Below are 188241 nucleotides of genomic sequence, written 5' to 3' on the forward strand. Positions count from 1 at the left end.
TTTCCGTGGGGGCGCTCCTAGTGCTCCCCCCCCCGGAGCTGGTGTGGGTGGTGTCGTTATACCCCCCCGGGGACACGTTGGGGTGGGGGCCGGGAACTCCCGGCCGAGCCACTGCTTGCACTGCTCGCCACACACGCCAGTGATCACGCGTGGCGACGATCCCTGGAATCTGCCATCCCCGGGGGCCGTTCGCGTACCCGATGTGCCGCGCCGCGCCCGTCAGGTCGTGGCGACCGCGCCGCGGCGGGAGGACCTGCCGAACGCCAGCGGCCAGTGGGCCAGTACGGCGGTGGCTCCGTACCAGGCCAGCAGCCCCGCGACCGCGGCGACCCAGCCGGCCACCTTGCCCAGCGTGCCGTTGTCCGCGAAGGCGCCTGTTGCCAGGAGCAGCAGGGAGAGGGTGAACAGGCCGTACACGCCCTGGCCGAAGAGTCCGCTCGCGGCGCCCACCGTGAGGGTGATGCCGAGCAGGGCGAACAGAACGAGGAACGCTCCGGCGGCGTCCGCCGAAACCTTTCCGTCGGCTCCCGCGGCCCAGGTGAACCAGAAGGCCCCCAGGCCCGCGAACGCGGTGCCGTTGAAGCCGTTGCCGCCGCGGAATTCGAGGACTCCGAGGACGAACAGGGCCAGTCCGCCGACGTAGGTCGCGAGCGACACGGAACCGGCCGCGGTCACGCCGTCGATCACTCCTGTGTGGCCGATACCGAATGCGAGAAGGGTGAGACCCAGGGCGATGTGCCCGAGGGTCGAAGTCGAGGCCGTGCTTCCCGCAGAGACACCATTGTCCACGGCGGGCTCCCTTCGATCTGCAGTTGTTTGCTGTGTCCCAGCAGCACTTATCTACCCTTTACAGGGGTGCACAACCGCACAAGCGACTTACATCCGGTCACGGAATGACAACAACCGGTCGCTGAGCGCGTTTGGCCAACCGACCGGCCACGGAGCCGAAGATGCGCCCGACGAGCCCGTGCGTCGAACCGACCACGATGGCGTCGGCCGAATACTCCCGGCCGACCTCCTCCAGCTCGTGGCAGATGTCACCACCGCGCTCGACCAGGATCCACGGCACTTCCGCCAGGTAGTCCGCGCACGCGAGCTCCAGTCCGAGCACCTCGGTGCGGTGGTCCGGTACGTCCACGAAGACGGGCGGCTCGCAGCCGGCCCACACGGTGGTGGGCAGCCGGTTGGCGACGTGCACGATGATCAGACCGGATCCGGAGCGCCGGGCCATGCCGATCGCGTAGGCGAGGGCGCGCTCACTGGACGTGGATCCGTCGAAACCCACCACGACCCCGTGCCGGAAGGCCGGGTCGCAGGGCAGGCGCGTCTGTTCCACCGGGCGCGGCTCGGCGTCCGACGCGGGGTCGGCGGCGAGGCGTTTGCGCTTGCGGTCCGCGGGTTCGGAGAATTCGTGACCGGCCATGGGTGTCTCGGTGAAGAGGTCCTTGGAGGAAGCAACAGGGGAAGCAACAGGGGCGAAATTCGGCAACGCTGGGTGACGGAGCTCTGTCCGGGAAGCATCTTCCCGAGCCCTCACCCCCCAGGGTACGGCGACGCCCCTGTCCTGCACAGGGCTTGCCGCCCTTGGAGAGCGTCCCAGGGAGCATGCCGGAGCAGGAGCGGCTTGGCAATGGCCGCTGCCCCCTACAGCCAGTGACGGCCGGGGCCCGCGCCACCCGTGCGCGCGGTGACCGAGCCGCCCCGCGAGGCGTTGGACAGGCGTCCGACCGTCCAGGAAGAGCCCGCAGGGAGCACGCCGTGCCCGGTCATCCGGTTCACCCCGTCCAGCCCGCTCAGCCGACGCAGCCCGTTCACCGCCCCGATCCCCCTCCCCCGTTCACGGCCTCTCCCCGCCCGCCCCTTCACTCGTCCGTGCACTTCTGCGCGCGTCCGCGGCACGACCCCGCGGGTGACGTGGTGCGCTGGGCCGCCTTCAGCTGCCTGCTCGTCCCCGTGGTCCTCGTCGTCTACGGGAGCTCCTACGGCGGGGCCGCCGTCGCGACCCTCGGCCTGGTCGTCGTCACGGGGGCGTGCACGGCGATGCTGCGCCACTCGGAGCGGGTCGCGCGCTTGGAGCGGGCCGCGCACTTGGAGCGGGCGGGGGACCGGCCGCCCTCCGGGCGCCGGCGCCGGCACTCGCGGGGCGGGGCCGCGATCGGAGGCGGACCCGGGGCCGCGATGCGGGGCGGACCCGGGGGTGGCCCCGGGGGTCAGGCCCGCCGGGGGTGCGGCGGCCGCGAAGCCCCCTCCCCGCAAGACTGACTTATTCGTACACCCACACCCGCACGTTTTCAGCCAACTTCCCGGCAGGATCCCCGCCTTGTCGGAATGTCCGGCCCCTCCCCCCACCACCGGGGACCACCACCACCGGGGGGCGCCGTGACCCCATGGGTACTGGCCATGGCCGGACGCCGCGCTTCCCGATCCGGTCGCGGAGTGGAACGCTTCCTGATCGAATGCTTTTCGCCAAGTTGCCAAGTCGACATAGCGCTGCGTGCTGAACTTGTCACGCCGACACCACGGGACGCAGTAGATTCGATCATGTATTTACGGCGGGGGATCCACGTGCAAGGCCGAGGGGAAACGTGCAGGTGCGACCAGACCAAGGAGTCGCGACACCCAAGGGGGGCTTAGCGCCATGAGCCAGGATTCCACCGCCGTCGTCGCGGACGCCGGCCGGAAGCTCGCGGGGCGTCGCCGCAGGGAGATCGTCGCGGTGCTGCTCTTCAGCGGCGGACCGATCTTCGAGAGCTCAATTCCACTCTCCGTGTTCGGCATTGACCGGCAGGACGCGGGAGTTCCACGCTACCGATTGCTCGTGTGCGCCGGTGAGGACGGTCCGCTCAGGACCACCGGCGGGCTCGAACTGACCGCGCCGTACGGGTTGGAGGCGATCGCCCGGGCAGGCACGGTCGTCGTGCCCGCATGGCGTTCCATCACCTCTCCCCCACCGCCGGAGGCGCTCGACGCGCTGCGTCTGGCGCACGAGGAGGGGGCCCGGATCGTCGGACTGTGCACGGGGGCATTCGTGCTCGCCGCCGCCGGTCTGCTGGACGGCCGGCCCGCGACGACGCACTGGATGTACGCGCCGACGCTGGCCAAGCGCTACCCGTCCGTCCACGTCGATCCGCGCGAACTGTTCGTCGACGACGGCGACGTGCTCACGTCCGCGGGCACGGCGGCCGGAATCGACCTCTGCCTGCACATCGTGCGCACGGACCACGGCAGCGAGGCGGCAGGGGCCCTGGCCCGCCGGCTCGTCGTCCCACCGCGCCGCACCGGCGGCCAGGAGCGCTATCTCGACCGGTCACTGCCGGAGGAGATCGGCGCCGACCCGCTGGCCGAGGTCGTCGCCTGGGCGCTTGAACACCTCCACGAGCAGTTCGACGTGGAGACCCTGGCGGCCCGTGCCTACATGAGCAGGCGCACCTTCGACCGGAGGTTCCGCTCGCTCACCGGCAGCGCGCCGCTCCAGTGGCTGATCACCCAGCGGGTGCTCCAGGCACAGCGGCTGCTGGAGACCTCCGACTACTCGGTCGACGAGGTCGCCGGGCGCTGCGGGTTCCGTTCGCCGGTCGCCCTGCGCGGGCACTTCCGACGGCAGCTGGGGTCCTCTCCGGCCGCCTACCGCTCGGCCTACCGGGCACGGCGGCCGCAGGCCGACGTGGCCCAGGTGTCGCAGCACTCGGAGAGCCCGCTTCCGCACCAGCGCACTCCGCAGCCCCAGCGGGCGGCGGCGGCTCTGGCCGCGGCCGGCCCGACGGTGGCGGAGCTGTACGCCCCGGGACGGGTGCTGCGGGAACACGCGTAACCCCCACAACGGGTACGTAAAGGGAAGGTCCTCCACCGGTCACCACCGATGGGGGACCTTCCGCTTGTGCGGCCGGGTCCGGAGAGGACCGCATAAGGTGGGACGCATGAACGATCGCATGGTGTGGATCGACTGCGAGATGACCGGGCTCTCGTTGACGGACGACGCACTTATCGAGGTGGCCGCACTGGTCACCGACTCGGAGCTCAACGTGCTCGGCGAAGGCGTGGACATCGTGATCCGCCCGCCGGACGCGGCCCTGGAGACCATGCCCGACGTGGTGCGCGAGATGCACACCTCTTCCGGCCTGCTCGACGAGCTGGCCGGCGGGACCACCCTCGCGGACGCCGAGGCCCAGGTCCTGGCCTACGTACGGAAGCACGTGAAGGAACCCCGCAAGGCGCCGCTCTGCGGCAACACGGTCGGCACCGACCGCGGCTTCCTCCTGCGCGACATGGCCGCGCTGGAGGGGTACCTGCACTACCGGATCGTGGACGTGTCCTCGATCAAGGAGCTGGCACGCCGCTGGTACCCCCGGGCGTACTTCAACAGTCCCCCGAAGAACGGCAACCACCGCGCGCTCGCGGACATCAAGGAGTCCATCGCCGAGCTGCGCTACTACCGCGAGGCCGTCTTCGTGCCGCAGCCCGGGCCCGACTCGGACACCGCGCGGACCATCGCCGCCAAGCACGTCCTGCCGGGCGCCTGACCCCTCCGGAGACGGGCGCGGGGAAACGGGGGAGCGAGCACCCTCCCGGACCCTGTACCCTTTTCTTCGGCCGGTCGGTTGTCCGACCGGACATGGTGGGTGTAGCTCAGTTGGTAGAGCACCTGGTTGTGGTCCAGGTGGCCGCGGGTTCAAGTCCCGTCACTCACCCTGCGAAGAGGCCCCGGTCCGCGAAAGCGGACCGGGGCCTCTCGCGTGTGCGCCCGCCGCCCCGTGCGGGTGCACCGGCACCGCCGCACGCCCGCGCCACCGCGCCCCCGGCTCTCCGGCACGCCCCGCGCCCCCACACACCCCGCGCCCCCGCCCGGCCGGCTCGGCCCCGCACGGCTCGCCCCCACACGCCCCGCGCCGCCGGCTCCCCGCCCGGCCGGGCTCCACCGCGCGAGTACGGCCCGCGCGGCCGGGCCCCCGTCAGGACGACTCCCGCACCACCAGCCGGTTCGGCAGCACGACGGCGGCCTCGCCCTCCTCCCCGCCGATCCGCGACAGCAGCAGCCGGGTCATGGTCCGACCCATCTCCTCGATCGGCTGGCGGACGCTGGTGAGCGGCGGGTCCATGTGCCGGGCCACCACCGAGTCGTCGAAACCCACCAGGGCCACGTCCTGCGGGATCCGCCGGCCGGCCGCGCGCAGCTCCCGGCGGGCGCCCGCCGCCATGACGTCCGAGGCCGCGAAGACCGCGTCCAGGGCGGGGCGGCGCTCCAGCAGCTCGCGCATGGCCCGGCGGCCGCCGGTCTCGGTGAAGTCGCCGACCGAGACCAGCTCCTCGTCGGGGGGGTGCCCGGCGGCCGCCAGGGCCTGCCGGTAGCCGTCCAGGCGGCACTGGGCCCCGTACACGTCCAGCGGTCCGGTGATCGTGGCGATCGCCCGCCGGCCCCGTCCCAGGAGGTGCCGTACGGCCTCGGCCGCACCGGCGAGGTTGTCGGAGTCCACGCTGGGCAGCGTCTCGGCGGCGGAGCGGCGGCCGCTGATCACCGTCGGAATGCCCAGCTCGGCCAGGAGCTCGGGCAGGGGGTCCCCCGCGTGGACGGAGACCAGCAGCACCCCGTCCACGCGGTGCCCGGACAGGTACTGGGCAAGCCGGCGGCGCTCGCGGTCGCTGCCGGCCAGCGTGAGGACGAGCTGGACGTCGGTCTCGGCTAGGGCGGCCCCCACCCCGCTGACCACCTCGGAGAAGTACGGTTCGGCGAAGAAGCGGGCCTCGGGCTCGGGGATCACGAGGGCGATGGCGTCGGTGCGGTTGGCGGCCAGCGCCCGCGCCGCCCGGTTGGGAACGTACCCGAGCTCGGCGACGGCCGCCTCGACGACGGCCCTGGTGTGCTCGCTGACCTTGGAAGAGCCGTTGATCACCCGGGAGACCGTGCCGCGCCCGACCCCGGCGCGCGCCGCGACCTCCTCCAGCGTCGGCCGTCCCCCGCTGCGCCCGTGCCCGTTCATGGCTTCCTCCCGGTTGTGAATCTACCTCTTGACGACTGTGGGAGCGCTCCCACACTGTGTCACAGAACACCCGGCACGTTCCGTCCTTCAGGGAGGATGCACATGCGAGCCCCAGCCAGAACCCGGACCCGGTCCCGGAGAAGTCTCGTCACGGCGGTCACCGCGGTAGGAGCGGCGGCCCTGCTGCTCGCGGGATGCGCGGCCGACCCGGCCGAGAAGCCCGGCGCCGCCGGCCCGAGCGGCGACAAGGCGCGGACCACCCTCACCGTCGGGGTGTTCGGAGCCTTCGGACTCCAGGAGGCCGGGCTCTACGACGAGTACATGGCGCAGAATCCCGGAATCCGGATCGAGCAGACCTCCATCGAGCGCAACGAGAACTACTACCCGCAGCTCCTCACCCACCTGGGCACGGGCAGCGGCCTCGCCGACATCCAGGCCGTCGAGGTCAACAACATCGCCGAGATCACCGCCACCCAGGCGGACAAGCTGGTGGACCTCGCCAAGGCACCCGGCGTGGACAAGGCCGCGTACCTGCCCTGGAAGTGGGCGCAGGGCACGGCGAGCGCGGCGAAGGGCGGCGCCACGGTGGGCCTCGGCACCGACATCGGCCCGCAGGGCATCTGCTACCGCAAGGACCTCTTCGAGGCGGCCGGACTGCCCACCGACCGGGTGGCGGTCGGTGCGCTCTGGGCCGGGGACTGGAACAAGTACCTGGAGGCGGGCAAGACCTACAAGGCGAAGGCCGGCGAGGGGAAGGCCTTCGTCGACTCGGCCTCGGGCGTGATGGCGGCGGTGACCGGCAGCAGCGCCCAGCGGTTCTACGACGAGCAGGGCAAGGTCGTCTACAAGACCAACCCGGCGGTGCGCGGGGCCTTCGATCTGGCGGCGCGGTTCGCCACCGAAGGCCTGAGCGCCAAGCTCCAGCAGTTCACCCCGTCCTGGGACCAGGGCTTCGCCAACGGGGCCTTCGCCACCGTCTCCTGCCCGGCCTGGATGCTCGGGTACATCCAGGACAAGGCGGGCCCGGCGGGCAAGGACAAGTGGGACGTGGCGCAGGCACCGAAGCCGAGCAACTGGGGCGGCTCCTTCCTGGTGGTCCCCAAGGCGGGCAAGAACACCGAGGAGGCGGCCAAGCTGGCCGCCTGGCTGACGGCGCCGGCGCAGCAGGCCAAGCTGTTCGAGAAGCGCGGCAGCTTCCCGAGCGCGAGCGCCGCGTACGGGCTCCCCGCGGTGTCCGGCGCCCAGCACGCCTACTTCGGCGGCGCCCCGATCGGTGAGATCTTCGCGCGGGCGGCGGAGGGCGTGCCGGTGACCGTGGTCGGCCCGAAGGACCTGGTGATCGCGCAGAACCTGGCGGACATCGGGATGCTCCAGGTCGACCAGAAGGGCCGCAGCCCGCAGGAGGGCTGGGACGCCGCGGTGAAGGCCATCGACAACGCTCTCGACCAGTGAGCCGTCCGACGGCCCGGCACGGCACGGGGCGGGTGCCGCGGGGATGACCGACGAGACCGCCGTACTCTCTCCGTCCTCCCCCTCCCCCTCCTCCTCCCGCCCCGCGCGGGAGGAGGAGGGGGAGGGGCCCGGGGGCAAGGCTGCGGGCCGGCGCCAGGCGTGGCGCTCGCGCCGCTACCGGTGGGACCTGCGCTGGAGCCCGTACGCCTTCGTGGCGCCCTTCTTCCTCTTCTTCGCGGCCTTCGGGCTGTTCCCGCTGCTGTACACGGGCTGGGCGGCCCTGCACCAGGTGGAGCTGACCGACCCGGACAACATGACGTGGGTGGGACTGCGGAACTTCACCCGGCTGTGGGACGACGAGTTCTTCTGGAACGCGCTGCGCAACACGGTCACCATCGGGCTGCTGTCCACGGTGCCGCAACTGCTGATCGCGCTCGGGCTCGCCCACCTGCTCAACTACCGGATGCGTGCCTCGGCCTTCTTCCGGGTGGCGGTGCTCACCCCGTACGCCACCTCGGTCGCCGCGGCCACCCTCGTCTTCGTGCTGCTCTTCGGCCGGGACTACGGGATGGTCAACTGGGCGCTGTCGGCCGTCGGTTTCGACGCGGTCGACTGGCAGAACGGCTCCTTCGCCTCCCAGCTGGCGGTCTCCACGATCGTGATCTGGCGGTGGACGGGCTACAACGCGCTGATCTACCTGGCGGCCATGCAGGCCGTACCGGCCGAGCTCTACGAGTCGGCGGCGCTGGACGGCGCCTCGCGCTGGCAGCAGTTCCTGCACGTGACGGTGCCCTCGCTGCGGCCGACGATCTTCTTCACGTGCGTCGTGTCGACGATCGGAGCGACCCAGCTCTTCGGCGAGCCGCTGCTGTTCAACGGCGGGGCGGGCGCGACGGGCGGCTCGGACCACCAGTTCCAGACGCTCGGGCTGTACCTGTACGAGCAGGGGTGGGTGAACCTGCACCTCGGCCGGGCCTCGGCGATCGCGTGGGCGATGTTCCTGATCCTGCTGCTGATCGGCGGCGTGGCGCGGCTGCTGCGCGGACGGGGGGAATCCCGATGAGGTCACTGCGCGCGGGCAAGCTCACGTACGTGGTGCTCGCCGTGTTCACCGCCGGCTCGCTCTTCCCGCTGGTGTGGACGGCCATCGCGGCGTCCCGCAGCAACACCCGGCTCGCCCAGACCCCGCCGCCGTTCTGGTTCGGCGGGAACCTGGGCCGCAACCTGCAGGTCGCCTGGACCGACGCCAACATGGGCACGGCCCTGCTGAACACCGTCATCGTGGCGGGCACGGTCGCGGCGGGCACGGTGGTCTTCGCCACCCTGGCGGGCTTCGCCTTCGCCCGGCTCCGCTTCCGGGGGCGCCGGCTGCTGCTGGCCCTGGTGGTCGGGACGATGCTGATCCCGCCGCAGCTCAGCGTGGTGCCGCTGTACATGCTGATCGCGCAGCTGTCGTGGACCGACCGGCTGCAGGCGGTGATCCTGCCGACGCTGGTCTCGGCCTTCGGCGTGTTCTTCATGCGGCAGTACCTCGCGCAGGCGCTGCCGATGGAGCTGGTGGAGGCGGCGCGCACGGACGGGGCGAGTTCGCTGCGGATCGTGTGGCACGTGGTGTTCCCGGCGGCCCGCCCCGCGATGGCGGTACTGGCCATGCTGACCTTCGTCATGGCCTGGAACGACTTCTTCTGGCCGATCGTCGCGCTGACCCAGAACGGCAGCCCGACGGTGCAGGTGGCTCTGACCGGGCTGGGCCGGGGCTACATCCCCGACCAGTCGGTGATCATGGCGGGTGCGCTGCTGGGCACGCTCCCGCTGCTTTTGGTGTTCCTCGTCTTCGGCCGCCAGATCGTCGGCGGCATCATGCAGGGAGCGGTCAAGGGATGACGGAAACAACAACGACATCAACGGCGGCGGACCCGGACGCGGCGGCGGTCGCGGGCGCGGAACTGCGCTTCCCCGAGGGCTTCCTGTGGGGCGCCGCCACGGCGGCCTTCCAGATCGAGGGGGCGGCCGAGCTGCGGGGGCCGTCCATCTGGGACACCTTCTGCCGGACCCCGGGCAAGGTGCACGGCGGGCACACGGGCGACGTCGCCGTCGACCACCACCGGCTGTGGCGCGAGGACGTCGCCCTGATGGCCGGCCTCGGCATCGGGGCGTACCGCTTCTCCGTGTCCTGGCCGCGCGTGCTCTCGGGCGGGATCGGCTTCTACGACGCGCTCGTGGACGAGCTGCTCGCGCACGGCATCCGGCCCTGCGTGACCCTCTATCACTGGGACCTGCCGCAGGAGCTGGAGAACGCGGGCGGCTGGCCCGAGCGGAAGACGGCGTACGCCTTCGCCGCGTACGCCCAGCAGGTCGCCGCGGTACTGGGCGACCGGGTGGAGCTGTGGACCACCCTCAACGAACCCTGGTGCAGCGCCTTCCTCGGCTACGCCTCCGGGGTGCACGCCCCGGGCCGGACCTCGCCCGCCGACTCCTTGCGCGCGGCGCACCACCTGAACCTGGCGCACGGGCTGGCCGCGGCGACGCTGCCGTCCTCGGCCCAGGTGGGCATCGCGCTCAACCCGAGCGCGGTACGGCCGCTGACCGGTTCGGCGGCCGACCTCGACGCGCGGCGGCGCATCGACGCCCTCGCCAACCGGATCTTCACCGGGCCGCTGCTGCACGGGGCGTACCCGCAGGACCTGATGGCGGACACCGAGCCGCTGACGGACTGGTCCTTCGTCCGCCCGGGCGACGAGGCGCTGATCCACCAGCCGCTGGACTACCTCGGCGTGAACTACTACACCCCGGCGGTGGTCTCGGCGGCCCCGGAAGGCACCGCCGGCGGCCCGCGCGCGGACGGCCACGGCGCCACCGACCACTCCCCCTGGCCGGCGGCGGACGCGGTCGCCTTCCACCAGCCCCCGGGCGAGCGCACGGACATGGGCTGGTCGATCGACGCGAGCGGCCTGTACGACCTGCTGATGCGCTTCACCGAGGAGGCGCCCGGCCTGCCGCTGCTCGTCACCGAGAACGGCGCCGCGTACGCCCCGGACCTGCACGACCCGCAGCGCATCGCGTACCTGGAGGCCCATCTGGCCGCGCTGCACCGCGCGGTCGCGGACGGCGCGCCGGTGCGGGGGTACTTCCTGTGGTCGCTGCTGGACAACTTCGAGTGGTCCTACGGGTACAGCAAGCGCTTCGGCATCGTCCACGTCGACTACGAGACGCAGACCCGCACCCCGCGCTCCAGCGCCCGCTGGTACGCGCGGCTGGCCCGGACGGGGGCCTTCTGAGACAAGAGCCCCTCTGGCGGTTCTGACGGCCGGGGACCGTCCGGCGGTCGGAAACCTTCCGACGGCCGGGGCGGCGCGGCGGCACTCCGGCCGCCGTGCCCGCCCCGCCGCTACGAGGACTTCATCGCTGCCAGCCCCTTCGCCAGGTCCTCCGCGTTCATGACCGGGGCGACCTCGATCTCGGCGTTGAACTGGAGGAACAGGTCCTCCACCAGCGGCGGCAGGTGCGCGCTGTCCTGGAGGTCGAACACCAGCCAGCACGACCGCACGCCCTCGTGCAGGCCGAAGTAGGCCGCCTCCGGCTCGACGGTGTCCATCAGCTTCTTGATCACCTGAGGCAGGGACCCGGTCTTGATGCCCTCGTTGGTGGCCGCCGTGTCCATGTGCGCGCGGAGCATGACCCTCATGCGTGACTCCTTCCGTCACGCCCACCCTCCGCGCGGCCCGTACCCGCGGCAACATCTGCGCCCCCGTCCGGGCGCGGGGGCGCGGCGGCCGTGCCGGCGGGTCTAGCCGAGGACGCCCACGTCGTGGAAGAACTGGTAGCGGGTCGGGTCGTCGGGCAGGAACCAGTGGAAACCTTCCTCCAGGAAGACGGCCAGCAGGTTGACGGCGAGGATCAGCGCCAGGAACGCCAGCGCGAAGGTCCCCACCGTTCGCAGCGGTCCCGGCCCGGTCGCGGGGACGGAGCGGTCCGCGGTGGTGTGGGCGAAGGCCAGGGCGATGCCGACGGCGACCACGGAGGCCTGGAAGAGGATCCACGCCCACACGTACAGGTGCAGGCCGAGGACCTCGCTCCCGTACCCCTTGTCCCCCGGCAGGACGTGCAGCATCGTCTGGCGCCAGGACGCGAAGGAGCCCCCGATCAGCGCGACCAGGGACAGGCCCCAGCCCGTCATGTAGTCGCGGCCGCTCACCGAGCCGCGGGACAGCGCCGTGCGGATGATGTACGCGGCCCCCGTCGCGGCCAGCAGCATGAACATCCGCTGCACGACGCAGAGCGGGCACGGGTACTCCCACAGCCCGAACTGGTGGAAGAGGCCGCCGCAGACGACTCCGGTCCAGCCGATGACGAAGACGCAGGCGAACCAGTACTGCACCCGCCCCAGCAGCCCGCCGGTCGGCGGGGCCTGCGGGAGGAGGCTGTGCATCGCGGCCACCGTCAGTAGCTCAGGGTGAGGGCGAGGCCGCTGGTGACGTGGTGCGCCATCAGCAGGACCGCGGCGAGCAGCACGACCCACCACGCGCCGAGCACGACCGCCCGGGACGAGTCCCGGTACATGGCGATCAGCGTGGCGAGGAGGCCGCCGAAGATGAGGGTGTCCATGCGGCGGACCGTACAGATCCACGGTCACCGCGCCCACGAGGCGCGCCCCCGTCGGCGGCCGGTTACATCGGTTGCCGCCCCCGGCCCCGGACCGCCCCGGGTTCCGGCCCGGATCGGGGCCTCCGCCCGGCTCAGGGCCGCGGCCCCGGTACCGTCCCCGATCGGGCTCCGCGTCGCTTGCGGCGGCCCCGTACCGCCCGCCCGCCGCCGGAGTCGCTCCGGCTCCGGCCGTCCAGGGCGATCCAGACCCGGACCTCGGTCCCGCCGAGCACCGAGCGGCCCAGCCGCACGTCGCCGCCGGTCGACTCCGCGACCCTGCGCACGATGTCCAGGCCCAGCCCGGTGGACCCGTCGCGTCCGCCGTCGTTGCCCCGGCGCAGCGCGGCGTCCGGGTCGGCGATGCCCGGTCCCGCGTCCGAGACGAGCACGATGACCGCGTCCGCGGCGTCGTGGACGTCCACCGCGAAGGGAGTGCCCTCGGGGGTGTGCCGGAAGACGTTGCCGAGCATCGCGTCGAGGGCCGCGGCGAGTTCGGGCCGGGCGACGGGGATCCGTACCGTACGGTCCACCCCGGCGAGCCGCACCTCGCGGCCCTCGTCCTCCGCCAGCGCCGACCAGAAGGCCATCCGGTCGCGGATCACCTCCGAGGCGTCGCAGCCCGCGCCCGCCCCGACCAGTCCGGTGGCCGGGCGCTGCTCGCGGGCGGTCCGGATGATCGTGTCGACCTCGCGCTCCAGCTGCTCCACGGCCGCCCGGGTCTGTTCGACGGCCGGACCCGCCCCGAGCGAAGCCGTGTTGAGCCGCAGCACCGTCAGCGGCGTCCGCAGCCGGTGCGACAAGTCGGCGGCCAGTTCCCGCTCGTTGGCGAGGAGTTCCACGACCTGGTCCGCCATCGCGTTGAACGCGACGGCCGCCGACCGCAGTTCCTTTGGCCCCTCCTCGGGAACCCGCGCCCCGAGCCGGCCCTCGCCCAGCTGGTGCGCGGCGTCCGCGAGCCGTTCGGCCGGCCGCACCAGCCGGGCACCGAGCCGGTCCGCGACCCCCACCGAGCCCACGATCAGCGCCAGGCCCACGCCCGCGAGCACCAACCAGGCGGTCGCGACGCCGTTGCTGACCTCGCTCTCCGGTACGAAGACCTCCACGACCGCGATGTCCCCGGACCCCAGGGCGGTCGGCTGGAGCAGCGCCGAGCCGCCGCCCGGCACCGAGGTTGTCGTGGCCCGCCCGATCCTGCGGGTCTCGGCCACCGCCCGCTCGCCCGCCCGGCCCTCTCCGATGTCCACCGGTCCCCGGTCGCCGACCGCCGGCACGTGGACGGACATCCGCCGGGCGGCGCCCATCTGCGTGGACTCGACCGCCTTGCGCAGCTGCCCAGGGTCGGTGGTGATGGACAGGGTCGGCCCGATGGTGGCGGCCTGCCGCTCGGCGTTGGAGAAGGCCCGGTCGCTGGCCATGCGCTGGACGACGAGCCCGAGCGGTACGGCGAAGGCCACGACCACCATGGTGGTGACCGCGAGGCACACCTTGACCAGCGCCCACCTCATCCCGGCGGTTCCAGCTTGACGCCCACACCCCGCAGCGTGTGCAGGTAGCGCGGGCTGGCGGCGGTCTCGCCGAGCTTGCGGCGCAACCAGGACAGGTGCACGTCGATGGTCTGGTCGTCCCCGTACGACTGCTGCCACACCTCCGCGAGCAGCTCGCGCCGGGCCACGACCACTCCGGGCCGCCCGGCCAGGAAGGCCAGCAGGTCGAACTCCCGCCGGGTGAGGTCGAGTACCGCCCCGTCCAGCTCGGCCTGGCGGCGCAGGGGGTCGATGGCCAGGCCCCCGACGCGCAGGACGCGCGAGGGGGGATCGGCGGCGGCCGCCTGCGAGCGGCGCAGGACGGCGGCCATCCGGGCGGAGAGGTGCTCGACGGAGAACGGCTTGGTCAGGTAGTCGTCGGCGCCGTCGTTGAGCAGCCGGACGATCTCCGCCTCGTCGTCGCGCGCGGTAGCGATGATCACGGGCACGTCGGTGATGCCGCGCAGCATCTTGAGCGCCTCGGCCCCGTCGAGGTCGGGGAGTCCGAGGTCGAGGATGACCACGTCGAAACGGTGGTGGGCGACCTCGCGCAGGGCCTCCAGAGCCGTGCCGACGCTGCGCACGGTGTGCGAGGCCTCGGTCAGGTGCCGGATGAGGGCGGAACGCACGAACTGGTCGTCCTCGACCACGAGCACACTTGCCATGGCCGCACGGTAGTCCATTCGGACGACCCCGGGAGGTGTCGGGCCGCTCTTGGGGCGGGTGGTGCAGTATGTCCTCTGATGCGACGAGGACTTGTACATGCCATGGCCTGGACCCTGGCGACCGGGGCGGCGGTGACCCTGTCGTGGTGGGGCGTGTACACCGTCATGTCGGGTACCGCCTACGATCCGCCGCTCGCGGTGCCGCTGAGCACGGAGCCGCTGCTCTCCTCGACGCAGAGCGCGCGCCCGCCGCAGACGCCGTCCCCGTCGCCGTCCTCGTCCGACCCTTCGTCGCCCGGACCGTCCGCGTCGCCCCCGGCCGGCCCCTCCTCCGCCGGGCCCTCCCCGGCCGCGACGGCCTCGAAGCCTGCGGGCGGCTCGCGGACGTACCGGCAGGACGCGGACGACGTGCAGGCCTATCCCGTGTCGGGGGGCCGGGTCGTCTTCTCCCTCGGGGCGTCCTCGGCCGAGCTGGTCTCCGCGACCCCGGCGGCCGGGTGGCGGATGCAGGTCTGGAAGCTGGATTTCTGGATCCGGGTCACCTTCACCCGCGACGGCCGGGAGGTCTCGGTGTTCTGCACCTGGCACGACCACGCGCCGCGGGTGGAGATCGTCGATCCTTAGGCGTTCGGGCCCGGAGCTGCGGGGGCAGTGCCCACCAGGACGAACTCGTTGTACGGGAAGAGCCTGCCCACCGGCCGCGGGAAGGGGAAGGAGTAGCTGCGCCGGGTCACGACCCCGGCCCGTTCCGCGTGCTCGCGCAGTTCCTCGAAGCCGACCCAGCGGACGTGCGTGGGGTCGGAGCGGTGGCCGACCTCCTGCGGGGTGATCAGGACGACCGGCCCGCCGGGCCGCACCAGGGACAGGTACCGGTCGAGGAGGGCGGCGGCGGTCTCCTCGTCCACGTGCTCCAGGACGTGGGCGACCAGCAGGCTGTCGAAGGACCCCGGCCCGCAGTCCGGGGCGGCGGCCAGCTCCTGCGGGGTGTAGGCGGTCAGTCCGCGCTCTCGGCAGGTCCGCACCGAGTGCGGGTTGTGGTCGACGCCGACGCTGCCGGGGGCACAACCCTCCAGGTTGCGGCCGAGCCCGCAGCCGAGGTCGAGCACCCGGCCCAGGCGCAGCCGGCGCAGGTTCCACCGGTACGGGGCCTGGGTGGGCAGCATCCGCTTGATCCCGGAGCGCTCCAGGCGGGCGAGGCGCCGGGTGTAGTCGGCGGTGGTGGTGGGCGGGGCGGGCGCGGCGGGTGTTCCGGGGGCCGGGTGGGCTCCGGGGCCCGCGGGGTCATCGGTCATCGTCGGCTGCCTCCTTCTGGCTGCCTCCTGGCGCGTCACGGAAGGACCGCGGTTCCTCCTACCCCGTCCCCGCCGTCCACACGCCCCGCGCGCCGGGCCGGCCCGGCTCGCCGGTGTCGCCGCAGCGCCCGGCCGGCGTCGTCGGCGTCGGCGTCGGCGTCGGCGTCGGCGTCGGCGTCAGCGGAAGACGGAGGGCGGCGGTTGCGGGGAGGCCACCGCCGCGGCGTCGGCGACCGGCGCGGCGCCGCCCGCGAAGTCCGCCAGGGCCCGGCCGTGCTCGACCCGGCCCGGGTGCGGGTCGCTCGCCACCCGGCGGGTGAACTCCGCGACGGGCAGCTCCCGGTCGGCGGCCACGAGGACGGCGTTGCCGAAGCGTTTCCCCCGCCACACGACGGGGTCGGCGGCCACCGCCAGCTCCGCGAACCGGGAGGCCGCCGTCGCGATCTGGCCCCGCAGGTGGGTGAGCGGCGGGCCGTCGGCGAGGTTGGCCGCGTACCACCCGGTGGGCGACAGGGCGCGGCGTACGTCGTCCAGGAACTCCGTGCTCGTCAGGTGGGCCGGGGTCCGCGCGCCGCTGAACACGTCGGCGACGACGAGGTCGGCCCAGCCGTCGGGGACCTTGGCCAGGCCCGCGCGGGCGTCCACGGCCCGGACCCGTACCCGCGCCTGCGGGTCCAGCGGCAGGTGCTCGCGTACGAAGGCCACCAGGGCGGCGTCGATCTCCACGACCTGCTGGGTGGAGCGCGGCCGGGAGGCGGCCGTGTAGCGGGCGAGGGTGAAGGCGCCGCCGCCCAGGTGGACCACGTTCAGAGGCTGCCGCGCGGGCGCGACGAGGTCGATCAGGTGGCCGATCCGACGCTGGTACGCGAAGTCGAGGTGGGTGGGGTCGGCGAGGTCCACGTGCGACTGCGGGGCGCCGTCGATCCGCAGGGTCCAGGCGTCCGCGCGCTCCCGGTCGGGCTCCAACTCCGCCCGGCCGCCGTCCACCTGCCCGACGACCGCCTCGGCGCCACCGCGTCCGCGCTGCTCGCCCCGGCCTCTGCCCTTGCCTTTGTCCTTGCCTCTGTCCTTGCCCGCCACCGTCCCATTGTGCCCGGTCAGCGGTTCGGGCCGGGTCAGCGGCAGTTGTCCGCGGCCTCGATCAGCCGGGCGGCCTCGCCGAGCGCGGCGCGCAGCACCTCGGGATCGGTGACCGGTTCGACGGCCTCCGGCGGGAGCAGCCATCCGGTGCCGCTCGGGGCGGGGGCCGCGACGTCGCCGAAGCGCATCCCGCGGCCGTTGGTCTGGGTGCACGCGCTGCCCGGCAGGTCCCAGGCGTCGGCGGTGCCGGGCGGAACGAGGAAGCCGAGGGTGTCGTGCGAGCCGTCGTGCAGTACGGGGCCGACCCCGCCGGCCCGGCTGGCGGCCCGGCGGATGATGTCCACCGCCTCCAGTCCCTGCCGGGTGGGCACGGTCACCAGGTCGGGGGCCTCGGCGGGGGTGACACCGGGCCCGGGCGCGATGTTCGTTCCAGTGCTCTCCATGCCGGCCTCCACCAAGGGAACCCCTCCTCGATCAGCGTGCGACCCGGGAGCAGGGAGTCTCCTCCCACTCCGCACGGGTTCAACGCGCGAAAACGTCAACGGGTGCGGCGAGAAGACGCCGCAAAGGATGGCAGTTCATGGCGGATCGCGGGTGAGATATCCGTTTTGTAGCCAAACAGGGTGTGAACGCCCTGCCGCTGGCGGTACGTTCATGCGCGCCGGGCCTCCGCTCCACACACCCCCACGGCGCCGGCGGTGCGTTCCTTGCCAGAGAGGCCACGTCCATGGCGGCGTCCCCCCACTCACCCAACTGCACGTTCCGCCGCCTGCGCGGGCAGCGCTCACCGGCCGAGTTCGCGGCGCTGGTGCGCCGGGCGGCGAAGGAGATCGGAGAAACGGTTTCCTGCGACGCCCGCTACGTCGGCCGCGTCGAGTCCGGCGAGATCCGCTGCCCCAACTACGCGTACGAGCGGGTCTTCCTCCACATGTTCCCCGGCCGAACCCTGGCCGACCTGGGGTTTCCGCCGCGCGAGGCGGTGCGGGGACGTGCGGCCCAGCGCGACCCGTCCGGTCCCCCCACCCCCCGTTCGCCCGCCGGTACCGGTAGCGGTACCGGCGCCGGTTCCAGCCTCAAGGAGAGCGACGTGCTGCGTCGCGCGTTCATGGCGGGCGGCTCCGCGACCGTGGCGGTCGCGACGCTCGGCCTGGCCCTGCCCGGCGACACCCGCCGGATGCCCTCACGCGCCGGCGCATCGGAAGCCGAAGCCGTGGAGGAAGCCGTGCGGCAGATCCGCCTGCTGGACGACCGGCACGGGGCCGACGCCCTGTACCGCAAGGCGGCCGAGCCGCTGCGCACCGCCTACGCCCTGCTCGACGCGGGGGCCGCCCGGCAGCAGTCCACCGAGGACCGGCTGCACGCGGGTGCCGGCGAACTGGCGGTCTCGGTCGGCTGGCTGGCCCACGACTCCGGCCGCTTCGACGACGCCCGCTCGCACTACGCCGAGGCCCTGGCCACGGCCCGGGTGTCGGGGAACCCGGGCCTGGAGGCGCACGCCTTCAGCAACATGGCCTTCCTCGCCCGGGACCGCGGCCGCTCCCGGGAAGCGGTACGGGCCGCCCAGGCGGGCCGGCGCGCCGCCCGCTCCCTCGGTTCCCCCCGGCTGCTGTCGCTGCTCGCGCTGCGGGAGGCGGGCGGCTGGGCGGGTCTGGCCGACCGCAGGGCCTGCGAGGAGGCGCTGACGCGCGCCCACACCGAGTTCTCCAGGGGCGCGTCGGGCGCCGACCCCGAGTGGATGACCTTCTTCGGTGAGGCCGAGCTGGAGTCGCTGGAGGGCCGGTGCTGGTCGGAGCTCGGGGAGCACGCCCGCGCGGCGCGGCACGCCCGCCGCGCGGCCGACCTCCAGGACCCGAACTTCGCGCGGAACGTGGCCCTCTACACCGCCGAACTGGCCGGTGACCTCGCCCGCGCGGGCGCCCCCGACGAGGCCGCCTGGGCCGGGGGCCGGGTGCTGGACCTGTTCGCCGAGGTGCGCTCCACCCGGGTCCGCTCGACGCTCTCCCTGACCGCCCAAGCCCTGATCCCGCACCAGCGCTCGCCCCGCGTGAACGCGTTCCTGACCCGTCACGCCGCCCTCGCGGGGGTGTGACCGAGAGTCGGCCCCGGCCCGCGTGAAGCGCGCCACCGCTGCCGGGGCCGCATCGGCCCCGCCGGCGTTCGAGGCGCGGGTCCGGACAGAGCCGGGGTCTTCGAGCCCCGCCGGCGATGGAAGCGCGCCGCCGCCGCGGGGCTCCGCCCCGGACCCCGCGCCCGGATTCCGGCGGGGCCGCCTTCACGCGTCGAGGTGGCCGGTGTCGTTCCAGCGCTCCAGCGCGGGCGCACCGTACGCCCAGCCCAGCACCGACAGCGAGGTCGGTTCCAGCCGGATCCGGGCCCCGAACGACGCGTCGAAACCGAGCCAGCGGGCCGCCAGGGTCCGCAGGATGTGCCCGTGCGCGAACACCAGCACGTCGCGCTCCGCCGACCGTGCCCACGCCACGACCTCGTCGGCCCGCGCGCCGACCTCGGCGACGGACTCGCCGCCCGGTACCCCGTCGCGCCAGATCAGCCACCCGGGGCGGACGGCCTGGATCTCGGCCGGGGTCATGCCCTCGTAGTCGCCGTAGTCCCACTCCATCAGCGCGTCCCACGGCTCCGCACGGGCCCCGAAGCCCGCCAGGTCGCAGCTCTCGCTCGCGCGCACCAGCGGGCTGGTGCGGACCTCCGTGCCGGGCAGGTTCCGCCACGGGTCGCGGGCCAGCCGCTCGCCGAGCAGTTTCGCGCCCCGCCGGCCCTCCTCCAGCAGGGGCACGTCCGTGCGTCCGGTGTGCTTGCCGAGCAGGGACCACGCCGTCTGGCCGTGGCGGGCCAGGAGGATGCGGGGGGCCATGTGAGTTCTCCCGATACGTGAGAGTTCATACGTTTATACGGTGATTCTGTCGCCGTCCCATCATCCATCACACGAACGCCCCCACACCCCACCGGCCCCCTGACCGCGCGGCCGCCGCCGACCGCCCCCGGCCTCCGGTTTCCTCGGTAAGTCCACGATTGTCAGTGGCGGATGGGACACTTCCGCGGGTGAGCTCCTACCCGCCCGCCGGCCCTCCGCAGCGCACTCAGCCGGTGACGACCCTGCGGCAGCGGCTGGCGTACCTGCGCGGCCCCGCCGTGCTGCCGCGTCCGCTCGACGCCCGGGCGCTCGCCGCGCTCGCCGCCAACCCCGGCTGCGGCAGACGCGCCCTGCTCGACGGCGCCGGCGTGAACAAGACCGTGCTCGCCTCGGCCCTCGGCTCGCCCGCCTCCTTCGGGCAGTCCCAATTCGCCATCGTCCGCGGCAACTCCTTCGAGGCGAAGGTCAAGGGCGACGGCGGCGCCGAGCTGCTGCGGCTGGTCCACGAGCACCTCGGCGCCGGGTCCGGGGCGCCGGGCGCCGACGCCCGCGTCCCCGACCTCACCGCCGCCGGGCCCGAAGGCCGCGCCGCGCGGACCGCGCTGGCCCTGCGCGAGGCCACCGCGGCGGGGCGCGAGGCGGGCGCCTGGACCCTGCTGGACCACCCGATGCTGGCGCTGGAGGTGGCGGGTTCCCCCGCGTACCTGGAGCCGGACGCCGTCGTGGTGCACCCCGACGGCCGGTGGACCGTCGTGGAGATCAAGTCGTTCCCGATGATCGACGGGACCGCCGACGCCGCGAAGGTGGGCGCTGCCGCCCGCCAGGCCGCCGTCTACGTCCTGGCCCTGGAGCACACCGCCGAGAAGCTGTCCGGCGTCCAGGTCGGGCACACCGTGCTGCTGGTCTGCCCCAAGGACTTCTCCAACGTGCCCGCCGCCTCGCCCGTCGACGTCCGCCGCGAACGGGCCGTGACCCGGCGGCAACTGGAGCGGCTCACCCGGGTCGAGGACCTGGCCTCGGCCCTGCCCGAGGGGCTCAACTTCGACCCCGAGCGCCCCGCCGGCGAGCTGGCCCGGGCCGTGGCCGCGGTGGACGCCGCGTACGCCCCCGAGTGCCTGGCCGCCTGCGAGCTGGCCTTCCACTGCCGCGACGGGGCCCGCGAGGCCGGCGAGGTGAGCGCCCTGGGCCGTTCCGTACGGGGCGAGCTGGGCGCGCTGACCACCGTCGAGCGGGCCCTGGCGGCGGCCGCCGGGCCCGTACCCGCGGGCGATCCCGACGGCGATCCCACCGCGGCCGCGCTGCACCGCGCGGCCCGGCTGCGGGCCGAGGCCCTGGAGCTCGCCGCCGCCCGCCCGCCGTACCGCGCCCCGGAGACCCCAGAATGCCCCTGCTGAACACCCTGGCCCGGCTGGAGGCCGTCCGCGCGGGTCGCGCGCAGCCCCTCGCGACCGTGCGGCACCGCCACCTCAGCGAGACCCCGATGGTCTTCGTCCCGCTCACCACGGCGGGCGAGGCCGGCGCCCCGCTCGGCGCGCTGGTCGGCACCGACCGGCACGAGCCGCGGGTCTTCGTGATCCCGCAGCCGCGCGACCGGGACCTGCGCTGGGCGTTCCTGGCCGACCTGGCCGTGCACGTCCTGGCGTACGTCGAGGGGTACGCGGACCGCGTGGAGCCGGCCGAGCGGAGCGAGACCGACCCGGAGACCGGCAAGCGGGTCAAGGTCGAGACGGAGCTGTGCACGGACGCCCCGCAGCTGATCGTGCCCAGCCGGGCGGGCATCGAGTACGTACGGCTGCTCGGCCGTTCCATGCGGTTCCGACGCACCGCCGAGGAGGAGCCGGAGAACCCGTACCCGGCGCCCGCCCGGGTGCCGATGCTGGGCCGCTGGTTCACCCACCTCGCGGAGCGTTCCCGGGTCCCCGGCTCCTCGATGCTGGTGTCGGCCACCGACCTGTTGTCGCGGCACTGGGCCACCGGCCAGAGCACTCTGGAGGACCAGCACCTCGGCGCCCTGCTGGCCTGGATCGATCCGCCCGAAGGCGCCTCCGGCGCGCAGGCGGCGCACCGGGTGGAGCTCGGCCGGGACGGGGCCGGGCAGTTGCTCTGCCCGCCGGCCGGCCCGGCCACCGATCCGGCGTTCGACAACAAGCTGCTGGCCCCCGCGATCGCCCGCTACGACGCGGCCCGTTCGGCCCTGGCGGCCCGGCCCGGGTCGGACGACCTCCCGGCCCGGCAGGCGGAACGCGCCGTGCGCCGGCTGGTCGTGGGGCAGATGGAGACCGCCTGGTGGCAGACGTGGGAGGCGATCGACCTGCTGCGCGCCCTGCCGCCGGGCGAGCGGGCCGAGGAGCGCTGGACCCGCGACCGCTGGTCCTACACGGGCCACCGGGACCGCGTACGGGCGGGCGAGCCGCCGCAGCCGCGCCGTGACGACGCGGTGACGGCGGCGCAGAAGCTGGCCACGCGGGAGACGGAGCAGGTGCGCCTCGACGCGCAGGAGGCCCTGGACGACCCGCTCGTCATGGCGGGCCGGCGACTCGCGGGCGAGGCCTTCGCGGGTGAGGTCACCGAGGTGGTGATGGAGTGGACGCAGTCCAAGCGGCCGAGTCCGCGCCCGCTGGTGACGGTGGCGACGGAGGACCGGCCGCAGCTCGCGGACGGCGGCGGGAAGGTGTACCGCTCGCTGGAGGGGCGCCCGCAGTCGGCGCAGTTCGTACGGTGGGACGAGGACGGGCGGCTCGTGCTGCGACTGCTGGACAAGATGGGCCGCGGCCGGGAACCGGAGCCGGGCTCGGTGCCGGAGAAGGGCGACCGGGTGTGCTGGACGCTCTTCGAGCACGATGCGCGCGGCGGCCCCAAGCTGCCCGATCCGGAGCAGACCCCCTGGACGCACGGCGGCCCGCCCGGCTCGCCGGCTGCCGCCGCCGTGCGACCCGACGCCGTGACCGACGAGGACCTGCTGTGACCGCGACCGCCCCCTTCGATCCGGGCGCGGCGGCCGCCCGGGCGACCGCCGCCATCCTGCACGACACCCTGCACGGGACCGAGCGGGGCGTGGTCGTCGACTCCCCGCCCGGGGCCGGCAAGTCCACGCTCGTGGTCCGCGCGGCCCGGGAGCTCGCCGCGGCCGGGCGCCGGCTGATGGTGGTGGCGCAGACGAACGCGCAGGTCGACGACCTGGTGCTGCGGCTGGCCGACAAAGATCCGCAGCTCCGCGTGGGCCGGCTGCACAGCAGCGACGGGGAGGCGTACGACCCGGCGCTGCGCGAGCTGCCCTCGGTCACGCTCTCGGCCAAGCCCGGGGACCTGGCCGAGCTGCCGATCACCATCTCGACGGCCGCCAAGTGGGCCTTCGTCAAGGACGCGGAGCCCTGGGAGCACGCCATCGTCGACGAGGCGTACCAGATGCGCTCGGACGCGCTGCTGGCCGTGGCCGGGCTGTTCGACCGGGCGCTGTTCGTCGGCGACCCGGGACAGCTGGACCCGTTCAGCGTGGTCGGCGCGGAGCAGTGGGCGGGCCTGTCCTACGACCCCTCCGCCTCGGCGGTCAGCACCCTGCTCGCGCACAACCCGCAGCTGCCGCAGCACCGACTGCCCGTGTCCTGGCGGCTCCCGGCGACGGCAGCGCCGCTGGTGTCGCGGGCCTTCTACCCGTACACGCAGTTCCGCAGCGGCACGGGCCCCGGCGAGCGGCGGCTGTCGTACGGGGTCGCCTCGGACGGGTCGGGCCCGGACCGAGTGCTGGACGAGGCCGCGGCCTCGGGCTGGGGCCTGCTGGAGCTGCCCGCGCGGCACACCCCGCGCACCGATCCGGAGGCGGTCCGGGCGGTGGCCCTGGTGGTGCGGCGCGCCCTGGACCGGGGTGCGGTGACCTCCGACGAGCGGTCCGAGGCGCCGGCCCCGCTCACCGCGGACCGGATCGCCGTCGGCACCGCGCACCGCGACCAGGCGGCGGCGGTGCGGGCCGCGCTGGCCGCGCTCGGCGTCACGGGGGTCACGGTGGACACGGCGAACCGCCTCCAGGGCCGCGAGTACGACCTCACCGTGGTCCTCCATCCGCTGTCGGGGCGTCCGGACGCGACGGCCTTCCACCTGGAGACGGGCCGGCTGTGCGTGCTGGCCTCCCGCCACCGGCACGCGTGCGTGGTGGTGGCCCGGGCGGGCATCGCGGAACTGCTGGACGAACACCCCTCGACGGAGCCGGTGCAGCTGGGCGTGACGGTGAAGTTCCCGGACGGCTGGGAGGCCAACCACTCGGTACTGGCCCACCTGGCGGAGCACCGCGTGTCCTGGCGCCCGTGAGGGCGCCCGTCAGCCCGAGGCCGTGATCCCCGGGCTGGGAGCCTTTGCCCTCCGGCGGCGCTCCGGCCGCCGAGATGCTGCTTCCCGTGCTGACCCGGGTCGGCCCGGTGCCGGCCGGGCGGTCCGGCGCGGTCCCGTGGGTTCGAGTGCTTCCGGGGCCCCGGAGGGGCCGGCCGACGGGCCGGCCGGGGTGCTGGACGAGGTGGCGGAGCCGGCCGCGGCGCGGCGCGCCGGGGAGCCGGTCGCGGTGTGACGGGAGGCGCGCGTGATGGCACGCGTCCGCTCACCTGTCCGACTCGCCCGGCACGCGCTCCCCGTCCTCCTCCGGGGCCACGCCGCCCGCACAGGTGTTCCCCCTGGGCCGGTGCGGGCTTGCGCGAGGTTGGACAATGGACGGTGGCCGGGAAGGATTTCGCACGCGCGCAGCAGGAGGACACGGATGGCAGACCCCGAGCGGACCGAGCGGAGGCTGCGGCCGGCGCCGCTGCTCTTCGAGCCCTCGGAGGCCGCCACGGACCCTGAGCACTTCTTCGATCTGGAGTCGATCGAAGACCCTCGCGAGTTGCTGGCGCGGGCGACGGAACTGACGCTGGCGTTCCGGGCGGCGCAGGAACGGGCGGTGGAGTTCCAGGCCCTGGCGGCGGCCCAACTGGCGGACCGGCGCCGCTTCGACCGCCTCTCGCCGGCCGCGATCGCCGCCGAGGCGGACTGGACGGAGGACTACGCCGTCAAAATGATCGAGTTCGGCGAGTCCCTCCACCACGACACCCCCTAGCGGGTGGCCCACCCGCCGCCGAGGCCCCATGCGCCGCCCCGGCCCGCGCCTCGAACGCCGTGAGGCTGAGACCCCCGACCCACCGGGGCGGAACCCCCCGGGCTCCGCCCCGGCGGGCCCTACACCCCGGGACCTGGAAGAACACCGGTCTCGCGCCGTTCCTCGCGCCCCTGCCGTGGTGCTGAACCGGCTGACCTGCTGATGACCGGATCGGTCCGCTGCCGGACCCGATGCGGCCTGTCGCCGCCCCGCCCGCGGGGCGCATGCTTGGGGACATGACCCGAGCACTGATCGTCATCGATGTCCAGGAATCCTTCCGCACCCGTCCGCTGTGGGAGACCACCTCCGACCTGAAGATCGCCGACCGGGTGAACCGCCTGGTCCGGCTCTCCCGCCAGGCCGGGGACCTGGTGGTGTGGGTACTGCACTCCGAGCCCGGCACCGGCGGTGTCTTCGACCCGGCCCTCGGCCATGTCCGGCTCATGGAGGAGCTGCAGCGAGCGGATGGGGAGCCGCTGATCCACAAGACCTCGCACAACGCCTTCACCACCACCAACCTGGAGCAACTCCTCACTGAGCGCGGCATCCGCGAGCTCACCGTCTGCGGCATCCGCACCGAGCAGTGCGTGGAGACGACCACCCGCCTCGCCAGCGACCTCGGCTACCAGGTCACCTTGGTCATCGACGCGACCGCGACCAATCCCATCCCCCACCGCGACGCTCCCGCCGACCAGAGCGTCGCCGAGCTGCTGGCCGACCCCCGCACGCTGTCTGCCGAAGAGGTCATCAGGCGCACCGAGTACGCCCTCGCCGGACGCTTCGCCACCATCGCGACGGTCGACCAGCTGGAGGCCGCGGCAGGACTTCAGGCATGATGTCCGAATCGTGAGCCGCATCGTCTTCTTCCTGGTGCCCGGAGTCCACTTGCTGGACCTGGCCGGCCCCGCGCAGGTCTTCTCCACGGCCGCCGACTTCGGGCACCCCTACACGCTCGCCTACGTCGCCGAGCAGCCACTGGTCTCCACCGCCCAGGGGCTGCCGCTGGCGGCCGGGCTCGACTGGCCCGAGCTCGGGCCCGAGGATCTGATCGTGGTGCCCGGCTGGCGGACAGCCGCCCTGGCCGATGACCCCGCCATCGGCGCCGCCTCCCTACAGGTCCTCCGGGACCACCACGCCAGGGGCGGGACGGTGGCCAGCGTCTGCGCCGGAGCCGAGGCGCTCGGTCGGGCCGGCCTGCTCGACGGCCGCCACTGCACCACCCACCACGACGTGCAGGAAGAGCTGGCCCTGCGCCACCCCAGGGCGGTGGTCGTCCGCGATGTCCTGTTCACCGCCGACGACCGGGTGATCACCTCGGCCGGCATCGCCAGCGGCATCGATCTGGCGCTGCACCTGGTCGCGACCCGGCACGGCCCGGCCGTCGCCGCCCAGGTGGCCCGCGACATGGTCGTCTACGCCCGCCGCAACGGCCACGAGCCGCAGTCCAGCGCGATGCTCCGGCACCGGTCGCACCTCAACGACACCGTGCACCGCGCCCAAGACCTCATAGACGCCCGCTTCGACCAACCACTCCCGCTGCCCACCCTGGCCTCGGCCGTCGGTGTGAGCGAGCGCACCCTCACCCGCCTCTTCAGCAGCGCCACCGGGCTCACCCCACTGCGCTACCAGCAGACCCTCCGCCTCGAACGCGCCCGACACCTCATCAGCCACGGCGCGACGATCGACGCCGCGGCCCGGACAGTCGGTTTCGAGGACCCGCGCATGCTGCGCCGCCTCCGCGCCCGCACGGCCTGACTACGTCAGGTAACCGAACGCCCCTGGGTAGTGCGACTGACTCCCGTGCCTACCCACTGGTGGAGCCTCTTACGGGTCGTTTCACGGTGAGGTCCGGGGTCGGGGGTCCGAGGCCGTGGGGCCCGGCGCAGCGGAGTGGCATATGCGGGGCGCAACATACCCCAGGCCCTCGCGCCCTGTCCCCGTTTCCCGTAACTCCGGGAACCCGCTCCGTCACGGCCGGTAGACCTGGGGCATGACGACCCTGACGACGGCTCCCGGCTGCATCGCTCCCGATCTGCGTACCGCACCCGCCACCCACGTCACCCCGCAGGGCGCCGCCTGGCTCGCCTCCGCCTCCGCGCGGCCGGGGGCCACCCTCGCGCTGTGGGAGGCCCGGCCCGGCGCGCCCGCCGCGCTGCCCTGCGGAACCGCCTTCGACGTCGTCAACGTCCCGCTCGTCCTCGGCCGCCGCGTCATGGACCTGCTCCGGGCCGAGGGCCCCGGCTGCGGCCCGGTTGCCGTCCACCGCGGCCGCATGCTCCTCTTCGCCGCCCCCGGCACCGCCCACCGGCTCCCCGTGCTGCTGGCGTGGGAGGAGTGGGGCGGTTCCGGCGTCGCCCCGGCGCCCCTGTGCCACGGCCGCGGCGACGCCGTCACCGTGCCGCCCCTGGCCGCCGCACCCGGCGGCTCCCGCTGGCTCGTGGCCCCCGACACCCGTTCGCCCTGGCTCCCCGGCCCCGAGGCACTGCTCTGGGCCTTCGTCCGCGCCGCCCGCACGGGCACCACCGCCGACACCACCACCGGCACCACCACCGACACCGCCGCCCAGCACGGACCTGGGGATATCGATTTTTCGTTCCGCCGACCCGGATGCTAATGTCTACGACGTCAGCAGGCGCCGCTAGCTCAGTTGGTTAGAGCAGCTGACTCTTAATCAGCGGGTCCGGGGTTCGAGTCCCTGGCGGCGCACAGACGGAGGAAGGCCCCCACGCGAGTGGGGGCCTTCTTCGTGTTCCCGTTCCGGTTCCGGGCACGGACGCGACTACGTGGTGATCTTCACCGTGTACGCGCCGGACCGCGTCCGGTCCGCCACCTCGATCGTGATCCGCTCTCCCGGCACGGTGAACGTCTCGCCCACCTCCAGCGGCGCGTCCGCCAGCGGCGGGTACACCGAGCGGTCCCAGCACGCCTCCGTCTGCGGATGCGCGTCCAGCACCTCGATCGGGCCGCCGCCCGACGCCGCCTCGTTGCGCACCCGGTAGATCAGCACCCCTTCCGTGCAGGTGTCCCCGTCATTGCCCGCCGACCCCCGCGCCTCGACGGCGATCGCGCTGCCCGGCCCGGTACGGACCACCGCGAGCCGGGTGCCGCCCGTACCGCCCTGCGGCGGAGCCTCGGCGAGGGGCTGGAGGGTGTGCAGCGAGGAGCCCGACTGGACGCAGTCCACCTGCGAGGCGTCCAGCCAGCCCAGCTTCCACTTGTGCCAGGCGAAGAGGTCCGGGGCCATCCCGAACTGGCTGCCCATGACGTCCCAGTCCCCGACGTGCGTGTCCCAGTCCCCCTTGCCGTCCGTCGGCCGGTGGTAGAGGTCGGGCAGGTCGAAGACGTGGCCGGTCTCGTGGGCCAAGACGTTCCGGTCCGGCGGGTGCCGCTCGAAGACCGTGACGATCCGCCGCAACCGCGCGCCGTCCGCGCGGATCGGGCGGTCGAAGTTGACGACCTTCGTGGCGTCGGAGTCCACCCCGGGCGCGTCCGGGTCGGCGACGAAGTAGACGACGTCGTACGCGCCGAAGTCCACCTCGGCGTCGGCGGTGGCGACCGCGTCCCGCAGGTACGCCGCGCGGTCCTCCGGCGCCCAGTCGCGCTGTATCCCGTACGCGGTGGACGGCCGGGGCATCCGCGCCCACCGCTCCTGCGGGTGCGGCACCAGGCGGAACCGCCCGTAGGAGGCCCGTTCGAAGAACTCGCTGGTGGCGGGGAAGTAGTCGGCGGCGATCTCCTCCGTCCCGAAGGCCGGCCGGTGGTCGGGGAAGGAGAGGAAGACCATGACCGCGTTCAGGGTGCGCTCGGGCTTGGGGTAGGCGCGGTTCCAGGTGTCCAGCCCCAGGGAGTGGTGCGCCGCCGTCCGGGTCAGCGCGCAGGGTCCGGCCCCGGAATCGGCCACCGCCGGCCCCGCGACGAGCGACATGGCGGCGAGCGCCGTCAGGGAAGTGGCCGCCGCCGCTGTACTTCGGACGCGGGAGCGGTCCACTCCCCCGGGTGTCTGCTGTCGCGGCACATGGACCTCCGGTGGTGGATTCGTACCTTCTCGTCCACCTTGAGGCGATTGTCTTACTAATGCCCTGTTCCGCTGCCCCACACGAGTGAGCACCAGGGCAAGCCGGTGACCCCCGAACTTCACGCCCCCGCCTACACAACGTCACGTCCGATCACCCGAGATCAGCAGACGACGCCGCATGCTCACAGCTGCGCAGAAACGATCAATCGATCGTCGGCCGACGAAACGTCATCACGCCGAACTCCCCGGCCCCGCACGGCGACGCCGCTGGATGGGGCCTCCCGGCAGCCTCTATGATCGGCACACTTTCCTGCACGGACACTCACGAACACTGCGGGAGCCAACGGTGAGCGGAACCCCAGAAGGAACCGGTTCGGCGGCCGACAGCATCCGATCGGCCGTCACGGAGCGTCACAGTGCGATGCCGGCAGCGCCGTCGGCGCCGGCCACTCCGGGGCCCGTGCCCCGCTCCGCGTCCGCGTCCGAAGCGCGCGACTACCGGGCCGCCTTCAACGCGGCCCACCTCGCCATGGCCGTCGTCGACCGCGACGGCTACGTCGTCACCGCCAACCAGGCCTTCGCCGGACTCCTGGGCACCGAGCCGCACGCGCTCACCCACCGGTGCGCGGCCGACCTGGTGGACCTGGCGGCCGAGGCCCGCACCTGGGCCGCGTACCAGGAGGTGCTGCGCGGCCGCCAGGCCCGACTGCGCTGCACCCGCCGCCTCAAGCACCCCGACGGGCACTCGCTGTGGACCGAGGTCACGCTGGGACCCGTGCCCGGGACCGGGGACGTCCTGCTGTCCGTGGCCGACATCAGCGACCGGCGCGACCTGCAGGCCCGGTTGCGGCACCTGCAGATGCACGACCCGGTGACCCGGCTCCCCAACCGCGCCCTGTTCTTCGAGCGGCTCTCCACCGCGCTGGAAGCCTCCTCGTACGACCACGGCGGCGGCACCGGCCGGATCGGGCTCTGCTACCTGGACCTCGACGGCTTCAAGGCGGTCAACGACACCCTCGGCCACCGGGTCGGCGACCGGCTGCTGGCCGCCGTCGCGGCGCGGCTGACCCAGTGCGCCGACCAGTCGGGCTACGGACGCACCGGCGGCCACCTCGTGGCGCGGCTCGGCGGGGACGAGTTCGCCCTGCTCGTGGAGGACTCCACCGGTACGGAGCAGCTCGCGGACCTGGCGCGGAGCGTACTGGCCGCCGTGCAGGAGCCGTTCGACCTGGCCGGGCAGCGGCTCTCGGTCTCCGCGTCGATCGGCGTCGTGGAACGGGCGACGGACGGCACCTCGGCGACCGGGCTGATGCAGGCCGCCGACACGACCCTGTACTGGGCGAAGGCCGACGGCAAGGCCCGCTGGACGCTCTTCGACCCGGAGCGCAACGCGCACCGCATGACCCGGCAGGCCCTCTCCTCCACCCTGCGCCCCGCCGTGGAGCGCGGGGAGTTCGAGCTGGAGTACCAGCCGCTGGTGGACCTGGGGAGCGGCACACTGCGCGGCGTCGAGGCCCTGGTGCGCTGGAACCACCCGCAGTTCGGCACGCTGGCGCCGAATCGGTTCATCGGAATTGCGGAAGAGGACGGCTCCATCGTCCAGTTGGGCCGGTGGGTCCTGCGGACCGCGTGCCGCCAGGCCCGGCGCTGGCAGATCGAGCAGCCGAGCGATTCCCCGGTCTTCGTCTCCGTCAACGTCGCGGTGCGCCAGGTCTGGGACTCGGACCTGGTCGGCGACGTCGCGGAGATCCTCGCCGAGACGGGCCTCGCGCCCCAGCTGCTCCAGCTGGAGCTGACGGAGTCGGCGGTCATGGGCTCGGCGGGCCGCCCGCTCCAGGCGCTCCAGGCACTGAGCGACATGGGGGTGCGGATCGCGATCGACGATTTCGGCACCGGGTACTCGAACCTCGCCTACCTGAGCCGCCTGCCGGTCTCGGTCCTCAAGCTGGACGGCTCCTTCGTGCGCGGCTTCCGCTACGAGGAGGGCACCCACCCGAACCCGGCCGACGAGACCATCGTGGAGGCCTTGGTCCAGCTCGCGCACCGGCTGGGCCTCACGGTGACGGCCGAATGCGTGGAGACCGCCGGCCAGGCGGCCCGGCTGCGGCGCGTCGGCTGCGACACGGGGCAGGGCTGGCTGTACTCCCGCGCGGTGGCCCCGGACGTGATCGCGGGCATGATCGGCCGCCGGGTCGCTGTCGCTGAGACGCCCGCCGCCCACCCCCGGGTCTGACCCCGGAGCCGGCAGCCCCGGGCGGGGCCGCCGGCTCCGGCGTACGGTCAGAGGCTCCGGACGAACGCCCCGAATGCCGCCGGGGCCACCGTGAAGGCCGGGCCTTCGGGCCGCTTGGAGTCCCGGATCGCTACTGCGCAGGGCTGAGCGGCCACCTCTACGCAGTCGCCGCCGGTGGTGCTGCTGTACGAGGACTTCTGCCATGCGGCTCCGCCGAGGGGGGCGCACTCCACGCACTCGCCACCGTTGGTGCTGCTGTAGGACGACTTACGCCACTGCACGCCTGTCAGGTCCACACCGGTCCCCATAGCGCTCCTCCAATACGCGTGCGATCAGATGGGCCGATTCCCTCGGCGAGAGGGCTGCGGCTTGCAGCCGAGCGTAGCCGACGGACCGTTCCCTGATCACTTTCGAATTCGCCGTCATATGGCCCGAGTCATAGCTCTCCGTGTAGAAGAGATCGGGGTCGTCGTCGAAGCGGAGAAGGGTGAACGATCCGGTCATCCCGGCGTGCTCACCTGCCGAGAAGGGCATTACCTGGAGCTGCACCCACGGCCGGTCAACGAAGGACAACAGGTGGGCCAGTTGCTCCCGCATGACCTTTTGTCCGCCGACGTTGCGGTGCAGCAGAGCCTCGTCCAACACCACCAGCAGCACCGGCGGAATTTCACGTGTCAGTATGCGCTGCCGGTCCATCCGTGCAGCCACGATTCCGTCGATCCCGTCCTGATACTCCACGCTCAGCAAGGCCCGTGCGTAGGCCTCCGTCTGGAGCAGGCCGTAGACCACCTGCGCCTGGAAGGTGGAGATGAACGCCGCCCGGGCCTCCATCTCCGCGTATGCCTGGAACCACGTGGGCAGCACGCTCCGCAGGACCAGCCCCACCAGACGCGAGAAGGTCCCGTCCGTGCCGAGCGCCGCGTCCAGCCGTTCCGAGAAGTCGCGGGTCGGTACCCGCTTGGTCGTCTCGACCTGGCCGATCAGGGAGCCGGTGCAGTAGATGACGTCGCCCAACTGCGCCTGTTTCAGCCCTGCGGCCTCCCTCAGGCGGCGGAGTTCGAAGCCGTAGTAGTCCAGCGGCGAGGCGCTGGGGTCGAGGTCGCGGGACAGGACCATGCGAGGGTCACCCCCAGGGAGACGCGGGTCGGATGCAGCCTGTGGCCGAGCGTAACGAGCCCGCCACGCTCCGATGGGGCGAATCCGGCAACCATGTCACACACCCCCGCCCCGCACCCGGGATGCGGGGTGCGGGGCGGGGGTACCGCTCGGCGCGGGGTGGGGGGATCAGCAGGCGCCGAGGTCCTTCCAGACACCCCATTCACCGGTGGTGCCCGGCGTCTCGTTCTGCGTCCACCACTGGGCCTTGTACTTGCGGCCGTTGTGGGAGACCTCGCTGCCGCCGGTGTAGACGGTGCCCGCGACATACGCCGGGAGCGAGCCGCAGCCGGTCGGGGGCTGCGTGGTCGGCGGGGTCGTGGTGGGCGGCGTCGTGGTCGGCGGGGTGGTCGTCGGAGGCGTGGTGACCGGCGGCTGCGTGGTGCTGCCGAGGGCGTCCGAGATCTGGTTCAGCAGGGTGGTGTTGTTGTCCAGGCCGAGCAGGGAGTACATCATCGCGCCGGCCAGGCCGCGCTGCTTGCCGTAGTCGACCCGGGCCTGGATGGACTTCTGGTTCAGGCCGGTGAAGAACTCGCCGTCCTTGTAGAAGTACGAGGACTTCGACCGGTCGTCCCAGAAGGTGGTCGAGGGGTTGTCGACGATCCCGCCGAGCTCCTTGTAGTGCGCGATGCCCGCCTGCTGGCTGAGGGGACGGGCGCCGGAGCCGCCGGTCGCGCTCTGCGCGAGGCCGTTGGTGGTGCCGGCCGGCACGCCCTTCCAGCCGCGGTAGTAGAACTCGTAGCCCAGGGTCAGCTTGTTGGCGGGGAAGCCGCCCGTGATCCCGTAGGTGGGGTTGCCGTCGATCCAGGAGTCGATCGCGTTGTCGATGCTGTACTTCTCGGTGCCCGGCGCGATCGGGTCGGTCGGGTCGGCCGGCGAGGGGTACAGCGGGGACTGGTGGTACGTCGGCCCGTCGCCGTCCCAGGCGCCGTGCATGTCGTACGTCATGATGTTCGCGTAGTCGAGGTACGCGCCGATCTTGTCCGTCTCGATGTACTTGATCTTGTCCTGGCCGGCCGGCAGCGCCGCGGTCAGAAGGTACTTCTTGCCGCCGTTGGCCGCGCCCTCGGCGTCGAGCTGCTTGCGGAACTCCGCCAGCAGCAGGGTGAAGTTCTGCTTGTCCTCGGGGCCGTAGTGGTTGCCCAGGTGGCCGCCGGAGGAGCCGGGGTACTCCCAGTCGATGTCGATGCCGTCGAAGATGCCGGCCGCGGTGCCGGGGCCGCCGAAGCCGCCCTCCACCGGGAGGTCGCCCTTGATGTACTGCTTGATGCAGGAGGCGACGAGCTTCTTGCGGGAGGCGTCGGTCTTGGCCGCGTCGTGGAAGAACTTCGAGTACGTCCAGCCGCCCAGCGAGATGTTGATCTTCAGGTGCGGGTACTTCACCTTCAGTTCCTTGAACTGGTTGAAGACGCCCACGATCGGCTGGTCCCACTTGTCGGCGACGCCGTCCACGCTGTCCGCCGCGCTGAACGACTTCTGGTAGTCGGCGTACGAGTCGCCCGCGCCGTCACCGGCGTTGGGGTTGTTGTCGTCGCCCGCCGCCTTGTTCGCCTCGAAGCAGGTGAGGTCGGTGGGGTGGATGTTGCCGAACGAGTAGTTGATGACGTCCAGCTTGCCCGCTATGCCGCGGGTGTCGAGGTGCTTGGGATAGAAGGCGTTCCCGTACACGCTCCACTGGTCGTAGTAGGCGATCCGGATGCCGCCGGCGGCCGCGGTCGCCGTGGCGTCCGCGGCCTGGGCGGTGCCGAATCCCGCGACGGACGCCAGCGCTCCGGCTGCCAGCGCGGCCGTGGCGGCTGCCGCGATAAGGGGTTTACGGATGTGCATGAACCGTCTCCGTGGGGGTGGGAGGGGAGAACAACCGATCAGGTGGTGAAAGAAATAGCGATCACCACACGTCCGAGTCAATGGTTTGGACCAAAGAAGGACTAGACCACCAGCCGGGTAAATCCCCTAGTCAGAGACTTGAATGCACATCAGAAACCGCTCGCCACCCCCGGTGACGAGCGGCTTAAGGCTGCCTTGAGCCACCTTCTCGCAAGGTTTCGGCAACAAACCAGCCGAACTGCGTTCTCGTGCGGTCAGCCGGCCGCCGGAGCCGGTCCGGGCAGGCCGTACGCATCTGCGACGAGCTCGTACGAGCGCAACCGGGCGGTGTTGCCGTGGATGTTGGCGGTCAGCATCAGCTCGTCCGCGCCCGTCAGCGCGGCCAGCTTGTCCAGACCGGCGGTCACCTCGTCGGCGGTGCCGTAGACGGTGTCGGCGAGCCGGCCGTCGATGAACTCCCGCTCCCCCGGCCCGGCGAACGGATACGCCAGCGCCTCCTCGGGGGTCGGGATCAGCCCGCCCCGGCCGGTGCGCATCAGCATCATCGACAGCGAGCCCGTGAGGACCTGGGCGCGGGCCTCCTCGTGCGTGTCGGCGGCGACGGCCTGGACGCCGATCACGCTGTACGGGGCGTCCAGGACGGCCGAGGCACGGAAGCTGCGGCGGTAGAGGTCGAGCGCGGGCAGGGTGCCGGCGGCGGAGAAGTGGTGGGCGTACGCGAAGGGCAGACCGAGCTCGCCCGCCAGCTGGGCGCTGTAGCCGGAGGAGCCGAGCAGCCAGATCGACGGGCGCGCGGTCGGGCCCTGCACCGGGCCGGGTACGGCGTGCACGCGTGCGTACGGGTGCCCGTCGGGGTAGCTGTTGTCGAGGAAGGCGGTGAGCTCCGCGAGCCGCCGGGGGAAGTCGTCCGCGCCCTCGTCGAGCCGGCCGGGCCCGCGCAGCGCGGCGGCCGTGCGCCCGTCGGTGCCCGGCGCCCGGCCGAGCCCGAGGTCGACCCGTCCCGGGGCGACCGCCTCCAGGACGCCGAACTGCTCGGCGACGGCGAGCGGGGCGTGGTTGGGCAGCATGACCCCGCCGGAGCCGAGCCGGATGCGCGAGGTGTGCGCGGCGAGGTAGGCGAGGATCACGGCCGGCGAGGAGCTGGCGACGGCGGGCATGGAGTGGTGCTCGGCGACCCAGTGCCGGTGGAAGCCGCGGGACTCGGCGAGCCGCGCTATGGCCACGCTGGTCTCCAGGGCCTCCCGGGAGGTGCTGCCGGAGCCCACGGTGACGAGGTCCAGGACCGAGAGCGCCGCGGGCGCCCGGCCCAGGACGGCGCCGCGGATCCCGTTTCCGCCGCGGGAGCCGCCGGGGCCGCCGTCCGGAGCGCCGGAGGGCCCTGCTGTCGGGCGGCCGTCCGGGCCGCCGTCCGGGCCGTCGTGGTGCCGATTCGCGTCCCCGCTGTCACTCATCGTCGCTCCCGTCTCGATCCGCGCCGCACGACATCCGCACGGCGTCGGTACGAAGGTCTCGAACCTCCGGGGGCGGCGGGGCATTCCCGGCGCCGGGAGACGGCGCAGGAGCATGACCGTGGCATATGCCAGACGGGTAGATCCAAGCAGAACGATATTATTGAGCCATCAATCTCCTCAACAGGCGCTCCACAAGGGCCGCTTGGTGGCTATCGTGGTAGGGCAAGCGGTAACAACCTGCTAGGGGGAGACCGTGGCGCTGAAGCCCGAGCCGACCGCGCCGTTCCACTCGGTGCAGTACGCACTACGCGTACTCGAAACGATCGCACGGCACACGGGAGGTGTGACCGACGTCCAGATCGCCCGTGAGACCGGCCTGCCCGCGGTCCATCTCGCTCCGATGCTGCTCATGCTGCGCCGGGAGGGATACGTACTGCAGGTGTCGGACGGCGCCTATGCCATAGGGGACTCCCTGGTCCTGCTCGGTTCCGGCATCAACCGGCAGCAGGCCCTGACGGACAAGCTCCAGGACACCCTGGACCGGCTGCGGGACTCGGTCGGCGCGGCGGTCTACATCAGCCGGTACGTGGACGGCGAGGTCAGGATCACGCAGTTCGCCGACAGCCCGCGCACCCCGAAGGTGCACGAGTGGGTCGACTTCCGCTCGGCCGCGCACGCCAGCGCGGTCGGCAAGTGCCTGCTGACCCAGCTCGACCTGAACGGGCGGCGCGACCACCTCGCCCGTCACAAGATCGCCCGTCTCACCTCGAAGACGATCGTGAACGAGCGGATCCTGTTCTCCAAGCTGGACTCCCAGCCGGCCACCGTGCCGGTCCTGGACCTCCAGGAGTACGCCGTGGGCACCGTCTGCGCGGCGGTCCCGATCACGGCCGGTGCCTCGGTCGGCTGCCTGGCGCTGTCGATGCCGGTCGAGCACGCGCACCGGCTGCGGGCCGCGGCCGACACGCTGAACCGGAAGGCCGCACCGCTGCTGCTGTCGCTCACGCTCTGAGCGGCGACGACGGGAGTGGTGGGGGACAACGGGCCCGGAAAACACTTCGGGCGGTTCCCGGTGTGAACCGGAAACCGCCCGAAGGACAGGTGCGCCGCCAGGGACTCGAACCCCGGACCCGCTGATTAAGAGTCAGCTGCTCTAACCAACTGAGCTAGCGGCGCCTGCTGACAGAGAAAATACTACCTGCTCCTCCGGGGTGCTCAAAACCATGACCCCGCGCCCTCCGGCGGCGGCCCTGCGCGGGGCATCCGGGCGCGGACCGTGGCTACTGGGTCAGGAGGTGGGTGCGGGACTGGGCGGCGTAGGCGGCGAGGAGGGCGCTGCGGGCGGCGGGGGTCAGGGGCTCGTACGCGGAGCGGCCCGGCGGGCGCCACCACACCGGGTCCGGGCACCGGAAGCCGGCCCGGCGCAGGGCGACCCGGTGGATCTTGCCGGTCGCCGTGACCGGCATCGACGGCACCACCCGCACGTAGCGCGGAGCCATCTTCGTGCCCAGGTCCGGCTGCGCGGCGAGGAACGCCGCGAACGCCTCCGCGTCGAATTCCGCGCCCTCCCGCAAGGCGACCGCCGCCATCACCTGGTCCCCCGCCACCTCGTCCGGCACCGCGTACACCGCGACCGCCGCCGCCCGCGTCCAGCGGGCCAGGATGTTCTCGATCACGGCGGCGGCCAGGTTCTCGCTGTCCACCCGGAGCCGGTCGTCCGTGCGCCCCGCGAAGTAGAGGAAGCCCGCCGGGTCCCGGAAGAAGAGGTCCCCGGTCCAGTACCAGCCGTCCCGGGTGCGGGCGGCCTCCGCGTCGGGGTTGCGCCAGTAGCCCTCGAAGCGGCTGCGGCCCCGGTTGACGAGTTCGCCGATCGCCTCGGCGCCGTTCAGCAGCCGCCCGCGCCCGTCGAAGGCGGCCGGCGGGCACTCGTGGCCCGTCTCCGGGTCGATGACGGCGAGGTCGTCCCCGGCTCCCGCCCGGCCGAGGGCGCCCGGCGGGGTGTCGGAGGTGCGCTGGACGGAGGCGCCGCCCTCGGTGGCCCCGTACCCCTCGACCAGCCGGACTCCGAACCGTTCGGCGAAGCGGGCCGCGTCCACCGCCCCGGCCTCGGTGCCGAAGCCGAGCCGCAGGGTGTGCTCCCGGTCGTCCGGGCGCGGCGGGGTGGCCAGCAGGTACTGGACCGCCCGGCCGACGTAGGTGAAGTACGTGGCGCCGTAATCCCGTACGTCGTCCAGGAACGCGGAGGCGGAGAACCGCCGGCGCAGGGCCACGGGGGCTGCACCGGCGAGCGCCGGGAGCCAGTCGGCGATGACGGCGTTGCCGTGGAAGAGGGGCATGCAGATGTAGTGGACGTCGCCCGGGGTGACCGAGAAGTGCCGGGCCAGGGAGCGTCCGGCGGCGGCGAGCCGGCCCTGGGTGCAGATGGCGGCCTTCGGGGCGCCGGTGGATCCGGAGGTGAAGTAGAGGAGCAGCCGGTCGGCGGGCCCGGGCGGACGCAGGACCGCTTCGCCGGGCTCGGCGGCCGCGTAGGGCGCGAGGAGGGCCGCGTACTCCTCGGTGTCGGTCACGAGGACGCGCACGCCGGGCAGGTCGAGGCCGTCGAGCAGCGGCAGGTGGCAGCGCTCGGTGACCAGGATCCGGCAGTCGGTGTGCAGGATGTCGCGGGCGAGCTCGGGGCCGCGCCGGGTGGGGTTGATGCCGGCGACGGCGGCCCCGGAGAGGGCCGCCGCGCCGAGCCAGAACGGGAACTCGGGGGTGTTGTCGAGCAGCACCCCCAGGTGCGGCTCGGCCCCCGGCGGCATGAGGTCGACGAGCAGCGCGGCGCGCGCGGCCGCTTCCCGGGCGGTCCGGTGGTGGCTGAGGGTGCGGACGGCGGGTGCGGCGCCGTCCGTGCCGCGCCCGCCGCGCCCCGCCGAGCCCTCCGCCCGCTCGGTGTCCCGGTACATCAGCCCCGGCCGGTGGTCGCCCCACCGGCGCGCCACGAGCTCCGCGACGGTCACGGGTCCAGTCGTCGTCCGCATGCCGCCGGAGACTAGCTGACGTATCGTCAGAATTGAACGTCGGAGCAGGAGTAGAACGCCATCGGGGTGTCGTGGACGGTCCACACCGCGAGGATCATGTGGCGGCCCGACTTGCCGCTCGGCATGGCGCCCTGATGGGTGGTGGTCATGGCGGGGCGGGCGCCGTTGTAGGCGACGGTGAGGAACGGCTGGGATTCGAGCGCGGAACGGGTCAGGGGGCGGGTGGGGTCCCAGCCGTTCTTGGTGACGTAGTACTTGAAGTCGGTGGTGGCGTGGTTGGCGGTGAACTGCCAGCGGAAGTTGTAGCTCTGGCCGCTGTTCACCGACGTGGCCGGCCAGGTGCCGCCGCGCTGGTTGTCGAGCTCGGCGAACTGGGGGAGGCCGCCCGCGCATATCGTGCCGTCGGAGGGGCCGGAGGCCGGGAAGCCCTTGAAGCCCTCGACGCTCTGCGGCTCCCACTGGATCGCGCCGCAGTTGGAGACGGTCTTGTTGGCACAGAGCTTCGCACGGCTGATGGGGGTGTCGGTGTAGCCGTGGCTGCTGGCGCTGGGGGCGCCGAGCAGCGTCATTCCGGCGACGAGACCGAGGCCGAGCGTGACGGCTCCGGCGCGTCCGGGCCGCCCGGTCCGCCCTTCGGACCGTCCGGGCAGGCGGATGCTGGGCATGCTGAAGTGACGCATGATGCTCCTTGGATGTGGGGGGACTCCGGCGGGAGGCGTGCACGCGGGGATGGAACGCCGACGCGGGGCACCGGCGTAGGTCTAGACCAAGTACCAGATTATTGACGAGAGTTGGCCGTGTCCATACCAACGGAAGAACGGGTGGTCCGGTCCGTTCCGGCCACCCGTTCCCCTCTCACGCTCCCGCGCCGGCGCCCGGCGGCCGTCGGGCCCTCACCCCGACGTCCGCGCGCGGCCCGGCCGCGCTACTCGGAGCGCCCCGTGTAGAAGGCCACCGTGAGGTCCTTGACCAGGGCCTTGCGCTCGTAGTCGTCGAGCTCGACGAGCCCGCGCGAGGTCAGCCGGTGGACGGTGTCGTCGACCGCGTCCACGACCGAACTCAGCACGGTGTCGCGGTGCTTGGCGTCGATCGCCGCGACCCGGCGGCGGCGCATCGCCTCGGCCACCTCGGCGGCGTACTCGATCCGGATCGGCTGAGCCGAGAACACCTCGATCCCGACGGCCTCGGTCTCCGCCGCCAGCATTTGGGTCAGCGCGTCGCCGACGGCCTCGGCGTCGCGCAGGGTCGGGGCGTCCTCGTGGAAGGCGTCGGCGGGGAGCTGGGACAGGACCCGCGCCATGGCCGACTCGACCTGCTCGGCGAGGTACTCCGTGTGGTCCTCGACGGCCAGGGTGGCCCGGGCGGTGTCCTTGACCTGCCAGACCACCTGGACGACGACCTGGAGGGCGAGGCCGTCGGAGTCCACGGCGGGCATCGGATCGCTGCGCCAGTGCCGCAGCCGGACGTCGACCCGGCGGCGCAGGAGGAGGGGGCTGATCCAGGTCAGGCCGGTACGCCGGACCGTGCCGCGGTAGCGGCCGAAGAGGGTCAGCACCCAGGCGTGGCCGGTACGGGAGCGGCCGAGTCCGCCGAGGGCGAGGAGGGCGACGACACCGAGGAAGGCGAGCGGGGGCCAGTGGGTGGCGCGCAGTCCCGCGTAGGCGCGGGGGGTCGCGCCGAAGGCCGCGACGAGGGTCGCGGGGACGACCCCGGCACGCCAGAGCACGGCGGCGCAGCCGGCGATGGCGAGCCCTCCGATGCCGACGCCGACCCAGCCGGGGAGCACCGGGCCGCGGTGCTCGCGGAGCCGGTCGTCCCCGCGGGGGACCCGGCGACCGGGGGCGCGGCGGACCGCCGGCGCCGGGGCGGGCGCCTTTGCCGGGGCGGGCCCGGGGTGGACCGCTCGCGCGGCCGCCGCGCGGAACGGCAGGTGCACCGGCACATCGGCAGCCCCGCCCCCCTCCGGGGAGCCCGCCCCGGTGCGGTACGGCTGCCCCTGCGCGGGGCCCTGCGGGTGGCTGGGCGCGGGGCCCTGCGCGGGGCTCGGCGGGTGGCTGGGCGCGGGGCCCTGCGCGGGGCTCGGCACGTGACCCTGCGCGGGGCTCGGCACGTGGCCCGGCGCGGAGTCCTGCACGGAGTCTTGCGCTTGCGCGGGGCTCGGCACGTGGCCCGGCGCGGAGTCCTGCGGGTGGCTCGGCACGTGACCCTGCGCGGGGTCCTGCACGGAGTCTTGCGCGGGGCTCGGCGCGTGGCCCGGCGGCCGGTCCTGCGGGTGGCTCGGCGCCTGGCCCTGCGGGCGGCCCTGGGTGGGGTCCTGCGGGTGGCTCGGCGCGAAGCCCTGTGCGGGGCCCTGCGGGCGGTCCTGCGGGTGGCTCGGTGCGGGGCCGTGCGGGAGGTTGTGCTCGCGGCTCTGAGGGAGATGCTGCCTGAGGCTTGGCTCGTCGCGGTACGGGCGGTCCTCCGCGAGGTGGTGCGGCAGGACCCGGGGGATGTCCTGGGTGTCCTCCTCCTCCCGTTCCACCCGCGGTTCCCGCAGCGGCGGTTCGTTCCATGGTTGCTGCCCGCGCCCCTGCTGGTCCGGGTCCTCCCGGTGCTCCATCCCCCGGGACACCGCCCGGGCGACGATCTCGGCCATCCCCGGGCCGGGTACCCCGGAGTTCGGTGCGGCGGCGGTGCTCAGGCGAAGGGCGGCGGTGTCGGCGTGTCCGGCCTCGTCCTGCGGGTGCGGGATCGCCGCACCTACGAGGTCGCCCCCCTCGCCCCCGACCAGCGGGTGCGCCGGCACCGCGACCACGGGCCCGGAAGCCGCCGTGCCCCTCCGGTCGGTTCCGCTGTGCGCGTGTGTGTGCGCGGGCAGGACGTGATCGGCCCCGGGCCGGGCAGGCGCGGCTTCATGGGCCCCTGGCCGAGCGGGCGCGGGCTCCGTGACCGCCGGTCCGGGAGCCGCATCGGCCCCCCGGTCGGTTCCGGTGCGCACGTGCGCGGGAGCCGCTTCGTCAGCCCTCGGGTCGGCCCCGGGCCGGGTGGGCGGGGTTTCGTGGGCCCCCGGGTCCGACCCTGGCCGGGTGGGCGGGGCCGCCGGCGCGGGCGTCACCGGGGCCACACCCGCGGAAGCGGCGGGGAAATCGGGTCCGTAGGGCGGAACACCTGCCGCTGCCGCCGTCCCGGGGGCGCGGTGGACGGGCCGTTCCGGCTCGCGGGGTCCGGCGACCTGCGCGGCCTGCGGCTCGGCGGCCGGGGCGGGGTAGCCGCCCGGGGTCGCCTGCGTGGCGACCCGGCCCGCCGGAATCTCCGGCGTGCCAGAGGCCTTCGGCTCGGGCATAGCCCGTACCGGGCCGGAGGCGTACACCGACCCGCCCCCCGTGGCCACGGACGCCCGCCCGCTCTCCCCGGTCCGGGGCGCGGGCGCCGAGAGCGCGGCGACGTCCTCTTCCGACCGGGCGGCGGAAGGAACGACCGCCCGCGCCACGGCCTGGGGCCCCGCCGACTCGGCGCTCGGGCCGACCGGCTCAGCCGACGAGCCCGGGGCCGCCGGGGCCGCCGGGGCTGCCGATGCCGCCGGGCTCACCAGACCGGTCAGCGTGGCCAACGTGGTCGCCGTAGGTGCGGCCGGCGCCACGGGCCCAGCGGTCGCTGGGGCGGGCGGCGCCGCGACGCGAGCCGGGTGGTCCGGGACGACCGGCATAGCCCCGCCGGTCGGGGCAGGGTGGCCGCCGGAGAGCTCCGCGGCAGCGGCGACCGGCGCCGTAGCGTGCGCAACCGCGCCGACCACGTGGCTCGGCGCAGCCCCGCCGGCCGGGGACGGAAGCGTGGCCGCAGTCGGGGCCGCGGGCCCAACGGCCGCCGGGGCCGCGAGGTCGGGGGACGCCGGCGCCACGAGGGCGGGGGTCGCCGGGGCGAGCGGGGCCGCCGGGGCGGGGGTCGCCGGGGCGGGCGGGGCCGCGGGCCCAGCGGTCACCCGGGCGGGCGGCGCCGCGGGGGCAGGGGGTGCCGCCGTGGCCGGCGCGGGGGCGAGGGGGAGGTGGAGGGTGCCCGTGGTCGTGGTGGTGCGGGTGGGGTACATCGTTGCCTCCGTCATGCGAACAGCCGGCGCCAGGTTTCCGGGCCCGGGTAGCCGTTGGCCAAGGCGCCGCGCCAGCCCTGCGCGCGCTGGAAGGCCTCGACGTTGCGGCGGTCGGCCTCGCCCCAGCGGGGTCCCGGGCCGGATGTGTAGTGCTTGCCGAAGCCCTTCTTGATCAGCCGGAGGCCGAGGGCGGTGACCGCGTCGTGCGACGTCCCCGGCCGGAACACCCCCGCGCCCGGGTAGGCCCGTACGCCACCGGGCCCCGGCCTGGGGCCCACCGCCGGCGCGCCACCGGGCCCCGGCGCCGCGCCCACCGTCGGCGCGATGTCCTTGCCCTGCCGCTCGACCAGCAGGCGCCAGGTGTGCGCGCCGGGCAGGCCGTCCGCGTCGGCGCCCGTCCAGCCCTGGGCTCGCTGGAAGGCCTGCGTCGCCAGCCGGTCGGCGTCCGACCAGGTGCGGCTGGCCCCCTTCGGGTAGAAGCGGAGCCCGCCCCGGTCGATCAGCATCCGGCCCAGCTGGGCCACGTACTCGTTCGAGGCACCCGGGCCGAACTTCGCCGCGCCCGGGTACGCCTTGGTATCCCCCGGCTGGGAGCCCGCCGGGGGCTGCGCGCCGGGGGCCTCGGGCACGACCGCGCCCGTGACCCCGTTGAAGCGGTACGGCAGGTACTTCGCCGAATTCGCCCAGTACGCGTAGGGCGTGGCCAGCTTCCGGGTGGTCGGGCGCGTCTGCTCGTACACGATGTAGTGCGTCCGCGTGTCGTCCACCCAGCCGCCGAAGAGGACGACGTGCGAGCCCTTGTTCGGGTCGGCCGGGTTGTGGAAGAGCAGCATGTCCCCCGGCAGCAGCGCCTCCTTCGTGATGCGGGTGGCGAACTTGTCGAGGCTGCCGGTCCACTCGTTCGTGCCGAGGTTCCAGGCCATGGAGACGTAGCCCGAGCAGTCCTGCCGGTAGCCGTCGGTCCAGTAGTCGGACATGCTGTACGGAACCTGTGCGTCCAGCCACAGCTTCGCCCGGTTGATGATCGTCGTCCGATCGATCCGCTTCGTCGCCGCCGGTGCTCCCGGCTTCCCGACCGGGCCGCCCTTCGGACCGTGCAGCGGGGCCCGGCCGCCCTGGGGGGTGCCCGGGTCGTCCAGCGCGACCGTCCCGGCCGGCACGGTGGTCACCGCGACCGCCGCTCCGCCGCCCCCGCCCAGCACCACTCCGGCGGTGGTGGCCAGGACCAGTGCCCGGCGGGCTCCTCGCGCCGCCGGGTGGCCCCCGTCCCGGAGCGGTATGGCCCGCGCGCGGGCCAGGGAGCGGCGACGGCGGGAGCAGCCCTGGCACGCGCAGTCGCCCGCGGGCTCGTACTCCTCGAAAACGGGCATCGGCATCGGCATCTGCGCGTGCGTCGGCGGCTGCGTCGTCATGCGGTTCCGTCCACTCCCCTGCTCGTCCACTGGTCGGCCGGAGCCGTATCTGCTGGGGCGTCAGATCCGGCACGGCCAGACATATCGTGCACGATAAACACCTCAAACATGGGTTAATCGGACAAGGTGGGCGTGGCTGGTCACGAGCACCGGTGGAGGTGGGGTAGAGTTTTGCCTGTCACCAAGCGCCGCTAGCTCAGTTGGTTAGAGCAGCTGACTCTTAATCAGCGGGTCCGGGGTTCGAGTCCCTGGCGGCGCACAGACGAAAGAAGCCCCTCGCAGCGAAAGCTGCGAGGGGCTTCTCCGTTGCGTGGACGCGCTAAGCGGCCGTCCCGGGGCGCAGTCCCGCGCCCGTCAGGTAGGCGGAGACCACCACGTTCGCCGAGTACTCCTTGGCCCGCTTGTCGTACGAACCCCCGCAGGTCACGAGCCGTAGCTCCGCCCGGCCCCTCACCCGCTGGCCGTACGCCTCGTGGGGGTCGAAGCCCGCGCGCTCGTAGACCCGTACGTCCTCGATCGTGAACTCGGCGACCGAACCGTCCGCCCGCACCACCCGCACCTTGTCCCCCGGCTGCGCCGAGCTCAGGCCGAAGAACACGGCCGGCTTGGAGCGGGTGTCCACGTGCCCCACCATCAGCGCCGTCCCGGCGGCGCCCGGCTGGGTACCCGCGCCCCACCAGCCCACCGTGCCCGGACTGTCGTACGGGGGCGGGTCGATCGCGCCGTCCTTGTCCAGGCCCCGGGAGATCACCGGGGCCTGGACGCCTATGGAAGGCACGTCGACCCGTTGCGGCGAGGCCCCCGGCAGCGGGGCGTGCGCGGCGGGCAGGCCCGGACCCACCGGACCGCCCGCCTGACCCGTGACCGCCAGCGGGGCCCAGGTGATCTGGCGGCCCCACAGCCACAGGCCCAGCACCAGCACCGCCCAGGCGGCGAAGGTCAGCATCCGGCCGCCCGCGGATGCCCCCGCCTCGCTCATCCGCCGCTGCGGCGACGGCGCAGGGTCAGTGCCCGGCCCGCGACGGCCAGCGTGGCGGCGGCGGCCAGGACGGCGCCGATCACCGTGTGCGGGAGGCTCGGCCCGCCACCGTCCCGGTCCTTCTTCGCCGCGGCGGCCAGTTGGGACTTCTCGGCGATCTCCGCGGACATGCCTCCGCCACCGGCGTGCACCGGCCACACGGGCGAGGGGTGGTGGGACGGCCGGTAGTGGGCGATCTCGATCGAGCCGGTGACCGTGTCGTGGCCGCCGCAGGTCACCCGGATGGAGTGCCGGCCGGGCGAGGCGTGCGAGCGGATCATCGCGTCGCCGTAGAGCGGGCCGCGGCCGCCGTCGCGGCCGTACAGGTCGGCGTCCGCCACGAAGACGGAGGACTTCGCGGTACCCCGGTTGCCCTCACAGCCGTGGACGCGAAGCTTGACCTGCGCGCCGGGGTGGGCCGGATTCGGGTCGACCGTGACTCTGCCGCCGCGGCCCTCCTCGCCCGCGAGGGCGGTGGGCGCGGACACGGCGGTCAGGGCCGTCAGGACGACGGCCACCCCGGTGGCACGGACAGCGATCAGGACACTGCGCATGGTGAACCTCCTCACAAGGAGATTCACGCGCGGCGCGGCGCCGCGCATCCGGAGCGGCTCCGTACGGGTCAGCAGCCGCGCGAACCGGAGCGGCTCATCCCCTTCTGCGCGACGGCCCGCCGTCCGATGGTGTTCGGCTCGACCTCCTTGGATGCTCTGTTGATAAACCGGCGAGTAGCTTTCTTCACCCACAAGCGGACCCCCGTCGGCTTGTTGTCAATGTGACATGATCGGCTCGCTGGAGTACCTCAAGCGGCGGGAGCGCGCACCGATGGCAGAGCACAGGCCGATCGAATCATGGCTGACGGACATGGACGGCGTGCTCATTCACGAGGGCGTGCCGATCCCCGGCGCAGACGCCTTCCTGAAGAAGCTGCGCGACTCCGGTAAGCCGTTCCTCGTCCTCACGAACAACTCGATCTACACCGCGCGGGACCTGCACGCGCGCCTCGTCCGAATGGGCCTGGAAGTGCCGGTCGAGAACATCTGGACCTCGGCCCTGGCGACTGCGCAGTTCCTCGACAGGCAGCACCCCGGCGGCACGGCGTACGTGATCGGCGAGGCGGGCCTGACCACCGCCCTGCACGACATCGGGTACATCCTGACGGACCACGAGCCCGACTTCGTGATCCTGGGCGAAACGCGAACCTACTCCTTCGAGGCCATGACCAAGGCCGTCCGCCTGATCAACGGGGGCGCTCGCTTCATCGCGACGAACCCCGACGAGACGGGGCCCTCGGCCGAAGGTGCTCTGCCGGCGACGGGAGCCGTCGCGGCGCTCATCACCAAGGCCACCGGCAAGGCGCCGTACTTCGTGGGCAAGCCGAACCCCCTGATGATGCGCACCGGCCTGAACGCCATCGGCGCGCACTCGGAGACCTCCGCCATGATCGGCGACCGGATGGACACCGACGTTCTCGCCGGCCTCGAAGCCGGGATGGAGACCTTCCTCGTCCTCACCGGACTGACCAGCCGAGAAGACATCGAGCGCTACCCGTACCGGCCGACCCACGTCCTCGACTCCATCGCGGACGTGGTCGACCTCGTTTGATCATCCCGCTGGATACGGAGAAGGCCCTCCCGGTACCGCGGGAGGGCCTTCCTCGTTCGTGACTCCCTGGGGTGGGGCTCAGACCAGCCGGACGTCGTCGACGGTCCAGTACCAGTTGTTGTTGCCGCTGTAGCGGAACCGGACCTGTACGTCGGTGGCTCCGGCCGGGACCTGGAGCGCGATCGTCTCGGTCCTGGCGACGGCGTCCGCGGTGTAGTTCTTCACCACGGCCGGCGTGCCTCCGTTGTAGGAGACGAGGACCTGGGCGGTCTGCCCGGCCTCCTGCCGATAGTGCGTCTGGAAGGTCAGGCTCCGCGTCGTGCCGCCCGCGACCGCCCACTTGGGCGTGATCAGGGTGGAGTCGAAGGTGCCCGTGTGGCTCTTGTCGTCCCACTCGTCGGAGTCGGCGACCGCGAAGACGTCACGCGAGCGGACGTTCAGCTCGCGCCACTGGTCGCGCTGCGACTGGCTCCAGAACTCGTCGGTGGCGAAGGCCCAGCCGGCCCACTCGGTGACGCCGCCCGTGCCCATCGCGGAGTTGTCGACGGACCAGCCCGCCGGCGGGGTGCGGGTGAAGCCCTTCACGCCCGCCGGGATGCCCGTCTCGTCCACGCGGGCCTGGAGGTTCGGGCGCAGGGTGTCGAAGGGGTCCGAGTCCGGGGCGTCCAGCGGGACGCCGTCGAGGCCGGCGACGCCGACGCCGACGTGCGCGAGCGCGGTCGCGGCCACGTCGACCAGCCGTACGTCGCCGCGGACCGAACCGGCGGCGATCCCGGCGCCCTTGGCGAGGACGAAGGTGCCGCGCTCCGCGATGCCGGAGCCGCCGTGGCCGCCGCCGGCGGTGTGGCCGTGGTCGGTGGAGACCAGGATCTTCCAGTTCTCCTGGGCGTACGTCGGGCGGGTCTGGACGGCGGTCAGCAGCCGGCCGATCAGCACGTCCACGCGGGCGATCGCGTCGAGGTACTGCTGGCTGGCGGCGCCGTAGGAGTGGCCGGCGGCGTCGATCTCGCCGAGGTAGACGAACGCGGCGTCCGGGTTCTGGTCGCGCAGTTCGGTGGCGGCCGCGGCGGCGATCTTCGGGTCCTCCTTGCCGTAGCCGTCGCGGTCGCCCTTGAGGGAGAGGCGCTTGTCGACCTTGGCCGAAAAGATCGGTCCGTTCTGGTCGGTGGAGGTGATGGGCTCCCAGTCGGCGGCCGCGTACGTGTTGAGCGCCGGCCTGGCGTTCTCGACCCGGGTCAGGAAGTCGGGGTGCGCGGTGTAGTTCTTGCCGTTGAAGGAGTTGTCCTTCACCCCGTGCTTGTCGGGCCAGACGCCGGTGGCGATGGTCGACCAGCCGGGGCCGGACGAGGTCGCGGCCATCGGGTTCGCGTAGAGGGTGCTGCGGGCGGTCAGGCCCTGTGTCATCAGGCCTTTCAGATGCGGGGCGTTGGCGGCCTTGACGCGGTCGAGGACCGCGCCGTCGATGCCGATGACGAGGACCTTGTCGGTGTTGGCGGCGGCCTCCACGGCGGTGGCGGTGTGCGCGCCGAGGGCGGTGGCGAGCAGGGCGGCGGCGGTGGCCGCGACGGCGAGGGTGCGTCCGGGCGGGACAGCAGTGGGCACGTACTCCTCCGGGAGTATTCGCGGGGAAAGAGAGGCAGGTCGGTGCGGGTGCTGTGCGGGGTGCGGGGTGCGGGGTGCGGGGTGCGGGGTGCGGCGGGATCCTCGGTCCAGACCCGTTACGCAAGGGTCAAGGTGCCGGGTGCGGGTGGCCAGGAAGTAACCGGTCAGCTTCCTGTTGCCGACTTCCATGCGTCCACGTAGGCGGTGAGGTTCTCGTCGATGTCCGCCCAGTCGGGCTCGAAGATCTCGACGCCGGACATGATCCGCGTGAGTTCCACCGCGTTGGCGTCGGTCGGCTTGACGTCGGTGCGCGCCGGGAAGCCGCCGCCCACCTCGCTGACCAGCTTCTGGGCGTCCTCGCTGAGCAGGTGGTCGAGGAGCTTCTTGCCGTTCTCGGTGTGCGGGGCCTTGTCGACCAGGCCGGCCGCGTAGGGCAGGGCGAAGCTGGTGGGCTTGCCGCCCGCCTTCGCCGGGAACCAGATGCCCAGGTTGGGCATGGACTTGGACTGGGCGAAGTTCATCTGGACGTCGCCGTTGGCGACGAGCAGCTCGCCCTTGTCGGTCTTCGGCGCGAGCTTGCTGGTCGAGGAGGACGGGCCGACGTTGTTGGCCTGGAGCTTCTTCAGGTACTCCATCGCCGGCTCCTTGCCTCCGAAGTCGTGCATCGACTTGATGAGGACGGCGGTGCCGTCGCCCGCGACACCGGGGGTGGAGTACTGGAGCTTGCCCTTGTACTTGGCGTCCAGCAGCTCCTCCCAGGTCTTCGGGGCCTCGGCGAGCTCCTTCTTGTTGTAGACGAAGCCGAAGTAGTTGTTGACGACCGAGGTCCATGTGCCGCCGGCGCCCTTGTCCGCGCCGCCGACCTTCTCGGAGCCCTGCGGCGCGTAGGCCTGGAGCAGGCCCTTGCCGTCGGCCTGCTGGATGAACGGCGGGAGGGTGATCAGGACGTCGGCCTGGGTGTTGGTCTTCTCGCGCAGGGCGCGCTGGACCATCTCGCCGGAGCCGCCCTCGACGTATTTGACCTCGATGCCGGTCTTCTTCGTGAAGTCGGCGAAGACCTTGTCGTACCAGCCGTCGCCCTTGTCGCTCTTGAGGCCGTCGGCGCTGTAGACGGTGACGACCTTCTCGCCGCCGCCCTCGGAGTCGGCGGAGGTGGCCCCCGAGCAGGCGGTGAGGACGGCGGTGAGGACGAGGCCGCCGGAGACGGCGACGGCGGTGCGGAGCGGGCGGCGGGCCCGGTGGCGGTGGAGGGAGGTGCGGGACATGGCGCTTCCTTACGGGGGCGGGGAGTTCGGCGGAAGGAGGGGAGCCGCGGCGGGCGTCAGCGGTACGAGGCCCTGGTGCGGACGCGGGAGACGGCGAGCAGGACCAGCAGGGTGGTGGCCATCAGGACCACGGCGACGGCGGAGCCGCTGAAGAGCGCCCCCCGGTCGGTGGCGGTGAAGACGCGGACCGGGAGGGGCATCCAGTCCGGCGGGTAGAGCATCATCGTGGCGCTGAGTTCGCCCATGGACAGGGCGAAGCAGAGCCCCGCGGCGGCCGTCAGGGACGGCAGCAGCAGCGGCAGCCTGACCCGCCACAGCACGTAAGCGGGCCGGGCGCCGAGGGAGGCGGCGGCCTGCTCGTACGCAGGGTCGAGCCGTACGATCGCCGCCGCGACGGACTGGTGGGCGAAGGCCGTCACGAGGACCGTGTGCGCCAGGACGACGATGGAGCCGGTGCCGTTGAGCAGCAGCGGCGGCCGGCTGAAGGCGACGAGCACGGCCAGGCCGACGACCACGGAGGGCACCGCGACGGGCAGCATGAACAGGGCGTCCAGGGCGCGCTTCCCGCGCCGGCCCAGGCTCGCGCCGGCCAGCGCCGCCCAGGTGCCGACGGTGAGCGCGAGCAGGCTGGCGGCAGCGGCGGTGGCCAGGCTGGTGGCCAGCGCCCGGAGGGACTCGCCGCGTACGGCGGCGGCGTAGTTCCCGGTGGTCGGGGCGGAGGGGAAGGCCCCGGACCAGTGCCCGGCGAAGGAGGCGGCGACCACGACGAGCAGGGGGAGGGCGAAGAGGGGCAGGAAGAGGAGGCCGAAGAGGCTCCAGGCGGCCCAGCGGCCGGCCCGGCTATGCACCAGCACGGTTGCTCACCACCCGGTAGAGGCCGAACAGGCCGACGGAGATCGCGATGTTAACCACGGCGACCACGCAGGCGGCCGGGTAGTCGGATTCGAGGATCGCCTTGCCGTAGATGAGCATCGGGAGCGTGGTGACGTCCTTGGCTCCGGTGAACAGGACGATGCCGAACTCGTTGAGGCACATGACGAGGACGAGGCTGCCGCCGGCGGCGAGGGCCGGGAGGGCCTCGGGGAGGATGACCCGGCGGACGATCCGGGCGGGGCGGGCGCCGAGGCCGGCCGCGACGTCCAACTGGGCGGTGTCCAGTTGGGAGAAGGCGGCGAGCAGGGGGCGCATCACGAAGGGCGTGAAGTAGGTGATCTCCGCGAGGAGTACGCCCCAGGGGGTGGTGAGGAAGCGGAAGGGTCCGTCGGCGCCGGTGAGGTCCGTCCAGACGCCGTTGGCCATGCCGACGGTGCCGTAGATGAAGAGGAGGGCGAGGGTGATGAGGAAGGAGGGGAAGGAGAGGAAGACGTCGATGAACTTCGCGACGGCGCGGGCGCCGGGGAAGGGTACGAAGGCGATGACGAGCGCGAGCATGAAACCGAGGACGAGGCAGCCGGCAGTGGCGCCGACGGCCAGCCAGACGGTGGTGGCGAGGGCCTCGCGGAAGGCGGCGGAGGCGAAGACGGAGCCGTAGGCGGCGAAGGGGCCGTCACCGCCCACGGGGGTGAGCGACTGCTGGACGACCAGCGCGAGGGGGTAGAGGAACACCAGCCCGAGCACGACCACGGGCGGCACCGCCCATGCGCTGCGCCCGATCCGGCCCCGCCGGCGTTCGAGGCGCGGGGGCCCGGGGGGAGCGCCACCGGCAACGGCGCCGCGGGCCTGCCGGGCGGGGATCGCCGCCGGTGCGGGGCCCGGGGCCTCAGGCATCGGACACCCCCGCGGCCAGCAGCACGGCGTCCCGCGGCTCGAAGTGCAGCGTCACCCGGTCCCCCGGCGCGGGCGTCTCCCGCAGCTCCGGCACGTCCGCCTTCACCCGGTGGCCGTCGACGTCGACGTACAGCCGGTGCGTGGCGCCGCGCCACTGGACCTCGGCGACCGTGCCGCTCAGCGCGTTCGGGCCGTCCCCGAGGCCGAGCAGGTGCGGCCGTACGCACAAGGTGGCGCTCGCGCCCGGGGCAGCGCGCCCCCGGTCCAGTGCCAGCGCGTGCCCGGCGAACAGCGCGCCGGCCTCGGCCACGGTGACCGGCAGCAGGTTCGCGTTGCCGACGAACGAGGCGGTGAACTCGGTGCGCGGGGCCCGGTACAGATCCTGCGGGGTACCGCAGTCCTGGAGCCGGGAGGAGTCCATGACGGCGATCCGGTCCGCGAGGGTGAGGGCCTCGACCTGGTCATGGGTGACGTACAGGAGGGAGACGTCGGGGAGTTCGCGGTGCAGCCGGGCCAGTTCGGCGAGCATCCCGGAGCGCAGCTGCGCGTCGAGCGCGGACAGCGGCTCGTCGAGCAGCAGCACGCCGGGGCGGATCGCGAGGGCCCGGGCGATGGCCACCCGCTGCTGCTGGCCGCCCGACAGCTCGCGGGGGTAGCGCTCGGCGTAGGACGACATGCCCGTCAGCTCCAGGACCTCGGCGACCCGGCCGGGGATCTCGGCCCGGGGCGCCTTCCGCGCCTTGAGGCCGAAGGCGACGTTGTCCTCGACCCGCATGTGCGGGAAGAGCGCGTACTGCTGGACGACCATGCCGATGCCGCGCTTGTGCGGCGGCAGCGCGGTGACGTCCCGGCCGCCGATCAGCACCCGGCCCGCCACGGGCCGGACGAAACCGGCGACCGCGCGCAGGGCCGTCGTCTTGCCGGAGCCGGAGGGGCCGAGCAGGGCCATGACCTCACCGGGCTCGACGGTCAGGTCGAGGGAGTCCAGGACGGTGGTGCCGCCGTATGCGACGGACACCCCCTCGAAGCGGATGCCGCTCACGCCGACTCCGCTAGGACGTGCGGCAGTTCGGCGACGGAGCCGAGGACATGGGTGGCTCCGTGTCCGGCGAGCGCCGCCCGGTCGTGGGCCCCGGTGAGGACGCCCGCAACGGTCGCGGCTCCGGCGCGGACGCCGCTGAGGATGTCGTACGCGGTGTCGCCGGCGACGACGACGTCGCGTACGTCGGCCACCGCGCCGGTGCGCAGGAACGCGGCCAGCACCATGTCGGGGTAGGGCCGGCCGCGACCGCCCGCGTCGGCCGGGCAGAGGGTGAGGTCGGCGAGGTCGCGCCAGCCGAGGGCGTCGAGGACGGCGTCCTGGGTGACCCGGGCGAATCCGGTGGTCAGGACGACGGTGCGGCCCTCGGCGCGGAGCTGCTCGATGGTCTCGCGGGCGCCGGGGAGGGGGGCGACGAGACCGCCGTCGACGAGGTCCGCGTACGCCTCCTCGAAGGCGGAGTTGGCGCGCCGCGCGAGTTCCTCCGTACCGAAGAGGTGGCGGAAGACGGAGATCTTCGACTCGCCCATGGTGTCGCGTACGTATCGCAGCTTCTCGGCGTGGCCGGGGGTGCCGGCCTCGACACCGAGGCGCTCGGCGGCGCGTTCGAAGGCGCGCTCGACGAGGCCGCCGTCGGCGACGGTGGTGCCGGCCATGTCGAGGACGATCAGTTTGCGGGGATCGGTGGGATCGCTCATCTGACTTACCAGCCCAGTTCGTTCGCGGTGGTCTCGGCTATGGCGGGGGAACAGGTCATGCCGCGTCCGCCGGGTCCCGTCACCAACCAGACGCCGTCCGCCACCCGCTGGCGGTGCACGACGCGGGTGGTGTCGGTGCACTGCGCGTACACGCCCGCCCAGCGGCGGCGGATCTTCGGCAGCGGGCGGCCCAGGAAGGATTCGACGACCTCGGTGAGGTGGTCGTAGGGGTCTTCGAGGGTGTCGAACGCGAAGGGGTGCTCGTACTCGTGGGTGTCGCCGATGGTCAGCCCGCCGTCGCGCCGCTGGACCATCAGCAGTTGCATCCGGTGGGCGGCGGCGGTCGGCGCCTGGGGCTGCTCGGCGTTCAGGTCGTCGAGGGCGGCGCAGGCGTAGGCGGGGTAGTAGCGGAAGCTGTCGGCGTCCGCGACCGAGGTGGTGAGATCTTCCCCGAGCGGGGCGGTCTGCATCATCTGGAGCCGGACGCGGCGCACGGGCAGGTCGGGGGCCAGTTCGCGGACCAGGCCGGACAGCCAGGCGCCGGTGGCCAGGACGACGGCGTCGCCCCGGTGGATGTCGCCGCGGTCGTCGCGGACCGCGGCGGGCCCGACGACCTCGCGGACCTCGCGGCCGGGGAGGAAGGTGTAGCGGCCCGTCGCCCGGAGCGCCTCGCGGAGGTGGAGCTGGGCGGTGCGCGGCTCGACGGCGGCGTCGCGCTCGCACCACAGGGCGGCCTCGAAGGCGCCGCGCAGGGCCGGGTTGACCTTCCGCGCCTCGTCCGCGGTGATCAGCTCGTAGCCGCGGGCGGCGGCGTCGGGGCGGGCCGCGGCCGCCTCGGCGACCGCGTACTCGCGGGGGCCCCGGACGGGGGTGAGGGAGCCGATGGCGCGGAAGCCCAGTCCGGGCACCTGCGCGCCGAGGCGCTCCCACAGCTCGCGGGCCCGCAGGGCGGTGTCGAGCTCCTCGCCACCGGCCCGTCCGCTGACCCAGATCTGGCCGAAATTGCGCAGTGACGCTCCTCGGGCCTCGGCCTCCCGCTCGATCTGGACGACCTCGTGGCCGCGTTCGACTGCTTGCCAGGCGTGCATGGTGCCGACCACGCCGCCTCCTACGACTATGACTCTCACGCCGTTCACGGTGGGTCCGGGCCGTGACCCGGGAGGGGCTCGGTGGCGACGGGGCCGTGAACAGCCCACGACGTTTGGACTAGACCCGTTATCTTCTCGTGATGTACGGATGCCTGTTCGTGCCGATATGGGTGGACTGGGGGGTCGGGGGCTGGGGGGGTCCGGGGCTCGGCGGCTCGGCGGCTCGCTCGGTGCTCGGTGCTCGGTGCTCGGTGCTCGGTGCTCGGTCCGGGACTATTCGGGCCGCAGGTGGGTCGTGAAACTGAACCGGTCGCCCCGGTAGAGCGAACGCACCCGCTCCAGCGGCCGGCCCTCCCGGTCCCGCGAGAACCGGTGGATGAGCAGCATGGGAAGGGCCGGCGGGGTACCGATCAGCAGGGCCTCGCGGGGCGTGGCGAGGACCGTCTCCAGCTTCTCGTCGGCGTCGCCGAAGGAGATGCCGAGGCGGTCCCGGAGGTACCCGTAGAAGGAGGAGTCCGGCCGGAAGTCGCTGTCCAGGCGGGGTGCGCGGGCCACGCGGACGTACGTGCTCTCCAGCCCGACCCGCTCGTCGTCGGCCAGCAGCACCCGCTCCAGGTGCCAGACGGCCTCGCCGGGCTCGGCGCCGATGTCGGGGGCGAGTTCGGGCGGGCAGGGGAACCGCTCCAGCCCGATGAGGTGCCGGCCGGGGCGGCGGCCCTGGCGGCGGACGCCCTCGGTGTAGCTGGCGAGGGACAGCGGCTGCTCCAGCTTCGGGCCGGCGGCGACGGTGCCGCGGCCGGAGCGGCGCAGCCGGCCTTCGAGCAGCAGCTCGCGCAGGGCTTGGCGGACGGTCTCGCGGGACACCGCGTACCGCTCGGCGAGGTCGCGTTCGGTGGGCAGCGCGCCGCCTTCGCCGAGCTCGTCGAGGAGTTCGGCGATCCGGGCCTTGACCGCGTAGTACTTGGGGATGCGGCCGTGTTCCGGGATGCCGGATCGGACGGGCGAGCCGGGGCGGTGGGGCGGGATCTGTTCTTCCACGCGGGGACTCTATGCGGGACACGTGAACGGACCGCGCCGCGCGGCAGCCCCCGACCCCGGCCGCCCCACGCGGCCCGACCCCGCGCGGCCCGACCGCGCGCACCGGGGCGGGGATGCGGGGGCCGGGGCCCGGCCCCACAGCGCGGCCCGCGGGGGCCGGTCGCGCACCGGGACGGGGATGCGGGGACCGGTGACAGGGTTGCGGCACCCCCGGGTCGTGGGTGGGTCTACCGCATCTCGGCGTTCGGGTGGGGTTGGGACTGGAGCCGTTCGCGGATGTCGATCTCCTCGGTCCGGCGGATGCGCGCGGGCGTGGGCCGCAGGGACAGGCCGTCGTCGGCCGCGGTGGCCTCGGCTTCCGCGAGGGCGCGGCAGAGCGAGGCGACCGACGGGGACCTGCCCGCGTTCTTCCCGACCTTGATGGTCAGCTTCTTCGCGATCTCGGGGACGGGGATGCCCTTGTCCCTTGGACGCGGCGATGAACTGCCCTTCGAGGGTCTTCTCCCGGATGTAGTTGCGCTCGATCCGCCCGGCCACGGCGAGAACGGCGAAGAACATGGCGCCCATGCCGTTGGGGTCGTAGATGCCGGTGAGCGAGCCGGTGAGGAGTTCGAGCTGGATGCCGCCGGCCTGGAGCTCGGCGGACAGCGTCATCAGCTCGGCCGCGTTGCGCGCGAGGCGCTTGAGCTCGTGCACCGTGAGGATGACGGGGGTCTCGGGGGCGGCCTCCTTGAACTGGTGGGCCGGGGCGGGCGCCTTCTCCTGCTCGGCCGGACCTTGACGGGGGTGCTGATCTGCTCCTTGAGGACCGTGTCACTCCGCACGGTGGAGGGCTTCAAGCTGACTCGCCAGCTCCTGCCGCGCGGTCGGCGTCCTGGCGTACCCGATGCGGACCGGGCGCTCGGTGCGGGGCGCGGGGACGATGGCGAGTGCCGGGCCCTGCTTTCACGCGCGGCCGGGGTGGCGGTCGGCGGGGACGAGGGCTTCGAGTTCCTCGCGGAGCGCGGGGACGAGGACGAAGCGGGGGGTGTGGTACTGCGCGGCGGTCTTCCCGTCGCGGGTGCGGCAGGCGGAGCCGGCGGGCGCGTCACAGTTCGGGCAGCCGTGACGTTCCACCGCGCCAATGCGGCCCGATCGGGCGTGAGTTCCATCCGGGAAAGCCTCTAAGAAGTGCCTCGCACAACGTGCGGGTTTCGAGAGGACTTCTGCGAACAGCGACCTGAGGAAACGTGTTCACTCCGGGGGCTCTCGCAGAACTCTCACAGATGAACATTTATGAGAGGCATCGAGTCTTGGTTCAGAGACCCCCAGCCGCAAAGTAGCGAGACGATCACGTGCTCGACGCCGCGGCGGCCTGCTCGTTGTGTTTGCGGAGCATCCGTATGGCGTGGCGGGTGAGGGGTCCAGCCGGGGTGAGGTCGAGGCCACAACCGCCGGCCGGTGCCGTACCAACCTCATCGAGCCGCCCACCCCGGGGCCCTCCCTGGATCGTCCGGGCCCGCGCAAGAGGGCGGCTTCGGTTCAAGGAGGAGCCGACCCGTTCTGGGCCGGAGAGCCATGGGGTGATGGCGGCCCGAGCAGGGCGGCTCCGGTGACCTTGAGGGCTCAAGCGGGTTCGGCGCGGCGGTACATGACGTACATGTGGTCGCCAAGGGCGGCGAGGGAGGGCTGGTCCATCATGCGGATGGTGTCCCAGCCCAGCCAGAGGAACATCATCCAGTTACGCTCGTTGGCGGGTGCGCTGTTCACCTCCAGTTTGCCCTTGATGCTGCGACTGGCGACGTAGACCCGCCCGCCGCCTTCGGCGGCCGCCGGCCCGTGCTCGGTGTCGTCGTTCCAAGGGTCGGGGCCGTACATGTCGTTCTCCCAGACGGGATAATCCGGAAAATTCCGATCTCCAGGTTCGACGGTGTCCGTAATGATCGTGGGGTGCGTGGAGGTGCGGTAGGCGACCTTGAGTTTGCCTTGGTGGAAGAAGACGGCCGGCCCGCTTGGAGTTTCGTGCCCGGTGGTGGCGACGGTGGAGGGGAAGCCGTCACCCTCCACACGCATCTTGCCGGTGGCGTCGTCGCGGAAGACCACCACGGAACCGTCGGGGGAAAGGCCCGGGCCGTACAGCCACGAGTTACCGCGGGCCTTCTGGCGGGGACCCCAGGTGGTGCCGTCGTAGTCGCTGATGACGACGGCACCGTCGTCCTCAAGGTCCGAGAAGGCGCACCGCAGTGTGCCGTTGCGGACGGCGGCGGAGGGCTGGCAGGCGGTGTGGAAGTCACCGACCGGAACGGGCTGGGTCCAGGTGGGGCCCTGCAGGTGGCTGAACATCAGGTGCTGGTCGCCGGGGCGAGAGAAGAAGGCGTACAGCGTGCCGTCGTGGCCCACCAGGCACGGAGCACTCTCGCTGCGCCATCCCAGTGGCACCGGGACCGCGTCCATGGGCCCGTTCTCGTGTTCTCCCAGGGGAAAGCGGGTCATCTCGATCGTGCCGACGGGCCAGGTGGGACGGTCCCCCTCGCTCCTGATCTTCAGGACATGCCGGCCGTCCCCGTCGAAGGTAAACCTGTGTCTGGGGGAGTCGCTGAGGTGCATCCTGGCCACCTGGTTGAAGTCCATCAGGATGCTGCGTTCGGCCGAGAGGTCGTCGTAGTTGCGCAGCTTCTCCGAGATGAGCAGGAACATCTTGCCGATCTCGAAGCTCACCCCGACCCAGACGGGCAGCACACCGAGGAAGCTGTCGATGAGCAGGAGCGTTTCCAGGGAGGCTGCTGCCTCCCTCAGCGCCTTGATCAGGGCCGTGTCCCATTCGCTGCTGCTCTGGTCCGCCTCCCAGCACTGGATCGCCACGCCGACGAACTGGCCCATGGGGGCGTCGTAGAGGGTGGTTTTGTAGAAGTGGCGGGTCTCGCCCTTCTTCATCGAACCGAACTCTTCTGAGCGGAAGGCGCCCTGGCCGGCGGCGGCTGCGGTCCAGTAGATCTCATCCTTGCCGCCGCCCTGGTCCCCGACCGCCCGCTCCACCTTGAAACTGTCCAGCACCAGCTTCACCCGGAACGACGCGGCCACGCCCGGGCCCCCACCGGCCCCATCCGGCGTGTTCTCCTGGGCTCCCGGGACATCGGCCATGGGTTCGGCGGGCGGGGCGAACGCGGTGATCCCGAGCTTGCGCTCCTTGCACACCGCGATGAACGCCTCGCTGTCCGAACCCTCTTCCGCGGCCTCGAACGCATCCACCACACGGACGTTGGGAGCCGCCAGCGCCTCGTCGACGACCTGGGAGAAATCCCGGCGCAGGTCCGCCACCGCGTATCCCTCAGCCACGCTCCGCCCCGTGATCACCTTGGGCACCAGCGCCGACCGCCCCTGGGCGGTCACCACCTCCCGGTACACCCGGCCCCACTCGCGGATCTCGGCCTCCGGGATCGCCGGAGCGACCGCGTCCAGCAGCAGCCGCTCCAGATCCGTGGGGGTGCGGCCCTGGCGCAACCGGTCCGCACCGTGCAGCAGCGCGCCGATCAGCACGTTGCCGTACGGTCCCGACTCCAGCGCCTGCACCAGCCGGTCCGGCTCCCCCGCTCCCGTCAGCTGGACCCGCAACCGCTCCAGCCGCTCCTGCTCCGTCGACTTCACCCTGTCCGCCACAACAGAACCTCCCGCGCACCCAGCCTGCCCGGAGCCGGAAAGCCCCAGCCAGCCGATGCTAGAGCCCCTGACCGACCTTTCATCACAGAAAGGATCAACAAGATAAAAATGGACCCACACGGCCATCTTTATCGCCCATTCCGCCCGTACTGAACCGGCGGTCCGGTACACGGGAATGAGGGCCACAGCAGTTACACAGCGCTACACGTCACCTGGCGGAAGCTATACGAGAACAGGGCCGAGGCCGGACGGACTGGACCAGGCTCTCGACCCGCTTGCGCAGCCAGGCCAGCGGGGATCAGCGGGCGGGACGCTGCCGGCGGTCGGGGGCGCGCAGTCGGCGGGCGCCGAGGAGCAGGCCGCCGCCGGCGGCGAGGGCGACCGCCGCCCCGGCGGCGCCGTACGTCCACGTGCGCGGCCCGGTGCGCGCGAGGGAGCCGGCCTCGACGGGGTCCTGCGGGCCCTCGACGGTGAACCGGTAGCCCCCGGCCTCGCCGACCCAGTCCCCGTCGTCCGCCCGGCGCTGGACGAGGGCGGCGTCGGCGACGACCTCGCCGGTCGGGGCGTCGGAGGCGAACGCGAGGCCGACCTTGACGGTCAGGGTGCCGCCGGCGCCGACGGTGAAGCCCGGGAAGGCGTCGCCGCCGTCGAAGACGGCGATGATCTCGTCGCGGTCGGTGTGCTCCAGGCTGGCGGGGAAGGTGCCGCCGGGGGCGTCGAACTCCATGCGCAGGTGGGCGGGGCGCAGGGCGCGGGCCGTGTCGGCGAGGACGACGACGGGGTGGATGTCGGTGCACTCGGAGTTCGTGGTGTTGGTGAGGTCGAGGTACCAGGTCTGCGGGTCCCCGCCGGTTCGGTACACGGCCGGACCGCCGCGGATGCGGGCTCCGATGGGGAAGGCGGAACTCTTCCCGTCGCCGCAGGTGGCCTTCACGCGGGACGGCAGGGCGGGCGCGGGGCGGGCCCCGCCGCCGGTGCCGATGTCCGCGGTGGCGGTGGGCACGGAGCCCGCGGCCAGGGCGGCGGAGAGGACGGCGGTGAGGGCAAGGGCTTTGCGCAGTCGCATGGAAGACCTTCGCTGCTCGCCGGACGGGACGATGATCGGACCAGGTGACAATCACCTCGGCCCTGCTCGCACCCTGCCACGCACGCGCGACCCCTTTGAGGGCGCCGCGCCTGAGTCACCCCGGTTTACGCCCGATCGGCGGACGCCGTCAAGACGCGCCCACCGCCACCGGGAGCGGCTACCTCCACTCGCCCGCCCGCAGGTCAGACCCGGCCCACCACCAAGGCGAGCCGAGCTCACCATGGGGTGCGCCCCGAGCACCGCCTGGAGACCCCGCCGCGCGGCCCTCGCACACCGTGCCGCACTTCTCGCCCACCCGCCCGGAAGCCAGGCCCGGCGCCGGGAGCGGCAACCGCCCCACGCCCGCCCCCAGGCCAGACCCGACCCGCCACCGGAAGCGGAAACCGGCCCACGCCGGCCTGGAGGGCAGACCCGGCGCCCGCCACCGGAAGCGGAAACCGGCGCTGCCCGCCCGGAGGCCAGACGCAGCCCGCCGCCGGAAGCGGGAACCGCCCTACGCCCCGGCCGGAGGTCAGGCGCGGCCGAAGAACGGGGACAGGGCCAGTTCCGCCGCGCCCTCCGCCACGCCCGCCGTCGCGAGGGCCACGGTGGGCGGGGGCGAGGTGAGGGCGCGGGCCGCGAGCACGGCGCGGACCCCGGCAACGAAGACGTCCGGGGCGGAGGTCACCACGCGGCCGCCCAGTACGACGTGGTCCACGTCCAGCAGCGCCACCAGGTTCGCCGCGCCCTCCCCGAGGATCCGGGCCGCTTCGGGAAGGTCGCCGCGGGCCACCGCCGCCAGGCAGAGCACCTCGGCGCAGCCGCGCGCCCCGCACCGGCACGGCGGACCGTCCAGGCTGAGCACCTGGTGCCCGAACTCACCCGCCGCCGAACGCGCCCCCCGGTACACCTCGCCGCCCAACCGCAGTCCGGCACCCAACCCGGTACTGACGTGCAGGTACACCGAGGTGAGGGCCCCGGCCCCCGCACCACCACCCTGCGGACCGGCCGGACCGGCCGGACCGGTGGTGTCGGTTGAGACGGCCGGGGCGGTGGTCGTACTGGCCGTACCGGCGAGGGCTGCCGAGGCAGCCGGGGCACGCAGCGCAGTCTTACCGGCCGGTGCCACCGCGGCCGCCGCCGGGACCACTGGGACGGTCGTGCCGGCCTGGGCCACCGGGACCACCGGGGCCGCCGTACCGGCCGGGGCCACCGGGACCACCGGGCCGGTCGAACCAGCCGGGGCCACCGGGGCCGGCGGGACCGGCGGAGCCACCGGGGCCGGTGGGGGGTGGTGGGCTGCGGCGGCCGCGTTCGTGTCCTTGTCCAGCAGCACCGGCAGCCCCAGCCGACGCTCCAGCACCTCCCGCAGCGGGAACCCGTCCCACTGCGGAAACCCGGTGACCCGCCCCATCACACCGGTCCGGTGATCCAGCGGGCCCGGCGCCGCCACGCCCGCGCCCAGGACCGGCACCTCGGTCCCGGCCACCTCGCGGACCCGCGCCACCGCGCGGACCACCGCCTCCACCACCACGTCCGGGTCCGCCCCGAAGTCCAGCGGCCCGCCGGCCTCCGCGACGACCCCGCCCGCCAGGTCCACCCGTACCGCCCGGAGTTCGTCCCGGTCCAGGTGCACCCCGACCGCGTGGCGTGCCTGCGGCACCAGCCGGAGCAGGGTGCGCGGCTTGCCGCCGGTGGATGCGGCGCGGCCCGCCTCCGCGACCAGCCCCTCCGCGCCGAGCCGGGCCGTGATCTTGCTGACCGCCTGCGGGGTGAGGCCCGTACGGGCAGCGAGATCCGCGCGGCCCAGGCCGGTCGGTCCGGCCGCGCGCAGCAGGTCGAGCAGCAGCGCCTCGTTGTGGCCGCGCAGCGCCGGCAGGTTCACCCCGCCCAGGCCGCTGCCACTGCCACCGCCGCTGCCGCTGCCGCTGCCGCCCACGCCACCGCCGCTGCCGCCCGCGCCACCGCCGCCGCCCAGGCCACTACCACTGCCGCCGGTATGTCCGGCGCCCTCGCCGCTACCCCTGTTCACCCGGCCATTGTCCACCTTCCTTGCACTTCGGCAACACTGTTGCCAAAGTGGCAGCATGAACGCCACCGCCCCCACTCACCCCCTCCGCGTCGGCCTCATCGGCTACGGACTCGCCGGTTCCGTCTTCCACGCCCCCCTCGTGGCCGCCACCGAGGGACTCGTCCTCGACACCGTCGTCACCGCGGACCCGGCTCGGCAGGACCAGGCGCGGGCCGAGTTCCCCGACGTCCGCTTCGGCCGCTCCGCCGACGAGCTGTGGGGAGAGGGCCGCGGGGACGCACCGCCCCTCGACCTCGTCGTCATCGCCTCCCCCAACAAGACCCACGTCCCGCTCGCCACCGCCGCCCTCCGGGCGGGTCTCGCCGTCGTCGTGGACAAACCGCTGGCCGCGACCGCCGCCGAGGCGCGCGACCTGGCCTCCCTGGCCGAGCGGACCGGCACCTTCCTGTCCGTCTTCCAGAACCGCCGCTGGGACAACGACTTCCTCACCCTGCGGCGCCTCCTCGCGGACGGCGAACTCGGCACGATCCAGCGCTTCGAGTCCCGCTTCGAGCGGTGGCGGCCCCAGCTCAAGGGCGGCTGGCGCGAGTCGGGCGCACCGGAGGAGGTGGGCGGCCTCCTGTACGACCTCGGCAGCCATGTCGTGGACCAGGCGCTGACGCTGTTCGGTCCGGCCGTACGCGTCTACGCGGAGACCGACGCGCGCCGCCCGGGCGCCGAGACCGACGACGACACGTTCATCGCCGTCACGCATGCGAGCGGGGTCCGCTCCCACCTCTACGTCAGCGCGACCACCGCCCAGCTCGGCCCCCGCTTCCGCGTCCTGGGCTCGCGCGCCGGCTGGGTGAAGTACGGGCTCGACCCGCAGGAGGGGGCCCTGCGCGAAGGGCTGCGGCCGGGGACGGCCGACCAGCCGTGGGGCGAGGAGCCCGAGCACATGTGGGGGCGCGTGGGGTCGGGCGAGTCCCCGCTGACCGGGGGCGGCACGCCCGTGCGGACCGCTGCGGGCGACTACCCGGCGTACTACGCGGCCGTCGTGGCCGCCCTGCGCGACGGCGGACCGGCGCCGGTCACGGCGTACGAGGCCGCGCACTGCCTCGACGTCCTGGAGGCGGCACGGACCTCGTCCCGCGAAGGGGTGGTCGTGAAGATCGCCGCCCCGAGCACGGATCTCTGACCCCGGCCGGGACGGCAGCGGCGGCTACGGCTACGGCCTCAACTGCGGCCACGGCAGAGGGGCGGGGCCGCCGCCGCCCCGCCCCTCTCCGTACGACGCACCCTGCGCGCGCCGCGCCCGCTACGCGTTCTTGAACTCCTGGCGCTGACGGCCCAGGCCGTCGATCTCCAGCTCCACGACATCGCCCGCACGCAGGTACGGCTTCGGCTCCGGCTGCCCCATGGCCACGCCCGCCGGAGTGCCGGTGACGATGACGTCACCCGGGTAGAGGGTCATGAACCGGCTCAGGTACCGCACGACCTCACCGACCGGGAAGATCTGGTCGGCGGTGCTGCCCGACTGCTTGAGCTCGCCGTTGACCCACAGTTTCACGTCCAGGGCCTGCGGATCCGCCACCTCGTCCGCCGTCAGCAGCCAGGGGCCGATGGGGGTGAAGGTCTCGCAGTTCTTGCCCTTGTCCCAGGTGCCGCCGCGCTCGATCTGGAACTCGCGCTCCGACACGTCGTTGACCAGGACGTACCCGGCGACGTGCGCGAGGCCCTCCTCGGCGGAGGCCAGGTAGCGGGCGGTGGCGCCGATGACGACGCCGAGCTCGGCCTCCCAGTCGGTCTTCACGCTGCCGCGCGGGATCAGCACGGTGTCGTCCGGGCCGACCGCGGTGTCCGCCGCCTTGAGGAACAGGATGGGCTCGGCCGGCGGCTCCGCGCCGACCTCCGCCGCGTGCCCGAAGTAGTTCAGCCCGATGCCCACGATCTTGCCTATGCGGCCGATCGGGGCGCCGGTGCGCAGGCCTTCGGCGTCCAGGACCGGGAGTTCTCCCGATGCCGCCGCGTCCCGTACCCGGGACAGCACGCAGTGGTCGGCGAGCAGCGCGCCGTCCACATCCGTGATCAGGCCGGACAGGTCCCGCAGGGTCCCGTCCCGGTCGAGCAGCGCGGGGCGCTCCGACCCGACCGGTCCGACACGCAGCAGCTTCATGGGCATTCTCCCGTGGTCGAGGATGGTCGGCCCATGGGCATGCCCCGGGCCGGACGATGGGTTGCGGCCATCGGAGGATTGGTTGATCCTCCAAGAAGTCCGACCAATCCGCAAGACCCTGTTCACGGACCGGAACGCGCGCCGCGCTCGGCCGACGCCGCCGCAGCTCCCTCCTCCGACCGCTGCGCCCGCTCCGCCCGGTCCTTGCGGGACTGGAGCCAGGCCCTTTCGGCCACCGTCCACGCGGTGGTGGTGAGCAGGTACAGCCCGGCGGCCAGCGGTACGAGGGCGGCCGTGATCAGCGTCCCGAACGACAGCAGCGGAAGGACGCCGCCCACCTTGCGCATGAGCTCCTGCTGCTCGGCGCTCAGCTCGGGCAGACCCCCGGCAGCGCCCGCGCCAACCGCGCCGCCGGCACCGCCGCCGGTACCGGCACCGGTCGCGGTTGCGGTGCCGGCCTTCGCCGCCGTCCGCCGGGCCCGTACGGCGCTCCACGCGGCCACGACCGCGATCGCCGCGAACAGCCCGAGGAAGACCAGACCCTGCGCCCCGAACAGGCCGCCCTGCTCCAGGGCCCCGGTCCAGTGGCCCCCGAGCGGCGCGGCGAACAGCCGGTGCCCGAGCAGTCGGTTCGCCTCTCCGCCCACCTGCGCCGAGGAGAACGCCTGGTACATCACGAAGAACACCGGAAGCTGCAGCAGCAGCGGCAGGCACCCCGCCATCGGGGTCGGGGCCCGAAAGGCGGCGCGGCTCATCGGGTACAGCGCGAGCCGGACGAGCACGGTGAACAGGACGATCGCGGCAGCGGTCGCGGACTCGGCCAGTACCGGCTCCAGGAGCCGGCCCAGCTGGGCAACAAGATGAGTGAAAACGGACACGCGGGCCCTCCGAGGGGTCTCGTCGAACGTCGAAAGAGATGCGTTTCGGCGTGACGACCCGCGAGGGGCGACGACAGTGACAACCGATCAGGACCGGGTCCGGCAGCGGCCGGAAGCGGAACCGTCGGTGGAATCAGCGGAAGGCGAGAAGTACTGCGCGCCCCTACGCGGCCGTCGGGACGAGACGGCCGGGTGCCCTGGGCCGCGATCGGCCGGAGGCGTCGGGATCGCGCTGCGGCAGGAACGCCGTGCGCTGTTCGCGATCACGGATCGCGGTGCGTATCCGGTGCGGCGGCACCGGCCGCACCAGCCGCGCGGCGGCGGCCAGGGCCGCGGTGCCCAGCGCGACGGTGGCCGCCAGCGCGACCACCACGGCGCCCAGACCGCCCTCCCCGGCGAACAGGCCGAGGATCCCGCCGAGCAGCAGTGCGAGGGGGACCAAGAGAGCGAGCGCCTTCGAGGTCCGGGCGGACAGGAAGGAGGGGGAGAACGGGGCGGATCCGCCGCGTCGCTGCCGAGCCATCCGAACCGCCTCCTCCCGCTCCCGCGCACGAACTCCCGTACGCAATCCGCTCCTCGCGACCGATCCTAACCCCGCCCACCGACAACCGGGGCGAAACCCCCACCCGCCCCGCCCCGTCCCGGTCCCGCTCCCGCTCCCGCGGCAGCGGTTCGGACCGGCGCCTCCGCGTCCGGCCCGCCCGGCTGCCGGTCCCGACCGGCGGCCTGTCCTGCCGCCTCCCGCCCGACGGCCGGCCGGCCGGCCCTCAAGCCTTGAGCGTGCCCCAGACCACCAGGCGGTACCTGGAGCTGTACTCGGGCGTGCACGTGGTGAGGGTGATGTACGCGCCCGGCTCGCCGTAGCCCTCGCCCGGTTTCACGATGCTGCGCGGCACGGGCGCGATGACCCCGGTGTCGCGCTCGGTCGTCTCGGCGAGGATCTTCCCTACGACGTACGTGTACCGGCGGCCGCGGACGTCCACGACGAGCTCGTCCCCCGCACGCAGCCGGTTGATGTGGCGGAAGGGCTCGCCGTGCGTGTTCCGGTGCCCGGCGAGCGCGAAATTGCCCCGGGCCCCCGGCTGCGCGGTGCCGGGGTACTGGCCGGCGTACCCCTTGTCGAGGACGGACCGCTTGTCGACGCCCTGCGCGACGGGCACGGCCAGGCCGAGGCGCGGGATGCGCAGCACCGCGTACGCCCCCTCTCGGCCGGACGCGGCGCCCGGGGCCGGGGCCGGGGCGGCGGACCGGGTCGGCCCGGCGGCGGCCGGACCTCCGTCGGACGGCGCGGAGGAGACGTCCGGTACGGGTACGGGCTCCACCGGAGGCGGGGCCGGCGAAGGCTCCCCGGCCCCCGGATCGGGCTCCTGCTCACCGCCCCAGGCCTGCTCCAGGGCTCTGACCTGCTCCTGCGCGGCGGCGATGGCCTCCCGATTGGTCCACCACACCTGGTGCACCACCAGGAGCGCCACGACCACGCCCACCGTGGTGATCACCTCGGCGCACACCCACAGCAGCCCCGCGAGGGCGCGCCAACGCGCCCGCCGGCCGCTCCCCTGCACCACCACCGGTACGTGATCTCTCACGGCGGCACCCTAAGTCCTTACCCGTCGACTGACCAGCGGCAGTACGGTGTGAACCATGCGCCCCGACACGCCTGCCGAGCACATCGCCGAAGCCGAGCGCCTCATCCGCACGGCGACCCGCTACCCCGAGGACCAGGAGCCGTTGCTCCTCCAGGCCGCGGCCCACCTCGAACTGGCCGACGCACGCGACCGGGCGAGCGCCCTGTACGACCGACTCCTGTCCTCCTCGCCGGCCGATCCGCACCTGATCAAGGCCCTCCAGGCGTCGAACCTCTGGGAGTACGGCCACGAGGCCGAGGCCCGCGCCCTGATCTCGGGCATCCGGGCCCTGTCGCCGAAGGACCCGGCGCCGTGGGAGGTCATCGCCGAAACCCTGGAGGCGCACGACGAGTTGGAGGCCTCGCACGAGTGCTTCACCGAGGCGGCGTCCCTCCTCATCACGGAGGACGCCCCCCTCACCCCGGCCACCACGGCCCTGCTGACCGGCCGTCACCGGGTCCGCCGACTGCTCGGACTCCCCCACGACGAATGGGACATGGTCGCCGACACCCGCCACACCGGGTCGATCCCGCTCGACGAACTCCACGACCCCAAGCGCATCTGGGCCCTGGGCTCCGACGACCCGTCCGAGCTCCGCGCCGAGATCGCCCGCCTGCGCGCGGAACTGGGCGACCGTCGCGCCGCCCTCTCCCGCCCCTTCCCGGTGGCCATCCTCCACTGGCCCCAGGGCGAACTGGCGGAGCTCCTGACCAGTTACCCGACGCTCGCGGGCGAGTACCCCTCGCACGAGGCGCACCTGCTGGCCGTGGAGTCCTCCCTCCGCGCCCTGGCCGCCTCGGGCACCACGAACCTGGGCATCGTCACGGCGAGCGTCCCGTCGTACGAGGCCTTCGCCGCGTCGGAGAAGACCTCCCCGGCCTCCCCCAGCCTCCTGGCGGAGTACGCCACCACCCTGGCGGCCCGCGGCAAGGCCGCGCCCTGGCCCCCCGCCCCCGCCACCTCCTGCTGGTGCACATCGGGCAAGCCGTACGCGGAGTGCCACGGCATCGCGAAGGCCTGACCCCTGGCCGGGGGGCGGGGGCGGGGCCGGCGGGCCGCGGCCGGGCGGGGCCGGCATCATGCGTCCATGCCCGGTGCCGTCCCGCCCTCCGCCTCCTCGTCCCCCGTACCGTCCTCCGCCGGGGTCTCCGCGCGCATGAGTCGGCAGGTCTCGCGCGACACCTCGCAGGAGATGGCCGTACGCCGCCTCCTGCACGCGTCGGGCCTGCGCTACCGCGTGAACGTCCCCGTCCCCGGAATGCCGCGGCGCACGATCGACATCGCCTGGAGCGGCGCCCGGGTCGCCGTGTTCCTCGACGGCTGCTTCTGGCACGGCTGCCCGCTGCACGCGACGCGCCCCAAGTCGAACGCGCAGTGGTGGCAGGCCAAGTTGGACAAGAACATGGCCCGCGACCGCGCAACCAGTGCCCATCTGGAAGCGGCCGGGTGGACGGTCCTGCGCTTCTGGGAGCACGAGGACGCCGCCGACATCGCCGATACGGTGCGCGACGCCCTGCGAAATCCCCGTGGGTGGAGGCCACCGCGCCCCTGACGCTCCGGGCCCGGCAGGACCCCTGTCGGCGCGGCACGGCCCCTGTCCCATCCGGCCGGCCTCAGCCCAGGCCCTGGAACAGGGGGAGCTGCTGGTGGCCGCGGACCAGGGCCCTGGGCGGGGCGGGGCGGGCGGCGGCGAGGGCGAGGAGGGTGCGCAGGGCCGCGACGACGTCCGCGGGGGTGTCGCGGACCATCGACGGAGTGGCGCTGACCACCAGGATGCCGTGGGACTCCAGGCGCAGGCGGCGACGGAGGGTGGCGTGCCAGGAGTCGCGGGTGTAGTGGTACTCCGCCGAGTCGATCTCCAGGGCCACGCCCTCGTCGGGCCAGTAGGCGTCGGGGCTGGCCAGGAAGGTGCCGTCCGGGGTGTGGAGGCGGGCGTTCCACAGCGGCGTCGGGAGGTCCGTCGCCGTGAGGGCGTCGCGGGCCCGGGCCTCGGCGATCGAGCGGACCCCCGCGAGGAGTTCCGCGGCGGCGGCGCGGACCGCGGGGCGGTTCAGCAGGCGGGCGGCCCGTAACTCGGCGTGCAGGTCGTGCGGGTGGCACCAGCCGGCCTGGACGACGTGCGCGAGGACCGAGCGGATCCGGTCGGGGTGGCCGCCGCGGGACGCGAAGTCGGCGGCCGCGCGGACCGGGCGGGTGCTGGGCACGCCGCGGACGGTGATGGTGTGCGGCCAGCGGGAGGTCGGGAGCGGGCGGACCTCCGGGGTGCCGGTGAGCCGGCGGGGCGCGCGGATCAGTACGTCGGCCGGGGTGTACGGGGCCTCCAGGATGCCGAGGAGGGAGAGGGCGGCACCGCCGGTGAGGGCGGCCGTGCTCCCGGACAGGGGGTCGGCGGCCGGCTCGGCGGCGTACAGCACGGCGGCGAGGGCGCGTTGGCGCCGGTCGGGTGGCCCGGTCTGGAGGAGGTGCACCCGGGGCAGCAGGCGCTGCCAGGGGCCGCCCGGGCGGCTGCGGGAGGTGACTGTGCCGTCGGGGACGCCGGCGGCGATGAGCTGGTGGCGGGTGGCCAGATTCAGCTGCCGCCGCGCCACGACCCCTGCCCGCTGGACGGAACCGGCCACGGGGGCCGCCTCCGCCGGCCCGGGGACGGCCTTCGCCGGTGCGGGCGCGGATGCGGGCGGGGGCTCGGCCTCGGGGGCCGGTACGGGCGCAGGCTCGGGGGCCGGTACGGGCGCCGGTCCGGGCGCGGATGCGGGCGCCGCTCCGGGCACAGGTACGGGCGCCGCTCCGGGGGCGGATGCGGATACGGGCGCGGGTGTCGTGCGGGGATTCGTGATCATGTCGCGGGATATGCCCGGACCGGCCGGTGCGACACCCGCCGGGGTCCGCTACCGGTTCGGGTGCTCCGGCGAGAGGAAGACGAGCACACCGGTCTCCGTGCCGGGCCTCGCCGGTACCTCGTGCCAGCCCAGGCGCCGGTACGTCGCCACCGTGTCGACCGCGAGGCGCGAGGTCAGCAGCCAGGCCCGGCGGTCCGGGGCGTCGGCGGTGATCTCGGTCAGCAGGTCCCTCCCGGTGCCGCGGCCGCGCGCGTAGGGGCGTACGGCGAGTTCGCCTATCTCCAGGGCCCCGGTGAGGAGCTCCTTCACGCGCCCGGGGCCGAGCTGCGCCGCGACCTGCGCGTACGCGCGGTTCTTGGGGAAGGCGGCCGGGGTGACCCAGCCCGTGGCGAAGCCGTCGATGCCGGTGCTGGACTGGGCGAGGGCGGTCCGGAATCCGCGGCGCCGGGCATCGACCGGGAGGCGGGTAGCGAACTGGCGAATGGTTTCTTCGCTTTCGTTCCACGGCGGGGCGGAGAAGACGTCCGCGTAGGCGTCGACCAGTTCGTCCGCGAGGTCGAGGACGGCCTGTCCGTAGCAGATCACGATGTCCTGGCTCCTGATGGTGGGTGGGGAATCTCCCCTTTGGGTGGGGAGAGTGAAATTATGCGCTTCGGGTTCCCAGGAGCGGACATCGCACGGATCCGGCGAGTGTGCGACAAATCCCCTCCCCCGCCTCCGTGTCGGCCCACCCCGTGGACGCGTTGAGCAGCCGTGGACAGACTGTTTCGGGCCACCGGCCGGTGCGCGCTCGCCTTCCTCCTCGTCCTGGGGCTGGTGGCGTCGCTGCCGCGCGGGGTACGGGATTCCGTGCCCGACGCGGTGATCGGCGGGGCCGTGCTCGCGCTGGCGGCGGCGCTGGGTGCCCGCCGGAGGGCCGGACGGGCGCGTTAGCCTCATAGGACGGGACGACCGAGGGAGTTCGACATGGCACGGGTACCGAGTTCCGCGGTGGCGGCGGCCGGACTGGTCGGCGGGTACGCCGTCGCCCGGTGGAGCGGGAAGCGGCCCCTGGGCGGTGTCGTCCTGGGCGCCGCCGGGCTCGCGGCCGGACGCGCATGGCACCGCCGGGGCGGGGTGCCCGCGGCGGCCGGGCTGGGGGCGCTGTACCTCGCCGGGTTCGCGGGGGCGCACCCGCTGGCGAAGAAGGTCGGCGCGTGGCCGGCCGTCCTCGGCGCCGCGGGAGTCGTCGCCGCCGCGTCCTGGGCCGTCGCCGACCGCCGCTGACCCCGCCCGCCGAAGCCCCCGCGAGGGGGCCCGGCCCTCTCGCGCCCCAGCCGGTCGCGGACCCGGTGCCGGCCGGGCAGCGCCGGCGCGTCGCCCCGGACGGCAGCGCCGTCAAGCGCGGGTCGGCCTCACCGTCGGACACCTGCCGGATCGGCCACTTCTCCGTCGGCCCGGGACGCGGCGCCCGAGCCGGGCTCGAACCCCCTGACGATCAGCCACCCGGCCAACCCCAGCTCCCAGGCGAACACCGGGAGCGCGGCGGCCGCCCCCGCCACGGAGAGCTGTGCGTAGGCCCCGAACATCACGGCGACGGCCGAGGCGCAGATCAGCGGCCCGCCGACCAGCCCGAGCACGGCGATGAAGCGGGGCACGAGCCGTGCGCGGTACGCCAGGTACGCGAGCAGGACGGTGTTCAGACCGAGGGCGATGTTGGGCCCGAGCAGGAACGCCCAGTCGTGCACGGCCGCCAGCGCGACGTCGGCGCCGGCCGCCTCCCCCGCGTCCCGCCGCAGGGTGACGAGCGCCAGGACGGCGACGATCCCGAGGGTGATGACGGCCGCCTCCAGCAGCCGCCCGAAGGCGTACCCGAGCGCGAGCCCCTCGCCGTGGCGCCGCAGGACGGGGAACAGCGCCGCCCCGGTACCGGCCACCGCCACCACCAGCACCACCTCGCAGAGCACCCCGAGCAGTGCCCGCGTGTCGGCGCCCTGTGCGAGCCGGCCGTCCGCCGCGCCCAGCAGGGGGCGGTACAGAACCGCCGCGGCTATCGCGCTGGCCTCGGTCAGCAGGAACAGCGACCCGGCGGCCACCGCGGTTCTCCGGTCGGGACTCATCTTCTCGGCACCTCTCGTTCAATGATGGTGTACGCCGTACACCTTGCAGCAACCATAGGTGTACGACGTACACTCGTCAAGGAGAGGACGCTGTCGAGGAGGGAAGGGGCCGACGGAATGACCCGGCAGGAAACCACGCACACCCAACGGATCCCCCTGAACAGGAACCGCGTCCTGCGCGCCGCCGTCGCGCTCGCCGACGCCACCGGCATCGACGCGCTCAGCATGCGCAGGCTCGCCCAAGAGCTGGACGTCGTACCGATGGCCCTCTACAAGCACGTGGCCAACAAGGAGGAGCTCCTCGACGGCATGGCCGACGCCGTCGTCGGCGAGATCGACCCGCCGGCTGCGGGCCCCGACTGGCGGCGCGTGGTCCGCGGGCGGATCCTCTCGGCCCGGCGGGTCCTGCTGCGCCACCCCTGGGCGGCCCGGGTCATCGAGTCGCGGAGCGGCCCCACCCCGGCCGTGCTGGCGTACCTGGACTCGATGGCCGGGACCTTCCGGGACGGCGGCCTCTCCGCCGACCTCACGCACCACGTCATGCACGCGATGGGCAGCCGCCTGCTCGGCTTCAGTCAGGAACTGTTCGACACCTCGGGTCCCTCCGGCCCACCGGACCCCGCTCTGGCGGCGCGTTACCCGCACATCGCGGAACTGGCCGCGACGGCCGCACACGACGGGGGTTCCACGGTCGGTGGCGGCTGCGACGACCAGTTCGAGTTCGAATTCGCCCTGGACCTCCTCCTGGACGGTTTCGAAAGCCTCCGCCGCCAGGGCTGGACATCCGCGGGGAAGGCGTAGCGGGGCGCCCGAGCAGAAGCCCCTCAGCCGCCCAGGGCGCGGGACACCGTGTAGATCACCAGGCCCGCCAAGGCGCCGACCACCGTGCCGTTGATCCGGATGAACTGCAGGTCGCGGCCGATGTGCGCCTCGATCTTGCGGGACGTGTGCTCGGCGTCCCAGCTCGCCACCGTGTCCGTGATCAGCGAGGTGATCTCGGTGCGGTAGGTGGTGACGACGTACACCACGGCGCCCTCGGTCCAGCCCTCCACCTTCGTCTGGAGGCGACCGTCGGTGGCCAGGCGCGCCCCCAGGGACATCAGCGACGCCCGCACCCGCAGGCGCAGCTCACTCTGCTCGTCCTCCGCCGCGGACAAGATCATCGAACGGACGGCGGTCCAGGTGGAGGCGATCACGTCCTGGATTTCGGCCCGCGCGAGGAGCTCGGACTTGAGCCGTTCGACGCGGGCCCGCGTCTCGGTGTCCGACTGGAGGTCGGCCGCGAAGTCCGTCAGGAACCGGTCCACCGCCCCGCGCGCCGGGTGCTCGGGCATGTCCCGCATCTCGGTGACGAAGCGCAGCAGCTCCTTGTACACGCGCTCGCCCACCTTGCGGTCCACGAAGCGCGGGGTCCAGCCGGGGGCGCCGCCCTGGACCGCGTCCGAGATCGACGCGCCGTGCGTGACCAGCCAGTCGTGGGCCTTGGCGCACACGAGGTCCACGGCCCGGTGGTGTCCGCCGTCGCTGACGACCCGCTCCAGCGTCTTGCCGATGCCCGGCGCGATCTCGGCGGTCTCGGCGCGCCGGGTGATGGCCTCGCCGACGACGGCCTGCACGTCGGAGTCGCGCAGGACGGTCAGGGCCCCGCGCAGCGCGGTGGCGAGCTCGGCCGTGACCCGGTCGGCGTGGGCGGGGTCGGCCAGCCAGGTGCCGAGGCGGCGGCCGATCCCGAGGGCGTGCAGGCGGGCGCGGACCACGTCGGAGGAGAGGAAGTTCTCGCCGACGAACTCCCCGAGGGAGATGCCGAGCTGGTCCTTCTTGGTCGGGATGATCGCGGTGTGCGGGATGGGGAGGCCGAGGGGGCGCCGGAACAGGGCGGTGACCGCGAACCAGTCCGCGAGCGCGCCGACCATGCCGGCTTCGGCGGCGGCCGCCACGTAGCCGGCCCAGGCTCCGGCGCCCCAGGCGTTCTGGGCGACCTTGGCCAGTACGTAGACCAGCGCGACCAGGGCCAGGAGCCCGGTCGCGGTGGTCTTCATCCGGCGGACGCCGCGCTGGCGTTCCTCGTCCGCCGGACTGAAGACGAACGCCCCGCGGGTTGGGCGCGGCCCGCCGTGCGGTGGGGCCGGCGGGGCGGTCCCTCCGACTGTGGTGCGGTTGTCCACGTGCTCCTGCCTTCCCCCGGGGGCGCCGGTTTTGTCTGCACAGCATCCGACTACTGGGAGGCCGCAGTAGTTCCCGCCACGCCCTTCCGCTCCCGCGAGGGGTGGCGGTACACCGGGCCCCGACCCACCCGGGCCGCCCGCGCGGTGCGGGCCCCGCGGGACCCGCACCGCTGCGGCCTGCGGCCCAGCGCCGCCTGTCAGGTGGCCCGGGTGCGCGGCTACCCCGGGGCAGGCCCCTTCGAACGCGGCGAGCCCGCCCGCCCCGCCGGCCCCGGAGGCCGACGGCTCCGCCGCAACCGGCCGCCCACCTCGGGCCGCCCGGTCAGCGCGGCTGCGCCGCCACCCCCGGGAACGCCGGCCCGGGGACGGCCCGGGCCGCCCGGTGCGCCGCCCGGCCCGGGGCCCTGCGCCTCGGCACGCGCCCTCGCCGAGCCGGTGGTGCCGCCGGGCCGACGAGGGCGGCCTGCGTGTCGGTGGCACGTGCCTCGCGGCCCCGGCCCGGGCCGGGCCGGCGGGCGATGCTCCCGGCTACAGGGACTTGCGCGGGGGGTTGTCGCCGCGCAGGGATGCGGGGGGCTTGACCTTGATCTCCACGCCGCCCCAGAACGCGAGACCCGTCACCACCACGCGCGGCGCGCCCGGCTGGGGCGGGCCCGGGTGGTCGCGCTGGTCGAAGGCGCCCATCACGCCGATGCCCCGGACGTCGACCTCCACGCCCGGCGGCACCGTGATCTCGATGCCGCCCATGATCGCGACGCAGTTGATCACGACCTCGCGCTCCGCGAAGCGGGCCTCCCGCAGGTCGATCTCCCCGCCGCCCCAGAACGCCACCGCGTCGAACCGCGCCGGCACCGTCCACGGCCCCCGGCGCTGGAACCCCGACATCACCGCCACGCCCGTCCTCGACACCGCCGACCCGCCGATCCGGGCCGGCCAGGACGGCTGCTGCCCGCCGGCGCCCGCGGCGTACGGCGCCGGCGCGACCCGGGTCGGCGCCGCCTCCGGGTAGTGCACCGCGCCCCCCGGCAGGTCCCGCGTCAGGGGCTCCAACTCCGCGTAGGTACGGGACGTGTACGCCGCCTCCAGCCGCTCCTCGAACTCCTCCATGTCGAGCCGGCCCTCGGCGACGGCGTCCCGCAGACGCTCCACCACCCGGTCCCGGTCGGCGTCCGACGCCCTCAGCTCAGGCAACGGCCTCTCGGGCCGCTCTTCACTCATGCCGTCCAGCCTATGCAGGGATCGGCGGCAGTCGTATGACCCGTACCGCCCGACCGACCCCGGCTTCCCCCTGATTTCGGCTCAGCCCCGCCCCGCGTACATCCGCGCGATCACGTCCTCGATGTCCGGTTCCCGCACCGAAAGGTCCACCAGCGGGTACTCCGCCGCCACGGCCGCCACCAGCGGCGCCGCCGAGGCCCCCGCCGGGAACGCCAGCCACTGCCGCGGCCCCTCCACCTTCACCACCCGCGCCCCCGCCACGTCGATCGGCGCGTGCTCCCGGTCCAGGTCGACCACCAGCGTCCGCTCGCTCTCCCCCGCCGCCCCCGCCGCGTGCAGCCCGGCCAGCGCCCCGTCGTACATCAGGCGCCCGTGGTCGATCACCATCACCCGCTCGCACAACTGCTCGATGTCCTGGAGATCGTGCGTGGTCAGCAGCACCGTGGTGCCCAGCTCCTCGTTCAACTGCCGCAGGAAGCCCCGTACCTTCGCCTTGCTCACCACGTCGAGCCCGATCGTCGGCTCGTCCAGGTACAGCACGTCCGGATCGTGCAGCAGCGCCGCGGCGATGTCCCCGCGCATCCGCTGCCCCAGCGAAAGCTGCCGCACCGGTACGTCGAGCAGCTCGGCCAGGTCCAGCCGGTCCACGCAGCGCTCCAGGTTGTGCGCGTACCGCGCCGCCGGAATCCGGTACATCCGCCGCATCAGCCCGTACGAGTCCCTCAGCGGCAGGTCCCACCACAGGGTCGTGCGCTGCCCGAAGACCACCCCGATCCGGTGCGCCAGGCGCATCCGCTCCCGCGCCGGGTCGATGCCCGCCACCCGCAGCCGGCCACCGCTCGGCGTCAGGATGCCCGTCAGCATCTTGATCGTGGTCGACTTCCCGGCCCCGTTGGGCCCGATGTAACCGACCACCTCCCCGCGCGCCACCTCGAAACTGATCCCGTCCACCGCCCTGACCAGGCGCTTCTCCCGGCGCACCGAGCCCACCCGGCGCCGTACCTCGAAGACCTTCTCGACCCCGTCCACCGAGATCAGCACATCCGACTCCGCATGCGACACCACTGGCTCAACTCCCCGTACTGCGGTAGGAACGGACTCCCGCGCGCCACGCCAGCGACGCGGGCAGGAACACCGCGAAGGCCACCAGCGGGCTCAGGAACGCCACCCACCCCGGCAGTCCCAGCGGTTGGGGCCGCCCCAGCACGTACAGCGCGGGCAGCCAGTTGACGAAGGCCAGCGGGATCACGAACGTCACCCCGCGCAGCAGGTCCTGCGCGAACACCGTCGGCGGGTACTGGAGCATCGTGCAGCCCCCGTACGTGAAGGAGTTCTGCACCTCCGCCGCGTCCCCGGCCAGGAACTGGAACGCCGCCCCGCCCACCATCACCGCCGCGAAGATCGCCGCGCCGGCCACGAGCATCAAGGGCACCAGCAGCACTTCGGCGGCCGTCCAGTCCACGTCCACCGTCCACACCGCCCAGCCCAGCACCGCCAGCCCCTGCCCGATCCGCCCCAGCCGGCGCAGCGCGAAGCGGTCCGCCGCGACCTGCGCGAGCACCGGGACCGGACGCACCAGCATCGTGTCGAGCGACCCGTCACGGATCCGGGCACCGATCCGGTCGGTGTTGCCGAGCAGCAGGTCCGCCAGGCCCAGCGAGGCCGAGCAGGACCCGTACAGCAGGGCGACCTCGGGCAGCGTGAAACCGCCGAGGACGTCCACGTGGGAGAACATGATGAAGATCGCGACGAAGTCGAGCAGGGTGATCGCCGCCTGCCCGACCACCGAGAGGACGAAGGACGCCCGGTACGTCAGCGTCGAGCGGATCCACATCCCCGCGATCAGCCCGTAGCCCCGCAGCCCCTCCCGGACCACCCGCACCCGGCCCGGCGGAGCCACCTCCGGTGGCGCGAACTCCCGCTCCAGCAGCGCCTCAGCCACCCTGGACCACCACCTTCCGCGTCGCGGCCGACTGCAGCAGCCGCCCCGCGCCCAGCAGGACCGCGGCCCAACCGACCTGGAACCCCAGCGCCTCGGCCGTGCCCGCGACTCCCGCGTGCTTGCCCAGCAGCACGTCCAACGGCACCTGGAGCATCGCCGCCCACGGCAGCGCCCGGACCCACTCGCCGAAACCGCCCGGGAACACGGTCAGCGGCAGCAGCATCCCGGAGAAGAAGATCGAGACCACCGTGGCCATCAGATTGACTCCGGACCCGTCCATCAGCCAGAACGCGGCCAGCCCCAGCAGGTAGCGCACGGCGAAACTCACCACCAGCCCGAGCCCCACCGAGACCAGGAACAGCGCCCAGCGCACCGGATCCGCCGGCAGCGCCAGCTGGAACGCCAGCGCCCCCGCCACGATCGGCACCACCCCGCGCCCCAGCAACTGGAAGCCGGCCCGGCCCAGATCCGCCGCCAGCCACCACAGTTGGAGGTCCGCCGGCCGGTACAGGTCGACGGCGATGTCGCCCGTGCGCACGCGCTCCTGCAGCTCCTCCTGGAAACCGCCCCCGATGATCGCCCCCGCCGCGAGGAGCGACTGGCTCACGAACACGAAGGTGAGCGCCTGCGCCTGGTCGTAGCCCCCCAGCCCGGGACGCTCGTCCCACAGCGCGATGTAGGTGTACGCCACGATGAAACCGAACACGGTGTTGGTGAACACCCCGGCCGCCGTGGCCGTCCCGTAGGTCGCGTACCGGCGGAACCCGCCCGCCGCGACCGCGAGGTAGAGACGCACCGTCCCCCCTGCTTCCCGATGCACCGTATCCCTCCGTTTCCCACGTCGTTCCTACGTCGGCCAAAGCGCGCGAGCTTAGTACGGAGGGGCGAGCCACGCGACCGATTTACGCCCGTCCGGGACGGAATCAGCGGCCATCGGGTAGACACCATGAGGTACAGAAGTGGATATTTCGCACGGCGCTGAGGAGTCCTGGAGATGAGCGACCAGTCACCACCACCGGGCTGGACCCCTCGCGATCCGGACACCCCCGACCCACAACAGCGGTTCGAACAGCGGCAGGGACGGCAGGACCGGCAGCAGCGGCCGAAGCCGGGACGCGGCCGCAAACGGACCGGCTGGCGCCGCGCCCTCCCCACCTGGCGCCTGCTCGCCGGCGGCGTACTCCTCCTCGCCCTGCTGCTCGGCGGCGCCCTCGTCGCCGGATACCTGCTCGTCGACATCCCGCCCGCCAACGCCGCGGCCACCGCCCAGTCGAACGTCTACCTCTACTCCGACGGCTCCCAGATCGCCCGGGACGGCGAGGTCAACCGCGTCAACGTCCCGCTCTCGCAGGTCCCCCGCACCGTCCAGGAAGCCGTACTCGCCGCCGAGGACCGGGACTTCCACTCCGAACGGGCGGTCGACCCGAAGGCGATACTGCGCGCCGCCTGGAACACCGCGACGGGCAAGGGCACCCAGTCCGGCTCGACCATCACCCAGCAGTACGTCAAGAACTACTACCTGGGCCAGGAACAGACCATCAAACGCAAGGTCAAGGAGTTCTTCATCGCGATCAAACTCGGTCGCGAAAAGTCCAAGAACTACATCCTGGAGGGGTACCTGAACACCAGCTACTTCGGCCGCAACGCCTACGGCATCCAGGCCGCCGCCCAGGCCTACTACGGCAAGGACGTCGGCACACTCACCACCGCCGAAGGCGCCTACCTCGCCACCCTCCTCAACTCGCCCAGCGCCTTCGACGTCGTCTCCCACCCCCGCAGCCGCCCCCGCGCCCTCGCCCGCTGGAACTACGTACTCGACGGCATGGTCAAGAAGGACTGGCTCCCCGCCACCGAACGCGCCACCACCCCCTTCCCCGAACCGGGCAAGGTCCGCGCCGCCGCCGGCCTCTCCGGCCAGCGCGGCTACCTCGTCGAGGCCGTCAAGGACTTCGTCCTCGAACGCGGCATCCTCGACGACAAGACCCTCGCCGAAGGCGGCTACCGCATCACCACCACCATCGACAGGCGCCGCCAGAACGCCATCGTCGACGCCGTCGACGCCCAGCTCGTCAGCCGACTCGACCCGCAGGCCCGCAAGGCCGACCGGCTGGTCCGCGCCGGCGGCGTCTCCATCGACCCCGCGACCGGCAAGGTCGTCGCCCTGTACGGCGGCATCGACTACACCAAGCAGTACGTGAACAACGCGACCCGGCACGACTACCAGGTCGCCTCCACCTTCAAACCGTTCGTCTTCGCCGCCGCCGTCGAGAACGACTCCCGCACCCAGGACGGCCGCCGCATCACCCCGAACACCGTCTACAACGGCGACAACAAACGGCGCGTCGTCGGCACCCGGCTCTCCTACGCCCCCGAGAACGAGGGCCAGGTCTCCTACGGCGACATCACCGTCAACACCGCCACCGACCTCTCCGTCAACGCCGTCTTCGCCCAGATGGTCGTCGACGTCGGCACCGCCGAGGTCAAGCAGACCGCCATCGACCTCGGCATCCCCGAGAACACCCCCAACTTCGACCCCGGCCCGGCCATGGCGCTCGGCACCCTGCAGGCCAGCGTCCTCGACATGACCCAGGCCTACGCGACCCTCGCCGACCACGGCCGCCGCACCCCGTACACCTTCCTGGACAAGATCACCAAGGGCGGCGGCGCCATCGCCCTGCCCGACCGCACCCCCGTCCAGGCCATCAGCCGCGAAGCCGCCGACACCACCACCTCCATGCTGATGAGCGTCGTCGACAACGGAACCGGAACGGCCGCCCTCGCCGCCGGCCACCCGGCCGCCGGCAAGACCGGCACCGCCGAACTCGACCGCTCGGCCTGGTTCGCGGCGTACACCCCCGACCTGGTCACCGTGGTCTCGATGATGGGCCAGGACCCGGACACCGGAACCCAGCAATCCCTGTACAACGCCCTCGGGGAGCCCCGGATCGGCGGAGGCGGCTACCCCGCCCGGATCTGGGCCGCCTACACCAAGACGGCCCTGGAGGGCACCGACCCCGTCGACTTCGAACTGGAACTGCAGCCCGGCGCGGCCCAGCCCCCGCCCCCACCGGACGAGGAGTCCGAACTGCCGCCCCAGACCCCGGGCAGCCGCACCCCCGCACCCCCGCTCCGGCCGACCCCGCCCACGGGCGGGCAGACGCAGGGCGGCCAGAACCAGGGCGGTCAGAACAACGGCGGTCAGAACAACGGCGGACAGACGCAGGGGGGCCAATCCCAGGGCGGACAGACCCAAGGAGGCCAGAACAACGGAGGCCAGGACAACGGAGGCCAGGGCAACGGCGGCCAGGACAACGGCGGTGCCACCCAGGGCGGCCAGGGCGACCCGGGCGGCACCGGCACCGGCGGCCAGGGCACCCAGGGCGGCGCGGACGGCGGCGCCGGCGAGGTCGTGCGACCGCCCTCCGCGTTCCTGGAGTAACCCGGGCCGAGGACCCGTCAGTGACCGGAGGTCGCCTTCAAACCGACAACGGCGACCAGCAGCAGGCAGATGAAGAAGATCCGGGCGGCGGTGACGGGCTCACCCAGCACCGCCATACCGAGCACCGCCGCACCGGCGGCCCCGATACCGACCCACACCCCGTACGCCGTACCGATCGGCAGGGTCTTGGCGGCGTACGACAGCAACACCATGCTGGCGACGATGCCCGCACCCGTGAACACACTGGGCCACAACCGGGTGAAGCCCTCCGTGAACTTCATGCCGATCGACCAGCCGACCTCCAGCAGACCGGCGAGAAGAAGCAGGACCCATGCCATGACGGCACCTCCGAGACAACGAGCGATACGGGGTGCGTCGTCTTGTCGTACCCGGTACGGCGCGTCTCGTCGGGGTCCATCCACCGTAGCAAAGGGCAGCCGAAAGGGCTGGTGACCCCGGCCACCAGCCCTTGTGCACCCGGGTGCACTCAGAGATACAGCCCGGTGGAGTCCTCCGACCCCTCCAGCCGCTCCGCGGCCACCGCGTGCAGGTCCCGCTCGCGCATCAGCACGTACGTCGCCCCCCGCACCTCGACCTCGGCCCGGTCCTCGGGGTCGTACAGCACCCGGTCACCGGGCTCCACGCTCCGCACGTTCTGCCCGACCGCGACCACCTCGGCCCAGGCCAACCGCTTGCCCACGGCCGCCGTCGCCGGAATCAGGATGCCGCCGCCCGAGCGCCGCTCCCCCTCGGGCAAGTCGGAACGCACGAGCACGCGGTCGTGCAGCATGCGGATGGGCAGTTTGTCGTCGGTGGTGTTCTCGCTCACGCCCCGAACCTACCTGCCCGTGTCCGCACCGCACTCCGGAGGGTCGTCACCGCTTGCGGCGCGCCGTCACCACGAGCAGCCCGACCACACCCACCGCGAGCAGCGCAACGGGCACGATCCGCTCGAACCGCGGCGTCCCGTCCTCCGACCGGAACCCTGCCTGGAGGTCCGTGACGGTCCGGTTCACGGCCGCGAAGGCCCGCCCCGCGGTGTGGTCGACGGTCGAGGCGACCCTGGCCTTCGCGTCCCCGATGATCGTCTTCGGGTGCATCCGCACACCGATCTCGTCGAGCGTCTCGGCGAGCTGCTCGCGGCGGCGGACGATGTCCGCCTCGATCTGTGCGGGGGTCCTGGCTTCCGGCACCGCGCTGCCTCCGTCGTCGTCGTGTCGTGTCATGTGGTGTTGTCTGTGGCGTGATCCGTCAGGGACAGTCTGTCAGCTACGTCAGCTTAGGCTCATGGCATACCGATCCCCTCCCGAGGAGACTGCCGACATGAGCGAGCGACTTACGCCGGGCGACACCGCCCCCGCCTTCACCCTGCCCGACGCGGACGGCAACGAGGTCTCGCTGGCCGACCACAAGGGCCGCAAGGTGATCGTGTACTTCTACCCGGCCGCCCTGACGCCGGGCTGCACCAAGCAGGCCTGCGACTTCACCGACAACCTCGACGCGCTGGCCACGGCCGGCTACGACGTCATCGGCGTCTCGCCGGACAAGCCGGAGAAGCTCGCCGCGTTCCGCGAGAAGGAGAACCTGAGGGTCACCCTGGTCGGCGACCCGGCCAAGGAGACGCTGGCCGCCTACGGCGCGTACGGCGAGAAGAAGCTCTACGGCAAGACGGTGACCGGCGTCATCCGCTCCACGGTGGTCGTGGACGAGGACGGCAAGGTCGAGCACGCCTTCTACAACGTCAAGGCGACCGGCCACGTAGCCAAGATCATCAAGGACCTGGGCGTCTGACCCGCCCCGCCCCCGCCCCACCGCAGCGGCCCGCACCCATCCGGTGCGGGCCGCTCCGCTTATCGGACGAAACCCCCCGTAACCGCCCGCCCGCCTGCCCGTTACTCCGTACGAGGCCCGCACACGCGGCCGCACCACGGAGGGAACGACGATGCCGATCAGCCCGTACACGAAGCAACGCCTCGCGGAGGCGGCGCGCACGTCGCGCACGCTCACCGAGGCACTGGAGAAGCTGGGGGTGGATCCGAAGAGCCCGTCGAGGCGGTACCTGCTCGACCGCATGCGGAAACTACAGGTGGACGTCGCGCACTTCGAGCGGGAGGGAGTGAAGTGGACGAAGGACGTCCTGGCGGAGGCCGTGGCAGCCTCGACGACCATGTGCGAGGTGCTCAGGCGCCTCGGCCTCGAAGTGGTGGGCGGGCACCACACCCACATCACCCGTCGGGTGAAAACCTTCGACATAGACACCTCGCACTTCAAACTGCCCTCGCCCGCGGGGCGCCCCAAGCCCCGGCGGACCCCGGAGACGCTCCTCGTCATGCGGGACGGGGCGGATGCCCGCCGGGTGCCGGGCGAGCGGCTCAAGGTGGCCCTCGTGGCGCTGGGTGTTCCCCACCGGTGCGACAAGTGCGGCACGGCGCCCACCTGGCGGGGATTTCCGCTGCCGCTGGAGGTCGACCACATCGACGGCGACTGGCGCAACAACCGGCGGGAGAACCTACGGCTGCTCTGTCCGAACTGCCACTCCACCACGGACACGTACCGCGGCCGGGCGAAGGGGCGACGCCGGTGAGTCGACCGTACGTACGGCGCATAAAACCCGACCGCGCGACCCTGCGCGACGCCGTAGCGTCGTCGCAGTCATTGGCGGAGACGCTCCGTCAGCTGGGCAGGGGGCCCTCCACCAGCATGAACGAGATACTCAAGCAGTGGATCCGTGAGGACGGCCTGTCCACCGCGCACTTCCTCGGGCAGGCCCACCATCGCGGCAAACAGGGTCGCAGCACCGCGCGACCGGCCACCGAGGTCCTCGTCAAACACGACGGGACGCGGCGCACCCGTACCTCCCGGCTGCGCCGCGCACTGCGGGAGATCGGGCTCCCGGAATGCTGCGCCCTGTGCGGGACGCCTCCCCTGTGGCTCGGGCAGTCCCTGACCCTGGAGGTCGACCACATCAACGGCGATTGGAGTGACGACCGGCGGGAGAACCTGCGGCTGCTCTGCCCCAACTGTCACGCGATCACCAGCACCTGGTGCCGGGGCGGGCGCAGGACTCGCTAGAAGCGGAAACCGATCTCCGCTCGACGGGCGGGCGCAGTACAGTGTCCTTGGCTTGCGCCCGTACGCCAACGGTGAGCGACGACCTTTAGGTGGTCGTGTGTGTCGGTTCGAATCCGACCGGGCGTACCAAGTCGACAAGGCCCGGCCTCCCGCTTTCCGGGAGGCCGGGCCTTGTCGCGTCAGCCCAGGAGGTCGCGGACCGCGGGGACAAGGGCGCGGAAGGCCTGGCCGCGGTGGGAGATCGCGTTCTTCTCCGCCGCCGTCAGCTCCGCGCAGGTGCGGGACTCGCCCAGCGGCTGGAGGATCGGGTCGTAGCCGAAGCCGCCCGTACCGGTGGGCGCGGGGCGCAGGGTGCCCAGGAGGCGGCCCTCGACGACGCGTTCGGTGCCGTCCGGCAGGGCGAGGGCGGCGGCGCAGAAGAAGTGCGCGCCGCGGTGCTCGGGGGCGATGTCGGTGAGCTGGGCCAGCAGCAGGCGGAGGTTGGCCTCGTCGTCGCCGTGGGAGCCGGCCCAGCGGGCGGAGAAGATGCCGGGGGCGCCGTTGAGGACGTCCACGCAGAGGCCGGAGTCGTCGGCGACGGCGGGCAGGCCGGTGGCGCGGGCCAGGGCGTGGGCCTTGAGGAGGGCGTTCTCGGCGAAGGTGACGCCGGTTTCCTTCACGTCCGGGATCTGTGGGTACGCGTCCGCGCCGACCAGCTCGTGCGGCAGGCCGGCGTCGGCGAGGATCGCGCGGAGTTCGGAGACTTTGCCCGCGTTGCGGGTGGCCAGGATCAGGCGGCTGGGCGTCGAGGTCATGGCGCGATTATCCCGCGCCGGGCGCAGGGGCCGCGGCTGGGGTTCGGGGCTCCGCCCTGGGCGGCCTCGGCCGGCCCGCGGTCGGGACGTCGGGCGGCGCGGGCCGAGCAGGCCGAGCAGGCCGAGCACAGGCTCCGCCCCCGGCCGGGCCGCGCGGGCCGGCCGACGCCGCCCGGGCCCGGGCCGGGCCCGGGCCGGGCCCCGCGGGCGGCTTCGGTCAGCCCGGGGTGCAGACCTTGGAGATCTCCGAGGCGGCGTCGGCGACCGGCTTGATGTCCGGGTTGACGTTGCCGCCCTCCAGGGAGGTGCGGACGTTCTTCACGGCCGTGGTCATCGAGTCGATGGCCTTGCCGAGGTCGGCGTTGTCCGTCTGGTCGCCGATCTTCTTCAGGTTGGTATCGATGGAGTTCAGCGCGTTCTGGGCGTCCTGCGGGCTGTTGCCGGCCTGGGAGACCGCCTGCTGGAGGTCGTTGGCGCTGTCCGCGATGGCCACCGCCGTGTTGGCGCAGTCCATCGCCGTCGATATCGCGTCGCAGGACGTCAGGGCCGGGACGGCGAGGACGGCCGCGACGGCGAAGGCCGTCAGGCGGTGCTTCGGCTTGGACGAGATCTTCATTCGGTCCCCCGGGTGGACGTGTGGGTACGTGGACGGGCGCGCGGCTGTGACACCGTGCGCCCGTATGGTGAGAGACGCCGGGCGGGGCCCGGCGGTTGCCGCTGTTGCCGCTGTGCTGCCGGTTACGGCGCTTGCAGGTCCAGCGCGCTCAGCTGGAGGGCTTCCAGGTCCGCGCAGCCGCCGGTGGCGAGGTCGAGGAGGGCGTTGAGTTCCTTGCGGTCGAAGGGTTCGCCTTCGGCGGTGCCCTGGACCTCGACGAAGCGGCCGTCGCCGGTGCAGACGACGTTCATGTCGGTCTCGGCGCGCACGTCCTCCTCGTAGCAGAGGTCGAGGAGCGGTACGCCGTCGACGATGCCGACGCTGACGGCGGCGACGGTGCCGGTGAGGGGCTTGCGGCCGGCCTTGACGAGCTTCTTCTTCTGGCCCCAGGCGATGGCGTCGGCGAGGGCGACGTAGGCGCCGGTGATGGCGGCGGTGCGGGTGCCGCCGTCGGCCTGGAGGACGTCGCAGTCCAGGACGATCGTGTTCTCGCCGAGGGCCTTGTAGTCGATGACGGCGCGCAGCGAGCGGCCGATGAGGCGGGAGATCTCGTGCGTGCGGCCGCCGATCTTGCCGCGTACGGATTCGCGGTCGCCGCGGGTGTTGGTGGAGCGGGGCAGCATCGAGTACTCGGAGGTGACCCAGCCTTCGCCGCTGCCCTTGCGCCAGCGCGGGACGCCTTCGGTGAAGGAGGCGGTGCAGAAGACCTTGGTGTCTCCGAAGGAGATGAGGACGGAGCCCTCGGCGTGCTTGCTCCATCCGCGTTCGATGGTGACCGGGCGGAGCTGTTCGGGCGTACGGCCGTCGATGCGAGACATGGCTGCGAGCCTAGTCCCTGCGGGGGAACGAGAGGACCCCGTCCGGGTGGGTCCGGTACGGGGTCCTGTGGTGCGGTCTCAGGTCACATCATGTCTTCGATGTCCGCGGCGATGGGGTCGGCGTCGGTGCCGATGACGACCTGGATCGCGGTGCCCATCTTGACGACGCCGTGGGCGCCGGCGGCCTTGAGGGCGGCTTCGTCGACGAGCGACGGGTCGACGACCTCGGTGCGCAGGCGGGTGATGCAGCCTTCGACTTCTTCGATGTTCTCGATACCGCCGAGCCCGGCGACGATCTTCTCAGCCTTGGTGGCCATGTGTTTCTCCCTGAGTGGTACGAAGAACGGGTCTCGGCGGCCAGGTTCGTGGATCCCACCTGTGCGGTCCGCTTGTCACGGTAACTCACGGTTGGCCCATCTATGCGAGCGCGTGACGACCGTCTGTCGAATGATGACGATCAGCGGCAGACCCGCCCACAACTGGTCTACACCAGTGTGCCGCACGTGGTGCGACTGCCAAAACGGGCCGGTCAGGGAGGAAGCCGATGAGCGCGAGCAGCGCCGAGGGAGCGCCACGGCCGAAGTGGCGGAACGGTTTGTTCCAGGGACTCCAGAAGATGGGGCGGAGCCTCCAGCTGCCGATCGCGGTGCTGCCGGCGGCGGGCATCCTGAACCGGCTGGGCCAGGACGACGTCTTCGGCAAGGACGGTCTCGGCTGGACGGACGTCGCCAAGGTGATGGCGAGCGCGGGCGGGGCCCTGCTGAACGCCGATCTGGGCCTGCCGCTCCTCTTCTGCATCGGCGTCGCGATCGGTATGGCCAAGAAGGCGGACGGTTCGACGGCACTGGCGGCGACGGTGGGGTTCCTCGTCTACCGCGCCGTGCTGCGCGCCTTTCCCAAGCCGTGTCCCGCGCAGACCACGGACGTCGGCGGCGGCTGCCTGGGGCCCGACAACACGTTCGCGGAGTACACCTTCCAGAATCCGGGGGTGTTCGGCGGCATCGTCATGGGCTTGCTGTCCGCCTGGTTCTGGCAGCGCTTCCACCGGGTGAGGCTGGTCGACTGGCTGGGCTTCTTCAACGGCCGCCGACTGGTCCCGATCATCATGACCTTCGTCGCGATCGCCTTCGCCGTGCTGTGCCTGTGGATCTGGCCGCCGATCGGTAGCGCGCTGGAGAGCTTCTCCGACTGGCTGGTGGGCCTCGGCTCCTGGGGTGCGGGCATCTTCGGTGTCGCCAACCGTGCGCTGCTCGTGATCGGACTGCACCAGTTCCTGAACGTGCCGGTGTGGTTCCAGTTCGGCACGTTCACCGAGCCGGACGGCACGGTGGTGCACGGTGACATCCTGATGTTCCTGGCGGGCGACCCGGATGCCGGGCAGTTCCTGTCCGGTTTCTTCCCCATCATGATGTTCGCGCTCCCGGCGGCGGCGCTGGCGATCACGCACTGCGCGAAGCCGCAGCGGCGCAAGGAGGTCGGCGGGCTGATGCTGTCGGTCGCCCTGACCTCGTTCGTCACGGGCATCACGGAGCCGCTGGAGTACTCGTTCCTCTTCGTGGCGCCGCTGCTGTACGCGGTCCACGCGGTGCTGACGGGTGTGTCCATGGCGGTGACGTGGGCGCTGGGGGTGCACGACGGGTTCAGTTTCTCCGCGGGGCTGATCGACTACGTCATCAACTGGAGCCTGGCGACCAAGCCCTGGATGATCATGCCGATCGGTCTGGCCTTCGCGGTCGTGTACTACGCGATCTTCCGCTTCGCGATCACCGCGTTCGATCTCGCGACCCCGGGACGGGAGTCGGACGAGGAGATCGAGGAGATGCGGAAGGAGAACACGAAGGCCTGAGCGGGCCTTCCGGCCCCTCCCTCCAAGCCCTCGGATCCACGGATCCGGGGGCTTCCCGCGTGGCCGCAGGCCCGACGGCCCGGACGCGGGGCGGGTCCCGGCGGGATGTGGCGTAGACCACAGGAAATTGAAGGTTCCTTATCTAACGCTCACCGTGTTACAACTGGTCTACACCAGATATTGGTGTAGACCACGTGGGCCTGTCTGCGCTCGCGTCACCCCCATTTCCGAGACGTCGCCATCCCCCGTGCTCATCCCCCGGGCGGCGCCTTGCCCACTGGAGGAACCACATGTCCACAGCGACCGAAGCTGCGGAAAAGAAGAAGGGCGCTGGCGTGATGGCCGTCATGCAGCGCATCGGCCGGAGCCTCATGCTCCCCGTTGCCGTGCTGCCCGCCGGCGCGCTCCTGCTCCGCCTGGGCGCGGACGACATGCTGGGCGACAAGGACGTCTTCCCGACCTTCGTCCTGAAGATCGCCGGCTACATGGCCGCCGGTGGTGGCGCGATCCTCGACAACATGGCGCTGCTGTTCGCCGTCGGCATCGCGATCGGCTTCGCGAAGAAGTCGGACGGTTCCACCGCCCTGGCCGCCGTCACCGGCTACCTGGTCTTCAAGAACGTGCTCGCCACGTTCACCGACAGCAACCTCCCCCAGGTGGCCAAGGTCGTCGGCGGCAAGATCGTCAACGTGGACGCCCCGGTCAACGCCGGTGTGCTCGGTGGTGTCGTGATGGGTCTCATCACCGCGCTGCTGTACCAGAAGTTCTACCGGACCAAGCTGCCGGACTGGGCGGGCTTCTTCGGCGGCCGCCGCCTCGTCCCGATCCTCTCCGCCCTGGCGGGCCTGGTCACCGGTATCGTCTTCGGTCTCATCTGGCCGGTCCTGGGCACGGGTCTGCACAACTTCGGTGAGTGGCTGACCGGTTCCGGCGCCGTCGGCGCGGGCATCTTCGGTGTCGCCAACCGCGCGCTCATCCCGATCGGCATGCACCACCTGCTGAACTCCTTCCCGTGGTTCCAGGCCGGTTCGTTCGACACCGCCAACGGCGCCGTCCACGGCGACATCGGCCGCTTCCTCGCAGGTGACCCGACCGCCGGACAGTTCATGACCGGCTTCTTCCCGATCATGATGTTCGCCCTCCCGGCGGCCTGCCTCGCGATCGTCCACTGCGCCCGCCCCGAGCGCCGCAAGGTCGTCGGCGGCATGATGTTCTCCCTCGCGCTCACCTCCTTCGTCACCGGTGTGACCGAGCCGATCGAGTTCACCTTCATGTTCATCGCCCCGGTGCTGTACGCGATCCACGCGGTGCTGACCGGTGTCTCCATGGCGCTCACCTGGTCCCTGGGCATGCGCGACGGCTTCGGCTTCTCGGCCGGCCTCGTCGACTTCCTGCTGAACCTGGGCATCGCGGAGAAGCCGTGGATGCTGGCGGGCGTCGGCCTCTGCTTCGCGGTGGTCTACTACGTCATCTTCCGCTTCGCGATCACGAAGTGGAACCTCCCGACGCCGGGCCGCGAGTCCGACGAGGAGCTCGCCGAGCTGGCGAAGGCCGAGGCCAAGTAGGGCCCCTGCCGCCCGCGGCGCACACGACCGGAGCCCCCGCCCTCAAGAAGGCGGGGGCTCCGGCGTGCGTTCGGAGGGAGCCTCAGATCTCGTAGACCGCGCCCGAGTGCGCGAGGGCGACGGGGCCGTCGTAGACGGCGCGGGCGTCGGCCAGGTTCTGCCGGGCGTCGGTCCACGGCGGGACGTGCGTCAGGACGAGCCGGCCGACGCCGCCGCCGCGCGCGTACTCGCCGGCCTCGCGCCCGTTGAGGTGGAGGCCGGGGATGTCCTCCTTGCCGTGGGTGAAGGAGGCCTCGCAGAGGAACAGGTCGGCGCCCTCGGCGAGCAGGCCCAGCTCGGGGCAGGCGCCGGTGTCCCCGGAGTACGTGAGCGAGCGCCCGCCGTGCTCGATGCGGATGCCGTACGCCTCGACGGGGTGGCTGACCCGTTCGGTGCGGATCTTGAACGGGCCGATCCGGAAGGTCCCGGACTTCAGGGTGCGGAAGTCGAAGACCTCGCTCATCGAACGCTCGTGGGGGATGTCGTCGTACGCGGTGACCAGGCGCTTCTCGGTGCCCTCGGGGCCGTAGACCGGGATGGTGCCGCAGCGGCCGCCGTCGTGCCGGTAGAAGCGGGCGACGAAGTACGCGCACATGTCGATGCAGTGGTCGGCGTGCAGGTGGCTCAGGAAGATCGCGTCGAGGTCGTAGAGGCCGCAGTGGCGCTGGAGCTCGCCCAGGGCGCCGTTGCCCATGTCGAGGAGCAGCCGGAAGCCGTCGGCCTCGACGAGGTAGCTCGAACAGGCCGATTCCGCGGACGGGAACGACCCCGAACAGCCGACGACGGTGAGCTTCATGGAGCGTGAACCTCCGAGGACGGTCCGTGGACGGAATGCGGGCCGTGCGTGGGTCGAGCGTAAGGCGCGAAACGTCCGGTCGCTCCTCCACGGCGGGCCGTTGTGGGGGGAATCACCTGCGCTGTCACCCGGGGGAGCGAAGGGGCCTCGGACGTTGCCGCGGGCCGCCATGATCGGCGGGACACCCCCGGGCGGCGCGGCTACGGTCGTTGTATGGACACGTCCTGGTGGCCGGCGGTGGCCGCCGCCGTGGCGGTGGCGCTCGTACTGCTGGTCGCCGGGCGGCGCTCGGGCCGTCCCCGCCGGGCCCCGGCGGCGCACGGCACCGGTCCGCCGCCGCGGCCCCGGCCGGGTGAGCTGTGGTGTCTGGGCGACGGGCGGATGTGCCTGGTCGTGGCGGTGGGCCCGGTACGGGGGCACCGGGCGCGGGTCGCGCTGATCACCGGGAAGTACGACGACCGGCGGGCCGGGGTGATCCCGCTGCCGCCGGGGACGGTCGGGGCGCACGGCCGTGCCGGTTTCCTTGAGGCGGACCGGCCTCTGGACGTGTCCGTGTGGGAGTTCCGCCGGCGGCTGGGGACGCTGGATCCGGCGCTGTGGGACGAGGCCAAGGGACTGGGAGGTGGGCGGTGATCCGTCTGCGTCGGGTGTACGAGGCCCCGGAGCCGGGGGCCGATGGCGTACGGGTGCTCGTGGACCGGCTCTGGCCGAGGGGACTGGCGAAGGCGGACGCGGCGGTGGACGAGTGGCCGCGGGCGCTCACGCCGTCGACGGAGCTGCGGAAGTGGTTTCACGGGGGTGGCTCCGCCGGGGAGTTCCGGGCTCGGTACGAGGCGGAGCTGGGGGCGCCGGAGGCGGCGGCGGAGCTGGAGCGGCTGCGGGGGTTGGCGGGGGCCGGGCCGCTGACGCTGCTGACCGCGGTCAAGGACCCGTCCACCGGCCACGCCGCGATCCTGGCGGAGCTGCTGGGCGACTGATCCCCTTGCCGGTGCTTCCCGGGGGTCCGCCGCCCGGACCCCGCGCGCCGAACGCCGACGGGCGGGGGCTGGACGGGCCCGGCCGCGAGCCGGAGGCGGCGCCGCGCCGCTGCGACGGGCGCGCCGCCGCGGCGGCCGGGGGCGCGGAGCCGCATGCGCGATCCGCGGCACGGGCGCCGACGGGGGGACATCCCCCGGCCCGTCGGTGGTGCGGCTCCGCAGGGCTACGCCCAGAGTTGGCCCTGGAGGGCCTCGATGGCCTCTTCGGTGGTGGCCGCCGTGTAGACGCCCGTCGAGAGGTACTTCCAGCCGCCGTCGGCCACGACGAAGACGATGTCCGCGGGTTCGCCCGCCGCCACGGCCTTGCGTCCCACGCCGATCGCCGCGTGCAGGGCGGCTCCGGTGGAGACGCCCGCGAAGATGCCCTCCAGTTGCAGCAGCTCCCGGGTGCGGGTGACCGCGTCCGCCGAGCCCACCGAGAAGCGCGTGGTCAGCACGGAGGCGTCGTACAGCTCCGGGACGAAGCCCTCGTCCAGGTTGCGCAGGCCGTAGACCAGGTCGTCGTACCGCGGTTCGGCCGCGACGATCTTGATGCCCTCGACGTTCTCGCGCAGGTAGCGGCCGACGCCCATCAGGGTGCCGGTCGTGCCCAGGCCCGCCACGAAGTGGGTGATGGACGGGAGGTCGGCGAGGATCTCCGGGCCCGTCGTGGCGTAGTGCGCGCCCGCGTTGTCCGGGTTGCCGTACTGGTAGAGCATCACCCAGTCGGGGTGCTCCGCCGCCAGTTCCTTGGCCACCCGGACCGCGGTGTTCGAGCCGCCGGCGGCCGGCGACGGGATGATCTCGGCTCCCCACATGGCCAGCAGGTCGCGCCGCTCCTGGCTGGTGTTCTCCGGCATGACGCAGACGATGCGGTAGCCCTTGAGCTTGGCCGCCATCGCCAGCGAGATGCCGGTGTTGCCCGAGGTGGGCTCCAGGATCGTGCAGCCCGGGTACAGCCGGCCGTCCTTCTCCGCCTGCTCGACCATGTGGAGCGCGGGGCGGTCCTTGATCGAGCCGGTCGGGTTGCGGTCCTCCAGCTTGGCCCAGATGCGGACGTCCGCGGAGGGCGACAGCCGGGGCAGCCGGACCAGCGGCGTGTTGCCGACCGCGGCCAGGGGGGAGTCGTAGCGCATTACTTCGATCCGCCGGCCACGGCCGGGAGGATGGTGACGCTGTCGCCGTCCTTCAGCGCGGTGGAGATGCCGTCGAGGAAGCGGACGTCCTCGTCGTTGAGGTAGACGTTCACGAAGCGGCGCAGCTCGCCGCCCTTGGCCTCGTCGACGATGCGCTCCTGGATGCCCTTGTGGCGCGTCTCCAGGTCCGAGAAGAGGTCGGCGAGGGTGGCGCCCTCACCGTTCACGGCCTTCTCGCCGTCGGTGTAGGTGCGGAGGATGGTGGGGATGCGGACCTCGATGGCCATGTCTGGCTCCAGTCGTGAAGAAGTAGGGGGTGCGGGCGCGGGGGCGCGGTTCGTCGGCCCCCCGCGCTACGGGGCTCTGGTGCTCAGACGGCAGGACAGATGGCGCTGGCGAGTCGGCACAGGTCGACGTGCAGCCGCGCCACGAGCAGCAGCCTGCCGGGCGTCTCGATGCTCACGTCGTGGGGAACCATGCGGTCATGTTAACGATTCCCGGTCCCCGGTTTGGAGTGTGATCCCGCATCGTGGACGGCAACCGCTCACATAGTGGTCAGTAGCCTGCTACGACCCGCACTTCTTCCTCGGTGATGACGCCCTCGACGATCCGGTACGAGCGGAACTGGAACTCCCCGAGGCCGTCCTCGTCCGCCGTCGAGACCAGCACGTAGTGGGCGCCGGGCTCGTTCGCGTAGGTGACGTCCGTGCGCGAGGGGTAGGCCTCGGTCGCGGTGTGGGAGTGGTAGACGATCACCGGCTCCTCGTCGCGGTCGTCCAGCTCGCGGTACAGCTTGAGGAGGTCCTTCGAGTCGAACTCGTAGAACGTGGGCGAGCGGGCCGCGTTGAGCATCGGGACGAACCGCTCGGGGCGGTCGGTGCCCGCCGGGCCGGCCACGACGCCGCACGCCTCGTCGGGGTGGTCCCGGCGGGCGTGCTCGACGATCTGGTCGTACAGGGCGCGGGTGAGGGTCAGCATGAGCGACAGGATAAGCAGACGGGCCCTCCCGTACCGAGGTGTGGTACGGGAGGGCCCGAATACTGGACAGAGGCCTTGCCGGAGGCGCTACGAGGCCTTGGTGAAGGCGGCGCCGCGCGGGTTGCGGGACTTGAGGACCAGGTAGGCCACGCCCAGCAGCAGGCCCCACAGCGGAGCGCAGTACAGCGAGACGCGGGCGTCCTTGTCCACGCCCATCATCACGATGACCATGCCGATGAACAGCAGCGCGAACCAGCTGGTCCACGGGGCGCCGGGGGCGCGGAAGGTCGACTGCGGCAGTTCGCCCCGGTCGGCCTTGGCGCGGTAGCGGATCTGGCAGACCAGGATCATGATCCAGGCCCACATGCCGGAGATGGTGGCGAAGGAGACGACGTAGTCGAAGGCCTTGCCCGGGGCGACGTAGTTGATCCAGACGCCCACCAGCATCAGCGCGGCGGAGAAGGTGGTGCCGATGAGCGGGGTGCCGTTCTTCGTCAGCTTGGTGAAGAACGTGGGGCCCTGGCCGTTGAGGGCGAGGTCGCGCAGCATGCGGCCGGTGGAGTACATGCCCGAGTTGCAGGAGGACAGGGCCGCGGTCAGCACCACGAAGTTCACGATGGCGGCGCCGACGCCCAGGCCCATGCGCTCGAAGGCGGCGACGAAGGGCGAGACACCGGGCTGGAAGTGCGTCCACGGGACGACCGACAGGATCATGATCAGCGCGCCGACGTAGAAGACGGCGATGCGCCACGGCACGGTGTTGATGGCCTTGGGCAGGGTCTTCTCGGGGTCCTTGGACTCGCCGGCGGTGACGCCGACCAGCTCGACCGCGAGGAAGGCGAACATGACGATCTGCAGGGTCATCAGCGTGCCGCCGATGCCCTTGGGGAAGAAGCCGCCGTCGTTCCACAGGTTGCTGACGGTGGCGGTGTCACCCGCGTCGGAGAAGCCGATGGTCAGGATGCCGGCGCAGATCAGGATCATGCCGACGATGGCGGTGACCTTGACCATGGAGAACCAGAACTCCAGCTCACCGAAGAGCTTCACGGAGATGAGGTTGGCGCCGTAGAGGATGACCGTGAAGATCAGCGCGTAGGCCCACTGCGGGAAGCTGTCGTGGGTCCAGTACGCCATGTACTGCGCGGCGGCGGTGACCTCGGTGATGCCGGTGACCACCCAGAAGAGCCAGTACGTCCAGCCGGTCACGTACCCCCAGAACGGGCCCAGGAACTCGCGGGCGTAGTCCGAGAAGGAACCGGAGACGGGGCGGTACATGAGCAGCTCGCCCAGGGCCCGCATGATGAAGAAGATGACCAGGCCCGCGATGGCGTAGGCCAGGATCAGGCTCGGGCCGGCCTTGGAGATCGCCTTGCCGGCGCCCAGGAACAGGCCGGTGCCGATGGCTCCGCCGATCGCGATCATCTGGATCTGGCGGGCTCCGAGCGCGCGGTGGTAACCGTCCCCGCCGCCGTCGCCCGAGGTGCCCTCGCCGGGCGTCTTGCCGTGCTGCTCGACCTGCACAGAGGTCATGTCTGGTGCGCCTTTCTCCACGCCGACCCGCGCCTTCGACAGGCCGCGGATCGGGTCCTCGATCCCCCCGGATACGGATGGAGTTGCACGCCGGCGGTCAGCCGGTTCAAGCAGGCCGGGAGACATGGGTGGCGTCCCGTCGGCGGTCGTGAAGATTTATCACGGGCTTACGGGTGTGCGGGGGGAAGAAAGGTGACGTGAGGCACCAAAATTTCGGGACAAAGACCCTGGAACAGATCAGATCACCGCACGGCGGTGATCTGATCGTTATCCGGATTTGAGCGTCCGCTGAGCGAACGGCGCAGCTGCGGCGGGAGCGCCGGCCGCGCCCCGCGGGAGCCCCCGGGAAGGCTCAGAGGGTCTCGATGAGGGTCTCCTGGAGACCGCCGAGCCAGAGGTACGCCATCACCATCGGCTTGCGCGGATCATCGTCCGGCAGCCGGAACAGCAGGGCGCTCTCGTCGTCCTCGGTGATCTCCAGGCGGGCCGCGATGGTCAGCCGCAGGTCGTTGAGCGCGCCGAGCCAGTGCAGCGGCTCCTGCCCGGTGAGCTCCAGCACGGCCGCCCCGTCGCCGCCCGGACTGAGCGCGTCCAGGCTCCGTACGACGGCGAGCGCGTCCTCCCGCTTGCGGGTGCGCAAGTCGTTCTCGGTGAAGCGGCGGAACTCGGCCGAGCGGGCCGCGAGCTCCTCGGGGTCCACGCCCGCGTCGCCGGCGCCGTCGGGCGCCCCGTACGCGTCGGGGAAGAGCCGGGCCAGTGCCGGGTCGGCGGGGGGCTCGGAGGGCCCCTCGGCGAACAGGGCCGCCAGCGGGTCGGCGTCCTCGGCGGGCTCGGGGGCGCCGGGGCCGATCAGCTCCAGCAGTTGGACGGCGAGGGAGCGCAGGATGGAGATCTCGATCTCGTCGAGGGCGATGGCGGCGCCGCCGCCGCCCAGGCTCTCGAACATGCCGGCGGGCCGCCCCATCAGAAGCGGTCCTGGGAGAGGGTCGCCCACAGGCCGTAGCCGTGCATGGCCTGCACGTCGCGCTCCATTTCCTCGCGGGTGCCGCTGGAGACGACCGCCCGCCCCTTGTGGTGGACGTCGAGCATCAGCTTGTGCGCCTTGTCCTTGGAGTAGCCGAAGTACGCCTGGAACACGTACGCCACGTAGCTCATGAGGTTGACCGGGTCGTTGTGCACCAGGGTCACCCAGGGGACGTCGGGTTCGGGGACCACGAAGGTCTCTTCGGCCGATTCGGTGCGTTCGATCTCAATGGGAGCAACACTCACTCGTCCCATGCTGCCACTGCGACGGGCCCGTCGCACAAACGGGGCCTACATCTCGTCACTCTGACGAAATGTGCGCTAGCATCCGTCATATGAACCCTGCGGACCTGGGCCTGCCGGTCGACGTACCGTCGACGGCGCTCTTCACGGACCATTACGAGCTCACGATGCTGCAGGCCGCGCTGGCCAACGGCACCGCCGACCGCCGCTCGGTCTTCGAGGTCTTCACCCGGCGGTTGCCCGAGGGGCGCCGCTACGGGGTGGTCGCCGGAACGGGCCGGGTGCTGGACGCGGTGGAGAACTTCCGCTTCGACGGCGCGGTACTGGAGTTCCTGCGCGAGCGGGCCGTCGTCGACATGCGGACCCTGGACTGGCTGGCCTCCTACCGCTTCTCCGGCGACATCTGGGGCTACCCGGAGGGGGAGGTCTACTTCCCCGGCTCGCCGATCCTGCGGGTGGAGGGCAGCTTCGCCGAGTGCGTGCTGCTGGAGACGGTGATCCTCTCGATCCTGAACCACGACTCGGCGATCGCGGCGGCGGCGTCGCGGATGTCCTCGGCGGCGGGCGGGCGCCCGCTCATCGAGATGGGCGCGCGGCGCACCCACGAGCTGGCGGCGGTGGCCTCGGCCCGGGCCGCGTACGTGGGCGGCTTCACCTCGACCTCGGACCTGGCGGCCGGCTTCCGGTACGGGATCCCGACGGTCGGTACGAGCGCCCACGCCTTCACGCTGGTGCACGACGCCGAGCGGGACGCGTTCACGGCGCAGGTGGCCTCGCTGGGCCGGGGCACGACCCTGCTGGTGGACACCTACGACGTGGCCGAGGCGGTGCGCACGGCCGTGGAGGTCGCGGGTACGGAGCTGGGCGCGGTCCGCATCGACTCCGGCGACCTGCTGCTGGTCGCGCACCGGGTGCGGCAGCAGCTGGACGAGCTGGGCGCGACCTCGACGCGGATCGTGGTCACCTCGGACCTGGACGAGTACGCGATCGCTTCGATGGCGGCCGCCCCGGTCGACGCGTACGGGGTGGGCACGCAGCTGGTGACGGGCAGCGGGCACCCGACCTGCTCGATGGTCTACAAGCTGGTGGCGCGGGCGACCTCGGCGGACCCTAAGGCGGCGCTGGCGCCGGTGGCCAAGAAGTCCTCGGGCGGCAAGACCTCGATCGGAGGCCGCAAGTGGGCGGCCCGCCGGGTCGACGCGGAGGGCGTCGCCGAGGCGGAGGTCGTCGGCACCGGTCCGGTGCCGGCCGCGCTGGCGGACCGGCAGCTCCTGACGCAGCTGGTCAAGGCGGGCGAGGTCGTCGCCCGCGAGCCGCTGGAGGCCGCCCGCGACCGCCACCGCGCGGCGCGCGCGGGGCTGCCGCTCTCCGCGACGCAGCTCTCGCGCGGCGAGGCCGTGATCCCGACGGAGTACGCGTAACCCTGCGGCGCGTGCGGCCCCGCCGGCGTGGGAGGCGCGGGGTCCGGGGCGAGGCCCCAGTTTCGGGAAGGGGCGGGGTGGGGGAAGAGCCCCCGCAGGGCCCCGCCGCACCACACCAACAGAACCGTCAAGCCGAAGGGCACGCGACATGCACCGCGCACTGATCGTCGTCGACGTACAGAACGACTTCTGCGAGGGCGGCAGCCTCGCGGTCACGGGCGGAGCCGACGTCGCCGCCGCCATCACCGAGCTCATCGGACAGGCCACGCCCGGGTACCGGCACGTCGTCGCCACCCGGGACCACCACATCGACCCGGGCTCCCACTTCGCGCACCCGCCGGCCGAGCCGGACTACGAGACCTCCTGGCCCGTCCACTGCGTCGCCGGGACCGAGGGCGTCGGCTTCCACCCGAACTTCGCGCCCGCCGTGGCGTCGGGCGCCGTCGCCGCCGTGTTCGACAAAGGGGCGTACGAGGCCGCGTACAGCGGCTTCGAGGGGGCCGACGAGAACGGCGCGGCCCTCGCCGACTGGCTGCGGGACCGGCACGTGAGCGAGGTCGACGTGGTCGGGATCGCCACCGACCACTGCGTTCGGGCCACCGCCCTCGACGCCGTCCGGGCCGGGTTCACGACCCGGGTGCTGCTGGACCTGACGGCCGCCGTCGCCCCGCACACCGCCGCGCGGGCCCTGGAGGAGCTCCGGTCCGCCGGAGTCCGCCTGCTCGGCGGCCAGGCCCCGAGCGCCGCCTAGCGTCCGCCGGGGGCCGGGAGGGCCCCTCCCGGCCCCCGGCACCCCGGTCAGGGGCTGGTCGCGCCGTTCAGGAGGGCCCGGATCGGGTGCCACAGCTCCTCCGCGCGGTCCGGCGCGCAGCGCCACAGGAGGCCGTCCGGGTGGTGCAGGACCGCCGTGACCTCGTCGGGGGTCGGCGGCTGCGCGTTGCCCCGCAGGTAGACGGCCCGCATGCCGAGGTTCCGCAGCCTGGTCAGGGCGCGGGCCCGGTTCGCGGCGTGCACCAGCACGCGGACGTTTCCGATGTCGCCGCCCCCGCCGAGTGAGGGCCTCGGCAGTGTGAGCGCGACCACCACACTGCCGCCCGGCAACCTGACGAAACCTCCACCTGGCATGACTGTCATCTCCCCCGTCAATAAGAATCTGGCACCACGCATCTAAACGCGAACGGCCGCCGCCCGCTAGAGGGCGACGGCCGATCACGCTTTGACCTGCGGTTTTACCGGACTACTTGGAGGAGGGACCGACCTCGACCGTCATGACGAGACCGTCGTAGGTCTCCTTGAGGATCTTGATCTTGGTGTTGGTGTCAGTGACCTTCACCGAGCCGGTCGGGTTCTCGTCGTAGAAGTACTTGCCCTTGCGGTCGTCGAAGACCAGGTTGGCCGGCTTCGGCTTCAGGAAGAGCGACTCGCCGTTCTTGTGCAGCGTGAACGCGTCCGTGGAGTAGGCGCTGAAGGTCGCGTCGTACGGCTGGATCTTGTTGCGCAGCAGCGTGCCGTCCGCCCACTTCATGGGCTTGGCGTTGGCGTCGATCGGGAGGATCAGACCCTGGCCCGGGTGCTGGCTGGTGTTGTTGTCCTTCTGGGAGGTGTCCCACTGCCAGATCAGCAGACCGTCCTGGTAGGGGTAGTGCTCGACCCAGTCCGGACGGGTGCTGCCGAAGCCGAAGTTGTACGGGCCGACCTTGAGGGTCTGGTCGTACGAGACGTAGCGGCGGTTCTCGGCCAGGTAGTACTGCGCGTACTCCTTGGTGAAGCCGGCCCCGATGCGCGAGAAGCCCTTGCCGGTCCAGCCGTTGTCGCCGTTCTCGGCGCCGTCGGTGAACAGCGCGGTGCCGTTCGCGGTGAGGGTGATGGCGTCGGCCGTGAAGCCCTTGCCGCCCGCGCCGCCGTCCGTCTGGTAGCGGAAGCGGAGGTCGACCTTCTTGCCCGCGTAGGCGTCGAGCGGGAAGCTCAGCGTCTTCCAGGCCTCGGAGGCGCCGGTCAGCGACGGGTTGCCGCCCGCGTCGACCGGGAGGGCCACGCCGTCGGCCGTACCCGCGAGGGCGGTCCAGTTGGCGCCGCCGTCGGTGGACACCTCGGTGTAGAGGAAGTCGTACTCGGCCTCGATGTCCCACCAGCCCTTGAGGGACAGGGCGGCGGTGGACTTGCCGGTGAGGTCGACCGAGCGGGTCAGGGTGTTCTTGAGGTCGTCACCCATGTTGCTCCACCACTGCGAGGAGCCCTCGGCGGGAGCGACGACATCGGTCTTGACCTGCTTCTTGGGCAGCTCGACGACCAGCGCCTGCTTGTCCTTGGTGTTGTACTCCGCGACGCCCAGCTTGTGCGTGGACTTCGTGGCGGCCTTGGCCCGGTCGTAGTTGAGCCAGCCCAGCTGGAGCTTGTCCCAGGCGGTCATGTCGCCCGGCATGTCGCCTATGGACTCCTTGCCGGTGCCGAGCCAGGAGCCGGCCGACATCAGGGACCAGAAGCCGACGCTGTTCTCGCCGCCGCCGGAGGTGTCGTAGAGGTCCGGCAGGCCGAGGTCGTGGCCGTACTCGTGCGCGAAGACACCGAGGCCGCCGTTCTCGGGCTGCATCGTGTAGTCGCCGACCCAGATGCCGGTGTCACCGATCTGCGCGCCGCCGGCCTTGTTGTTCTCCGGGCCGGTCTTGCCCGCGCTGGTGCCGTACGCGTACCAGCGGTGCGCCCACAGCGCGTCCGGGCCCTGCACGCCGCCGCCGGCCGACTCGTCCTCGCCCGCGTGGACGATCTGGAAGTGGTCGATGTAGCCGTCGGACTCGTTGAAGTTGCCGTCGGCGTCGAAGTCGTAGCGGTCCCACTGGTCGTACTGGGACAGCTGCGCCTTGATCTGCGCGTCGGTCTTGCCGGCCTGCTTCTGGGCCTGCGTCCACGCGAGGACGCCGTCCTTGACGGTGTCCCACACGTTGGAGCAGTTGCTCTGGCCGCAGTAGTTCGAGCCGTAGCGGGCCTCGTTGTACGGGACCTTGACCCAGTCGGAGACCTCGCCCTCGACCGAGTAGCGGCCCGAGGAGGTCTTCTCGTAGTAGGTCTTCAGCGAGTGCTTGCCCTGGCCGGTACCGAAGTACAGCTCCTGGAAGTACTCGCGGCTGAAGTCCTTGCGCCAGGCGGTGCTGTTGTCGTTGTTGCGGTCGGGCTGCGCGATCTGGTTGCGCTGCGGACCGGGGGTGCCCCCGTACTTCGGGACGGGCGGCTTGGGGCCGGGGCCGTCGGGGTCGTGCATGGTCGTGCCGTCGACCTGGTCGCCGAACTCGACGAGGATCGTGAAGATCTTGTCGGTCTTCTCGCGGCCGAGCTCGACGTACTTCTTGTCGTCGAGCTTGACGACCTTCGAGGCGCCGCGCTGCTCCACGTCCTTCTTGCCGCTCAGCACCTGTTCCAGGGCGGCCTCGCGGGCCTGCTCCTGCTGCTTGCTGAACGGACCCTCCAGGTCGTGCTTGACCTTTTCCTTGGCCGGGGCGGTCGGGTCCTGGCGGTCGGCGGCCGGAGCACCCAGGGGGCTCGGATCGGCCTGTGCGGTGGCCGTGAAGAACACTCCCGAGGCCGCGGTCGCGGCCAAGGTCACACCGACGGCAGCGGTGCGCATCGCTCGTCTACGGGCGGAATGGCTGGTCACTTGATGTCGTTCCCCTCCCGCGGCCGCTACGTAGGTCGGAACTTCTCCATAGGAGCGGGGGGTTCCGCGCGGCGCGCGTCTCAAGTGACGACATTTGACCGGAGAGAAGCAAGAAAAGACAGACCTTGACTTGGTCCTTACAACTGCACTATGCGGTCAGCCAGTTCCGCTATCCGGACGTTCTGTTGACTTATGGGGCGAAGGGCGCTTCCAAGCCGTACATCCGTCGCATCTGCGCCATGTTTCGACGCCTGCGGCAGCGCACGGAATGAACCCGTGCGCCCCCCGTGCTCCAGCACCGTGGGTTAGGTCACGCTTACTGGCGGTTCCGCTCGGGCATCTCCCGAAGTAGAGTCACTTGACGCGCGACCTAGTTGAGCCGACTCCCCCTCCCCTCCCTGAGGACGGATATCGCCATGCCGCGTCCGACTGCCGCACAGCTCGCCTACGGGTCCGCCACCGTCGTCGTGTCGACCATCGCCATGCTGCTGCTCTCACGGACGAGCACCGGGTGGGGAGTCGCGGTCGTCTCCGCGGCCGCCCTCGCCCTCGGTCTGCTCGTCGCCGTCACCGTCCCGGCCCCCCGGCGCCGGGGCCGCCACGCGGCCCGCACGGGCACTGCCGCAACTCCCGCCGGCACCCGGGCGCCCGAGCCCCGGACGACTGCGGCCGAGCACCCCGTGCACCACTGAGCCCGCTCCCGGGATCCCGCTCCCGTACGGGCGCGGACCCGGGCACGACGCGGCGCGGGCGGCCTCCCCGGAGGGGGACCGCCCGCGAATCGGCATGCCCTGCGCGGGCGTTCAGTTCGAGCGGACCACCACGGTCTTGGCCACCTTGTCGTGCAGGCCCTGCTTGTAGGGCTTGTCGACGAGGATCGAGACGATGAGCGCGATCGGCCACAGGCAGTAGCAGCAGATCAGCGTCGGCAGCCAGAGCAGGGCGGCGCGGCTCAGGGACGGGCCGGACTGCGGGACGGTGCCGTCGTTGAGCATCGCGACCCGCAGGCCCATCGCCTTCTTGCCGAGGGTCTGGCCGTTCTTCTTCGTGAACCACCAGTCGTACCCGACGTACGCGACGATCGAGATCAGGGTCATGACCAGGCCGCTGCCGCTGTAGGACTTGGTGAAGACCTCGGTGACGTCCTCGCCCTGGTTCGTCTCGACCGAGTACCGGTTCGTGCCGACGGCCAGTTGGATGAGGAACAGCGGCACGGCGATGATCAGTACGTCGATGATGCGGGCGGCGAGCCGCTTGCCGATGTCGGCGAGCGGGGGCATCCCGGCGAGCGGATCCGGCATGCCGCCGCTACCGCCGTAGGGGTCGCCGCCACCGCCGTACGGGGGCGGCGGCGGGGGCGGGAACCCTCCGCCGCCCGCGCCACCGGGGGGTGGGGGCGGGTAACCGCCTCCGGGCGGCGGCGAGCCGTACGGCGAACCGCCCGACGGAGGCGTCGGTTCCTGGGGCTTCTTGAGGAACGGGTCGTCCTCGGGCGGCTGGCCCGGCGGCGGCTGGTCGGTACTCATGGCCCGAGTCGAACCCGGGTCCGCCGACGCCGCAACGGGAGCGGTCCATTCGGGGGAGGGAGGCCCGCCGGGCGGCTCAGCGGGCCACGTACGTCTTCGCCGCCTTGTCGTGCCAGGCCTGGCGGCGCGGGCGGTCCACGAGGCACCACAGGCTGCCGGGGAGGCCGAGGAACGCGTACACGAGCCAGCGGAGCAGGGCGGCGCCGAAGGTGGGCGGACGCAGGGTGGCGGTGGACAGGACCCGGACTCCGCAGAGCTTCTTGCCCGGGGTGCGGCCCCAGCGGGCGGTGGGCAGCACCTCGTAGAGGACGCCGAAGAGCAGGACGGCCGCGAGGACCAGGCCCAACTGGCCCGCGACGGTGCCGTCGACCAGCCAGACGGTGGTGGTGCGGCCGCTGCTGCGGGCGGCGTCCACCTTCGCCTGGAGGTGGGCGCCGGCGGCGGGGACGAGGGGCAGGGCGGCGCCGGCCGCGACGGCGGCGAGCACGAGGGAGTCCAGGGCGCGCGCCAGGGCCCGGCGCGGCAGCCCGGCGGGCCGTACGGCGCGCCGGGCCATCCGCTCGAACACCTCCCGGGGCGTACCGGCGCGGGCGGCCCTGGAGCCCTCCCGCCCCTCTTCGGAGCCGGGCGTCCAGGACCGGGTGCCGCCGGCGGCCGGTTCCGCGGCCCGGTCGGCCGCCGCGCCGTCGGCTTCGGGCCGGGGCACCGACGGGCGGACTCCCGCGGGCCTGGGCTGCCACACCTCCGGGCGCGGGGCCGCCGAGCGGTCCGGGACCTCCGGGATGCCGGGGCGGACCTCGTCGGGGCGGCGGGTGGCGGGCTCGGGCCGGGCCGGGCGGTCCTCGTCGGGCCGGGGCGCGGCCGGGGCGGGTGCGGGCGGGGCGGGTGCGAGCGGGGCGGGCGCGGGCGGGGCGGGTGCGGGCGCCTGAGCGGGCCAGGAGGTGGTGTAGCCGGAGCCTGAGCCGCTGCCGCCGGGAGCCTCGGGCCACTCGGCGGCCGGGACGACGGGCGCGTCCGCCACCGGGTACCGGGCCGCCGGGGAACGCGCCGAGAGGATGCCCTCGACGGGCTGCGCCGGGAACCGCTGTACGGGGACGGGGGCCTCGGCGGCCGCCTGACCGGGGGCGGGGGCCTCGGCGGCCGCCTGACCGGGGGCGGGGGCCGCCGCGGCCTCCGCCGTTCGGGCGAGGGAGATCCCGGCGCCGGGCGCATCCGCCGGCTCCGCCGGGCCGCCCCACGAGACCCGGCGGTCGCGCGGCCCGCCGAAGCCGGCCTGGTGCAGGGGGTCGGCCTGCCACACCACGGGCTCGGCGGCCGACTCGGGCAGCGCCTCGGTCATGGAGGTCTTGTCCAGGAACACCGGCCCGGTCGCGTCGGCGGGCGCGGGGGGCGCGACCTGCGCGGGGGGCGCGACCGGCGCCACGGGCCCCACGGGCCCCACGGGAGCGACACGCGTGGCGGGGACGACGGGCTCGGCAGGCGGGACGGGGGCGGGGCTCGCGGCGGGAACGGGGCTCGCGGCGGGGCCCGGGTTCGCGGCGGGACGGCTCGTACCGGGGACCCAGGCCGCGCCGTTCCAGTACCGGACGTAGCCGGGGATGGACGGATCGGGGTAGTAGCCCTCGCGGGCCGCGTGCTCGCCGTCACCAGGGGAGGCCGTCAATGTCCCCAACTCCGATCGTGGCTTGAGGCTTGTGCAGGGGAGGACCATAGCCAAGAACCGCACCGCGACAGGTCCGGTAACGGGAGACTCCCAGCGTCTCCGATCCGCCCCCGTTTCCCCGCCGGACGCACGCCGCGTCCGGTTCGAGGATGTGTTCCCATCGCCGCGGGATGGCGCTCCCCCTCCTCACCGTCAGTACTGTCATCCGATCAACGACACGGCGCTCGAAAGGTCACGCACTCGATCGGCGAACCTCTGTCCGGCTCCCGTGCGACCGCGACAGCCGTCGATTTCCGGTCACCCGAAAGATTTCAGCCAATCTTCGGTCCGGTGCGCGAAGTCGCGTCATACCCGGGCACATCGGGGCTCTCTCCGGGTGCGGGGCGCGATCCGGCCCCGCACCCCGAAGCGATGCCGAGCGCACGCAGCGCACCGAAGTGAGGCCGTCATGCACCACCCCGCCGTCGAGCGCGAGTTGGAACTCAAGCTGGTCCTGTCCCCCGAGCGCACCGTGCCCGTCCCCGCCCGGCTGCTCTACCGCACGGACGAGCCGTACGCCGTCCACATCACCTTCCACACCGGCTCCAGCACCCCGGTCGACTGGACCTTCGCCCGCGAGCTGCTGGTCGAGGGGGTGTTCCGCCCCTGCGGCCACGGCGACGTGCGGATCTGGCCCACGAAGGTCGAGGGCAAGGCCGTGCTGTGCATGGCGCTCAGCTCCCCCGACGGCGACGCCCTCCTGGAGGCCCCCGCCGCCCCCGTGTCGGCCTGGCTGGAGCGCACCCTGCGGATCGTCCCGCCGGGGACCGAGGCCGAACGCCTGGGCCTGGACGCGGCGCTGGCCGAGCTGCTCGCCCCGACCCCGGCCGACGAGCTCTGGATGCGCGACCCGTGGCCCTCGGACGAGTCGGCGGACGGGGACCAGTGAGGCCCGCTCCCGGGCCCCGGCCCGCCGGGTACGCCGGACCCGCCCGGTGCGCCCGCCCGGTGCGCCCCCGGTCAGAACAGCTTGCCCGGATTGAGCAGCCCCAGCGGGTCGAAGGCGTGCTTGACCGAGCGCTGCATCTCCAGGCCCACCGGGCCGAGTTCGCGGGCCAGCCACTCCTTCTTGAGTACGCCCACCCCGTGCTCGCCGGTGATCGTCCCGCCCAGCTCCAGCCCCAGCTCCATGATCCGGTCGAAGGACTCGCGGGCCCGCCGCGTCTCGTCCTCGTCGGCCGGGTCGAAGCAGACCACGGGGTGGGTGTTGCCGTCGCCGGCGTGTGCGCAGACCCCGATGAGCAGGTCGTACGCGCGGGCGACGGCGGCCGTCCCCTCCAGCATCTCGGCGAGCCGCGAGCGCGGCACGCACACGTCGTCGATCATCGTGGCGGGCCGCAGCGCCTCCAGTGCCGTCAGGGACATCCGGCGTGCCTGGAGCAGCAGTTCCGACTCGGCCTCGTCCTCGGCGGGCACCACGGCGGTGGCCCCCGCGGCGGTGCACAGCTCCCCCACGGCCGCGAGGTCCTCGGGGGCGTGCGGGGTGTCGAAGGCCGCGAGCAGCAGGGCCTCGGTGCTCTCGGGCAGTCCCATCTTCCCCAGCGCGTTGACGGCACGCACCGTCGTACGGTCCATCAGTTCCAGCAGCGAGGGCGTCAGTCCGGCCTCCATGACGGCGCAGACGGCCGCGCAGGCGGCCGCGGCCGAGGGGAACTCGGCCGCCAGGGCGAGCTGCCGGGGCGGCTTGGGCCGCAGGGCCAGAACGGCCTGCACCACGACGCCGAGGCTGCCCTCGGAGCCCACGAAGAGCCGGGTGAGGTCGTACCCGGCGACGCCCTTGGCGGTACGCCGGCCCGTGCGCAGCAGCCGCCCGTCGGCCAGGACCACGTCGAGGCCGAGGACGTACTCGGCGGTGACCCCGTACTTGACGCAGCACAGCCCGCCCGAGGCGGTGCCGATGTTGCCGCCGATGGTGCACTGCTCCCAGCTGGAGGGGTCCGGCGGGTAGTACAGGCCCCGTTCGGCGACGGCCCGGGAGAGGACGGCGTTCACCACGCCCGGTTCGACGACGGCGATCCGGTCGACCGTACTGATCTCCAGGATGCGGTCCATCTTCACCAGGGAGAGGACCACGCAGCCGTCGGAGGCGTTGGCGGCGCCCGACAGTCCGGTCCGGGCGCCCTGCGGGACCACGGGGACCCGGAGCGCGGTGGCGGTGCGCAGGACGTGCCGCACCTGCTCGACGGTGCGCGGCAGGACGACGGCGGCCGGGGTGCCGGCGGCGCAGAAGCTCGCCATGTCGGTGGCGTACGAAGAGGTGACCCGGGGGTCGGTCAGGACGGCCTCGGCCGGGATCCCTTCGCGCAGGCGGGCGACGAGCTGGGCGGAGCGGTCATCATCCATGGGCTCACCCTGGCACCCGGGGCCATCGGTGTGAACACGGCCGCGCTCGTCTTCGGACACCTCGGCGAACTCTTCATATTGACGCACAGTGAGCACATGGACCGTTTCGACGAGGAATCGCAGCAGCCGGCGCCGCCCGTGACCTTCACCGGCCGCAAGACGCTCGTGGCCGCCGCGGTGGCGGTGGTCCTGATCGCGGGGGCCCTGCTGATCCAGCCGGTCCGGGCCGGCGACGACGCCCGCCCGCCGGGACCCAGCGAACGGGCCGCGTCGGCGGTCGGAATGGGCGCGCCCGCGGCGGCCCCGGACGTGACGGCGCTGGTCGCGGACCGGGAGAAGTGGGTGGCCGCGCACGCGGACGACGACGCCTCGTGGGCGGTCCTCGGCTCCGCCTACCTGGAGCAGGCGCGCCGCACCGCGGACTCCGCCTGGTACCCGAAGGCCGAGAAGGCGCTGAAGCGGTCGCTGGAGGTCCGCCCCGCCGAGAAGGGCAACTTCGACGCGATGACGGGCATGGGCGCGCTGGCCAACGCCCGGCGGGACTTCGGTACCGGCAAGCGGTGGGGGGAGCTCGTACGGGCCCAGGCGCCGCGGCGGTGGACGGCGTATCCGGTGCTCGTGGACGCGTACACGGGCCTGGGCGACTACAAGGGCGCGCAGAAGGCCATGGAGCGGCTGCTGGAGCTCCGGCCCGGCCTGGTGGCGCACACCAGGGCCTCGCAGGTCTACCGGGACCGGGGCTGGCGCGAGGACGCGGTGGTGGCGATGGAGCACGCGTCGGCCGCGGCGAAGTCCCCGGCGGAGAAGGCGTACGCGCTGTACCGGCTCGGGGAGCTGGCCTGGGAGCGGGGCGACGCCGGGGAGGCGCTGCGGCAGTACGAGGGGGCGTTGCGCGCCGATCCGGCGCAGGCGCAGGCCCTGGGCGGTCGGGCCCGGGCGCTGGCGGCGCTGGGCCGCAGCGGTGAGGCCGTACGGGACTACCGGATGGCGTTGGGCCGCACGCCGGAACCGAGGCTGGCGCTGGAGCTGGGGGAGCTGCTGGATTCGCTGGGGCGCAAGGAGGAGGCGCGTACTCCGTACGGCCTCCTCGGGGCGCTGGCCGCGGCGGGCGGGAGCGGGGCGCGGGCCGGCGACGACCACGTGCTGCTGGGCCTGTACGAGGCGGACCACGGCGATCCCGCGGCTGCGGTGCGGCGGTTGCGGCAGGAGTGGTCGCGGCACAAGAGCGTGCAGGTGGCGGACGCGCTGGGGTGGGCGCTGCACAGGTCGGGCGACGACACGGAGGCGCTGGAGTACGCGAAGAAGGCGACGGAGCAGGGTTTGCGGAGCGCGGATTTCGCGTACCACCGGGCGATGATCGAACGCGGGCTGGGCGACGAGGCGGCGACCCGGCGCCACCTCCAGGAGGCCCTGCGGACGAACCCGCACTTCTCGCCGGTGCGGGGGCCGCTGGCGAAGGAGGCCCTGGCGGGGATCGGGCAGCCGCCGCCGGGAGGCCCGGAGCACGTCCAGCCGGTCACTCCGTGGGTGGAACCGGAACTCCCGAAGCCGACCGCGCCCGCGGCGACGCCGACCCCGCCCGCGCCGAAGCCGACACCGTCCGCCCCGACACCGTCCGCGACGGCCCGCTGACCCCCGGACGGGACCCCCGGGCTCGCCGGGACCCGCGCCTCGAACGCCGGCGAGGCCGAAACCGCGCCGCAGCCCGCACCCCTCCGGCGGGCGGCGACAGATCCGGCCCCGCCGGCGATCGAGGCGCGGGGGTCCGGGGCCTGAGCCCCCGCAACGGCGACGCGGCAGGGCCCGGCCCCCACCGGAAGGTCACGGCGGGGCCGGGCCACTGGCAGCGGCGGCTAGAGGTTGCCGCGCTTCTCCTGCTCCCGCTCGATCGCCTCGAACAGGGCCTTGAAGTTGCCCTTGCCGAAGCCCATCGACCCGTGCCGCTCGATCATCTCGAAGAAGACCGTCGGCCGGTCCTGCACCGGCTTCGTGAAGATCTGCAGCAGGTAGCCGTCCTCGTCGCGGTCGACGAGGATCTTCAGCTCGCGCAGCGTCTCCACCGGCACCCGCGTCTCGCCCGCCCACTCGCCGAGCGTGTCGTAGTACGAGTCCGGGGTGTCCAGGAACGTGACGCCCGCCGCCCTCATGGACCGCACGGTCGCGACGATGTCGTTCGTGGCCAGCGCGATGTGCTGGACGCCCGCGCCACCGTAGAACTCCAGGTACTCGTCGATCTGCGACTTCTTCTTCGCGATCGCCGGCTCGTTGATCGGGAACTTCACCTTCAGGGTGCCGTCCGCGACCACCTTCGACATCAGCGCCGAGTACTCGGTCGCGATGTCGTCGCCCACGAACTCCTTCATGTTCGTGAAGCCCATGACCTTGTTGTAGAACGCGACCCACTCGTTCATCCGGCCGAGCTCGACGTTGCCCACGCAGTGGTCGATGGCCTGGAAGGTGCGCTTGGCCGGGGGCTCGACCATCGGCTCCACGGCGACGAAGCCGGGCAGGTACGGGCCGCTGTAGTCGCCGCGCTGCACCAGCGTGTGCCGGGTCTGGCCGTACGTCGCGATCGCGGCCAGCACCACCGTGCCGTGCTCGTCCTTGACCTCGTACGGCTCGTCCAGGCCGCGCGCACCGTGCTCGACGGCGTAGGCGTACGCGGCGCGCACGTCCGGGACCTCGATCGCGAGGTCGATCACGCCGTCGCCGTGCTCGGCGACGTGCTCGGCGAGGAAGCGGCCGCGGTCGGTCGTCGCCTTGATGACCGAGGTCAGCACGAAGCGGGCGGCGCCGTTGGTCAGGACGTAGCTGGCGGTCTCGCGCGTGCCGTTCTCCGGTCCGGAGTAGGCGACGAGCTTCATGCCGAAGGCGGTCGAGTAGTAGTGCGCGGCCTGCTTGGCGTTGCCGACGGCGAAGACGACCGCGTCCATTCCCTTGACCGGGAAGGGGTCTGCCTCGCGCGCGGTGCGGGGGGTGGTGTCGAGGGTCTCAGTCATGAGCGCAGAGTCCCGCCGATCCACAAGCTGCGCAATAGTTTCCAAATCTGCTGTACACAATGACCAGCTCAGCCGGAGTATGACTGAGAGATCTGTGCACTATGACCACTCACAGCGCCACCCTCACCACTCCGGAGGAATCCATGGGCATCGACGATCTCGACGGACGGCTCATCGTCCTGCTGGCGCGCGAGCCGCGGATCGGCGTGCTGGAGGCCTCGCGCCGGCTCGGCGTGGCGCGCGGGACGGTGCAGGCCCGGCTCGACCGGCTTCAGTCGAACGGAGTCATCCGCGGCTTCGGCCCGCAGGTCGATCCGGCGGCCCTCGGATATCCGGTGACCGCCTTCGCCACGCTGGAGATCAAGCAGGGCCAAGGAGCTGACGTACGGGCGCACTTGGACGGGGTGCCCGAGGTGCTGGAGCTGCACACCACCACCGGCCACGGGGACATGCTGTGCCGCCTGGTGGCGAGGTCGAACGCCGATCTCCAGCGGGTGATCGACCGGGTCGTCGGTTTTGACGGCATCATGCGGGCTTCGACGGCGATCGTCATGGAGAATCCCGTACCTTTGCGGATCATCCCCTTGGTCGAACAGGCGGCCGAGGACGATGACCGCTGGGCGGCTCCCGCCGGGCACGGCGAGCGCGTACGGGACCGGCGGGCGAGTACGGGACCGGGTGACACGGTGTGAGCTTCCGGGGCCATCCGTCCGACGCCCACGAGCAGCTCCGCACCGACGCCTACCAGCACGCGCCTCGCCGTCACCACCACCGCAACGACGCCGACCGTCCCCTCGTCAGCAGGCCGGAACCGGCTCTCCCCGGTTCAGGGCGCGCAGCGCGTCCACGGCACCCGACAGGGAAGTGACGGGGACCAGCCGGAGCCCCTCGGGGAGTTCGGAACGGGCGTCCGCGCACTCGGCCTTCGGTACGAGGAACACGCTCGCCCCGTCGCGCCGCGCGGCCTGGGTCTTCAGGGCCACCCCGCCGACCGGGCCGACCGCGCCGTCCGCGCCGATGGTGCCCGTACCGGCGATGCTGCGGCCGCCGGTGAGGTCGCCGCCGCTGCCGTCGCCGTCGAGCTTGTCGACGATGCCGAGGGAGAAGAGGAGTCCGGCGCTGGGTCCGCCCACGTCGGCGAGGTTGAGGTCGACCTTCACGGCCTTCGGGTCCTTGTGGAGGTATCCGAGGGCGGCCTGGGCGGCGGTCGACTGAGACTTCTCCATTTCCTCCAGGTTGTGCTCCTCGATCTCCTCGTCGCTTCCGCCCGAGGGGTAGACCGCCTCCTTGGGCATGACCGCCCGGCCGGTGTCGAACCAGTGGCCGACGAGCTCGGGGAGGTTGACGGTCGTGGAGGGCCCGGTGGCCTGGATGGTGGTCATCCGGAGCTGCCCCTGGGTCGCGCGGGTCGGAGCGCCGGTGACGGAGATGACGGGCTTCCCGTCACGGGCGCCCAGCACGTCGGCCGTGAGCCCGGGCTGGGCGATCACGAAGGGCAGCGGCGCGAAGGCCGCGACGGCGAACAGTCCGAGCACGGGCACGGCGCAGACGGCCAGTGCGGCGGGACGCGGCAGACGCATGAGACGAGAGAGCACCCGCCCAATCTAACCGCCCACCCCCGCACCGGCCCCCGCCGTCCACCCGGCCCCGCCGGCGTTCGGGGCGCGGGGTCCGGGGGCGGAGCCCCCGTGGGGGCGGCGCCGCACCCGGCACCCGACCGGCACCGGTACGAGCCACCGCCGAGCCCGCGGCTAGCGCAACGCGTCGGCGACTTCCCGTGCGGCGTCGACCACCCGCGGCCCCACCCGCTCCGGGACCGCATCGGCCAGCATGACGACGCCGACGCTGCCCTCCAGCCCGGTGATCCCCACGAGCGGCGCGGCAGCGCCACTGGCGCCGGCCTCCAGCTCGCCGTGGGTGAGCGTGTACCCGGGCTCGATGAGTGAGCCCTGGCGGGCCGCCAGAATGGCCCGCCCCGCGGCACCCCGGTCCAGCGGGTGGCGGAAGCCGGCCCGGTAGGCCACGTGGTAGTCCGTCCAGGTCGGCTCCACGACGGCGACGGCGAGCGCTTCGGTGCCGTCGACGAGGGTGAGGTGCGCGGTGGCACCTATGTCCTCGGCGAGGGACCGCAGCGCGGGCAGGGCCGCCTCGCGTACGAGCGGGTGCACCTGCCGGCCCAGCCGCAGCACGCCGAGCCCGACGCGGGCCCGGCCACCGAGGTCACGGCGGACCAGGGCGTGCTGTTCGAGGGTGGCGAGCAGGCGGTAGACCACGGTGCGGTTCACACCGAGGCGGTTGGACAGCTCGGTGACGGTCAGACCGTGGTCGGTGTCGGCGAGCAGTTTGAGGACTCTGAGCCCTCTGTCGAGAGTCTGGGAGGTTTCCGCGGTCACGACGCCTCTCCCTCTTTCGGTGAGCGGCGGTGACTCTCGGGGTGGCGCGCCGCCGGTCCCGTGGCGGCGCACGGAGAGACCGCCGGTAGCGGCCATGGCACCGGCTGCGCTCCCGCGGCGGCGCTGCCACGGTGCGTTCGATGCGGGGACACTAGCGATCGGGTTCGCTCAGCGGAAGGGCTCGTCCAGAATCCGGGCGCGTACTACCCCTTTGTGCCAATTCTTGATCGATACCGAGGTCATTTTGTGACCTCCCCGGCCCGGGACTTCCATGTGATCCCACAAGCCCTCGCAGTCACGAACCACATGCGAAAGACCTGCGGAAAGCAGCGCCGCGCCGACGGCGCGACCGGCTCATCGCATGCGGGTGGCCCACTCCTGTACCTTCTTGATCCGCTCGCGCAGCTGTCCCGCCGTCGCCTCCGCGCTCGGCGGGCCGCCGCAGACCCGGCGCAGCTCCGTGTGGATCACGCCGTGCGGCTTGCCGCTCTGGTGCACGTACGCGCCGACCATCGTGTTCAGCGACTTCCGCAGCTCCAGGAGTTCCTTGTGCGAGACCACGGGCCGCCGGTCGGCCGGCAGTTCCAGCAGGTCCGCCTCCGCGTCCGGCTTGCGCCGGCTGTGCGCGATCTGCCGCGACTGCCGCTTCTGCAGGAGCATCTGGACCTGGTCCGGCTCCAGCAGTCCGGGGATGCCGAGGTAGTCCTGCTCCTCCTCGCTGCCCGGGTGGGCCTGCATGCCGAACTCGGCGCCGTCGTAGAGGACCCGGTCGAAGACCGCGTCGGACTCCAGCGCCTCGAAGGACATCTGCTCGTCCTCGCCGGTGTCCTCGTCCTCCTGCTTGTTCGCCTCGTCCATCTCCTTCTCGGACTCGGCGTACGGGTCCTCCTCGCCCTGCTTCTTCGGCTTGTCGAGGACGTGGTCGCGCTCGACCTCCATCTCGTTCGCGAAGCCGAGCAGGTAGGGGATGGTCGGCAGGAACACCGAAGCGGTCTCGCCGCGCCGGCGCGAGCGCACGAAGCGCCCGACGGCCTGGGCGAAGAACAGCGGCGTGGAGATCGTCGTCGCGTACACGCCGACCGCCAGGCGCGGTACGTCGACGCCCTCGGACACCATCCGCACCGCGACCATCCAGCGGCTGCCGTCCGCGCTGAACTCGTCGATGCGCTTCGACGCGCCGGTGTCGTCGGACAGCACCACGGTGGCCCTGCTGCCCGTGATCTCCCTCAGCAGCTTCGCGTAGGCGCGCGCAGAGTCCTGGTCGGAGGCGATGACCAGGCCGCCCGCGTCCGGGATGCCCTTGCGGACCTCGGTCAGGCGCCGGTCGGCGGCGCGCAGCACGTTCGGCATCCAGTCGCCGCGCGGGTCCAGGGCGGTGCGCCAGGCCTGCGAGATGGCGTCCTTGGTCATCGGCTCGCCGAGCCGGGCGGCGATCTCGTCGCCGGCCTTGGTGCGCCAGCGCATGTTGCCGCTGTAGGAGAGGAAGATGACCGGCCGCACGACGCCGTCGCCGAGCGCGTTCCCGTAGCCGTAGGTGTAGTCGGCGGAGGAGCGGCGGATGCCGTCGTTGCCCTCCTCGTACGTGACGAAGGGAATGGGGTTGGTGTCGGACCGGAAGGGCGTACCGGTCAGGGCCAGGCGGCGGGTCGCCGGGTCGAAGGCCTCCAGGCAGGCCTCGCCCCAGGACTTCGAGTCGCCGGCGTGGTGGATCTCGTCGAGGATCACGAGGGTCTTGCGCTGCTCGCAGCGGTTGCGGTGCAGCATCGGGCGCACGCCGACACCGGCGTAAGTGACGGCGACCCCGTGGTAGTCCTTGCTCAGCGGTCCGGCGGAGTACTCCGGATCCAGCCGGATGCCTATCCGGGCGGCGGCCTCGGCCCACTGCTTCTTCAGGTGCTCGGTCGGCGCGACCACGGTCACCTGCTGCACGACGTGGTGGTGCAGCAGCCAGGAGGCGAGGGTGAGCGCGAAGGTGGTCTTGCCCGCGCCGGGCGTCGCGACCGCGAGGAAGTCCCGCGGCTGGGTCTCGATGTAGCGGTCCAGCGCCCCCTGCTGCCAGGCACGCAGCGCGTTGGCGGTGCCCCAGGGGGCGCGGCCGGGGAAGGCGGGTGAGAGGTGGTGGGAGGCGGTAGTAGTCACGGTCTCCGGTTCGTGCTCTCGGCGTACTCGCGTACTGGTGCGGGCAGTCGTACGTAGGACAACCGGGCCACCTTACCGGCACGGGCCCGCCCCTCGCGGAGGGACAGGCCCGTGACCTCGGCCGGTGCGGCGAGCGTCACACCGGGCGGGTCAGCGTGCGAACCTCGGCAGGTGCGACGCGATCTTGGGCATGTCGAGGGCTCCCTGACAGACGTCGAGTACAAACTGTTCGGCTTCGTCGACGTCGAAGCCGGCGTCCAGCGGATGACCGTTCATGTGCAGGAAGACCCAGGTCGCGTACCAGGCGATGCGCTTGTTCCCGTCCACCAACGCAGGGTTGCGCGCGAGTGACTCCATCAGCGCCGCGGCCTTGTGCCACACGTCCGGATACGCGTCCTGGCCGAAGACACTCGCCTGCGGCCGCGCGAGCGCCGAGTCGAGCAGACCGTAGTCGCGGACCTCATCCGCACCGAGGCGCTCCGCCAGGTTCAGGAGCTCGGGAAGCGTGAGGTAGTGCATCAGGCGAGCCTGCGGTTCAGCTCCGCACTCACCTTCAGCACGTGCTCCGCCGCCTCGTTGAACAGCCGCGAGTGTTCGTTTACGGCCTTCATGACCGCATCATGCGCAAAGGACTGCATGCTTCGGCCCTCCGCCTCGGCCCGCTCGCGCAAGGCGTCCAGCTGCTCTTCCGTGAATCTGACGTTGAGACCAGCCATGTCCATACGGTACCGCCTGGTACCAGGCGGTGTCACTCCGAGGCGGAGGTGCTCACCCGGGTCGCCACCCAGGCGCCCGCCAGCGCCACGCAGGCCATCGGCAGGAAGACCACCACGAACGCCGCCGGGTGCGAGGGCGCGCCGACGCCGGCCGCGGCGTGGGCGGTGCCCACCGCGCCACCGCCCAGCGCGGCGAAGGCCGCGCCGCCGGCGGCCAGCAGCACCACGTTGGCGAGCGCGTCCGAGATCTGCAGCGCTGCGGAGTTCGCGCCGGCCTCCCGCGGCGCCGACAGCTTGAGCAGCAGCACGCTCGTGGAGCCGATCACCAGGCCCATCCCCAGGCAGCCCACCGCCCACGCCACGGCCAGCGTCCACACCGGCACGGACTCGATCAGCACGGCCGGGGCGGCCGCGATCGCCGCGGCGACCATCACCATCCCGCCGACCATCAGCCGCTCCCGGTACGGCGCCATCCGCCCCTTGGACTGCACCCACGAGCCCGCCGCCCACGTGACGCCGCCCAGCGCGAGTGAGAAACCGGCCAGCGTCGGGCTCAGCCCGCGCTGGGTGACCAGCATCAGCGGTACGAAGCTCTCCGCCCCGATGAAGGCCCCCGCCGCGACCCCGCGCAGCAGCACCACGGACGGCAGTCCGCGCCGGGCGCGGTAGGTCCCGGGCGGCAGCAGCCCCAGCACGGCCGGCACCAGCAGGGCCGCGCCCGCCACCGCCGGGAGCAGCGACAGCCACCGCAGGTCCTGGGCGGCGTACTGGAGCAGTCCCGCACCCGCCGAGATCGCCAGGGCCAGCCGGATCCGCTGCCGGTCGAGGGCGACGGGCCGCGCGGACGGGTCGACGGGCCCGGAGGCGGTGCGCCGGATCGCCGGCAGCGCGAGGACGAGCGGTACGACCACCAGCACCGGTATCCCGAGGAAGACCCACCGCCAGCCGAGGTGCTCGGTGACCGTGCCGGAGGCCAGCGGTCCGACGATCGAGGGGACCACCCAGCTCGCGGCGAAGGCCGCCATGATCGCGGGGCGCAGCCGCTCGTCGTAGGCCCGGCTGACGACCACGTACAGGGCCACGATGACCAGCCCGCCGCCGAAGCCCTGCACGGCCCGGCCGAGCACGAACACCCCCATGGCGCCGGCCGTCCCGGAGAGCACCAGCCCGGCGGCGAAGGACCCGATCCCGATGGTGAGCGGCCGCAGCGGCCCCTGCCGGTCGGCCCACTGGCCCGACAGCACCATGCCGAAGAGGCTGGTGGTGAAGTAGGCGGAGAAGGCGAAGGCGTAGAGCCCGATCCCCTCCAGCTCGCGGGCGGCGACGGGCATGGCCGTGCCGACGGCGGTGGCCTCGAAGGCGATGAGGAAGACGACGGAGATGATCCCGATGCTGAGCGTCCGGTACGCGGGGCCCAGGATGCCGCGCGGCGGCGGGGGCGCCGCGGCCTGCGCGGTCTTCTCGGGTATGTGGGGATCGAGGGCGCTCATCGCCCCAGAGTAAGGTGCGTAAGCCCGTTTGGACCCTGTCCATTCGGCGGATGACGCCCTCGGTCGCGGGTCGTAGGCCGCCCTGGACGGCGCGCGACTGTGAACGCGGTGTGGCAGTCGCGTTGCGGCATCCCCGCGAGCCTTCCTACGACCCGCCCGCCCCCGTACGGTCATGGACATCACCCCACAGCCGTGTGCCCGAGTGGTTGAGGGACTCGCCTGCAAAGCGAGTTACGCCGGTTCGATTCCGGTCACGGCTTCCAGCGTTTGAACAGGCAGAACGAACGGGCGGCACCTCCGAAGGGGTGCCGCCCTCTCGTTCGCCCGTCTCAGTTCCCGTCCCCGTTGCGACGTTTCTGGCCCCGACCCTCGTCGCCACGATGGCGAGCACCACGTTCGGGCGCCACCAGGCAAGCAGTACTAGTCGCCGGGGTCAGGCTCCTTCTGCCCCGACTTCTTCGCGCAGTCTGGACACAACGAGGCGCTCCAGGTACCTGTGTGCCGAGCCCCGCACTTCGTGCACTTCAATTCGTTCGACCTGGCCATGGACCCTCCGTAGCTCAAGAACTCGGTTCCTGGAATCGTTGACGTCACACTCACTCGGGGGCCGGCCCTAGAATTTCGGTGATCTCCCCCAGGAACTCGCGCCACGGTTCGGCCTCCGCGTCGCCGCCTTTCTGGAACGCGCCGGCCCAACCCTGCATGATCCACAACCGATAGTCGTTCCAAATGTGCCCGTTACCCGGCGGCAAAAGGATCGCTGCTTCGATAATGCGGTTGTACATTTGCGGCCTGGCTTCGGTGAATGGCATGCCTACTTCGATTGCGTGCTAGTATCCGCCGATCTCCTCGAACAGAACTTTCAGCCGGTCCATGCTGGTCACTTGTCCTCCTGCGTGCCGACGTCGGGGCCGGCGTGTGGCGTGGACAGGATTTCAACGATAGGTACCGAGGCACATGTTGGGCGGCATGTTGCGCAAAGCATTACCTCACGGGCGGACGATCTTCCCTACGCCGAAATCCTTCTGCGTGTAGACGCGGCAGCGGTCACCGCCGCAGAACATGCTCGACGGGACAAGTCCTGGTGGGGCAGGCCGATTCGAGAGCCTGCCCCACTCATGCAACGGACAGGCACGAGGGCGCCCGCGAGGCCACCGTCATCGTCGTCTGGGCCGCCTCGGGTGACTTCCGGATCGCCCGTCCACCTGTCTCGCGATGTCAGCCCGCACGGCATCAACCATGTGCTGGTACCGGGCGGCCATGGGGTGGTCGACCACCCCATCAGGCCCAGCACTTCCCCCTGACGCGGCCCGAGGGCGAGGGCGACGGCCCAGCGCGCGGAGTCGCGCTGCCGGCCAGAGGCCTCCAGCAGACGCCGGACCTCTTTCGCGGTGTGGGGCTCCGCCTCGTAGCCGCCCGTCTTCGGAGCCTCGGCCAACTGGACCGGGTTCTTGCCGAGGGCGTCTTTGGTGACCACTCCTGGCGTCCGGCTGGCCGCCCGCATCCGGGCGAGGGAGTGCATCCAGCGCGCCCTGTCGGTCGATCAGGGTGTTGTCGAGGTCGAAGAGAGCGAACAGCTGCACTTGAAGCACGATACGCGCGGGCTGCTGAGGCCCTTTCGCGGACGCCTTTCGTGGGTTACGCGGTCAGATCCCCGAGCGCCACTCTCGCTACACTTCGATATCCGGGGGCTGGGGCTCAGGGCCGCCGCACGCCCAGGTCTGGCACGCCTCAGTCGCCTCGAAGTCGGGCCAATATTCATGGAGACACCGATCCATGCACGAGCCCCGTCCACTCAACGCCGTCGGGACTATTGCCCTGCCACCATGCCCTGCGGAACGGCTACATCCGCAGCCGCACTGTGAGCGCCACTCCGACCTGCGCTGCCCTTCGGAGGGGGAGGAGTTCGACGTGCAGCATCTGCACTTGATGGCACGGGCCTTGATGGATTCCCTGCAGAATGGACGCTCGCGAACGTCGGCAGCATCAGCCATTGCCCTACTCCTCACAGCTGGGGTCGGCGCTTTGGAATGCGGCGTCGGCAGCTGTCAAGACGATCGTCACATGGGTTCGCTTCCGGCGTTTGAACAGGCCGAGCGGTACAGGGGAAACCACTCCGGTTGCGGGCCGGGAGGGGCTGTAGGAATGTGGTGAGGGAAGGGCCTGGGGGCTGCCGAATCAGCTGTTCGAAGCGCGGCGGCCGAACCCCGGCCCGGTTCACGGACGACCCCGCGAAACCTGGCGATCTCCCATGCCACGCCTGTCGTGTCGGCGTCAGGGTCGGCCTCCACAGAAACTACTCGTACGCCAACGAGCAGGTGGTCCCATGTCTACGCGCACGTCCCGCACGTCCCGCATCTCCGGCAGGTCTCGTACTCTCGTGGCCATGGCCCCGATGGTCACCGCAGCGCTGGTCGGAAGTCTTTTGACGGCCGGTCAGGCCTCAGCGGCGCCCCCCGTCGGGACGGTGTCCTTCAGCGGCAAGGTGACCTGCAAGAACGCATTCCCGGCCCCCAGCAACTCTGTCCCGACCCGGGTATCGCTGGACAGCGATGAGGACGATGCGTCAGGTCCCGCGAACAACCCGACCAACCGCAGGGCGACGTTCGGCCCCATCAGCCTCGACACCCCGTTGGACTCGCAGTTCAACCTCGCGATCGACGTCACGTGCAAGGCACCGGGGAAGAAGGCCCAAACGTTCAGCAGGACGATCCCGCTGGACAACCTCACCGAAGGCGATACGGTCCCGCTGAACATCAAGTAGGCGCCCACGCCACACACCGCGCACCGCCCCGCGAGGCCAACGGTCCGACGGGGCGGTGCGTCTCCACGCGGCCCCGGCCGCGGGAGACGGCAGCAGCCGCGGCGGGTCGTGCGCGGGCGTACGGGCCGGGTCAGGACTGGGGTGCGGCCACCGCTGCCGACGGGCGGATCGGGATCCTGTTCACCGGGCGTCCGGTGGCCGCCCGTACCGCGGAGGCCACCGCGGCCGGCGTCGTCACCACGGGCACCGCACTGGCCGCCTTCGCGCCGAACGGGGCCACCACGTCGCGCTCCTCGACGAGCTTGACGATGCGGACGGTCGGGGCGTCCAGCGAGGTCGGCAGGGCGTAGCCGGTCAGGTCGGGGTGGCGGACCAGGCCGGAGACCGTGCGGAGGTTCTCCGTCAGGGCCGCGCCCACGCCCTGGGTGACGCCCGCTTCGATGCGGGCCTCCAGCTGGCGGGGGTTGAGGATCCGGCCCACGTCCTGGGCCACGGCCAGCTCCACCACCCGAACCGAGCCCAGCTCGATGTCCACGTCCACCACCGCGCGGATCGCGCAGAAGGCCAGGCCCACGAAGGCGTCGCCCTGCCCGTCCGCGTCGAGCGGTTCCGTCGGATGCGGCCGGCACTGGGCCGTCGCCCAGAGTTCCTTGCCGGCCATCGCCTCCGCCACCGTCGTGGAGAACGCGCCGTCGTACGAGGTGATCCGGCCGTCCGCGATCTGCAGCAGTTCCGTGGACATGCCCAGCTTGTGGGCCATCGGCTGGAGGAGCTGGGTACGGACCATCTTGGCCGCCCGCTCGACGGCTCCGCCCGACACCCACGTGTGGCGGCCGTGCGCCGCCGGGCCGGCCGGCGGCTGGTCGGTGTCGACCGGCGCCGTCACCACCTCGTCCACGCCCAGCGTCTCCTGGACGATCTGGCGGGCGAGCGTGGCGAAGCCCTGGCCCGTGTCGACGGCGGCGCAGATCACCGTGGCCACGCCGTCCTGCACCTTCACCGTGGCGGTGGAGACCTCGTCCGTGCCCTCGGCACCGAGCATGTGCACCATGCCGACGCCGTACCCGACGCCGCGCCGCACCGCACCCGGCTCTCCCGCGCCCTCGGGGCCGCCGGGCAGCAGCCACTCGTCCTCCGGGGTGTCCTTCGGCAGGGCGGGCAGCTCGAAGTCGCGGACCGCGCGCAGCAGTTCCGCCACCGGGGCCGGGCAGGTCACCGTCTGCCCGGTCGGCAGCAGGTCGCCCGTGGACAGGACGTTGCGCATCCGCAGTTCGGCGCCGTCGATGCCGAGGGCCGCCGCGAGCTTGTCCATCTGGCCCTCGTACGCGGCGCACACCTGCATCGCGCCCTCGCCCCGGACATGGCCCGACGGCGGGTTGTTCGTACGGACCGCCCAGCCTTCGACGAAGGCGTGCGGGACGACGTACGGGCCGCAGGCGAAGGCCACCGCCGCCGCCAGGGACTCCGAGGAGGCGTCGGCGTAGGCGCCCGCGTCCATCAGGATCTGCGCCTCGACCTTGACCAGTCGGCCCTCCGCGTCCGCGTGGTGGCGGTAGCGCAGCAGGGTCGGGTGCCGGTGGGTGTGCCCGAGGAAGGACTCCTCGCGGGTGGCGGCCAGCTTGACCGGGCAGCCCGTACGCAGGGCCAGCAGGCCCAGCGGCAGCTGGAAGGCGGCGTCCTCGCGGTCGGCGGTCGCGCCGGGGATCCCGGTGACGACGACCCGTACCCGGTCGGGCTCCAGCCCGAAGCAGGCGGCGGCCAGGTCGCGGTCGCTGTGCGGATCGGTGGAGGCGGTGTACAGCTCCACGCCCCCGTCGGGGCGCGGTACGGCCAGGCCCGCCTCGGCGCCGATGGGCGCGGGGTCCTGGCGGCCGATCCGGTACAGGCCCTCGACGACGACCTCGCCGGTCGCCTCCGGGTCGCCGTAGCGGAGCGGGATGTGCCGGATCAGGTTGCCGTCGGGGTGCAGGGCGGGGGCGCCGAAGGACTGCTCGGGGTCGGTGACCGGGTCGAGGAGTTCGTACTCGACGGCGATGGCGGCCGCGGCGAGCCGCGCCGTGTCCGGGTGGTCGGCGGCGACGGCGGCGATGGCCTCGCCGTGGTGGCGGACGACGTCGTGCGCGAACACCGGCCGGTCGGCGACCCGGCGGCCGTGCGTGGTGGCGCCGGGGACGTCCGCGTGGGTGACGACGGCGCGCACGCCGGGCATCCCGGCGGCGGCCGAGGTGTCGATGGAGAGGATCCGGGCGTGGGCGTGCGGGGAGCGCAGTACGGCGGCCCACAGGAGGCCCTCGGCCCACAGGTCGGCGGCGTACGGGAAGGTGCCCTCGGTCTTCGCCCGGGTGTCGGCGGCCGGGACGGACGCCCCGATGCCGTGCGGTACCCCGTGCTCGGCGGCCTCGGGCCCGCCCGAGGCCGAGGCCGTCATCGTGGTGCCCGACGTCACCGCCGCCGTCGCCGTCGCCGCGTCCTGCCCGCTCACGCCGTCCCTCCGTGGTGGATGCCGCCCTCGCCGGGCGGTGCCTGGTGCGGAATGCGCGGCTCCGACATCGGAGCCTGTCCCGGGGCCTGGCCCTGCGCCTGTCCCGAGGCCTGCCGGGCCGGGTCCGCGGCGGCGGCCTCGCGCTCGGCCACGACCTCGCGGACGGCGCCGATCACCCCTGCGTACCCGGAGCAGCGGCAGAGGTTGCCGCACAGTGCCTGCCGGGTCTCCAGCTCGCTGGGGGCGTGGTTGCCCTCCAGCAGGTCGTGGATGGTCATGGCCATGCCCGGTACGCAGAATCCGCACTGCACCGCGCCCGACCTGCACAACGCCTGCTGCACGTCCGAGAGTTCCCCGTCGGTGGCGAGCCCCTCGACCGTACGGACCTCGCTGCCCGCGGCCGTCGCGGCCGGCACCAGGCAGGAGGCCACGAGCCGGCCGTCGACCTGCACGGCGCAGGCACCGCACTCGCCCTGGGAGCAGCCGTCCTTGGCACCGGCGAGGCCGAGGCGCTCGCGCAGCACGTAGAGGAGGGACTCCCCGATCCAGGCGCCGGTGACGGGCCGGTCCGCGCCGTTGACGCGCAGCACGTAGGAGGCCGACGGGTGCTCCAGCCGGGCGGCGGCCTCGGCCGCCTCCCGCTCGTCCCCGTGCGCCGGCGTCTGCCCCGGGAGGCTCGTGCCAACGTCCCCGTCCGGGAGCGCCGCGACGAGGTCGCCGCCCGAGCCGTCCGCCTCCGGGCCCGCGGCGCCGGTCACGCCCCCGGCACCCTCGATGCCTTCGGCGCCCCCGGTCGCGGCGGCCTCCGGGGCGGGTCCGGCGGCGGTCGGCACGGTGAAGCCGTGCCCGTCCGTGCCACCGGTCAGTGGCTCGGCGTCGGCGGGCTCCGCGTCAAGCGTCTCCGCGGCGGGCGGCTCGGCGGCGGGCGGCTCGGCCGCGGTCGGCTCCGCGGCGGGCGGCAGCGCGAAGCCGTGCCCGTCCGTCGAACCCGGTCCGGGCGCCGGGCCCGCGTCCCGCGCGTCCGCTCCGTACGCGGGCTCGGCCACGGGCCGCTGTGCGAATCCGGGTACGGATGCGGATCCGGGTACGGGGCTCCGCTCCGGGCCGTGGCCGAAGGCGGAGAAGCCGTGCCCGTCCGTATCGGCGGGCCGGGTCGGCCCGGAGCGACTCAGGGGCTCCGCGGACGCGGCGGGCGCCGCCTCGGCCCGTACGCCCCCGAAGAGGTCCAGCCCGTGGGGCGCCGCCGGCGGATGCGCCGCTTCCGCGACCACGCCCGGTCCGGCGGCCACCGGGGCCTCGGCCCCCTCCGCCCCCGGGTGCGGCCGCTCGCCCGCCAGGGGCGCCGCCGCCGTGCCGTGAGCGGCCTCGACGTCGTGCGCGGCCGGGTGGGCCGGTTCACCCTCCGGCAGCGGGGTGCCCACGCCCGGGCCGCCCAGCACGCGGGGACCGCGCCGCAGGCCGCCGACGCCCGGCCCGCCCGGCCCGCGTCCCGCGGCCACCTCGGCGGCGGCAGCGGCAGCCGAAGCCGCGACCGCCTCGTCCGTGCCGGGCAGCAGGCCCGCGTCGCTCGCGTCGGGGCCGGGTCCGGCGGGCTGCGGCGCGGCGTACCCGCGCGCGGCCTCGAAGTCGGGGTGGTTCGCCCACGGAGCCGCGGCCCCGCCCGGTAGCGTGGCCGGAGCCTGGCTCCAGTCGGCATCCAGAGCGCTCTGCCGGAAGTCTCCGGGCTGCTCGGCCGGTTCCGGCGCGGGCCACTGCCCGGTCGCCGAGCCCGCGTCCGCGACCAAGCCCTGCTGCATGCCCTGATCCAGGCCGGCGCCCCGGGTCCCGCCCATGGTCCCGCCCAGCGCCAGGCCCTCGCCCGAGGTGTCCCGGCCCGCCTGGAAGTGCCACTCGGCCGTCGCGCCCGGATCCGGGTCAGACTCCGGCTCGGCGAACGACGCCGCCACCGACGCCGGAATCGGGATCGAGGCCGGGATCGGCCCGCCCACGGACCCGCCCCGCGCACCGGCGCCCGAAGCACCGGCGCCCACGCCGCCGCCGGGCGCCGGGGGGCCGGCCGGAGCCGCGGCCCCCGCCTCGGGCCACTGCACCGGAAGCGTCCAGGTGCCGGTGGCCGCCGGATCCGTACTGGCCGAGCCGAGCGGCACGATCATCGGCGGCGGCACGTACCCGTGCCCGGGCGCCGCCAGCGGCTCCCCGGTCCCGAGCGCGTCCAGCATGTCCTGCGGCAGCTTCACGAAGGCCGTCGCGTCGGAGTCGTAGTCGCCTCCGTGCGGGACCGGCTCCCAGCCCCAGTCGGGGCCCGCCTGCTGCGCGCCGCCCGCGTCCCCAGTCGCTCCGCTCACGTACCCGTTCTCGTTCCCGCTCATGAGGACAGCGCCCTTCCCAGGGCCCTGCGCGCCAGCACGGCCACCGTCCGCCGCAGATGCAGTACACCCGGAGCCACCGGTTCGCCCTGATCGGGCACGCAGGCGGCCGCGACGTACTCGCCGAAGGCCTCCAGCGCCTCGGGGGCCAGGCTCCGGTCCCCGTCCCAGTCGATCAGGGAGGCCACCCACTGCTCGGCCTCCAGCGGCCTCAGCGGCATCGGGGCCACCGCGCCGATCGCACAGCGCACTCCCCGGCGCGCGGGGTCCAGTACGAGGCCCACGGACGCCGTCGCGCGCCCCGGACCCGTACGCCCCGTGGCCTTCAGGAACACCTGCGGCGCGTGCAGCAGCGGCACCCGCACGAATCCGATCAGCTCGCCGGGCCGCAGCATCTCCCGGCCCGCCAGCAGGTGCGACACGGGGATCTCGCGCCGCGATCCGCCCGGGCCGACGATCAGCAGGAGGGCTTCCAGCGCGGCCAGCACGGGCAGCGCGTCACCGGTCGGCGCGGCGGTGGCGATGTTTCCGCCGAGGGTGCCGGCGTTGCGGATCTGCGGGGGCCCGGCGGCGCGCGCGGCGGCCGCCAGCGCGGGGATCAGGGCGGCGAAGTCGGGCCGCCCCATCCGCGCGTGGGTGAGTCCCGCGCCGAGCAGCGCGTGGCCGTCCTGGTACTGCCAGCCGCGGATCTCGTTGATCCGGCCCAGGCCCACCAGGGCGGCGGGCCGCAAGAGCCCGGCGTTGACGGCGGCCATGAGGTCGGTGCCTCCGGCGACGGGCACGGCGGCGGGCATGGCGGTGAGAGCCGCCACGGCCTCGTCGAGCGAGACCGGCAGCGTCACGGACTGCGCAGCCTGCGGGGCCCGAGGCCCCTGAAGTGAATCCAGTGCGTGCGGTGCGTGCGTGGTCAACCCAGCTGCCCCTTCCCGATGTCCCGGTCCCGGCGCTCACGCCTGTCCGCCGTACGGTACGTGCTCACCGCCGGGACGTGGCAACTCTGGCACATCTTCCAGGGCGCCCCGGCGCGAGGGTCCGCCCGGCGACGCGGCCCCCCGGCCGCCCGACTCGCCCGCCCCGCCCGGTCCCGTCCGCACTGCGCCGCGGGGCCCTCGGTCCGACTCGCCCCGTCTGCGCACCACCCCTTCCCGATCGCCCGATTTTCCCCGTATCGGCGCAAATCGAGGAAGAGTTCCGGTTCTCGCCGCCACTCGGTTGTCACACGTTCGGGGGCTCGCCCTCGATCGGCCGCCCGAGCACTCCGGGCCTCAGCTGCCGCGGCAGCGGACCGCCCGGCGGCCGGTAGTCGACGCCGAGCGCGTCCAGCCGCGCGTAGTGCCCGTCGCGCAGCCCCGCGCCGCCCGCCAGCCGGCCCCCGAAGTCGGCGAAGTCCCGGTCCGCCGGCTCCGGCAACCGCGACCACACCACTTCGGCGAAGGCCGCCAGCCGGGGGAACACCTGGTAGTCGACCCGGTTCTGGTTCTCCATCACCTCGGTCCACACGTTGGCCTGGGCTCCGAGCACATGGGCGGCGGCCCGCTCGGACAGCTTCGGCGGCACCGGCTCGAAGCGGTAGACGTCCTCCAGCGAGCGCACGTACCCGATGGGCATCGGCTCCTGCGCGCCGCCCGCCTGACGGTGGTCCAGGTACACCTGCTGCTCGGGGCACATCACCACGTCGTGCCCGGCCTCGGCGGCGGCGATCCCACCCGCGTAGCCGCGCCAGGAGGAGACGGCGGCGCCCTCCGCCAGCCCGCCCTCCAGGATCTCGTCCCACCCGATCAACCGCCGGCCGCGCGCCGCGAGCCAGCCGTCGAAGTGCCGGATGAACCAGGACTGCAGACCGTCCACCCCGTCCACCCCCAGCTCCGCGATCCGTGCCCGCGCCGTCGCGGAGGCCTTCCACTGGGCCTTGGGGCACTCGTCCCCGCCCACGTGCACGAAGGGCGAGACCTCGGCGGGGAACAGCTCCAGCAGCTCCTCGAACACCCCCTCGTAGAAGCGCAGGACGGGCTCGGTCGGCGCCAGTACGTTCTCGCTGATCCCCCAGTCGTCCCACACCTCCAGCGCCGAGGTGTCGACCACGTCCGTGTTCCCCAGCTCCGGGTACGCGGCGACGGCTGCCTGCGAGTGCCCGGGCACGTCGATCTCCGGGACCACCCGCACGTGCCGCTCCGCGGCGTACGCGACGATCTCGCGGATGTCGTCCTGCGTGTAGTAACCGCCGTGCGGGGTCTCGTTCCACAGCGGCGAGGCCCGGTGCCCCCAGCGGCTGCGGGAGCGCCACGCGCCGACCTCGGTGAGGCGCGGGTACCGCTTGATCTCGACGCGCCAGCCCTGGTCGTCCGTCAGGTGCAGGTGCAGCACGTTGAGCTTGTGCGCGGCGAGCAGGTCGATGTAGCGCAGCACGCCGTCCTTCGGCATGAAGTGCCGGGCGACGTCGAGCATCAGGCCGCGCCAGCCGAACCGGGGCGCGTCCTCGACGGTCCCGCGGGGCAGCGCCCACGTCCGGCCGGGAGCGGGCGCCCGCCGGTACGCGTCGGGGCCGAGCAGCTGGCGCAGGGTCTGGGCGCCCCAGAACACCCCGGCGGCCGACCCGCCGAGCAGCTCCACCCCCTCGGCGCGGACCTCCAGCCGATACCCCTCGGCGGGCAGGTCCGCGTCGACGGCCAGCCGTACGCCGCCCCGCCCGCCGGGGGGCGGGGGCGGGAAGTCGTACCCGGTGGCGGCCCCCAACTCCCGCCGCAGCCAGCGCGCGACCCCCTCGGCTCCGGGCCCGGCGGCGAGGGTCGTCCCGGACTCCAGTTCCAGGAGGCGGCCGCCCTCGTCGGGCGTCACGGTCAGCGGGCGGGGAATCAGGTGCATGGGGGTCAGCCCTTCGCCATCGATTCATTGCACCCTGCGCAATACCTGTTCCACAGAGCGCTCGTCGGGCCGACCCTAACCCGCCCCGCGAACACGGCAAAGGCCCCCGGCGCCGCTACCGCGCACCGGGGGCCCAGGTCCCGCCCGAGAGGGCCGGACTACTTGTCCTTACCGCCCTTGTCCTTGTCCCCGCCGGGGCCCATGGACTCGTAGATCTCCTTGCACATGGGGCAGACCGGGTACTTCTTCGGGTCCCGGCCCGGCACCCACACCTTGCCGCAGAGCGCGACGACGGGGGTCCCGTCGAGCGCGCTCGCCATGATCTTGTCCTTCTGGACGTAGTGGGCGAAGCGCTCGTGGTCGCCGTCACCGTGCGACACCTGCGGCGTCGGCTCTACGAGGGTCCCCGTGCCTGTCCCGCGCTCGGGCTCAAGAGTGCTCATGAGGCAAGGGTACTGAACACCGCCCGGCTCAGTTGAGCGACGGGTCGTCGGGATAGGTGGCGACCATCGCGAGTTCGCTGCGCTGGCGGCGCAGCACCGCCCGCCACAGCCGCTCCGGGTCCGGGAAGGACACGTCCCCGGGCTCGGACTCCACCACGTACCAGGCGCCCTCGCCCAGCTCGGCCTCCAGCTGGCCCGGGCCCCAGCCCGAATAGCCGGCGAAGATCCGCAACGAACCCACGGCCGCGGCCAGCAGCTCGGGCGGTGCCTCCAGGTCGACGAGGCCGATCGCCCCGTGCACCCGGCGCCAGCCCAGCGGCCCCTCCTCGCCCGGGATGACCGCGATTCCGAGGGCCGCGTCCAGTGCCACCGGCCCGCCCTGGAAGACCACGCCGGGATCGCCGGCCAGGGGCGCCCAGGGCAGCAGGACGTCGCCGACGCCCACCGGGGTCGGCCGGTTGAGGACCACGCCGAGCGAGCCCTGCTCGTCGTGGTCGAGCAGCAGCACGACCGCGCGGTCGAAGTTCGGGTCCGCGAGGGCGGGGGTGGCCACGAGCAGCCGCCCTGTGAGGGAGGACACCTCGGTCATGCCGACATGATCTCGCACATTCGCCCTTCGGGGGGACCGGGCGGCGGGATCGATCGGTACGCGGTCGCGAAGGCGGTCCGTACGCAGTTCAGGACATACGGCGGCGGCGCCGGCCGCGTGTCGCCGCCGAGGGGCGGAATGCGACACTCCGCTATAAGGCGGGTACGGAGGGTGCTGTGGCTGATTCATGACAGTCCTACGGCCGCGTCGGCCTTACGAACAGGGGGGTGGTGGCCCTTACCCTTTTCACTGGTCCCCCTGCCCACCCCTCTCCGGAACGCGAGATTCATGACCGGCACAGTCAGTGACGATGTACTGCTTGTCCACGGCGGCACCCCGCTTGAGGGCGAGATCCGTGTCCGCGGTGCGAAGAACCTCGTGCCCAAGGCCATGGTCGCCGCTCTGCTCGGCAGCGAACCCAGCCGACTGCGCAACGTTCCCGACATCCGCGACGTGCGGGTCGTGCGCGGGCTGCTCCAGCTGCACGGGGTGACGGTCCGTCCGGGCGAGGAACCGGGCGAGCTGGTGCTCGACCCCACCCACGTCGAGAGCGCGAACGTCGCCGACATCGATGCCCACGCGGGCTCGTCGCGCATCCCGATCCTGTTCTGCGGCCCCCTGCTGCACCGCCTCGGCCACGCCTTCATCCCGGGCCTGGGCGGCTGCGACATCGGCGGTCGGCCCATCGACTTCCACTTCGACGTGCTCCGCCAGTTCGGCGCGACGATCGAGAAGCGCGAGGGCGGCCAGTACCTGGAGGCCCCCCAGCGGCTGCGCGGTTGCAAGATCCGCCTCCCCTACCCGTCGGTCGGCTCGACCGAGCAGGTGCTGCTGACGGCCGTCCTGGCCGAGGGCGTCACCGAGCTCAGCAACGCCGCGGTGGAGCCGGAGATCGAGGACCTGATCTGCGTGCTGCAGAAGATGGGCGCGATCATCTCCGTCGACACCGACCGGACCATCCGCATCACGGGTGTCGACCGGCTGGGCGGCTACAACCACAAGGCGCTCCCCGACCGGCTGGAAGCCGCGTCCTGGGCCTCCGCGGCCCTGGCGACCGGCGGCAACATCTACGTGCGCGGCGCCCAGCAGCGCTCGATGATGACCTTCCTGAACACCTTCCGCCGGGTCGGCGGGGCGTTCGAGATCGACGACGACGGCATCCGCTTCTGGCACCCGGGCGGCCCGCTCAAGGCCATCGCGCTGGAGACGGACGTCCACCCCGGTTTCCAGACCGACTGGCAGCAGCCGCTGGTCGTGGCCCTCACCCAGGCCTCCGGCCTCTCGATCGTCCACGAGACGGTCTACGAGTCCCGGCTCGGGTTCACCTCGGCGCTCAACCAGATGGGCGCGCACATCCAGCTGTACCGGGAGTGCCTGGGCGGCTCGGCCTGCCGCTTCGGCCAGCGCAACTTCCTGCACTCGGCGGTCGTTTCCGGCCCCACCAAGCTGCAGGGCGCCGACCTGGTCATCCCCGACCTGCGCGGCGGGTTCTCGTACCTGATCGCGGCGCTGGCGGCCGAGGGCACCTCGCGGGTCCACGGCATCGACCTGATCAACCGGGGCTACGAGAACTTCATGGAGAAGCTCCAGGAGCTCGGTGCGAAGGTCGAGCTGCCGGGCGGCGACGTCGTCTGACGCCGGCGTCGTCCGACCCCGATCGACACGTGCAAGCCCCCCGGGCCCCGTACAGGGCCCGGGGGGCTTTCTCGTGCTCCCTGCGGGCCGCCAGGGGCTGCCGGGGCCCGCGGGCCCGGAACGGCCGAAGGGCGGCCGCCCCGTCCGGGGTGGCCGCCCTTCGCCGTACTTCCGTACTCACGGCCGTACTGCTGCCGTACTGCTGCCGTTCCAGAGGGCCTGCGCGGCCCTCCGGCGCCGGGGCAGGACTACTTGCCCTTGGCGGCTTCCTTGAGCTTGGAGCCCGCGGAGACCTTCACGCTGTAGCCGGCCGGGATCTGGATGGGGTCGCCGGTCTGCGGGTTGCGCGCGGTGCGAGCGGCACGGTGGGTGCGCTCGAAGGTCAGGAAGCCGGGGATGGTGACCTTCTCGTCGCCCTTGGCGACGATCTCGCCAACGGTCTCGGCGAGCGCGGCCAGAACGGCGTCGGCGTCCTTGCGGGTCACTTCGGCGCGCTCGGACAGAGCGGCCACCAGCTCACTGCGGTTCATGTTGTACTCCCGTGTTCAACTTGCCTTAGAGGCGTGAGATCGAAGCCGATGCTGCCAGGGCCCTCGGACAGTCCCCGGACCCGGGTCTGAACGTCAGACCCTCTCGCCCGGTTACGCATCCTGCCCCCACCAGCGGCGGGAAAGCCAATCCGGCACCCGCCGGGGTCACACGAAAAGCGCCACAGTCACGCCGCGTGACGCTGCGTCCGCACCCGTCGGATGCGGACCGCGGTCCTCGCGGGCATCCCCGCAACCCTAGAGGCGGCCCGGTGGGGCCGCATCCCGCGACGCGCCGGGGATCAGACGGACGTGGGCGCCGTCACAGCGGTCGAGGCGGCCTTGCGGACGGCGCCCGCGACCGCGCCGGCGACCTTGTCGTTGAACACCGACGGGATGATGTAGTTCGCGTTCAGCTCGTCCTCGCCGACCACGTCCGCGAGGGCGCTGGCGGCGGCCAGCATCATGTCGGTGTTCACGGTGCGGGACTGGGCGTCCAGCAGGCCGCGGAAGACGCCCGGGAAGACCAGCACGTTGTTGATCTGGTTCGGGAAGTCGGAGCGTCCGGTGGCGACGACGGCGGCGGTCTGGCGGGCGACGGCCGGGTCCACCTCGGGGTCCGGGTTCGCGAGCGCGAACACGATCGCGCCTTCGGCCATGGCGGCCACGTCCTCGCCGGAGAGCACGTTGGGGGCCGAGACGCCGATGAAGACGTCGGCGCCGACCACGGCCTCCTTGAGGGTGCCCGTGTAGCCCTCGGGGTTGGTGTTGTCGGCGATCCAGCGCAGCGGGGAGTCCTGGTCGGCGTCGACGAGGTCGGGGCGGCCGGCGTGCACGACGCCGTGGATGTCGGCGCTGACGGCGTTCTTCACGCCCGCCGCGAGGAGCAGTTTGAGGATCGCGGTACCGGCCGCTCCGGCGCCCGACATGACGACCTTCACATCGCCAACTGCCTTGCCCACCACGCGCAGTGCGTTGGTGAGGGCGGCGAGGACGACGATCGCGGTGCCGTGCTGGTCGTCGTGGAAGACGGGGATGTCGAGGGCCTCGCGCAGCCGGGCCTCGATCTCGAAGCAGCGCGGCGCGGAGATGTCCTCCAGGTTGATGCCGGCGAAGCCGGGGGCGATGGCCTTGACGATCGCGACGATCTCGTCGGAATCCTGGGTGTCGAGGCAGATCGGCCACGCGTCGATGCCGGCGAAGCGCTTGAAGAGGGCGGCCTTGCCCTCCATGACGGGCAGTGCGGCCATCGGGCCGATGTTGCCGAGGCCCAGTACGGCGGAGCCGTCCGTCACGACTGCGACGGAGTTGCGCTTGATGGTGAGGCGGCGCGCGTCCTCCGGGTTCTCGGCGATCGCCATGCACACGCGGGCCACGCCCGGGGTGTAGATCATCGAGAGGTCGTCGCGGTTGCGGATGGGGTGCTTGGACGCCATCTCGATCTTGCCGCCGAGGTGCATCAGAAAGGTTCGGTCGGAGACCTTGCCGAGGCTGACGCCCTCGATCCCGCGCAGCTTCTCGACGATCTCGTCGGCGTGGGCGGTGGAGGTCGCGGCGATGGTGACGTCGATACGGAGCTTCTCGTGACCGGAGGCGGTCACGTCGAGGCCGGTGACCGAGCCACCGGAGGACTCCACGGCGGTGGTGAGCTGGGAGACCGCGGTTCCGCTCGCGGGCACTTCCAGGCGGACCGTCATCGAATACGAGACGCTGGGCGCCGTTGCCATGGCCGTGTTCCTCTTCTGTCCCTGGTTTTCGCTGTACACACAGGGCCCGCCGCACGGCAGGTGCGGCAGGACCTGTTGTCCGATCGTCCCACCTACCAGCCGGTACAAGGTAACCAGCTACAAATTTCGGAAAGACACTTCCACCATACGAGATGTCAAGGCAGTGGGGAACGGTGGGGCCCTGCGCAAACAGGTCCGCCCCCTCCACGCGCGGAGGGGGCGGACCTGGTGTTACGTCTATGACACCGACCCGCCATGCTCGCCTCGCGGCAAGTGGTCGCTCTGGGCGACGAAGGTTGGGCCCGGGGGCTTGGATCGAGTCGGTGCCTCACCCAGGCTAACAAAGGATCGCCGGAAGTGATCCCCCCACCGGGAACCGGATCTGCGCACCACGCGCCTGGCCGCGGGCCGAACGGCCCCACCGGCGCCGGAGCCGCCCCGGCGCTACGGCCTGAGCAGGTCCGGTACGCCCTGCGCGTCCGGCCGGTCCCGGGCCGCCGAGACCACCGTGAGCTGCTGCGTCGCGCGCGTCAGCGCCACGTACAGCACGCGCAGGCCCGCCGGGGACTCGTCCGCGATCTCCGCCGGGGAGACGACCACCGTGGCGTCGTACTCCAGCCCCTTGGCCTCCAGGCTGCCCAGCGCCACCGCCCGCTCCCCGAGGTCGGCGAGCCAGTCGGCCGCCTCCGCGCGCCGGTCCATGGCCACCACCACGCCCACGGTCCCGTCCACCTGCTCCAGCAGCCTCCGGGTCTCCTCCCGGACCGCCGCGCCCAGGTCGCCCGCCGCGGCGGTGAAGCGGGGCTCCAGGCCCGTGGAGCGCACCGCCGTCGGCGGCTCCATGCCCGGCATCGCCAGGCGCAGCACCCGGGACGCGACCTCGGCCACCTCGGCCGGGTTGCGGTAGTTCACCGTGAGGGTGAACCGCCGGCGCGGCCGGGAGCCCAGGGCCTCGTCACGGGCCGCGGCCGCCTCCTCCGGGACGGTCCAGGAGGACTGCGCCGGGTCGCCGACCACCGTCCAGGTGCCGTGCCGGCCGCGGCGGCCGACCATCCGCCACTGCATGGGCGTCAGGTCCTGGGCCTCGTCCACGATCACGTGCGCGTACTCGGTGCGCTCCGCCGCGATCCGCTCGGCCCGCTCCCGCTGGGTCTCCTCGCGGGTCGGCATCAGCTCCTCCAGCCCGCTGAGCTGGTCCAGCGGGTCCATCTCGCGCCTGCGCCTGGGCCGGGCGGGGGCGCCGAGCAGCATCTGGAGCTCGTCGAGCAGCGCCACGTCGTGCACCGAGAGGGGGCCCTTGCCGTCCGGGCCGACCCGGCGCAGCGAGCGGGCCAGCTGCCGGGTCTCGCGCTGGTTGAGGTCCCGGCGGGACCAGCGCCCCAGGCGCCGTTCGTCGGCCATCGAGGCGAGCACGCCGCGCGGGGTCAGCTCGGGCCACCAGGCGTTCAGGAAGCCGACGAAGGCGTCCTCGGTGGAGATGTCCTCGTCGAAGGCCGAACGCAGCTCCGCGGCCAGTTCCGGGTCGCTGTGCCGGCCGGCGCTGCCGGACTTGGCGTACAGGGCGTCCAGGAGCAGCTTGCGGGCGCGCGGGCGGAGCAGGTTGACGGGCGCGGTACCGCTGAGCACGTTCTGCCGGATCCGGTTCAGCTCGTCGGCCTCCAGCTCCTGGCGGCGGCCGAAGGCCACCACCCGCAGCCGGTCGGGGGCGTTGCCGAGTTCCAGGGCGCCCCGTACGGCCTTGCGCAGCACCTTGAGCATCCGGGAGGAGCCCTTGACCCGGGCGACGGCCGGGTCGTCGTACGTGGTCGCCTCCGCGCCGTCGACCAGGGAGCCCAGCGCCCGGATGGCGACCTGGCCCTCCTCGCCGAGCGAGGGCAGCACGCCCTCGGTGTACGCGACGAGCAGCGGGGTCGGGGAGACGATCAGGATGCCGCCGGAGTAGCGGCGCCGGTCCTGGTAGAGCAGGTAGGCGGCGCGGTGCAGGGCGACGGCGGTCTTGCCGGTGCCCGGACCGCCGGCGACCTCGGCGACGGAGGCGGCCGGGGCCCGGATGACCATGTCCTGCTCGGCCTGGATGGAGGAGACGATGTCGCGCATCGAGTGCGTACGGGCCCGGCCGAGGGCGGCCATCAGGGCGCCGTCGCCGATGACGGGGAGTTCCCTGCCGTCCAGGAAGGCGGTGACCTCCGGGCGCATCAGGTCGTCCTCGACGCCGAGCACCTTGCGGCCCTTGGAGCGGATCACGCGGCGGCGCACGACGCGGCCGGGCTCCTTGGGCGTGGACCGGTAGAACGGCGCGGCGGCCGGCGCGCGCCAGTCGATGACCAGCGGCGCGTAGTCGGAGTCGAGGACTCCGATGCGGCCGATGTGGAGCGTCTCGGCGATGTCGGCGGTGAGGTCCTCGCGGATCGCCTCGTCGGCGGGCTCGACGGAGGTGTGCGCGCCGTCCGGGCCTCGCTCCCCGTCCTTGCCGAGCACCAGGTCGACGCGGCCGAAGAGGAAGTCCTCGAACTCGTTGTTCAGCCGGTTCAGGTGGATGCCCGCCCGGAAGACCTGCGCGTCGCGTTCGGCGAGGGCGCCGGGCGTACCGACCTGTCCCCTCTTGGCCGCGTCGTTCATGAGGAACTCGGCCTCGTGGATCTTCTCCTCAAGGCGTCGGTACACCCGGTCGAGATGCGTCTGCTCGACCGCGATCTCCCGATCGCGGACGGAATCCGCCGTGCTGTCGACAGCGGCATTCTGCGCGGCCACCAAGGCCCCCTTCTGACGTGCATGGGCGACCGTCAACCGTACGCGAATCGGCCCCCTGTCCGCACGCCCGTTCCGGAACCGGACCTCAGCGGGTCACGCGGAGCCGGCCGAAAGGGTCCGGCGGCGGTGCCGGGCGACGCGCTCGCGGTTGCCGCAGAGCTCACTGGAGCACCAGCGGCGCCGGTGGCCGCGGGAAGTGTCCAGGTAGACCCGGGTGCAGCCGTCGCCCCCGCAGGCCCGCAGCAGCGCCAGGTCGGCGGGGTCGGTCAGCAGCTCGACGGCGTCCCGGGCGACGGCCGCGAGGAGGGCGCCGCACTCCACGCCCCCGCACAACTCCCGTACGAGGTGCCCTTCCCGGTCCCGTACGGCACACAGGCCCGGGGGTGGACCGGCGGCCAGCGCGTTGACCCGGGCCAGGGCGTCCTCGGGCGGTTCGGCGCCGGCGAGTTCCGCCCGTACGAGGGTGTCCACGTCGCCGCGCAGGGACCGGAAGGCCGCCGCCCATGCCGGGCCGACCCGCGCGAGCGGCGTCCGGTCGGGGACCAGTCCGGCGCCGGCGAGCCACAGCCGCAGCGCGTCACCGTCCCGGATGCCGTCGGGAGAGGTGGAGGTGGCCACCAGGTCCAGGCAGACCCGGCCTGAGTCGAACCGCATGTCCGTCACCGCCTCGGTCGTGGGGCGCCCCACCAGAGTGCCGCTCCGCGCTCCCCAGCGGAACCCCTCGAACCGGTCGCCGCGGGAACGGGGACCGCCGGCGGGGCCGAGGTCCGGACCGGTCAGAGGGGCGGCGGATCGTCGTGCAGCAGCCGCTGGAAGAGCCGGTGGTCGCGCCAGGCGCCGTTGATGTGGAGGTAGCGCGGCGCGACGCCGTACGGCTCGAAGCCCGCCTTCGCCAGGACCCGCTGCGAGGCCAGGTTGTCGACCCGGGTCCCGGCCTCGACCCGGTGCAGGCCCAGCTCGTCGCGGGCGACCCGGCAGACCTCCTCCACGGCGGCGGTGGCCAGGCCCTTGCCGTTCCAGGCCCGGTCCACCCAATAGCCGACCCCGCCGCTGCACAGCGGACCCAGCACGATCGAGCCGAGGTTGATCGCCCCGATCGGCAGCCCCGTGGCCGCCTCGACGAGCACGTACGGGACCATGCGCCCGGCGTCCCGCTCCCCGAGCACGCCCTCGATGCGGTCCCGCTGGCCGCGCTCGGTGTAGAAGTCCGCGGGGCGGGCCGGTTCGTAGGGCGCCATGAACGCCCGGTTGCGCGTGAGCACGTCGGCCAGCCCGGCGGCGTCACCGAGCGCCGGCTCCCTCATCTCCACACCGTCAAGGATCACCCGCGCACGCTAACGGACCCCGTCGGGGCACTTCCAGCCCCGCCGGCGTTCCAGGGGCGGGGCTTGGGGGCGGAGCCCCGCCAGCGGCGGCGCGGTGTGCGTCAGAGCCGTGGCGTACCGCCGTACTTGACCTCGCCGCCCGCGTCCAGCGACAGCCGGTACCCGCGCTTGACCACCGTCTGGATCAGGTTCGGCGCCCCCAGCGCCACCCGCAGCCGGGCCATCGCCGTCTCCACCGCGTGCTCGTCCCGGCCCGCCCCCGGCAGTGCCCGCAGCAGGTCCCCGCGGGACACCACCCAGCCCGGCCGCCGGGCCAGCGCCCGCAGCAGGGCCATCCCGGCCGGCGGCACCGGTCGCAGTTCCGCGTCCAGGAGCACCGCGTGCCCCCGGAGCTCCATCCGGTGGCCCGCCACGGGCAGTACGCGTGCCCGGCCGGGCAGCTCCTGGCAGAGCAGCTGCACCAGCGGGCCCAGCCGGAACCGCTCCGGCTGCACCGTCGCCACCCCGTGGGCCTGGAGCGGCAGCGCGGTCACCGGCCCCACGCAGGCGCTGAGCACCCGGCCCCGCAGGGCGTCCAGTACCGGCTCCCCCAGCCCCCGCTGCTCGGCCCGGGACAGCAGCGAGGCGGCCGCCGGCGCCGAGGTGAAGCTGACCGCGTCCACCCCGCCGCCCACGACGGCGTCCAGCAGCCGGTCCAGCGGGGCCAGGTCCTCCGGTGCCATCCACCGGTACACCGGTACGACCACCACGTCGGCCCCGGCCGCCCGCAGCGCCTCCACGAACCCGGGTAGCGGCTCCCCGTGCAGCTGGAGCGCGATGCGCCGGCCGGCGACCCCGCCCGACAGCAGCCGCTCCAGTACCTCCGCCAGCGATTCCGACTCGGGCGACCAGGCCTCCACCAGCCCGGCGGCCCGGATCGCGCCCTTCACCTTGGGTCCGCGCGCCAGCAGTTCGGCGGCCCGCAGCCGCTCCAGCAGGTCCTCGCCGACGCCCCAGCCCTCGGCGGCCTCGATCCAGCCGCGGAACCCGATGGCCGTGGTGGCGACCACCGCGTCCGGGGCGCAGCCGATGAGTTCCTTGGTGGCGGCCAGCAGTTCGCTGTCGTCGGCCAGCGGCACGATCCGCAGGGCGGGCGCGTGCAGGACGGTGGCCCCCCGCCGACGGAGCAGGGTGATCAGGTCGTCGGCCCGCCGCGCGGCGGTGACCCCGACCGTGAAACCTGCGAGGGGACCGGTGTGCTGCGTGTCCTCGTACATGTGACCTGCCTTGCCCAGTGGGTCGGTATCGCGCCGCGGAGCGGGACCGGATCGGGACCGGAAACGGACCGGAACGGGAACCGAGCCTCCCAACATCGCGTGTCAGGCTCGGTTCCCGCATATTTCCGTGCCGTAAAGCGATCTGCCGCAGCGATGTGGAACCGCGTGGTCAGACCGTCGTGAGCTGGGTCTTCGGCGCGGCCCCGGGCTCGGGGACCGCCGTGGCCGCGGGCCGGCGAAGGTATACCGCCCAGGTGACGGCGCAGCACACCGCGTAGAAGCCGAGGAAGGTGACGAAGGCGGCCGTCCCGGAGCCGGAGGTCAAGAACGCCTCCCGGAAGACCAGGTTGATGCCGAGCCCGCCGAGTGCTCCGACCGCGCCGATCAGTCCCATGGAGGCCCCCGACAGCCGCCGGCCGTAGGCCGCCGCCGCCTCGCCGTTCATGCCGCGGGCCAGCGCCTTGGCCTGGAAGATGCCGGGGATCATCTTGTAGGTGGAGCCGTTGCCGAGGCCGCTGAGCACGAACAGCGCCACGAAGCCGACCAGGAAGACGCCCAGGGACTGCTGGACGGAGGCGAGGATGACGACTCCGGTGGCGGCGGCCATGGCCACGAAGGTGGCGAGGGTGATCCGGGCCCCGCCGAAGCGGTCCGCGAGCGCGCCGCCGACCGGTCGGATCAGCGAGCCGAGCAGGGGCCCGATGAAGGTCAGCGAGGCGGCCTGCAGCGGGGTCCGCCCGAACTGCGTCTGGAGCACGAGGCCGAAGGCGAAGCTGTAGCCGATGAAGGAGCCGAAGGTGCCGATGTAGAGGAAGGCCATGATCCAGGTGTGCGGTTCACGGACCGCCTCGCGGACCGCGCCGGTGTCGTTGCGTACCGGCGCCAGGTTGTCCATGCGCAGGGCGGCCAGCACCGCCGCGAGGACGATCAGCGGGATGTAGGCGCCGAGCAGCAGCCTCGGGTGCCCGGCCCCGGCGGTACTGATGACCAGCAGGGCGACGAGCTGCACCACGGGCACCCCGATGTTGCCGCCGCCCGCGTTCAGCCCGAGGGCCCAGCCCTTCTTGCGCAGCGGGAAGAAGGCGTTGATGTTCGTCATGGAGGAGGCGAAGTTGCCGCCGCCGACGCCCGTCAGCACGGCCACGAGCACGAAGGTGCCGTAGGAGGTGCCGGGTTCCATGACCACGATCGCCGCGACGGTCGGCGCGAGCAGCAGCAGGGCGCTGACGACGGTCCAGTTCCGGCCCCCGAAGCGGGCGACGGCGAAGGTGTAGGGCACCCGCACCAGGGCCCCGACGAAGGTGGCGGTGGCGATGAGGAAGAACTTCCCGGCCGGGTCGATGCCGTACTGGGGGCCCATGAAGAGGACCATCACGGACCACAGCGACCAGATGGAGAACCCGATGTGCTCGGAGAGCACGGAGTAGACCAGGTTGCGGCGGGCGATCCGCTCGCCCGACTCCTTCCAGAAGCCTTCGTCCTCGGGATCCCACCGCTCGATCCAGCGGCCCCCCTTGCGCGGTGCGGTCGTACCGGTCATCACACGCCTCCACAGCTGTCGCGTCCGTGGTGACGACTGTAGGAAGGGCGCGTTTCGGCCCCGGTCCCCGCCGGATGACCGGGGGGAAACCTTGCTCTCACCCGGTGCCCGGTACGGGTGTGAGCCGCGCGGGGGTCCAGCTCCCGGCGGGCGGATCGAGCCAGCCCCGCTCGGCCGCCAGCCCGTCGGCCGCGGCGCGCAGGGCGTCCAGCCCGGGATGGGTGAAACCCCTGCGCCACACCATCGACAGCGGGGAGAGCGGCACCGGGCCGGTCAGCGGCCGCTTCGCGGACCCCGGCATGTCGACGAAGTCGACGGTCACCAGCACCGGATTGCGGGTCTTGGCCATCACCCGGCGGAACTCCTCCTTGCCCACGGCCACCGGTGCGGGCGGCGCGAGCCGGATGTCCCGCCCGGCGAACAGCTCGCGGGCCAGCCCGGTCCATTCCAGGGTCCGCGGGTTCCCGGCGCCCGCGTAGACGGTCTCTCCGGCGAGCGCGTCGAGGGGTACGGTGTCCCGCCCGGCCAGCGGATGCCCCTCCGGCAGCAGGACGGCGAGCGGCTCGTACCGTACGGGCCGGCGGGCGAGGCGGGCGCGGAGCGACGGTTCGAGGCCGTCCGCGTAGCCGAAGGCCACGTCGAGCCGCCCGGCGGCGATCTCGGCGGCGGCGTGGGTGAGGCCGCTCTCGAAGCGGGCCATGAGCTCGCAGTCCGGGGCTAGTTCGCGGGCCCGTTCCAGGACGGTGCGGCCGGTGCTGGGGCCGTCGGTGTTCAGGTCGACCAGGAGCGGCCGGGGGCCGGCGGCGGTGCCGAAGGCGGCGGCCAGCTCCTCGTGGGCGCCGAGCACGCGCCGGGCCAGCGGCAGCAGCCGCTCGCCGTCGGCGGTCAGCTCCACCTGCCGGGTGGTGCGGACGAACAGGGGCGTGCCCAGGGTGTGTTCCAGGCGCCGGACGTCGCGGCTGAGGGCCTGCTGGGCGATGTAGAGGCGGGCGGCGGCCCGAGTGAAGTGCAGTTCCTCGGCGGCGGCGACGAACCCGCGCAGCAGTCTCGGGTCCACGTCTCGGGCTGTCACCCCCGGAGACTAACAACAGAAAGGGGTGAATGCCGCCGGAACGGGTGTTGGACCGGGGCGGGGGCCGGGCCGGAGGCTGGTCCCATGCCCGCCACCACCTCGGCCGCCGACGCCGTGCCCGCAACCCCCGCCGCCGCATCCACCGCCGCGCCTGTCCCCGCACGCATCTCCGCCAGGACCCGTACGGTCGCCGCGGCCGCGCGCCCCGTGCCCCGGATGACCGTCACCGGCGGCACCCTCGTCATCGCCGGGCCGGCGGCCACCGGGCAGCGCGCCGCCCCCGGCCGCGGGCGGCGGCCGCGGCGCGAGCCGGGCCCCTACCGCCGGCTGTTCGCCGTGCCCGGCAGCCGCGGCTTCACCGCCGGGAACCTCCTCGCGCGGCTCCCCATGGGCATGTTCGGGATCAGCGCGGTCATGATGATCGCCGACCAGCGCGGCTCGTACGCCCTCGCCGGGGCGGTCACCGCCACCGGCCTGGCGGCCACCGCCGTGGTCGCGCCCTGGACCGCCCGGTTGGTCGACCGGCACGGCCAGGCCCGGATCGCCCTGCCCGCCACCCTGTTCGCCGTCCTCGGCTCGCTCTGCCTGATCGCGTGCGTCCGCACCGGCGCGCCCGCGTGGACCCTCTTCGCCTCGTACGCCGCGACGGCCACCACCCCCAACATCGGCGGCATGTCCCGCGCCCGCTGGACCCACCTGCTGCGCGGCTCCCCGACCGCCCACCACACCGCGATGTCCTTCGAGCAGGCCGCCGACGAGCTCTGCTACATGCTCGGTCCCGTCCTGGCGGCGTTCCTGTGCACCGCGGTGTTCCCGGAGGCCGGCACCCTGGTCGGCGCGGCCCTGTTCCTGACCGGGATGCTCGTCTTCACCGCGCAGCGCTCCACGCAGCCCCCGGTGTCCGCGTCGCCCCGGCACGGCTCCCCGCTGCGGGCCCTGGGGCCGCTGCTCGTGCTCTTCCTGGCCACCGGGCTGGTCTTCGGCTCGATGGAGGTCGCCTCCCTCGCCCACCTCGACGCCCTGGGCCTGGGCGCCGCCTCCGGCCTGGTCCTGGCCCTCCAGGCGGCGGGCTCGTGCGCGGCCGGCCTGCTCTACGGCACCGTGCGCCCGCGTTCGTTGAAGGTGTGCGTGGGCGCCCTGGCCGTGTGCATGGCCCTGCCGTGGGCGGCGGCGGCCGCCGGCTCCCTGGCCGCCCTCGCGATCGCCTTGCTGCTGGCGGGCATGGCCACGGCGCCGACGATGGTCACCGCGATGTCCCGGGTCCACGCCGTGACGCCCGAGGGCCGTCTCAACGAGGGCATGACCCTCGCCGTGACCGCCATCCTCACGGGCATCGCGGCCGGTGCGGCCGGCGCGGGCCTGGCGGTCGACCACTTCGGGGCGACGACGGCGTACCTGCTGCCCGCCGCGGCCGCGCTCCTCGCCCTGCCGGCCGCCGCCGCGGGCCGATTCATGCGGCGGCCGAGTGATCGCTCCCGCGTGGTACGCACGATGGCGGGTCGCGATCGGACATAACTGGGGGTGCCTTCCCCAGCACCTTCCCTTCGCGGAGGAACCCCCTTGCCCTCTTCCCGCTCCGTGTCCTCGGCCCTGATCGTCGCGGCGGTCACCGCCTCCTGTCTGGTGCCGGCCGTACCGGCCCTGGCCGACTCGGCGAACATCCGCTTCACCCAGCCGTACCTCCCCTCGATCGCTCCCGGTCGGACGGGCCGCGTCGTCATCGCGGCCGCCAGCGGGTCGGAAGCCGTCGTCCGCAGCACGTTCCGGATCACCGCTCCGGACCGGACGACCTTCCCCGAGGCCCGGTTCTACTGGAACGGGCAGCGCACGGCCGCCCCGTGCCAGAGGTCGGCCGACGCCCGCCGGCTGACCTGCGAGGCGGGCACCCGCGCCGGCTTCGCCTTCCCCGCGAACGCGCAGACGCACCTGGGGGTTTCGCTCCGGGTCGACTCGGACGCCCCGCAGGGCACGACGCTGGGCGGCGGTGAGTGGGCGACCGGCGCCGACGCGCCCGTCCTGTTCGCCGTCGCCACCCCGGTGACCGGCCCGAAGGGCGACGACGGCAGGCCGGGCAAGCCCGGAAAGCACGGCCACCACGGGAAGCCGGGCAAGCCCGGCCCGCAGGGCGAAAAGGGCGACAAGGGCGACCGCGGCGACACCGGCCCGGCCGGCCCGCGGGGCCCCGGTGGCCCGGGTGGCCCCGCCAATCCGCAGGGCCCCAAGGGCGACAAGGGCAAGTCCGGCCCGCAGGGCCCGAAGGGCCACCACGGCAAGCCCGGCCCCGTCGGCCCGAAGGGCCGCCCCGGACCGGCCGGCCCGCAGGGCCCCCAGGGGCCGAAGGGTGACACCGGCAAGCCCGGCGACTGCAAGTGCGGGGGCCACCACGAGACCCCGAAGGCGAAGATCGTGAAGGGCAAGGGCCTCAACGTCCACTCCGGCCCCGGCACGCACCACAAGACGACCGGCAAGGCCGAGGCCGGCACGGTGGTCGCCCTCCAGTGCAAGGTCAACAGCGAGAAGGTCGACGGCAATCCGATCTGGTACAAGCTCGCCGACGGCAGCGGCTGGATCACGGCCCGCTACGCGCTGAACCTCAACAAGGTCCCGTTCTGCTAGCAGCCCGGCACCACGCATGACCGAGGCCCCGCGGCCCAGGCCGCGGGGCCTCCGCTCGCCCCGCGTGATCAAGGCCCGGTGCCACTGCCGACCCCTGACACGCGAGAACCCCCTGATCCGGCGACACAGTCGCAGATCAGGGGGTTCATCCACATGGGGTGGTGGAGATGGCGGGAATCGAACCCGCGTCCAACGGTGCAGAAGCAGGGCTTCTCCGAGCGCAGTCCGCTGCGCTTTTCTCAGCCCCGGAGATCACACGGACAAGTCTCCGACGGGCTCAGTCACTGTTTGGTTTCCCTCCAACCCCCGTGACCGGGGCTAGAGGTTTAGATCCCTAGTTGACGCCAGGATCCGGACCGGGACCACTTCCGGGCTGACGCTCCTCACAGAGGCTTCAGCTCACTGTTATTAGGCAGCGAGGGTGAAGCGGGAGTTATCGCTCTTGGAGTTGGCGATTATTGTTTGCGACATGTGGTTAGCGAGATCATTGCCGCTTCCTCGGCTCGCTTCCCCTGCATCGACATCCGCTGTCGAAACCGATCATCCCCATGTTTCACGCTATTGAGTTAGAGATACCGCAACGACCGCTCCACCCGCGAGCGGGTGGTGCTGACGCCATGGTACGCGACGTGAACCCCCGCGTGCCAGGAGATTAAACCGTACCCCGCTGCTTGCGTCGGATCGCCGAGATCGCGCGGTTCGTCTCCCGGGTGTCCTGCTTCTCCCGCAGCGTCTGGCGCTTGTCGTACTCCTTCTTGCCCTTCGCCAGCGCGATCTCGACCTTCGCCCGGCCGTCCTTGAAGTACAGCGACAGGGGCACGATCGTGTGACCCGACTCGTCGGCCTTCCGCTCCAGCTTGTCGATCTCCTCGCGGTGCATGAGGAGCTTGCGCTTGCGCCGGGCGCTGTGGTTGGTCCAGGTGCCCTGGCTGTACTCCGGTACGTGCACGTTGTAGAGCCACGCCTCGCCGCCCTCGACCGACACGAAGCCGTCCACCAGCGAGGCCCTGCCCTGGCGCATCGACTTGACCTCGGTGCCCGTGAGCACGAGACCGCACTCGTAGGTGTCGATGATCGCGTAGTCGTGCCGCGCCTTCTTGTTCTGGGCGATCAGCTTGCGCCCTTTTTCCTTAGCCATAGTGCGGTCATTTTCGCACTACGGACCCACCCCGAGGCCACCCAATACCTGCGCGGCCCGTTCCTCGACCCTCTCGCCGGCCGCGAGATCCGGGGTGATGCCGATGCCGTCCAGGCTCCGGCCCTCCGGTGTCCGGTACGTACCCACCGTCAGCTCGGCCACCGATCCGTCCGCCAGCTCCGTCGGCATCTGCACCGATCCCTTGCCGAAGGTCCGGCTGCCCACCGTCACGGCGCGGCCCCGGTCCTGGAGGGCGCCCGTCACCAGTTCGGCCGCGCTCATCGTGCCGCCGTCGACCAGGGCCACCAGCGGGCGGTCCGTGTCCCCGCCCGGGTCCGCGTACAGGGCGCGCTGGGCGCCCCGTACGTCGTAGGTGGCCACGAGCCCGCCGTCGAGGAAGGCGGAGGCCGCCGTCACCGCCTCGGTGACCAGGCCGCCCCGGTTGCCGCGCAGGTCGAGCATGACCCCGGCGCCGGCCGGGGCGGCGCGGACGGCGGACCTGACCCGTTCGCCGGAGCCCCGGGTGAAGGAGGTCACCTTGATGACGGTGATCCCACCCGGGAGCCGGCGTACGGTCACCGGTTCGGTACGCAACTGCTCGCGGCGGACGGTCTCGGTGAAGTCGGCGCCGTCGCGGCTGAGGTTCAGCACGACGGGGGTGCCCGCCCCGCCGCGCAGCAGGGCGACCACGTCGGCCACGGCCAGGCCGGTGACGGCGTGGCCGTCGACGCTCAGCAGCCGGTCCCCGGCCCGCAGGCCGGCTCGGGCGGCGGGGCCGCCCGGCTGGACCTTGTCGATGCCGATCCTGCCGTCGCCGCCGCGCCCGGCCCAGAGTCCGACGCCGGTCCAACGGCCGTCGAGGTCCTCGGCGAAGGCCGCGTACTCGCCCCGGTCGTAGACGGTGCCCCAGCGGTCCCCGCTGCGGCTGACGACCTCCTGGGCGGCCTTCTTGCCCGACTTCCCCTCGGCGACGGCCTCGGCGGCGGCGCGGGCGACGGCCTCCCGGTCGGCGGTGCCCGCGCGGGGCGGCCCGCCGCGGGCCGCGGGCGGTGGGTCGGTGAGGGCTCCCGTACGGGCGGTCCAGGCGGCGGGGTCCTCGCGGTCCCAGCAGCCCGTGGTCGCGCCGGTGCCCACGGCCGCGAGGAAGGCCAACGTCAAAACGGCCCCGCGACGCTTGTCGCGGGGCCGGAGACAGAAGGCGGGAAGACCCGGCATGGCGCCGAGTCTAGGACAAGGCCCGCGCGGGTACGGCGGGTTGACCGGAGTGCCAGGGGGGCGCTCGTCACACCTTCAGGTACTTGCGCAGGGCGACGAAGGCGGCAATCGAGGGCATCAGGAGGCCGATGAACAGGACGTACGGGAGCTTGGCGAGGACCGACCCCCAGCCCATGAAGTCGATGAGCTGGATCTTGTCCCGCAGCCCGACGCCGTGGTCGATCACGAAGTACTGGCCGCTGACGAGCATGGCGCAGGCGAACATCGCGCCGATCAGCCCGGCCACGGCCGCCTCCATGATGAAGGGGACCTGGATGTAGAAGCTGGAGGCACCCACCAGCCGCATGATCCCCGTCTCCCGCCTGCGGCTGAACGCCGAGACGCGCACGGTGTTGACGATCAGCAGCAGCGCCACGACCAGCATGATCAGCATGATGCCGAGGGCCGCGTAGTTGAGGTAGTTGAGGATCCTGAACAGGTCGTCGATCTCCTTGCGCTGGTCGTCGACGGTGTGGATCCCGTCGCGGCCGGCGAAGGCGGAGGTGACGACCTTGTACTTCTCCGGGTTCTTGAGCTTGACCCGGAAGGACTCCTGCATCTGGTCGGGGGTGATGGAGGAGGCCAGCGCGGTGTGGCCGTACTGCTCCTGGTAGTGCTTGTACGCCTCGTCCGCCGACTCGTAGGCGACGGACTTCACCAGGTCCATCCGCTTGAGCTCGGACTCGATCTGCGCCTTCTGCTCGGCGGTCACGGCGCCCTTGCCGCAGGTGGCGACGCCCGCCGCCTGGGTCTGCGCCCCGTCGGGCTTCTTGGCGGCCTCACCGGCCGCCTCGGCGTCCTGCTTGTTGCAGAGGTAGATCGAGACGTTGGCCTTGTCGTACCAGTAGCCCTTCATCCGGCTGACCTGCTCGCGCATGAGCAGGGAGCCACCGAACAGGGCCAGCGACAGGGCCACGGAAATGATGACCGCGAAGGTCATGGTGAGATTGCGACGGAGACCGACGCCGATCTCCGACATGACGAACTGGGCGCGCATGGCGTCCTTTCAGTGCTGGTAGCCGTAGACGCCGCGCGACTGGTCGCGCACGAGACGGCCCTGTTCGAGTTCGATGACGCGCTTGCGCATCTGGTCCACGATCTGCTGGTCGTGGGTCGCCATGATCACGGTGGTGCCGGTCCGGTTGATCCGGTCCAGCAGCTTCATGATGCCGACGGAGGTCTGCGGGTCGAGGTTGCCGGTGGGCTCGTCCGCGATCAGCAGGGCGGGGCGGTTGACGAAGGCGCGGGCGATGGCCACGCGCTGCTGCTCACCGCCGGAGAGCTCGCCGGGCATCCGCTGCTCCTTGCCGCCGAGCCCCACCAGCTCCAGGACCTGCGGAACGGCCTTGCGGATCTCGCCCCTCGGCTTGCCGATGACCTCCTGCGCGAAGGCCACGTTCTCGGCCACCGTCTTGTTGGGCAGCAGGCGGAAATCCTGGAAGACGGTCCCCAACTGGCGCCGCATCTGCGGGACCTTCCAGTTGGAGAGCTTGGCGAGGTCCTTGCCCAGGACGTGCACCTGGCCGTGGCTCGCCCGCTCCTCGCGCAGGATCAGCCGCAGGAAGGTGGACTTGCCGGAGCCGGAGGAGCCGACGAGGAAGACGAACTCGCCCTTCGCGATGTCCAGGGAGACATCTCTGAGTGCGGGGCGGCTCTGCTTCGGGTAGGACTTGGAGACGCTGTCGAATCGGATCACGGGTGCACCACGGTCGCCGGGAGTAGGTGTGCGTGACCATACGCGAACGGGCGCGGGGTGTGGACCCGGCGACCGGACTTGCCCCTTTTATCCCCGCCTCCACGGGGTCCGGACCGCGATTGCCCGGACGGGCCGCGCCGAATGTCGGCGAAGCTGGCACAGTGGTAGGGGGAACGGTCTCGTTCCCCACGCCGTTGTACCCGACAGTGCCCAGGGGACGAGAGGAGGAGCGCATGACATATGACCGGCTCGTGTGCGCGAACTGCGCCGGACCCGTCAGCCAAGGCCGCTGCCCTGTGTGCCGGGCGAACCGGGAGCGCCTCCAGCAGGAGGGCCCCTTCTCCGGCCTGAATCCCGTGACGCTCATCGTGTTCATGGTGGTTCTCGTGGCAGCCCTGGTCCTGGTGGCCCAACAGGCCGCGTAGTCGTCGCAGCGTCGCCGTACGCGCGGCCGCGCGGTCGCGCCGCGTACCGATCAGTGCCCAGCACGGCGGAAGGGCCCGGACCCCCCTCGGGGTGTCCGGGCCCTTCGCGCACCTACGCGCACACCTGAGCGAGGCGTCGCGCGTTACGCGGTCTGCTCCTGCTGCTTGCGCCAGCGGATCCCGGCCTCCAGGAAGCCGTCGATCTCGCCGTCGAGCACCGCCTGCGGATTGCCGACCTCGAACTCCGTCCGCAGGTCCTTGACCATCTGGTACGGGTGCAGGACGTAGGAGCGCATCTGGTTGCCCCAGGAGCTGCCGCCGTCCTTGAGGGCGTCCATCCTGGCCTGCTCCTCCTGGCGGCGCCGCTCCAGCAGCTTCGCCTGGAGGACGTTCATGGCGCTCGCCTTGTTCTGGATCTGCGAGCGCTCGTTCTGGCAGGAGACCACGATGCCGGTCGGGAGGTGCGTGATGCGCACCGCCGAGTCGGTGGTGTTGACGCCCTGGCCGCCGGGGCCGGAGGCACGGTAGACGTCGATGCGCAGCTCGCCCTCGTCGATCTCGACGTGGTCGCTGGACTCGACGACGGGGAGCACCTCGACGCCCGCGAAGGAGGTCTGGCGGCGGCCCTGGTTGTCGAAGGGCGAGATCCGCACCAGGCGGTGGGTGCCCTGCTCGACCGAGAGGGTGCCGTAGGCGTACGGCGCCTTGACGACGAAGGTGGTCGACTTGATGCCGGCCTCTTCCGCGTACGAGGTCTCGTACACCTCGGTCGGGTAGCCGTGCCGCTCGGCCCAGCGCAGGTACATGCGCTGGAGGCGCTCGGCGAAGTCGGAGGCGTCGACGCCGCCGGCCTCGGCCCGGATGTTGACCAGGGCCTCTCGCTCGGCGTACTCGCCGGAGAGGAGGGTCCGGACCTCCATCTCGTCCAGCGCCTTGCGGACGGACACCAGCTCCGCCTCGGCCTCGACGAGGGTGTCCGCGTCGTCCATCTCCTGGGCGAGCTCGAAGAGCACCGCGAGGTCGTCGATGCGCCCCCGCAGGGTCTCGGTCTTGCGGACCTCCGCCTGGAGGTGCGAAAGCTTGCTCGTGATCTTCTGAGCGGCCTCCGGGTCGTCCCACAGGGACGGCGCGGCGGCCTGCTCCTCGAGCACGGCGATATCTGCCCTCAGCTTGTCGAGGTCCAGGACGGCCTCGATCGACCCCATGGTCGAGGAGAGGGACTTCAGCTCTTCGGAAACATCGACGACTGCCACGGGTCCAGCGTAGCCGGTCCCCGGGCGGCACCGGCCGGGCAGGCCGGATCACCCGTACTAATGAATGCTCGTACGGGCGTACGCTCACCGTATGACCGTTCTCCTCGTCAAGCGCCGCCATGTCGACCACATGCGTGTCACGACGACGAGCTGTCAGCCGCCGGAGCACAGCCAAGCCTGATCCACCCGATCCGACTTGGTCCTGTACGCGGCTGCCGCGGCCCCGGCACATCCCTGTCGGCGCCCCTCCCCGCCCGCGGCCCCCACCACCCCTGGGGAACAGGACCCCGTGACATCCGAAACGGAGCCGTCATGCCGTCCGCGCACACCCTTCCGGTCCTGGACCTCTCCCGGGCCGACGACCCGGCCCAGCGGGCCGATTTCCTCACACAGCTGCACGCAGCCGCCCGGGACACCGGATTCCTGCACCTCACCGGGCACGGTGTCACCCCGGCCGAGAGCGCGCGGATCCTGGAGCTGACCAAGGCCTTCTTCGCCCTCCCGGAGGCGGACCGGCTCGCCGTGAGCAACCTGAACTCCCCGCACTTCCGGGGCTACACGCGGATCGGCCACGAGCTGACCGGCGGCGCCAGCGACTGGCGGGACCAGCTGGACGTCGGCGCCGAGCGCCCGGCGCCGGAGCTGGGGCCGGACGACCCGGCGTACCTGTGGCTGGAGGGCCCGAACCAGTGGCCGGCGGCGCTCCCGGAGCTGCGGACGGCGGTCCTGGAGTGGCAGTCGCGACTGGCGGCGGTGGCCCACCGGCTGCTGCGGGAGCTGCTGGTCTCCATCGGCGCCCCGGCGAACTTCTTCGACGAGGCCTTCGCGGACCGCCCCCACCTGCACACGAAGCTGATCCGCTACCCCGGGTCCGCCCCCTCCGGCGCGGACCAGGGAGTCGGCGCGCACAAGGACTACGGGTTCCTGACGCTGCTGCTCCAGGACTCGGTGGGCGGGCTCCAGGTCGTCCGGGACGGCGGCTACGTGGACGTACCGCCGCTGCCGGGGGCCTTCGTGGTCAACCTGGGCGAGCTGCTGGAGATCGCGACGGAGGGCTACCTGACGGCCACCGACCACCGGGTGGTCAGCCCGCCGGGATCGGTCGAGCGGTACTCGGTCCCCTTCTTCTACAACCCGCGGCTGGACGCGGTCGTCGAGACCGTCCCGGGCGACTACCTGCGCGCGGCACCGGGGGTCGCGCACGACGCGGCGAACCCGCTCCACGCGGAGTACGGGCGCAACGAGCTGAAGGGCTGGGTCCGGGCGCACCCCTCCGTCGCCCGACGCTGGCACCCGGAGCTGGTGGCGGCGTAGCCCCTCGGGGGTGCGGTGGCGGGCGCGCCGCGGTCGCGCGGGGCCGTACCGGGCGCCGCCCGGCCTCCTGCGGTGAGGGGGTTACGGCCGCGCCGGGCCCCCGGGCTCCGCCCGGACCCGCGCCTCGAACGCCGGCGAGTCCGATGCCTGTCCGCACCCGGCGCGCGCATCGGGGGTTACGGGGTGCGGGTGCCCGACCGCTTGCTGTCCTGCGGGGGCGGCGGCTCGTCCCCGCCGGAGAGGGCGAGCCAGCTCCCGACCCCCACGGCGGCGGCCAGCGCCAGCGCCGAGGCCGACATCACCAGCCGCCGCTTGCGCGCCGCCTCCGCCCGGTGCCGGGCGGAGCCCGGCCGGTGGCCCCCGGCGGGCCGGGGCACGCGGGCGGTGCCGAGCGCGCCGCCGGCCAGCTCGTCCGGGCCCGGGACCCGCATCGAGGTGTGGGTGTCCCGGTTGGAGTCGGTCGCGGACCCCGGCACCAGCGGGACGACGCCCCGGCGGCGGACCGGATCGCCCGCGGTCGTCTCCTCCGCCTCCGGCGGCTGCGGGTCCGCGTCGTCCGGCTCGTCCACGTCCAGCGGCGGCATCCCGGCCAGCAGCGGCAGCAGGTCCCGCAGCCGGGCCGACAGCTCGGACGCCCGCAGCCGCGAGGCCGGGGCCTTGGCCAGGCACTGCACGATCAGCTGCCACAACTCGTCGGGGATGCCCGGCAGCGGCACGACGGTCTCGGTCACGTGCCGGCGCAGCACCGCGCCCGGGTGGCCCCCGCCGAACGGGGTGAAACCGGCCAGCAGCTCGTACAGGACGGTGGCCAGGGCGTATATGTCGACGGCCGCCCGCGGGGGCAGGCCCTCCACGATCTCCGGCGCCAGATAGTCGGGGGTCCCGATGATCCGGGTCGTCGGCGCCGAGGCCCGGCCGGCCGAGGCCCGGCGCGGGGAATCGATCAGCTTGGCCACGCCGAAGTCGGTGAGCAGCGCGGGGTGCGCGCCGCCCGGGCCGAGCGGGCCCTGCATGTCCAGCAGGACGTTCTCGGGCTTGACGTCCCGGTGCACGACCCCCGCCGCGTGCGCCGCCGCCAGCGCGTCGGCGACGTCGGCGACGATGGCCACGGCCGCCTCGGGGGCGAGCCGCCGCTCCCGATCGAGCCGCGTGCGCAGGTCCGTACCGCGGACGAGGTCCATGACCAGGGCGAGGTCGTTGCCGTCGACGACGAGGTCCCGGACGGAGACCACGTGCGGATGGTCCAGGCCCAGCAGCGCGCTGCGCTCCTGGACGAAGCGTCCGACCAGCTCCTGGTCGGACGCGAGGTCCTCGCGCAGCAGTTTGACGGCGACGGGCCCGTCCGGCCCCTCGCCCAGCCATACCGTGCCCGCGCTGCCGCGCCCCAGGATCTGGTGCGCGGTGTACCGGCTGCCGATCTTCCGTGCCACGACTGCTCCCTCAGCGGCTGGCGTACGCATCAAAGCTACGCGGCCGGGCCTCGGTTGGAGGCCAGTAGGGGGCCCGATTCGCGGCGACCTCCACTTCTGCGGGCGAAATCACGCCCCAGAAGTCGACAAATCCACGAAGTCGGCACCGCGGGGCCCCGCTCAGGGCGTGCCGCCGCCCGTGGTCCCGCCGAGGTCGCCGAGCCAAGTGGCGATGTCGGAGCCCCACGTCCACACCTGGTCCCACCAGCCGCGGCCGGTACCGATCCACTCCTGGAGGGGGGTCATCTCCCAGACCAGCCAGCCCGCCACGAAGAACAGCAGGATCAGGACCACGCAGCCCTTGAGGCAGCCCAGCCCGGGGATCCGCACCGGGTTGGCGCTGCGGCGGCGGGGCTCGCGCGGGGCCTGCTGCGGCGGCGGGGCCTGCGGCGGCTGCTGCTGGGGCGGCTGCTGCTGAGGCTGGCGGTACTGGGGTTGCTGCGGCTGCTGGTACGGCTGGGGCTGGTGCTGCTGCGGCTGATAGTGCTGCGGCGGACCGGGCGCGTACTGCTGCTGGGGCGGCTGCTGGTACTGCGGCGGCTGCTGGGGCGGTCGCTGGTACTGCGGCGGCCGGCCCTGGCCGTGGCCCTGCCGGCCGTACGGCTGCTGCTGCGGCTGCTGGGGCGGCTGCTGCCCGTACTGCTGGGGCCGCTGCTGCGGCGGCGGGGGCGCCTGGCGCTGCGGGCGGCGGCGCAGGGGGTCCTCGCTCGGGTCGAGGTACTGCACCTGGGTCTGCTCGTTGCGGTCGCGGGCGGCCGCCATCTGGGACTGCCACGGGTGCGGCTGGTCCGGGCGGTCCACGGGCGGCATGACGGACGTGGCGTCCGCCGCCGCCGCGCCGGGAGCACCCGCGGCGGGCAGCACGGAGGTGGCGTCGGCCGCGCCGACCGGCGGCATGACGCTGGTCATGGCGTTGGGGTCGTAGGCACCGGCCTGCGGCCCGGCGCCGGGCAGCACCTGGGTGAGGTCGGCGGTGCCGGGGGTCTCGGGGACCGGGGCCGGCGAGGGGTCGGGCGCGAGCAGCGCGCCGACGCCGAGCGCGGCCTCCACCTCGGCGGCAGAGGAGTGCACCCCGATGCCGGAGGCGACCACGCGCAGGGCGCGCGCCAGGTTCTCGGCGCTGGGGCGCTCGTTCGGCTCCTTGCGCAGGCAGCGCTCGACGACCGTCCACAGCGGTTCGGGCACGGTGGAGGGCCGCTGCGGGTCCTCGCTGAGGTGCCGGTGGAGCACTTCGAGCGCGGTGCCCCCGGCGAACGGCGGGCGGCCGGTGAGCAGCTCGTAGAGCAGGATGCCGGCGCCGTAGATGTCGACGGCGGAGGTCTGCGGGCGCCCCTCGGCGGACTCGGGGGCGACGTAGGCCGGGGTGCCCACGAACTCGTGGGTGCGGGTCAGGCCCGGGGAGTCCGCGAGGCGGGCGATGCCGAAGTCGGTGAGCATCGGCCGCATCTGGCCGCCGCTCTCGTCGAGCAGCACGTTGGCGGGTTTCAGGTCCCGGTGGACCACGCCGTCGGCGTGGCTGGCGGCGAGCGCGTCCGCGATCTGGGCGGTCAGCAGGCTCGCGGCGACGGGGCTGAACGGCCCGTTCTGGCGGAGGTACTTGTGCAGGTCCGGGCCGTCGACGAGGTCCATGACCAGGGCGAGCAGGTCGCCCTCGACCACGAGGTCGCGGGTGCGCACGATGTTGGGGTGCGTGAGGCGCAGCAGCACCGCGCGCTCGCGCAGGAAGCGCATGACGATGTCCGGGTCGTGGGCCAGCTCCTCCTTGAGGACCTTGATGGCCACGGTCTCGCCGGGACGCCCGGCGACGGCCGCCTCCGCGCCGGCGGTCTCCCGCTGGTGGGCGCGCCAGACGGTGCCCGTCGCGCCGCGCCCGAGCGGCTCTTCGAGCAGGTACTTGCTGCCGACTGGCCGCACGTCTCGCGCTCCCCTGCTGTCGTCTGTTTCGTCGATACGTTTTCCGGCCCACTCTAGGGGGTGTCCCCGGGGTAGACGCCGAGCACCTGAGGTTGGTTGCCGTACGTATGTACGCAGGGTGATTTTCCCTGGGTATGCCGGAGGCGATTTTCCCCCGCTCCGCCGGTCACCCGCCCGGCCCGGGTCCGCACCGGCGCCGGCTCGGCGGCGACACGGAGCGGATCAAGATCAATTGTCGACGGGTGCCGGGCGTGTTGTGCGCGACAGGTGCGAGGATGCACCCGTACGGAACGGCACGGGACGGGAGCCCCGCCTTCCGGCAGACCTGACCGGACGACGCGTCCGTGCCGGGTGGGGGCGGGTCGGGCAGCCATGCCCGCGGTCCCCGCCGGGCGCCCGCACCGCGCACCGCGCAGAAGGGACCGCTGACGGCGATGCAGATCCGGCTGACCGTCCTCGGGTCGCGCAGCGGCCATCAGACCGCGACCGCCCCCGCCCGTTGTGACGTGCTCGTCACCGCGCCCGCCGGCACCGCGCTGGCCGCGGTGGCCTCCGGGCTCGCGGCGACCGTCGGCGGCCCCGACACGGGCGGCACGGTCGTGCTGTACGCGGGCGCCGAGCGGCTGGACCTCCAGCGGCGGGTGCTCGGCGAGCCGCCGCTGGTGGACGGTGCGGTACTGGCGCTGAACGCGCCGGTGCCCGACGGCCTGCCGGAGGAGAGCCTCGGCGCGCCGCAGCTGCACGTGGTGGCCGGGCCCGACGCGGGCGGGGTGCACCTGCTGCACAGCGGCCGGATCGCCGTGGGGCGCTCCGCCGACGCGGACGTCCCGCTGGACGATCCCGACGTGTCGCGGCTGCACTGCACGGTCACGGTGATGCCGGACGGCCGGGTGGCGGTCGCCGACCTCGGCTCGACGAACGGCACCACCCTGGACGGCGCCCCGGTGGGTCCGCAGCCGGTGGCCCTGCCGCCGGGCGCGCTGCTGCGGGTCGGCGAGTCCACGCTCCGCCTGGCCCCGGCGACGACCGCGGCCCCGCCCCGTCCGGTGACCCCGGACCTGGAGGGCCACCTCGCGCTCACCGCCGCTCCCGGCCGTGCCGCCGCCCCGGACTCCGCCGGTACGGGTGAACCCCTGACCGGGATGCCGTCCCCCCGCCCCGCCGAGGGTCCGTCCGCGTCCCCCGCCGAGGGCGGCCGTGGCGCGTCCCGTCCCGGAGGAACCGGGGAGCCGTACGGGACCGGCACGCCGGGATCCGCCCCGGGCGGGCCCGACGGACGCGGCCGGGACGGCGGACCGTACGCGGCCCACGCGGCGCCCCCCGCCCCGGGCGGACCGGCCGGAGGCGGCGGACCCCTCGCCGCGGGCGGACCGGACGGCGGGCCCCTCGCCGCGGGCGGACCGGCCGAGGACGGCGGGCGTTCGGCGGGCCGCCGCAAGGGCATAGGGGCCTGGGCCCGCAAGTGGGTGCGCGGGGAAGAGGACGCGCAGACCCCGGCCGAGCCCGCACCGCCCGCCGCCCCGGCCGCGCCCGACGCCGACGACCCGGCCGCGCTGCTGCTGGCCGCGCTGGGGCCCACCGAGCGGCTGTGGTCCCGTACCCCCGGACACCCCGCGGCCCTGGAGGTCGGACTGGGCGCCGGCAGCCGCGTGGCGCTGCGCGCCGTCGGGGCACTCGGCGTCGCGGGCCCCCGCGCCCGGCTGGCCGGAGTCGCCCGCAACCTGGTCGCCCAGCTCGCGGGACTGCACGCACCCGCCCAGCTGGAGATCGTGCTGATCGCCGCCGACCGCGCCCGCGGCCTCGCCGACCGCCGCCGCGACTGGGGCTGGCTCGGCTGGCTGCCCCACGTGCGCCCCGCGCACGGCCAGGACTGCCGGCTGCTGCTGGCCTACGACCGCGACCAGGCCGCCGCGCGCACCGGCGAGCTCACCCGGCGCCTCGACGACACCCCGCTCGGCACGCACTGGGCTGCCGCCGATCCCGAGCAGGTGCGCCGGGCCGCGGCCGGGTACGAGGGCCCGTACACGCTCCTCGTGCTCGACGGCGACCCCGGCGCGGGCCCCCTGCGCGACATCACCGGCCGCTTGGCCTCGCACGGCCCGGCCGCCGGGATCCACGTACTCGTCCTCGCCGAGGCCCCGGCCGCCACGCCCGCCTCCCCCGTCGCCGAGACGTACGAGAGCGCCTGCGCGAGCGCGCCGGCCTTCCGGGACTGCGGGGCCGTCGCCCTCCTCAGCGGGGACGTGGCCACCGCCGTACGGACCTTCGCGATCAGCGCCGGCCGGCCGGTGCCGTCCGGGGGCACCGCCACCGCGGACGCCGTCTCCGCCGCCTGGGCCGAGCGCTTCGCGCGGGCCCTGGCGCCGCTGCGCGCCGACGGCGGCGGCTCCGCCGAGCCGTACCGCCCGGCCGCCGCCGCATTGCCCGCCACCGCCCGGCTGCTGGACGAGCTGGGGCTGGCGCGGGCCACTCCGGCCTCCCTGATGGCCCGGTGGGCCGCCGCCACCGACCAGGGCCGGGACTCGGGCGGCCTCGCCGAGATCGTGCTGGGCAGCGGCCGGCGCGGACCCGTCGGCGCCGAACTGGTCCACGACGGCCCGCACCTGATCGTCGAGGGGCCCGCCGGAAGCGGCCGGACCGAGCTGCTGCGGTCCGTGGCGGCCTCGCTGTCCGCGGCCGCCCGGCCGGACCGGCTCGGGCTGGTCCTGCTCGACGGGGCCGGCGGCGAGCGCGGCGACGGGCTGCGGCCCTGTACCGAGCTCCCGCACGTCTCGGCGCACCTCGTGGCCTCCGACCCGCTGCGCATGCGCGAGTTCGCCCAGTCGCTCGGCGCGGAACTCAAGCGCCGCGCCGAGCTGTTGGACGGGACGTCCTTCGCCGACTGGCACGCCCGCCGCGAGGTCCGCGACCGGATGGTCGCGCCCCGCCGGCCCACCCCCGGCGAGCTGCTCGGCGACGTGGAGTCCCCGCGTTCGGGCACGCTCCGACTGCGCGCCTCGGCCCTGCGCGCCGATCAGGCCGGGCCGAGTCCGCTGCCGCGCCTGGTGGTGCTGGTCGACGACCTGGACGCACTGGTCGCCCCCGGGCTCGGCAGTACCGGCCGCCCCGCGGCCGGTTCGGTGGTGCGGGCCCTGGAGGCGGTGGCCCGCGACGGCGCCCGGCTGGGCGTGCACCTGGTGGCCACCACCGCCCGCCCCGACCGCACGGCGCAGACGGGGCCGGCCCGGCTGGCGACCCTGCGCGTGGAGTTGGACGCCCCCGACCAGCCGGGACCGGGCCGGGGCCTGCTCCGGTACGCGGACGGGCGGACCGTGCCGTTCCAGGGCGGCCGGGTCACCGGCCGGATCCCCCGGACGGCCACGCTGCGGCCGACGGTGGTCCCGGTGGAGTGGGAGCGGATGGGCGATCCGCCGACCCGCCGGCCCGTGCGCGAGCTGGGCAACGGGCCGACCGACCTGGCACTGCTCGCCAGCGCGCTGGAGCGGGCCTCGCGCTTGGTCTCGGCGACACCCGTACTGTTCCCGCCGGCCCCCTGAGCAGCCCCGAACGGCCGACCCCGCGGCTTGAGGCGGTATTGCGGGGGCGCGCGGGTCGGCGTAGACCTGTGGTCCAGGGCACACACCGGACGACACCGGGCACCACGCACCGGGCATCGGGGGCAGAGGCATGCGCGAGCACGGAACGAGCCGTACGACACTCACCTGGACGGCGCTGGCGGCGGCGGGCGCACTCGCGCTCACCGCGTGCGGCGGCGGCGCGTCGGAGCCGGACCCGCCCGGCGGCGGCTCCCAGGCGGCGCCCCGGGTGCAGTTACCGAAGCTGACCGGGGAGAAGCTGGAGGTCGCGGCCGTCTGGACGGGCCCGGAGCAGGAGAACTTCACCAAGGTCCTCAAGGAGTTCGAGAAGCGGACCGGGGCCACCGTCGCCTTCGTCCCGGCCCAGGACCCGATCGTCACCTTCCTCGGTACGAAGATCGCCGGCGGGCAGCCGCCGGACGTGGCCCTGCTCCCGCAGGTCGGGGCGCTGGTCTCGGCGGTGCGCAACAAGTGGGTGCAGCCGGTGGGCCCGGAGGCCATGGCCCAGCTCGACGCGAACTACTCGGCGGGCTGGAAGTCCCTCGGCGCCGTCGAGGGCACCCAGTACGGCGTCTACTACAAGGCCGCCAACAAGTCGCTGATCTGGTACAACGCGAAGGCCTTCGAGGCGGCGGGCGTCAAACCCCCGACGACCTGGAAGGAGCTGCTGACCGCGGCCGACACCCTCTCCGCCTCCGGCACCCCCGCGGTCTCGGTGGCCGGCGCGGACGGCTGGACCCTGACGGACTGGTTCGAGAACGTCTACCTGTCCCAGGCGGGCCCGCAGAAGTACGACCAACTGGCCCGGCACGAGATCAAGTGGACGGACGACAGCGTCAAGCAGGCGCTGACCACCCTGGGCGAGCTCTTCGGGCGGGGCGACTTCCTGGCCGGCGGGGCGAGCGGGGCCCTGTCCACGGAGTTCCCCAAGTCGGTGACGCAGACGTTCACCGGCGGGGACCGGCCGGCGGCCGCGATGGTCTTCGAAGGGGACTTCGTCGCGGTGAACATCGCGCAGACCGAGGCGAAGGTGGGCGAGGACGCGCTGGTCTTCCCCTTCCCGGCGGTCGGCGCCAAGGCGCCGGTGGTCTCGGGCGGTGACGTGGCGGTCGCGTTGAAGCCCTCGAAGGGCGCCCAGGCTCTGCTGACCTTCCTCGCCTCGCCGGACGCGGCGGAGATCCACGCCCGCGCGGGCGGCTTCCTCTCGCCCAACAAGGCGGTCAGCCCGTCCGCCTATCCGAACGACATCCAGCGGGACATCGCGAAGGCGCTGATCGCGGCGGGCGACGACGTCCGCTTCGACATGTCGGACCAGGCCCCGGCCGCCTTCGGCGGGACCCCGGGCGCGGGCGAGTGGAAGGCGCTCCAGGACTTCCTGGCGAACCCGTCGGACGTGGCGGGCGCCCAGGCGAAACTGGAGGCGGACGCGGCCCGGGCCTACGGGAACTGATCCCGTGCCGGCCCCCGCACCGGACTCCGTCCCCGCACCCGCCCCCGCGCCGGGGCGGGCGGCGGGCACCGCGTCCCGTCCCGCTCCGGCCCCGGCGACCCGCTCCCCGGAGGCCCGGCGCCGCCGCCTGGTCGCGGCGGCGTTCCTCCTCCCGGCCCTCGTCCTGCTCGGCGCGCTCGTCGTGCAGCCGATCGGCTACTCCCTCTACCGCAGCCTCTTCGACCGCTCCGGCGACGCCTTCGTCGGCGCCGCCAACTACCGGCAGATCCTCTCGGACGACACGATCCGCACCGCCCTGCGCAACACGGCGCTGTGGGTGGTGCTGGCCCCGGCGGCGGCCACCGTGCTCGGCCTGATCTTCGCGGTGCTCACCGAACGGGTGCGCTGGGGGACGGCGTTCAAGCTTCTCGTCTTCATGCCGATGGCCATCTCGATGCTGGCGGCCGGCATCATCTTCCGGCTCGTCTACGACCACGACCCCGACCGGGGCGTGGCCAACGCGGTCTGGGTCGGGGTGCACGACACCTTCGCCCAGTCCTCGGCCTTCCCCAAGGCGCGCCCCGGCCGCGACTCCCCGCTGGAGCCGTCCGGCGGCGGCGGGTTCGTCACCCGCGACCCCGTCCGCGCGGGCACCCCGGCCCTGCTGCCGCTGGTCGGGGTGGCCCCGGAGTCGCTGCCCTCGGGGACCCGGACCGCGGCGGCGCCGGGGCCCGAACCGGGCAAGGTCACCGGGACGGCCTGGCAGGACTTCACCCGGGGCGGGGGCGGCCGTACGAACACGGTCGACGCCACCGAGCAGGGCTTCGCCGGGATGCGGATCGAGGCGGTCAAGGACGGGCGGGTGGTGGACGCGGCGACCGCGCGCCCCGACGGCACCTTCACGCTGTCCGCGAAGGCCGACGGGGCCCGGCTGCGGCTGCCCGCGTCGAACTTCCGGGAGGCGTACGGGGGCGTCCAGTGGCTGGGCCCGGCGCTGGTGACCCCGGCGGTCATCGGGTCGTACGTATGGATGTGGGCCGGTTTCGCGATGGTGCTGATCGGGGCGGGGCTGGCCTCCGTGCCGCGCGAGCTGCTGGAGGCGGCGCGGGTGGACGGGGCGAGCGAGTGGCAGGTGTTCCGGCGGGTGACGGTGCCGCTGCTGGCGCCCGTCCTGGTGGTCGTCCTGGTCACCCTCGTCATCAACGTCATGAAGGTCTTCGACCTGGTCTTCGTGATCGCGCCGGGGGCGGTGCAGGACGACGCGAACGTCCTCGCGCTCCAGCTGTACCGGACTTCTTTCGGCACGGACGCCGATCCGGGTCTGGGCAGCGCCATCGCGGTGCTGCTGCTGGTGCTGGTGGTCCCGGTGATGCTGGTGAACATCCGCCGGCTGCGGAAGGAGCGGTCCCGATGAGCGGTTCCCCGAAACCCGCCACGAGTGCCGGCGGGAGTGACGCAGGGACGGCTGCCGGAAAGGCCCCCGGCAGGCCCGCCGGAGAGATCGCCGGGACGGGCTCGGGGACAGGCGCCGGGAAGATCGCCGGGACGGTCGCCGGGAAGCCGGCCGCACGGCGCTCGTTCGCCGAGCGCGCCGCCGGACGCCTCGCGGGCGGGGTCCTGCGCGTCTTCCTGGCCGGAGCGGCGCTCTTCTGGCTGCTGCCGACCCTGGGCCTGCTCATCTCCTCCTTCCTCTCCCCCACCGACCTCAACCGGGGCGGCTGGTGGCAGGTGTTCACCGCGCCCGCCCGCCTGACGGCGGAGAACTACGAGCGGCTGCTGGCCGACGACGCGATCACCGGCTCCCTGCTGAACACGGTCGCGATCGCGGTCCCGGCGACCCTGCTCGTCCTCGTCCTCGGCTCGTTGGCCGGATACGCCTTCGCCTGGCTGGAGTTCCCCGGCCGCGATGTCCTCTTCCTGGTGGTCGTCGGCCTGCTCGTGGTCCCCGTACAGGTGGCGCTGATCCCCGTCTCCGAACTCTTCGGCGCGGTCGGACTGTTCGAGACCACCGCCGGGGTGGTGCTGTTCCACACCGCCTTCGGGCTGCCCTTCGCCGTGTTCCTGCTGCGCAACTTCTTCGCGGAGATCCCGCGCGAGCTGCTGGAGGCGGCCCGCCTAGACGGGGCCGGCGAGCTGCGCCTGTTCGCGCGGGTGGTGCTGCCGCTGGGCGGTCCGGCGATCGCCTCGCTCGGCATCTTCCAGTTCCTGTGGGTGTGGAACGACATGCTGGTCGCCCTGGTCTTCGCGGACTCGACGAACCCTCCGATCACGGTCGCCCTCCAGCAGCAGGTACGGCAGTTCGGGAACAACGTCGACGTCCTGGCGCCCGGCGCGTTCCTGTCGATGGTGGTGCCGCTCGTCGTCTTCTTCGCCTTCCAGCGGCAGTTCGTCTCGGGGGTGACGGCCGGCGCGATCAAGTGACCTGATCCCCCTGGAGGACCGCCGCCCCTGCCCCCGATCAAGCCCCGCCGGCGTGTGAGGCACGGGGTCCGGGGCGGAGCCCCGGGGTGGCCGGGCCGCAGGCTCAGACCGTCCGCAGCCCCGCCACGACCGACCGCGCCAACGCGTCCAGGTATCCCTCCGGGACGGCATCCCGCACGACGATCTGCCGCCAGTACAGCGGCCCGATCGCCAGATCCAGCGCCCGCTCGGGCGACACCCCCTCCGCCAACTCCCCCCGCGCGACGGCCTCGCCGACGATGCCCTCCGCCAACCGCCGCTGCCCGTCCAGCAGCGCCCCTCGCACCGCGTCCGCGATCTCCGGGTTCCGCGCGGCCTCGACCAGCAGGTCGGGGATCACCGCCGACGCCACCGGGTGCCGCAGCACGTGCGAGATGACCTCCAGCAGGGCCCGTACGTCCCCGTACAGCGACCCCGTCGCCGGCACCGGCAGGCCGTCCACCGCGAAGGCCCCCACCAGGTCCAGCACCAGGTGCAGCTTCGACTTCCAGCGCCGGTACACGGCCGTCTTGCCGACCCCGGCCCGGCGCGCGACGCCCTCGATGGACATCCGGGAGAACCCGACGGCGGCCAGTTCCGCCAGCACCGCGGCGCGGATCGCCTCGGTCACGTCCTCGCGCAGCACGGCGGCCCCGGCCGGGGCCCGTCGAGCGGCGGCGGGCGCGGAGGCAGCGGCGGCGGCGGGTGAGGCGGCAGGGTCCTTGGTCATGCACAGAGCATAGCCGCGCCCGTGACGACGATACGGTTGCGTTCCGACGCTCGGAGCTCTAGCCTCCCCGTAGCGACGATACGGACCCGTCCCATCGCCCGCGACGCCCCGACCCCGGCGAAAGCGACCCTTGTGACCCCCGCGACCGCACCCTCTCCCGCACCTATCGACCCGCACCCGGCGACCTCCGCCCGCCTCGCGGAGCTCGCGGCCTCCCACGGCCTGACCCCGAGCGGCGCCCGCCCCACCCTCCCCCGCTACCTCGCGCGGTTGTGGGACCGCCGCCACTTCGTCACCGCGTACGCGACCGCCCGGATGCAGGCGCAGTACAGCACCGCGCGGCTCGGTCAGGTCTGGCACCTGGCGACCCCGCTGCTGAACGCGGCCGTCTACTACTTCGTCTTCGGCGTCGTCATGCGCGCCGGCCACCACGTACCGGACTACGTCCCGTTCCTGATCACCGGCGTGTTCGTCTGGGACTTCATCGGCAGCGCCGTCAACGCCGGCACCCGCTCCGTCCACAGCAACCGCGGCCTGGTCCGCGCCCTGCACTTCCCGCGCGCGAGCCTGCCGCTCTCCACGGTGGTGCAGCTCTTCCAGCAGCTGCTCATCACCCTGGGCGCCCTGGTCGTCCTGCTGATCGCCCTCGGCCAGACCCCCGGCCCGGCCTGGCTGCTGGCCGTGCCGACCCTGCTCCTGATGGCCGTCTTCGCCGCCGGCTGCGCCCTGGTCATGGCCCGCATAGGCAGCAGGACTCCGGACGTCAGCCAGCTGATGCCGTTCGTCCTGCGCACCTGGATGTACTCCTCGGGCGTCATGTGGTCCATCGACGCCGTGCTCACGACGGACCACCTGCCGCACTGGGTCTCCTTGGCCCTCAAGCTCAACCCGGCGGCCGTCTACATCGATCTGATGCGCTTCTCCCTGATCGACAGCTTCACCGCCGGCTCGCTGCCGCACCACGTCTGGTGGGTCGCGCTGGGCTGGGCGCTGCTCGCCGGTGTCGGCGGGTTCATCTACTTCTGGAAGGCCGAGGAGGAGTACGGACGTGGCTGACATCGGTACCAGGACCCCCACCGTGATCGCGGACGGCGTCCACGTCGTCCACACGGTGCGGGGCGGCGGCCGCACGGGCGGCGCCACCGCCGCCCTCGGCCGGTTCTTCTCCCGCCGGCCGACCCCCGACGTCCGCGAGGTGCACGCGGTCAAGGGCGTCACCTTCACCGCGTTCAAGGGCGAGGCCATCGGCCTGATCGGCTCCAACGGCTCCGGCAAGTCCACCCTGCTGGCCGCCATCGCAGGCCTCCAGCCGCTGGCCCGGGGCAGGATCTACTCGCACGGCCGGCCCTCCCTGCTGGGTGTCAACGCCGCCCTGATGAACGACCTGACCGGTGAGCGCAACGTCGTGCTCGGCGGCCTCGCGATGGGCATGCCCAAGCAGCGGATCCGCGAGCGCTACCAGGACATCGTCGACTTCTCCGGCATCAACGAGAACGGCGACTTCATCTCCCTGCCCATGCGTACGTACTCCTCCGGCATGGGTGCCCGGCTGCGCTTCTCCATCGCCGCCGCCGAGGACCACGACGTCCTGATGATCGACGAGGCCCTGGCCACCGGCGACGCCGCCTTCCAGCGCCGCAGCCAGGCCCGGATCGAGGAACTGCGCGAACGGGCCGGCACCGTCTTCCTCGTCAGCCACGGCATCAACACGGTCCGCGAGACCTGCGACCGCGCGATCTGGCTGGAGGCGGGCGTGCTGCGCATGGACGGCCCGTCCGCGGAGGTCTGCGCCGCGTACGAGGCCTTCGCCCGGGTACCCCGGGACGGGTGAAGGCCCCGGCCCCCGGAACGCGTTCCGGGGGCCGGGGCCTTCGTCGCCGCAGGGGCTAGCTGTGCGCGCGCAGCAGGCTGCGCATGGTCCGCATCGCCACCGACAGGTTCGCCAGGTCGAAGTCGTCCGAGCCCTGGATCTCGTCCAGGGTCGTCCGGGCCCGGCTGATGATCGCCGCGTTCTTCTCCTCCCAGAGCTTGAAGCGCTCCTCGGGAGTGGCGTCGCCGTTGCCCACCGACAGCACGTCGGCGGTGAGCGCCGCGTGCGCCGCGAACAGGTCCTCGCGGATGGAGGCGCGGGCCATGGACTGCCAGCGGTCGGACCGCGGGAGCTCGATGATCCGGTCCATCAGCTGGGTGATGTCCAGGCGGTCGGCGAGGTCGTAGTACACCTCGGCGACGTCCAGCGGGGCGACTCCGGTGCGGTCCGCGATCGCGACGACGTCCAGCGTCGGGAAGGCGGAGGAGAAGCCGGCCACCTTGGCCGCCAGTTCCTCCGGCACGCCCTCGCCGATCAGCTCGTCCATGATCGACCGGTACCACTCCAGGTCCGCGCCGCGCACCAGCTTCGGCACCTCGGCCCAGACCTGACCCACCCGCTGCGCGAAGAACTCGATGGTCTCGGTGATCTGGAGGGGCTGCGGCCGGTTGTTCAGCAGCCAGCGGGTGCCGCGCTCGACCAGGCGCCGCGAGTGCAGCCGCACCCGGGTCTGGACATCGGCGGCGGCCTCGTTGTCGAGCGCCTCGACCGCGTCCCACACCTCGCCGAGACCGAAGATCTCGCGGGCCGCGAGCTGCGCCCGCACGATCTCCTCCGTGGAGGCCCCGGTCTCCTCGCGCAGCCGGTGCAGGAAGGTCGAACCACCGGTGTTGACGGTGTCGTTGACCAGGATCGTGGTGATGATCTCGCGGCGCAGCGCGTGCCCGTCGACCGCCTCGGGGAACTTCTCGCCCAGGACGGCCGGGAAGTAGGAGAAGAGCAGGCGGCGCAGGTACGGGTCGTCCGGCAGCCCGGTCGTGATGAGCTCGTCCGCCACCGTGATCTTGGTGTAGGCGAACAGGACGGCCAGCTCCGGCTGGGTGAGGCCCTTGCCGTTGCTCAGGAGTTCGCGGATCTGCCGGTCGGTGGGCAGGAACTCCAGCTGCCGGTTGAGCAGCCCCGCGTTCTCCAGGCGGCGCATGAAGCGCTGCTGGGCGTGGAGCAGGCTGGGGGCCTGCGCGGCGCCGTTGGCCAGGGCGATGTTCTGCGCGTAGTTGTTGCGCAGCACCAGGCTGCCGACCTCGTCGGTCATCTGGGCGAGCAGCTTGTTGCGCTGCTTGACGGTCATGTCGCCCTCGGTGACGAGCGCGTTGAGCAGGATCTTGATGTTCACCTCGTGGTCGGAGGTGTCCACGCCGGCGCTGTTGTCGATGGCGTCGGTGTTGATCCTGCCGCCCTCGCCGCCGGCACCGGAGCGGGCGAACTCGATCCGGCCCAGCTGGGTCAGGCCCAGGTTGCCGCCCTCGCCGATGACCTTGGCCCGCACGTCGGAGCCGTTGACGCGGATGGCGTCGTTGGCCTTGTCGCCGACGTCCGCGTGCGTCTCGGCCGTCGCCTTGACGTACGTACCGATGCCGCCGTTCCACAGCAGGTCCACCGGCGCCCGCAGGATCGACTGCATCAGCTCGGCGGGGGTCATCTTGGTGACGCCCGCCTCGATGCCGAGGGCCGCGCGCATCTGCGCGGTGACCGGGACGGCCTTGGCGGTGCGCGGGTGGACGCCGCCGCCCGCCGAGATCAGCGAGGTGTCGTAGTCGGCCCACGAGGAGCGCGGCAGCTCGAACAGGCGCCGGCGCTCGGCGTAGGAGGTGGCCGCGTCCGGGTCCGGGTCGATGAAGATGTGCCGGTGGTCGAATGCGGCCACCAGGCGGATGTGCTCGGACAGCAGCATGCCGTTGCCGAAGACGTCGCCGGACATGTCGCCCACGCCGACGACGGTGAAGTCCTGGCTCTGGGTGTCGTGGCCGAGCTCGCGGAAGTGCCGCTTGACGGACTCCCACGCGCCGCGGGCGGTGATGCCCATGCCCTTGTGGTCGTAGCCGGCCGAGCCGCCGGAGGCGAAGGCGTCGCCCAGCCAGAAGCCGTAGGCCTCCGCCACCCCGTTGGCGATGTCGGAGAAGGTCGCGGTGCCCTTGTCGGCGGCGACGACGAGGTAGGTGTCGTCCTCGTCGTGGCGGACCACGCCGCGCGGCGGCACGACCTCGCCGCCGACCAGGTTGTCGGTGATGTCGAGCAGCGCCGAGATGAAGATCTTGTACGAGGCGATGCCCTCGGCGAGCCAGGCGTCGCGGTCCACCGACGGGTCGGGGAGGTTCTTGGCGACGAAGCCGCCCTTGGCGCCGACCGGCACGATGACGGTGTTCTTGACCATCTGCGCCTTGACCAGGCCGAGGATCTCCGTACGGAAGTCCTCGCGCCGGTCGGACCAGCGCAGACCGCCTCGGGCGACCTTGCCGAAGCGCAGGTGGACGCCCTCGACGCGCGGCGAGTACACCCAGATCTCGAAGGCCGGGCGCGGCGCCGGCAGGTCCGGGATGGCCTGCGGGTCGAACTTCATCGACACGTAGGCGTGCTGCTCCCCGGCCGAGTTCAGCTGGAAGAAGTTGGTGCGCAGCGTCGCCTTGATGAGAGTGAGGAAGGCCCGCAGGATGCGGTCCTCGTCGAGCGAGGCGACCTGGTCCAGGGCACCGTCCAGCTCCTCCAGCATGGCGTCGACGAGCTCGCTGCCGGCGGTCTGCCGGGCGGGCGACATCCGGGCCTCGAAGAGCGAGATCAGCAGCCGGGTGGTGTGGACGTTGTTGCGGAGGGTGTCCTCCATGTAGTCCTGGCTGAAGGTGGAGCCGGCCTGTCGCAGGTACTTGGCGTACGCGCGCAGGACGACGGCCTGCCGCCAGGTCAGCCCGGCGCCGAGCACCAGGGTGTTGAAGTTGTCGTTCTCCGCGTCGCCCCGCCAGACCGCGGCGAAGGCGTCCTGGAAGCGCTCGCGGGCGTCGTCGCCGAGGTAATGGGACGCCGCCGAGGCGTCGCCGCTGCCGGAGGGGACGGGCATCCGCAGGCCGAAGTCGTAGATCCAGGCGCTGACCCGGTCCGCGCGGCGCAGCTCGTACGGGCGCTCGTCGGTGACCTCGACGCCCAGGCGCTGCAGGACGGGCAGCACCGCGGAGAGCGAGACCTGCTCACCGGTGCGGTAGATCTTGAACCGGCGTTCGCCGGGGCCCGCGCCGACCGGCTCGTACAGCGACAGCGCGAACTCGCGGTCGCTGGCGGAGAGCCGCTCCAGGTGGCAGAGGTCGGCCACGGCCGCGCGCGGCGAGTGGTCGGCCTTGTAGCCCTCGGGGAAGGAGGTGCCGTAGCGGCGCAGCAGCTCGGCGGCGCGCTCCTCGCCGAGCTCGGCGACCAGGGCCTCTCCGAAGCCGTCGGCCCAGGAGCGGGCGGCCTCGACGAGGCGGCTCTCGATGCGCTCGACGTCCCCGTCGGTCAGGACGGGCAGTTCCTGGCCCTGCGGGACCCGGACGACGAAGTGGATGCGGGAGAGGATCGACTCGGTGTTCCAGGCGGTGAAGTCGACGCTGGTGCCGTCGAGCTCCTCCTTGAGGATGTCCATCAGGCGCAGCCGGACGCCGGTGGTGAACCGGTCGCGCGGCAGGTAGACGAGCGCCGAGTAGTAGCGGCCGTACTCGTCCTGGCGCAGGTACAGCCGCAGCCGGCGGCGTTCCTGGAGGTAGAGCACGGAGGTGACGATGGACTGGAGCTGGTCGACGGGCGTCTGGAACAGCTCGTCGCGCGGGTAGGTCTCCAGGATCTGCAGCAGGTCGCGGCCGTCGTGGCTGGACGGAGCGAAGCCGGCGCGCTCCAGGACCTCGGCGACCTTGCGGCGGACGACCGGGACGCGGCGCACGGACTCGGTGTACGCGGCGGAGGAGAACAGGCCGAGGAAGCGGCGCTCGCCGACGACGTTGCCGTCGGCGTCGAACTTCTTCACGCCCACGTAGTCGAGGTAGGAGGGGCGGTGCACGGTGGAACGGCTGTTGGCCTTCGTCAGCACCAGCAGGCGGTGCTCGCGGGCCTTGGCGCGGGCGTCGGCCGGCAGCCGGTTGAAGGACGGCGAGACCGGGTGGCCGTCGTCCTTGCCGCTGTGGTGCGGGTCGGAGCGCAGGATGCCGAGGCCGGTGCCGGGCACCGCGGCCAGCGCGTCCCCGTCGACCAGGTCGTACTCGCGGTAGCCGAGGAAGGTGAAGTGGTCGTCCGCGAGCCAGCGCAGCAGCTCTCGGGCCTCTTCGAGCTCGTACTCACGCAGATCGGGGGCGGACGGCTCGGTCGGCAGGTCCTCGGCGATGCGCAGCGCGGCGTCGCGCATCTTCTCCCAGTCCTCGACGGACTCGCGGACGTCGGACAGGACGCGCAGCAGATCGACGGTGATCTGCTTGAGGTCGGCGCGGTCGGTCTCGCGGTCGATCTCGACGTGGATCCAAGACTCCACCAGGGAGTCGTGGGGGCGCGCGGTACGGGGGCCGTGCGCGTCGCAGTCCGGGCCGAGGATCTCGATCAGCTTGCCGGTGACGTCGCGGCGCACGACGACCTGAGGGTGGATCACGACGTGGATGCCGCGGCCCTGCCGGGACAGCTCGTTGGTCACCGAGTCCACGAGGAACGGCATGTCGTCGGTGACGACCTCGACCACGGAGTGGCTGGAGGTCCAGCCGTTCTCCTCCACCGTGGGGGTGTGCACGCGGACGCTCGCGGTCCCCTGGGGGCGGTTCTCCGCGAGGCGGTAGTGCGAGAGCGCCCCGCCGAACACGTCGACCGGGTCCCGGTCGAGAAGGTCCTCGGGTGCGGTGTGCAGGTAGTAGCGCTGGAGGTACCCGAGCACGGCGTCCGGGTCAGGACGCTCTCCGCGCTCGGACCCAGTCGGAAGTAGCCCCCCGGCCGGGCTGTTCTCAGCTACGCGGGCCGCCCGTGCGAGCAGCTCGGCCTTTGCTTCGTCCAGCTTGGTCTGCATGTCCTCTGGCTCCTGTCGCGCGCCATTGCGTGACGTAGGTGAAGGAAGGAATGACATAGCACCGCGAGGCGGGGTGTCCGTTCGGGATCGACGCTATGTCGTCGAGAGAGCCGACCGGGAGGGAATCAGCCATGATCATCAGGTCCCGGTGGCGGGGATCAGCGAGGGCCCGGGCACGGTCGTGCGCCGGGCGCAGGCCGGGGGCTTCGGCGCCCCCGATGGCTATCGCGCTGATCACGGGTACAAGGCTATCCCGCCCGCCCCCCACTCCGTCACGGTCCGGATCTGTACAAAAGTGGGTGCACAAGTTTGACGATGTGCGCAGTGACGCGGCCCGCGCCTCGTGCCAGTACCTATTCGGCCAGCTCGCGAGCAGTGCGAACCGCGTCGGCCAGCGTGTCGACGACCGGCACTCCGGCCGATTCCAGACTGCTGCGGCTGTGCGAACCACCCGTGTAGAGGACGGCGCGCGCGCCCACATGTCCCGCGGCCAGGGCGTCGTCGACGGCGTCTCCGATCAGGACCGTACGGGCGGCCGTCACGCCCGTCTGCTCCAGGGCCGCCAAATGGCGTACGAGATGTCCTGCCTTGCTGGTGTGCGAAGGGCCGGTGCGCCCGTCGACACGCAAGAAGTGGCCGTCGATCCCGTGGGCCCGAACCAGCGGCACGAGCCTGTCGTGGGGCGCCAGGGACAGCAGAGACTGGGTGAGTCCGTCGCGCTCCCAGTCCCGCAGCAGCTCGCGGGCCCCTTCGGCGAGCCCGGCGTTCTCGGCGGCGGCCCAGTAGTGGCGGTGGAAGGCCTCGTCCATGACGGCCCACTCGGCGTCCGTGGGCACCCGGCCCATGAGGCGTTCGTAGAACTTGGGCACCGGTACGACGTACAGGTCACGGTACGTGGCCAGGGTGATCGGCGGCAGCCCCAGCTCGGCGAAGGAGCCGTTCGTTGCGGTGATGACCGCGTCGATGTCGTGCAGCAGCGTGCCGTTCCAGTCCCACACGATGTGCGGCGCGGACGAGGCGGCGGGTGCGGAGGGGGTGGCCACCCCGGTCGTGTCCGTCACGTGAGCAGTCCCGGAATCTCCTGCACCCCGAACCACAGCAGTTCGTGGTCCTCGGCGCCGTCGACGACGAACCGGGCGTCGTCGTCGCCGCCGTCGGCGGCCGGGAGCGCGCTCGCGGCCGCCGCGACGTCCGCGTCGGCGTCGTCCGCGTCCACGTGCACGGCGGCGGCCACGGTGAGCCGTACGGCGTCGGCCAGGGTCACCTGGCCGAGGGAGGCCTCCTCGACGCCGGGGGCCGCGGTGGCGGCCCCGTCGGCGACGTCCACGGCGACGACGACCCGGCGGCGGGGAGCCGTCGGATCGGCCGCGACCAGGCGCAGGGAGGCGGCCGCGGCACGGCCGAGAGCCGCGTACTCCAGCTCCTCGATGTCGTCCGACACGTACCACTCGCGGAGCCCGGGGGTGACCGCGTAGGCACGCAGCGGGGCGGGGCCCAGCTCACCCGCCGCGTGCGCCTCGGCGAGCCCGGGGAGGGTCAGGGGGACGTAGACGCGCATGGCCGGCCGCTTTCGGTAGTCGGAATCGCCCTCAGGATACGACTGCCGCCCGGCGGGATCACGGGGTACGGCGGAGTGACGGCCCGCGTCCCCCATCGGGCTGCCGGGGCGCGGCGGCACCCCGTCCACCCGCGTACCCCGTCACCGGGCGCCGCGGGCCGCCGGCGGCGGGGGCGGCACTCGGATAGGTGAACCGGGACGCCGGCCGGAGCGGGCACCGGGCGCGGTTGCGGAGCGTGTGCGGGGACCGTAGAAGATCCCCATCAAGTTACCGCCCGGTACCGCTCCGGGCCCGGACTGTTCGGGGGCACATCGCGATGGACACCACGACGCGCGGCACGATCGGCGGCGACGGGAGCCGCCGCCGGGCAACGGGGCCGGGCCGCACCCGGCCGGCCGGGCGTCGCGATCCGCGCCGCCCGGGCGGCCCGCCGCGCGCGGTGCGGCTCGGGCCGCACCACTGGTTCGCGGAACGGCTGCTGGCGGTGGTCAGCGGCCGCCGCCCGGTCCACTCGCTCCTGGGCCACACCGTGGGCGCCGCGTACCAGCAACTGGTCACCCTGGCCCCGGCCGACCCGTCCGGCGACCGGCTCAGCCCGGTCGTCCGCCAGTGCGGCCGTTTCACCCCGGGCCCTGGCGTCATCGAGGCCTTCGCCCGCATCGCCACCGGCGACCGCCTGACCGCGATGGCCTTCCGCCTGGAACAGGGCCCTGACCTCCGCTGGCGCTGCGCCGCCGTCGAAATCCAGGGCCGCCTCCCCTGACCACCCCGCCGGGCCACTCCGGCCCAGCCGACGCCTGGGCGCGGCGGCCCGGGGCGAACCCCCGACCACCCAGCCCCGCCGCCGCTTGAGGCACGGGGACCCGGGGGCAGCGCCCCCGCGACAGCGCCGCACCAAAACCCCCACCCCCGCCGGGAGGCGAACGGCCGGGGCCGGACACCCCTCGGTGCCCGGCCCCGGCCGTGAACGCCCGCCCCCGCAGGGGCTACTTCTTGCGGCGACGCCCGCCGGAAGCCTTCTGCGCCTTGCGCCGCTCGGCCCGCGTCAGCCCGTCCCCACCGGCGGAGTCGCTCTCGAAGTCGCCCTCGACGACACCGCCCTCACCGTCGACCGTCGGCGCCGAGAAGTGCAGCCGGTCCGGACGCTGCGGAGCGTCCAACCCCTTCGCCCGGATCTCCGGACGCGCCGGGGCCCCGGACGGCTCCTTCGCCAGCGACGGCGCGTCCTGCACCGGCACCTCCTCGACCTGCTGCTCGACCTGGACCTCCAGGTTGAACAGGTAGCCGACGGACTCCTCCTTGATGCCGTCCTGCATGGCGTTGAACATGTCGAAGCCCTCGCGCTGGTACTCGACCAGCGGGTCCTTCTGGGCCATCGCCCGCAGGCCGATGCCCTCCTGCAGGTAGTCCATCTCGTACAGGTGCTCACGCCACTTGCGGTCCAGCACCGACAGCACCACGCGCCGCTCCAGCTCGCGCATGATGTCCGAGCCCAGCGCCTTCTCGCGCGCCTCGTACTGCTCGTGGATGTCGTCCTTGACGGACTCGGCGATGAACTCGGCGGTGATGCCCGCGCGGTCGCCCGCGGCCTCCTCCAGCTCGTCCACGGTGACCTTGATCGGGTAGAGCTGCTTGAAGGCGCCCCACAGCCGGTCCAGGTCCCACTCCTCGGCGAAGCCCTCGACCGTCTCGGCCGCGATGTACGCGTCGATCGTGTCGTCCATCATGTGCCGCACCTGCTCCTGGAGGTCCTCGCCCTCCAGGACGCGGCGGCGCTCGCGGTAGATGACCTCGCGCTGGTTGTTGAGGACCTCGTCGTACTTCAGGACGTTCTTGCGCGTCTCGAAGTTCTGGGTCTCGACCTGCGACTGGGCGGACGCGATCGCGCGCGTCACCATCTTGTTCTCGATCGGCACGTCGTCCGGCACGTTCGCCATGGCCATGACGCGCTCGACCATCTGCGCCTTGAACAGACGCATCAGGTCGTCACCCAGCGACAGGTAGAAGCGGGACTCGCCCGGGTCGCCCTGTCGGCCGGAGCGGCCGCGCAGCTGGTTGTCGATACGGCGCGACTCGTGACGCTCGGTGCCCAGCACGTACAGGCCGCCGAGGTCCTTGACCTCTTCGAACTCCGCCTTGACGGCCGCCTCGGCCCTGGTGAGCGCCTCGGGCAGGGCGTGCGCCCACTCCTCGATGTGCTCCTCCGGGTCCAGCCCGCGCTGGCGCAGCTCGGCCTCGGCCAGGTCGTCCGGGTTGCCGCCGAGCTTGATGTCCGTACCGCGGCCGGCCATGTTGGTGGCGACCGTGACGGCGCCCCGGCGGCCGGCCTGGGCGACGATCGTCGCCTCGCGGTCGTGCTGCTTGGCGTTCAGCACCTCGTGCGGGATGCCGCGCTTGGAGAGCTGCTGGGAGAGGTACTCGGACTTCTCGACCGACGTCGTACCGACGAGGATCGGCTGGCCCTTCTCGTGCTTCTCCGCGATGTCGTCGACGACGGCGGCGAACTTCGCGACCTCGGTCCGGTAGATCAGGTCCGGCTGGTCCTTGCGGACCATGTCGCGGTTGGTCGGGATCGGGACGACACCGAGCTTGTAGATCTGGTGGAACTCGGCGGCCTCGGTCATGGCCGTACCGGTCATGCCCGACAGCTTCGAGTACAGGCGGAAGAAGTTCTGCAGGGTGATCGTGGCGAGGGTCTGGTTCTCGTCCTTGATGTCCACCCCTTCCTTCGCCTCGATCGCCTGGTGCATGCCCTCGTTGTAGCGGCGGCCGGCGAGGATACGGCCGGTGTGCTCGTCGACGATCATGACTTCGCCGTCGATGACGACGTAGTCCTTGTCCTTCTTGAAGAGTTCCTTGGCCTTGATCGCGTTGTTCAGGTAGCCGACGAGCGGGGTGTTCACCGACTCGTAGAGGTTCTCGATGCCGAGCCAGTCCTCGACCTTCGCGACACCCGACTCGTGGATGGCGACGGTGCGCTTCTTCTCGTCGACCTCGTAGTCGCCGGTCTCCTCGATGCCCTTGAGCGGCTGGCCGGCCTCGCCCTTGGTCAGCCGGGTGACCAGCTTGGCGAAGTCTCCGTACCACTTGGTGGCCTGGTCGGCCGGGCCGGAGATGATCAGCGGGGTGCGGGCCTCGTCGACGAGGATCGAGTCGACCTCGTCGACCACGGCGAAGTTGTGGCCGCGCTGGACGAGCTCGTCCTGGGACCACGCCATGTTGTCGCGCAGGTAGTCGAAGCCGAACTCGTTGTTCGTGCCGTACGTGATGTCGCAGTTGTACTGCTCGCGGCGCTGGGCCGGCGACATGTTCGCCAGGATGCAGCCGACCTCCAGGCCGAGGAACTTGTGCACCCGGCCCATCATCTCGGAGTCGCGTTCGGCGAGGTAGTCGTTCACCGTGATCAGGTGGACGCCCTTGCCGGACAGCGCGTTCAGGTACGCGGGGAGCGTGCCGACGAGGGTCTTGCCCTCACCGGTCTTCATCTCGGCCACGTAACCCAGGTGCAGCGCCGCGCCACCCATCATCTGGACGTCGTAGTGCCGCTGGCCGAGGACCCGCTTCGCGGCCTCGCGTACGGTCGCGAAGGCCTCGGGCAGCAGGTCGTCCAGGCTCTCGCCGTCCTGGAAGCGCTGCTTGTACTCGTCCGTGAGCGCCCGCAACTCGGCGTCGGAGAGGTTGACGAAGTCCTCTTCGATGGAGTTGACCTGGTCCGCGATGCGGTGCAGTTTGCGCAGGATCTTGCCTTCGCCTGCACGCATGAGCTTGTTGAAGACGGACACCGAGGTTTGTCTCCTTGCCGGTCGGGCCTGAGCACTGTACGTACACGGGCACGGCAGGTGGGCCCCACCGCAACGGCCATCGTAAGCGAGGACGTGGTCGCGTCGGGAGGTCCGCCGTAGCCGCGAGGGCACGGGTGCCCGGATTGAGAACGTACGGGGGGACCCGAAGGTGCCGCTGTTCCCGAAATCCGGTCGCCACCGACCGCCGCCCGGCACCAGAATCCGACCATGCGACCCACCACTTTGAGCACGGAACGGCTGGAACTGCGGCCCTTCGCCCCCGCCGACGAGGACGAGGTGTACGCGGCCTGCCAGGACCCCGACGTCCAGCGCTGGACCATGGTCCCCTCCCCGTACGAGCGCTCGGACGCGCACCGCTTCGTGTGCGAGGTGGTCCCGGACGGCTGGCGCGAGGACACGGGGTACAGCTTCGCCGTCCGCCTCGGCGCGGGCGGTCCGCTGGTCGCGGCCGTCGGGGTGCACGTGCGCGGCGACCACGGCTACGAGGTCGGGTACTGGGCGGTCAAGGAGCACCGGGGCCGCGGCTTCATGACCGAGGCCGTCGGCGCCGTCGCCCGTTGGGCCTTCACCTCGCTGGCCGCCGCCCGCCTGGAATGGCGCGCCGAGGTCGGCAACGCGGGCTCCAGGGCCGTCGCGGAGAAGGCCGGCTTCCGTATCGAGGGCACCCTGCGGGCGGCCCTGGTCCAGAGCGGCACCGCCCGCGACGCCTGGATAGGCGCCCTGCTCCCCTCGGACCTCGGACTGCCCGGCGCACTGCCGTACCTGCCGGCTGTCAGTGGTGGCGCCTAGGCTGCGGATCATGACCATGACCGCGCCGGTGCTGCCGCAGCCGACCCTTTCCCTGTCCGCCGACGAGGCCCGCAGGATCGCTCTGCGGGCGCAGGGCCTGCTGGGCGCGCCCGACCGCCGCGGCGGAGTGCGCGGGGTACTGCGGCACCTGGGCGCCGTACAGCTGGACACCATCTCGGTGCTGGCCCGCTCGCACGAGCTGATTCCGTACGCGCGCCTGGGTGCGGTCGGCCGCGACGCCGTGGAGTCCGCGTACTGGTCCGACCGCCACGCCTTCGAGTACTGGTCGCACGCGGCCTGCATCCTGCCCATCGAGGAATGGCCGCATTTCGCCTTCCGCCGACGGGCCAACCGGGTGCGCGGCCACCGCTGGCACGTCCTGGAGGACAAGGACCGCTCGACGCGGGCGGTCCTGGACCGCCTGCGGGCCGACGGCCCGCTGACCTCCACCGAACTGGGCGGCGCCAAGAACGGCGGCGAGTGGTTCGAGTGGTCCGAGACGAAGATCGCCGTCGAGTGGCTGCTCGACACCGGCGAGGTGGTGTGCGCCCGGCGCCGCGGCTGGAAGCGCGTCTACGACCTGCCCGAGCGCGCCGTCCCCGACGAGCTGCTCCACGACGACCTGGACGACCGCGAGTGCGTGCGCCGGCTCGTGGCCCTGGCGGGACGGTCCCTGGGCGTCGGCACCCGCGCCGACATCGCCGACTACCACCGCCTCAAGGGCGAGCAGGTCGACTCGGTGATCGCGGACTCCGGGCTGGTCCCGGTCGAGGTCGCGGGCTGGGGCCGCGGCGGCGGCGCGGGCGCCGCGTGGGCGGATCCGGCGGCGCTCGCGACGGCCCCCCGGGGCCGGCACCGCACGACGCTGCTGTCCCCGTTCGACTCCCTGGTGTGGGACCGCCCGCGGACGGAGCGGATCTTCGGCTTCACCCACCGCCTGGAGGCGTACGTCCCCAAGCCGAAGCGGATACACGGGTACTTCGCGATGCCGCTGCTGGCCGGCGGCCGTCTCCGGGGGCGGGTCGACCCGGGGCGCGAGGGACGCGTCCTGGTGGCCCGCCAGCTCTCGCTGGAGACCCCGGGGGCGGCCGGGGCGATGGCCGACGCCCTGTGGGAGGCGGCCGGTTGGGTGGGTTGCGAGGAGGTACGGGTCGACCGCGCCGGCTCGGCCGCGGAGGCGGCGGCCGTCACGGCGGAGCTCCACGCGCGGCGCCCGTAGCGGGCCGCCCGCAGGGGGCACCGGCGGCGGGGGCCGTGGTGCTGCCGCGCGGCATCCGCGCGCCGGCGCCGACTCGGCGGATGCCGACGCTCAGCGGATTTCGAGGATCTTCTCCCGCATCGCGTAGACCACGGCCTCCATCCTGGAGTGCAGCTGGAGCTTCTCCAGGATGTTGCGGACATGGTTCTTCACGGTGTTCTCGGAGATGAACAACTCCTTGGCGATGTCCCGGTTGTTCATGCCGGTGGCCACCAGTTTCAGGACCTCCAGCTCGCGGTCCGTCAGCCGGGGCGCCGGCACCAGCCGCCGTTCGTCCGTACGCTGGATCATCGACTTGAACTCGGTGAGCAGCTTCGACGCCATCGACGGGCTGATCTGCGACTGCCCGTCCGCGACCGCCCGGATCGCCGTGGCCACCTCGTCCGTGGAGATCTCCTTGAGGAGGTACCCGGTCGCGCCCGCCTTGATCGCGTCGTAGAGGTCCGCCTCCTCGTCGCTGATCGTCAGCATGATGATCTTCGCGGAGGGGGCCACCTCCTTGATGGACGTGCACGCCTCGATCCCGCCGCGCCGGGGCATCCGCACGTCCATCAGCACGATGTCCGGCAGCAGGTCGGCGGCCTTGTCCACGGCCTCGGCGCCGTCGCCCGCCTCACCGACGACCTGGATGTCCTCCTCCTGCGCGAGCACGATCTCCAGCCCCCGCCGGAAGAGGGCGTGGTCGTCGACCACCAGTACCCGGATGGGTTCCCCGGCCGGGTCCCCCTCGGCCGGCCGGTCCGCCTCCCGACAGCCCGCGCCGTCGTCACCGCGCACCGGCCCGAAGCTGTCCGCCATCGTTCCTCCCCCTGCATGTGCCGAGCTGCTGGGTCAACGCCGCGGACACCTCCGCCGGTTGACTGCCCGCCATGATTCCATGCCCGCAGCACGGTGCGGGGGGTCTCGGCGGCCCTCTGGCGCATACGCGTCATACGGGCGCCCCCGCGGGCCCGTCGTACGTCCCGCGGGGGCAATGAACGGGTGATCAGCCGCCCAGCGCGCCGCCGGCGCCCGCCCCGGACTCGTCCGAGCTGGATGCACCGTCGGGATTCAGGTGGATGATGCCGTAGTCGTAAGCGTGACGTCGGTAGACGACGCTGGGCATCTTGCTGTCGGAGTCGACGAACAGATAGAAGTCGTGGCCGACCAGTTCCATCTCGTAGAGGGCCTGGTCGAGCGACATGGGTGCGGCCGAATGGGTCTTCTCGCGGACGATCAGCGGGCCTTCGCCCTGCACTTCCAGCGATCCGATCCGGGTGGTCGGAATCGCGTCCGCCTTCTCCTCGGCGACCGGCTCTCCATTGCCGTTCAGATGCGCGGCGTCGGGTACGACATCGGCGACCTCGGCCGCCGAGAGCCGTCCGGTGCCGCGGCGGGTGTGGCGCTTGTCGTGCTGCTTGCGCAGCCGGGCCTCCAGCTTGTCCTGAGCCAGGTCCAGCGCCGCGTACGGGTCGGCAGCGGCGGCCTCCGCCCGGATGACCGGGCCACGTGAATGAAGGGTGATCTCCACGCGGTCGGAACGGTCGGCCTGCCGCGGGTTGTGCTCCTTGGACACCTCGACGTCCAAGCTGATCACCTTGGCGTCGAGCCTCTGGATCCGCTCCGGATTCAGCTTCTCGGCCACGTGCTTGCGGAACCGCTCGGGCACCTCGGTCTTGCGGCCCTTGACGACGATGTCCACGCAGAACTCCGTTCCCGGATAGCTCCGCCGCGCGGGCGAAGCTTCTCCCTTTCGCACCAGACTCCGGTGAGCACCGGAGACTCGGACTTGGCGACTTTCACCTCCTCCTCCCCCATCGGCAAGATCTGCACCCCACCGACTTCGGAGTCGAGAGACAGCCTCCTGACACGAAGATTTCCGAAACGTGCGATCCGATGCGTGGGGCCCAAGGCTCGCCAGTTCCTCACAACCGAACATATCTCTCTCTGACGGTTGTCGGCACCCGCTACCGGAACGTACCTCCGATCAGGTGGCTGTTCCCTCTTACTACCTGCAACGTTGCGCCTTCCCATCCAGTTCCGAATCTATTCGCGAGACTTTTGCTCCGGTCGGGCAGCGGACCGGATCCGACCGAAGGAGTCCGCCGGCGCGGCGACCACCGCCGCCCCCGGCGCGACCCCCTCCACCAGCCCCGCGGCGCGCAGGGCCCGGGCCGCCTCGGCCAGCGTCGCACCGGTGGTGATCAGGTCGTCCACGAGCACGATCCGGGCCCCGCGCGTCAGCCGCGCCGCCTCCCCGCGCACCCCCAGGGCCCCGGCCAGGTTCTCCCGGCGCTCCCGGGCCCCCAGGGCCGCCTGGTCCGCCACCGCCCGCCGCAGCCGCAGTACGGGGGCCACGCGCGCGGGCACACCGGCCCCGCGCAGCCGCCGCGCCGCGGCGAGGGCGATCCTGCGCGCCGGGTCGTGCCCGCGCTCGCGGACCCGCCGCCGCGCCGAGGGGACCGGCACCAGGACCACCTCCGCCCGTACGGCCCGGGCGGCCGCCGCTCCCTGGTGCTCCGCGAGCCCCGCCCCGACCGCCGCCGCCAGGGCGCCGCCGAGCACCCCGGCCAGCGGCAGCGCCCCGCGCTCCTTGTGGGCCAGCAGGACCTCGCGTACGCCCCCCTGGTACACGGCCGCCGCATGCACCACGGGCAGCCCCGCCGGCCCCGGAGACGGCCGCGCACGCCCCGCCGCGGCCCCGCTCAGCGCGCCGCGGCAGTCCGCGCACACCAGTACCCGGGCCGCCCCGCAGCCGGCGCAGTCGACCGGCAGGACCAGACCGGCGAGCTCGCGCCACCACTCCCGCATACGCCCACCCTGCCGGACGGCGACCGCCCCCGCCTGCCCTGTGGACAACGGCCGGCGCCGACCCGGCCCGATGCGGCCCCGGACCGGCCCCGCATCGGCCCCGCCCCGCCCCGGGTCAGCCCGGGTACACCGGCGCCCTGCCGCCCGCCGCCGCCGCACGCCACTGCGCGCCCGGCGGCAGCCAGACGATCCCGTCGTCCAGCGTGTGCGCCAGTACCGGCTTCGGCTTCGCCTCGTCCTCCGAGACCGCCACCGCCACCGCCGTGAGCCCGGTGGCGCCGGGCAGGCTCGCCGCGACCATCGAACCGTCCGCCAGCATGTAGCGGGCCTGCATGACCCCGCCGCTCTCGCGGCCCACCACCAGCAACCGCCCGCGCGGCGCCCAGCTCATCGCCGTCACGTCCGCCATCTGCGGCGCCGCCGGGCGCAGCTCGCGCACCGTCACCGCCGAGGAGTCGCCCTCGCCGTCCGGCCGTTCGATCCGTCCGACGAACAGCTCCTTGCGGCCCCCGCCCCGCTCCAGGAGCAGCGCGATCCGCACCCCGTCGGACGATGCCTTGAGCGAGGTGATCTGCCGCCCGTCCAGCCCGGCCACCTCGACCTTCTCCGGAGTCCCGGTCCCGCCCGGCACCCGCCACAGCCCGGGACCCTGCGGATCCTGGTCCGCGATCCACAGGTCGCCCGCCGCGTCCCAGCTGGGCGCGGTCAGCTGCTTCGGCCGCCCGCCCTTGCCGACCGGCACCGGTTGCGGCATGGTCCCGGCCCCGACCAGCGGTACGACGTACAGGCCGTGCCGGTCCTCCGAGACCACCGCCGCACGCCTCTCGTCGTACGTCACCGCGGTCGAGCCGACCTTGAACTGGGCGGCCCCGGCCAGCGGCCCCGGCACCTGCTCGGGCCGGTACTGATGCTCCTCGCCGGCGACGTCGAGCTTGATCCGGACCAGCCGGCCCTCCTTGTCGACGTAGTACCCGTAGTCGGGGGTCCGGGGCCGGTTGGCGATCCCCGCCGCCGCGATCTCGGACACCGCGCACAGCGAGGACTTGCCGTCGGAGCGCAGCAGTTCGACCCGGTCGAGCCGGGAGGCCGTCAGGTCCTTGACGGTGTAGAGGAGTTGGGTCGCCATCTTCTGGCACTGCGGCTGCGCGACATTGGCCGCCTTGTCGTTGAGGGGCACGCGCAGCGTGTTCTCCCCGTCGTACGACAGGGACTTGGTGCCCTCGCGCAGCTCCGTACCGGTCGGGAAGCTGGACTCCACGACGGGGCCGAGCCACTTGGACGGACCGGCGAGCAGCGACTGCACCGTCTGCGTGGTCGGATCCATCCGCGAGTCCGGATCGCTGCGCTGGCGCACGTAGACCGGATCGGCGACGAGCGTCCCGCCCGCGAAGTAGTACTTGTTGACCGGCATGTAGATGCGCTGGAAGTCGGACTCGCTGAGCACGAGGTGGGTGGGCGGGGTCGAGATCCGCCACTGCTTGTCCTCCTGGGTGAGCTGGAGGAACTCCTCGTACTGGCCGCCGGTCTCGGGCTGGTACGCGCTGCGCTCGTCCACCGTGGCGAGCTTGGCACCGGTCACCTTGAAGCGGGGGCCGGTCGGGTCCTTCTCGCCCACGGAGAACCGGTCGAGTCCGGCGGAGAGCACGGTGACGGCCGAGCCGGGCTTCCAGTTCTTCGCGGCTTCCTCGGTGAGGTACTTGCGCGCGGTCTCCAGCTGCGGGTCGTCGCTGGTCATGGCTTCGAGGAAGCCGTCGACGATCTCGGCGGCGCTCGCCTTGTCGGCGGGCGGCACCCCGAACACCCGGACCTGGGAGTCGACGCCCTGCGAGGCCTGCACCGGCCGGATGTCGCCGTGGTCGGGCATGGAGGCGCAGCCGGCCAGCAGCACCCCGGCCGCGCCCACGGCGCCGGCCCGTACGAGCCCGGCGCGTACCGACCCCGGCCGCGCGGACCCAGGCCGCGCGAAGACGGCCCGCGCGAAGACGGCCCGTACGAAGACGGCCCGGGCGGACCCCGCCCCCACGGCGCCGGCCCGCGCGCCGCCCCCTCGGCCCATGGGCTCAGACTCCATCGGTTCGATCCTCCTGTGGTGCCTGCTCGGCCGGCCTCGCCACGACCCGCGCCCCGCTGCCCGGCAGGGCCGTGGGGTCGGCGGGTACGGTCGTCTGCCCGGCCACCGGCGACCGGGGCGGTATCGGCGACCGGTCGCCGCCCTCCGGCTGCGGCCGGGGGGCCGCACTGCCCGCGGCCTCGGCGGCGGCCTCCGCGGCGGCCCTGGCCCGGTTGGCCCGGGAGTCCTCGGGCTCCAGCGGGATCGGCGATCCGCGCAGCGGCTCGTCGGCGGTGCGCGGCAGGGTCAGCCGGAACTGCGAACCGCCGCCCGGCTCGCCCCACGCCTGCAGCCAGCCGCCGTGCAGCCGGGCGTCCTCCACGGCAATGGACAGGCCGAGGCCCGTCCCGCCCGTGGTGCGGGCCCGCGCCGGGTCGGCCCGCCAGAACCGGTTGAAGACGCGGGTGGCCTCCCCGGGCTTGAGCCCGACCCCGTAGTCCCGTACGGCCACGGCCACGGCCCCGCCCGCGGACGCGAGCCGGACCACCACGTCGCGCCCCTCCCCGTGCTCCACCGCGTTGACGACCAGGTTGCGCAGCACCCGCTCCACGCGTCGGGCGTCGGCCTCGGCGATGACGGGCTGGGTGTCGCCGAGCACCCGGATCCGGGTGCCCTTGTGCTCCGCGAGGGGCTCGGCCCCGTCGATGACACGGCGTACGACGTCCCGCAGGTCGATGGGCTCCGCCTCCAGGGCGGCCGCGCCCGCGTCGAACCGGCTGATCTCCAGCAGGTCGGCCAGCAGGGACTCGAACCGGTCGAGCTGACCGGCGAGGAGCTCCGCGGAGCGCGCGGTGACCGGGTCGAAGTCCACCCGGGCGTCGTGGATGACGTCGGCGGCCATCCGTACCGTCGTCAGCGGGGTGCGCAGCTCGTGCGAGACGTCCGAGACGAAGCGGCGCTGCATCCGCGACAGCTCCTCCAGCTGCTGGATCTTCTGCTGGAGGTTCTGGGCCATCTTGTTGAACGCTTCGCCCAGACGGGCGATGTCGTCCTCGCCGGTGACCTTCATCCGCTCCTGGAGCCGCCCGGCCGACAGCCGCTCGGCGACCCCCGCGGCCATCCGCACCGGCGTGACGATCTGGCGCACGACGAGCCAGGCGATGGCGCTCAGCAGGACGACCACGAACAGCCCGGCGGTGGCGATGGTGCTTTTGACCAGGTTCAGGGACTCCTCCTCCTGCGTCAGCGGGAAGAGGTAGTACAGGTCGTACGGATCTCCGTTGATGTCCGTCAGCCGTTTGCCGACGACCAGCGCGGGCTCGGGCGCCTTCTGCCCGGAGCCGGCGGTGTACTTGATCTCGGAGAAGGTCTTGAAGGCGCCGGTGGCGTGGTTCACGGCGCGGCGCAGCGCGAGCGGAACGCTCGCGGTGGGGTCGACGTTGCCGGAGGCCCGGGCCCCCTTGACGCCCTGGCCGCCGGGGGCCTGCTCCCCGGTGCCGGCGCCGAGGGCGACGACCTCGAACGCCGTCTGGCCACCACTGGCCAACTGCTTGACCAGGGAGTTCATCCAGGTACTGGCGTCCCGGCCGACCTTGTTGTCGGTCGCGTCGGGTCCGTCCACCGTGGCGGGAGCGTTGGCCTTCTCCTGTGCGACCGCGAAGCCGCCCGCGGCCTGGCTCTGCGCGGCCTCCTCCTTGGCGTCGAGGAGACCCTTGCTGACCTGCGCGATCACGACGAAACCCAGGGCGAGCACCACGGCCAGCGACATCAGCAGGGTCGCGGTGACCACTCGGAGCTGGATGTTGCGCCGCCACAGCCGGACAGCCGGAAGCAGCGGCCGGCGCAGGAGGCGCACGAACAGCCGCAGCACCGGGCCGCCCGGCGCTCCCTGCGCCACCTGGCGCAGCGACCGGCCTCCCCGCAGCGCACCCCAGCGGGAGCCGCCCCGGGGACTGCCGGCCTTCACGTCAGCTCGGTCCTGCCTTGTAGCCGACACCGCGCACCGTCACGACGATCTCGGGGCGCTCCGGGTCCTTCTCGACCTTGGAGCGCAGTCGCTGGACGTGCACGTTGACCAGCCGGGTGTCCGCCGCGTGCCGGTAGCCCCACACCTGCTCCAGCAGCACCTCGCGGGTGAACACCTGCCAGGGCTTGCGCGCGAGCGCGACCAGCAGGTCGAACTCCAGCGGGGTCAGCGCGATGGACGCACCGTCCCGCTTGACCGAGTGCCCGGCCACGTCGATGACCAGGTCACCGATGGCCAGCTGCTCGGGCGCGGGCTCCTCCGAGCGGCGCAGGCGGGCCCGGATGCGGGCCACCAGCTCCTTCGGCTTGAACGGCTTGACGATGTAGTCGTCGGCCCCGGACTCCAGGCCCACGACCACGTCCACCGTGTCGCTCTTGGCGGTGAGCATCACGATCGGCACGCCGGACTCGGCCCTGATCAGCCTGCACACCTCGATGCCGTCCCGTCCGGGAAGCATGAGGTCGAGGAGCACCAGGTCCGGCTTCGCCTCCCGGAAGGCAGCAAGTGCCTTGTCACCGTCTGCAACGAACGACGGCTCAAAACCTTCTCCACGCAGCACAATGCCGAGCATCTCGGCCAGCGCGGTGTCGTCGTCGACGACAAGGACTCGTCCCTTCATGCTTGACATCATCCCATTAGCTAATCGTTACCCGGCGGTGAGCTGTCCCACAGCCAAAAGGGCTGGAAATCGCCCCTCGGACCTGCGTGGGGATCAGGTCGACCAGTCTGCCCCGGATCCGGGTGACAATTGAAGGTACGGGCTGACCGGTATCCGGGGGGACGGTTGGTCCGTTCGGTGGTCCCACGTGGCACGATGACAGCGATCAGCGCCCCCGCCCCGCAGCAGGTGCACGTGAAGGAGTGACGATGAACGACTCTCCGGGCTGGGCTACGCCCGGATCCGAACCGTCCGACAGCGACCGGCCGGGGGCCCCCGCCGACCAGCCGGGCTCCGCCGCGCAGCCGCCGACGCCGCCGGTCCCGCCCGTCCAGCCGCCCGCACAGCCCGCTGCCGACCCCAAGTGGTCCGCCGAGCAGCCGCCCCCGGGCCAGTGGTCCAGCCCGGCCCCCGGCCAGCAGGTCCCGCCCCAGCAGCCCCCGCAGGGCGCCGGCTGGGGAGCGGGCCGGCCGCAGCAGGGCGGCCCGTACGGAGGCCAGTACGGGCCCCAGTACGGCTACCCGGGCGGCCCCGGCCAGTGGGGCAAGCCCCCGGCCGTCAAGCCCGGTGTGATCCCGCTGCGCCCCCTGGGCCTCGGCGAGATCCTCGACGGCGCGGTCGCCACCATGCGCACCCACTGGCGCTCGGTCCTGCCCATCACCCTGGTCGTGGCCACGGTCGTGCAGGTCATCAGCCTCTTCGCGACGAAGTTCATGCTCGACGACCTGATCCTCGCGCCCGCAGAGGACATGACCCCGGCCGACGCGATCAACATGGTGGGCAGCACCCTGTCCGTCACCGCCGTCACCCAGTTCATCCAGTACCTCGGCACGATCGTCGTCACGGCGATGCTCACCATGATCTTCAGCCGCGCGATCCTCGGCCAGAGCTCCTCGATCTCGGACGCCTGGCGCGACGCCCGCTCCCAGCTGCTGCGCCTCGTCGGCCTGACCGCACTCCTCGGCGCCGGACTCGTCGTGCTCGGCATCGTCCTGATGCTGCCCGCGATCCTCGGCAAGAGCATCGGCCTGGCCTTCCTCGGCATGCTGGTCTGGGCCGTGGTCGCCGCCTGGCTCGGCACCATGTTCAGCCTGGCCTCGCCCGCCCTGATGCTGGAGAAGAGCGGCGTCTTCAAGGCCTTCAGCCGCTCCGCGAAGCTGGTCAAGGGCTCCTGGTGGCGCATCTTCGGCATCACGATCCTGACGGCGATCATCGCCGCCATCGTCTCGGCGATCATCTACTACCCGCTGTCGCTCATCGGGATCTTCGGCTTCGGCGGCGGCTTCGCCGCCCTTGAGGACGGCACCGCCACCACCGCCTGGGGCACACTGATCTTCTCCGCGATCGGGCTGATCATCGCGCAGACCATCGTCACGCCGTTCCAGTCCGGCGTCACCGTCCTCCTCTACGTCGACCAGCGCATCCGCCGCGAGGCCCTCGACCTGGAGCTCGCCCGGGCGGCCGGCGTCGAGAACTACGGCACGACCGGAGGCTGATGCACCGATGATGAGTACGGGGGGCCTCATCACCCGCACCGCCGCGCTCCTGCCCGGCGCGGAGACACCACCGGTGACGACACCGCGCGGACCCGCCCGGGAGGCGGCCGAGCGCGAACTGTCCAAACCGGCGTACCACGAGAACGACCCGAGCCTGCTGGACCGCGCCCTGCGTGAACTCCTCACCTGGCTCGACGACTTCCTCCGGTCCGCCTCCGGGATCACACCCGGAGGCGGCTTCGGCCTGCTGACCGTGGTCGTCCTGGTCGTCCTGGTCGTCGCCCTCCTGTGGTGGCGGCTCGGCTCCCCCCGCCGGACCGCCACCAGCACCGGCACGCTCTTCGACGACGGCCCGCGCAGCGCCGCCGACCACCGCACGGCCGCCGAGGCCCACGCGGCCGCCGGCCGCTGGACCGAGGCCGTCCAGGAGCGCATGCGCGCCGTCGTCCGCTCCCTGGAGGAACGCACCCTCCTCGACCCCCGCCCCGGCCGCACCGCCGACGAGGCGGCCGCCGAGGCCTCGGTGTCCCTCCCCGACCACACGGCCGAACTCCGCGCCGCGGCCCGCGCCTTCGACGAGGTCACCTACGGCGGCCGCACCGCCGACGCCGACACGTACGCCCGCCTGCGCACCCTCGACCTCACCCTGGACCGTGCCAAGCCGCTCCTGACGGGACCCCGCGCATGACCGGCCCCACCCCGCCGGCCCCCGGCCCCTTCGACACCGCCCCCGCCGGCGCCCCCGCCGCACCCGGCGTCCCGGCGCCCGACGCACCGCCGCGCCCCGCCCCGGCGGACGCCGCACCCCGCCCCCGCCGGGCCCCGGCGCTGCGCCGGGCGCGCACCGCCCTGGCCCTCCTCGCCCTGCTCGTCGCCGGCGGCGTCGCCATGGCCGTCATGAACTCCGGCACCCGCCACGGGTACCTCGACCCCCGCTCCGCCGACCCGTTCGGCAGCCGGGCCGTCGCCGAACTCCTCAAGCAGCGCGGCGTCACCACCCGCGTCGTCACCACCGCCGGCGAGGCCGCCGACGCCGCCGGTCCCGGCACCACCCTCCTGGTCACCGACCCCGACCGGCTCGGCGCCACCCAGCAGCGCGCCATCCGCTCGGCCGTCGACCTCTCCGGCGGCCGCATCGTCCTGCTCGCCCCCGGCGGCCCCAGCCTCCCCGGCCTGGCCCCCGACGTGCACACCCGAGGCAGCGCCCACACCGACGTCCTGTCCCCGGACTGCGCCCTGCCCGCCGCCACCTCGGCCGGCCGTGCGAGCACCGGAACGGGCCCCCGCTACACCACCACCCGCCCCGGGGCCACCGCCTGCTACCCCAGCGACGGCCACCCCACCCTCCTCGCCCTCCCCGCCACGACCGCCGGCGGCGGCGGCGGCGACACCGTCGTCCTCGGGGCCGACGCGATCCTCCTCAACGAGAGCCTCGCGGACGAGGGCAACGCCTCGCTCGCCCTCCAACTCCTCGGCTCCCGCCCCGACCTCGTCTGGTACATGCCCTCGCTCGCGGACTCCGACCCGGGGACCGCACCCGGCGAGGAGAAGAGCCTCTTCGACCTCGTCCCGGCCGGCTGGTCGTGGGCGCTGCTCCAGCTCTTCGTCGCCGCCGTCCTCGCCGCCTTCTGGCGCGCGCGCCGGCTCGGCCCCCTCGTCACCGAGAAGCTGCCCGTCGTCATCCGCGCCTCCGAGGCCACCGAGGGCCGCGCCCGCCTCTACCGCAAGGCAGGGGCCCGCGACCGCGCCGCCACCGTGCTGCGCGCCGCCGCCCGCGAACGCCTGGCCGCACTGGTCGGCGTACCGCAGGCGCAGGCCCACGACCCGCTGGCCCTCGCACCGGCCGTCTCCGCCCGCCTCACCGACGGGACGAGGGACGCCCACACCCTCCTCTTCGGCACCACACCCCCCGACGACGCGGCACTCGTCGCGCTCGCCGACCACCTCGACGCCCTCGAAAGAGAGGTCCGTACGTCATGACGTACCCGGCCACCGAATCCGCCACCGCGGACAGCGCCCGCGCTTCCCTCGAAGCGCTCCGCACCGAGATCGGCAAGGCCGTGGTCGGTCAGGACTCCGCCGTCACCGGTCTCGTCGTCGCCCTCCTGTGCCGGGGCCACGTCCTGCTCGAAGGCGTCCCCGGCGTCGCCAAGACCCTCCTCGTGCGCGCCCTCGCCGCCTCCCTCGAACTCGACACCAAGCGCGTCCAGTTCACTCCGGACCTGATGCCGAGCGACGTCACCGGCTCGCTCGTCTACGACGCCCGCACCGCCCAGTTCTCCTTCCAGAACGGCCCGGTCTTCACCAACCTCCTCCTCGCGGACGAGATCAACCGGACGCCCCCGAAGACCCAGTCCTCCCTCCTCGAAGCCATGGAGGAGCGCCAGGTCACCGTCGACGGCACCCCGCGCGCCCTCCCGGAGCCCTTCCTCGTCGCCGCCACCATGAACCCGGTGGAGTACGAGGGCACGTACCCGCTGCCGGAAGCCCAACTGGACCGCTTCCTGCTCAAGCTCACCGTGCCCCTCCCCTCCCGCGAGGACGAGATCGGGGTCCTGACCCGCCACGCCGCCGGATTCAACCCCCGCGACCTGCACGCCGCGGGCATCCGCCCCGTCGCCGGCCCGGCCCAGCTCGAAGCCGCCCGCGAGGCGGTCGCCAAGGTGTCCGTCTCCCCCGAGATCGCCGGCTACGTCGTCGACGTCTGCCGAGCGACCCGCGAATCGCCGTCCCTCACCCTCGGCGTCTCCCCGCGCGGCGCGACGGCCCTGCTGGCCACCTCCCGCGCCTGGGCCTGGCTGACCGGCCGCGACTACGTCACCCCGGACGACGTCAAGGCCCTGGCCCTGCCGACGCTGCGCCACCGCGTCCAACTGCGCCCGGAAGCCGAGATGGAGGGAGTCACGGCCGACGCCGTCATCACCGCGATCCTCGCCCACGTCCCCGTCCCGCGCTGATGGCCCTCACCGGACGCGCCGCCCTGCTCGCGGCCCTCGGCAGCATCCCCGTCGGCCTCCTCGAACCGAGCTGGACGGGCCTGCTCGCCGTCAACGCCCCGCTCGCGCTGGCCTGCGCGGTCGACTGCGCCCTGGCGGCGCCCGTCCGCACCCTGCGGCTCACCCGCTCCGGCGACACCTCCGTCCGCCTCGGCGAACCGGCTGAGGTCCACCTCACGGTGACCAATCCGAGCGGCCGCCCATTGCGTGCCCGGGTCCGCGACGCCTGGCCCCCGAGCAGCTGGCTGCCCGGCACGGACATCGCCGCCTCCCGCCACGAGCTGACCGTCCCGGCGGGGGAACGCCGCCGCCTGACCACCCGCCTGCTGCCGACGCGACGCGGCGACCGCACGGCCGACCGCGTCACGATCCGCTCCTACGGCCCGCTGGGCCTGCTCACCCGCCAGGGCTCCCATCCGGCCCCGTGGACGGTACGGGTCCTGCCGCCGTTCACCAGCCGCAAGCACCTGCCGTCCCGGCTGGCCCGGCTGCGCGAACTGGACGGCCGTACGAGCGTCCTGACCCGCGGCGAGGGCACCGAATTCGACAGCCTGCGCGACTACGTACCCGGCGACGACACCCGCTCCATCGACTGGCGCGCCACGGCCCGCCAGCAGAAGGTGGCCGTCCGCACCTGGCGGCCCGAACGCGACCGGCACATCCTGATCTGCCTGGACACCGGCCGGACCTCGGCGGGCCGGGTCGGCGACGCCCCCCGCCTGGACTCCGCCATGGACGCGGCCCTGCTGCTGGCCGCCCTGGCCACCCGCGCCGGCGACCGCGTGGACCTCCTGGCCCACGACCGCCGCCCCCGCGCCCTGGTCCAGGCCCGCTCCGCGGCCGACACGCTCCCCGCCTTCGTCAACGCGATGGCCACGCTCGAACCGGAACTCGTCGAGACGGACTCCCGCACCCTCGTCTCCACCGTCCTGCGCAGCGCCCCGCGCCGCTCCCTGGTGGTCCTCCTGACGAGCCTGGACGCGGCCCCGATCGAAGAGGGCCTGCTCCCGGTGCTGCCGCGCCTCACCCAGCGCCACACGGTGCTGCTGGCATCCGTGGCCGACCCGCACGTCGCGGCCATGGCTGCGGCCCGGGGCGATGTGGACGCCGTCTACGAGGCCGCCGCGGGCGCCCAGTCCCAGGCCCAGCGCCGCCGTACCGCCGACCAGCTGACCCGCCACGGCGTCCACGTCGTCGACGCCACCCCGGACACCTTGGCCCCGGCCCTGGCCGACGCCTACCTGGCGCTCAAGGCCGCCGGCCGCCTCTGAACGCGTTCCCGCCGTCCCGCCCTCGAAGTCGGGACGGCGGGGACGAACTCGAACTCGAACTCGCCCGGGAACGCAGAAAAGCCCCGCACCGAACCCTTGACGGGTTGGTGCGGGGCTTTCCCACAATGATTGTTCGGCGGCGTCCTACTCTCCCACAGGGTCCCCCCTGCAGTACCATCGGCGCTGAAAGGC

At 72.9% G+C, this 188241-nt stretch carries 167 protein-coding genes, 6 tRNA genes, 1 other RNA gene, 2 pseudogenes and 1 riboswitch; of the genes and pseudogenes, 64 read left to right on the top strand and 112 right to left on the bottom strand.

All coding sequences use genetic code 11. The features are described 5' to 3' along the window. Positions 1-219 precede the first annotated feature (219 nt). The 3 genes from ACWFQ8_RS10020 to ACWFQ8_RS10030 form a co-directional block, all read right to left on the bottom strand. Positions 220-789 carry an acetate uptake transporter gene (locus ACWFQ8_RS10020; protein ID WP_453785708.1) on the bottom strand — a complete coding sequence of 190 codons (570 nt, stop codon included), beginning with the start codon at positions 787-789 and terminating at the stop codon, positions 220-222. A 97-nt stretch (positions 790-886) separates the two neighbouring features. After that, positions 887-1423, bottom strand: a complete 537-nt coding sequence (locus ACWFQ8_RS10025) for a universal stress protein (protein WP_453785709.1) — start codon at positions 1421-1423, stop codon at positions 887-889. 221 nt (positions 1424-1644) lie between these two features. After that, complete coding sequence (locus tag ACWFQ8_RS10030; RefSeq protein ID WP_453785710.1) at positions 1645-1815, bottom strand: hypothetical protein; 171 nt, start codon at positions 1813-1815, stop codon at positions 1645-1647. A 102-nt stretch (positions 1816-1917) separates the two neighbouring features. Here ACWFQ8_RS10030 and ACWFQ8_RS10035 point away from each other — a divergent pair, with 102 nt between their 5' ends. From ACWFQ8_RS10035 to ACWFQ8_RS10050, 4 genes are all read left to right on the top strand, one after another. Further along, the gene (locus tag ACWFQ8_RS10035) at positions 1918-2262 is read left to right on the top strand and encodes a hypothetical protein (protein ID WP_453785711.1); all 345 of its coding nucleotides are present in this window, start codon (positions 1918-1920) and stop codon (positions 2260-2262) included. Between the two features lie 376 nt (positions 2263-2638). Next, positions 2639-3811: a helix-turn-helix domain-containing protein gene (locus tag ACWFQ8_RS10040; protein WP_453785712.1), complete on the top strand. Its 1173-nt coding sequence runs from the start codon at positions 2639-2641 to the stop codon at positions 3809-3811. Positions 3812-3917: 106 nt separating this feature from the next. Next, positions 3918-4520, top strand: coding sequence for an oligoribonuclease (gene orn / locus ACWFQ8_RS10045; protein ID WP_453785713.1), 603 nt, complete (start codon positions 3918-3920; stop codon positions 4518-4520). 95 nt (positions 4521-4615) lie between these two features. Then, a tRNA-His gene (locus tag ACWFQ8_RS10050) sits at positions 4616-4688 on the top strand. Positions 4689-4949: 261 nt separating this feature from the next. Here ACWFQ8_RS10050 and ACWFQ8_RS10055 read toward each other — a convergent pair. Then, the gene (locus tag ACWFQ8_RS10055; protein WP_453785714.1) at positions 4950-5975 is read right to left on the bottom strand and encodes a LacI family DNA-binding transcriptional regulator; all 1026 of its coding nucleotides are present in this window, start codon (positions 5973-5975) and stop codon (positions 4950-4952) included. Positions 5976-6077: 102 nt separating this feature from the next. Here ACWFQ8_RS10055 and ACWFQ8_RS10060 point away from each other — a divergent pair, with 102 nt between their 5' ends. Genes ACWFQ8_RS10060 through ACWFQ8_RS10075 form a run of 4 tightly spaced genes read left to right on the top strand, consistent with a single transcriptional unit; the run spans position 6078 to position 10705 of the window. Next, on the top strand, positions 6078-7427 hold the full coding sequence (locus ACWFQ8_RS10060; RefSeq protein WP_453785715.1) for an ABC transporter substrate-binding protein: 1350 nt from the start codon (positions 6078-6080) through the stop codon (positions 7425-7427). 43 nt (positions 7428-7470) lie between these two features. Then, positions 7471-8490, top strand: coding sequence for a carbohydrate ABC transporter permease (locus tag ACWFQ8_RS10065; RefSeq protein ID WP_453785716.1), 1020 nt, complete (start codon positions 7471-7473; stop codon positions 8488-8490). Further along, positions 8487-9311, top strand: a complete 825-nt coding sequence (locus ACWFQ8_RS10070; protein WP_453785717.1) for a carbohydrate ABC transporter permease — start codon at positions 8487-8489, stop codon at positions 9309-9311. The genes ACWFQ8_RS10065 and ACWFQ8_RS10070 overlap by 4 nt, the downstream gene beginning before the upstream one ends. Further along, positions 9308-10705, top strand: coding sequence for a GH1 family beta-glucosidase (locus ACWFQ8_RS10075; protein ID WP_453785718.1), 1398 nt, complete (start codon positions 9308-9310; stop codon positions 10703-10705). Before ACWFQ8_RS10070 ends, ACWFQ8_RS10075 begins: the two co-directional genes overlap by 4 nt. Positions 10706-10815: 110 nt before the next feature. Here ACWFQ8_RS10075 and ACWFQ8_RS10080 read toward each other — a convergent pair whose 3' ends face one another. The 5 genes from ACWFQ8_RS10080 to ACWFQ8_RS10100 all read right to left on the bottom strand — a co-directional run bounded on the left by ACWFQ8_RS10080 (position 10816) and on the right by ACWFQ8_RS10100 (position 14259). Further along, entirely contained in the window at positions 10816-11112 is a 297-nt protein-coding gene (locus ACWFQ8_RS10080) for a hypothetical protein (RefSeq protein WP_453785719.1), read from the bottom strand. A gap of 102 nt (positions 11113-11214) precedes the next feature. Next, entirely contained in the window at positions 11215-11856 is a 642-nt protein-coding gene (locus tag ACWFQ8_RS10085; protein ID WP_453785720.1) for a disulfide bond formation protein B, read from the bottom strand. An 11-nt stretch (positions 11857-11867) separates the two neighbouring features. Next, positions 11868-12032, bottom strand: coding sequence for a DUF5993 family protein (locus tag ACWFQ8_RS10090; protein ID WP_453785721.1), 165 nt, complete (start codon positions 12030-12032; stop codon positions 11868-11870). A 131-nt stretch (positions 12033-12163) separates the two neighbouring features. Next, positions 12164-13576, bottom strand: coding sequence for a HAMP domain-containing sensor histidine kinase (locus ACWFQ8_RS10095; protein ID WP_453785722.1), 1413 nt, complete (start codon positions 13574-13576; stop codon positions 12164-12166). Then, positions 13573-14259 (bottom strand): response regulator transcription factor, encoded by a 687-nt coding sequence (locus ACWFQ8_RS10100; RefSeq protein ID WP_453785723.1) that lies wholly within the window; start codon positions 14257-14259, stop codon positions 13573-13575. Before ACWFQ8_RS10100 ends, ACWFQ8_RS10095 begins: the two co-directional genes overlap by 4 nt. A gap of 78 nt (positions 14260-14337) precedes the next feature. Between ACWFQ8_RS10100 and ACWFQ8_RS10105 the strand changes: the two genes are divergently transcribed. After that, positions 14338-14883 (top strand): hypothetical protein, encoded by a 546-nt coding sequence (locus tag ACWFQ8_RS10105; RefSeq protein WP_453785724.1) that lies wholly within the window; start codon positions 14338-14340, stop codon positions 14881-14883. Here the strand turns inward: ACWFQ8_RS10105 and ACWFQ8_RS10110 are convergent. The 3 genes from ACWFQ8_RS10110 to ACWFQ8_RS10120 all read right to left on the bottom strand — a co-directional run bounded on the left by ACWFQ8_RS10110 (position 14880) and on the right by ACWFQ8_RS10120 (position 17074). Continuing rightward, positions 14880-15551, bottom strand: coding sequence for a class I SAM-dependent methyltransferase (locus ACWFQ8_RS10110; RefSeq protein WP_453785725.1), 672 nt, complete (start codon positions 15549-15551; stop codon positions 14880-14882). The genes ACWFQ8_RS10105 and ACWFQ8_RS10110 overlap by 4 nt on opposite strands. 177 nt (positions 15552-15728) lie before the next feature. Next, positions 15729-16775 (bottom strand): spermidine synthase, encoded by a 1047-nt coding sequence (locus ACWFQ8_RS10115; RefSeq protein WP_453785726.1) that lies wholly within the window; start codon positions 16773-16775, stop codon positions 15729-15731. Beyond that, positions 16667-17074 carry a hypothetical protein gene (locus tag ACWFQ8_RS10120; RefSeq protein ID WP_453785727.1) on the bottom strand — a complete coding sequence of 136 codons (408 nt, stop codon included), beginning with the start codon at positions 17072-17074 and terminating at the stop codon, positions 16667-16669. The genes ACWFQ8_RS10115 and ACWFQ8_RS10120 overlap by 109 nt, the downstream gene beginning before the upstream one ends. A 284-nt stretch (positions 17075-17358) precedes the next feature. On the opposite strand from ACWFQ8_RS10120, the gene ACWFQ8_RS10125 reads away from it, so the two are divergent. Further along, positions 17359-18720 carry a tetratricopeptide repeat protein gene (locus ACWFQ8_RS10125; RefSeq protein ID WP_453785728.1) on the top strand — a complete coding sequence of 454 codons (1362 nt, stop codon included), beginning with the start codon at positions 17359-17361 and terminating at the stop codon, positions 18718-18720. 183 nt (positions 18721-18903) lie between these two features. On the opposite strand, the gene ACWFQ8_RS10130 is transcribed toward ACWFQ8_RS10125, so the two are convergent. Continuing rightward, positions 18904-19500, bottom strand: coding sequence for a histidine phosphatase family protein (locus tag ACWFQ8_RS10130; RefSeq protein ID WP_453785729.1), 597 nt, complete (start codon positions 19498-19500; stop codon positions 18904-18906). 188 nt (positions 19501-19688) lie between these two features. On the opposite strand from ACWFQ8_RS10130, the gene ACWFQ8_RS10135 reads away from it, so the two are divergent. The 8 genes and pseudogenes from ACWFQ8_RS10135 to ACWFQ8_RS10170 all read left to right on the top strand — a co-directional run bounded on the left by ACWFQ8_RS10135 (position 19689) and on the right by ACWFQ8_RS10170 (position 27322). Next, on the top strand, positions 19689-20894 hold the full coding sequence (locus ACWFQ8_RS10135; RefSeq protein ID WP_453785730.1) for a hypothetical protein: 1206 nt from the start codon (positions 19689-19691) through the stop codon (positions 20892-20894). Next, positions 20882-22465: a hypothetical protein gene (locus tag ACWFQ8_RS10140; protein WP_453785731.1), complete on the top strand. Its 1584-nt coding sequence runs from the start codon at positions 20882-20884 to the stop codon at positions 22463-22465. Before ACWFQ8_RS10135 ends, ACWFQ8_RS10140 begins: the two co-directional genes overlap by 13 nt. Beyond that, positions 22462-23802 (top strand): AAA domain-containing protein, encoded by a 1341-nt coding sequence (locus ACWFQ8_RS10145; RefSeq protein WP_453785732.1) that lies wholly within the window; start codon positions 22462-22464, stop codon positions 23800-23802. Before ACWFQ8_RS10140 ends, ACWFQ8_RS10145 begins: the two co-directional genes overlap by 4 nt. A gap of 439 nt (positions 23803-24241) precedes the next feature. After that, positions 24242-24577, top strand: a complete 336-nt coding sequence (locus ACWFQ8_RS10150) for a hypothetical protein (protein ID WP_453785733.1) — start codon at positions 24242-24244, stop codon at positions 24575-24577. A 275-nt stretch (positions 24578-24852) separates the two neighbouring features. Next, positions 24853-25452 (top strand): isochorismatase family protein, encoded by a 600-nt coding sequence (locus ACWFQ8_RS10155; protein WP_453785734.1) that lies wholly within the window; start codon positions 24853-24855, stop codon positions 25450-25452. Positions 25453-25462: 10 nt separating this feature from the next. Beyond that, entirely contained in the window at positions 25463-26371 is a 909-nt protein-coding gene (locus ACWFQ8_RS10160) for a GlxA family transcriptional regulator (protein ID WP_453785735.1), read from the top strand. Positions 26372-26606: 235 nt separating this feature from the next. Beyond that, a pseudogene (locus ACWFQ8_RS10165) lies at positions 26607-27258 on the top strand (bifunctional DNA primase/polymerase). Continuing rightward, positions 27249-27322, top strand: a tRNA-Lys gene (locus ACWFQ8_RS10170). Before ACWFQ8_RS10165 ends, ACWFQ8_RS10170 begins: the two are co-directional and overlap by 10 nt. 73 nt (positions 27323-27395) lie before the next feature. On the opposite strand, the gene ACWFQ8_RS10175 is transcribed toward ACWFQ8_RS10170, so the two are convergent. Continuing rightward, a complete protein-coding gene (locus ACWFQ8_RS10175; protein ID WP_453785736.1) occupies positions 27396-28631 on the bottom strand; it encodes a M6 family metalloprotease domain-containing protein in 1236 nt (411 codons plus the stop codon). A gap of 346 nt (positions 28632-28977) precedes the next feature. On the opposite strand from ACWFQ8_RS10175, the gene ACWFQ8_RS10180 reads away from it, so the two are divergent. Next, positions 28978-30864, top strand: a complete 1887-nt coding sequence (locus ACWFQ8_RS10180) for a putative bifunctional diguanylate cyclase/phosphodiesterase (protein ID WP_453785737.1) — start codon at positions 28978-28980, stop codon at positions 30862-30864. Between the two features lie 47 nt (positions 30865-30911). Here the strand turns inward: ACWFQ8_RS10180 and ACWFQ8_RS10185 are convergent, their stop codons facing one another. The 4 genes from ACWFQ8_RS10185 to ACWFQ8_RS10200 all read right to left on the bottom strand — a co-directional run bounded on the left by ACWFQ8_RS10185 (position 30912) and on the right by ACWFQ8_RS10200 (position 35297). Continuing rightward, complete coding sequence (locus ACWFQ8_RS10185; protein WP_453785738.1) at positions 30912-31172, bottom strand: DUF397 domain-containing protein; 261 nt, start codon at positions 31170-31172, stop codon at positions 30912-30914. After that, positions 31132-31980, bottom strand: coding sequence for a helix-turn-helix domain-containing protein (locus ACWFQ8_RS10190; protein WP_453785739.1), 849 nt, complete (start codon positions 31978-31980; stop codon positions 31132-31134). Before ACWFQ8_RS10190 ends, ACWFQ8_RS10185 begins: the two co-directional genes overlap by 41 nt. Before the next feature lie 168 nt (positions 31981-32148). Beyond that, on the bottom strand, positions 32149-33846 hold the full coding sequence (locus tag ACWFQ8_RS10195) for a glycosyl hydrolase family 18 protein (RefSeq protein ID WP_453785740.1): 1698 nt from the start codon (positions 33844-33846) through the stop codon (positions 32149-32151). 254 nt (positions 33847-34100) lie between these two features. After that, complete coding sequence (locus ACWFQ8_RS10200; protein WP_453785741.1) at positions 34101-35297, bottom strand: LLM class flavin-dependent oxidoreductase; 1197 nt, start codon at positions 35295-35297, stop codon at positions 34101-34103. A gap of 253 nt (positions 35298-35550) precedes the next feature. Between ACWFQ8_RS10200 and ACWFQ8_RS10205 the strand changes: the two genes are divergently transcribed. After that, positions 35551-36309: an IclR family transcriptional regulator gene (locus tag ACWFQ8_RS10205; protein WP_453785742.1), complete on the top strand. Its 759-nt coding sequence runs from the start codon at positions 35551-35553 to the stop codon at positions 36307-36309. Positions 36310-36399: 90 nt separating this feature from the next. Here ACWFQ8_RS10205 and ACWFQ8_RS10210 read toward each other — a convergent pair. The 5 genes from ACWFQ8_RS10210 to ACWFQ8_RS10230 form a co-directional block, all read right to left on the bottom strand. Then, positions 36400-36473 (bottom strand) — tRNA-Lys (locus tag ACWFQ8_RS10210). 104 nt (positions 36474-36577) lie between these two features. Then, positions 36578-38317 carry an AMP-binding protein gene (locus ACWFQ8_RS10215; protein WP_453785743.1) on the bottom strand — a complete coding sequence of 580 codons (1740 nt, stop codon included), beginning with the start codon at positions 38315-38317 and terminating at the stop codon, positions 36578-36580. 26 nt (positions 38318-38343) lie between these two features. Continuing rightward, a complete protein-coding gene (locus ACWFQ8_RS10220; protein ID WP_453785853.1) occupies positions 38344-38886 on the bottom strand; it encodes a lytic polysaccharide monooxygenase auxiliary activity family 9 protein in 543 nt (180 codons plus the stop codon). A 356-nt stretch (positions 38887-39242) separates the two neighbouring features. Next, positions 39243-41102 (bottom strand): SPFH domain-containing protein, encoded by a 1860-nt coding sequence (locus ACWFQ8_RS10225; protein WP_453785744.1) that lies wholly within the window; start codon positions 41100-41102, stop codon positions 39243-39245. Between the two features lie 1289 nt (positions 41103-42391). After that, entirely contained in the window at positions 42392-43756 is a 1365-nt protein-coding gene (locus tag ACWFQ8_RS10230; protein ID WP_453785854.1) for a peptidoglycan-binding protein, read from the bottom strand. Positions 43757-43977: 221 nt separating this feature from the next. Here ACWFQ8_RS10230 and ACWFQ8_RS10235 point away from each other — a divergent pair. Then, a tRNA-Lys gene (locus tag ACWFQ8_RS10235) sits at positions 43978-44051 on the top strand. A gap of 60 nt (positions 44052-44111) precedes the next feature. On the opposite strand, the gene ACWFQ8_RS10240 is transcribed toward ACWFQ8_RS10235, so the two are convergent. Both ACWFQ8_RS10240 and ACWFQ8_RS10245 read right to left on the bottom strand, forming a co-directional pair. Next, positions 44112-44771: a class F sortase gene (locus ACWFQ8_RS10240; protein WP_453785745.1), complete on the bottom strand. Its 660-nt coding sequence runs from the start codon at positions 44769-44771 to the stop codon at positions 44112-44114. After that, entirely contained in the window at positions 44768-45364 is a 597-nt protein-coding gene (locus ACWFQ8_RS10245) for a hypothetical protein (RefSeq protein WP_453785746.1), read from the bottom strand. The genes ACWFQ8_RS10240 and ACWFQ8_RS10245 overlap by 4 nt, the downstream gene beginning before the upstream one ends. Positions 45365-45635: 271 nt before the next feature. On the opposite strand from ACWFQ8_RS10245, the gene ACWFQ8_RS10250 reads away from it, so the two are divergent. Beyond that, the gene (locus ACWFQ8_RS10250; RefSeq protein ID WP_453785747.1) at positions 45636-46415 is read left to right on the top strand and encodes an HAD-IIA family hydrolase; all 780 of its coding nucleotides are present in this window, start codon (positions 45636-45638) and stop codon (positions 46413-46415) included. Between the two features lie 78 nt (positions 46416-46493). On the opposite strand, the gene ACWFQ8_RS10255 is transcribed toward ACWFQ8_RS10250, so the two are convergent. From ACWFQ8_RS10255 to ACWFQ8_RS10315, 13 genes are all read right to left on the bottom strand, one after another. Further along, positions 46494-48017 (bottom strand): alkaline phosphatase family protein, encoded by a 1524-nt coding sequence (locus tag ACWFQ8_RS10255; protein ID WP_453785748.1) that lies wholly within the window; start codon positions 48015-48017, stop codon positions 46494-46496. Between the two features lie 164 nt (positions 48018-48181). Then, positions 48182-49282: a 2-aminoethylphosphonate ABC transporter substrate-binding protein gene (locus ACWFQ8_RS10260; RefSeq protein WP_453785749.1), complete on the bottom strand. Its 1101-nt coding sequence runs from the start codon at positions 49280-49282 to the stop codon at positions 48182-48184. 56 nt (positions 49283-49338) lie between these two features. Beyond that, the gene (locus tag ACWFQ8_RS10265) at positions 49339-50136 is read right to left on the bottom strand and encodes an ABC transporter permease (protein WP_453785750.1); all 798 of its coding nucleotides are present in this window, start codon (positions 50134-50136) and stop codon (positions 49339-49341) included. Continuing rightward, positions 50123-51049: a 2-aminoethylphosphonate ABC transporter permease subunit gene (locus ACWFQ8_RS10270; protein ID WP_453785751.1), complete on the bottom strand. Its 927-nt coding sequence runs from the start codon at positions 51047-51049 to the stop codon at positions 50123-50125. The genes ACWFQ8_RS10265 and ACWFQ8_RS10270 overlap by 14 nt, the downstream gene beginning before the upstream one ends. After that, complete coding sequence (locus ACWFQ8_RS10275) at positions 51042-52091, bottom strand: ABC transporter ATP-binding protein (RefSeq protein WP_453785752.1); 1050 nt, start codon at positions 52089-52091, stop codon at positions 51042-51044. The genes ACWFQ8_RS10270 and ACWFQ8_RS10275 overlap by 8 nt, the downstream gene beginning before the upstream one ends. Next, positions 52088-52786, bottom strand: coding sequence for a phosphonatase-like hydrolase (locus ACWFQ8_RS10280; RefSeq protein ID WP_453785753.1), 699 nt, complete (start codon positions 52784-52786; stop codon positions 52088-52090). The genes ACWFQ8_RS10275 and ACWFQ8_RS10280 overlap by 4 nt, the downstream gene beginning before the upstream one ends. 5 nt (positions 52787-52791) lie before the next feature. After that, a complete protein-coding gene (locus ACWFQ8_RS10285; protein WP_453785754.1) occupies positions 52792-53913 on the bottom strand; it encodes a TIGR03364 family FAD-dependent oxidoreductase in 1122 nt (373 codons plus the stop codon). A 234-nt stretch (positions 53914-54147) separates the two neighbouring features. Then, complete coding sequence (locus ACWFQ8_RS10290; RefSeq protein ID WP_453785755.1) at positions 54148-54912, bottom strand: GntR family transcriptional regulator; 765 nt, start codon at positions 54910-54912, stop codon at positions 54148-54150. A 9-nt stretch (positions 54913-54921) separates the two neighbouring features. Then, positions 54922-55566, bottom strand: coding sequence for a hypothetical protein (locus ACWFQ8_RS10295; RefSeq protein WP_453785855.1), 645 nt, complete (start codon positions 55564-55566; stop codon positions 54922-54924). Between the two features lie 291 nt (positions 55567-55857). Continuing rightward, on the bottom strand, positions 55858-56028 hold the full coding sequence (locus ACWFQ8_RS10300) for a zinc finger domain-containing protein (protein ID WP_453785756.1): 171 nt from the start codon (positions 56026-56028) through the stop codon (positions 55858-55860). 489 nt (positions 56029-56517) lie between these two features. Continuing rightward, positions 56518-58548 carry a hypothetical protein gene (locus tag ACWFQ8_RS10305; RefSeq protein WP_453785757.1) on the bottom strand — a complete coding sequence of 677 codons (2031 nt, stop codon included), beginning with the start codon at positions 58546-58548 and terminating at the stop codon, positions 56518-56520. A 298-nt stretch (positions 58549-58846) separates the two neighbouring features. Then, on the bottom strand, positions 58847-59614 hold the full coding sequence (locus tag ACWFQ8_RS10310) for a hypothetical protein (RefSeq protein WP_453785758.1): 768 nt from the start codon (positions 59612-59614) through the stop codon (positions 58847-58849). A gap of 532 nt (positions 59615-60146) precedes the next feature. After that, the gene (locus ACWFQ8_RS10315; protein ID WP_453785856.1) at positions 60147-61553 is read right to left on the bottom strand and encodes an ROK family transcriptional regulator; all 1407 of its coding nucleotides are present in this window, start codon (positions 61551-61553) and stop codon (positions 60147-60149) included. Positions 61554-61701: 148 nt separating this feature from the next. Between ACWFQ8_RS10315 and ACWFQ8_RS10320 the strand changes: the two genes are divergently transcribed. Continuing rightward, on the top strand, positions 61702-62823 hold the full coding sequence (locus ACWFQ8_RS10320) for a Gfo/Idh/MocA family protein (protein WP_453785759.1): 1122 nt from the start codon (positions 61702-61704) through the stop codon (positions 62821-62823). Between the two features lie 120 nt (positions 62824-62943). On the opposite strand, the gene ACWFQ8_RS10325 is transcribed toward ACWFQ8_RS10320, so the two are convergent. The 4 genes from ACWFQ8_RS10325 to ACWFQ8_RS10340 all read right to left on the bottom strand — a co-directional run bounded on the left by ACWFQ8_RS10325 (position 62944) and on the right by ACWFQ8_RS10340 (position 66265). Then, a complete protein-coding gene (locus tag ACWFQ8_RS10325; RefSeq protein ID WP_453785760.1) occupies positions 62944-63801 on the bottom strand; it encodes a fumarylacetoacetate hydrolase family protein in 858 nt (285 codons plus the stop codon). Between the two features lie 122 nt (positions 63802-63923). Then, on the bottom strand, positions 63924-64679 hold the full coding sequence (locus tag ACWFQ8_RS10330) for a YidC/Oxa1 family membrane protein insertase (protein WP_453785761.1): 756 nt from the start codon (positions 64677-64679) through the stop codon (positions 63924-63926). Between the two features lie 163 nt (positions 64680-64842). Next, complete coding sequence (locus ACWFQ8_RS10335; protein ID WP_453785762.1) at positions 64843-65202, bottom strand: DUF6412 domain-containing protein; 360 nt, start codon at positions 65200-65202, stop codon at positions 64843-64845. A gap of 244 nt (positions 65203-65446) precedes the next feature. After that, a complete protein-coding gene (locus tag ACWFQ8_RS10340) occupies positions 65447-66265 on the bottom strand; it encodes a class E sortase (RefSeq protein WP_453785763.1) in 819 nt (272 codons plus the stop codon). Positions 66266-66320: 55 nt separating this feature from the next. Here ACWFQ8_RS10340 and ACWFQ8_RS10345 point away from each other — a divergent pair, with 55 nt between their 5' ends. Then, positions 66321-67325, top strand: a complete 1005-nt coding sequence (locus ACWFQ8_RS10345) for an SEC-C metal-binding domain-containing protein (protein WP_453785764.1) — start codon at positions 66321-66323, stop codon at positions 67323-67325. Between the two features lie 66 nt (positions 67326-67391). Further along, on the top strand, positions 67392-67856 hold the full coding sequence (locus ACWFQ8_RS10350; protein WP_453785765.1) for a very short patch repair endonuclease: 465 nt from the start codon (positions 67392-67394) through the stop codon (positions 67854-67856). Positions 67857-67917: 61 nt separating this feature from the next. Here ACWFQ8_RS10350 and ACWFQ8_RS10355 read toward each other — a convergent pair whose 3' ends face one another. Both ACWFQ8_RS10355 and ACWFQ8_RS10360 read right to left on the bottom strand, forming a co-directional pair. Further along, positions 67918-69141 carry a hypothetical protein gene (locus tag ACWFQ8_RS10355; RefSeq protein ID WP_453785766.1) on the bottom strand — a complete coding sequence of 408 codons (1224 nt, stop codon included), beginning with the start codon at positions 69139-69141 and terminating at the stop codon, positions 67918-67920. A 48-nt stretch (positions 69142-69189) separates the two neighbouring features. Beyond that, positions 69190-69726, bottom strand: a complete 537-nt coding sequence (locus ACWFQ8_RS10360) for a GNAT family N-acetyltransferase (RefSeq protein ID WP_453785767.1) — start codon at positions 69724-69726, stop codon at positions 69190-69192. A 168-nt stretch (positions 69727-69894) separates the two neighbouring features. Between ACWFQ8_RS10360 and ACWFQ8_RS10365 the strand changes: the two genes are divergently transcribed. Together ACWFQ8_RS10365 and ACWFQ8_RS10370 are read left to right on the top strand one after the other, a co-directional pair. Further along, the gene (locus ACWFQ8_RS10365; RefSeq protein WP_453785768.1) at positions 69895-70074 is read left to right on the top strand and encodes a hypothetical protein; all 180 of its coding nucleotides are present in this window, start codon (positions 69895-69897) and stop codon (positions 70072-70074) included. A gap of 33 nt (positions 70075-70107) precedes the next feature. Continuing rightward, positions 70108-70407 carry a hypothetical protein gene (locus tag ACWFQ8_RS10370; RefSeq protein ID WP_453785769.1) on the top strand — a complete coding sequence of 100 codons (300 nt, stop codon included), beginning with the start codon at positions 70108-70110 and terminating at the stop codon, positions 70405-70407. A 128-nt stretch (positions 70408-70535) separates the two neighbouring features. Here ACWFQ8_RS10370 and ACWFQ8_RS10375 read toward each other — a convergent pair whose 3' ends face one another. Then, on the bottom strand, positions 70536-71240 hold the full coding sequence (locus ACWFQ8_RS10375; protein ID WP_453785770.1) for a DUF4386 domain-containing protein: 705 nt from the start codon (positions 71238-71240) through the stop codon (positions 70536-70538). Between the two features lie 117 nt (positions 71241-71357). On the opposite strand from ACWFQ8_RS10375, the gene ACWFQ8_RS10380 reads away from it, so the two are divergent. Beyond that, complete coding sequence (locus ACWFQ8_RS10380; protein ID WP_453785771.1) at positions 71358-72041, top strand: TetR/AcrR family transcriptional regulator; 684 nt, start codon at positions 71358-71360, stop codon at positions 72039-72041. A gap of 23 nt (positions 72042-72064) precedes the next feature. Here the strand turns inward: ACWFQ8_RS10380 and ACWFQ8_RS10385 are convergent, their stop codons facing one another. The 5 genes from ACWFQ8_RS10385 to ACWFQ8_RS10405 all read right to left on the bottom strand — a co-directional run bounded on the left by ACWFQ8_RS10385 (position 72065) and on the right by ACWFQ8_RS10405 (position 77361). Next, entirely contained in the window at positions 72065-73405 is a 1341-nt protein-coding gene (locus ACWFQ8_RS10385; RefSeq protein WP_453785772.1) for a DUF445 domain-containing protein, read from the bottom strand. A gap of 528 nt (positions 73406-73933) precedes the next feature. Next, the gene (locus ACWFQ8_RS10390) at positions 73934-74623 is read right to left on the bottom strand and encodes a DUF1707 SHOCT-like domain-containing protein (protein ID WP_453785773.1); all 690 of its coding nucleotides are present in this window, start codon (positions 74621-74623) and stop codon (positions 73934-73936) included. Between the two features lie 81 nt (positions 74624-74704). Beyond that, positions 74705-75685: an ABC transporter ATP-binding protein gene (locus tag ACWFQ8_RS10395; RefSeq protein WP_453785857.1), complete on the bottom strand. Its 981-nt coding sequence runs from the start codon at positions 75683-75685 to the stop codon at positions 74705-74707. 7 nt (positions 75686-75692) lie between these two features. Continuing rightward, positions 75693-76565, bottom strand: coding sequence for an ABC transporter permease (locus tag ACWFQ8_RS10400; protein WP_453785774.1), 873 nt, complete (start codon positions 76563-76565; stop codon positions 75693-75695). Further along, on the bottom strand, positions 76558-77361 hold the full coding sequence (locus tag ACWFQ8_RS10405) for an ABC transporter permease (RefSeq protein ID WP_453785775.1): 804 nt from the start codon (positions 77359-77361) through the stop codon (positions 76558-76560). Before ACWFQ8_RS10405 ends, ACWFQ8_RS10400 begins: the two co-directional genes overlap by 8 nt. Before the next feature lie 198 nt (positions 77362-77559). Between ACWFQ8_RS10405 and ACWFQ8_RS10410 the strand changes: the two genes are divergently transcribed. Beyond that, positions 77560-80004 (top strand): transglycosylase domain-containing protein, encoded by a 2445-nt coding sequence (locus tag ACWFQ8_RS10410; RefSeq protein ID WP_453785776.1) that lies wholly within the window; start codon positions 77560-77562, stop codon positions 80002-80004. A gap of 17 nt (positions 80005-80021) precedes the next feature. Here ACWFQ8_RS10410 and ACWFQ8_RS10415 read toward each other — a convergent pair whose 3' ends face one another. From ACWFQ8_RS10415 to ACWFQ8_RS10425, 3 genes are all read right to left on the bottom strand, one after another. Beyond that, positions 80022-80342 (bottom strand): DMT family transporter, encoded by a 321-nt coding sequence (locus ACWFQ8_RS10415; protein ID WP_030026576.1) that lies wholly within the window; start codon positions 80340-80342, stop codon positions 80022-80024. A gap of 31 nt (positions 80343-80373) precedes the next feature. Next, a riboswitch (guanidine-III (ykkC-III) riboswitch) is annotated at positions 80374-80442 on the bottom strand. Positions 80443-80491: 49 nt separating this feature from the next. Beyond that, positions 80492-80833, bottom strand: a complete 342-nt coding sequence (locus ACWFQ8_RS10420; RefSeq protein WP_453785777.1) for a GroES family chaperonin — start codon at positions 80831-80833, stop codon at positions 80492-80494. A gap of 46 nt (positions 80834-80879) precedes the next feature. Next, the gene (locus ACWFQ8_RS10425; RefSeq protein WP_453785858.1) at positions 80880-81197 is read right to left on the bottom strand and encodes a DUF3618 domain-containing protein; all 318 of its coding nucleotides are present in this window, start codon (positions 81195-81197) and stop codon (positions 80880-80882) included. Positions 81198-81327: 130 nt separating this feature from the next. Between ACWFQ8_RS10425 and bcp the strand changes: the two genes are divergently transcribed. From bcp to ACWFQ8_RS10445, 4 genes are all read left to right on the top strand, one after another. Beyond that, complete coding sequence (bcp, locus tag ACWFQ8_RS10430) at positions 81328-81795, top strand: thioredoxin-dependent thiol peroxidase (RefSeq protein WP_453785778.1); 468 nt, start codon at positions 81328-81330, stop codon at positions 81793-81795. Positions 81796-81946: 151 nt separating this feature from the next. Beyond that, positions 81947-82588 (top strand): HNH endonuclease signature motif containing protein, encoded by a 642-nt coding sequence (locus tag ACWFQ8_RS10435; protein ID WP_453785779.1) that lies wholly within the window; start codon positions 81947-81949, stop codon positions 82586-82588. Between the two features lie 116 nt (positions 82589-82704). Further along, complete coding sequence (locus ACWFQ8_RS10440; protein WP_453785780.1) at positions 82705-83076, top strand: HNH endonuclease; 372 nt, start codon at positions 82705-82707, stop codon at positions 83074-83076. 54 nt (positions 83077-83130) lie between these two features. Continuing rightward, positions 83131-83205: transfer RNA gene (locus tag ACWFQ8_RS10445), tRNA-Leu, on the top strand. 50 nt (positions 83206-83255) lie between these two features. Here ACWFQ8_RS10445 and rdgB read toward each other — a convergent pair. The 4 genes from rdgB to ACWFQ8_RS10465 form a co-directional block, all read right to left on the bottom strand. Next, positions 83256-83870: an RdgB/HAM1 family non-canonical purine NTP pyrophosphatase gene (rdgB, locus tag ACWFQ8_RS10450; protein ID WP_453785781.1), complete on the bottom strand. Its 615-nt coding sequence runs from the start codon at positions 83868-83870 to the stop codon at positions 83256-83258. Positions 83871-84087: 217 nt separating this feature from the next. Then, positions 84088-84486, bottom strand: coding sequence for a hypothetical protein (locus ACWFQ8_RS10455; RefSeq protein WP_453785782.1), 399 nt, complete (start codon positions 84484-84486; stop codon positions 84088-84090). Between the two features lie 122 nt (positions 84487-84608). Beyond that, on the bottom strand, positions 84609-85343 hold the full coding sequence (gene rph, locus ACWFQ8_RS10460; RefSeq protein WP_453785783.1) for a ribonuclease PH: 735 nt from the start codon (positions 85341-85343) through the stop codon (positions 84609-84611). 83 nt (positions 85344-85426) lie between these two features. Next, entirely contained in the window at positions 85427-85660 is a 234-nt protein-coding gene (locus ACWFQ8_RS10465; RefSeq protein WP_361945811.1) for a PTS glucose/sucrose transporter subunit IIB, read from the bottom strand. A 227-nt stretch (positions 85661-85887) separates the two neighbouring features. On the opposite strand from ACWFQ8_RS10465, the gene ACWFQ8_RS10470 reads away from it, so the two are divergent. After that, on the top strand, positions 85888-87189 hold the full coding sequence (locus ACWFQ8_RS10470) for a PTS transporter subunit EIIC (protein ID WP_453785784.1): 1302 nt from the start codon (positions 85888-85890) through the stop codon (positions 87187-87189). Between the two features lie 290 nt (positions 87190-87479). Continuing rightward, complete coding sequence (locus ACWFQ8_RS10475) at positions 87480-88754, top strand: PTS transporter subunit EIIC (RefSeq protein WP_453785785.1); 1275 nt, start codon at positions 87480-87482, stop codon at positions 88752-88754. 82 nt (positions 88755-88836) lie between these two features. Here ACWFQ8_RS10475 and ACWFQ8_RS10480 read toward each other — a convergent pair whose 3' ends face one another. Further along, entirely contained in the window at positions 88837-89589 is a 753-nt protein-coding gene (locus ACWFQ8_RS10480) for an MBL fold metallo-hydrolase (RefSeq protein WP_453785786.1), read from the bottom strand. 213 nt (positions 89590-89802) lie between these two features. Here ACWFQ8_RS10480 and ACWFQ8_RS10485 point away from each other — a divergent pair, with 213 nt between their 5' ends. Further along, on the top strand, positions 89803-90222 hold the full coding sequence (locus ACWFQ8_RS10485; RefSeq protein WP_453785787.1) for a hypothetical protein: 420 nt from the start codon (positions 89803-89805) through the stop codon (positions 90220-90222). Continuing rightward, entirely contained in the window at positions 90219-90566 is a 348-nt protein-coding gene (locus ACWFQ8_RS10490; protein ID WP_453785788.1) for a DUF488 domain-containing protein, read from the top strand. The genes ACWFQ8_RS10485 and ACWFQ8_RS10490 overlap by 4 nt, the downstream gene beginning before the upstream one ends. Positions 90567-90790: 224 nt before the next feature. Here ACWFQ8_RS10490 and ACWFQ8_RS10495 read toward each other — a convergent pair whose 3' ends face one another. The 7 genes from ACWFQ8_RS10495 to clpS all read right to left on the bottom strand — a co-directional run bounded on the left by ACWFQ8_RS10495 (position 90791) and on the right by clpS (position 95527). Continuing rightward, entirely contained in the window at positions 90791-91741 is a 951-nt protein-coding gene (locus tag ACWFQ8_RS10495) for a PLP-dependent cysteine synthase family protein (RefSeq protein WP_453785789.1), read from the bottom strand. After that, on the bottom strand, positions 91741-92028 hold the full coding sequence (locus ACWFQ8_RS10500; RefSeq protein WP_453785790.1) for a MoaD/ThiS family protein: 288 nt from the start codon (positions 92026-92028) through the stop codon (positions 91741-91743). Before ACWFQ8_RS10500 ends, ACWFQ8_RS10495 begins: the two co-directional genes overlap by 1 nt. Positions 92029-92111: 83 nt before the next feature. Further along, positions 92112-92219, bottom strand: a complete 108-nt coding sequence (locus ACWFQ8_RS10505; RefSeq protein ID WP_384543889.1) for a putative leader peptide — start codon at positions 92217-92219, stop codon at positions 92112-92114. 77 nt (positions 92220-92296) lie between these two features. Further along, positions 92297-92719, bottom strand: coding sequence for a Mov34/MPN/PAD-1 family protein (locus tag ACWFQ8_RS10510; RefSeq protein WP_453785791.1), 423 nt, complete (start codon positions 92717-92719; stop codon positions 92297-92299). Between the two features lie 87 nt (positions 92720-92806). Next, positions 92807-94249 (bottom strand): amino acid permease, encoded by a 1443-nt coding sequence (locus ACWFQ8_RS10515; RefSeq protein WP_453785792.1) that lies wholly within the window; start codon positions 94247-94249, stop codon positions 92807-92809. Positions 94250-94601: 352 nt separating this feature from the next. Beyond that, on the bottom strand, positions 94602-95213 hold the full coding sequence (locus ACWFQ8_RS10520; RefSeq protein WP_453785793.1) for a DUF2017 domain-containing protein: 612 nt from the start codon (positions 95211-95213) through the stop codon (positions 94602-94604). Beyond that, positions 95213-95527: an ATP-dependent Clp protease adapter ClpS gene (gene clpS, locus ACWFQ8_RS10525; protein WP_453785794.1), complete on the bottom strand. Its 315-nt coding sequence runs from the start codon at positions 95525-95527 to the stop codon at positions 95213-95215. Before clpS ends, ACWFQ8_RS10520 begins: the two co-directional genes overlap by 1 nt. A gap of 80 nt (positions 95528-95607) precedes the next feature. Between clpS and ACWFQ8_RS10530 the strand changes: the two genes are divergently transcribed. Next, on the top strand, positions 95608-96936 hold the full coding sequence (locus ACWFQ8_RS10530) for a nicotinate phosphoribosyltransferase (RefSeq protein WP_453785795.1): 1329 nt from the start codon (positions 95608-95610) through the stop codon (positions 96934-96936). A gap of 148 nt (positions 96937-97084) precedes the next feature. Continuing rightward, the gene (locus ACWFQ8_RS10535) at positions 97085-97687 is read left to right on the top strand and encodes an isochorismatase family protein (RefSeq protein ID WP_453785796.1); all 603 of its coding nucleotides are present in this window, start codon (positions 97085-97087) and stop codon (positions 97685-97687) included. 47 nt (positions 97688-97734) lie between these two features. Here the strand turns inward: ACWFQ8_RS10535 and ACWFQ8_RS10540 are convergent, their stop codons facing one another. Both ACWFQ8_RS10540 and ACWFQ8_RS10545 read right to left on the bottom strand, forming a co-directional pair. After that, the gene (locus ACWFQ8_RS10540; RefSeq protein WP_453785797.1) at positions 97735-98061 is read right to left on the bottom strand and encodes a hypothetical protein; all 327 of its coding nucleotides are present in this window, start codon (positions 98059-98061) and stop codon (positions 97735-97737) included. A gap of 112 nt (positions 98062-98173) precedes the next feature. Beyond that, positions 98174-100555, bottom strand: coding sequence for an immune inhibitor A domain-containing protein (locus ACWFQ8_RS10545; RefSeq protein ID WP_453785798.1), 2382 nt, complete (start codon positions 100553-100555; stop codon positions 98174-98176). A 446-nt stretch (positions 100556-101001) separates the two neighbouring features. Here ACWFQ8_RS10545 and ACWFQ8_RS10550 point away from each other — a divergent pair, with 446 nt between their 5' ends. Then, positions 101002-101277 carry a hypothetical protein gene (locus ACWFQ8_RS10550; RefSeq protein ID WP_453785799.1) on the top strand — a complete coding sequence of 92 codons (276 nt, stop codon included), beginning with the start codon at positions 101002-101004 and terminating at the stop codon, positions 101275-101277. A gap of 111 nt (positions 101278-101388) precedes the next feature. On the opposite strand, the gene ACWFQ8_RS10555 is transcribed toward ACWFQ8_RS10550, so the two are convergent. Both ACWFQ8_RS10555 and ACWFQ8_RS10560 read right to left on the bottom strand, forming a co-directional pair. Then, a complete protein-coding gene (locus ACWFQ8_RS10555) occupies positions 101389-102111 on the bottom strand; it encodes an RDD family protein (protein ID WP_453785800.1) in 723 nt (240 codons plus the stop codon). 76 nt (positions 102112-102187) lie between these two features. Then, positions 102188-103774 (bottom strand): RDD family protein, encoded by a 1587-nt coding sequence (locus ACWFQ8_RS10560; RefSeq protein WP_453785801.1) that lies wholly within the window; start codon positions 103772-103774, stop codon positions 102188-102190. A 448-nt stretch (positions 103775-104222) separates the two neighbouring features. On the opposite strand from ACWFQ8_RS10560, the gene ACWFQ8_RS10565 reads away from it, so the two are divergent. Beyond that, the gene (locus tag ACWFQ8_RS10565; protein ID WP_453785802.1) at positions 104223-104702 is read left to right on the top strand and encodes an SsgA family sporulation/cell division regulator; all 480 of its coding nucleotides are present in this window, start codon (positions 104223-104225) and stop codon (positions 104700-104702) included. Positions 104703-104773: 71 nt separating this feature from the next. Here ACWFQ8_RS10565 and ACWFQ8_RS10570 read toward each other — a convergent pair whose 3' ends face one another. Beyond that, positions 104774-106156, bottom strand: a complete 1383-nt coding sequence (locus tag ACWFQ8_RS10570; RefSeq protein WP_453785803.1) for an FAD-binding oxidoreductase — start codon at positions 106154-106156, stop codon at positions 104774-104776. Positions 106157-106252: 96 nt separating this feature from the next. Here ACWFQ8_RS10570 and ACWFQ8_RS10575 point away from each other — a divergent pair, with 96 nt between their 5' ends. Then, the gene (locus ACWFQ8_RS10575) at positions 106253-107788 is read left to right on the top strand and encodes a tetratricopeptide repeat protein (RefSeq protein WP_453785804.1); all 1536 of its coding nucleotides are present in this window, start codon (positions 106253-106255) and stop codon (positions 107786-107788) included. Between the two features lie 221 nt (positions 107789-108009). Here ACWFQ8_RS10575 and hppD read toward each other — a convergent pair whose 3' ends face one another. Next, positions 108010-109155 carry a 4-hydroxyphenylpyruvate dioxygenase gene (gene hppD / locus ACWFQ8_RS10580; RefSeq protein ID WP_453785805.1) on the bottom strand — a complete coding sequence of 382 codons (1146 nt, stop codon included), beginning with the start codon at positions 109153-109155 and terminating at the stop codon, positions 108010-108012. Positions 109156-109298: 143 nt separating this feature from the next. Between hppD and ACWFQ8_RS10585 the strand changes: the two genes are divergently transcribed. After that, positions 109299-109847, top strand: a complete 549-nt coding sequence (locus ACWFQ8_RS10585) for an Lrp/AsnC family transcriptional regulator (RefSeq protein ID WP_453785859.1) — start codon at positions 109299-109301, stop codon at positions 109845-109847. A gap of 105 nt (positions 109848-109952) precedes the next feature. Here ACWFQ8_RS10585 and ACWFQ8_RS10590 read toward each other — a convergent pair whose 3' ends face one another. From ACWFQ8_RS10590 to ACWFQ8_RS10615, 6 genes are all read right to left on the bottom strand, one after another. After that, the gene (locus ACWFQ8_RS10590) at positions 109953-110735 is read right to left on the bottom strand and encodes a S16 family serine protease (protein WP_453785860.1); all 783 of its coding nucleotides are present in this window, start codon (positions 110733-110735) and stop codon (positions 109953-109955) included. Between the two features lie 171 nt (positions 110736-110906). Next, on the bottom strand, positions 110907-111548 hold the full coding sequence (locus tag ACWFQ8_RS10595) for an IclR family transcriptional regulator (protein ID WP_007264382.1): 642 nt from the start codon (positions 111546-111548) through the stop codon (positions 110907-110909). Between the two features lie 354 nt (positions 111549-111902). Beyond that, positions 111903-113687, bottom strand: a complete 1785-nt coding sequence (locus tag ACWFQ8_RS10600; RefSeq protein WP_453785806.1) for a DEAD/DEAH box helicase — start codon at positions 113685-113687, stop codon at positions 111903-111905. A 150-nt stretch (positions 113688-113837) separates the two neighbouring features. Beyond that, complete coding sequence (locus ACWFQ8_RS10605) at positions 113838-114206, bottom strand: type II toxin-antitoxin system death-on-curing family toxin (protein WP_453785807.1); 369 nt, start codon at positions 114204-114206, stop codon at positions 113838-113840. After that, entirely contained in the window at positions 114206-114403 is a 198-nt protein-coding gene (locus ACWFQ8_RS10610) for an Arc family DNA-binding protein (protein WP_453785808.1), read from the bottom strand. Before ACWFQ8_RS10610 ends, ACWFQ8_RS10605 begins: the two co-directional genes overlap by 1 nt. Before the next feature lie 32 nt (positions 114404-114435). Then, positions 114436-115893 (bottom strand): MFS transporter, encoded by a 1458-nt coding sequence (locus tag ACWFQ8_RS10615; RefSeq protein ID WP_453785809.1) that lies wholly within the window; start codon positions 115891-115893, stop codon positions 114436-114438. 188 nt (positions 115894-116081) lie between these two features. Between ACWFQ8_RS10615 and ACWFQ8_RS10620 the strand changes: the two genes are divergently transcribed. After that, positions 116082-116156: transfer RNA gene (locus ACWFQ8_RS10620), tRNA-Cys, on the top strand. Between the two features lie 333 nt (positions 116157-116489). On the opposite strand, the gene ACWFQ8_RS10625 is transcribed toward ACWFQ8_RS10620, so the two are convergent. Beyond that, positions 116490-116705, bottom strand: a complete 216-nt coding sequence (locus ACWFQ8_RS10625; RefSeq protein ID WP_453785810.1) for a hypothetical protein — start codon at positions 116703-116705, stop codon at positions 116490-116492. A 197-nt stretch (positions 116706-116902) separates the two neighbouring features. Next, a pseudogene (locus ACWFQ8_RS10630) lies at positions 116903-117367 on the bottom strand (hypothetical protein); the annotation flags it as partial. Between the two features lie 912 nt (positions 117368-118279). On the opposite strand from ACWFQ8_RS10630, the gene ACWFQ8_RS10635 reads away from it, so the two are divergent. Further along, positions 118280-118657: a hypothetical protein gene (locus ACWFQ8_RS10635; protein ID WP_453785811.1), complete on the top strand. Its 378-nt coding sequence runs from the start codon at positions 118280-118282 to the stop codon at positions 118655-118657. Between the two features lie 130 nt (positions 118658-118787). Here the strand turns inward: ACWFQ8_RS10635 and ACWFQ8_RS10640 are convergent, their stop codons facing one another. The 6 genes from ACWFQ8_RS10640 to ACWFQ8_RS10665 form a co-directional block, all read right to left on the bottom strand. Next, positions 118788-121085, bottom strand: a complete 2298-nt coding sequence (locus ACWFQ8_RS10640) for a xanthine dehydrogenase family protein molybdopterin-binding subunit (RefSeq protein WP_453785861.1) — start codon at positions 121083-121085, stop codon at positions 118788-118790. A 50-nt stretch (positions 121086-121135) separates the two neighbouring features. Next, on the bottom strand, positions 121136-123484 hold the full coding sequence (locus tag ACWFQ8_RS10645) for a 2Fe-2S iron-sulfur cluster-binding protein (RefSeq protein WP_453785812.1): 2349 nt from the start codon (positions 123482-123484) through the stop codon (positions 121136-121138). Between the two features lie 20 nt (positions 123485-123504). Further along, a complete protein-coding gene (locus ACWFQ8_RS10650; protein WP_453785862.1) occupies positions 123505-124392 on the bottom strand; it encodes an FAD binding domain-containing protein in 888 nt (295 codons plus the stop codon). Positions 124393-124720: 328 nt separating this feature from the next. After that, complete coding sequence (locus ACWFQ8_RS10655) at positions 124721-126367, bottom strand: beta-N-acetylhexosaminidase (protein WP_453785813.1); 1647 nt, start codon at positions 126365-126367, stop codon at positions 124721-124723. 158 nt (positions 126368-126525) lie between these two features. Further along, a complete protein-coding gene (locus ACWFQ8_RS10660; RefSeq protein WP_030010729.1) occupies positions 126526-126810 on the bottom strand; it encodes a DUF3039 domain-containing protein in 285 nt (94 codons plus the stop codon). A 28-nt stretch (positions 126811-126838) separates the two neighbouring features. Then, positions 126839-127399, bottom strand: coding sequence for a YqgE/AlgH family protein (locus tag ACWFQ8_RS10665; RefSeq protein WP_453785814.1), 561 nt, complete (start codon positions 127397-127399; stop codon positions 126839-126841). Between the two features lie 288 nt (positions 127400-127687). Here ACWFQ8_RS10665 and murA point away from each other — a divergent pair, with 288 nt between their 5' ends. Next, positions 127688-129034 carry a UDP-N-acetylglucosamine 1-carboxyvinyltransferase gene (murA, locus tag ACWFQ8_RS10670; RefSeq protein WP_453785815.1) on the top strand — a complete coding sequence of 449 codons (1347 nt, stop codon included), beginning with the start codon at positions 127688-127690 and terminating at the stop codon, positions 129032-129034. 248 nt (positions 129035-129282) lie between these two features. On the opposite strand, the gene ACWFQ8_RS10675 is transcribed toward murA, so the two are convergent. The 8 genes from ACWFQ8_RS10675 to ACWFQ8_RS10710 all read right to left on the bottom strand — a co-directional run bounded on the left by ACWFQ8_RS10675 (position 129283) and on the right by ACWFQ8_RS10710 (position 139232). Further along, complete coding sequence (locus tag ACWFQ8_RS10675) at positions 129283-129564, bottom strand: HU family DNA-binding protein (RefSeq protein ID WP_007264399.1); 282 nt, start codon at positions 129562-129564, stop codon at positions 129283-129285. Positions 129565-129863: 299 nt separating this feature from the next. Next, positions 129864-131288, bottom strand: a complete 1425-nt coding sequence (locus ACWFQ8_RS10680) for a malic enzyme-like NAD(P)-binding protein (RefSeq protein ID WP_453785816.1) — start codon at positions 131286-131288, stop codon at positions 129864-129866. Positions 131289-131732: 444 nt separating this feature from the next. After that, positions 131733-134039 carry a HelD family protein gene (locus tag ACWFQ8_RS10685; RefSeq protein WP_453785817.1) on the bottom strand — a complete coding sequence of 769 codons (2307 nt, stop codon included), beginning with the start codon at positions 134037-134039 and terminating at the stop codon, positions 131733-131735. Between the two features lie 93 nt (positions 134040-134132). Continuing rightward, the gene (locus ACWFQ8_RS10690; RefSeq protein ID WP_453785818.1) at positions 134133-134693 is read right to left on the bottom strand and encodes a CGNR zinc finger domain-containing protein; all 561 of its coding nucleotides are present in this window, start codon (positions 134691-134693) and stop codon (positions 134133-134135) included. Between the two features lie 122 nt (positions 134694-134815). Further along, a complete protein-coding gene (locus ACWFQ8_RS10695) occupies positions 134816-135343 on the bottom strand; it encodes a GNAT family N-acetyltransferase (protein WP_453785863.1) in 528 nt (175 codons plus the stop codon). Positions 135344-135465: 122 nt separating this feature from the next. Continuing rightward, entirely contained in the window at positions 135466-136620 is a 1155-nt protein-coding gene (locus ACWFQ8_RS10700) for a uroporphyrinogen-III synthase (RefSeq protein WP_453785819.1), read from the bottom strand. Positions 136621-136789: 169 nt separating this feature from the next. Then, on the bottom strand, positions 136790-138160 hold the full coding sequence (locus ACWFQ8_RS10705) for a nitrate/nitrite transporter (protein WP_453785820.1): 1371 nt from the start codon (positions 138158-138160) through the stop codon (positions 136790-136792). 97 nt (positions 138161-138257) lie between these two features. Continuing rightward, complete coding sequence (locus tag ACWFQ8_RS10710; protein ID WP_453785821.1) at positions 138258-139232, bottom strand: LysR family transcriptional regulator; 975 nt, start codon at positions 139230-139232, stop codon at positions 138258-138260. Positions 139233-139448: 216 nt separating this feature from the next. On the opposite strand from ACWFQ8_RS10710, the gene ACWFQ8_RS10715 reads away from it, so the two are divergent. Beyond that, positions 139449-140747, top strand: coding sequence for an MFS transporter (locus ACWFQ8_RS10715; RefSeq protein WP_453785864.1), 1299 nt, complete (start codon positions 139449-139451; stop codon positions 140745-140747). Positions 140748-140792: 45 nt separating this feature from the next. After that, a complete protein-coding gene (locus ACWFQ8_RS10720; RefSeq protein WP_453785822.1) occupies positions 140793-141848 on the top strand; it encodes an SH3 domain-containing protein in 1056 nt (351 codons plus the stop codon). 159 nt (positions 141849-142007) lie between these two features. Here ACWFQ8_RS10720 and ssrA read toward each other — a convergent pair. From ssrA to ftsE, 5 genes are all read right to left on the bottom strand, one after another. Next, positions 142008-142396: a transfer-messenger RNA gene (gene ssrA / locus ACWFQ8_RS10725) on the bottom strand. A gap of 104 nt (positions 142397-142500) precedes the next feature. Continuing rightward, the gene (gene smpB, locus ACWFQ8_RS10730) at positions 142501-142986 is read right to left on the bottom strand and encodes an SsrA-binding protein SmpB (RefSeq protein WP_079405061.1); all 486 of its coding nucleotides are present in this window, start codon (positions 142984-142986) and stop codon (positions 142501-142503) included. Positions 142987-143004: 18 nt separating this feature from the next. After that, positions 143005-144201: a S41 family peptidase gene (locus ACWFQ8_RS10735; RefSeq protein ID WP_453785823.1), complete on the bottom strand. Its 1197-nt coding sequence runs from the start codon at positions 144199-144201 to the stop codon at positions 143005-143007. Between the two features lie 67 nt (positions 144202-144268). Continuing rightward, positions 144269-145237 carry a permease-like cell division protein FtsX gene (gene ftsX, locus ACWFQ8_RS10740; RefSeq protein WP_453785824.1) on the bottom strand — a complete coding sequence of 323 codons (969 nt, stop codon included), beginning with the start codon at positions 145235-145237 and terminating at the stop codon, positions 144269-144271. A gap of 9 nt (positions 145238-145246) precedes the next feature. Beyond that, positions 145247-145936: a cell division ATP-binding protein FtsE gene (ftsE, locus tag ACWFQ8_RS10745; RefSeq protein ID WP_384538642.1), complete on the bottom strand. Its 690-nt coding sequence runs from the start codon at positions 145934-145936 to the stop codon at positions 145247-145249. 233 nt (positions 145937-146169) lie between these two features. Here ftsE and ACWFQ8_RS10750 point away from each other — a divergent pair, with 233 nt between their 5' ends. Then, positions 146170-146361: a hypothetical protein gene (locus ACWFQ8_RS10750; protein ID WP_384538643.1), complete on the top strand. Its 192-nt coding sequence runs from the start codon at positions 146170-146172 to the stop codon at positions 146359-146361. 143 nt (positions 146362-146504) lie between these two features. Here the strand turns inward: ACWFQ8_RS10750 and prfB are convergent, their stop codons facing one another. After that, positions 146505-147614: a peptide chain release factor 2 gene (gene prfB, locus ACWFQ8_RS10755; protein WP_453785825.1), complete on the bottom strand. Its 1110-nt coding sequence runs from the start codon at positions 147612-147614 to the stop codon at positions 146505-146507. Positions 147615-147926: 312 nt separating this feature from the next. On the opposite strand from prfB, the gene ACWFQ8_RS10760 reads away from it, so the two are divergent. Next, entirely contained in the window at positions 147927-148928 is a 1002-nt protein-coding gene (locus tag ACWFQ8_RS10760; protein ID WP_453785826.1) for an isopenicillin N synthase family dioxygenase, read from the top strand. A 176-nt stretch (positions 148929-149104) separates the two neighbouring features. Here the strand turns inward: ACWFQ8_RS10760 and ACWFQ8_RS10765 are convergent, their stop codons facing one another. Together ACWFQ8_RS10765 and ACWFQ8_RS10770 are read right to left on the bottom strand one after the other, a co-directional pair. Next, positions 149105-150358, bottom strand: a complete 1254-nt coding sequence (locus tag ACWFQ8_RS10765) for a serine/threonine-protein kinase (protein WP_453785827.1) — start codon at positions 150356-150358, stop codon at positions 149105-149107. A gap of 159 nt (positions 150359-150517) precedes the next feature. Beyond that, on the bottom strand, positions 150518-152311 hold the full coding sequence (locus ACWFQ8_RS10770; protein ID WP_453785828.1) for a serine/threonine-protein kinase: 1794 nt from the start codon (positions 152309-152311) through the stop codon (positions 150518-150520). A 434-nt stretch (positions 152312-152745) separates the two neighbouring features. On the opposite strand from ACWFQ8_RS10770, the gene ACWFQ8_RS10775 reads away from it, so the two are divergent. The 4 genes from ACWFQ8_RS10775 (at position 152746) to ACWFQ8_RS10790 (ending at position 159736) form a co-directional block, all read left to right on the top strand. After that, positions 152746-155847: an FHA domain-containing protein gene (locus ACWFQ8_RS10775; protein WP_453785829.1), complete on the top strand. Its 3102-nt coding sequence runs from the start codon at positions 152746-152748 to the stop codon at positions 155845-155847. 130 nt (positions 155848-155977) lie between these two features. Next, a complete protein-coding gene (locus ACWFQ8_RS10780) occupies positions 155978-157336 on the top strand; it encodes an ABC transporter substrate-binding protein (protein WP_453785830.1) in 1359 nt (452 codons plus the stop codon). A gap of 4 nt (positions 157337-157340) precedes the next feature. Beyond that, positions 157341-158729, top strand: coding sequence for a carbohydrate ABC transporter permease (locus tag ACWFQ8_RS10785; RefSeq protein WP_453785831.1), 1389 nt, complete (start codon positions 157341-157343; stop codon positions 158727-158729). Further along, entirely contained in the window at positions 158726-159736 is a 1011-nt protein-coding gene (locus tag ACWFQ8_RS10790) for a carbohydrate ABC transporter permease (protein WP_453785832.1), read from the top strand. Before ACWFQ8_RS10785 ends, ACWFQ8_RS10790 begins: the two co-directional genes overlap by 4 nt. A 103-nt stretch (positions 159737-159839) precedes the next feature. On the opposite strand, the gene ACWFQ8_RS10795 is transcribed toward ACWFQ8_RS10790, so the two are convergent. After that, a complete protein-coding gene (locus tag ACWFQ8_RS10795; protein ID WP_453785833.1) occupies positions 159840-160484 on the bottom strand; it encodes a TetR/AcrR family transcriptional regulator in 645 nt (214 codons plus the stop codon). Between the two features lie 132 nt (positions 160485-160616). On the opposite strand from ACWFQ8_RS10795, the gene ACWFQ8_RS10800 reads away from it, so the two are divergent. Continuing rightward, complete coding sequence (locus ACWFQ8_RS10800; protein ID WP_453785834.1) at positions 160617-161540, top strand: ABC transporter permease; 924 nt, start codon at positions 160617-160619, stop codon at positions 161538-161540. Further along, a complete protein-coding gene (locus ACWFQ8_RS10805) occupies positions 161533-162315 on the top strand; it encodes an ABC transporter ATP-binding protein (RefSeq protein ID WP_453785835.1) in 783 nt (260 codons plus the stop codon). The genes ACWFQ8_RS10800 and ACWFQ8_RS10805 overlap by 8 nt, the downstream gene beginning before the upstream one ends. 55 nt (positions 162316-162370) lie before the next feature. Here the strand turns inward: ACWFQ8_RS10805 and ACWFQ8_RS10810 are convergent, their stop codons facing one another. The 3 genes from ACWFQ8_RS10810 to ACWFQ8_RS10820 all read right to left on the bottom strand — a co-directional run bounded on the left by ACWFQ8_RS10810 (position 162371) and on the right by ACWFQ8_RS10820 (position 168911). Beyond that, positions 162371-167353, bottom strand: coding sequence for an NAD-glutamate dehydrogenase (locus ACWFQ8_RS10810; protein ID WP_453785836.1), 4983 nt, complete (start codon positions 167351-167353; stop codon positions 162371-162373). Positions 167354-167706: 353 nt separating this feature from the next. Next, positions 167707-168414 (bottom strand): HAD family hydrolase, encoded by a 708-nt coding sequence (locus ACWFQ8_RS10815; RefSeq protein WP_453785837.1) that lies wholly within the window; start codon positions 168412-168414, stop codon positions 167707-167709. Further along, positions 168411-168911 (bottom strand): DUF6912 family protein, encoded by a 501-nt coding sequence (locus tag ACWFQ8_RS10820; RefSeq protein ID WP_453785838.1) that lies wholly within the window; start codon positions 168909-168911, stop codon positions 168411-168413. The genes ACWFQ8_RS10815 and ACWFQ8_RS10820 overlap by 4 nt, the downstream gene beginning before the upstream one ends. Positions 168912-169228: 317 nt before the next feature. Here ACWFQ8_RS10820 and ACWFQ8_RS10825 point away from each other — a divergent pair, with 317 nt between their 5' ends. Then, positions 169229-169675: an Rv3235 family protein gene (locus tag ACWFQ8_RS10825; RefSeq protein ID WP_453785839.1), complete on the top strand. Its 447-nt coding sequence runs from the start codon at positions 169229-169231 to the stop codon at positions 169673-169675. 223 nt (positions 169676-169898) lie between these two features. On the opposite strand, the gene secA is transcribed toward ACWFQ8_RS10825, so the two are convergent. Further along, positions 169899-172694 carry a preprotein translocase subunit SecA gene (gene secA, locus ACWFQ8_RS10830; protein ID WP_453785840.1) on the bottom strand — a complete coding sequence of 932 codons (2796 nt, stop codon included), beginning with the start codon at positions 172692-172694 and terminating at the stop codon, positions 169899-169901. A 228-nt stretch (positions 172695-172922) separates the two neighbouring features. Here secA and ACWFQ8_RS10835 point away from each other — a divergent pair, with 228 nt between their 5' ends. Next, positions 172923-173504 (top strand): GNAT family N-acetyltransferase, encoded by a 582-nt coding sequence (locus ACWFQ8_RS10835; RefSeq protein ID WP_453785841.1) that lies wholly within the window; start codon positions 172923-172925, stop codon positions 173502-173504. 16 nt (positions 173505-173520) lie between these two features. Beyond that, positions 173521-174723 carry a winged helix-turn-helix domain-containing protein gene (locus tag ACWFQ8_RS10840; RefSeq protein WP_453785865.1) on the top strand — a complete coding sequence of 401 codons (1203 nt, stop codon included), beginning with the start codon at positions 173521-173523 and terminating at the stop codon, positions 174721-174723. A 90-nt stretch (positions 174724-174813) separates the two neighbouring features. On the opposite strand, the gene ACWFQ8_RS10845 is transcribed toward ACWFQ8_RS10840, so the two are convergent. The 6 genes from ACWFQ8_RS10845 to mtrA all read right to left on the bottom strand — a co-directional run bounded on the left by ACWFQ8_RS10845 (position 174814) and on the right by mtrA (position 182259). Further along, positions 174814-175560 (bottom strand): response regulator, encoded by a 747-nt coding sequence (locus ACWFQ8_RS10845; protein ID WP_453785842.1) that lies wholly within the window; start codon positions 175558-175560, stop codon positions 174814-174816. Between the two features lie 187 nt (positions 175561-175747). Beyond that, positions 175748-176443 (bottom strand): ribosome hibernation-promoting factor, HPF/YfiA family, encoded by a 696-nt coding sequence (hpf, locus tag ACWFQ8_RS10850; protein WP_453785843.1) that lies wholly within the window; start codon positions 176441-176443, stop codon positions 175748-175750. A gap of 344 nt (positions 176444-176787) precedes the next feature. After that, positions 176788-177552 carry a ComF family protein gene (locus ACWFQ8_RS10855; RefSeq protein WP_453785844.1) on the bottom strand — a complete coding sequence of 255 codons (765 nt, stop codon included), beginning with the start codon at positions 177550-177552 and terminating at the stop codon, positions 176788-176790. A gap of 115 nt (positions 177553-177667) precedes the next feature. Further along, entirely contained in the window at positions 177668-179623 is a 1956-nt protein-coding gene (locus ACWFQ8_RS10860) for an LpqB family beta-propeller domain-containing protein (RefSeq protein ID WP_453785845.1), read from the bottom strand. After that, the gene (gene mtrB / locus ACWFQ8_RS10865) at positions 179613-181568 is read right to left on the bottom strand and encodes an MtrAB system histidine kinase MtrB (protein WP_453785846.1); all 1956 of its coding nucleotides are present in this window, start codon (positions 181566-181568) and stop codon (positions 179613-179615) included. The genes ACWFQ8_RS10860 and mtrB overlap by 11 nt, the downstream gene beginning before the upstream one ends. A gap of 1 nt (position 181569) precedes the next feature. After that, complete coding sequence (gene mtrA, locus ACWFQ8_RS10870; protein WP_189973359.1) at positions 181570-182259, bottom strand: two-component system response regulator MtrA; 690 nt, start codon at positions 182257-182259, stop codon at positions 181570-181572. Between the two features lie 236 nt (positions 182260-182495). Between mtrA and ACWFQ8_RS10875 the strand changes: the two genes are divergently transcribed. Genes ACWFQ8_RS10875 through ACWFQ8_RS10895 form a run of 5 tightly spaced genes read left to right on the top strand, consistent with a single transcriptional unit; the run spans position 182496 to position 188049 of the window. Then, a complete protein-coding gene (locus tag ACWFQ8_RS10875; protein ID WP_453785847.1) occupies positions 182496-183782 on the top strand; it encodes a glycerophosphoryl diester phosphodiesterase membrane domain-containing protein in 1287 nt (428 codons plus the stop codon). Positions 183783-183789: 7 nt separating this feature from the next. Next, positions 183790-184470: a DUF4129 domain-containing protein gene (locus ACWFQ8_RS10880; protein WP_453785848.1), complete on the top strand. Its 681-nt coding sequence runs from the start codon at positions 183790-183792 to the stop codon at positions 184468-184470. Then, a complete protein-coding gene (locus tag ACWFQ8_RS10885; protein WP_453785849.1) occupies positions 184467-185762 on the top strand; it encodes a DUF4350 domain-containing protein in 1296 nt (431 codons plus the stop codon). Before ACWFQ8_RS10880 ends, ACWFQ8_RS10885 begins: the two co-directional genes overlap by 4 nt. Then, a complete protein-coding gene (locus tag ACWFQ8_RS10890; protein ID WP_453785850.1) occupies positions 185759-186739 on the top strand; it encodes an AAA family ATPase in 981 nt (326 codons plus the stop codon). Before ACWFQ8_RS10885 ends, ACWFQ8_RS10890 begins: the two co-directional genes overlap by 4 nt. Continuing rightward, entirely contained in the window at positions 186739-188049 is a 1311-nt protein-coding gene (locus tag ACWFQ8_RS10895) for a DUF58 domain-containing protein (protein ID WP_453785851.1), read from the top strand. The genes ACWFQ8_RS10890 and ACWFQ8_RS10895 overlap by 1 nt, the downstream gene beginning before the upstream one ends. Positions 188050-188241 lie beyond the last annotated feature (192 nt).

Source organism: Streptomyces sp. NPDC055254, assembly GCF_053606025.1.

Coding starts and splice junctions, on each gene's coding strand:
- ACWFQ8_RS10025 (WP_453785709.1), bottom strand. CDS start 1,423: ATGGCCGGTCACGAATTCTCCGAACCCGCGGACCGCAAGCGCAAACGC.
- ACWFQ8_RS10040 (WP_453785712.1), top strand. CDS start 2,639: ATGAGCCAGGATTCCACCGCCGTCGTCGCGGACGCCGGCCGGAAGCTC.
- orn (WP_453785713.1), top strand. CDS start 3,918: ATGAACGATCGCATGGTGTGGATCGACTGCGAGATGACCGGGCTCTCG.
- ACWFQ8_RS10055 (WP_453785714.1), bottom strand. CDS start 5,975: ATGAACGGGCACGGGCGCAGCGGGGGACGGCCGACGCTGGAGGAGGTC.
- ACWFQ8_RS10060 (WP_453785715.1), top strand. CDS start 6,078: ATGCGAGCCCCAGCCAGAACCCGGACCCGGTCCCGGAGAAGTCTCGTC.
- ACWFQ8_RS10065 (WP_453785716.1), top strand. CDS start 7,471: ATGACCGACGAGACCGCCGTACTCTCTCCGTCCTCCCCCTCCCCCTCC.
- ACWFQ8_RS10070 (WP_453785717.1), top strand. CDS start 8,487: ATGAGGTCACTGCGCGCGGGCAAGCTCACGTACGTGGTGCTCGCCGTG.
- ACWFQ8_RS10075 (WP_453785718.1), top strand. CDS start 9,308: ATGACGGAAACAACAACGACATCAACGGCGGCGGACCCGGACGCGGCG.
- ACWFQ8_RS10080 (WP_453785719.1), bottom strand. CDS start 11,112: ATGAGGGTCATGCTCCGCGCGCACATGGACACGGCGGCCACCAACGAG.
- ACWFQ8_RS10085 (WP_453785720.1), bottom strand. CDS start 11,856: ATGCACAGCCTCCTCCCGCAGGCCCCGCCGACCGGCGGGCTGCTGGGG.
- ACWFQ8_RS10090 (WP_453785721.1), bottom strand. CDS start 12,032: ATGGACACCCTCATCTTCGGCGGCCTCCTCGCCACGCTGATCGCCATG.
- ACWFQ8_RS10095 (WP_453785722.1), bottom strand. CDS start 13,576: ATGAGGTGGGCGCTGGTCAAGGTGTGCCTCGCGGTCACCACCATGGTG.
- ACWFQ8_RS10100 (WP_453785723.1), bottom strand. CDS start 14,259: ATGGCAAGTGTGCTCGTGGTCGAGGACGACCAGTTCGTGCGTTCCGCC.
- ACWFQ8_RS10105 (WP_453785724.1), top strand. CDS start 14,338: ATGCGACGAGGACTTGTACATGCCATGGCCTGGACCCTGGCGACCGGG.
- ACWFQ8_RS10110 (WP_453785725.1), bottom strand. CDS start 15,551: ATGACCGATGACCCCGCGGGCCCCGGAGCCCACCCGGCCCCCGGAACA.
- ACWFQ8_RS10115 (WP_453785726.1), bottom strand. CDS start 16,775: ATGGCTGCTCCCGCCGGAGGCCGTCGAACCGGTCACCGATCCCGAGGT.
- ACWFQ8_RS10120 (WP_453785727.1), bottom strand. CDS start 17,074: ATGGAGAGCACTGGAACGAACATCGCGCCCGGGCCCGGTGTCACCCCC.
- ACWFQ8_RS10125 (WP_453785728.1), top strand. CDS start 17,359: ATGGCGGCGTCCCCCCACTCACCCAACTGCACGTTCCGCCGCCTGCGC.
- ACWFQ8_RS10130 (WP_453785729.1), bottom strand. CDS start 19,500: ATGGCCCCCCGCATCCTCCTGGCCCGCCACGGCCAGACGGCGTGGTCC.
- ACWFQ8_RS10140 (WP_453785731.1), top strand. CDS start 20,882: ATGCCCCTGCTGAACACCCTGGCCCGGCTGGAGGCCGTCCGCGCGGGT.
- ACWFQ8_RS10150 (WP_453785733.1), top strand. CDS start 24,242: ATGGCAGACCCCGAGCGGACCGAGCGGAGGCTGCGGCCGGCGCCGCTG.
- ACWFQ8_RS10155 (WP_453785734.1), top strand. CDS start 24,853: ATGACCCGAGCACTGATCGTCATCGATGTCCAGGAATCCTTCCGCACC.
- ACWFQ8_RS10185 (WP_453785738.1), bottom strand. CDS start 31,172: ATGGGGACCGGTGTGGACCTGACAGGCGTGCAGTGGCGTAAGTCGTCC.
- ACWFQ8_RS10190 (WP_453785739.1), bottom strand. CDS start 31,980: ATGGTCCTGTCCCGCGACCTCGACCCCAGCGCCTCGCCGCTGGACTAC.
- ACWFQ8_RS10195 (WP_453785740.1), bottom strand. CDS start 33,846: ATGCACATCCGTAAACCCCTTATCGCGGCAGCCGCCACGGCCGCGCTG.
- ACWFQ8_RS10200 (WP_453785741.1), bottom strand. CDS start 35,297: ATGAGTGACAGCGGGGACGCGAATCGGCACCACGACGGCCCGGACGGC.
- ACWFQ8_RS10215 (WP_453785743.1), bottom strand. CDS start 38,317: ATGCGGACGACGACTGGACCCGTGACCGTCGCGGAGCTCGTGGCGCGC.
- ACWFQ8_RS10220 (WP_453785853.1), bottom strand. CDS start 38,886: ATGACGCTGCTCGGCGCCCCCAGCGCCAGCAGCCACGGCTACACCGAC.
- ACWFQ8_RS10230 (WP_453785854.1), bottom strand. CDS start 43,756: ATGCCGATGCCCGTTTTCGAGGAGTACGAGCCCGCGGGCGACTGCGCG.
- ACWFQ8_RS10240 (WP_453785745.1), bottom strand. CDS start 44,771: ATGAGCGAGGCGGGGGCATCCGCGGGCGGCCGGATGCTGACCTTCGCC.
- ACWFQ8_RS10245 (WP_453785746.1), bottom strand. CDS start 45,364: ATGCGCAGTGTCCTGATCGCTGTCCGTGCCACCGGGGTGGCCGTCGTC.
- ACWFQ8_RS10250 (WP_453785747.1), top strand. CDS start 45,636: ATGGCAGAGCACAGGCCGATCGAATCATGGCTGACGGACATGGACGGC.
- ACWFQ8_RS10260 (WP_453785749.1), bottom strand. CDS start 49,282: ATGTCCCGCACCTCCCTCCACCGCCACCGGGCCCGCCGCCCGCTCCGC.
- ACWFQ8_RS10270 (WP_453785751.1), bottom strand. CDS start 51,049: ATGCCTGAGGCCCCGGGCCCCGCACCGGCGGCGATCCCCGCCCGGCAG.
- ACWFQ8_RS10280 (WP_453785753.1), bottom strand. CDS start 52,786: ATGAGCGATCCCACCGATCCCCGCAAACTGATCGTCCTCGACATGGCC.
- ACWFQ8_RS10295 (WP_453785855.1), bottom strand. CDS start 55,566: ATGACGCTGTCCGCCGAGCTCCAGGCCGGCGGCATCCAGCTCGAACTC.
- ACWFQ8_RS10310 (WP_453785758.1), bottom strand. CDS start 59,614: ATGCGACTGCGCAAAGCCCTTGCCCTCACCGCCGTCCTCTCCGCCGCC.
- ACWFQ8_RS10320 (WP_453785759.1), top strand. CDS start 61,702: ATGAACGCCACCGCCCCCACTCACCCCCTCCGCGTCGGCCTCATCGGC.
- ACWFQ8_RS10325 (WP_453785760.1), bottom strand. CDS start 63,801: ATGAAGCTGCTGCGTGTCGGACCGGTCGGGTCGGAGCGCCCCGCGCTG.
- ACWFQ8_RS10335 (WP_453785762.1), bottom strand. CDS start 65,202: ATGGCTCGGCAGCGACGCGGCGGATCCGCCCCGTTCTCCCCCTCCTTC.
- ACWFQ8_RS10345 (WP_453785764.1), top strand. CDS start 66,321: ATGCGCCCCGACACGCCTGCCGAGCACATCGCCGAAGCCGAGCGCCTC.
- ACWFQ8_RS10350 (WP_453785765.1), top strand. CDS start 67,392: ATGCCCGGTGCCGTCCCGCCCTCCGCCTCCTCGTCCCCCGTACCGTCC.
- ACWFQ8_RS10355 (WP_453785766.1), bottom strand. CDS start 69,141: ATGATCACGAATCCCCGCACGACACCCGCGCCCGTATCCGCATCCGCC.
- ACWFQ8_RS10370 (WP_453785769.1), top strand. CDS start 70,108: ATGGCACGGGTACCGAGTTCCGCGGTGGCGGCGGCCGGACTGGTCGGC.
- ACWFQ8_RS10375 (WP_453785770.1), bottom strand. CDS start 71,240: ATGAGTCCCGACCGGAGAACCGCGGTGGCCGCCGGGTCGCTGTTCCTG.
- ACWFQ8_RS10380 (WP_453785771.1), top strand. CDS start 71,358: ATGACCCGGCAGGAAACCACGCACACCCAACGGATCCCCCTGAACAGG.
- ACWFQ8_RS10390 (WP_453785773.1), bottom strand. CDS start 74,623: ATGAGTGAAGAGCGGCCCGAGAGGCCGTTGCCTGAGCTGAGGGCGTCG.
- ACWFQ8_RS10410 (WP_453785776.1), top strand. CDS start 77,560: ATGAGCGACCAGTCACCACCACCGGGCTGGACCCCTCGCGATCCGGAC.
- ACWFQ8_RS10415 (WP_030026576.1), bottom strand. CDS start 80,342: ATGGCATGGGTCCTGCTTCTTCTCGCCGGTCTGCTGGAGGTCGGCTGG.
- bcp (WP_453785778.1), top strand. CDS start 81,328: ATGAGCGAGCGACTTACGCCGGGCGACACCGCCCCCGCCTTCACCCTG.
- ACWFQ8_RS10435 (WP_453785779.1), top strand. CDS start 81,947: ATGCCGATCAGCCCGTACACGAAGCAACGCCTCGCGGAGGCGGCGCGC.
- ACWFQ8_RS10440 (WP_453785780.1), top strand. CDS start 82,705: ATGAACGAGATACTCAAGCAGTGGATCCGTGAGGACGGCCTGTCCACC.
- rdgB (WP_453785781.1), bottom strand. CDS start 83,870: ATGACCTCGACGCCCAGCCGCCTGATCCTGGCCACCCGCAACGCGGGC.
- ACWFQ8_RS10455 (WP_453785782.1), bottom strand. CDS start 84,486: ATGAAGATCTCGTCCAAGCCGAAGCACCGCCTGACGGCCTTCGCCGTC.
- rph (WP_453785783.1), bottom strand. CDS start 85,343: ATGTCTCGCATCGACGGCCGTACGCCCGAACAGCTCCGCCCGGTCACC.
- ACWFQ8_RS10465 (WP_361945811.1), bottom strand. CDS start 85,660: ATGGCCACCAAGGCTGAGAAGATCGTCGCCGGGCTCGGCGGTATCGAG.
- ACWFQ8_RS10470 (WP_453785784.1), top strand. CDS start 85,888: ATGAGCGCGAGCAGCGCCGAGGGAGCGCCACGGCCGAAGTGGCGGAAC.
- ACWFQ8_RS10475 (WP_453785785.1), top strand. CDS start 87,480: ATGTCCACAGCGACCGAAGCTGCGGAAAAGAAGAAGGGCGCTGGCGTG.
- ACWFQ8_RS10480 (WP_453785786.1), bottom strand. CDS start 89,589: ATGAAGCTCACCGTCGTCGGCTGTTCGGGGTCGTTCCCGTCCGCGGAA.
- ACWFQ8_RS10485 (WP_453785787.1), top strand. CDS start 89,803: ATGGACACGTCCTGGTGGCCGGCGGTGGCCGCCGCCGTGGCGGTGGCG.
- ACWFQ8_RS10495 (WP_453785789.1), bottom strand. CDS start 91,741: ATGCGCTACGACTCCCCCCTGGCCGCGGTCGGCAACACGCCGCTGGTC.
- ACWFQ8_RS10500 (WP_453785790.1), bottom strand. CDS start 92,028: ATGGCCATCGAGGTCCGCATCCCCACCATCCTCCGCACCTACACCGAC.
- ACWFQ8_RS10505 (WP_384543889.1), bottom strand. CDS start 92,219: ATGGTTCCCCACGACGTGAGCATCGAGACGCCCGGCAGGCTGCTGCTC.
- ACWFQ8_RS10510 (WP_453785791.1), bottom strand. CDS start 92,719: ATGCTGACCCTCACCCGCGCCCTGTACGACCAGATCGTCGAGCACGCC.
- ACWFQ8_RS10515 (WP_453785792.1), bottom strand. CDS start 94,249: ATGACCTCTGTGCAGGTCGAGCAGCACGGCAAGACGCCCGGCGAGGGC.
- ACWFQ8_RS10520 (WP_453785793.1), bottom strand. CDS start 95,213: ATGGGGCGGCCCGCCGGCATGTTCGAGAGCCTGGGCGGCGGCGGCGCC.
- clpS (WP_453785794.1), bottom strand. CDS start 95,527: ATGGGACGAGTGAGTGTTGCTCCCATTGAGATCGAACGCACCGAATCG.
- ACWFQ8_RS10530 (WP_453785795.1), top strand. CDS start 95,608: ATGAACCCTGCGGACCTGGGCCTGCCGGTCGACGTACCGTCGACGGCG.
- ACWFQ8_RS10535 (WP_453785796.1), top strand. CDS start 97,085: ATGCACCGCGCACTGATCGTCGTCGACGTACAGAACGACTTCTGCGAG.
- ACWFQ8_RS10540 (WP_453785797.1), bottom strand. CDS start 98,061: ATGCCAGGTGGAGGTTTCGTCAGGTTGCCGGGCGGCAGTGTGGTGGTC.
- ACWFQ8_RS10545 (WP_453785798.1), bottom strand. CDS start 100,555: ATGCGCACCGCTGCCGTCGGTGTGACCTTGGCCGCGACCGCGGCCTCG.
- ACWFQ8_RS10550 (WP_453785799.1), top strand. CDS start 101,002: ATGCCGCGTCCGACTGCCGCACAGCTCGCCTACGGGTCCGCCACCGTC.
- ACWFQ8_RS10555 (WP_453785800.1), bottom strand. CDS start 102,111: ATGAGTACCGACCAGCCGCCGCCGGGCCAGCCGCCCGAGGACGACCCG.
- ACWFQ8_RS10565 (WP_453785802.1), top strand. CDS start 104,223: ATGCACCACCCCGCCGTCGAGCGCGAGTTGGAACTCAAGCTGGTCCTG.
- ACWFQ8_RS10570 (WP_453785803.1), bottom strand. CDS start 106,156: ATGGATGATGACCGCTCCGCCCAGCTCGTCGCCCGCCTGCGCGAAGGG.
- ACWFQ8_RS10575 (WP_453785804.1), top strand. CDS start 106,253: ATGGACCGTTTCGACGAGGAATCGCAGCAGCCGGCGCCGCCCGTGACC.
- hppD (WP_453785805.1), bottom strand. CDS start 109,155: ATGACTGAGACCCTCGACACCACCCCCCGCACCGCGCGCGAGGCAGAC.
- ACWFQ8_RS10585 (WP_453785859.1), top strand. CDS start 109,299: ATGGGCATCGACGATCTCGACGGACGGCTCATCGTCCTGCTGGCGCGC.
- ACWFQ8_RS10590 (WP_453785860.1), bottom strand. CDS start 110,735: ATGCGTCTGCCGCGTCCCGCCGCACTGGCCGTCTGCGCCGTGCCCGTG.
- ACWFQ8_RS10605 (WP_453785807.1), bottom strand. CDS start 114,206: ATGCACTACCTCACGCTTCCCGAGCTCCTGAACCTGGCGGAGCGCCTC.
- ACWFQ8_RS10610 (WP_453785808.1), bottom strand. CDS start 114,403: ATGGCTGGTCTCAACGTCAGATTCACGGAAGAGCAGCTGGACGCCTTG.
- ACWFQ8_RS10615 (WP_453785809.1), bottom strand. CDS start 115,893: ATGAGCGCCCTCGATCCCCACATACCCGAGAAGACCGCGCAGGCCGCG.
- ACWFQ8_RS10625 (WP_453785810.1), bottom strand. CDS start 116,705: ATGCCATTCACCGAAGCCAGGCCGCAAATGTACAACCGCATTATCGAA.
- ACWFQ8_RS10635 (WP_453785811.1), top strand. CDS start 118,280: ATGGCCCCGATGGTCACCGCAGCGCTGGTCGGAAGTCTTTTGACGGCC.
- ACWFQ8_RS10640 (WP_453785861.1), bottom strand. CDS start 121,085: ATGACGGCCTCGGCCTCGGGCGGGCCCGAGGCCGCCGAGCACGGGGTA.
- ACWFQ8_RS10655 (WP_453785813.1), bottom strand. CDS start 126,367: ATGCACCTGATTCCCCGCCCGCTGACCGTGACGCCCGACGAGGGCGGC.
- ACWFQ8_RS10660 (WP_030010729.1), bottom strand. CDS start 126,810: ATGAGCACTCTTGAGCCCGAGCGCGGGACAGGCACGGGGACCCTCGTA.
- ACWFQ8_RS10665 (WP_453785814.1), bottom strand. CDS start 127,399: ATGACCGAGGTGTCCTCCCTCACAGGGCGGCTGCTCGTGGCCACCCCC.
- murA (WP_453785815.1), top strand. CDS start 127,688: ATGACCGGCACAGTCAGTGACGATGTACTGCTTGTCCACGGCGGCACC.
- ACWFQ8_RS10675 (WP_007264399.1), bottom strand. CDS start 129,564: ATGAACCGCAGTGAGCTGGTGGCCGCTCTGTCCGAGCGCGCCGAAGTG.
- ACWFQ8_RS10680 (WP_453785816.1), bottom strand. CDS start 131,288: ATGGCAACGGCGCCCAGCGTCTCGTATTCGATGACGGTCCGCCTGGAA.
- ACWFQ8_RS10690 (WP_453785818.1), bottom strand. CDS start 134,693: ATGCGGTTCGACTCAGGCCGGGTCTGCCTGGACCTGGTGGCCACCTCC.
- ACWFQ8_RS10695 (WP_453785863.1), bottom strand. CDS start 135,343: ATGAGGGAGCCGGCGCTCGGTGACGCCGCCGGGCTGGCCGACGTGCTC.
- ACWFQ8_RS10700 (WP_453785819.1), bottom strand. CDS start 136,620: ATGTACGAGGACACGCAGCACACCGGTCCCCTCGCAGGTTTCACGGTC.
- ACWFQ8_RS10705 (WP_453785820.1), bottom strand. CDS start 138,160: ATGACCGGTACGACCGCACCGCGCAAGGGGGGCCGCTGGATCGAGCGG.
- ACWFQ8_RS10715 (WP_453785864.1), top strand. CDS start 139,449: ATGACCGTCACCGGCGGCACCCTCGTCATCGCCGGGCCGGCGGCCACC.
- smpB (WP_079405061.1), bottom strand. CDS start 142,986: ATGGCTAAGGAAAAAGGGCGCAAGCTGATCGCCCAGAACAAGAAGGCG.
- ACWFQ8_RS10735 (WP_453785823.1), bottom strand. CDS start 144,201: ATGCCGGGTCTTCCCGCCTTCTGTCTCCGGCCCCGCGACAAGCGTCGC.
- ftsX (WP_453785824.1), bottom strand. CDS start 145,237: ATGCGCGCCCAGTTCGTCATGTCGGAGATCGGCGTCGGTCTCCGTCGC.
- ACWFQ8_RS10750 (WP_384538643.1), top strand. CDS start 146,170: ATGACATATGACCGGCTCGTGTGCGCGAACTGCGCCGGACCCGTCAGC.
- ACWFQ8_RS10760 (WP_453785826.1), top strand. CDS start 147,927: ATGCCGTCCGCGCACACCCTTCCGGTCCTGGACCTCTCCCGGGCCGAC.
- ACWFQ8_RS10775 (WP_453785829.1), top strand. CDS start 152,746: ATGCAGATCCGGCTGACCGTCCTCGGGTCGCGCAGCGGCCATCAGACC.
- ACWFQ8_RS10780 (WP_453785830.1), top strand. CDS start 155,978: ATGCGCGAGCACGGAACGAGCCGTACGACACTCACCTGGACGGCGCTG.
- ACWFQ8_RS10790 (WP_453785832.1), top strand. CDS start 158,726: ATGAGCGGTTCCCCGAAACCCGCCACGAGTGCCGGCGGGAGTGACGCA.
- ACWFQ8_RS10795 (WP_453785833.1), bottom strand. CDS start 160,484: ATGACCAAGGACCCTGCCGCCTCACCCGCCGCCGCCGCTGCCTCCGCG.
- ACWFQ8_RS10810 (WP_453785836.1), bottom strand. CDS start 167,353: ATGCAGACCAAGCTGGACGAAGCAAAGGCCGAGCTGCTCGCACGGGCG.
- ACWFQ8_RS10820 (WP_453785838.1), bottom strand. CDS start 168,911: ATGCGCGTCTACGTCCCCCTGACCCTCCCCGGGCTCGCCGAGGCGCAC.
- ACWFQ8_RS10825 (WP_453785839.1), top strand. CDS start 169,229: ATGGACACCACGACGCGCGGCACGATCGGCGGCGACGGGAGCCGCCGC.
- ACWFQ8_RS10835 (WP_453785841.1), top strand. CDS start 172,923: ATGCGACCCACCACTTTGAGCACGGAACGGCTGGAACTGCGGCCCTTC.
- ACWFQ8_RS10840 (WP_453785865.1), top strand. CDS start 173,521: ATGACCGCGCCGGTGCTGCCGCAGCCGACCCTTTCCCTGTCCGCCGAC.
- ACWFQ8_RS10845 (WP_453785842.1), bottom strand. CDS start 175,560: ATGGCGGACAGCTTCGGGCCGGTGCGCGGTGACGACGGCGCGGGCTGT.
- ACWFQ8_RS10855 (WP_453785844.1), bottom strand. CDS start 177,552: ATGCGGGAGTGGTGGCGCGAGCTCGCCGGTCTGGTCCTGCCGGTCGAC.
- ACWFQ8_RS10860 (WP_453785845.1), bottom strand. CDS start 179,623: ATGGAGTCTGAGCCCATGGGCCGAGGGGGCGGCGCGCGGGCCGGCGCC.
- mtrA (WP_189973359.1), bottom strand. CDS start 182,259: ATGATGTCAAGCATGAAGGGACGAGTCCTTGTCGTCGACGACGACACC.
- ACWFQ8_RS10875 (WP_453785847.1), top strand. CDS start 182,496: ATGAACGACTCTCCGGGCTGGGCTACGCCCGGATCCGAACCGTCCGAC.
- ACWFQ8_RS10880 (WP_453785848.1), top strand. CDS start 183,790: ATGATGAGTACGGGGGGCCTCATCACCCGCACCGCCGCGCTCCTGCCC.
- ACWFQ8_RS10885 (WP_453785849.1), top strand. CDS start 184,467: ATGACCGGCCCCACCCCGCCGGCCCCCGGCCCCTTCGACACCGCCCCC.
- ACWFQ8_RS10890 (WP_453785850.1), top strand. CDS start 185,759: ATGACGTACCCGGCCACCGAATCCGCCACCGCGGACAGCGCCCGCGCT.
- ACWFQ8_RS10895 (WP_453785851.1), top strand. CDS start 186,739: ATGGCCCTCACCGGACGCGCCGCCCTGCTCGCGGCCCTCGGCAGCATC.